This is a genomic window from Psychrobacter alimentarius (assembly GCF_001606025.1).
In the GTDB taxonomy this organism is placed as follows: domain Bacteria; phylum Pseudomonadota; class Gammaproteobacteria; order Pseudomonadales; family Moraxellaceae; genus Psychrobacter; species Psychrobacter alimentarius.
In genome coordinates this window covers 3,056,587-3,287,272 of the sequence record NZ_CP014945.1, presented here as the reverse complement: position 1 = coordinate 3,287,272, position 230,686 = coordinate 3,056,587, and the positions used below count along the sequence as shown (strand labels likewise).

Genomic DNA, 230,686 nt, shown 5'->3' with positions numbered 1-230,686 from the left:
ATCATTTATAGCTTTAATTATCGTGACTGGCATTGCGCTTTTGGGCGAGTATTTGGACAATCGAGAAACGATTGAATCGCTAGGTTTGGCAGGCTTAAGCCGCGAACAGCTGATCGCAAGTATTCGTGATTTGATCAATACGTGCCTGCTGTCATACGTGCTTTTTGCGCTGAATAAGTGGACGACTGTCTTTCGACCCACCAATAAACCCATGTCATTGACCAGACGCCATAAAAAAACGGACTATTAAGCAGTCCGTTTTTTACTGTTTAAATGGCAGGTATGGTTACTTGCTTTGAGCCTCATCATACAATGCGCGCACCACCTCACCAATCACTTTAATACCATCTGTTAGCGTCTGCTCATCCGCCGCGATACTCATACGAATACATTCGTGCGCGTGTTGGTAATCGCTGATATCCACACCAGGGAAAAAATACTCACTTGGTACAATCAAGGTGCCTTTTTCTTTTAGGCGCTCGTACAGATCAAGCGTACTAATCGGTAAGTCTTTAAACCATAACCAAAAGAATATCGCGCCTTCAGGTTTATGAATCATGAGCGGATAATCGCCCAATGCGTCTTTTAATAGCTTCACCGCGAGTTTTGCCTGCTTTTGATAAAATGGCTTAATCTCATTATCAGACAACTGCTTGATACGATCGTTTGCAACCAGTGGTGTGGCAATCGCCGCACCAAAGCGTGTCGGCGCTAGGTTCACCACGGCATTCATCGCGCTGACGGCTTCGATCACCTTCGCATCAGCCACGATAATACCCGTACGCATACCCGGTAAGCCAATCTTCGACAGGCTAAAGCAAAGGATCGTGTTGTTATCCCATGTCAAGTGCGCATCAGAGTAAATGATATTGGGGAAGGGCATGCCATAGGCGTTATCAATGATTAGCGGAATGTCATAACGTTTGGCAATCTCGGCCAGATGCGCCATTTCGTCATCGGTCAGCACGTTGCCTGTCGGGTTGGTCGGGCGTGAGCAGCAAATCGCGCCGATACGACCTTCTTTTAGCGCTGGTAGGTTCTCTAACGCCTCAAAATCCACACGATATTTAAAGAAGCCTTCTTCGCCCTCGTGCGTCACTTCATCGATATGTGGTAATACGGCTGCGAAATGCTGACCTTCCACATGCACATCACTATAGCCAATATACTCAGGGGTCAATGGCAATAAAATAGACTTATCGACAGATTGGTTCTGCTCGTCAGTAAACGCACCACCAAATAAATTGAACAGATAGAAAAACGCATTTTGTGAGCCATTGGTCAGCGCGATGTTTTCTGAGGTCAGATTCCAATCATAATGACGATTAAAGAAGCCAACCAACGCATCGATAAAACCTGCATCCCCTTGTGGATTGGAGTAGTTCGCCATGCTAATAATGGCACTACTATTGGCTTCGCCCGTATCATTATCAACGCCCAGTGCTTTATACGTCTCCAAAAACAACTCATTAACGGCCTCAATTTTGGCAGGATTACCGCCACCCAGCATGTTGACCGGCTGATCGCTTTTTAGCGCATCGCCAAGATCATCCATTAATTGCGAGATGCCAGTAGACTGGGTAAATTTCTGACCGAACTTTGAGAACTTCATAAGGTTACCGTGAATGTTTAAGAAATTATGTGAGGGATAAAGTGGGCTAGTATAGCAAATGAGGGCTATAAAATAAGTAAAGTGCGTGGTGGATATTGACTTATATGTCTATACAGCTTATGAAGTAAAAAAAAGCCCTCTAGATGAGTAGAAGGCGTTTTGGTTTGAGGTTTTAGAGGATAAAGTTTTATAGCGGAAAGCTGTTTCGCGCTCATAGTTGGTAGTTTATGGGTACAGTATCTAAGTACAGGTGGGTTCCGACATTCGAGCGATCATTTCTGTGCAAGGCGCTTTAAGCGCCACACTCTACAAAGCTATCGTTTCAATCAGGACTAAACCGCTCTTTAAAGCGACTATTTTTAACTAAGTGAAGCTTTGCTAAGAGTCATGAATTAAGCTGTTAGTTTCAGACAGTTTATATTATTATATTATTAATATAAGTTGATCAGCAATTGCACCAGTTAATAAACTGGTGTTTTTTGTTATCACATTAAGGTTAGGACACGCTTATGAGAACACATGATTTGAAACAGCCACTGAATCCTACTGAAATCAGAGAGACTCTAAGAGAATGGGTAGATATCAAGTTTTCGCTTACTGAAAATGATATTCTAATTAATGAGCTAGGTTTTTATAACAAAGATAAAAACTCGTCTGTAGATAACTCTTATAGAGCAGACCTAGTTCTAGCTAATGGTCGCTTGGTTGGATTTGAGATTAAATCGGAAAAAGATTCGCTTAAACGCTGGGAGTTACAGAAAGAGGCATATACAAATGTCTTTGATGAAGTTTGGCTGTGTACTCACGGTAAACATTTAGAACAAGCGCTAGCGAGCACGCCTAAACATATTGGCATTATGCTAGTGGACAATACTAAATCTATAGCTATAGCCAGAGACGCAATAAAAAATCATGGTTTAAACAATGTTTATGATTTAATAGGGTTACTGTGGCGGGAAGAGATAAATGAACTATCTAAAATGTATGGTATACCCACAAAAACACGCGCAACTAAAAAAGAAGCACGTGAGAATTTAGCAAAAGAAATAAGTTTAAAAGAAGCTAGACAATTCACTCTAGAAAAATTAAAGCTTAGGAAAGCTTAATAATCTTCATCTTCATCTTCATCTTCATCTTCAGAGTTCTGTCCAGTCATATCTAGTAGGCTTTTATGATATTTATCGATAATAGCACTGATATGTTCATTTATTTTTAACTTATTCCAAAATGCTTGATTTCCAGCTTTATTACGTGTGCCATCTTCGATACTTTTTATAATTTTGTTGGCTTCACAAAACGTATCGCCATGATAACCATTCTGACTTCTTATTTTCTTTGCAACTTCTCTGAATTTATCATATTCACCTCCTTTGCCTTCTCTGAGTGTGTACCACTCAAGAGAGTCCTCTAATAGATAAGTACCATAAGGAATAGGACGAACTGCAAAGTCAAAATCGAATTTCTCAGTTGAAGGATCAGTTGCTGAGAAGTCTCCGTAAATAGCTTTGGTTTCGTTGGCTAAGAGCTTGTTAATATAAGTGTATTGCCAAATGGGGTCTAAGCATGGAAAATTATCACTTGTCCCTGAAGTAGGTCTAGAGTTTGGATAAGAAGTGCTTGAAAATACCACTAACGGGAATTTGTATTGATTTATAAATTGTAATGTTTGATTGAGAGAAATGGTGGAAATATCGCTTAAACTACTAATTTTACCTGCGTCTACAATCAATATAACTTTTTGAATTAAATCGTCGCTAAAAGCTGAGAGTAGTGTTGTAAGTAAATTCAAACTTGCTTGAAAGTCCTTTCTTATATCGAGTCTAAATGCAACCTTATCGAAATTATTTACTAATTTCAAAGAGTGTTGCATTATATCTCTAAGATTAGTTGAGTCGGTTTCATTAACTAGAGGTATGACTTGATATTGATTTTTACTAGAGAAAAAACTGTATTGTTCAGAAAAATATTGTTTTGAGTTGTTTAATAATTGATTAAGTTCGCAGTCTAAATCCAGAGCATATTTTGATACTTCCAAGAAAAAAGGTCTATCCTTTCCCCATTTAACTAAGAAGCCATTAAGACAGTCTTCGTTCTTACCTGTTACGATCAAACGAGGTATTATTAAGTCTTTAACACTATCATTGAGCATACTAACTGCACCTAAATTATATACGCTCGTCCTTAGAGCTGGAACATAAACAAAATCTTTTAAAATCATAAAATTATCCTCTATTAAAATAATTAATATTAATGAACACTAGTCTATTAATAGGGGTTTTATTGCTTATAGTCAAGTAAATTTTAATTGTAAGTACAAACTATTTTTATGTGTCTATACTTAATGTGAGCTGGGAGATAGTACAGAATTAAAAAAACCCCTATTAAGGGGTTTTTCTATATGAAGCCAAAATCCAATACGTCTAAATCATCGCCCGTACCCTAGCCATAATCCCGCGTCCAATCACCAATCTCACATAAATCACGGCAATCGCAAGCAATAAACCAATCAATGCCGCACCGCCAATACCTAGGCTCATCCACGGTACACTAAATTGTAGATTAAACCATTGCGTGATGGCCGCCCATGCGCCCACGTTTGCGATAATGACTGCGAACACCGCCGCGCTGATACCCAGCACACTCAGCTCTAAGATGTTGAGCAGATACAAGTCGCGCTTTTGCATACCAAGCAATCGGAACGATGCGCTCTCCTTCATGCGATCTTGCGAGGTCGATAGCAACGAGCTAATCAACACCATCACGCCGGTCAGTAGAGCGAGTAGGGTAAACACATAGACCAAGCGGCTCATTTGTACTACCAGCTCTTGGATTTGTTGCGCGATAGCCGTTCCATTGATAGTCGTGACCGCTGGGAACTCGCGTACCAGCTTGCCTTGTATGTTTGGAATCTCATCGGCAGGGACATGCGCGGTGGCAAACTGAATCTGCGGTGCTGCTGCCAATACCGATGGTTCAAATAAGAAGTAGAAAAACGGACTGGGGCCTTGCTCAAAACGCGAGCGAATACTGGTAATCTGCCCGACGATCTCAATCCCTTGAATATTAAAACGCACCTGATCACCCATACCGACATTGAGCAGGTCAGCTGCGGTGTCCAAAACGGACATAGGTACGACGGCTTGATCAGGGTTTTGCTCGTTCTGCGTATCCACAGGTGCATACAGCTGCTCGTCTTCTATCGCGTCAACGATGTATTCGGTGTCCATGACTATATCGGCGTAGCTTAAATTAAAGACACGCGTGGGATCATCAAAGCCATCCGCAGGCTCAATCTCTTGTACGGGCACCTCATTGGCAGTGACCACGCGCGAACGAATCACCGGATAGTAGCTCACAGGCGCACCGATCAATCTATCGATCTCGTCATGTTGGTCGCTTTGAATATCAAGCAAAAACAAATTGGGCGCATCTTCGGGATACGCATTGATAAACTGCGCATTGATACTGTGATTGAGCGTGGTAATCAGGGTCAAAACCGCAACCGATAGTGATAAGGTCACAAAAAACAGCGCAGACTGATTGCCTTTACGCGCAAGGTTATGAATCGCAATACGATGCATCCAGCCAATATCTGAGCGTTTAGCAAGCTTGGCAAGTAGCCATAACCAACCGCGCGCCAATGCCCAAAATACCGCCACAAAAGCAATTAACCCTATTAGCAGCTGCGCGCCCAATAACCATGAACCGACTTCATAGGCAAAAAACGCATACAGCCCAGCCAGCATGACTCCGTACCACAGTAAGGGCACGCGTCGATACCACGGCAAGTTTTGTGAAGGCGAGCCAGTGCCTTGATTGAGCAAGGTAGCAGGTTTGGTCGTATTAAGGGTACTCAAGCCACGTTGAGCAATTAGTAAAGTCAGCACCAAGGCAATGACGGTGGTCTTAATCGCACTGATGGGATTAATGGCAAGGCCCACGTCTGGCGGCAAAATAGCCACGAGATACGGCTGACCCACTTTAAGCAGACCAAAACTAAGAGCGACCGCAGCGATACAAGCGATGATAGAGGTGACGACCAATAGCTGATAGTAGCTGCGTTTGACTGAGCTAAGCGCCTCACCCAACGCCAAACGAATCGCATTATTGGATTGCTGCTTAGTTACAAACGCTGTAATGACGCCATACATCGCAACTGCTGACAATAACAGCACGGCAATGACGAGTAGTTTTAAAAACATCAAGACATTATCAGAGATACGTGAGACAGAGGTATCCGCCGAATCAGCATCAGACAGCTCAATATCAGGATAATTGCTCAGTATTTGCGTAAAGGTATCACGCTGCTGGGCGATCAATTCAGGCGCGCCTGCCAGCTCAATACGATAATTGACGCGGCTACGCTGACCTAATAGATTGGTAGCGGCTAGCGCATCTTGCTGCATCAAAACACGACCACCAAAGCCAAAGGCGGTCAATGGACGATCAGGCTCTTTGGTCAGCACATCACTGATGGTAAATTGCGCATCACCAATGGTGACTGTATCACCGATACGAGCATTTAGGCTGCTGAGCACTTCAGGCGCGACCACGACGCTATCCGAGGTCAATTGCTGCCACAAATCATTCCCTGAAGCCAGCTCTACTTTGCCATAAAGCGGATAATTGGGCGACACCGCTTTGACGCGGGCAAGTAACGTCTGCTCATCGGTCACCACCATCGCACTAAATTGATAATCAAACACCTTTTGGCTATCAGCGATGGTGTCTACTTGCGTCAACACCTCACTTGGCCAGTCTTGCTGACTGTTCAATACCAAATCACCACCAACGAGCGCCCGCTGATTGTCATTGACATAGCTGTCAACCGACTGCTGGATGGAGTCGAGAGTCAAATAAGTGGCAAGCGATAGCGTGAGCGTCAATAAAAACAGCACCGGATAGACCCAGCGTTGCCACCAGCTACGACTTAAGGCTTTTGAGCCCAAATGACGCGCAAATATTCGGCTGATGAGAGACTCAGAGTTGTTAGTAGTCAGGGTGCTGTTCAAGGACGACTTATCAGTTGAGATTTTGGTCATTAAGATACAATCCGTCCATCATGCATGGTAATGACACGATCTGCCATTGCTGCCAGTGCTGGGTCATGTGTTACGACCACCAGTGCCGAGCCAACCTGTTGGCGTAAGTCCAATAGCAGCTGCATGACTTGATTGGCATTTTGCTCATCTAAGTTGCCTGTTGGTTCATCCGCAAACACAATCTTAGGATGCGACACCAACGCCCGTGCAACTGCCGTACGCTGCTGCTCACCGCCTGATAACTGATTGGGCAGACTGTCACGTCTGTGTCCTAAGTCAACCGCCTCAATCAGCTCGTTCACACGCGCTTGATTCGGACGTCTTGCAATATCGAGTGGAAAAGCAATGTTCTCCGCCACTGTCAAGGTTGGCAATAGATGGAACGATTGAAACACAAAGCCCATGTCGCGTTGACGAATGACAGCGAGCGCATCTTCATCCAGATCGCTTAACATGTGATCTGCCAGTTCTACTGAGCCACTATCGGGATAATCGAGCGTGGCGAGTAACCCTAGTAGCGTTGACTTGCCAGAGCCAGATTTACCCATGATGACCACGAACTCACCGGCATTGATATAGATGTCGACTTCTTTGATAATGGACAGTGTTTGTTCGCCCACTTGTACCGTCTTGGTGAGTTTTGAGGCATTGAGCAAGATGTTTGAACGAGAAGCGCTAGCTGCACTGGATAATGTCATTACAGGGCCTCTGTTGGCATAAGTTTGGGTGCTGGCTCAGGGTCATCGGCGACCGTAGTGGCAGCCACATCGTCAGATTTAAATGTCTCAAGCTTGGGCGCTAAGATAGGCAAAATATTGTCATCAACGATGATGGTATAACCTTCTTTGGTTGGATGAATGGCATCAGCTTGGTTCAGCGCAGGGTCACCGCCCACACCTTCTAAGAAAAAAGGAATAAGCGTGACATTCATATCTTTAGCGACGCGAGGATAAATGGCGGCAAACGATTTGACATAATCAGAGCCAAGGTTGTCATAAATCTGCATACCGCCCAAAATCACTTCACTGCCGTTGTCTTGCAGGCGCTTCACAGCAGTACGAATGTTGGCCTCAACCGTCGCCACGTCAATACCACGAATTGCATCGTTGGCACCAATGGTCAAAATTGTGACATCTGGCTTAGTCTGCAATACCCAATCCAAGCGATTGACCAAGCCCGTACTGGTTTCCCCGCTCAGACCTGAGTTAATCACTTTGGCATTTTTATAGCCTTGTTCATGCAGGCGCGCTTCTAACTGCGCAGGGTAGTTGTCGTCATTAGCAACGCCAAGCCCTTCGGTCAAAGAGTCGCCAAGCGCTAATATGGTTAATGGCGCTTGCTGCTGCTCGATTGATGAGGCTGTTTGTTGAGTTTGAGGCATTGCCTCAGACGTTTGCGTACTGGCAGTCTGATTGGTAGTATTTTGACTGTCATCCGTCATGTCAGTTTCGGGTTCTTGTTGACAACCACTCATGACCATAGCGAGGGTCAAAATAGCCACGGCGGGTAAGTAACGAGTAAAGCGAGAGGATACATTCATAGTAATGGTTCTGTTCTATAGTCAATAAAACCAGTGTAGCAAAATAAGACAGCCACCAATATTATCCTAAGGTTACTTTATCTCCTTTAAAGCATTACATTTTTTCGCCATCAACCATTACAGGACGACTGACCATCCAAGCGATGACAACGTTGACAACCATTAATATCAGCATAATAAAAAGCGGTACATCCCAATTGCCCGTGGCTTCATGTAGCCAGCCAGTTCCTAATGGACCAAAAAACGCAATCAAGTAACCGACCGATTGTGCCATACCCGACAGCTCGCTAGATTGATTGGTCGTATAAGTGCGCAAAGAAAACAAAATCATGCTCAAGGTAAAAATCGCTGAGCAACCAATGCCCATCAGACCTGACCACAACCAAGCCAGATCAGTCGATAAATAACTGACGCCCAGTACGCCTATCACGTTCAATACTGCCGCGAGCACGGCCAATGCTTGAATAGGGCGCCCGCGATTAATCAACCACGTCAAACTCAAAATCGATATCGGTGCCATAAACTGAAACACCGAATTCATTTGTCCTGCTTGAACCGCAGGCAAGCCCTTACTCAACCAAATGGATGGCAAAAAACTGGCAACGGTATAAAACAATAGCGACTGCAAACCCATAAACACGGCGATCTGCCACGCAAAAGGCGTGCGCCACATTGAAATATCTGAATGTCCAGCCGTTGGTATATCCGCTGCCTGATGACTGGATGAACCAAGACGTAAACGCAAAAATATCCAAATAACGATGGCAAAGATGCCGAGCAGCGACCAGCCTCCTAATGCCCATTGCCAGCCCACTTTCTCAGACAATGGCAATACCACGCCTGCTACTATGCCTGCGGTCACCGTCATGACAAGACTGAATAGACCTGTGATTAGGGGAATGTGTTTGGGTGTACGTTGCTTGATAACCGGCGCCGCTAATGTATTGGCAAACCCGATCGCGAGCGTTAGCATCAAGGTGCCAACCAAAAATCCAATCCAAGTGGGGAACACCGTTCGGATGATCATACCGACGGTTAACAGCCCAATCATCACAATGAGCGTATTCTCAAGCCCGAATCGTTTGCCAATAGAGGGCGAGATAAGGGCACCGATGGCAAAAGTGAGCATCGGCACAGCGCCCAGCCAGCCAATTTGTGTCTCAGAAATATCGAGTGCCGCTTGGACGACTGGCGCAATAGAGCCAAGCGCAACGATAGGCGCACGCATATTGGTGGCCAATAAAATCATGGCACACAATACTAGCCAAAAAGTAAAGCGCTTCGATGGCGTGAGTGATGGCTTAAATGCGGAGGTAGGAGATAAGTGAGAGTTGGGTGGCAAACCAGAGGTAGACATAGCAATACGCCTATTATGAGTATAAAAAAAAGACACGTCATTACACAGCGTCGAAAAATCGCCGCTTGCAAACAACACTAAAGAAAACACACCAAGACGGTGACCGACATCGCAAACTAGAACAAGAAGTTACTAGTACAACATAAGATAGATAAGCTTACTACTTTAGATGGTGAGACAAGGTAGCATCATGTACGAGTAGGGATTCTCGTCGATAATGGCTTTGAGAAGTCACCTATAAATATCCAATGGCACAAAGAAAAATAGCGCCAGCCCTTTTAAAGGACTAGACGCTATTATAAGAACAAATGTAAAGTAAAAGCTACCAGCGTACCAGAATAAATCAAAGGTTTATACGGATTTTCCTAGTTGAGCGGCTTTCAAGGCATGCTCTTGTTGTTCAGCAATAAGAGAGTCACACTTGTTGGGATCATTACCACAAAATGAGCAATTTTCATCCCCCATAAGTTTAGCAACGCCCCCGCAAGACCCTCTCAGAGGCTTCTTTTTAACCATATAACCAATGCCCATAAAGACAAAGAATAAAATAAACACCGAAAAGGTGATGGCAAGCATGGGAAGCAATTGACTAAGCATAGAGGAAACCTCAATTTTTAAAGATAGGGCAGTCGTTTTTTATGTTAACTACTTAATAGTATAGCAAATTTTGTGCGATTCGTTGTTGCTAATCGTGTACTCAACGTGAGTCACCAAAAGCTAGGGCTTTTTATCGGCACGTAAGGCCTGCATGGCAGGGGTTTGCACGACTTGCCAATCGTCAACACTGTCATGTGTCCCATCCATTTCGACGCCATCAGCCAATACCACAAACATCGCAGCCAAATTTTTATCTTTAGCAAGCGCTAGTGCTTTTTCATAAGGCATGGCCGTTAGAGCTGTTGCCCAAGCGTCTGCCAGTGCCACTGACTTTGCAGCAACCGTTACTGAAGGTGCGCCGCCAGCAATTGGCTCGCCAGTCGTAGGATCAATGGTATGGGTATAGCGTCTTCCATCAAAGATGACAGAGTTACGATAGTTGCCCGAAGTCGCCAAATGCATCTGATTGTCGGTATTGATTGGCTGGCGAATGGCGGATATCGTTTGGCGCTCGCTCACAGTACTGTCTTTGATAGGGGCGTCTATCGCGATTTGCCATGGTTGCTTTTGGTTATTGACACCAGAGGTCGCAATTTCACCACCAATTTCGACCATATAATTGCGAATCTGGTAGTTATCTTTGAGTACATCAGCAATCACATCGACACCATAACCTTTAGCGACGGCTGAGAAGTCAAGACCGATACCATCTTTGACTTTATGGATCGTTTTATCCTGTTGTATAACGCCTTCAAAATCGACTAAAGCTTTCGCTTGAGCAATCTCTAAAGCCGTTGGTGGACTTTGCAGGCGCTCAACTGTCATGGTGCTACCAAATCCCCAAGTGTCTACCAATGGCATGACCGTAGGATCAAATGCACCGCCCGATTGCTTATATACGATGCGGGATACATCGAGCACACGATCAAAATCTGTGTCAATAGTGATGGGGGTGTCTTTGGCTGCACGGTTAAATGTAGAGATGGTTGAGTCTGCTTGATAAGTAGACATGCTGTCGTTGATTTCCTGCAAACGCTTATCTATGTCTGCTTGTATGGCAGCTTCATCCGCATCATCAGGAAGCTCATAACTGATGTGATAGCTGGTACCCATCGTCTCACCGCTCAGATAGTTATATTCTGGCGATTGCTGGCAAGCACTGAGACTCAAGGCACTGGTAAGACCGATGACACTATACAAAGTAGCGCACGTCGTTTTGGTAGAAGATAAAGCATGCATGGATGAAGCGAAGAATGTAGTTTTCATAAGTTCGTTGCTATAGCGGAAAGTGAATGTGGCTTTGGATAATAAGCGATACCTATTTTACACCCCGTACCGCCCATAAAGCCAATATCAATAAAATTAAGCAAACAATATAGTACTAAAGACATCATTCATGGCATCGTCTGGTCGTTTATCATTTTACCTTTGATTCACGGATAAGCTTATACAGCCTAGGCGGTGATACTCGATTTACCTTGGTGGCAAGCTTTTCTTTCGCCCCTGCGATGATAATGTATTCTTCCCCTTTTGTGAGTGCTTTGACAGCTTGTTTGGCGAATGCCGCCGCTGTTAATCCTTTACTGGTCGCCTCATCCATCGTACCTTGCCGGCTTCCATCACCTGTGAGGGCGTTAATAGACACATTGGTTTGAATAAATCCAGGAAATATCGTTGCGACCTCTATTCCTTGATCATGCAATTCGGCACGTAAACTGTTGGCCCACATATGAATGGCAGCTTTGGCAGCACCGTACGCACCGCGATATTGAGTTCCTAATAGCCCTGCGACGCTAGAGATCATGACTATTTTGCCACCACCTTGTGCCATCATGTCTGGTAATACCAATCTGGTTAGACGTGTTTGCGCAAAGTAATCTATCTCCATAATTTGTCGTTCCACTTCTTCCGAAGTGTCCACGATAAGAGAGCGTTGACTCACGCCAGCGTTATTGATTAGCCAATCAATGCTACCCGTGTGAGCCTTAGCCAGGTTGTAAGCTTCTTTTGCTTGCTCAGCATCACTAAGATCAAAAGGCACGACCAGATGTTTTTTAGTATGTTTGCAGCGTTGTTTTACTGCTGCTAATTTATCATGATCGCGTCCACTCAATATCATGGTTGCACCGCGTTTAGCAAATGCAATGACTAAAGCTTCACCGATACCGCTAGAAGCACCTGTTATCCATATGGTCAGTTCTTTATATTTGGTTGTCATAAGTGTCCCTTCTTATTGGTTAAGTCATCAATCATATAGGATAGATAACGCAACCTACCATTTCAATTTGTAGTACTAACGGCTAAGCGTATTTCTTATAATCGATTTATTTTAAAAATTGTAAGATGCTACTGGTATAAAGTGTTTGTAGCCTCTGTCACGCTTGCGATCAGTAAGCAAAAACAATTTGTACCAGTATTACGTAGCTATTTATGTAACGATTTTATTTTGAACGGGTTATCCAAACAAAAAAAAGAGCCTCAATTGAGACTCTTTTCTATAGACATTACTAAACGAGCTTTTTCGCTTAATCAGACAATCTAACCACCGAAGTCATCAAGCATGATGTTTTCATCTTCAACACCCAAGCTGTGTAACATGTCGATTACCGCCGCATTCATCATTGGTGGCCCACACATGTAAAATTCACAGTCTTCAGGGTTTGGATGGTCTTTCAGGTAGTTTTCAAGTAAGACATTATGAATAAAGCCTGTTGGACCTTCCCAGTTATCTTCTGGTAATGGATCAGACAAGGCCACATGCCACTCAAAATTATCAAACTCTTCCGCCAATTGATCGTAATCTTCAACGTAGAACATCTCACGGATAGAGCGTGCACCGTACCAAAAGCTGATCTTACGATCGGTGTTTAAGCGTTTCAACTGATCAAAAATGTGAGAACGCATTGGTGCCATACCCGCACCACCACCGACAAAGATCATCTCAGCTTCCGTTTTCTTGGCAAAGAACTCACCATACGGACCTGAAACCGTGACTTTGTCGCCAGGTACCAAGCTAAACACCCAAGAAGACATTTTGCCTGGTGGAATGTTGTCAGGGCCACGTGGCGGTGGACTTGCGATACGAATGTTGAACTTGATTAAGCCTTTTTCTTCTGGGTAGTTGGCCATTGAATAAGCACGAATCACTGGCTCATCAACTTTTGACACATATTTGAAAATGCCAAATTTTTCCCAATCTTCTCGGTACTCTTCATCTACCACAAAGTCTTTATAGTGAACTTCGTGCGGTGGCGCTTCTAACTGCACATAACCACCAGCTCGGAAGTTAACTTCTTCGCCTTCTGGGATTTTAAGTACCAATTCTTTAATAAAGGTTGCCACGTTATCATTAGAGATAACTTCACATTCCCATTTTTGTACATCAAAAAACTCAGGGTCAATCTCGATTTTCATGTCTTGTTTGACAGCTACCTGACAAGCCAAGCGCATGTGATCACGGATTTCGCCTTGAGTAAAATAGCCTTCTTCGGTGGGCAAGATAGAACCGCCACCCTCAATAACACGGCAGCGACACTGTGCACAGGTACCACCACCACCACATGCTGAAGATAAAAAGATACCTTCGCTTGCAAGTGTTTGCAGTAGCTTACCACCTGCTGGTGTCACTACATCATTATCGGGATTATCATTGATATGAATGGTAACGTCACCTGAACTGACCAATCTTGAACGCGCTGCCAAAATAATGGCAACAAGGCCCATGATGATCAAGGTAAACATAGCCACGCCACCAATCGCCGTAGCATAATCCATGATATGTATCCTTAATCTATGGGGTAGGGGTGCGGGGGCATGGATGTTATGCTGTACCCGAACGCCTACCGAATAAATGAATTAAATAGGTCAAATAGCTAAATAAGGTCTTGAATATAGCGTATCAACTGATAAAAAAGTCATACTCTTATGAGTCAATAACGCTAGACCAAACGGTTTAAATGGACATACCACCGAACGACATAAAGCCGAGCGACATAAGACCAACCGTAATAAAGGTAATACCAAGACCACGTAGCGGTGCTGGGATGTCCGAGTACTTTAGCTTCTCGCGAATACCGGCCAACGCAGTGATAGCAAGTGCCCAACCAAAACCTGCACCCACACCATAAACCATGGATTCACCAAAGTTATAATCACGCTCAACCATAAACAGAACCCCACCTAAGATGGCGCAGTTTACAGTGATAAGAGGCAAAAACACCCCAAGCGCGTTATACAGACTTGGTACAAACTTATCCAAGAACATCTCAAGGATCTGTACCGTCGCAGCAATAAGACCAATATAACTGAGCAACCCTAAGAAGCTTAAGTCGATATCAGGGAAACCTGCCCATGCCAGCGCACCATTTTTTAGGATGAACTGAAAAAGTAAGTTATTTAGCGGAACGGTAATCGCCATAACGACAACCACAGCAACCCCAAGACCAATGGCTGTTGATACTTTCTTTGACACTGCCAAGAAAGTACACATGCCTAAAAAGTAGGCCAGCGCCATGTTCTCAATAAAGACTGAGGTTATAAATAAACTAACATAATGTCCCATTAGTGACCGCCTCCATGTGCCATGCCTTTAGACTGCGGCTTCATTACAAATTCAGCTTCTTCGACCTGTTCTGGTTTCCAGATACGAACAATGGCAATAAACAAACCAATAATAAAGAACGCTGATGGTGGCAATAATAATAGACCGTTTGGCAAATACCAACCGCCGTCAGTGACTGGTTGTAGAATGGTAATACCAAACCAAGTACCTGCGCCTAATATCTCACGGACAGTTGCAACAAACAGCAGTACCGCAGAGTAACCAAGACCGTTACCGATACCATCTAAAAAGCTAGGTACAGGTGGATTGCTCATTGCAAACGCTTCTGCACGGCCCATAACGATACAGTTGGTAATGATCAAACCAACGAAGACAGACAAGCCTTTACTCACATCATAAGCGACCGCTTTTAGTACCTGATCGACCAAAATAACCAACGATGCAATAATGGTCATCTGTACGATGATACGAATGCTCGAAGGGATTTGTTTACGAATGATCGAGATAAAGAAGCTCGAAAAAGCTGTTACTAATGTCAACGCCACACACATAACCATGGCATTGGCCATGCTCGTGGTGACCGCCAATGCCGAACAGATACCTAGGATCTGTAACGCAATCGGGTTGTTATCAAAAATAGGCGAGGTTAAAATAGTTTTCGTGTCAGCCATGTTATGCCTCCTTGCCGTTTGCTACTGGCTGCAATGCTGCCAGTTCGGTATTAGGTTGAGCTGGACTGGTCTTTGATTGCGTTGACTGATTCGCCTGCGTATCAGCATCTTCAACTGTTTGACCACTTTCTTTACGTAGCATATCTAGATACGGCTTGTAGCCTTGATCACCTAACCAAAACTGAATCATATTACTGACACCGCGGCTAGTAAGCGTCGCGCCACTGATACCATCTACCCAGTTTTCTTTCGGCGCACCTGCTTTGGTTACACCAGTAGCAACATCACCGTTTTCGTCATAGGACTGGATACCCGTCCACTTTGCACGCCATTCTGGCTCTTCGATACGTGCGCCAAGACCTGGGGTTTCTTTATGCTCATAAAAGCTGATACCTTTGATGGTATTCATATCGCTTTCAAGGGTTAAGAAACCGTAGATAGTACCCCATAGTCCATACCCTTGAATCGGCAGTACAACCACTTCAGGTTTGCCCGCGTCATCTTTTTTGACATAGACTTTGGCATATTTGGGCTTACGACCAATACCAGCAGGATCGTTGTCACCCAAGTCTTCACTCAATGCTTGGTTCTTGGTTGCTTGACTTGCGTCATAAGCGTTACGATCAGGGATGCCAGCGTCTGCTAAGGCACTATCATCAAGATAAGTACCTTTATTTAAATCAATAATTTCGACATCAAAGTCTTTGAAGCGCTCAGAAACATCTTCTGCGGTATCAGATTCAGCGTTATACATATCCGCTGCTACCAAGATGTTTTTGTTACGGTCTAAGCGAGCATTTTCGACTTGTGCTGGTTTGAGACCAACAGCAACTGCTGAGACCAGTACTGAACACACCAAGCATAGCGTCAATGCCACACTGATGGTTTTCGCATTGTTACTTTTGGGCTTGGACATAGCGAACCCTCCGAGCTGTTTGGCGTTTGATGTTTGCTTGGGTCACAAAATAATCAAACAATGGAGCAAATAAGTTGGCAAAAAGAATGGCTAGCATGATGCCTTCTGGAAAAGCAGGGTTAATCACTCGGATCAATACGGTCATAAAACCAATCAAGATACCATATGCCCAGCGACCTTTATTGGTGTGCGCAGCTGATACAGGATCGGTCGCCATAAAGACAGCACCGAATGCAAAACCACCGATAACCAAATGCCAATAAAATGGCAGGTTCATCATCATATTGTCTTCAGAGCCAATCATATTGAATACAAGAGACGTGGCAACAAGACCGACCACACACCCTGCCATAATGCGCCATGAAGCGATACGTGTCCATAGTAGAACAGCGGCACCCATCAAAATTGCAAGCGTTGATACTTCACCGATACTGCCTTGCATGTTGCCTAAGAATGCATCGCCCCATGTGATGGCATTGCCATACACATCAACAAAATCTTGAGGAACCACGCCAAGGGCAGCCAGACCAAGAGGTGTCGCCCCTGAGAAACCATCTACTGCCGTCCATACTGAGTCACCAGACATATAGGCTGGATAAGCAAAGTACAAGAAGGCACGACCTGATAGGGCAGGGTTAAGGAAGTTTTTACCTGTACCACCGAATACTTCTTTGGCCACTACCACACCGAAGATAATACCTAGGGCAACTTGCCACAATGGAATATCTGGTGGTAGACATAAGGCAAATAAGACAGAAGTCACAAAGAAACCTTCGTTGACTTCATGTCCTCGCACCACGGCAAAGATAATCTCACAAAGAATACCGACCGCAAAGGTGACGATATAAATCGGTAAGAACTGCATAGCACCATAAACGAAGCTCGCCCAGATACTCTCTGGGTTATAGCCTACCATGCTAGTGATGACAGTGCGCCAGCCTTCAGGCTGTAAGCCAAGCTGATCGATCGCAGTTAGCGCTTGATGACCGATGTTGTACATACCCCAAAACATCGCTGGGAACGTACAAAGCCATACGGTAATCATAATACGCTTCAGATCGATACCGTCACGTACGTGTGAAGATGCGTAAGTCGTTGAGCTTGGTTGACGCAAGAACGTATCAAACATCTCAAAAATGGCATAGTATTTTTCGTGTTTGCCACCTTTGGTGAAAGACGGCTCCATACGATCGAACATATTGTGTAAAAATTTCATCGTGGTTAGCCCTCCAGCTCAATGCGCGTTAAGTTATCACGCAAAATATCACCGAATTCATATTTGCCAGGAGATACAAAGGTGCATAATGCTAAATCTTCTTCGTCCAATTCGAGTACGCCTAAATCAACAGCACTAATGATGTCTTCGACAATCAATGCTCGTAGTAACTGTGTTGGCAAATAGTCTTGTGGCATCACTTCTTCATAAACCCCGATAGGCACCATGGCTCTTGGTGAGCCGTTGCTTGTCGTGGTGAAGTTGTACTTTTTGCCACCAAAGAACTGAGAGATATAGATAGGCAATTTAGAGAAACGGTTTGCACCCGCACTAAAGAAGTGGAACGCAGGGCGCTCGCGACCTTCAGGCAGCACACTGACTTGGTCATGGAAGCGACCAAGGTAAGCGATATTGTCAAACACTTTGCGACCAGACAAGACAGAACCTGAAATAATACGATTCTCGCCAGCTGCTAATTGACCTTTTGTAAGGGCAGTAATGTCAGCACCGCGCTCAGTAGCCACTAGATGTGGATTGGTGACTGCTGGACCCGCCAAGCTAATCATACGACGCGTATACAAACGCCCTGTAGTAAATAGCTTACCAATAGCGATCACATCTTGATAGCCAATCGTCCATACGCTAACACCGCGCATGATTGGATGCAAAAAGTGAATGTGTGTACCAGCCAATCCTGCTGGATGTTTACCAGCAAAGCCATGATACTCAGTGATATTATTGGCAGCCGTTTTTGCAACTGGCGTCAACGATGTATTGCCGTGATGACAAACAAAAGTCTTGGGGCTAAGGGTTGATAGTACAGCAAGACCGTCATTGAACGCTTGTAACTGTTCATTAATCAGCAACATCGGATCAAGAGCCAATGGATTAGTATCCATGGCCGTGACAAAGATAGCGTGTGGACGGGCACCGATTTCTGGAGCACGACTGTAAGGACGCGTGCGAAACGCCGTCCATTCGCCAGAGGCAAGTAGCTGGGTTTCAACGACTTCAGAATCTAGGTCAGCAAGTTGCTGGGAGTCATAGCGCTCAAATTCTACTTCTTCACCGTTTGGGTCAACCGCAATCACAAGACTTTCAAACACACGACGTTCACCGCGTTTGACCGCGATAACCTTACCAGCAGCAGGGGCAGTGTAGATCACGCCAACTCGTTTTTTGTCTTCAAAAACGGGCTGGCCTTTGGCTACAATGTCACCTTCTTTGACATTCATCGTGGGTTTCATACCCACATAGTCATAGCCAATAACCGCTACATGTGTAGGTTGGTGCTCAGATATCTCGCGGGAGGGTTCACCAGTGATGGGCAAATCCAAACCTTTTTTGATGGTAATCATAAGCGAAAACTTAGTCCATAGTCTAAAACGATACCAGACGTCCTGTTTGGTATATCGGTAGCATGAACATTTGCGTCATTAAATAAAGCCCACAAATCTCTACTCCTATAGTAGGATAGCGATAACGGGTTTTTTAAAACAATGCACGATCAAAACTACTAGTAAGAGTATTAACGCTGACCTCAGACTCCTTAACAACACGTTAATGTCTTATTCGAATTACCAAAGTGGCGACTGGCTACCAAGGTGTATGCTAAAACCATTCCATCAAAATTAATCGCTAAAGCAGTGAGCTAAAAGTGACTATTTTCAAAACAAACAGCCTTATCACACGTTTCATTGAAAATTAAAGCTTGTAACGCCAGTATGATTGACTTTCCTTATCAGTTTGAGGGCTTGCAAAACAACGCTCAATAGAAAAAATAGTCAAATAATAATCTATGAAAATAGATAGCAAACTGGTTAAAAGACAAACCAGCTGAGCAACCGATAAGTGAGTCTCACTTATTACAATCAGTTGTCATAGCGCTAGTAATGACTGTTAGTAATAGTTAACTAATGATAGAGACATCGTAGAAGGTATCTAATTAGATTTTGGTAGTGCAGAGTAGACGGTTTAACGTCCACCAGTTGAAATTTCTAATATAACCCTTCTTAGCAAGGTATTAGCCAACATCGTACAGATGCGGTAAATTCCTGCCTGATTCTTCCTGACTGCTATGCACCCTTAAGCCAAAAATGACTCAGTTAAAAGCATAGCGTATGGTTACTATCACATAGAAACAAATAAAAATTTACCTAGGATTATACGCTAAATTGACCTAAAATTGCCAGTCAGTAATTGAATTTACCTCATGTTTACAGTAAATAGATATATCAAAACTTGTGGTTATGAGTATTTATTTCCCACAATCAGTCATATCCTCTTTAAGCACGATTTGTTTTGTTATCTGTCTTGGCGACTATATGGTCTAAATGAGCGTCTTAGAGGATATCTGTCTATTACTGTTTGATTTTTAAGGGTTAATACCCAAAATTTATTTAATACTTTGCTTTATAAGATAAGGAATGCTGTATGTGTGCTGTGCCTGTCATTATCCCGGCGATTGATTTAAAAGATGGTAAATGTGTGCGCTTAAAACAAGGCCGTATGGAAGATGATACGGTATTTTCTGACGATCCAGTGGCCATGGCGGCGCGCTGGGTAGAGGAAGGAGCACGTAGGCTTCATTTGGTCGATTTAAACGGTGCGTTTGATGGTGTGCCAGTGCATAGACAAGTGGTTCATGATATCGCCAAGGCATATCCAAACTTGCCTATTCAGCTGGGCGGCGGTGTCAGAAACATGAACACGATTGAGCAGTATATTACGGCGGGACTGACTTACATCATCATTGGTACAAAAGCCGTTGAAGATCCTAGCTTTGTCACTGAGGCTTGTCGCGAGTTTGCAGGACACATTATCGTCGGTATTGATGCCAAAGACGGTATGGTTGCCACTCATGGCTGGGCAAATGTGACGGATACTAAAGCAACTGAGCTGGCTAAGCGTTTTGCAGATGTGGGTGTCTCCTCGATTGTTTATACTGACATTGCTCGTGATGGTATGATGCAAGGCGTGAATGTTGAGCAAACAGTGAATTTAGCCCGTGAAGGTGGATTACCGGTGATCGCCTCAGGCGGTGTGACAGATATGAAAGACATTGAGCTATTAAAGCCATACGGCGACTGCATCGAAGGTATCATTACTGGTCGCGCAATCTACGAAGGTACATTGAATTTGGCTGAAGCGCAGGTTTATTTAGATCGTTAACAATTAACGCAAATCTTTGTAACAAGAGAGATTTGCAATAAAAAACGCCGATAAAAACCCAGTAGAAGATACTTATGGCCGCTTATCTTGACCACTCGATAATACGTAGTTGTTTAAAAACGTGGGGTCAGGCATGGTTGCTACTGATCGTCATTTGCTGGTTGCCAGCGCATGCTGCTGGTGAAGACGTGGGCAGCATAACTACCGCATTAGGGGTAGAAACCACCGAGGAGGTGGCAACAGATGATTCTACTACATCAGCAAACGAGATAGCGGAATCGTCTGAACCCTTGCGTGCCCCGCCAGTAATCAATGGACAGAGCACCAACAATGCTCAAATCGAAACCACGCCCTCTCTACAAACAGACAGTGACATTCGTCAACGTATCAAAGGTATTTTTTCTGAAATCGAAGGGCTGCAAGCTGTCAATGTTAGCGTTGCCCAAGGGGTTGTCACCTTAACGGGTGAGACACCAAACGAGAAAAAGGCACAACAAGCCATTAATTTGACCAATCGCTTGACCGATGTGGTCACTGTTGATGATCGAATTGACCGTACTCTGGATGTACAAGACAACGTCACGACGGTTTATCAAACACTAAAAGCACAAGTCAAAAACTTGGTCAAAGCGCTGCCTTTATTATTAGTCGGTTTGGTGATATTCATACTGGTGACATGGCTCGGCAGTTGGCTGTCGAACCGCAAAAAAATGTGGCAGCGTTTAACGCCCAATCCGTTTGTCGCTGAGTTATTAGCCCAAACGGTAAAAGTTATTTTTATTATTTTTGGTCTTATTCTGGCATTGAGCTTAATCGGTGCAGAAACCATTTTGGGTACGTTGCTGGGTGGTGCGGGTGTCATTGGTATCGCTGTTGGTTTTGCCGTTAAAGATACCATCGAAAATTATATTGCGTCCTTGATGCTCAGTATTCGTCAACCTTTTCGCGCCCGTGATCATATCTTGATCAACCAGCAAGAAGGTATTGTGGTGCGGTTGACGTCACGTGCAACCATATTGATGACGTTAGATGGTAACCAGCTTCGAATTCCCAATGCTGAAGTTTTTAAAGGCACTATCTTAAATTACACCAAAAACCCTGAGCGCCGTTTTACCTTTGAGTTGGGCGTGGATGCCAATAATGATCCGTTGGCCGCTATCAAAGTCGGCATTGACGCCATCAATGATTTAATTTTTGTGTTGGATAACCCGAAGGCGATGGCGGTCATTACTAACGTTGGCGATTCTAACATTGTCCTTGAGTTTCAAATATGGGTGAATCAGTCAGAAACAGATTTTGCTAAAGCGCGTAGTATTGCCATTCGTGAGACCAAGCATGCCTTAGAAAACGCAGGATTTAGCTTACCAGAACCTATTTACCGCCTACGCTTCAACAAAAAACTCGAAAAAGCGCTTGAGCATATGCAAGGAAGCTTAGATACCAGTAGTGCTACTGCTCATAAACCGCGAGTTTCAGCCACGCCCATTATTACTCACGATGATCATGATGAAGTGCCAAGTATTGACGATAAAGATAAGCAAAAAGCCAAAGCTCGAGCCAAGCAAATTCTGCAAGGTCACGATGCCAAAGAGGTTTTGGATGCGCGTCCCAACGATAAATTAATGGAAAAGGTCGAGCAAGAAATTGCGGAAAGCTCAGATGAAACCGACTTATTAGACAGTGCCAGTCCACAAGAGTAAGCGACATAGGCAATCTAAAAATTGGGCATAAAAAGTGCAGTAAAACGTATATAGACTTTTTAATGACATACGAGACATTTTTTATGCAAATAAAACATCTGATTATATTTTCATTGGTTGGGATAATGGCATTATTGGCTTTTAATATCATCAATGATTATCAGCGTGAAAAAGACAGAGAGATGGCTTTAAGTAGCACTACTTCTGAGCAAAAAACGGCGCACACACTGGTATCTGATACAAGCAACTCAAATAATATTGCTAATAAACCGCTTGGTGAGCAGCCCAAAGCCATCTTGGATGATGCCACTACTAAAATTGATCAAGCTCAACAAACTGACCAAGCGCGACTGGCACAAATGGATGATGAAGCAAAGTAAAATAGTACACATAAAAAAAGCTAACGATGACGTTAGCCTTTTTTATGGTTTTGACGTTTTAGCTAATATTAGCTTTTCTTATTAGCGCTTCTACTACGGCTGTTGCCTTTTTTTGCTGGACTTCTTTTAGACTGGCCTTTTTTCGTTTGATTCATCTCACTAGATTGCAGCTTTTCTTTCAAATCAAAGTCAATTTGTAGCAGATCCATGTTCACGCCAGCCACTTTTACTTTGACCAAATCACCAAGCCCAAATAAGGTGCCTTTGTCTTTACCGATAAGCTGTTGCTGCTGCTCATCGTAAACAAAGAAATCATCACCGACGTTTGAGATATGGACCAAGCCATCAATGTACAAATCAGTCAATGTCACAAATAAGCCAAAATTGGTCACGGTAGTGACGACACCTTCAAACTCTTCGCCAACATGATCGGTCATATAATGACACTTTAGCCAAGACTCAACATAGCGTGACGCTTTTTCAGCACGGCGCTCTGTGTCTGATGTTTGTGTACCAGCACCATCCAAAGAAAAGTCCATGACTGGCTGTTTGCTATTGGTCACCTTTGCTTTGATAGCACGATGCAACATCAAATCAGGGTAACGGCGAATGGGTGAGGTAAAGTGGCTATATTCGTCATAAGCCAAACCAAAGTGACCGATATTGTCAGGTGCATAGTTTGCTTGCATCATAGAACGCAGCAGCATACTGTGGATGCTAATGGCATCTGGACGGTCTTTAGTCGCTTCAATAATACGCTGATAGTCTGCCTGTGTTGGACTCTCTTCGGGGAACGGCAAGCCAAAGTTTTTAGCATATTCATGGATACGCATCGACTTTTCGCTATCCGGCTTATCATGATTACGGTACAAGACTGGCAATTCGTGCTTTAAAGCAAAATTTGCCGCGCACGTATTGGCAAGTAACATACATTCTTCGATAAGTTTTTGAGAGTCACCACGAGTTCGTGGCAAGATAGCATCAATGCCACCTTTTTCATTAAACTTGATGTACGTCTCGACAGTCTCAAACTCCATTGCATGACGCTCTTCACGTTTTTTAAGCAATAGCTCGTATAACTGATAAAGGGTATCAATAGATTTTTTGACATCTTTATTGCCAGTCAGTGACGTGGGCACGCTTTTATCTTGTGGATTCTCAAGATAAGCATTTACTTGATTGTAAGTCAAGCGTGCTTGTGAGTGCATGACTGATGGATAAAACTCGTATCCTGTGACTTTGCCTGCGCGCGATATCTTGATATCAGCGACCATACAGAGGCGATCAAGATTTGGGTTCAATGAACACAGTCCGTTTGACAGCACTTCAGGCAACATTGGAATCACACGATGCGGGAAGTAGACGGATGTACCACGTTCAAACGCGTCTTGATCAAGAGGTGAGTTTGGCGTGACATAATAGCTCACATCTGCAATCGCTACGACTACTCGATAATTACCGCCAGAGCGTTTTTCAGCATATACGGCATCATCAAAGTCACGTGCATCTTCACCATCGATTGTAACGAGTGGCAAGTCACGTAAATCCTTACGACCTTTCAAATCTTTCTCTGTTGGCTCTTGATAATCACTAGCTTGCTTCAGCGCAGCTTCACTAAAATCTGATGGGATATCATAATTGAGCAGCGTGGTTTCGATAATCAGCTCACGATCATTGTCATCAGACAATACTTCAGTGATTTTACCTGTGGCAAATTCGTGCTGATTTGGCCAATCGATGATGTCAACTTTGACAGGCGCACCTTGCTTGATGTTCAATGCTTGGACATTATCATCAGTGACGGTGATTGGTTGGTGATTGTTTGGGCTACCAAGCTCAACACAATAGCCATCTTCATCACGTGCTAGCGTACCAATAAAATTGTTTTGACGACGTTCAACCACATCGACAATACGGCCTTCTGTACGACCACGGTTGTCTGTTGACGTACCGACGGCGTCTACTGTATCGCCATTAAATACCCAACGCATTTGCTTTTCATGTAAGAACAAATCTGGCATATCGCTTAATACGACAAAACCGAACCCTTTAGGGTGCGCCGATACTGTACCTGTGACGATATCTTGCTGAGTCACCGTACGATAGCGATAAGGACGACCGTCACGGTTTACTTGTCCATCACGAGCCATTGCTTTTAAGCGATTGCCTAAAGCATCAAACTGGTCTGGGTCATCAATATTGAAGGCTTTGGCCAACTGTTGATGCGTGACTTCACCATGTTCGTCAATCGTGCTCAATATCAGCTCACGACTAGGAATAGGATTGTCATATCTTTTTGCCTCACTTGAGGCGTTTGGATCATTCCAACTCATAAATTACCGTATCTATTTTTAAAATTATTAATAGGTACTATCTTAACACGAACGGCGCTGCAATATCTTGCGTCAATTGTCTTATATGTATTCGATAGCTGGAGTTATCACCTTTATTAGGTAATAACTGTATGGGGTAAAAACGTTATAAATACTCAAATATCGATATCGACGGTATTTGATTTACTGGTGATTTTTTTACTATCCAATTCTTTGGAGACTTCTAAAACAGTGGTCTGATTAGATTTATCGAGGTATTTTTGCGCTTTATCAACCTCAGTAGTCAGCGTATTGACCGTCTGCTTCATGTTTTCTAATGCTTCAATTTTATAATTACTAATCATATCCATCGTATCATAGACATTATTGAAGGCATTTTGGAGTTTATCAAGCTCAATACTACTACTGGTAGCCTGCTCATGAATCTCACCAGACTGACGTTTAAGCATCGCCGAAGTAGATTCAATCAAACTACTGGTAGTTTTATTAAGCGCAGTAATTTGGTCGAGTACCAGTTTTTGATTGGTCATGGCTTGCGCAACGACGACGGCGGTACGTAGGGCAGACACGGTTGTGGTTGTCGCGCGATCAACCCCTTTGATGAGTTCCAAGTTGTTACGGCGTATTGTGTCTAGCGCCAAATATCCTTGTACATTGACCGCCAGCTGAGTCAAAAAATCTGTATTTTTTTGACGCACATAAAACAACATCTCTTCTTTGATGATGCGCGCTTTTTCGGGGTCAGTGGCTTCTATCGCATAAACTTTTTGCTCTAGCTGCTCATCTATTTTTTTGCCAACATAGATATATTGGCGAATAGACTGCATCAGCTCCCACATATTGACTTTTTCTTGCTCAATCATGGCATTGTCTTTGAGCAGCTCATCTTTACCATTATAAAGACTGGTGACAACGGCATTGATATGTGACTGCGCAGATTCATATTGACGGAAGTAATCTTGTACTTTGTTCCCAAATGGAATGAGACCAAATAATTTGCGAGAGCTGGTGAGCTCTTTTTTACTTGGGTCTAAATCTTCTACAATGCCGCGTAGCTCAGTCAGTGATTTGGCAATGGGGGAGTTATCAAATAGGCTATCGTTTAGACTCTTTGCGGGTAACTCCAGCATTCGGTTAGAAACTTGTGCCGATTCGCGAATCTCTTTGGTGCCCAAATTATGAATAGATTGCACGTTTTGCTGAAACTCTGGGCTGTGCACAGAGTTGGTAATCACATGATCGACAAAAGCGTCGACCTTGGCATCAAGTTCTGGAATTTGGCTGTCATCCAACTTGACCATCTGATCAGCTTCACTTTTTTGTATCTCTTTAACAGGTTCTGGTGCTGTCAGCGAAATACTAGGAGTTGTCGCGTTTTCTGGTGGGGTCAATTCTTGCATGAAGGTTCCTATGGTATCTAAAATGGACAATATTTTGAGCCAATGATCATAGATAGATAGTATGAAACTTACCTGATCTTAATAATCAATGAACTTTTTTATGCACCTAATTGTTTTTATTTGAGTAATATTGAAAGAGTGCAGCAGATCTTTAGACTAACTGGTAATGAAAAGGTTGAGAAGATAGGTTTTGTAAAGTAGCGTCGACTTATTATATGCATATAAATATATAAGGGCGAAATATGAAAAAACCATCAATATCGCACGGTATATTGATGGTTCAAATGACAGGTGTTTATATCGAATAACAGCATCGACCAACAGTCACCACTAACGAACAATCGATTGAGCCGATTATTTCTTTTTAGTTGGCCCAAGCAGCATGCCCATTTGACGACCTTCCATCTTAGGGTACTGTTCGACGTTTGAGATATCAGCGGTATCTTCAATGATACGATCAAGTTGTTTGCGACCAATATCTTGGTGCGCCATTTCACGTCCGCGGAAACGGATACTAATTTTAACTTTGTCTTGATCTTCCAAGAAGCTAACGATCTTTCTCAATTTGACTTGATAATCAGCTTCTTCGGTACTAGGGCGTAGCTTCATCTCTTTAAGCTGAGTCTGCTTCTGATTTTTCTTAGCTTCTTTTGCCTTTTGCTTTTGATCATAGAGGAAATGCTTATAGTCCATGATTTTGCATACTGGCGGCTTAGCTTCAGGAACTAATTCAACCAAATCTAGGTTTTCATCACGTGCCGCTTTCATCGCGGTTTCGATATCAACCACGCCCATTTGCTCGCCGTCTTCTTTAACGAGACGGACTTCTTTGACATTGATATCTTCGTTGATGTTCAAACGGTTTGACTGTTTAATAGGTATTACTCCTCATCTGTTTTTGGGGTCTGTCGGCCTTTTTTACTGACAGCGTTCTGTACTAATGTTGTAAATTCAGAAATACTCATCACACCAAGGTTCTCACCTTCGCGTGTTCGGACGTTAACACTGCCCGATTCCACTTCTTTATCCCCTAATACTAGCATATAGGGAACACGTTCTAATGTTTTCTCTCGTATCTTAAATCCAATCTTTTCGTTACGCAAGTCGCTAATAGCACGAATACCAGCATTTTTTAGCTCACTAACTACATTTTCACAAGCGTCAGCTTGTTTGTCAGTGATATTCATTACCACAACTTGCTGCGGTGCTAACCACACGGGCATCCAACCAGCATAGTTTTCTATCAATATACCGATAAAGCGTTCAAATGAACCCAAAATGGCACGGTGTAGCATGATAGGGACTTCACGCTCATTCTGTTCGTTGACAAACTCTGCATCAAGGCGTTCAGGCATGTTGGGGTCAACCTGAATGGTGCCGCACTGCCAAACACGTCCTAAAGAATCCTTCAGACTAAATTCAATCTTCGGACCATAAAACGCGCCTTCGCCAGGCAGATATTCCCAATCAAGACCTGAGCTATCAAGCGCATCTGCTAGAGCCTTTTCTGCAAAGTCCCAAGATTCGTCGCTGCCGACACGTTTTTCAGGACGGGTAGAGAGCTTCATAATAATGTTATCAAAACCAAAGTCTTCATAAACCGCAAGGGTTAGTTTGATAAAGTCGGCCACTTCTTGTTGAATTTGCGCTTGCGTACAGAAAATATGCGCATCATCTTGAGTAAATCCGCGCACACGCATCAGACCATGCAATGAACCTGACGGTTCGTTACGATGACACGAGCCAAACTCCGCCATGCGCAGTGGCAAGTCACGGTAGGACTTTAGGCCTTGATTAAATACCTGTACATGACAAGGGCAGTTCATGGGTTTTACAGCATAATCACGGTTTTCACTGGCAGTGGTGAACATATTGGTCGCATAGTTGCCCCAGTGACCTGAGCGCTCCCACAAGCTGCGATCGACGATTTGAGGCGTTTTGATTTCTTCATAGCCATTATCATATTGTACTTTACGCATATATTGCTCAAGTACTTGATAAATCGTCCAACCATTAGCGTGCCAAAACACCATACCTGGCGCTTGCTCTTGCATATGAAACAGGTTGAGCGCTTTACCAATCTTACGATGATCACGTTTTTCTGCTTCTTCAATACGCTGAATGTAAGCTTTCAGATCTTTTTTGTCTGCCCATGCCGTACCATAGATACGTTGTAGCTGTTCATTTTTTGCATCGCCGCGCCAATAAGCACCAGACATCTTGGTCAATTTAAATACTTTTAAAAACCGTGTGTTTGGTACGTGCGGGCCACGGCACATATCAACATATTCTTGATGATGATAAAGACCAAAGGCTTCTTCGCCCGGCATATCATTAATTAGTTTGAGCTTATAGTCTTCACCGCGTGATTGAAAAATGTCAATCGCTTCATCACGTGGGGTCATTTTTTTGATCACGTCATAATCTTGCTTGATCAGCTCCATCATACGTTTTTCAATTTTTTCCATGTGCTCAGGTGTGAATGGCGTCTCACTAAAAATATCGTAATAAAAACCATCATCAATAACCGGGCCAATCACCATTTTTACATCAGGATACAGTTGTTTGACGGCATGACCCAACAAGTGAGCACAAGAATGGCGAATAATATCAACACCATCGGCGTCTTTTGGTGTTACGATTTCGACATTCGCATCAGCAATAATAGGATCATGCGCATCGACCAAATGCCCATTCACACGTCCTGCAACCGTTGCCTTGGCAAGTCCTGCCCCAATACTTTGCGCCACTTCCATGACTGTTGTATTGCCTTCGAAGTTTTTTACGCTACCATCGGGTAAAGTAATCGCTACCATAATCTATTCACCTGTTTTTGGATCCGTTGGCAGTGATGATTGCAACCATCAATCATATAACCGCAAGATCACATCAATTATATTCAATCATTGTGATATTTAATAAAACTACATGCATGCTCTTTCTTATCTTAGATAATCTGCATACAACCTTAAAAACCAATCATGGATAATACCTGACTGGACGATATAATAAGGAGCAGTATTTTACCTATATAGAAGAGATTTTATAGTAAAGAAGGAAAACAATGCAATGCAATCAACAATTATAGCAAAAACTGTCTACAAACACTAGATAGCAAGGGACTGACAGTCCTTAAAGAAATAGTAAATAGTAACGGCCAAGTCATTATCATTAAGACCGTGATCTGGTTTAGCAAAATAGTATTACACATTGTCTTTGTAGTTATATAAGGTCAATAAGCATAAAATCAACAATTAACTCGAATAAGCGCTTGCTAACAAGATAAAACCCCGTATAATGCCACCCAGTTGAAAGGGAAGGTGGGTTGAGTATCTGGTTGATTCAGGTCATTCAAACAAACTTAAAATAAACCCTTGACACTAAGAATAAAGCGTCTATAATACGCACCTCATTAAGGCAAAGCAGTTAATAACTGAGTGAGTAATCACTAAAATTAGCGAGCTAACTTATTGAAACGAATTAAAAAAGAAGCTTGACAGTCTATTAAAACATGATATGATAGTCAGCTCGCTAATTAGGATAAGCCACATTGGCTATGTAATAATTGGTTAAGAGATAACTGCTACTGGACGACAGTGACAGGCATTATTTAAAAGCATAACTAAAGAACAACTTGTGTGGATTTTTGCTGATTCAGGATGCTAAAAAATAAAGTTGACTATCTTTTCTTTTCGGGAAGATTATTAACTATAAAAATTATCATTTAAGACAGCAGAAAAACTCAAAGTTAATTCATTACGAACATAATTTTTAGCGATTTTGCCAGATTAGATGAGCCAAGTTTAGAAGCTTCTTTAAAGAGCTTCATAGCAAGATTAAACTGAAGAGTTTGATCATGGCTCAGATTGAACGCTGGCGGCAGGCTTAACACATGCAAGTCGAGCGGTAACATTTCTAGCTTGCTAGAAGATGACGAGCGGCGGACGGGTGAGTAATACTTAGGAATCTACCTAGTAGTGGGGGATAGCTCGGGGAAACTCGAATTAATACCGCATACGACCTACGGGAGAAAGGGGGCAACTTGTTGCTCTCGCTATTAGATGAGCCTAAGTCGGATTAGCTAGATGGTGGGGTAAAGGCCTACCATGGCGACGATCTGTAGCTGGTCTGAGAGGATGATCAGCCACACCGGGACTGAGACACGGCCCGGACTCCTACGGGAGGCAGCAGTGGGGAATATTGGACAATGGGGGAAACCCTGATCCAGCCATGCCGCGTGTGTGAAGAAGGCCTTTTGGTTGTAAAGCACTTTAAGCAGTGAAGAAGACTCTTCGGTTAATACCCGGAGACGATGACATTAGCTGCAGAATAAGCACCGGCTAACTCTGTGCCAGCAGCCGCGGTAATACAGAGGGTGCAAGCGTTAATCGGAATTACTGGGCGTAAAGCGAGCGTAGGTGGCTTGATAAGTCAGATGTGAAATCCCCGGGCTTAACCTGGGAACTGCATCTGATACTGTCAGGCTAGAGTAGGTGAGAGGAAGGTAGAATTCCAGGTGTAGCGGTGAAATGCGTAGAGATCTGGAGGAATACCGATGGCGAAGGCAGCCTTCTGGCATCATACTGACACTGAGGCTCGAAAGCGTGGGTAGCAAACAGGATTAGATACCCTGGTAGTCCACGCCGTAAACGATGTCTACTAGTCGTTGGGTCCCTTGAGGACTTAGTGACGCAGCTAACGCAATAAGTAGACCGCCTGGGGAGTACGGCCGCAAGGTTAAAACTCAAATGAATTGACGGGGGCCCGCACAAGCGGTGGAGCATGTGGTTTAATTCGATGCAACGCGAAGAACCTTACCTGGTCTTGACATATCTAGAATCCTGCAGAGATGCGGGAGTGCCTTCGGGAATTAGAATACAGGTGCTGCATGGCTGTCGTCAGCTCGTGTCGTGAGATGTTGGGTTAAGTCCCGCAACGAGCGCAACCCTTGTCCTTAGTTACCAGCGGGTTAAGCCGGGAACTCTAAGGATACTGCCAGTGACAAACTGGAGGAAGGCGGGGACGACGTCAAGTCATCATGGCCCTTACGACCAGGGCTACACACGTGCTACAATGGTAGGTACAGAGGGCAGCTACACAGCGATGTGATGCGAATCTCAAAAAGCCTATCGTAGTCCAGATTGGAGTCTGCAACTCGACTCCATGAAGTAGGAATCGCTAGTAATCGCGGATCAGAATGCCGCGGTGAATACGTTCCCGGGCCTTGTACACACCGCCCGTCACACCATGGGAGTTGATTGCACCAGAAGTGGTTAGCCTAACCGTAAGGAAGGCGATCACCACGGTGTGGTTGATGACTGGGGTGAAGTCGTAACAAGGTAGCCGTAGGGGAACCTGCGGCTGGATCACCTCCTTATAGACAGCATTCGGTCAGCAAGAATTCACAACAAGTTGTTCTTTAGTTTAAGCTTACGTTTTAGGACGTATTGGGTCTGTAGCTCAGCTGGTTAGAGCACCGTGTTGATAACGCGGGGGTCAGTGGTTCAAGTCCACTTAGACCCACCATTTATATGGGGCCATAGCTCAGTTGGTAGAGCGCCTGCCTTGCACGCAGGAGGTCAACGGTTCGACTCCGTTTGGCTCCACCACTACTTTAGTTAAGCTTAGGATGCGAATAAATAAAATAGGTATCAAATAGAAACAAGTGATTTTAATAAGATTACTTCTTTCTGTTTTATACGGAAATCTATGACTCGACGAGAGCATAGAGACTATTTAAAAGCATAGATATGAGTCTGGGTTAGGATGAGCGTGTTCACGCGCACATCTTAACCTTAGTAATCAGCTCTTTAACGACATCAGTTGTTATCCCAGGGGTTGATTGCTAAAAAGAAATAAGAGAACTGAATCAAGCGTAAACATAGGTGATATCGTTATCATTAATTAGAGTGTATGACACTACTTAGTCGAAAGACTACTTGGGGTTGTATGGTCAAGTAATGAAGCGCACATGGTGGATGCCTTGGCAGTCAGAGGCGATGAAAGACGTGACAGCCTGCGATAAGCTTCGGGGAGGCGGCAATATCCTGTGATCCGGAGATTTCTGAATGGGGAAACCCACCTAGCATAAGCTAGGTATCCTAATTTATTAGGAAGCGAACGAGGGGAAGTGAAACATCTCAGTACCCTTAGGAATAGACATCAATTGAGATTCCCCTAGTAGCGGCGAGCGAACGGGGAGAAGCCGATTAGTACTAATGTAGAAGAACAGCGTGGGAAAGCTGACCGTAGTAGGTGATAGTCCTGTATTCGAAACATTAGCATTAACATATTAAGTAGAGCGGGGCACGAGAAATCCTGTTTGAAGATGGGGGGACCATCCTCCAAGGCTAAATACTCCTGACTGACCGATAGTGAACCAGTACCGTGAGGGAAAGGCGAAAAGAACCCCTGTGAGGGGAGTGAAATAGAACCTGAAACCGTGTGCGTACAAGCAGTGGGAGCCCACTTGTTGGGTGACCGCGTACCTTTTGTATAATGGGTCAGCGACTTATATTCTGTAGCAAGGTTAACCGTTTAGGGGAGCCGTAGGGAAACCGAGTCTTAATAGGGCGTCTAGTTGCAGGGTATAGACCCGAAACCGAGTGATCTATCCATGAGCAGGTTGAAAGTGCCGTAACAGGCACCGGAGGACCGAACCCACTGTCGTTGAAAAGCCAGGGGATGACTTGTGGATAGGGGTGAAAGGCTAATCAAACTCGGTGATAGCTGGTTCTCCCCGAAAGCTATTTAGGTAGCGCCTCGGACGAACACCATTGGGGGTAGAGCACTGTTTCGGCTAGGGGGTCATACCGACTTACCAAACCGATGCAAACTCCGAATACCGATGAGTGATATCCGGGAGACACACAGTGGGTGCTAACGTCCATTGTGGAGAGGGAAACAACCCAGACCGCCAGCTAAGGCCCCAAATTCCTAGTTAAGTGGGAAACGAGGTGGGAAGGCATAGACAGCTAGGAGGTTGGCTTAGAAGCAGCCATCCTTTAAAGAAAGCGTAATAGCTCACTAGTCGAGTCGGCCCGCGCGGAAGATGTAACGGGGCTCAAACTAGGAGCCGAAGCTGCGGATTTGAATTTGTTTTCAAGTGGTAGGGGAGCGTTGTGTAAGCCTGTGAAGGTGTGTTGTAAAGCATGCTGGAGGTATCACAAGAGCGAATGCTGACGTGAGTAACGATAATGCGAGTGAAAAGCTCGCACGCCGGAAGATCAAGGGTTCCAGTCCAACGTTAATCGGGGCTGGGTGAGTCGACCCCTAAGGCGAGGCCGAAAGGCGTAGTCGATGGGAAATCGGTTAATATTCCGATACTTGTTTATGATGCGATGGAGGGACGGAGAAGGTTATGCCAGCCTGGCGATGGTTGTCCAGGTGGAAGGATGTAGGTTTATAGCTTAGGTAAATCCGGGCTATTTTATACCGAGATCTGATAGCAAGCTGTACTTGTACAGCGAAGTGGCAAATACCATGCTTCCAGGAAAAGCTTCTAAGCGATAGTCATAAACGAATCGTACCCTAAACCGACACAGGTGATCAGGTAGAGAATACCAAGGCGCTTGAGAGAACTCTGCTGAAGGAACTAGGCAAAATGGTACCGTAACTTCGGGAGAAGGTACGCTGCTGATGGTGAAGGACTTGCTCCGTAAGCTATTGGCAGTCGCAGATACCAGGCTGCTGCAACTGTTTATTAAAAACACAGCACTCTGCAAACACGAAAGTGGACGTATAGGGTGTGATGTCTGCCCGGTGCTGGAAGGTTAATTGATGGGGTTAGCGTAAGCGAAGCTCTTGATCGAAGCCCCAGTAAACGGCGGCCGTAACTATAACGGTCCTAAGGTAGCGAAATTCCTTGTCGGGTAAGTTCCGACCTGCACGAATGACATAATGATGGCAGCGCTGTCTCCAGCAGAGACTCAGTGAAATCGAAATCGCAGTGAAGATGCTGTGTACCCGCGGCTAGACGGAAAGACCCCGTGAACCTTTACTACAGCTTTACATTGAACTTTGACCTGACTTGTGCAGGATAGGTGGGAGGCTTTGAAGCCGAGACGCTAGTCTTGGTGGAGCCAATCTTGAAATACCACCCTGGTCATGTTGGGGTTCTAACTCAGGTATAACAATACCGAGGACAATGTATGGTGGGTAGTTTGACTGGGGCGGTCTCCTCCTAAAGAGTAACGGAGGAGTACGAAGGTGCGCTCAGACCGGTCGGAAATCGGTCGTAGAGTATAAAGGCAAAAGCGCGCTTAACTGCGAGACCCACAAGTCGAGCAGGTACGAAAGTAGGTCTTAGTGATCCGGTGGTTCTGTATGGAAGGGCCATCGCTCAACGGATAAAAGGTACTCTGGGGATAACAGGCTGATACCGCCCAAGAGTTCATATCGACGGCGGTGTTTGGCACCTCGATGTCGGCTCATCTCATCCTAGGGCTGAAGCAGGTCCTAAGGGTATGGCTGTTCGCCATTTAAAGAGGTACGCGAGCTGGGTTTAGAACGTCGTGAGACAGTTCGGTCCCTATCTACCGTGGGCGTTGGAAATTTGAGAGGATCTGCTCCTAGTACGAGAGGACCAGAGTGGACGAACCTCTGGTGTTCGGGTTGTCACGCCAGTGGCATTGCCCGGTAGCTACGTTCGGATGGGATAACCGCTGAAAGCATCTAAGCGGGAAGCCCACCTCAAGATTAGATTTCCCTAAAGAGCCGTTCAAGACTAGGACGTTGATAGGCAGGGTGTGGAAGCGCAGCGATGCGTGTAGCTAACCTGTACTAATTGCTCGTTTGGCTTGACCATACAACACCCAAGTGGTTTGTATCAAGTCTAATTAATCTATCTTGTAAAGCGAAAGCTTTAGAATAAGAAAGTATATTTCGATATCACCTTAACCTTGATTCAGTTAGGTTATGTGGTACTTATCAAAAGTCACACAAACAGACTCATATCTAACCCCCTTTGCTGACGACAATAGCACGATGGAACCACCTGATCCCTTCTCGAACTCAGAAGTGAAACATCGTAGCGCCAATGGTAGTGTGGTTCGCCCATGTGAGAGTAGGTCATCGTCAGCTCTCTATTCCTGACTAGCCCCTTGATACTAACGTATCAAGGGGCTTTTCTTTGCGCGTCTGTTTAGTTTGCCAATTGACTCAGCAAAATAATCATAAAAAAACTGTCAATTGACCTTGACCCAGACTCAAACAAGCGTATAATGCCACCCAGTTGAAAGGGAAGGTGGGTTGAGTATCTGGTTGATTCAGGTCATTCAAACAAACTTAAAATAAACCCTTGACACTAAGAATAAAGCGTCTATAATACGCACCTCATTAAGGCAAAGCAGTTAATAACTGAGTGAGTAATCACTAAAATTAGCGAGCTAACTTATTGAAACGAATTAAAAAAGAAGCTTGACAGTCTATTAAAACATGATATGATAGTCAGCTCGCTAATTAGGATAAGCCACATTGGCTATGTAATAATTGGTTAAGAGATAACTGCTACTGGACGACAGTGACAGGCATTATTTAAAAGCATAACTAAAGAACAACTTGTGTGGATTTTTGCTGATTCAGGATGCTAAAAAATAAAGTTGACTATCTTTTCTTTTCGGGAAGATTATTAACTATAAAAATTATCATTTAAGACAGCAGAAAAACTCAAAGTTAATTCATTACGAACATAATTTTTAGCGATTTTGCCAGATTAGATGAGCCAAGTTTAGAAGCTTCTTTAAAGAGCTTCATAGCAAGATTAAACTGAAGAGTTTGATCATGGCTCAGATTGAACGCTGGCGGCAGGCTTAACACATGCAAGTCGAGCGGTAACATTTCTAGCTTGCTAGAAGATGACGAGCGGCGGACGGGTGAGTAATACTTAGGAATCTACCTAGTAGTGGGGGATAGCTCGGGGAAACTCGAATTAATACCGCATACGACCTACGGGAGAAAGGGGGCAACTTGTTGCTCTCGCTATTAGATGAGCCTAAGTCGGATTAGCTAGATGGTGGGGTAAAGGCCTACCATGGCGACGATCTGTAGCTGGTCTGAGAGGATGATCAGCCACACCGGGACTGAGACACGGCCCGGACTCCTACGGGAGGCAGCAGTGGGGAATATTGGACAATGGGGGAAACCCTGATCCAGCCATGCCGCGTGTGTGAAGAAGGCCTTTTGGTTGTAAAGCACTTTAAGCAGTGAAGAAGACTCTTCGGTTAATACCCGGAGACGATGACATTAGCTGCAGAATAAGCACCGGCTAACTCTGTGCCAGCAGCCGCGGTAATACAGAGGGTGCAAGCGTTAATCGGAATTACTGGGCGTAAAGCGAGCGTAGGTGGCTTGATAAGTCAGATGTGAAATCCCCGGGCTTAACCTGGGAACTGCATCTGATACTGTCAGGCTAGAGTAGGTGAGAGGAAGGTAGAATTCCAGGTGTAGCGGTGAAATGCGTAGAGATCTGGAGGAATACCGATGGCGAAGGCAGCCTTCTGGCATCATACTGACACTGAGGCTCGAAAGCGTGGGTAGCAAACAGGATTAGATACCCTGGTAGTCCACGCCGTAAACGATGTCTACTAGTCGTTGGGTCCCTTGAGGACTTAGTGACGCAGCTAACGCAATAAGTAGACCGCCTGGGGAGTACGGCCGCAAGGTTAAAACTCAAATGAATTGACGGGGGCCCGCACAAGCGGTGGAGCATGTGGTTTAATTCGATGCAACGCGAAGAACCTTACCTGGTCTTGACATATCTAGAATCCTGCAGAGATGCGGGAGTGCCTTCGGGAATTAGAATACAGGTGCTGCATGGCTGTCGTCAGCTCGTGTCGTGAGATGTTGGGTTAAGTCCCGCAACGAGCGCAACCCTTGTCCTTAGTTACCAGCGGGTTAAGCCGGGAACTCTAAGGATACTGCCAGTGACAAACTGGAGGAAGGCGGGGACGACGTCAAGTCATCATGGCCCTTACGACCAGGGCTACACACGTGCTACAATGGTAGGTACAGAGGGCAGCTACACAGCGATGTGATGCGAATCTCAAAAAGCCTATCGTAGTCCAGATTGGAGTCTGCAACTCGACTCCATGAAGTAGGAATCGCTAGTAATCGCGGATCAGAATGCCGCGGTGAATACGTTCCCGGGCCTTGTACACACCGCCCGTCACACCATGGGAGTTGATTGCACCAGAAGTGGTTAGCCTAACCGTAAGGAAGGCGATCACCACGGTGTGGTTGATGACTGGGGTGAAGTCGTAACAAGGTAGCCGTAGGGGAACCTGCGGCTGGATCACCTCCTTATAGACAGCATTCGGTCAGCAAGAATTCACAACAAGTTGTTCTTTAGTTTAAGCTTACGTTTTAGGACGTATTGGGTCTGTAGCTCAGCTGGTTAGAGCACCGTGTTGATAACGCGGGGGTCAGTGGTTCAAGTCCACTTAGACCCACCATTTATATGGGGCCATAGCTCAGTTGGTAGAGCGCCTGCCTTGCACGCAGGAGGTCAACGGTTCGACTCCGTTTGGCTCCACCACTACTTTAGTTAAGCTTAGGATGCGAATAAATAAAATAGGTATCAAATAGAAACAAGTGATTTTAATAAGATTACTTCTTTCTGTTTTATACGGAAATCTATGACTCGACGAGAGCATAGAGACTATTTAAAAGCATAGATATGAGTCTGGGTTAGGATGAGCGTGTTCACGCGCACATCTTAACCTTAGTAATCAGCTCTTTAACGACATCAGTTGTTATCCCAGGGGTTGATTGCTAAAAAGAAATAAGAGAACTGAATCAAGCGTAAACATAGGTGATATCGTTATCATTAATTAGAGTGTATGACACTACTTAGTCGAAAGACTACTTGGGGTTGTATGGTCAAGTAATGAAGCGCACATGGTGGATGCCTTGGCAGTCAGAGGCGATGAAAGACGTGACAGCCTGCGATAAGCTTCGGGGAGGCGGCAATATCCTGTGATCCGGAGATTTCTGAATGGGGAAACCCACCTAGCATAAGCTAGGTATCCTAATTTATTAGGAAGCGAACGAGGGGAAGTGAAACATCTCAGTACCCTTAGGAATAGACATCAATTGAGATTCCCCTAGTAGCGGCGAGCGAACGGGGAGAAGCCGATTAGTACTAATGTAGAAGAACAGCGTGGGAAAGCTGACCGTAGTAGGTGATAGTCCTGTATTCGAAACATTAGCATTAACATATTAAGTAGAGCGGGGCACGAGAAATCCTGTTTGAAGATGGGGGGACCATCCTCCAAGGCTAAATACTCCTGACTGACCGATAGTGAACCAGTACCGTGAGGGAAAGGCGAAAAGAACCCCTGTGAGGGGAGTGAAATAGAACCTGAAACCGTGTGCGTACAAGCAGTGGGAGCCCACTTGTTGGGTGACCGCGTACCTTTTGTATAATGGGTCAGCGACTTATATTCTGTAGCAAGGTTAACCGTTTAGGGGAGCCGTAGGGAAACCGAGTCTTAATAGGGCGTCTAGTTGCAGGGTATAGACCCGAAACCGAGTGATCTATCCATGAGCAGGTTGAAAGTGCCGTAACAGGCACCGGAGGACCGAACCCACTGTCGTTGAAAAGCCAGGGGATGACTTGTGGATAGGGGTGAAAGGCTAATCAAACTCGGTGATAGCTGGTTCTCCCCGAAAGCTATTTAGGTAGCGCCTCGGACGAACACCATTGGGGGTAGAGCACTGTTTCGGCTAGGGGGTCATACCGACTTACCAAACCGATGCAAACTCCGAATACCGATGAGTGATATCCGGGAGACACACAGTGGGTGCTAACGTCCATTGTGGAGAGGGAAACAACCCAGACCGCCAGCTAAGGCCCCAAATTCCTAGTTAAGTGGGAAACGAGGTGGGAAGGCATAGACAGCTAGGAGGTTGGCTTAGAAGCAGCCATCCTTTAAAGAAAGCGTAATAGCTCACTAGTCGAGTCGGCCCGCGCGGAAGATGTAACGGGGCTCAAACTAGGAGCCGAAGCTGCGGATTTGAATTTGTTTTCAAGTGGTAGGGGAGCGTTGTGTAAGCCTGTGAAGGTGTGTTGTAAAGCATGCTGGAGGTATCACAAGAGCGAATGCTGACGTGAGTAACGATAATGCGAGTGAAAAGCTCGCACGCCGGAAGATCAAGGGTTCCAGTCCAACGTTAATCGGGGCTGGGTGAGTCGACCCCTAAGGCGAGGCCGAAAGGCGTAGTCGATGGGAAATCGGTTAATATTCCGATACTTGTTTATGATGCGATGGAGGGACGGAGAAGGTTATGCCAGCCTGGCGATGGTTGTCCAGGTGGAAGGATGTAGGTTTATAGCTTAGGTAAATCCGGGCTATTTTATACCGAGATCTGATAGCAAGCTGTACTTGTACAGCGAAGTGGCAAATACCATGCTTCCAGGAAAAGCTTCTAAGCGATAGTCATAAACGAATCGTACCCTAAACCGACACAGGTGATCAGGTAGAGAATACCAAGGCGCTTGAGAGAACTCTGCTGAAGGAACTAGGCAAAATGGTACCGTAACTTCGGGAGAAGGTACGCTGCTGATGGTGAAGGACTTGCTCCGTAAGCTATTGGCAGTCGCAGATACCAGGCTGCTGCAACTGTTTATTAAAAACACAGCACTCTGCAAACACGAAAGTGGACGTATAGGGTGTGATGTCTGCCCGGTGCTGGAAGGTTAATTGATGGGGTTAGCGTAAGCGAAGCTCTTGATCGAAGCCCCAGTAAACGGCGGCCGTAACTATAACGGTCCTAAGGTAGCGAAATTCCTTGTCGGGTAAGTTCCGACCTGCACGAATGACATAATGATGGCAGCGCTGTCTCCAGCAGAGACTCAGTGAAATCGAAATCGCAGTGAAGATGCTGTGTACCCGCGGCTAGACGGAAAGACCCCGTGAACCTTTACTACAGCTTTACATTGAACTTTGACCTGACTTGTGCAGGATAGGTGGGAGGCTTTGAAGCCGAGACGCTAGTCTTGGTGGAGCCAATCTTGAAATACCACCCTGGTCATGTTGGGGTTCTAACTCAGGTATAACAATACCGAGGACAATGTATGGTGGGTAGTTTGACTGGGGCGGTCTCCTCCTAAAGAGTAACGGAGGAGTACGAAGGTGCGCTCAGACCGGTCGGAAATCGGTCGTAGAGTATAAAGGCAAAAGCGCGCTTAACTGCGAGACCCACAAGTCGAGCAGGTACGAAAGTAGGTCTTAGTGATCCGGTGGTTCTGTATGGAAGGGCCATCGCTCAACGGATAAAAGGTACTCTGGGGATAACAGGCTGATACCGCCCAAGAGTTCATATCGACGGCGGTGTTTGGCACCTCGATGTCGGCTCATCTCATCCTAGGGCTGAAGCAGGTCCTAAGGGTATGGCTGTTCGCCATTTAAAGAGGTACGCGAGCTGGGTTTAGAACGTCGTGAGACAGTTCGGTCCCTATCTACCGTGGGCGTTGGAAATTTGAGAGGATCTGCTCCTAGTACGAGAGGACCAGAGTGGACGAACCTCTGGTGTTCGGGTTGTCACGCCAGTGGCATTGCCCGGTAGCTACGTTCGGATGGGATAACCGCTGAAAGCATCTAAGCGGGAAGCCCACCTCAAGATTAGATTTCCCTAAAGAGCCGTTCAAGACTAGGACGTTGATAGGCAGGGTGTGGAAGCGCAGCGATGCGTGTAGCTAACCTGTACTAATTGCTCGTTTGGCTTGACCATACAACACCCAAGTGGTTTGTATCAAGTCTAATTAATCTATCTTGTAAAGCGAAAGCTTTAGAATAAGAAAGTATATTTCGATATCACCTTAACCTTGATTCAGTTAGGTTATGTGGTACTTATCAAAAGTCACACAAACAGACTCATATCTAACCCCCTTTGCTGACGACAATAGCACGATGGAACCACCTGATCCCTTCTCGAACTCAGAAGTGAAACATCGTAGCGCCAATGGTAGTGTGGTTCGCCCATGTGAGAGTAGGTCATCGTCAGCTCTCTATTCCTGACTAGCCCCTTGATACTAACGTATCAAGGGGCTTTTCTTTGCGCGTCTGTTTAGTTTGCCAATTGACTCAGCAAAATAATCATAAAAAAACTGTCAATTGACCTTGACCCAGACTCAAACAAGCGTATAATGCCACCCAGTTGAAAGGGAAGGTGGGTTGAGTATCTGGTTGATTCAGGTCATTCAAACAAACTTAAAATAAACCCTTGACACTAAGAATAAAGCGTCTATAATACGCACCTCATTAAGGCAAAGCAGTTAATAACTGAGTGAGTAATCACTAAAATTAGCGAGCTAACTTATTGAAACGAATTAAAAAAGAAGCTTGACAGTCTATTAAAACATGATATGATAGTCAGCTCGCTAATTAGGATAAGCCACATTGGCTATGTAATAATTGGTTAAGAGATAACTGCTACTGGACGACAGTGACAGGCATTATTTAAAAGCATAACTAAAGAACAACTTGTGTGGATTTTTGCTGATTCAGGATGCTAAAAAATAAAGTTGACTATCTTTTCTTTTCGGGAAGATTATTAACTATAAAAATTATCATTTAAGACAGCAGAAAAACTCAAAGTTAATTCATTACGAACATAATTTTTAGCGATTTTGCCAGATTAGATGAGCCAAGTTTAGAAGCTTCTTTAAAGAGCTTCATAGCAAGATTAAACTGAAGAGTTTGATCATGGCTCAGATTGAACGCTGGCGGCAGGCTTAACACATGCAAGTCGAGCGGTAACATTTCTAGCTTGCTAGAAGATGACGAGCGGCGGACGGGTGAGTAATACTTAGGAATCTACCTAGTAGTGGGGGATAGCTCGGGGAAACTCGAATTAATACCGCATACGACCTACGGGAGAAAGGGGGCAACTTGTTGCTCTCGCTATTAGATGAGCCTAAGTCGGATTAGCTAGATGGTGGGGTAAAGGCCTACCATGGCGACGATCTGTAGCTGGTCTGAGAGGATGATCAGCCACACCGGGACTGAGACACGGCCCGGACTCCTACGGGAGGCAGCAGTGGGGAATATTGGACAATGGGGGAAACCCTGATCCAGCCATGCCGCGTGTGTGAAGAAGGCCTTTTGGTTGTAAAGCACTTTAAGCAGTGAAGAAGACTCTTCGGTTAATACCCGGAGACGATGACATTAGCTGCAGAATAAGCACCGGCTAACTCTGTGCCAGCAGCCGCGGTAATACAGAGGGTGCAAGCGTTAATCGGAATTACTGGGCGTAAAGCGAGCGTAGGTGGCTTGATAAGTCAGATGTGAAATCCCCGGGCTTAACCTGGGAACTGCATCTGATACTGTCAGGCTAGAGTAGGTGAGAGGAAGGTAGAATTCCAGGTGTAGCGGTGAAATGCGTAGAGATCTGGAGGAATACCGATGGCGAAGGCAGCCTTCTGGCATCATACTGACACTGAGGCTCGAAAGCGTGGGTAGCAAACAGGATTAGATACCCTGGTAGTCCACGCCGTAAACGATGTCTACTAGTCGTTGGGTCCCTTGAGGACTTAGTGACGCAGCTAACGCAATAAGTAGACCGCCTGGGGAGTACGGCCGCAAGGTTAAAACTCAAATGAATTGACGGGGGCCCGCACAAGCGGTGGAGCATGTGGTTTAATTCGATGCAACGCGAAGAACCTTACCTGGTCTTGACATATCTAGAATCCTGCAGAGATGCGGGAGTGCCTTCGGGAATTAGAATACAGGTGCTGCATGGCTGTCGTCAGCTCGTGTCGTGAGATGTTGGGTTAAGTCCCGCAACGAGCGCAACCCTTGTCCTTAGTTACCAGCGGGTTAAGCCGGGAACTCTAAGGATACTGCCAGTGACAAACTGGAGGAAGGCGGGGACGACGTCAAGTCATCATGGCCCTTACGACCAGGGCTACACACGTGCTACAATGGTAGGTACAGAGGGCAGCTACACAGCGATGTGATGCGAATCTCAAAAAGCCTATCGTAGTCCAGATTGGAGTCTGCAACTCGACTCCATGAAGTAGGAATCGCTAGTAATCGCGGATCAGAATGCCGCGGTGAATACGTTCCCGGGCCTTGTACACACCGCCCGTCACACCATGGGAGTTGATTGCACCAGAAGTGGTTAGCCTAACCGTAAGGAAGGCGATCACCACGGTGTGGTTGATGACTGGGGTGAAGTCGTAACAAGGTAGCCGTAGGGGAACCTGCGGCTGGATCACCTCCTTATAGACAGCATTCGGTCAGCAAGAATTCACAACAAGTTGTTCTTTAGTTTAAGCTTACGTTTTAGGACGTATTGGGTCTGTAGCTCAGCTGGTTAGAGCACCGTGTTGATAACGCGGGGGTCAGTGGTTCAAGTCCACTTAGACCCACCATTTATATGGGGCCATAGCTCAGTTGGTAGAGCGCCTGCCTTGCACGCAGGAGGTCAACGGTTCGACTCCGTTTGGCTCCACCACTACTTTAGTTAAGCTTAGGATGCGAATAAATAAAATAGGTATCAAATAGAAACAAGTGATTTTAATAAGATTACTTCTTTCTGTTTTATACGGAAATCTATGACTCGACGAGAGCATAGAGACTATTTAAAAACATAGATATGAGTCTGGGTTAGGATGAGCGTGTTCACGCGCACATCTTAACCTTAGTAATCAGCTCTTTAACGACATCAGTTGTTATCCCAGGGGTTGATTGCTAAAAAGAAATAAGAGAACTGAATCAAGCGTAAACATAGGTGATATCGTTATCATTAATTAGAGTGTATGACACTACTTAGTCGAAAGACTACTTGGGGTTGTATGGTCAAGTAATGAAGCGCACATGGTGGATGCCTTGGCAGTCAGAGGCGATGAAAGACGTGACAGCCTGCGATAAGCTTCGGGGAGGCGGCAATATCCTGTGATCCGGAGATTTCTGAATGGGGAAACCCACCTAGCATAAGCTAGGTATCCTAATTTATTAGGAAGCGAACGAGGGGAAGTGAAACATCTCAGTACCCTTAGGAATAGACATCAATTGAGATTCCCCTAGTAGCGGCGAGCGAACGGGGAGAAGCCGATTAGTACTAATGTAGAAGAACAGCGTGGGAAAGCTGACCGTAGTAGGTGATAGTCCTGTATTCGAAACATTAGCATTAACATATTAAGTAGAGCGGGGCACGAGAAATCCTGTTTGAAGATGGGGGGACCATCCTCCAAGGCTAAATACTCCTGACTGACCGATAGTGAACCAGTACCGTGAGGGAAAGGCGAAAAGAACCCCTGTGAGGGGAGTGAAATAGAACCTGAAACCGTGTGCGTACAAGCAGTGGGAGCCCACTTGTTGGGTGACCGCGTACCTTTTGTATAATGGGTCAGCGACTTATATTCTGTAGCAAGGTTAACCGTTTAGGGGAGCCGTAGGGAAACCGAGTCTTAATAGGGCGTCTAGTTGCAGGGTATAGACCCGAAACCGAGTGATCTATCCATGAGCAGGTTGAAAGTGCCGTAACAGGCACCGGAGGACCGAACCCACTGTCGTTGAAAAGCCAGGGGATGACTTGTGGATAGGGGTGAAAGGCTAATCAAACTCGGTGATAGCTGGTTCTCCCCGAAAGCTATTTAGGTAGCGCCTCGGACGAACACCATTGGGGGTAGAGCACTGTTTCGGCTAGGGGGTCATACCGACTTACCAAACCGATGCAAACTCCGAATACCGATGAGTGATATCCGGGAGACACACAGTGGGTGCTAACGTCCATTGTGGAGAGGGAAACAACCCAGACCGCCAGCTAAGGCCCCAAATTCCTAGTTAAGTGGGAAACGAGGTGGGAAGGCATAGACAGCTAGGAGGTTGGCTTAGAAGCAGCCATCCTTTAAAGAAAGCGTAATAGCTCACTAGTCGAGTCGGCCCGCGCGGAAGATGTAACGGGGCTCAAACTAGGAGCCGAAGCTGCGGATTTGAATTTGTTTTCAAGTGGTAGGGGAGCGTTGTGTAAGCCTGTGAAGGTGTGTTGTAAAGCATGCTGGAGGTATCACAAGAGCGAATGCTGACGTGAGTAACGATAATGCGAGTGAAAAGCTCGCACGCCGGAAGATCAAGGGTTCCAGTCCAACGTTAATCGGGGCTGGGTGAGTCGACCCCTAAGGCGAGGCCGAAAGGCGTAGTCGATGGGAAATCGGTTAATATTCCGATACTTGTTTATGATGCGATGGAGGGACGGAGAAGGTTATGCCAGCCTGGCGATGGTTGTCCAGGTGGAAGGATGTAGGTTTATAGCTTAGGTAAATCCGGGCTATTTTATACCGAGATCTGATAGCAAGCTGTACTTGTACAGCGAAGTGGCAAATACCATGCTTCCAGGAAAAGCTTCTAAGCGATAGTCATAAACGAATCGTACCCTAAACCGACACAGGTGATCAGGTAGAGAATACCAAGGCGCTTGAGAGAACTCTGCTGAAGGAACTAGGCAAAATGGTACCGTAACTTCGGGAGAAGGTACGCTGCTGATGGTGAAGGACTTGCTCCGTAAGCTATTGGCAGTCGCAGATACCAGGCTGCTGCAACTGTTTATTAAAAACACAGCACTCTGCAAACACGAAAGTGGACGTATAGGGTGTGATGTCTGCCCGGTGCTGGAAGGTTAATTGATGGGGTTAGCGTAAGCGAAGCTCTTGATCGAAGCCCCAGTAAACGGCGGCCGTAACTATAACGGTCCTAAGGTAGCGAAATTCCTTGTCGGGTAAGTTCCGACCTGCACGAATGACATAATGATGGCAGCGCTGTCTCCAGCAGAGACTCAGTGAAATCGAAATCGCAGTGAAGATGCTGTGTACCCGCGGCTAGACGGAAAGACCCCGTGAACCTTTACTACAGCTTTACATTGAACTTTGACCTGACTTGTGCAGGATAGGTGGGAGGCTTTGAAGCCGAGACGCTAGTCTTGGTGGAGCCAATCTTGAAATACCACCCTGGTCATGTTGGGGTTCTAACTCAGGTATAACAATACCGAGGACAATGTATGGTGGGTAGTTTGACTGGGGCGGTCTCCTCCTAAAGAGTAACGGAGGAGTACGAAGGTGCGCTCAGACCGGTCGGAAATCGGTCGTAGAGTATAAAGGCAAAAGCGCGCTTAACTGCGAGACCCACAAGTCGAGCAGGTACGAAAGTAGGTCTTAGTGATCCGGTGGTTCTGTATGGAAGGGCCATCGCTCAACGGATAAAAGGTACTCTGGGGATAACAGGCTGATACCGCCCAAGAGTTCATATCGACGGCGGTGTTTGGCACCTCGATGTCGGCTCATCTCATCCTAGGGCTGAAGCAGGTCCTAAGGGTATGGCTGTTCGCCATTTAAAGAGGTACGCGAGCTGGGTTTAGAACGTCGTGAGACAGTTCGGTCCCTATCTACCGTGGGCGTTGGAAATTTGAGAGGATCTGCTCCTAGTACGAGAGGACCAGAGTGGACGAACCTCTGGTGTTCGGGTTGTCACGCCAGTGGCATTGCCCGGTAGCTACGTTCGGATGGGATAACCGCTGAAAGCATCTAAGCGGGAAGCCCACCTCAAGATTAGATTTCCCTAAAGAGCCGTTCAAGACTAGGACGTTGATAGGCAGGGTGTGGAAGCGCAGCGATGCGTGTAGCTAACCTGTACTAATTGCTCGTTTGGCTTGACCATACAACACCCAAGTGGTTTGTATCAAGTCTAATTAATCTATCTTGCAAAGCGAAAGCTTTAGAATAAGAAAGTATATTTCGATATCACCTTAACCTTGATTCAGTTAGGTTATGTGGTACTTATCAAAAGTCACACAAACAGACTCATATCTAACCCCCTTTGCTGACGACAATAGCACGATGGAACCACCTGATCCCTTCTCGAACTCAGAAGTGAAACATCGTAGCGCCAATGGTAGTGTGGTTCGCCCATGTGAGAGTAGGTCATCGTCAGCTCTCTATTCCTGACTAGCCCCTTGATACTAACGTATCAAGGGGCTTTTCTTTGCGCGTCTGTTTCAAGCATTCAAACACTCTATGTATTAGGTTCTATTCAACGGGCATAGTGCTTACTATATATATTCCTATCTCTACAGCACTGTCTGCATTTATTTCTCTATCGAACTATATACCTATTCAAAGCTGTTATCTAAGCAATGTTAACCAATTGACATAGACTGTATTCCTATATGAATATTGTTGAGCTGTGTTATTAGTGATAAATTCATAGAGCTTAGAATAATCAATTCACTGAGACAACGCTTGATAAAAGGTTAATTCGCTTCTCAATGATGATGTCTTGATAAGATAGTTAAAAATTACAATGGATTGCTTTGGTTAACTTCACGTAAATAGGGAAATTATGAACAAATTAGGTTTCTTTTCTTTGGCTGGTGCTGCACTTGTGATGTGTAGCTCTGCCAATGCCGTTAAACTTTCTGCTTCTTCTGCTGCTCAGTATGCACAAGGTACCTATCCTGAGTACTTCGACCTCTTAAAGTTACCAAATGATGCGATCGTTCCAGCAGACGTTCGTAAAAACGTTGAGTTTCTCGACGCCGCTTTTCGTAAGCGCGGCTTTGTCACAAAGCAGCTGGAAAATGACGGTAAGCCCATGCTTTTTGCAGAGCAGCCAAATGCTGATCCTAAACGCAAGACAGTACTCTTTTATATGCACCTAGATGGTCAGCCAGTAGTACCGGAGCAATGGGATCAGAAAGATCCATGGCAACCAGTACTTAAACGCCGTACCACAGATGATAAATGGGAAGAGGTGGATTCTGCGAAACTGTTTAATGGTTCGGTCGATCCTGAATGGCGTGTTTTTGGGCGTTCCTCTGCCGATGATAAGGCACCAATCATGATGCTTTTGGCCACCATGGATGCCATAAAAGCTAGCGGTGTTGCTCAAGGTATAAATGTGAAAGTGATATTGGATAGCGAGGAAGAAAAAGGGTCGCCTTCAATTAATAAGGTAATGTCAGCCAATAAAGACCTATTGCGCTCAGACGTTATTGTTATTAATGATGGACCTATGCATGCAACCAATCAGCCGACACTGATTTTTGGCAATCGAGGCGCTGCTCAGGCGCGCCTGACGGTTTATGGTGCTAAAGTACCGCTACACAGTGGTCACTATGGCAATTACTCACCTAACCCTGCACAGCGCTTGGCGACGCTTCTTGCCTCCATGAAGGGTGATGATGGCCGTGTCACTATACCGGGTTACTATGATCGCGTGAAGCTCACCGCTGCCGATCGCAAAATTATGGCTGCTGTTCCAGATGATGAAGCTGCGATACAAAAGCGTCTTGGTATCGCAAAACCTGACAAGGTAGGTGACAACTATCAGGAGGCAATGCAGTATCCATCACTCAATGTCCGTGGAATGGCGTCGGCTGCCGTTGGTGATAAAGTCGCTACTATCGTGCCTGACAAGGCCGTTGCTGAGCTGGATCTACGCACAACGCCCGAGTCCGATGCCAACTATCTTACCAAGCTCGTTGAGACGCATATTCAAAAACAAGGCTATCACTTGGTGACAGGCGAACCTACCGATGATGACAGAGCGCGTTTTGATAAGTTGGCAAGCTTCACTTATCAAAGTAAAGGTGGGAATGCTGCGGCAACACCGATGGATGCACCTGTCGGCAAATGGGCATACCAATCGATGACTGAAGCTTTTGGCGCAACGCCTGCACCAGTCCGTATTCGTATGATGGGTGGCACTGTGCCAACGGCAGAAATTGTAGAAGCATTGAAAGTACCATTCGTTATCGTGCCTTTGGTCAATGCAGATAATAATCAGCACGCTGCTAACGAAAACATGCGGATGGGCAACTATATTAATGGCGTACGCACACTCTATAGTTTAGTTACTAGTCCTTTGTAAAAAGAGATGGCGTAGGCAATAACGTTTACTTCCGTTTGCTAAGAAGAATAGTAATCAAGCATAAACGGTAGCATGGTTCGCCTATGTGAAAGTTGGTCATCGTTAGCTCTCTATTCTGAAATATCCCCCGACTAGTTATCTACACGTGGGACTTTCTTTGCGCTAGGAAAAAAATTTTAAAAATTTGCTATTAATTATTTCATAAAAGTTATATATTTTAAACATAAGCTTAGTTATAAATAATAAGGCATAATAAAGGTTTTGATTTATAATAAATAAAGGATATTTAATGGATAATTTAGTCTTGAGAACATACGAACAGTCATTTAATGATGCTATAAAGTTTACTATTGATAAAGGCTTTAGCTGCAATCTAAACTCAAGTAAATCTAATAAACAAGCATTGTCAGAGTTAATAAGTGAAATTAGTGTTATTTTTGCAAATGAAACATCTATGTACGAAAAAGAAGGGTTTAATCCTATCGAAAGATTCAGTATTGATTGTGGAAACGTACATTACGCCATATTGAATTTTATCGAGAATAATTATCCATCTATAAACGCTAATATTACAGTGGGAGATGTATTCGTAGGTAAGAATCAACCATTCCCTTTTAATGAGAGTAAGTGTGCAGATTGGCTAATAAATGGAATTCCGAAGTCACTAGATTTTCATACATGGATAACTATAGACGATGATTATATTTTAGACTGTACTATCGGAACATATATTAATATTCGTACAAGCTTACATAAAGAAAAAAATTTGAAAGACAATATATATGGTGGTTTGATTTATGGGAATGAAGGTAATTTAGCTGGCACAAGTTTCAAAAGTTTAAACTCTAAAGTTCCGAAAGAAATATCTGATATAAAGTACATACCAATAGTTATTGGCCGAAAAGCATTTTTAGCTCTAGCTGCAAAGTATAAAAAGTAGTTTATTTGATCTTTTAAGAGTTATTTTAAGATACTTGATCTATAATTATAAAGCCTTTTGAAGAGAGTGAAATGGTTAGACTAAATACTATTTTAAAATATGTACTCATGATTTTATCTGCCTTTTTATTATTGATTCTACCTTTTATCATCTTTAATGAAGCTTATTTCAATTGGAGCTTCGATATTGATACCAATCTGGCATCTAAATTTGGTGATTTCTTTGGCGGATTTATAGGTACGCTTTTCTCAATTCTTAGCGTTCTTTTGCTAATATACACAATTACATCCCAATATATAGAAACATTTAAAAATAAGACGAAAGATCATTTCTTTAAAATGCTGGATTATCATACTGAAAATGTGAGAAGTATTAAGGTAAGAAGTATAGAGACTGCTAAACCAGATATAGTTGAAGAAGGTAGACGAGCATTTGTAGTATATAAAATACAATTTAAAAAACTTTTATTGGCTATTAATAACATCAGCGAAACCTTAGATCTTAATCTCAACTCTAGGGAAAAAATCGATGTGGCGTATATATGTTTCTTTTACGGTCAAAGTGAAACTTGGATTGAATTTATAGAAGGAAAGTTATCAGTTCATAGGAGTGGCTCTTTAATAGCTACTGAAATGCTGAAAAGAGTAAAAGAGAATGAGAGTTTGAAATTAGGAAGAACTAATCAAACCGAATTAAGCAGTTATTTCCGAAATATGTATAATGCTATTAAGTTGGTAGATAATGATAAATATCTTTCTCAAGAAGAAAAATTTGACCTAATAAAAATATATAGGGCACAACTTTCTAATCCAGAGTTATATATATTATTTTTTAACTTGGTTTCTAGGTTTGGTACTAAGTGGCATAAAAGTAATTACATTACAAAGTATGAGATTCTGACTAACTTGCCTCATGATTACTGTGATGGATATAATCCAAAAGATTTTTTTGACATTTCATACGAAGAAGATGAAATCGGTCTCTGGGTAGAAAATACCTGAAAATAGAATATATCATACATAGTTTTTATATCCTTCAAAACAACTCACCCACTTCAACCTCTTCCTCAAAATCAAATCCCAATTGTTCGCCTTTGCGTTGTCTCATCTGCTCGATACGCTGTTTACGGCTCACAATAAGCCGTAATACCTCTCGGCGCTCCTCCATGCTCATACTCAGCCACAATTGACGCTCAGGACGACTGCGCAAGCAACCAAAGCAATACCCTTTTTTATTGCTTTGACAGACACCGATACAAGGGTTGTCTATGTCGAACAGCTCAAACTGTGGATTCATGGCGGCTCCATCGCTATTACGGTCATTCCTTTGACTGGCGCAAACTATTGTCATAGTTCTATTATGTCGCAAATAGCGAATAATAGTGTGCCGTTTTATTGTTACTATGTTTACTGAGCGGGTGTTATGCTGGCCGTCACACTCACCGTAAAACAAACATTATAAAATAATCATAATAAGCGAGATAATATATGAACCTCATTTATATTCATGGATTGGACAGCGATGCCAATTCTACCAAAGGCAGGCTCTTAGAAGAATATTGCCAGCAGTATTATCCTGATATCACCGTATTACGCCCTGATTTGAATCAAGCGCCTGAGCACGTTTTTGAGCACATACTATCATTAATAAAAAATGCCACTAATAAAAACCAAAGTATTGAAGGCGCACCATTTGCGTCTAACAACACCGTATTAATAGGCAGCTCGTTAGGTGGATATTTTTCTACCTTGGTCAGCAATCATACGGGTTGCCCAGCACTATTATTAAATCCCAGTACGCAGCCTCACATCACGCTACAACGATTTGCCAATGAGGCTATGTCAGCCAGTAGTAACAAAGATACATCGTCCGACGATTATGTTCTACATTCGACGGCAGGCGGCTGGAATATTACCAATGCTGATTTGCAATGGTTTGCGGATCATGCGTTATCGACTGTGAATCATCCAGACAAAGTGGCGGTACTGATTAAAGAAGGTGATGAGTTGTTAACTCCTGAGTTGACTAAAGACTTTTATCAAGAGCAAGGTGCGGCAGTGACGGTGCAAGCGGGCGGCGATCATAGATTTAGTGACTTTGGTGAGCAATTACCCATGGTGCTTAAGCTAATACAGCAGTTGGTCTAACACCGCATCAAATAAATAGACGACATTATATGACGTGAGCGACTGACTATTACCGTTAAGGTCGTGATTTTTCGTTATAATGGTTCAATAGAATCAATCGCACATGAACAATTAAGGATGCATTTGTGAGTCAATATAATGCGCAATCGTTAGAAGTTTTAGAAGGACTTGAGCCAGTTCGTCGTCGTCCCGGTATGTATACCGATACCACACGCCCAAACCATCTAGCGCAAGAAGTCATTGATAACTCGGTCGATGAAGCATTGGCAGGTTATGCCAAAACCATCAAAGTCCAGCTGCACGCTGATGGTTCATTGTCTGTCGAAGACGATGGTCGCGGTATGCCGACCGATATTCACCCTGAGTTTAATCAATCTGGTATTGAGTTGATTTTGACCCGCTTGCATGCGGGTGGTAAGTTTTCGACTTCCAATTATGAAGTCTCAGGTGGTCTACATGGCGTAGGTATTTCGGTCGTCAATGCGCTATCGACACGCGTCGAAGTGACGGTATGGCGTGACAGCACGCAGTTTGATATGGCATTTGAGAATGGCGCGCCCGTGACACCTTTGACGGAAGCGGTCAGTTCAAACAAACGCAAACGCGGTACCAGAGTCCATTTTTGGGCCGATGGTAGCTTCTTTGATACGCCCAAATTTAATGTCAAACAGCTTAAGCATAATTTAAAGGCCAAAGCAGTTTTGGCGGCTGGGCTGACGATTGAGTTTGTGGATGATATCAACGATGAAAAAGTCGTTTGGCAGTTTACCGATGGCGTGGTTGAGTATCTAAACGAGCAGTTAGATGGACTTGAAACGTTACCGCAAGCGCCCTTTTATTATAATCATGAAGCCAAAAACGGCGCACGTGCAGGCATTACTTTTGCGTTATCTTGGTTGCCTGAGGGCGGTACACCGATACAAGAAAGCTATGTGAACTTGATTCCGACGGCGCAAGGTGGTACGCACGTCAATGGGCTGCGTACGGGTATCTTAGAAGCCTTGCGCGAGTTTTGTGATATCCACAACTTGCTGCCTCGTAGTGTGAAATTGACGGCAGAAGATGTGTGGGACGGGGTGAATTATATCTTGTCTTTAAAGTTTTCAGAGCCGCAATTTTCTGGTCAAACCAAAGAGCGCTTGTCTAGCCGTGAAGCGGCTGGCGCGGTACAGACATTGGCAAAAGACGCGTTTAGCTTGTGGCTGAACCAACATGCCGATATGGGGACACAGATTGCTGAGCTGGCGATTAATAAAGCGGGTCGCCGTCTCAAATCTGCCAAAAAAGTCGCCCGTAAAAAAATCACGCAAGGTCCTGCATTACCGGGTAAATTGGCAGATTGTCGCGGTGATCTACGCGATGGTGCTGAGCTGTTTTTGGTCGAAGGTGACTCTGCTGGCGGTAGTGCCAAACAAGCTCGTGATCGTCATTATCAGGCGATATTGCCCCTGCGTGGTAAGATTCTTAATACGTGGGAAGTCTCGTCAGATACGGTTTTGTCTAGCCAAGAGATTCACGATATTGCCATTGCAATCGGTGTTGACCCAGCCTCTGATGATTTGTCAGAGCTGCGCTACGATAAAGTTTGTATCTTAGCCGATGCTGACTCTGATGGCTTGCATATTGCCACGCTGATTTGCGCATTATTCGTCAAGCATTTCCCAGCATTGGTGGATGCAGGTCACTTATTTGTCGCCATGCCACCGTTGTACCGAGTAGATGTGGGCAAAGATGTGCATTATGCATTGGATGAGTCTGAGCTTGAGCAAATTTTGGCAAATGTACCGGGCAATAAAAAAGCACAAATCACGCGCTTTAAAGGGCTTGGTGAGATGAGTGCCGATCAGTTACGTGAGACAACTATGAACCGTGATACACGGCGTTTGGTTCAGTTGGATATGGACGATATGGTGTTAACCAATGGCATTATGGATATGCTATTGGCAAAGAAACGCGCGGCTGATCGCAAGACATGGCTTGAAAACAAAGGCAACTTAGCGGATATATCATAAGTACGATTAGAGGCCTGTTTATCATTCGCTTATGACTGATAGGTATTGAGTGATTTAACCTAGCGTTCCATAAGCCAATGAATAATAAAACCTATAAAATTCAAGGTAGTAGTTTAGGCTTGATGGTATGATACAGTTATCTTTTACTATATGGTGCCATCATGACATCAAAGGTTTTGAAACGTTCTAAAGTATTGCCTAAGCTCAGTAGAGCGCAGTTGGGCGATAAAATTCCCAGACGTGGTGGCAAAGTGACACCAGTGGTCGCGTCTGCCTTACAAAAACTGGCTGGCTGGCGCAATGTGGGTGAGATTCCAAATATTCCGCAGGCAGTGGTCTTGGCGCTTCCTCACACCTCGAATGTCGATGGTATCTATGCGATTCCAGGCTTGTTTGCCTTGGATCTGAACATAAGTATTATGGCGAAACATACCTTGTTTAAAATACCTGTATTTGCTCAGCTTTTACATTGGGTAGGGGTCATTCCTATCAATCGAGGCAATAAAGGGTCAGTACTGCAAGCCAGTATTGATAAGTTCAAAACAGGTAAACCCCTGTTTTTAGGATTGGCACCAGAAGGTACGCGCCAATATACGGAAAACTGGAAAACAGGATTTTATTATTTGGCAGTCGGTGCAGGCGTGCCTATTTTACCAGTGGCATTGGACTACAACACCAAAGAAGTTCGTTTTTTATCGCCTGTCTATCCTAGTGGCGATATCGACGCTGACTTACCAAAAATCTATGCTCAATACAAAGGGGTGATGCCCAAGCACCCTGAGCGTTTATCGCAGCCGCTACAAGATATGAATAACTCGCCTGATTAAAGGATATGGCTAAGACGTTTCATAGTAGTGATTATGTAGTTGTGAATTGCTTATTGTCCAATCGATAAAAAAAGCCCTTGATATCATAAGATCAAGGGCTTTTTTATTAGATCCGCTTTGTTTTGATCATCGAAACTTTAGCAACTTTTCTAAAAATTTGGCTGACCATTTGAAGCGCTGACTCCGCCATCAACAGGTAGATTGACACCTGTAATCATAGAGGCGTCTTCACTGGCTAAGAAAGTAATCGCTGCTGCGATGTCTTCGGGCGTTGCCAAACGACCAAGAGCCGAGCGTGCAAAGAACTTATCCTGTTTTGATTCGTTGTCTTGAATTGCTGTGGTCATATTCGTCTTAGTCACGCTTGGATTGACCGCATTCACACGAACGCCATCAGGGCCATGATCTAATGCTAGAGTACGCGTTAGGTTGGTAACGCCCGCTTTAGCCGCATTATATGCTGCCATATTCCAGTCACCGCCCATACCCGACAGCGAGGAGACATTAACGATATTGCCTTTGGTGGCTATGAGGTGGGGCATGACTGCTTGAGAGACATAAAAATTCCCGTTCAAATTGATATTGATGGCAGTATTCCAATCTTCAGTAGATAAATCTGTTATTTTGCCTTGTATGGCTTTGCCAGCATTATTGACCAAAATATCGATTTTTTCAAACGTATCTATCGCGGCTTGTACCATTTCTTGCACTTGGCTTTGTACGCTGATATCACAGGTAACGCACAAATAATTATCAGTATGAATCCAAGTATGATCTTCTGGAAACTCTTTTGCGGTTTCCTTTAATGTTTCAGCTGTACGCCCTACCAAAACGACGTTCGCGCCTTCTTGTGCGAAGCGGATAGCGGTTGCACGACCGATTCCTGAACCCGCTCCTGTTACGATCACGGTTTTTTCTTTAAAACGCTTCATCATTGTCAATCCTTGTTATTATATGGTGTTCGTTAAATAAGCTTAGTAAATGTACCTGAAAAAAGGGCTTGGGCGCAGTTTATAATCTGTAAGTCTGCATCCGATGTGTATTATCCTCACACTATCATAGCGATGCACTCTTATAAAGGTGACGTTGTTCCATAAAACTGAGGCAGTTTAACTTTTAAGCTTCTGGCAAGCGCGCTATAGTCATTAAGGCAAGCTGGTCACATAGAGCGCTTCATGAAGCAGCTATAAGCATAGTACGTAATATCGTCTCTTGCTTACGCCATTACCTACAAACTAACGTGTTTATTTGATAATAAAGGGTTGAAAACGTGTCTTATTCGACTACTGCTATATCTGATCAGTATGATATCGCCAAAGAGTTGACTTGCTATTTGCAGTCAACTGCCATTGAGATTTCTTTGGTCAATATGGATACCATTGAGTGTCAGTACGGCGCTCACTATACTGCTCGGCAATACTTGTACCAGTTATTATCAGGCAAGCTGTCGGTGCTTGAGGTAACCTTGTCCCTACCTTTGGACAGTAGTGTTGCAAAGATTGAGGCTGCCCGCTTAGCAACGCTAAAAGTCGCCACAGTTTGGCAAAAAAGACAGAATAAGCAGAGCGAAACGGCCACTCATGTTGTTTTGGTTATGGACATTCATCTGACTGATGACAACAGAGAAAATGAGAATGGGATTAGTGATGACCAAAAATATAAAAATCAACGCGTCAAACATTATTTTGGTGCGCGCTATTTTATGGAGCAGTTGGTTTTAGATACAAACGACAGCGTACAGCGACTACAAGTTTTTAGCTGGCATGATTGGCACTCAATATTGGAAGCACTACAAGCACCATGTGAGTTGTGGCGATTTTTGGATTACCATTTAGATCAGCTAGAGAACGCTATCAATGGTCAAGTATCAAGCTTTGAAACAGAAACAGCGCTCGTCACCCAGTTCTTAAACCGTCCTGCTCTATTTACCCCAGCAATCGTGCTAGACAATGCACTCATTAAATATAATATCCAAGATGAACCCAATCCAGCTTTGACCTCGATGACGCTTGCTTATAAAAATCAAAGCGTAACCGTACAGATGTATCATCAGCACTTACAACAAGCAGCACATCTATGGTCGCAGCTTAGTGCCCAGATGATAGAAGCGTCAAGAGAAAAACATATAGGCAATGATGATAAAGCGGTCTTAGCTAATGAGGTCACCCATTGGCAACAACAATTGTTGGATGAGTCGTTATTTTCGCGTCATGAATTGGTTCGTACCTTGTATAAACACCCAAAACAAGAACCAAGACTGCAGCAGACAGGGTATGTGGTGCATCAACATTCTTACGAAAGTTTGGGACGACATTATGTATTGATCTTTTATGGACAAGATGCAGAAGGACACAACGGTAAAAAAACGATTCAACCAAATCTTTCAAAGATTGCTCAAGATGTTGCAATTCGTTTGCCAATCGCTGAACTTCATCATGTCATTGTACTTGGTATCGATTTTATTAAGGAAGCTGAGGATACTTTTATAGATATTGATTTGTGGATTCAACCTGTCAATGCAATGACTCAGCGCGAGCGTCAATTAACCAAGCAGCTACAGCAATTTAAAAAGCAAACTCTTAAATAATAAAGTTGAATGTGACGACTTACTTTAAAGACATTTGAACTTCTCTCTACCCATAAAAAAAGACAGCCTAAGCTGTCTTTTTCGTATTTAGTAGTAAAAATAGCAAATGCTTATTTGTTATTAATATCGTCATCAAGACCGTTATTAGGCAATAAGTGATCATCACCAACGATATCATTATTAACGGTATTGTTGTTACCGATAGTCGTATTATCAAGGCTGCTATTACCAAAACCACTAGTACCAATATTGTCATTGGCGATATCATCAGTATTTACGTTTGTAGTATCAACGATATCTGTGTGCACATTGGTAGTCGACGTACTTGTCGTAGAGGCAGACGGCGTATTTTCACGAACTGACTCAGCAAATTTTTCTTGAGTTGACTTGTTTGTCTGAAGCGTCGATTTTGCTTTTGCTTCGTCTGTTTCTTTATCCATTTTGTCTTGCATTTTGCGTAAGAAACGAGCAGCTGCTTCTTGACCACCAAGACCAAATGACAGTGCGAAAGCCACGGCTACAGCGCCTAGTGTGAGACCAAATGCTAGGTTGACGATAGAGTCTGCAATACCCATTGCTTTTAGACCCATGGCAAGTACTAAGCCCATGATCAATACACGTACGATATTCGCTAAGAACTGTGAACCTTGCTCAGAACGCTCAACAACACCAGCGATGACATTGGCAAGCCAAAAACCGATGAAAAGAACAATCGCGCCTAAGATGATATTGGCACCAAAAGCGATAAACATGGTAATGATGCCAGAGATAGCAACAAAACCTAGTAAGTCAGCAGCAGCGATGGCAGCAAACAACATTGCAAAGAAAATGATGGCATAACCAACGAGGTCAGAGACTTTCTGGCTACCCATCGTTTGTTGTAGACCAACTTTTGCAGGTAATTGATTGATTTCAGTGTTTTCGAGCAGGCCTTTGATGATGTTGGCGACCATACGTACAACGTAGAAGGTCACTACTAAAATGGCTACTGCCATGAAAATGTTTGGTAAGGCTTCCATGATTTTGTTTAGCATGTTCGTCGCAGGACGGGCAATGACTTCAATTTTTAGTGCATTTAACGCAGCAATGATAGTTGGGATAATAACGACTAAGAAAGCCAATGAACCAGCGATGTTCGGTAAGCTGTTTTGCTCATTCAAACCTGCTTTTGTCGCAAGTGCTTGTACATCAAAGGTAGAAACAAGGTTGGTCACGATACCGCGTACAATCTTGGCAATGATATAACCAACAACGAAGACGACACCAGCGATTAAGATGTTAGGAATAAAGTTAAAGATTTTATCAACCATATTCGTCAATGGAGCAAATAGACCGTTAAGCTCTAATTGACCAAGTACCATGGTCAAAACAACCAATAAGATGAACCAATAAACCATGTCAGCAATGGTGCTGCTCATTGGTTTTACGCCAGCTTTTTCGCTTAAACGTTCATCCATTGAGGTTTTCGCCAAAGCTGCATTGATAGCTGTGCGAGCCACAGTCGCCACAACCCAACCAATAACACCAACTGCAATAGCTACAATAAGATTAGGAATAAACATTAATACTTGGTTGACCATGTTTGCAAATGGTGCCGAAATAGAGTTTAAATTTAACTGGCTAAGCGCCCCTGAAATAGCAATGATAAAGATAAACCAGAAAACAACCTTAGAGATAATGCCCTCAAGATCGTAGGTTTTACCCGTTGAGGAGTTCATACGTTGGTTCAAATTGACTTTAGACAATACACCGCGTACAAGTGCTGCAACGCCAAGTGCCACAAGCCAACCGATAATGAAAATCAAGATAGCGCCGATAATGGAACCGATAGGCCCACCAAGATAACCATTGAACGATGTATACATTGGATTCATCTTATCCTCCTTTAATCATCATATAAAAGCTGCCAAACAATATTGCATATTCCATTATTATTGAGCGAATCCATTACATAGATGGTTATGATAAATAGTATTTTTTGAGTTAATTATGCAATGACATTATAATTTTTGAGGATAAAGCTCTATCAGAGAATATTGGTCTACCTTGTGTTAACTGCTTCACTACCAAGACTTCAATAAATAAGATAAAAGCTTACACTCGGTTACTTATCACTTTAACTAATTCAGCTTATCTGATGTATTAGTGGATTTAAAGATAGAAAGCTTAACGTGTTGCTGTATTTGTGTGATAACTTGTTATCGTAAGAAGAAATATTAACATAGACTGTACATTAGCCCGATAATTTCGTGTCAAATATGGCTCCCAAAACGTAGATTTGATATGATGGCAAACAAATTAATAGATACCATTTTATAACTCGAGAAATCCTATGAAAAAAATCACTACTTTAAGCGTTAGTGCCCTTGCCAGTGCAATGTTGTTGATTACTGGTTGTAGCACGAACAATGGCAATCAAGAAACGGCAGCGAAAAGCGTTTCAATTACCGAGCAAAGCCCAGCCACTGAAAAAGTTGGTTATAGTTTGGGTTATATGATGGCGGAAGGTAATAAAGAAGCTGTGCAAGACTTAGATCTTGATACGTTTGAGAAGGGGTTCCGTGACGGCTACGAAGGCAAAGAATCTGCATTGACGCAAGAGCAAATGCAAGAAGTATTGACCGCGTACCAAAAAGAGCAAGAAGAGAAGTTTGTTAAAGACATGGAAACCAAAGCAGCAGAAAACAAAACCAAAGGCGCTGCATTCTTAGCAGAAAATGGTAAAAAGGAGGGCGTGAAAACCACGGCGTCTGGTTTACAGTACAAAGTTATCACGGCTGGTACGGGTAAATCACCAAAAGCGACGGACGTGGTTGAAGTCAACTACGAAGGCAAACTGATTGATGGTACAGTCTTCGATAGCTCTTACGAGCGCGGCGAGCCAATCGAGTTCCCATTAAATCAAGTCATCGCTGGCTGGACGGAAGGTTTGCAGTTGATGAAAGAGGGCGGCAAATACGAGTTCTATATCCCAGCAGATATCGCTTATGGCGAAGCTGGTAACGCTGGTATCGAGCCTAACAGCACGCTTATCTTCACTGTTGAGCTATTAAAAGTAAAATAAAACGCCAATCGGTATGTAGCAAACACAAAAAAGCCTTCATTGTTATGAAGGCTTTTTTATGACTATAATAGTCAGTTCAAAATAAAATCGATACGTTAATAGCAACGTGCTACTGGGTGAATTTTTCTTGCTTGCTGTTCGCGGCCGTGACAGAGGCTGCAAAAAATTTACCTCAGCAGCACTGTATCGGTTTTAGAGTAACTCGGCTATAAAATGTTTTATACGCTGACGTCAATTATAGGTTCTTTTGGAACACTTTTGAGTTTCGACCGTTATGATACTTCTCTAAACGTGCAGCTGGCAGCGCACTAGCATCCACTTCTTCAAAGCCTTGTTCAACGAACCAATGAGCAGTACGAGTGGTCAATACAAACAACTTATGCAGACCGTGACTGCGTGCTTGTTGCTCTAAGAATGCCAACAAATCGGCGCCGCGACTGCCACTTCGATAATCAGGATGGACAGCGACACAGGCGACTTCTGCTGATGAGGCATCCAGCGGATGCAAGGCAGCACATCCCAAAATCATACCGTCACGTTCGATGACGCTATACTGATCAATCTCTTGTTCCAAGCGCTCACGTGAGCGGCTGACCAAGATTCCTTGCTCTTCTAGTGGTGATAGCAGCTCGATAAGACCAACCACGTCATCAATATCAGCACGACGAATCTCTTCGTAAGGGTCGTGACTGATCAAAGTGCCAGAGCCGTCACGTGTGAATAACTCTTCTAGTAAGGCGCCGTCTTTAGCGTAAGAGATGATATGCGTACGATGAACCCCTTGACGACACGCCAAGCTGGCACAATTTAAGAAATAATTGATTTCGCAATTCAGGTCACGATCTCGTAAAAAGCGATCCACTTCGTTTGGTATCATCTCGCGCAGCAAGCGATCATCATCATTGATGCCAGTTTCTTCACCTAAGAATATCAACTTATCTGCACCAAGTGCCACAGCAGCACTGAGAGCAACGTCTTCTGCTAATAAATTAAAGACTTCACCAGTCGCTGAATAACCCATTGACCCCAAAATAACAATATGGTCGTGCAGTAAATTATTTTTAATGGCTTCAACATCGATAGAGCGAACTTCGCCTGTCATCTGATAATCCACACCATCACGGATACCATAAGGACGTGCAGTCACAAAATTACCTGAAATGGCATCAATGCGTGAGCCATACATGGGTGAATTGGCCAGTCCCATCGACAGCTGGGCCTCGATCTGCAAACGAATCGCCCCAACGGCTTGTAAGATAGCAGGCATCGCTACCCTTGGGGTAATACGAATATCTTGATGCAGTGGAGAGGCGATACCTGTACCATCTAAGTTATTCTCGATTTGCGGTCGTGCCCCATGTACTAAGACGAGCTTAATACCTAAGCTGTGCAGTAAGGCAAAATCATGGATAAGCGTACTAAAATTGGGATGATTGACCGCCTCTCCACCGAACATAATCACGAACGTTTTGCCGCGATGTGTGTTGATATAAGGGGCAGAGTTACGGAACCAATGGACGTAGTCAGGGTTAATTTGTGGCATAGCACTAGTAGTCATAGTAGAGGCAATAGTTGTTTGAATAAAGAAAAGGCATGGCAAAAAAATGCCAATCGCTAAAGATTTACCATAGCAAAAAACACCGTTATGAGCTATCTTTTATTTCAGTCGTATTCATCAATCTGCATCGCTGATAGACTATATACACAACCGCTACACGGGGTTAGTGTACGTACAAACGCTTTTTGCTATGCTAAACACTATTATTTTGCCGATACTGACCAAACCACAGATCGTCACGTCGATAACAAGGTCTCTACACGGTCCAAAATATATGAAAAGCGATTCAAGCTTCACCAGCCGCGTTTTACCGATATATTAACTAGGGATAATGAAAACCATGAAAAAAAGTAACCAATTTGCTAGTCCATTTAGTGCTTGGAGCGGCCATCGCTTGTTTCACGTTGTTGCTGGTACCCTTATCGGGGCGATGGTGGTGACGCAAGCCTCGGCAATGTTACCAACGCCAGAGCAAGCTGTTGATGGTTCGGTTGCTATGCAATCAGCGGCTAATACAAACAGTCGCTCAAGCGCGCAAGCTGTAAATAGTAAGATTACAGCCTCGTTAATTAGCACCGACGCGAATGGTCAAGAAGTCTTGGTTCCTGTTAATGCCAGCACACGTTTACAGTCAGGTAATGTCTTGGAGTATCAAGGGTACTTTACCAACACCAATGCGGATAGAGTCCGTAAAATGACAGTAACGATGAGTATCCCTGAGCAAGTAGAACTACTGCAAACCGTTTCTCCTGATTTTCCTTATGGCAGTGCAGATGGTAATACCTTTGCTCGTATGCCTTTGCGTGGAAAAGTAGACAATAAATTGCAAGAAATCCCGTTAAAGTATTATAAAGCAGTGCGCTGGGACCTCGAAGGCGTTGGTCTTAATGACACAGTCGTGGTGAAATATCGTGCGCGCGTTAAATAAATCTAGCATTTGAAGTGAGGGTGTATTGCATTGTTATTAACGCTGTACTTACTCAAATATAAAAAGCACCACAGTTTATAGCTGCGGTGCTTTTTTAACGCCTAGGCTTTTTAGCTGTTCTGTTGATGAATAGATCAGAGAGTCGCATATTTGCTTGCTGATTTTTGTTTGATGAGCTGTTTAATGGCGGGAATGTGTGGTGCAGTTGCTTGCATGCCGGCTGTGATCAGTGCACGACGTTGGCTGGTATCAATTGAGCTTATGTGAGAAACCTGAGGAGTGATGACAACATCCGCACGATCACGCTCATGACGCATAGATAAGAGGTGAGTATTACTCGGCTGTGCGGCGATACTATTCTCCATAAACCCCCAAACGCTGCTGAGAGAATTTAGAGTAGGCAGTTTGTTGGTACCAGAAGTCTGTTTTTGCGTTTCAACAGCTGTCACGTCAACCGCAATAATAATATCAGCACCCAGATCATGCGCACTATCCACTGGCACTAGGCTCACGACACCGCCATCGATGTATTTTTTGCCGACAGTTTCAGGAATGCGAGGGGCAATAAAAATATTGGGTACGCTACAGGACGCTTGTACAGCGAGACCTGCGTCCCCCGTGGTAAATACCGCTTTTTTTAAGGTGTGCTTTTCGGCAGCAACAGCAGCAAAACGGATTGGGAAATTTTCGATGGTTTGCCCGCCCACCTTGGTATTGATAAAGTTTTTGAGTTTGATACCTTCGACAAAACCTTGGTTTGATAAGACAAAATCAGTCAATTCGCTATCAGTCGTGGTTATTGCCAAGCGTTCAAGCTGGGCTGGTGTGTAGCCGCTGGCATATAAGCTACCGACCAAACTGCCGACGCTGGTACCGACGATGAGGGTCGGTGTAATGCCTTGCTCTTCTAATGCTTTGATGACGCCAACATGCGCAAAGCCTTTCGCACCGCCGCCGCCCAATACCAAAGCCACCCTTGGTGCCTCTGCGGCCTTTATTAAAGACGCAGAATTAGTCGTTGCAGGATCTAGTGTGCTGCAAGCACTCACAGGTAATACCAACATTGCCAGTATACTCAGACGTATTAGCGCTGCATGACGCTGGTAGTGACGATAGATGGGAGCAAACATAAAAAAGACCTTATATAATTGCCATTATGTAGAAAAGAAGGCATCAGTTATTGGTATGATATAAATGACTGATTTGTCTTTGAATATTTATGAAGCAGTATTACTAAATAGGTGACAATAAGCAATCATACCAACTTAAAAAATACGGCCAACAGCATCACATTCGCTTAGTCCATGAATTACGGTAAGATGTATCTTATATAGAAAAACCTATTACCTTTATCCATCATATTGTTAGGATCGTCGATGTCTGTTAGTCACTCGTCCATTCATTCATCAGACTATACTAGGTCTGATTTGCCTGTCTCAGCACTAGACTTGCCAGTGACTGCGCTGGCAGGCGTTGGAACAAAAGTCGCTGAACAGTTGGCACAATTGAATATCAAGCGCGTGTTTGATTTGCTACTGCATTTACCTCGGGATTACGAGGATCGAAGCCGCTCGCTGTCCATTGCTGAGGTTGAACATGGGCAATCCGCCTTGATTACGGGACGGGTCGTGCATGTCGATAATAAACGCAGCGGAATGACCGTTGTGATAGATGATGATACTGGCACGATCTCTTTGCGGTTTTTTAAAGTATATCCAGGTCTTGCACAAACGATGAGTTTGGGGTCGCGTCTACAGCTGTTTGGCGAAGTTAAAGTAAGCCGTTACGGTAAACAAATGAGCCATCCTGAGTATCAAGTCATGACGGATGGTATCGCTGTGACGAATACGGGTTTGCAGCCCATTTATCCAAGCGTCAAAGGCTTACATCAAAATAAGCTGCGTACATTGATTAAACTAGCTTTACAAACCGTTCGCAGTCAAGGTTTGCCGATGACGTTGTTAACGGCGGTAGATTTTTCAGTGGTCGCTGATTTGCCATTGGTGCCTTTTGAACCGACGAAGCCATTAGCAATAGAGTCTGAGTATTCAGAAGATATCTTTTCTACATTGGCACGTAGTGTGCCAGACCATAATGTCAATAATATCTATTCTGCGGCTGATGATAGCAACCAAAATATCAATCCTGAAGCGGTTAAAGTAGCCAATAGCAATGTCTATAATTTGACGATATTTGAAGCTTTAGTATTACTGCACACGCCGCCCACTTACACCGATGCTCGCCAACAATATAAGCTGTTGGCACAATTAAGTGCGCGCACGCATGCGGCTTGTCAGCGTTTGATCATTGAAGAGTTGGCGGCCCATCAGCTGAGCTTACTATACCGTCGTCAGCAGTTGCACCAACACAAAGCACCTAAGTGCGCGACCAAAAGCGCGCTTGCTGATGCGTTGTTTGGTGCATTGCCGTTTGATCTAACGGGTGCGCAAAAAAGAGTCATGAAAGACATCACTGCCGATATGGCACTCTCAATTCCCATGCTTAGATTGGTACAAGGTGATGTGGGTGCTGGTAAGACGTTGGTTGCCGCAGGGGCAGCAGGGTATGCACTTGATAGTGGCTGGCAAGTGGCGGTGATGGCACCGACAGAAATCTTGGCAGAGCAGCATCTGCTCAACTTTAAAAACTGGTTTGAGCCATTGGGCATTAATGTGGGCTGGCTTGCTGGTAAACAAACGGCGAAGCAGCGCCGTGAAGCATTAGAAGCGGTGAGCGACAACACAGTACAGGTGGTGGTTGGCACGCATGCGCTGTTTCAAGAACAAGTACAGTTTGCCAAATTGGGACTGGTCATTATTGATGAGCAACATAGATTTGGTGTCGAGCAGCGTATGGCACTGACCAATAAGGGCGTTGCCAACAGTACACCGCATCAGTTGATCATGACGGCAACACCCATTCCACGTACGCTGGCGATGAGTGTTTATGGTGATATGGATACCTCAATCATTGATGAGTTACCACCTGGACGAACCCCAATTACGACGGTCACCATTGATCGCAATCGCCGTGACGATGTGATTGAGCGTATTGCCATTAACTGCGAAGCAGGTAGGCAGGCGTATTGGGTTTGCTCGCTAGTAGAAGAGTCTAGTGTGCTGGACGCGCAAGCGGCTGAAGCGACCTATGAGGATTTAAATGAGCGCTTAGATATTCGAATTGGACTGGTGCATGGCAAGATGAAGTCCGCTGAAAAACAAGCCATCATGCAAGCGTTTAAAGCGGGCAGCCTAGATTTATTGATTGCCACCACGGTTATCGAAGTTGGGGTTGATGTGCCCAATGCGTCACTCATGGTCATCGAAAATGCCGAGCGTTTGGGATTGTCGCAATTGCACCAGTTGCGCGGTCGAGTGGGGCGTGGTTCGACCAAGAGCTATTGTGTGTTGCTATATCAAAAGCCCTTGTCTGAGACGGGAACGGAGCGCTTAAATGTCCTGCGTGACAGCACAGATGGCTTTGTCATTGCGCAAAAAGACTTAGAACTGCGTGGACCGGGTGAGCTTTTGGGTAAACGTCAAACAGGCAATGTCGGTTATTATTTGGCTGACCTGATTCGTGATGAGCAATTATTTGCCATTGCTCAGCGTCTGGCCAAGCATTTGATTGTAGACCCTACACGCAAAGCAGATGTCAGCCAACTTATTCATCGCTGGATGCCAGAGGCCAGTCGTTATACCAATGCCTGATATGAGTGATAGAATTACCAGAAGAGTGACTGCTATCGTGACCGTCCATATCGTGAACATAGAACAAAATGTATAACCATACAGTGATGGGTTAGTATGTACTATTCTTGATAGCTTTATAGATACGATAATTGATGAAAGTTAGTGAGTTAGTACGCCTATATTGACCCTTTTAGTTTTATTATTGCCTGTACTTATAGAGAGTGATCATGAGCGATCTTAAAGAACCCAATCCCAAGTCATCATCTGATTCTGAACTACCACCATACCGTCAATCTGATGCCAATACTCACAAGTCTTCTGCAAAGATGCCACTGTGGCTATTACCCGTACTGGTAGGGGTGCTTATTGTTGGCGTTTTGCTTGGCAAGTACTGGGGCGGTAATGATGAAGAAGGAATGGATGGGTCAACAACCTCTGCTACTGAGCAAAATGACGGTTCCAATACCGGCACTGCTAGTGAGGAGCCAGCTGTACTATCGGTAGAAACAGTGATGCCCAATCAAGACGATATTGGCGCGACCTTAAGTGCTGATGGAACGATCAATGCCAAAGACACGGCGAATGTCAGTGCCAAAGTAAATGGCGTTGCCATTGAGCAAATATTGGTTGAAGAAGGTGATCGCGTCAAAGTGGGTCAAGTGTTGGCCATATTTGATACAGAGGCCATGCAGCAGCAGGTCTTGCAGGCAGAAGCTGATGTGGCAGAAGCACAAGCAACGCTTGCCAATGCTAGCGCTGATGCCGTCCGCGTTCTGCCACTGGTAGATATAGATGCGATCAGCAAACAAGAAGCGGATCGTTATCGTACGGCTGAGGTAAAAGCACGCGCTGCATTGCAGGCGTCAAAAGCGCGTCTGAGCAATCAGCAATTGACACTAAAAAATGCCAATGTGGTTGCGCCTGTCAGTGGCGTTATCAGTGAAAAAATGGTTGAAGTTGGTATGGTTGCTGGTGGTGAGCCATTATTTACGATTATCAAAGGCGGCGTTTTAGAATGGCGCGCAGAGATTGATCCTAAGCTGGTCAGCGACATTACTATCGGTACACCAGTACGTGTCAGTTTGCCAGGTGGTGATTCAGTCATGGGACAGGTAACGCGTATTGCTCCAACCGCCGCTGACAATCGTCAAATCACCATTTATGCCAGTTTGGCCAACAATACCAAAGCACGTGCAGGTATGTTCCAAACAGGAGAATTCCTATTGGGCAGTACCAGTACGCAAACCATACCGAACAGCGCCATCGTGAGTAATGATGGCTACGATTATGTGATGCTGGTGACCAACATAACAACGCAAAACGGTAAGACCATGGGTCGTATCAAGCAGCAGCGAGTAACGTTGGGCGAACGACTTGGAGACAATGTGGCGATCACAGAGCCATTGCCTAATGATAGCCAGGTTGTGAAGCAAGGCGGTAGTTTCTTAAACGATGGCGACTTGGTTCGTCTGATTATCGCTACGAACCCAACCAACAATCAAGCGGACACCACCAATAACCCAACTGGCACAGCCACGCAGGCGCGCGCATGAGCTTAAACGTCTCCGCTTATTCGATTAAAAACCCTCTGGTTGCTATTTTGCTGTTTGTGCTGCTGACGTTGGGCGGCATCTATGGCTTTATGAAAATGAAAGTGCAGCAATTTCCAGATATTGACTTGCCAGCGGTCGTGGTCACCGTAACCTTACCAGGGGCTGCTCCTTCACAGCTGGAAAACGATATTGCAAAAAAGGTAGAAAATAAGCTTACCAGTATTGAAGGCGTCAAGCACATCAGAACGACGCTTCAAACGGGTGCGGCCACCATGGTGACTGAGTTTGTGTTAGAAAAAGACATTCAAGAAGCTGTCGATGATGTGCGCTCGGCAGTCGGTGAGGTGCGGGGCGACCTGCCAGCAGCGGCTAATGATCCTATCATTACGAAAGTCTCGACCGCTGGCTTCCCTGTGGTGACTTACTCTGTTTCTGCCGACAACATGAGTGTGGAGGACTTGTCTTGGTTTGTTGATGATACTGTCACTAAGCGTCTGTCCGATATTCCGGGTGTCAGTACGGTCGGCCGTATTGGCGGACTGCAACGCGAAATCACTGTTGCCGCTGATCCAATAACGCTTAGTGGTTTGAAGTTTTCGATTGCCCAACTATCGGATCAAATAGCAGGTATTCAGCAAGACAGCTCAGGCGGTGAAGCCGAAGTGGGCAAAACCACTCAGACCATTCGAGTGCTTGGCGCGGTTGAACGTGCCAGTGAGCTGAATGATTTGCAAGTGGCAGTGCCAACAGGTGGCACGCAAGCGCTGGGTCGTATGGCACAAATCACGGACGGCGCTGCTGATCCAAGCTCTATTGCCAAGCTGGACGATAAAACGGTGGTGGCATTTAATATCACCCGATCACGAGGTGCCAGTGAGGTTGATGTGATGGCGCTGGTCGATGCAGAATTGGCCAAGCTTACAGCAGATGAAAGCAACATCACTATTGAAAAAGTCTACGATCGAGCGACGCCCATTTCTGAAGACTATGATGCATCGTTACGTATGCTGATTGAAGGTGGTCTATTAGCAGTCGTGGTAGTTTTTTTATTCTTACGCAATATTCGAGCCACCATTGTGGCCGCCGTTGCTTTGCCTTTGTCTGTCATACCTACTTTTTTAGGCATGTATTTGTTTGGCTTTAGTCTCAATATCATATCGCTACTGGCATTGTCATTGGTGATTGGCGTATTGGTTGATGATGCGATCGTTGAGGTTGAGAATATCATCCGCCACCTTCGTATGGGTAAGACGCCTTATGAAGCAGCGATGGAGGCCGCTGATGAAATCGGCTTAGCGGTTGTCGCTACTACCTTTACTCTGATTGCAGTATTTTTACCAACGGCCTTTATGGGCGGGATTGTGGGGCAGTTCTTTCGCCAGTTTGGCTGGACGGCAGCCTTATCGATTTTTGCATCACTAATGGTGGCACGTTTGATCACCCCTATGATGGCCGCCTATATCTTGCGACCTGAAAAAAAGCATGTTGAAAAACAAAGCGCGTTGATGGGCTGGTATCTCAAAATAGTAGGATGGACACTGCATCATCGTTGGATCACGATAGGAGCAACCCTGATATTATTTGTGGCTTCTTTAACACTGGTAAAGTTATTGCCCACGTCTTTTATTCCTGATAATGATATTGATCAAACCCGTGTGGAGATTGAACTGACGCCTGATGTAGCACTAGCAGATACTGAGCGAGTTACTGCGCTGGCAAGCGAGCGTATTTTGGCGATGCCTGAAGTGACCCATATTTTTTCTTCTATCGGTGAAGCACAGGCCACGATGGATTCAAGCTCAAGTGGCAGCAGCAAATCAGAAAATATCGCAGGATTAGATATTGTATTGGCGCCAAGAGCAGAGCGAGCATCTAAACAAGAGATTGAACGAAAAATTAGTCGTGTGTTGTCAGCAGTACCTGGTGCTCGCTTTACCGTTGGTCTATCAAGTGGCGGTGAGAGTGGTTATAACTTCTCTATGACCAGTACCAATCCGCAGTTACTTGAACAGACTGTTCAGCAAGTTATGTCAGAGATTCGAGCATTACCCAGTGCAGGTTCAGTGACCAGTGACCGCAGTTTGCCGCGACAGGAGCTTACTGTAACGCCAGACAGACTGGCGATGGCAGATAAGGGCGTGACCACACAGGATATCGCAACGACATTACGGATCGCGACCGTTGGTGATTATGAACAGCGCTTGTCCAAACTCAATCTAGACACACGGCAGATTCCTATCGTTATTCGTCTGCCAGATGTTGCCAAGCAAAACGTCAGTCAATTAGAAGGGTTATACGTTCCCAGCGCTGCACCAGCAGGACAAGGTGTGCGTGTAGGCGAGGTCGCTGACCTTGATTTTGGTACAGGGCCTGCACAGATCAGCAGGCTTGATCGAGAGCGTGCGATTAGTATTACGGTTCAGCCGGCAAATGGCGAGCTTGGGGATTTGGTACAAGCGGTCAAAGCGGTCCCTGCTATGCAAACCCTGCCGTCATCGATTACGATTATTGATCAAGGTCAAGCCGAAAACATGGCGGAGCTATTTAATGGTTTTATCATCGCTATGTCGGTAGGGGTGGTTTGTATCTTGGGCGTCCTTATTTTGCTATTTGGCCGTATATTGCAACCATTTACTATTTTAATGGCGCTGCCTCTCTCGATTGGCGGTGCTTTCGTGGGCTTGGTTATTACCAATAGTAGTCTCTCAATGCCTTCAATGATTGGTTTTATTATGCTAATGGGTATCGCAACCAAAAACTCTATCTTACTGGTCGATTATGCCCTGATTGCACAGCGTCGTGGTTTGGCACGTTTTGAGGCGATCGTCGATGCTTGTCGTAAACGTGCGCGTCCTATCATTATGACGACCATCGCGATGGGTGCAGGTATGTTGCCATTGGTATTTGGTTGGGGAGATGCTGACCCTACGTTTAGACGCCCGATGGCTGCTGCTGTGTTGGGCGGGCTTGTGACGTCTACCTTATTGAGTTTGGTCGTGATTCCAGTAGTTTATACCTTGATGGATGATCTGTCGGCTTGGTTTGCCAAATGGCTTGTTCCAAGTGGAAAACCAATTGCTACTACCGAAAAATAAGCTAGCTAGAGAAGTGAGAGCGTCAGTAATACTGGTTCAATTGTAATGACAGGACGATACTTATCAATGAAGTCTGATCCTGTCATTGCTATATAATCAAATGGAGAGACTGACCATCACATAGGATGTGATTGACCCAAACTGTACTACCACAAAGGAATGTCATCATGTACCGATTTTTATCTTTAAGCACTATACGCTTTTATCATAAAGCGCTCACTGGTTTATTACTAAGCGCATGGGTGGTGGGAAGTAGTCATGCTGCTATTTACCATATAGATCCCACGCATACTAATGTACGCTTCGCGATCGACCACTTTAAAACCTCTACCAACACTGGCGGTTTTTATAACTTAACAGGTCAGTTGGAGTACGATCCAGTGGCCAATATAGGCAATGTCTCGCTTATCATTCCTTTGAACAGTTTGATGACAGGTGACAAAGCCTTTGATATAGCGCTTAAAAGTGCAGATTTTTTTGATATCGAAAAATTTCCACTGGCTCGTTTTGAATCCACCAAATGGCATTTTCAGAGGGATAAAAATCGTCCAGCAGTCACCAAAGTAGACGGTATGCTCACGCTACATGGTCAGACCAATCCAGTGACGTTAACGGCCACAAAGTTTAACTGCTATTTTAGTTATATATTGAAAAAATCGGTGTGTGGCGGTGACTTTACAACCACTATTGATCGGACAAAATGGGGAATCAGTAAATATACCTTGTTAGGTATCACTGAAAAGGTTGATTTGACCATTCAGATTGAAGCAGCAAAGCAGTAATAGTAAGGGTTTGAAAAGCGGGTAGTGACATATACAGATGAATGTTTCTACTAAGCCATCATTATTGTCATTAGACAACTTGCATATTTATCATTTATAAAAAAACGGTGATCATACATAGAGTATGACCACCGCCACAGAAAACGAATAAGCAGACTTGCGATAGATTAAACAGCAGTCTTCTTAAAGCGCTTACGATACATCTTACGAATAATTGGCATGAATATCATGACGACTACAAGACCCCATAGTGATACAGTGATTGGGCTACTCCATAGAATAGACATCTCACCTTGTGAAATAGAGAGAGCACGACGTAAATTAGACTCCATAAGCTCTCCTAGTACATAGCCTAGAATAAGAGCTGATAGAGGGAAATGCAGTTTACGTAAGAAATAACCAAATATGCCAAGTGCTACCATGAATACCATATCAAAAGTTGTGCTATTGATAGAATAGACACCAACAAAACTGATGGCAGCAATTGATGGAATCAAGATATAGTTTGGTACGTTCAGTAGTTTAGAGAAGAAACCTACCAAAGGAATGTTCATAACCAACAAGATAACGTTACAAATAAACAGAGAGGCGATAAGACCCCAAACAATATCTGGCTGCTCAGTGAATAGCTGTGGACCTGGCGTGATATTATACAAAGTCAACGCACCCATCATCACCGCTGTTGTACCAGAACCAGGAACACCTAATGTCAACATCGGTACAAATGAACCACATGCTGATGCATTGTTAGCCGCTTCTGGTGATGCAACGCCACGTAGGTCGCCTTCGCCAAATTTGCCACTGTCGCCAGCAATTTTACGTTCACTAGCGTAGGTCATTGCACTCGCAATCGTCGCGCCTGCACCAGGTAAAATACCAACGAAGAAACCCATTGCACCACTACGTAACATGGCACCAACGGTAAAGAGAAACTCTTTTAGGTTGAATAAGCTACGCTTACCTTGCGCAACTACTTTACCACCAGTAGTGGTTCTTTCGAGCAAAATCAAGATTTCGCTGACACTGAAAAAACCAATAACGATCGTTGTGAATTGGATACCATCAGATAGGTTGACTGAATCAAAAGTATAACGATAAATACCAGTCACCGCATCGACACCGACAGTCGCCAGACCCAAACCGATTAACGCTGATACGGCGGTCTTAATAGGTTGATCACCGACCAAACCGCTCAAACAGCAAATCGCGAATACCATCAGTACAAAGTATTCAGCAGGGCCAAAAGACACCGCCCATTTAGCTAATAGAGGTGCGAACAAGACCACACCAATAGTCGCAATCGTAGAACCAATAAACGAGGCAACCGCAGAGATGGACAAGGCAATACCTGCCTTGCCTTGCACTGCCAGCGGATTACCATCCAATGAAGTCATAACCGCTGCAGCAGACCCCGGTACGTTCAGTAGAATGGCAGAAATACGACCACCATACTCACAACCAAGATAAACCGCTGCCAGTAAGATAAGCGCACTCTCTGGTGGCAGACCAAGAGCAAATGCGAAAGGTAGTAGAATTGCCACACCATTAATCGGGCCAAGGCCAGGCAACATACCCACAACAGTACCAATAAAAGCGCCGATCAGCGCAATCAGTAAGTTTTTGGGCAACATCGCTACGCCGAAACCGTGCATCAAAAAATCAAAAGTTTCCATAATAGCTATCCCATTATTCCTGATAATATCCCAAGTGGCAGAATGACGTCCAAAGCCATGTCAAATAAGACATACAGGGCGATACTGATCACAACTGAAAAGATAAGGCTTTTAACAGGGTTGCCAGCAAATAATAAACCAACCGCAAAACACATCAGTGTGGTAGCAACAACAAAACCTAAAGGCTCAAATATCAAACTATAGATCAGCAATACGCTGACACACAGAACAAGGTTTCTAAGCACGACCTTGTTATAGCCTAAATCGATGATTTTGGTAAATCGCGCTGGACGAAAGGCAATAACTAAGGTCAAAAGTGCCATCAGTGAAAAAATTAAAATAGGATAGGGCCGAGGGCCGATGGGATCATAGGCAATAGGAGCAACGTAACCAATAGCTAAATAGACCAAAAATAAGCTAAATAGTCCCATTAATCCAGAAAATGCACGTTCCATTGTCATAGAAGTATTCCTTAAATTCTAAAATAAGAAGGTTGAGAGATGTCTCATCTGTCAACCTTCGATAAATACTATAAAATTCAGTATTCAATCATTAAGGGGATATAGTCTGAGTAGTGCTACTTAGCTGCAGCATCAACAAGACCGTACTCAGCAGACAACTCACGTAGCTCACCTGTACGCTTATAAACATAGGCTTCAAGCTCTTCACCCGTCATAGAGAAAGGTAGTAGCTCTTGCTGCTCGCGTAATTCTGCAAATTTTGGATCAGCAAGCATCTTATCGAAGCTCGCTTTCCACCAGTCATAAGCAGCAGGGCTGACATCTGGACCCATGTAATAACCACGGACGACTGGCCAAGTAACGTCATAGCCTTGCTCTACAGCCGTAGGAACATCAGCCATACTGCCGCCCAATCTTTCATCTGCAAACACAGCCAATACGCGTAATTTTCCAGCAGTGGCTTGTGGCATGATCTCAGCAATACCTGCACTCACAACAGTAACATGGTTGCCCATTACCGCTGTGATGGCCTCACCGCCACCTTCCATTGCTACATAAGTCATATCGCTTGGGTTAACACCAACGGCTTTTGCCAAAATTGCCGTTTGCATCCAATCCTGACCGCCAACACTACCACCAGCGGCAAAACTAACTGCTTTCGGATTTGACTTAAGCTCAGCGACCAATCCTGCTAGATCTTTGATAGGTGAGTCAGCATTGACAGCGATAGCGCCGTAGTCAGTACCAACACCTGCCAGCCACTTCACATCTTTTTCAGTAAATTTACCGAATTTTCCTTGCGATAAATTCAGGATGGAGCCAGTAGAGAAGGCAACGATAGCATCTTCATTGCTGCGATCATTGGCAACAATTTTGTTGTAAGCAACAGCACCAACGCCGCCTGGCATATAAGTGACTCGCATTGGATCTGTCAAGATGCCAGTGTCTCTAAGGCCTGCTTGAGCAAGTTTACAAGTCAAGTCAAAGCCGCCACCTGGTTTTGCTGGTGCAATACATTCTGGACGTGAAGGACCAGAAAACTCATCTGCGCTTGCAGTTTCGTTTGCATTGTTACAGGCGGTAAGAGTTAGTGCAGAAAGGCCAAGAGCCAGATAGGATAGTTTGTTCACACGACACTCCTTGTGTGTATTTTTTCAGTAAAAATCAATAAAATTTTGATTCAGGCAGGAAAGTTATTACATGAAATCTTAATGCAAGATTCATTTGGATTAACAAATTTTGTGACAAGATAACTTTCAATGTTATGCAAAAGTAACAGAATATTTTACGAATGACAAGAAACATATGTATGTATGTATGAATATTATTTATAGGGAGTCAATCGAAAAGTGAAACAACCCAAGTCATTGAACCATTCAATAATGGTCAAAATAGTTTACTTTTTTCTATAGAATATAAAGCACAAGTATTCGTCAGTCATTATAAATGTTTTTTAAATCAGTTATTTACGACTACTGTGCTGAAAAAACGCACAATGCAATAACGGTATTTTTTGATACTGATTGGTTTGCAGTGAGGGGTAGGATACCGCGATTGAGTATGGGACTATAGATGATATGACCTGTAAACTGACAGTTACTCTAATTCCGAAGATGCTAAGATAGCAACAGCCAACCAGTTTAGAATGTAAACAAGTTGGTGTTATTGGTGGTCAATATCTGTGCTGCCAATTCGTCGCAATTTATAATTTTTTTGAAAGTGGTCAGCGCTTTGGTAAAGTTGATTTGGCTCTCATTTTGAGTATGAGGCCAATCACTACCCCAAATCAGATGATTTCTCATATTGCGTTGCATTAATAATTTAAGAGCGTCTTTAGCGTTTTGGATACCTATCTCATTTCCCAACCGATAATATCCAGATACTTTGACCCAGTGCTTCTCAGGCTCAAGCATATCTAACAGCTGAAGGAATTCCTGATCTTGCACACCTTTGATAGGATTAAATCGACCAAAATGATCAATCACAATATTGAGTCTGTATGGCTTCAGTATTGGTAATAACTGGATCAAATAAACAGGCGGTGCCTGAATCTCTACTTGCCAATTTATGTCGGCCAACTGGGACAAAAAAGCTTTCCAATGCGGACTAGTGAGATCAGGACAAGTGATGCCAAACAGGTTGATACGTATGCCAACAATGCCTTGCTTATCTAGTGATCGCAATGTAGAAGCGTCTGTGGTGTTTGATAGTACAGCAATACCTCTAAGACGCTCAGGATACTTTGAAAGAGCGGTTAACATATAACTGTTATCCGTGCCCAAAAAGCTTGGCTGAACCAACACTGCTTTATGAAAGCCATGTCTATCGAGCTGTTCAATATAACTTTCTACGCTGGCCGTATAAGTGGGTCGATAGCGCGCAGTCGTTGGAAACGTATCATGGTGTAAAAATACATGTGCATGAGCATCCATGTAATCCATATAAATCTCTTTTTTAGTAGCAGTTAAAACACGATTTGGATAAATAAAATCGCTATTATGCCAACAACAATATCTAAAGGTACGGCTTTAAACAACAAAATATGTAAAAGCTTATTTTTATCGATGTGTACTTGTGCTGCTCCCAATATTAGACTGCCGCCTGATGAAAAAGGCGAGATTGATGAGCTTTGAGCCCCTATTACAATACAAATAAATAAGAAAAAAGGGTTTAAACCAGAGGCCACAGCCAAGGCTGGTACCATAGGAAATAGCGTAGGAGCAACGACCCCAAGCGTACTGGCAAATATCGACATAATTGCACTAATAATGAACAATAAAGTGGGTATCAACCAAATAGGTACGTTGGTACTGAGCCATTCTGTTAGCTCGTAAATCACCCCTACCTCCACACCTAAACTGATTAGCATACCAACGCCGCAAATCATAATGAGTGTATGCCAAGGTATTAAGGCAATCACTGTTTTTTCATCACCCAGCTTCAAAACCAAACTTACTAAAGCGAAAAAAATAGCGATAAAACCAATATCTATTCGAGCGTTCAAAAACTCAATCGTGTCTACATTTGGTATGAGTAGGTTTGAAATAGGCACAACAAGTACCGTGGCCATCATAATGAAAATTAGCATGATAGATTTTTTTTGTTTGCTATCGAAAGGTTTTGGTACGATGGTTTGAATTGCTATTTTGCTAGATTTAGCATTGATAGAGCTATAAATACCCAATAGAACCACAGGCATCAAGAAGGTTGCAGCAAATATTCCTAAACCGTAAGTAAAGGTGTTGTCATTTGCCACGCCAGCGCCACTCATAAGCTCTCGAAAAATGACACCGCTCTGTGAGGTAATGAAATTGGCACCTGCTAGCGCCCCATAGTTCACCGACAATGTAGCAATAATAATATTTAAATTGGTTCTTTGAGATAACAATAAAATCATTGGCGCCATAGTAGCGAGCACAGTGTAATAGCCAGCTCCTAAAGCTGCTACAATCGTGGCGGCAAAGAAAATAGCCAACGGCAAAAATGCTGGAAAATGTCGACATTTATATATCAAATGTTCACACAGTTTTTCCAAAGCACCATTGGCAAGAGAGAAGTTGTAGAAGAGAGTCACTGCCAAAATAACGAAGAAAATTTTGAGTGGCCATAGTTTAATAACTTCATAAGCACTTAGCTGCATACCAAAGCAACCGATCAGGTATGAAAATACGATAGCAAATAAGCCAATATTGATTTTCGTTTTGTAGCCCAGCGCAATAGATATCACAATGGCGGCTATAATGTAGAGAGTCATGACTACTCCTTGACCTTAACTGTATGAATTCTATAAAAATCCATAGCAATTTTTATGGATTAAAGAGCATCACGATAATATTGACAAATAGCGTTCTAGATTAGAAAATCGTACAAGCTTTAAAAGTGCTATTGATTGAGTGAAATAATAGCAAAAAAGCACACGTTAATTAGATAAGATTGCCTATAAAAACCCAATCGAGTATTAACATTAAAATGATACATATTAAATTTGTTTAGGGCTTAAGATAGTGTCATCAAATAGGTTCTACTTTTGGGATTTTAACAACGCTCAACGAGATTAAGCAGCCTTTAATACTCTCTTTATTGTGGTGGAAAAAATGTTAACAAACTTCAAACAATTTAAAATGCCACGGTATGAGCAAGTACGCTGGCATATTCAGACCTTGCTAACAGAAAGTAAATGGGATGAAAATACCGCGCTACCTACCGAACAGGAGTTTGCAGATAAATACCAAGTATCGGTAGGAACGGTTCGTAAAGCCGTCGAGAAGCTGGTAGAAGAAGGGGTCCTCATGAAGCAACAGGGCAGAGGTACTTTCTTAAAACGACCAAATTTTGAAGGTTCGTTATCAAGGTTTTTCAAGTTCCGTGATAAAGATGCCTGCTATGTCGTACCCATGGGTGTGGTCAAAAAGGCTGTAACAATAGAAGCTGTCGATGCCATCAATAAAAAATTAAACATCAGTAAAAACAAAGAACTCATTTATATAGAACGTGTACGTATCGTCGAAAATACGGTCATGTTGAGTGAAAGAATCTGGTTACCCAAAAGTATGTACCAGCCTTTTGTAGGCTTGGCGCCCGAAGATTTTGAAAATCTCTTATATCCTTTTTATTACAAAGCGTGCGGACAGTTTGTCTCGTCTGCTGTCGAAAAACTCTTTTTTATCACCGGTCATGTCGATTCTTATTTAGGCAATGAGGCACAAGAAAATTTGGTTAAGGTATGCCGCGTTGCTAAGAACCTAAAGGGTGATCCAATCGAATACAGAGAGTCGTACGGATTGGCAAAAGATTTCAGTTATGAAATAAATATCAACTAGTCATAGTCAACTATAATGCATTGGATATGACTTGATCACCAGTATGATCCTAAGTTTATAACTGGACAGCTTAGGGCAGGATTAAAATAACCAATGACACAAGATACCTATTAATATGAGTTATCTTGCTGCCTTTTGTTATAAATAAGCGATTACTGACTATTATTTCTTCTACATTCTATCTTTAATCAGATTTTTACTTCTCAAATACACTGTCGATACCACTCTGATTTTCACGCTACCGAGTTTAACTTTATTTCTAACATGAATTGTATTCATCTTTAGTTAAAGTTAAGTCGTTTTTATTCATGTATTGATTCAGGCATAATTCCCTTATACAAAAATTTGGTTTCATATTTGATTATAAGGTAGTGAATTGCCATGAGTAACAATTTTACTTGTTCAATTTCGAGCATCCGTTTTGATGAAGACTATCATCCTGCAAACAGCACACGTTTAACCACGAACTTTGCCAATTTGGCTCGCGGTGAGCACCGTCAAGAGAACCTACGCAGGACACTCAGAATGATAAACAATCGTTTTAACGCGTTGGCGCATTGGGATAATCCAACAGCGGACCGCTATTCTGTGGAAGTTGATATTGTTTCTGCAAACATGGACATCGAGGGCAATGGAGATACTTTTCCTGTCATCGAGACACTGAAGACGACGATTGTTGATCATAAAGACAACAAGCGTATCGACGGTATGATTGGTAACAGCTTCTCGTCTTATGTACGCGATTATGATTTTAGCATCGTACTGCCAGATCATTTTGACAAAAACCCAACCTCACCGCCACCTGAACATTTCGGTGACCTTCATGGCAAGCTATTTCAGTATTTATTGAATTCAGAGGCTTACCAAGCGAATTTTAGTAAAAAGCCTGTGATTTGCCTGAGTGTTTCCACCAGCAAAACCTATCACCGTACCAACAATCAGCATCCTGTATTGGGGGTGGAGTATAGACAGGACGAATATTCATTGACGGATGATTACTTCCATAAAATGGGTTTGACCGTTCGTTACTTTATGCCTACGGGCAGTGTAGCGCCGCTCGCGTTTTATTTTGCAGGCGACTTGCTGAGTGATTACACCGATCTTGAGCTGATTAGTACGATTAGTACGATGGAGACGTTTCAAAAAATCTATCGTCCTGAAATCTACAATGCCAACTCTACCGCAGGTCAGGTGTATCAACCCAGTCTTAAGTATCAGGATTATTCACTGACGCAGATTGTGTATGATCGTGAAGAGCGCAGCCAATTGGCGGTGAAGCAAGGACAAATTACTGAAGAGCAGTTTATCAAGCCATACCAGTCCATTCTTGAGCAATGGGCGGCAAACTACTCTGTCGAAAAAGAGACAGTCAAAAAGCACGCTGCTTAATACGCCAAAGTGGCCGAAATAAGACATTCCCAATATATAAAAAATAAATAGATAAGAGATACATTAAAAATGAAAATATTATTACCAACATCGACTGCTGGCAGCCTACCAAAACCCTCTTGGCTTGCCGAACCTGAGAAAATTTGGTCACCTTGGGCTTTAGAAGGTGAGCAATTGGTTGAAGCCAAACAAGATGCGTTACGTTTGTCATTGCAAGAGCAGTTGCATGCAGGCGTCGATATCGTCAGTGATGGTGAGCAGACCCGTCAGCATTTTGTCACCACCTTTATTGAACATCTCGATGGCGTCGATTTTGAAAATCGTGAGACCGTTCGCATTCGTAACCGTTACGATGCCAGTGTGCCATCAGTCGTTGGCGACGTAAGCCGCCAAAAACCTGTGTTTGTAGACGATGCCAAGTTTTTACGTCAGCAGACCGACAAGCCAATCAAATGGGCACTGCCAGGTCCAATGACGATGATTGACACCTTATATGATAGTCATTATAAAAGTCGTGAAAAACTGGCGTGGGAGTTTGCCAAAATTTTGAATCAAGAAGCCAAAGAATTAGAAGCGGCTGGCGTGGATATCATTCAGTTTGATGAACCCGCGTTCAATGTATTCTTTGATGATGTAAACGACTGGGGTGTTGCCACATTAGAGCGCGCCATCGAAGGTTTAAAGTGCGAAACCGCTGTGCATATTTGCTATGGTTACGGTATTAAAGCCAATAATGATTGGAAAAAAACGCTGGGTTCAGAGTGGCGTCAATACGAACAAGCATTTCCCAAGCTGCAACAATCGAAGATCGATATTGTGTCACTTGAGTGTCAAAACTCTCATGTGCCAATGGATTTGATTGAACTGATCCGTGGCAAAAAAGTAATGATTGGTGCCATCGATGTGGCAACCAACACTATTGAGACACCAGAAGAAGTGGCAAACACGCTACGAAAAGCCTTACAATTCGTGGATGCAGATAAGCTTTACCCGTCGACCAATTGCGGCATGGCACCGTTGTCTCGCGACGTGGCACGAGGCAAGTTAAAGGCGCTAAGCGCTGGTGCTGAACTGGTTCGTCAAGAGCTGGCGCGCTAAGCGTAAGATGCGCGATAAATTTAGGACATATATGATGATTGAAGCCAGTGATTTTAGAAATGCAATGGCGCGGCTTGCGACAGCGGTCAGTGTGATTACCACAGAAGGGGAGTCAGGCGCACACGGTTTTACTGCCTCCGCCGTTTGTAGTGTCAGCGATAACCCGCCAACCTTACTGGTCTGTATGAACCAAGCGGCGCGCTCACATGGTCATTTCGTTGATCATAAAACCTTATGCGTTAATGTGCTGAGTGCTCGGCATGAGTCACTATCCAATACTTTTGCCTCCAAATTATGCTCCAAAGAGCGATTTGAACAAGGCGCTTGGGGCACGTTAGTCACAGGCGCGCCTGTTTTAGCAGATGCGTTGGTCAGCTTTGATTGTGAGATTGAGCAGGTGCAGGCAATGGGCACGCACAGTATTTTTATGTGCCGTGTCGTCGCTATCAAACATGCTGAGCGAGAAGGCGAGGCAGACGAAAGTTTGGTCTATTTTAATCGCGCATATCATCAAGTGGGTCAAGTCGAAAGCGCTTAACCATATCTTTTCATCATCCAACCAAAAGTAACGATTCTGTGGAACTTATCATTTTTTTAATCATTGGGGCAGTAGCAGGCTTTGCAGCGGGTCTGTTCGGAGTAGGTGGTGGCACGATCATTGTGCCGCTATTATTCATTGTCTTCACCCAAATGGACTATAGTCCCGATACCGTCATGCATTTGGCGCTAGGCACCTCGCTGGCAACCATCATTGTCACCTCGATTAGCTCCTTAATGGCGCATAATAAAAAAGGCGGCGTCATGTGGCCTGTGTTTAAAAACCTCACACCGGGCATGGCGATTGGCTGTTTTTTTGGGGCAGGTATTGCAGGCGCACTCTCAGGCACTCATCTTCAGCTGATCGTGGGTACGTTTTTGCTGTGGGTAGCATTCAACATGTTCACTGGCGGCAAAAAGCGATTAGCTACTGATGTCAGCGCTGCCGATACTGTATTGCCGTCAACGCCCAAGCAACTAGTGGCTGGAGCGGGTATTGGTGTAGCGTCGGCTATTTTTGGTATTGGCGGCGGCAGTTTAACCGTGCCGTATCTCACGCGTTATGGTGTGGTGATGCAAAAAGCAGTAGGCACGTCCGCAGCTTGTGGCCTGCCCATTGCCATTGCTGGCGCACTTGGTTTTATGGTCTTTGGAATGAAAGATCACGTCGAGATTCCTAATGCGGTTGGCTTTGTACACATTTATGCGTTTTTGGGTATCAGCGTCATGAGCTTTTTCACCGCAAAAGTGGGTGCAAAGGTCGCCCACCAATTATCGCCAACATTATTAAAAAAATGCTTTTCGGTACTGCTTATGATGGTGAGCTGCTTTTTCTTATATAAAGGGTTGTTTTGAGTATTTTGATACGTGTATTTCAAACCCGAAGACTGCGAAAAGCATTGTACTGCTAAGAATTATTTATAGCTTGAATTGATTAATAGCACAAACTGGATGGTTCCCTTGAGCTATAGACTATTGAAACTGATTTCAGCGAGTTAAAGTATTGATACTGTAGGTCCAATATTTCGACTCTCTCGACATGATTTTCTAAGATAAATCCTAAAATTTACACCGCTCAATCTTTAGCACTCTCTACCCAAGAAAACGCTTCTAATATACGCATCCATTGATCGTCCAACCCCGCTTTTAGCAACAATAGCTCACCAGTGATGGGATGATTAAGTGCCAAGGTCTGAGCATGTAATAGCATGCGCGTACAGTCATAGTGGTTACGAAAAAATCGCGTCTGCCGTATATCGCCATAGCTGGTATCACCAATGATCGGATGAAAGACATGTTTCATGTGTCGCCGCAGCTGATGCTTGCGCCCAGTCTCAGGTGTCAAGCGCACGAGGCTATAGCGGCTCGTATCATGTTTTTTTGATACCGAAAATGGCAGCTCAACTTGTGCCAAGCTTTGCCAATGAGTGACGGCTTCTTGAGCAGGCTTGTCCCAATCGGCAAATTTATCAGCAATGGCATCGGGCTGGAAGCTTAATGCATAGTCAATGCTACCTTTCTCTGGCATAAAGCCGCGCACCACGGCTAAATAGTGCTTGGTAACGCTGTGTTCGGTAAACGCCTCGGTCAGGATACGCGCCACGGCTGAGCTTTTGGCAAACAACAGCACGCCTGAAGTTGGCTTGTCTAGACGATGTACCGGAAATACATGGCAACCGACGGCATCACGAGTGAGCTGCATCGCAAAGCGCGTCTCGCCTTTATCCAGCCAACTGCGATGCACCAATAAACCTGCCTCTTTATTGATCGCGACCAAAAATTCATCTTCATAGATGATGTCTATTTGGTAGGCGCTATCGTTTTCGATATCTATATTTTCCGTGCTCATGCTGTCGCTGCCATAATGATATAAATAATTGATATTTTGCCCATTCGCCATATACAAAAAATCCTTCGTCATCTTGGAACATCAGATGGCGAAGGATTCATCACAGTACGGTAGTATGACAGACAATTACTCAATAAGACAAGTTGTAATTTCTAAAAAATATAGGAAAATCAATACCTTATACTATTCGACCGTCACTGACTTTGCCAAGTTACGTGGCTGGTCAACGTCCGTGCCACGCATCACTGCCACATGATACGACAATAGTTGTACGGGTACGCTGTAGACAATAGGCGCTAGCGTTTCGCACACATCAGGCACATGCACCACGTGCAAACGGTCTTCTGCCACCATTTGACTGGCTTCGCTAGCGAATACAAACAATTCACCGTGACGAGCATGTACCTCTTGCATATTGGCTTTTAGCTTATCAAACATGCTGTCTTTAGGCGCAAGTACGACGATAGGCATATCTCTGTCAACCAACGCCAAAGGACCGTGTTTGAGCTCGCCTGCTGCATAACCCTCTGCATGGATATAAGAGATTTCCTTAAGCTTTAACGCGCCTTCTAAAGCGATCGGGAACTGTAATCCGCGACCTAAAAATAAGCAACTTCTCTTATCTTCAAAGTGCTCACTCATCGCTTGAATAGGTGCATCTAGGTGTAAGCTGGCATACAACTGACCTGGTAGCTGCTGTAACTCATCAATCAGTGTCGTTAGATGCTCTTGAGTCATACGCTGCTGAGTTGACCCCACTTTTAAGATTAATAGCATCAAAGCGACTAACTGGGTTGTAAATGCTTTGGTCGAAGCGACTCCAATTTCCGGGCCGGCAAGCGTTGGTAAGAAAATATCAGTCTCACGCACAAGCGACGAGGTAGGCACGTTGCATAATGCTAAGCTGACCAAACCTGCTGGCGTATGCTTTTGAATATCACGTAAGGCTGATAAGGTGTCCGCTGTTTCGCCTGATTGTGAAATACAAATAACCAGCGAATGGTCGACCACGACTGGATTACGATAACGGAACTCGCTGGCTACTTCAACCGAACAAGGCACACGAATCAGGCTTTCAAACCAGTATTTTGCGACCAAACCTGCGTGATAGCTAGTGCCGCAAGCAATAATTTGTACGTTGCGGATACCTGATAGCTGGGCTTCATGACGCTGCAAAAAATCATCGCGTAATTTGACTGTGTCGCCATTGTCTACCGCCATCTCGATAGTACGAGCAACTGCATCTGGCTGCTCATAGATTTCTTTGAGCATATAATGCTTAAATTCACCTTTATCGGCATTGTGCTGTGTCGCGTCAATTTCATGTATTTGACGTTTCACTTCCACGCCATCGGCAAAGATTTGAATGCTTTTACGAGTCAGCTTGGCAATATCGCCTTCTTCTAAATACATAAAGCGATTGGTGACAGGCAGCAACGCCAATTGATCTGAAGCAATAAAGTTCTCGCCAATACCCACGCCAATGACTAATGGTGAGCCAAGACGTACGGTAATCAGTTCTTCAGGACAGTCAATATGTACAATACCTAAGGCAAAGGCGCCATGTAACAACGGAATGACCTTACGAACCGCTTCTAGTAAGTCAGGCGTTTGCTTATAAATATCATGAATCAGATGCGCAACGACTTCGGTATCTGTCTGTGAGGTAAACTCGTAGCCTTTAGCCACTAATTCTTTTTTAAGCTCAGCGTAGTTCTCAACAATACCATTGTGAACCACAGCAATTTTACCTGAAACGTGAGGGTGTGCGTTACGCTGCGCTGGCTCACCATGAGTCGCCCAGCGTGTATGAGCGATACCAATATGACCGTCGAACAGTTCTGGATTGGTAGCTACCGCATCAACTAGAGCCTGAACTTTACCTACTTGACGTTCGCGATGCAGCTCGCCATCACGGATGACAGTCAAACCGGCAGAATCATAGCCTCTGTATTCCAGACGTTTGAGACCTTCTAGTAAAATATTAGCGATATTACGCTCAGCAACTGCCCCTACAATTCCGCACATGGCTATTCCTTACTTTTAATTTTCGATATATAGTGATGAGTCAGTCAATAAATCGTATGAATGATTATTGGGTATCAATAGAATAATAGTTCTATAAAAACGATGAAGCAGCACCACAAAGATTGCCGTACTGCTTAACTGCCAACTGGTATTAATGTCGTGATTAATGACCTAGCTATTTTTTAGCTGGTCTTTGATAATGCTCTTTTTGAGTTTGACGAGCGCGCCCAAATGCTAAGGCGTTAGCATCGACATCTTTGGTAATCACTGAGCCTGCAGCTACTGTTGCAGTTTCACCAATCGTCACTGGCGCAACCAGACTGGCGTTAGAACCGATAAACGCATTGTCGTTAATAAGAGTGGGTGATTTGTTGATACCGTCATAATTACAAGTAATCACACCTGCACCGATATTCACGCCTGTACCAACGGTAGCATCTCCAATATAGCTAAGATGATTGACCTTACTACCTTGACCAATTGTGGATTTTTTGATTTCAACAAAGTTACCGACTTTACTGTTATCGGACAATAATGTCTGAGGACGTAAGTGGGCAAACGGACCAATATCCACACCTGTACCTATGTTGGCACCATCAATGACACAATAAGGTTTGAGATGACATGCATTGCCAATTTGGGCGTTTTTAATGATACAGCCGGCTTCGATGTAGACATTATCGCCTAAGGTACAATCGCCTTCGAATACCACGCCGACATCTACAAACACGTCTTGACCTGCAGTCAATGTCCCTCGAATATCAACACGAGTAGGGTCAGCAAACTGGACACCCGCTTCTTGCAAATCAGCAACCAACTTACTTTGCCAAGTACGTTCCAAACTGGCAAGCTGTTGACGGTTATTCACGCCTTCAATCTCAAACGTATGCCCAGGCTCGATCGCAGCAATAGTAATCCCATCAGCGACGGCCATTTTGACAATATCTGTCAGATAATATTCTTGCTGGGCATTGTCGTTAGACAGTTCTGGTAAGTATTTATGCAATAAAGCATTATCGACACAATAGATGCCACTGTTGATTTCTTGAATGTTTTGCTCATCGGCGTCAGCGTCTTTTTGTTCGACGATAGCCGTGATATGACCTTCTTCACTGCGTTTGATACGGCCTAATCCAAACGGATTATCGACTGTCAACGTAAGCATAGACATACCGTCAGTATTGGCAGTTTTCAATGCGGATAAGGTTTGGCAGCTTACCAGTGGCACATCGCCATATAAGATCAGACTTTGGCCCTCTTTTGGTAAGTCAGATAAAGTAACTTTGACGGCGTGCCCCGTTCCCAACTGTTCGGTTTGAGCAACCCAAGTAATGGAAGAATGCTCATATTGAGTGGTGATTTCTGATTTTACTTGGTCACCACCAAAGCCATGGACAATGATCGTCTCATCCACTGTCAGCTTGTGACAAGTGTCTAATACATGACCAAGTAATGATTTGCCAGCCAAAGTTTGAAGGACTTTTGGCTTGGCCGACTGCATGCGCGTGCCTTTACCAGCCGCTAAAATAATTACAGAAAGGGGAGATGTCATAATAACTCTTATGAATGTAACAAAATATAATATTCGATTATAGCGTAAATGTTTGTTTGGAATGATGTGATGACGTTCAAGCTTTGTAACTTAGCGCTATAAAAAAATGTATGTAGCAATACTTAAAATCATCAAACTTATTCGTATCTCATAACCACTAAAGAAAAAAAACCATCATCACAATTATCCACACGATGAGCGCCATCACTCCTGCAATAATATCATCGAGCATTACACCCAGACCGCCAGCGACCTTTCTATCAGCCCAACCAATTGGTGGCGGTTTAATGATATCGAAAAAGCGAAAAAGTACGAAAGCCAAGAGCAAAGCAGCAAGGGAAGACGGCTGCGAAATATACTGCCAAAAATTATCAGCCGTCACGCTCATATAAGAAAAAGGTAATAAGGTAAGCCACATGCCTGCCCATTCATCCCAAACAATATGAGGGTCATCATGCCCTTTCATCAGCTCAGAAGTACGGCCACAGATCCAAATACCAATAAAGCAAGACAAAATAGTAATCAGCAAAAATGGTAAAAATCCAAGGCTTAATAGTGGTATGGCGACAATCAAACCCCCTATCGTTCCCCAAGTACCAGGTGCACGGCGGGGCAGACCACTACCCAAACCAAGCCCAAGCCAATAGACCATACGATCAAGCATGCTGGCATTTACTGGGAGAGGCGGGCAATCATTAGCTTTACGAATATCGGGCTTAGATAAATCATGGTCGATCATGGGTTAACCTGTAAAGTGTTGGTAACCAGTAAGCGTAGGCCATGTGGTAAATGGCGCAGGATGGGTTGGGGTGACTGATTGCCCTTGATAATAAAGCTCAGGGCGCATCGGTATTGTGGCGTCTGCAGTAGCGCCTACATTATCTGCTATTGCGATAACATCACCAATATAGGTAACAGGGACATTGCTGGCAGGAGGAGTAACATGAGCTGGCAACGTAAAAGCCAATTCATAATCGTCACCACCAGCCAATTGACACAGTAAACGCTCAGATAAGTCAACGACTGACAAAGACGTGCTACTGGGCAGCTGTTCTAGGTTTAAGCGGATATTAACAGCGCTTTGCTGACAGATATGTCCAAGATCTTGGTATAGACCATCAGAGATATCTATCATTGCTGTTGCGCCGATTTTTGCTAAAGCAGCTCCCAATGCAATGCGCGGCGTCGGCATGTGCAGACGATGTGCCAATGCCATGCCCTGAGTATTATCAGGATATTGCAATGCATAACTGGCGTCGCCTAATGTTCCTGACACATATACTCTATCACCAACCTGCGCCCCTGAACGGTAAACAGCTGGCGTATCTTTTGCCAATACGCCTTGAGCGCTGACACTGAGTACTAGGCTATCGCTGCGCGTGGTATCACCGCCGATTAGGGTAACTCCAAATAGCTGGCAGGCATGAAACAAGCCTTTGGCAAAGTCACTTAACCATTGTTCATTTGCAAGACGTTTAGGCAAGGCCAATGCGAGTAAAATACTGTGCGGCATTGCACCCATGGCAGCAATGTCTGAGACATTAACCGCCACTGCTTTATAACCAATGGCAAAGGCAAGCTTATCAATTTGATCCCAGTCAGCACTAAAGTGTCGACCTTGAACGAGGGTGTCAATGCAGCTGACCAAACGCGAACCTGCAGGCAAGGCCATGACAGCAGCATCATCACCAATACCTTTTTCAAGACCACTTGATAAGGGCTGTGCCGCTTGCATCTGTAAAAATATGCGCTCAATCAGCTCAAACTCATTCATGATCAGTCTTGGCTTTTGGCGTCAGCGTCTTTTTTATTCGCTTTAAATTCACTGATATTGGCACTGGCTTTGCTAGCGCTATTGCGTTTGACGCTGGCATTATTGGCGCTGATACGCGGTTTGTTAGATGCCGTAGGTTGGTTGTTGCTATTAGTTTCAGCAGCGTCTACATCTGTTGTTTCAGGAGTATCGACTGTTTGAACTTCAGCCTGTTTAGCAGCTGCTTTTTGCGACGTTCGCAGATTGGCTTTGGTATCGGCTTCTATTTCAATGACGCGCAGTTCCACGGCCATTCTATCAAGTACAGCATTGATCAATTTGTGTGCATCAGTGGCACCAAAATGATTGTTCAATTTCATTGCTTCATCAAGGATGACTTTATAAGGAATCTCAAAGCGATTCTGTAGCTCATAAGCACCAATAAGCAAAATAGCGTGCTCAACCGTATCTAATTTGTTGATGTCACGATCAAGATGTTGGCTAATGAGCGCATCCAGCGTCTCAATTTGCTCTGGGATATCGCGCATCATTTCATGATAGTAGCCGATATGTACCGTGTGCATGGCGTTGGTCGCACGTGTACGGGCAGCGATATCGTGTGGGGCATTGGCTTTCCAACCAAGCTTGCCATCTATGTCGAAGCGGCGATCAGTAACAAGCCATTCGTATAGACCTTGCATGGCAAAACGTCTTGCCTTACGGATAGCGGTGTGACTGGTCTTGTAAGAAGACTCACTCATATCAAAGGTTTGATCACCCGCACTGCTGCTGGCTATGCGAGTAGCTTCAGCTTGTGGATCGTTGTCTTGTGCGGTTTTTGCAGCGCTGATAGCGCGCTTGAGTTGGTCAGTCATAGGGGGTCTGTACCTAAATTTTGAGATAATACCTATTTAAAATATAAATCAACAACGTGCGTCATCATGGTCGGCAAGCGTTCCACTCATAGTACTTTTACTGATGTGAGTGAGGTCTTTATATTTTAAAAAAGGATAGAAATACGGTGAAAATTCAATAAACAACCAGTTGTTAGTGCTGGCTAATGTTATGTGAATGCGGCTATTATCAAAAAGCCGCATCCATAAAATTTACATCAGACAATATCAATCTTATTAAACATATAATCTTGTTCTCAATAAAGATGACTTTATTCAAACAAACTAAGCGACGTCGCTCTCATCGTCAATGTCTAACTGTGACAATACGGCAATCATTTCTAAAACAACCATAGCCGCTTCTGAGCCTTTGTTACCCGCTTTGGTACCAGAACGCTCAATGGCTTGCTCGATACTGTCAGTCGTCAAAACACCGTTTGCGACTGGGATATTGTAATCAATGGCGACACTGCTCAAGCCTTTTGCAGACTCGCTTGCAACAAAATCAAAGTGCGGCGTGCTACCACGGATAATCGCGCCTAAAGCAATAATGGCATCAAAACGATCTGATTCAGCAGCGCGCTGGGCAACCAACGGCAACTCAAATGCGCCCGGCACACGAATAACCGTAATATTGCTACCCAAAACGCCATGACGTAGTAACGCATCAATGGCACCATCTACTAATGACTCGACAACAAAACCATTAAAACGACCGACCACGATACCGATACGGGCATCGGCATTTTGATGCAAATTACCATCGATATGGGTCACGTCATTGCGTTGCTGTTGTAAATTTGACATAAAAAATCCTTTGCCTGATTGGCGTTCAATGGAAATATTAGAGGGAACAGAGCGTTAAATATAGTAATAGATTCAAATAGCTTGTTTGATTGTCTGGTCATTCATGAATGAGTCGTCGCAAAAACAGGCAGTTAAATGAACAAAAATAAGTGGTTAGTACTATGATAACATTTTTTATGATTTATTGGCATTTTACCAATGTCTTATAAGCGCATCTGTATGCCTTGCGATGCCATATACTGTTTGGCCTCTAAGACCGTATATTCACCGAAGTGGAAAATACTGGCGGCAAGCACGGCATCTACGCCACCCTCTAAGACGCCTTCGGCCAAATGTTGTAAGTTACCAACGCCGCCCGAGGCAATAACAGGGACATTGACTTGGCTGGTGATGTGTTGCATGAGCGCCAAATCATAGCCTTTTTTAGTGCCATCGCCATCCATTGAAGTGACCAACAATTCGCCCGCACCCAGCTCTGCCATTTTGAGCGCCCAAGCGACGGCATCAATGCCTGTGGGTTTGCGTCCGCCATGGGTAAAAATCTCCCAACGTGGCATGACAATACCATCAACAGTTATATCCTCGACACGCTTGGCATCAATCGCCACCACGATACATTGATTGCCAAATTTTTGCGCCGCTTCACCAACAAATTCAGGCGTAAACACAGCGGCTGAATTGATCGCGACCTTATCCGCACCGGCATTTAACAAATTGCGAATGTCAGCGATTTTACGCACGCCGCCACCGACGGTTAAGGGTACAAATACGGTTTCAGCCATGCGCTCGACAGTGTGATAGGTGGTGTCACGCTCATCATTGGTGGCAGTAATATCCAAAAAAGTAATCTCATCTGCGCCCTGCTCGTTATAGCGTTTGGCGACTTCAACTGGATCCCCTGCGTCTTTGATATCGACAAATTGGACACCTTTGACCACGCGGCCATTGTCCACATCAAGACAGGGAATGATACGTTTTGCTAGCATAAAACCGCCTATTAATTCGTGCAAGAATACAAAGATGAATCGTATAAAATGCTATGATACGCGTAACTATTTTACAAAACAAATGCAAAGGTTGCTTATGTGTCAACTGCTCGCTATGAACAGCAAAAATCCTGCTGATATTGGTTTCTCTTTTGCTGGTTTTCGGGCTCGTGGTGGACTGACCGATGATCATATCGACGGCTTTGGAATCGCTTACTTTGAGCCGACAGGATTGCGCCTTTACTACGACAATCGTGCGGCGATGGACTCTCCGCTTGCCGAATTGGTCAGTCAAACCCGAGTGAAGGCGGCCAATACTATTGTCCATATTCGTAAGTCAGATGATCAATTGTTATGTAATGCGCATCCCTTTACCCGCGAGATTTGGGGCGAGGCTTGGGTATTTTCTCACAACGGTAAAATGACCATTAGAGATGCCTCAGATAGCGACCCCATTAATCAAGCAACAGGCAAACAAGGTAAATCTAGTCATTATATTCCAGTAGGCGATACCGATTCAGAATTTGCCTTTTGCTATTTACTCAATCAGCTCAAAGACCGTTTTGAGCATAAGCCTGATTCACAAACGCTGTATGTGTTTTTAACAGAGCAGTGCCGTTTTTTGGCGAATTACGGATTATTTAATTGTCTGCTGTCCAATGGCGAGTGGATGCTTGCTTATGCCGATACCCTATTGTTTCATATCACTCGTCAAGCACCATTTGGTTCAGCGTCCCTCATCGACGTGGATGTAACCATGGATTTTGAAACGGTCAATGATGCCGATGATGTTATGACAATCCTTGCCACTACGCCGCTCACAGATGATGAGGAATGGCAACAGCTTGCCGTCAATGAGTGCATCATTTTTGCAGATGGTCATAAGGTTTACCAAGACTTGCCTAAATCGCCTGTTTATTTGTCGATTGAAAAGGGCTTAGAGATTGCAAAAAATGCCTAGCCTGTGCGTCAGCCAACTTCATAATATCTGGTAGCCATTTTATTTAGTATCTACTAAATTATAGAGCGCAGATGGATTTCAGAGGATCATGTCGATATTTAAAGTTTGCTTATTAATCGCCTAATTGTCACTATTACTATCTGCTGCCACATTTATTGTTGCCCGAACTAAATGTATTATTTCACCCTAATTTTTACCGTTTAATTATCATAAGTGAGATGTTATGTCTGTCTATACCCAGTTAACCGATGACCAGTTTGCCGCCTTTTGCCAAAGCTTTGGCGTGTCGTTTGCGCGTGCCATTCCGATTACGCAAGGTATCAAAAACTCTAACTGGTTTATTCAGACGACTGACGATGTAGATGGCGAGCACTCCTACGTATTTACTTTATTTGAAGAGCGTCCACCTGCTGATATCGAAAAGATGGCCGTTATTCTCAATCAGTTGAATGGTAAGTTACCTGTGGCCGCGCCATTGGCTGTTATCGAATTGGATGCTGCTAAAACGGATAACGATAAACGCTATGTCATCCATTATGAAGACAAGGCCATTACGCTTGTTCCTTGCTTGGCGGGCACGCACCCAGAGCATACCACTCAAGCAATGTGCCATGAGATTGGGGCCGCTCTAGCGTTGCTACATGAAACATTGCAAGCGCTACAACCGAGCGAGCAATATGGCGTACCTTTGTATCCATGGGCGGATGTCCGCGACCGTGAACGTCAGTTTATGCCAAGTGACGAAGCCAAATTGATGAGTGACATTTGGCGCGCTTATACAGACTTACCGCTTGCAACCTTGCCAAAAGGCTTGTGTCATCTGGATATGTTTGCGGATAACACGCTTTGGCATCTACAAAAAGGGGAGTCTCGTCTGACAGGACTGTTGGACTTTACTGAGGTTAGTTCCGAGCACTACGTCATGGATATTGCCATTACTATTAATGACTTTTGTACGACGTGGGGCGATGCCGAACAAGGCGAGTCGGTGAATTTTGATCGCAGTAAAATGGCGGCGTTTTTACAAGGATACGAGTCCAAGCGACTACTTGGTGATGATGAAAAGCGTGCCTTACCAGTGATGCTAGCCAAAGCGGCGGTTATCTTTTGGTTATTGCGCCTAAACGTCATTCATTACAATCGTACTGAAGGACGCACTGGCGATAATATTATGGTCAAAAATCCAGACTTGATGAAACGCCTTGCGGCTTATCATTGGTCACATGTGGAAAAAGCGCAAAATACGGTTTTTGTTCTTGAACATGCGCTCTATAAAGACGATGACAAAAATAATGATGTTGAAGATTATAAATTAATAGGTGTATTTGCGACTGAGCAACAAGCGCAAACCGCAATGTCTCAGTTAAAAATGCAGCCTGGTTTTAAAGACTATCCCAATGGTTTTCATATTGATGCTTACCCACTTGGTCAGATTAATTGGTCACAAGGGTTTAATTTTTATTAAAGAACTTGTTTTTTAAGCAATCGTTTTCAAAGAATTTAAAAGGATTTTATCATGACCGATCAAATTGATAACTGGCACAAATTAGCGCGTTACGATACCAATATGCAAGGCGAGCTGCATGCCAACTTACTGCGCAACAATGATATTACGGTGTCGCTACAGCCGCTTAGTGCAATGCCAGGAATGAATTCAGGCATCGTACTATGGGTTCAGGACACTGAGCTGGCAGAGGCTCAGCGTATTTTGAATAGTATTGATACAGAGGGGGAGACGACTCCTTATGAGCTATTTGATGAGTCGACAGAAACTGCTCTAAACGCGACTGTGAATCCTGCAAAAGACAATAACAACGGCGGTACTCTATAAATGTGTCAACTCTTAGGAATGAACTGTAATACGCCAACCGATATTGGATTTAGCTTCGCGGGTTTTCGCAAGCGCGGCGGTATGACGGACAGTCATGAAGACGGCTTTGGTATTGCGTTCTTTGAGCGTAGTGACTGCACTAATAATAATGATTCGACAAATGCGTCAACGGGATTGCGATTGTTTCACGACAATCGTCCCAGCCATGAATCCCCTGTAGCCGATCTGGTCAACAATTATCCTATTAAAGCAATGAACGTTATCGCGCATATTCGTAAAGCAACTCAAGGCCAAAACTGCTTAGCAAATACGCATCCTTTTGTCCGTGAAGTGTGGGGCGAGCAGTGGGTATTTGCGCATAATGGGCAAATGAATAGCGACTTTATTAAACGGTGCCAACGTCTGCAAGACAATGGCAACGCGACGCATTGCCAACCAGTAGGGTCAACTGACTCCGAAATGGCGTTTTGCTATTTGGTGAATCGTCTAAAAAGTACCTTTAAAACCCGTCCTGATGACCAAACGCTGTTTAATTTTTTGACCACGCAATGTCGCTATCTGTCTGCAAACGGTTTATTTAATTGCTTAATATCTAACGGCAGGTGGCAAATGGCGTATGCGGGGAGTTTATTGTTTTATCTCACACGTAAAGCGCCATTTGGCGAAGCCAAACTCGCTGATGATGATATGGCGATTAACTTTGGAGATGTGACTACAGACACGGACAAAGTGACTATCTTGGTGACTGTCCCACTGACTGAAAATGAAAAATGGCAGCAATTGGCCGTCAATGAGTGTCTCATTTTTCAAGATGGCGATGTGATTTATAAAGACAGCCCAAGCCAGCGCAAGTTTTTGACCATTGAGGAAGGTATTGCGATTGCACGAGCCGTTGGGGCGAGTGTTTAGGTAGGTTACTAACCCAAATACTCCCCACAACAGCGCTTAAACTTCTCACTAGATCCACAAATACACGGTTGCTTTTGCGTTACACTCATCGCAACCGTCGGGTCTAAAAAGTACCAATGCGCATCATTATTAGCTTTGTCTTTCATCTTTACAAAGGCAGACAGTTCATGATGCGCCTGCATGCCGTCTACATTATTAAAGTACGCCTTAAACTCAACCTGTGCGTGTCTTTTACCCAGCTTTGGTGTGTGCTGCACAATCTCCAATCCTGCCCAGTCGGTCTCTGTCGCCCAACTTTCAATCGCATTCATATCAAGCGAGTTTTGCTGCGTGGGTAGTGTGGTTTTGACGATATAATCTGGCTTGACCAATACAAACGCACTGTAGCGCGTGCGCATGAGACGCTCGGCATTCTCTGCCCTTACCGCGCTTAATTCGTCCATATCTGCATTAGAAAACGCATCATGATAAGGCTGACAGCATTCTTGATATGTGAGCGGCGAGCCTATTTCTAATAACGGATTGATTTGGCAAGGACAGGTTTGGGTAGTAGACAGTGTAGAAAGTGACATAGCGTACTCTAATGATTCGTATTTATATAGTCGATTTATTCTATAGCAGCCACGATGTAACTATGGTCAAAATATCTCAAAAACGCTACGGTACTACTGATATCAATTTTTGCAGCCTCTGTCTGCGCAGGCACAGCAAGCAAAAAAATTGATATTAGCAGTGCATGATATTTTGATCGTCAAGCATCATCATGGTCTCTCACGCAGCATATCTTCTACGATGTCAGGCAAAATGCCCACTTTTAATTGTGCCCACGGTGCTGGATCTCGCAGCTGTTGCCAAAAAGGTTCAAAGGGCGGCGTCAGATACAGCAGCATAGCCAGTACGGTATAGATTAATAAGTACCACCACTTATCTTTATGCTGATAAAACTTCATCGCCGTACCGGATGAGCGCTTCATTTTCATGTTGGATAAATTGACGCTATACACTTCATCTAATAATAAATGTACCAGCGCACCGCCAAATAAAAACAAACCATAAAACCAGCTGGCAGTCAGGGGAAGCTGCAACACATAATAGCTAAGACAGGTGAGTCCAAGTCCCAGTATCGCCATATAAGGCACAGAATGAATCACGCCTCGATGCACCGTCATATTGGTAAAAACAGCAAAAACGGTATAACGCATAAAACAATAGCCAGCCAGCCACAAAACAATCAGCGACAATAAACTCAGCTCACTGCGCCAATGCATAACTAGACCAAAAGCAAAAATAAAAGAAGTGATGTTAAAACCAAGTTTAATCGGTGTTGAGTTATCGGAATCCAAATCGGGCAAGAGCCCGCCGATGGTACCCAGCGCCACGCACATCAAAAATCCTGAATCGTCAACCAACCCTGCTTTATAAACCGTTAAACTCAGCGTACCACTCACCATAAATGCGGTGTTTAAATGGGTATTAAAATTTGCCATAGACACTCATCAATAAATAGCGCTCAAAAAGACCTTTCGAGCGGCTCATCTAGCTGTAAAAAAGCGCACCATGATACCATAGACCAGCCATACGTCTAATAGGGATCGCTCATATGACCGCGACTGATTTACCTTTCAAAATACCTTCTCATGCCTCCTTTAGTCATTTACCTATATTTGATAAGCAATTTGCTGAGATTGATTGGCAAGCGCCATGGCTCAGCCACTTAAACCAGCTAAAGTATATTGGCGATACGGTAAAAGGTTTAAGTGAGACAAATGGACAAGACAGTCCTACCGCGCGTGATGGTCAGCCAATCGACATTATCGCTGATATATTAAATACGGCCTTGATGCTACGCTGCGACGGCGTACAAGAGGGTTTGCCGACCACCAAACCAACTCAAAACGCACAAGCGCAAACGCTCACATTCGTCTCACAAAACGCGTTACCTGAAGGCGAGGCTTATGAGTATTTTATCGCGAAGACGGGCAATATACCTACGCGTGATAATTTGCATGACTTGTTTAATGGCAGTATTTGGCTCACGTTTCCGAAGACCAAAGCGCTACTAAATCACTTCCACATGCTAGAAATTGCCGCGCAGGGCATTGGGCATAGTCGAGGACGGGTACGCGATACTATTACTGTCTTTGATGAAAATGGCGCAGTGCTGGTCACGTCTGATAGACGCATTGGTAAAGGATTAAAAGCATTTGATTGGCAAGCAAGTTTGGTTGAGTCGCGTGCCCAATGGGACAATCCAAAACAAGTGAATCGCCATGCGCAAGCGGCTGTCTATGTTTTTGGTCATGCGCTACTAGAGCAGTTGGTACAACCCCGCAAACCCTTATGTGCGCATAGTCTCGTTATTTATGTGACACAAGATTTCTTTGCATTGCCATTGTCTGAACGCATGAATTATTTAGACCGTACACTGGCTCAGCAGATGGATGAGTTACTATCGCATGATGAGGTTACGCCGCGTCATTTATCTCCATTACCGATTTTGGGTGTGCCGTATTTTTGCTCTGAAAACAAGCACACTCACTTTTACGATGACCCTTATGTCTTTCGCAGTGGACGTCGCCAAAAAAGTAAAAGGTGAAAGCCTCTAAATACTTATCAAAAAAGTGTTCAACCATTGTACCGTTTACGATTGTGCCACGATTTGACAACGTCTAAGCGTTCACAAAGTATAGGATGTTTGTTATGGTAAATAGAGGTATCGTTAAGTACTAATAAGTACGTTTGTGCTATTACTGCAAACACCTATCTCTATTTTAAGTAATGCTCTGTCAATTACTAAAAGCCATTATTAGTAAGCAACAAAGTCTTTAGCTATATAGCCACCAATCATCCGCATAAACGCCTCACGGTTTATGTGCAGAATCCATAACAACGATAAGGAAGCTACCATGAGTGATATTTTTAATGTAAAAGATACGATCTCGGTCGATGGCAAGGAACATGCCTATTACAGTTTGCCAAAGCTGACCAAAAACTTTGAAAACATCAGCAAACTACCGTTTTGCATGAAAATCGTCTTAGAGAATTTATTGCGCAATGAAGATGGTGGTCAATCTGTCGGTGAAAACCATATTGAAGCGGTTGCAAATTGGGATGCAGGTGCCGAAGCGTCAAAAGAGATCGCCTTTATGCCCGCCCGCGTCGTGTTGCAGGATTTTACAGGTGTGCCATCGGTCGTCGATCTGGCAGCCATGCGTGATGCGGTGGTCGAGCTGGGCGGTAAAGCCGAGCAAATCAATCCGTTTATCCCAAGTGAATTGGTTGTTGACCATTCTGTACAAGTAGATGCTTATGGCCGCGAAGATGCGCTTGATTTAAACGAAAAAATCGAATTTAAGCGTAATAATGAGCGTTATGAGTTTTTGCATTGGGGTCGTAATGCCTTTGAAAACTTCGTTGTCGTACCGCCAGCGACAGGTATTGTGCATCAGGTAAACCTTGAGTATTTGGCACGTGTCGTAATGGCAGCAGACGTAGACGGTGAGCTGACAGCGTATCCTGATACGGTATTTGGTACGGATAGCCATACAACGATGATTAATGGTATCGGTGTGCTCGGTTGGGGCGTGGGCGGTATTGAAGCGGAAGCGGCGATGCTTGGTCAACCCTCCTCAATGCTCATTCCACAAGTAGTCGGTTTTGAATTGACAGGTAAGCTGACCGAAGGGGTCACAGCAACAGATTTGGTATTGCGTGTGGTTGAGATGCTGCGTGCCCATGGTGTGGTTGGTAAATTCGTTGAGTTTTATGGTGAAGGTCTACACAGTATGCCGCTTGCCGATCGTGCCACTATTGCTAATATGTCGCCAGAATACGGCGCCACCTGTGGTATTTTCCCGATTGACCAAATGGCCATCGATTATTTGCGCCTGTCTGGACGTGAGGAATCTCAAATTGAGCTGGTCGAAAAATATGCCAAAGCGCAAGGCTTGTGGCATGATGCGGATACGCCAGCAGCGACGTATTCAAGCAAGCTAGAGCTGGATTTATCGTCTGTCCAGCCAGCACTGGCAGGTCCTAACTTACCGCAGCAACGTATCAACCTGTCTGATATGCACGAAAAATTTGGCGAAACGTTAGCAAAAATGACCAAAGACCGAAAATCAGAAGTCGAAGGTAAAGTTCGTTTCGACCAAGAAGGCGGTGAGCAAGAGCAAGCCGAAACCTTAGCAGCGAAGCCAAAAATGGATAATAGCCAAGATGAAGGTTATCAGCCTGCAAATGGGGTGTTTTCTACTGTTAGTATCAACGACAAGGACCATAAACTACGTGATGGCTCAGTGGTGATTGCCGCGATTACCTCTTGTACCAACACCTCTAACCCAGCAGTTATGATCGGCGCTGGCTTGGTGGCAAAAAAAGCGGCGGCAAAAGGACTCAAAGCAAAACCTTGGGTCAAAACCTCATTAGCGCCTGGCTCTAAAGTGGTGACTGATTACTTAGAAAAGACTAAGTTGATGGATGAGCTAGAAAAAACAGGCTTTTACCTTGTAGGTTATGGTTGTACGACTTGTATCGGTAACTCAGGGCCGTTGCTTGAAAGTATCGAGCAGGGTATTGAGGAAAACGACTTGGTTGCTGCTGCCGTACTATCTGGAAATCGTAACTTCGAAGGCCGTATTCACTCACATGTCAAAGCCAGCTATCTGGCGTCACCACCGCTAGTGGTTGCTTATGCGCTGGCAGGTACGGTCGATATCGATATGACAACGCACCCAATCGGTCAAGATCAAGAGGGCAATGATGTCTATCTAAAAGACATCTGGCCAACGTCAGAAGAGATCAACGAGCTGATAGCCAATAATATTGATGCCGATATGTTCCGCAAAAACTATGGCGAAGTATTTGAAGGCAGTAAAGCGTGGAACGCCATCAGCTCAGCTGACAGCCAGCTGTACCCGTGGAGCGAAGAATCTACTTATATTAAAAACCCACCGTTCTTTGATGGCATGACTATGGAGCCAGAAGGTATTCCAGATATCGAAGGCGCGCGCATCTTAGGTCTGTTTGGTGATTCGATCACCACCGATCATATTTCGCCAGCTGGTAATATTGATCCTGACTCTCCAGCAGGTAAGTACTTGAAAGAACGTGGTGTGATGCAAGCTGATTTTAATAGCTATGGCTCACGTCGTGGTAATGATGCGGTCATGACACGTGGTACCTTTGCCAATATTCGTATCAAAAACACCATGATGAATGGTAAAGAGGGCGGTTATACCTATTACTTCAAAGGTGACAGCGCCACGTTGCAAGATGGTGAAGAGATGGCCATCTATGATGCAGCAATGAAGTACAAGGAAGATAAGCGTCCCCTCGTAGTATTGGGCGGGGCTGAGTACGGTTCTGGCTCTAGCCGTGATTGGGCGGCTAAAGGTACGATCTTGCTTGGCGTAAAAGCCGTATTGACCAGCTCGTTTGAGCGTATTCACCGCTCTAATCTCGTCGGTATGGGTGTATTACCATTGACCTTTAAAGAGGGCGAAAATGCTGAGACTTACAAGCTCGATGGCTCAGAGGTGCTCAGCATCACAGGCCTCGACAATGGTGAGAGCAAGACCGCAAGCGTCACCGCTACCCGTGCCGATGGTTCGACCGAAACGTTTGACGTCAACGTCATGCTACAGACGCCAAAAGAGCGCGAGTACGTACGTCATGGCGGCGTGTTGCATTACGTACTACGTCAATTGGCTGCTGAGAGTAAAGAGGCAGTGTAATAGTTCATCAAACTTCATATAGACAAAAGGCCTCGATCATCATGATTGAGGCCTTTTTTATAACGTACGCTTTTGTCTCTGATTACTTAAGTACTCAAGCCTTCTCAGTCAATAACTTAATTCCTAAGCCAAAAAAGACAAGTCCGCTTATTTTATTTAATATGGCTTCAATAGAAGGTTTTTCTCGTAATTTTTTGCTGAACCGAGCCGCCAATAATGCCAAACATGAGCACCATATAAAACCCGTGGTCGCAAAGGTCAGTCCCAATATTAAAAATGACAGCATGCCATAAGCGTAATTAGGATCAATAAACTGAGGAAAAAAAGCGATAAAAAATAAGGCAACCTTCGGATTAAAGACGTTGGTCAAGACCCCTTGTTTATAAATTTGCCAACCCTCTATCTTGCTCTGCCTAATGACATCTTTGTTTTGAGGCAGACTGCTTGCTATCGAGGAGGATTGTTTGCTAGTAAGCATTTTGAATCCTAAATAACATAAGTAACCTGCACCAAGATATTTGACAATCATAAAGACAGTGGGAGAGCTGGCCAATAAAACGGACAATCCTAACGACGCCAACAAAGTATGGATCAAACTGCCCGTGGTGATGCCCAAAACAGAATAAAGCCCCGCGCTTTGTCCTTGAGAGACACTACGAGTAATGATGTACATACTATCTGTGCCAGGAGTAAGATTGAGTAAAATAGCCGCGAGGATAAACCCTAGATAGTTTTCAATACCAAACATAGCCAACCACGTCCTTAATAGCGCCAATCGTCATCATTGTTCATGACCTGAGAATACGAGTCATAAAATCTCCAATTGTATCGATATTAACGAGTATTAAATGAGTTGGCAATAAGGTTTATAATCATGGATTACTAAAAGTAGAAATAAAATATATGCTAAAAATAATAACCATAAAAAAGCCCAATCACCAATGATGATCGGGCTTTTCTTTATTTTCAGTGAATACGCTATCAGTGTCGCTTTGATTTTTTACCAAATATCTTAGCGAACGTTGTCATTTAGCGTAATCATAGGCTTGGCTAAGCGATACTTTGAAGCGGCACTTCTTGCGCCCATAGTGGCAGCAATGAAGGTCAACAACGTACTGATTAACCAAAATAGACCACTATATAATGCTGCTTTACGGGCAACGTCTTCAGCTTGCTGTAGTCTTTGCTCAGCTGCTTGTCTTGCTTCTGCAATCGTCTGCTCAGTTTTCATTTTGTATTCGTTAAATGACTGTTGAACTTCCGTACGAACCTGAATCGCTTCTGCTTCACTCAAACCTTCTTGTTGCAAACGAGCGATAAATTCAGGGCCTTCTAAGGTCTGTTCAATAGATGCCATACGTTGTTTTGCATAGTCATCAATATTGCGCCATGTGTCTAGATCAGTGAAGTCCATTTCAGCAACTTCATTTTTAGTACCATTTACGAGATCTTCGACCACACGACTGGTCGCTGCAACCTGCTGTTGATCTAAATTTTGCGTGTTTTTTGCAACCATAGCTTGGATATCTTGTTCGCTGATATCACCTGATACGCGCTGGTAAATCTCTTGTGCTTTTTGTTGTACGCCTTCATTTTGTGACGCTTGACCAGCGGCTGCTGTACCAGCGGCAGCAGCGCCACCAGCTGTTTTAGCGACTGTACTCACGGTACCACCTACGACATTACCTGCTGATGCCAAAATACCAGTGGCACTACTGAGTGTGAAAAAAGTGGTCAATAAGACGATTAAAGCCGCTGTCAACATACCCGTTAGCGTAGCATCTTTTGGGTCAATGTCTGTACCATCACCAAATAGGGCTTCAGGCGCTGAAAACTTGATCGCAAAATAACCTGCCACAAACGCACTGACCAATGCTGTAATAGCTGCATAAATACCACCAGCAATACTAGTACCTTTTAAATCAAACGGTAAAAATGAGCTGAGTACCAAAGCGAGAGCAATCATCGCCATGACGACAATCATTCCCATGACCAGACCGGCGATGACACCGCGCCACGATGGACGACGTTGAGGGGTATAAGTAGATAACATAACCATTCCTTTTAAAAATCACTAATTATTCGTTATTTGTTTAGATTTTTTACTATATAGACAACAAAATTTTTTATAAATTCGTTTTTGCCAAATATTATCCATAGTGAATATAGGGCAATCATAAGGAAAAATTATTGAGATTAATAATGCTGTTGAGTAGGAAAACACAAGCATTTTGTAGTGGATTGTTAAACTAGGTGAAAAAATCGACGGTATGTAAGAACGTGTAAATCACCTAAATGAGGTGCTTATACGACTATTGACAACTATGGACAGTCGTCTAGGAAATTAAAGAGAGGTAAAATGGTAATGTACAAATTTAAGCCATAAAAAAAGCCCAGTCACAAAATATGTGACTGGGCTTTTTAGTGTTCGCTTACTAGTCTTATCTGATGCAGAGCAAAAGTGCTAATAAGTGACGCCGAATAGTGGCGTCCCCAGGGGGATTCGAACCCCCGTTACCGCCGTGAAAGGGCGGTGTCCTAGGCCTCTAGACGATGGGGACGCATAGAGTGTCATAACCAATGGTTATAACGGTACTTCACAATATCAGATAGCTTATCTATTAATAGAGCAAGCCTTGCCTAGGTGCTGATACTGTTCTACTAGCGAGTATTTATGATGACGTTTCAGTAATACTGAGCGTTGCTATAAATAAGTATGGTGGAGCTAAACGGAGTCGAACCGTTGACCCCTTGCATGCCATGCAAGTGCTCTACCAACTGAGCTATAGCCCCTCGCTAAGAGTGAGCACATTTTAGGGAAGTAAGGGGGGTCTGTCAACACTTATTTTAAAAAAAGTCATAAATATGCAAAAAAAAGTATTTTAGCCTATTTCAACTGCTCGATAAGCTGAAATTAGCGTGGATTTTGCTTGAGAGCGATCTCTTTAATGGCTTTATCGGTGTAAAACTCTTCTTCGCTGCCATCAGAAAAAATAACGGCACCGCATTCAGTTGGCATATATTGACCACCCTTTTCTCGGATTGTTCTTATACCTTTGAAGCCAATGATGTCATATTCGCCTAATTTATCTAGATTATGCTTGGTGTAGCCGCAGTAAGTGCTGTATATCCATTTTAAGTCTTCAAAATCCTGACCCTCTGTCAGAGTAAGTTTTGCATCATAAAGCTCCTTTACGATGGCATCATAGTATTTCTGTGCTTCTTTAAGCGTGTTAAATACATAATCTTTACTTTCTATCGTGACGGTTTTGGCTGCCATATTTGTTTCCAGTTAAAAGGTTTGATAAAAGATGTTTAATAATCTGAGGGTAATAGTTATTAACAACGAAAAAAGGGTCAGAGATGGCCTGACCCTTTTAAATACGACAAGTTCGCTAATTGATTATTTAGCAGATAAATTATTCAGTAGCTGCCAAAAAGTCTGGCAACTCTGCTGCTTGCTTCTCTAATTTTTTCAGTTTCTTTTTGCCAAGACCGCCCAGTACATCAACAGCGTGGCGCAAGCGTGTCAGGGTCATATCAGCACCAATTATCGCCATAGAGTTCATGACGGGCGTTGATGACGTGCTACCAGCAATCGCGATAAAGAATGGCGTCATAAAGTCACGCATCTTAATATCAAGATGGGCTGCAAGGCCTTTTAAAGTGGCATAAATATTTTCTTCTGACCACGTTGGTAAGGTTTCAAGCTGCCAAAGTGCCAATTGTAGCGTCTCGACGATTTGCTCAGGCGTAAGCGTTTTATGTGTGAAGCTCTCAGCAGTGATCTCAGGTAAGTTTTGGAAATAAAAGCCACCCCAGTTGACGGCATCAGATAATAGCTCAATACGTGGTTGAATCGCGGCGGCGATAGCGGTCAATTTATCGCTATTGCTTGCCCACTCAAGGATTTTATTTTTGAGCTCTTCAGGCGTGAGGGCGCGTAGCCATTCGCTATTGACCCAGTTGAGTTTTTCGATATCGAAGATAGGGCCGCCAAGTGATACACGCTGAATGTCGAAGCTTGCAATCATCTCATCTAAGGTGAATTTCTCAGCTTCATCGGGCATTGAGTAGCCCATACGACCAAGGTAATTGAGCAATGCCTCAGGCAATACGCCTGCATCACGATAGTAAGTGATGGAGGTTGGATTTTTACGCTTAGACAGTTTTGATTTGTCAGGGTTACGCAGTAGTGGCATGTGGCAAAGCGTTGGCATCTCCCACCCAAAATACTCATAAAGCAGTTGATGCTTGGGTGCAGAGTTGAGCCATTCTTCACCGCGCATCACATGAGTGATTTCCATCAAATGATCATCGACGACGTTGGCCAAATGATACGTTGGCATACCATCGGTTTTTAGCAGCACTTGCATATCCACTTGTGTCCAAGGAATCTCAACCGTGCCGCGTAACATATCCTGAACCTGGCAAGTGCCTTCGGTTGGTACACGCATACGAATGACGTGTGGTTTGCCCTCATTGACCAGTTGCGCCGTTTTCTCCGGGGCAAGGTGGGCACAGCGACCATCATAGCGCGGCGTCTCGCCATTGGCCATTTGCTCAGCGCGCATAGCGTCTAGCTCTTCACTGGTACAAAAACAGCGGAATGCATGATCCTTTTCTATTAGAATCTCAGCGTGCTTTTTATAAATATCACTGCGCTCGCTTTGGCGATAAGGGGCATGTGGGCCACCGATATCTGGGCCTTCGCTCCAATCCAGACCGACCCAATGTAGGGCGTCTAAAATCATTTGTTCAGACTGTTCAGTCGAGCGAGTTTGGTCAGTGTCTTCGATACGCAAAATAAACTCACCGCCATGCGCTTTGGCAAAGGCTAAGTTAAAAAGAGCGATGTAAGCTGTCCCTACATGCGGAAAACCAGTAGGTGATGGGGCAATACGAGTACGGACAGGACGCTTGCTGTTAGTAGTAGATGGTGTCGAGGTTTGCATCATAAAAATCTCAGAATATGGTTATTAAAGAAAAGTGACAAATAAAACGATGAATAAAGAAGATGACTAAAAAATACAGGTGAAAGAATAGAAGTCAACGTGAAAAAATAGCGTAAAATATGCCGTTAGTATAACAGACAGACGGGATATTTTTAACGAAAAGCCCGTCTAGCGCTTGACTACCTGCGTATCCTTGCGATAATAATGCTCAGTAAGTCATAACTTGTTTATTTTCATCTGATTTTTTACTATTACTGGCCAATATGGTCATCATCTACTGAGTTGTTTGTGTCCCTATCAAAGTCTAAATCAAATACCAACGCCAATCCTTCCTTAGTCACTGATCATTCTGAGTCAGAGGCCAGTCCGTCTGCTGTCGAAAAACATACGGATCACATGCTGACTCAAGCGTCGATTCAAGACCCAGCCACATCAGACGAGGTGGATTTTGTCCACGATGCTGTGCTACTGCCAGAAACCGTCGCAGCGGTATTGGGTGTCAAATCCTTACCGACGCAAAAAGATGAGTCAAAACCCCAAAAAAGCTTACAAGTAAGCGGCGTCTATGTGGATGCAACGTTTGGGCGAGGTGGTCACAGTCGCTTACTACTCAGCCAGCTTGCAGATGATGCGCGGTTGATTGTCTTTGACAAAGATCCGACTGCCATCAGCGTTGCCAACGCACTGGCAAGCGAAGATAAGCGCATACACGTGGTGCATGATAGTTTTGCGACATTGACAACCAGTTTGGCAGCTCTCGGTATCACACAAGTCGATGGATTGATGGCGGATTTGGGTATTTCCTCTCCGCAAATCGATGACGGTAGCCGAGGTTTTAGTTTTATGCGGGATGGCGCAGTTGATATGCGTATGGATACCAGTCGTGGTCAGTCAGTTGCAGAGTGGCTTGAGTACGTTGATGAAGAAACCTTAGCCAATGTATTGTATGAATTCGGCGAAGAGCGCCATAGCCGCCGCATTGCCCGTGCTATCAAACAAATGGAGAGCTATGACTCAACGCTTGCGCTGGCAGAGGTGATTAAAGTGGCGCATCCTAATTGGCAGCGCGGCAAACATCCAGCCACGCAAAGCTTTCAGGCCATGCGTATTTTTATCAATAATGAGCTTGGCGATGTTGACGACTTTTTAGCACAAAGCATACCGCTTTTAAAGGCAGGTGGGCAGCTGGCAGTAATCAGCTTTCACTCATTAGAAGATCGTCGTATCAAGCAGTTTTTGCAGCGTCATAGCAAAGGTCAGTATCCAGAAGATGAGAATTTGCCGATGCCGCCCAAACGGCCGCGTTATTTTAGTAAACCCAAACGCGTGGGCCCGAGTAAGGCTGAAACCAGTCGAAATCCGCGCGCTCGAAGTGCTTGGTTACGAATGGCAACCCGTACAGACAGTGATTATGTCATCGACAATGCGCCATAAAGCGTCAGTCAGTTCATTGACGTAATGGACAGTTGGTTTTTTATGAGTTGTATATGCCTAAATGTTTCAATGATTACGCTGCTGTTAAAAAGCTGTAAACATTATCTGCTAGGCTCAGCGTTTACTTTTGTATTTGGCTGTATATGAATTGATGGTGCGGATAGCTTATGAGGGTTGTTAACTCGTAACTGATTATCGCTTTTTATATTTTTAAGTTCACTTTTTTGAGATCGTCATGGCAATATCTGACAAAACTACAAACCGTCGTGCCACAATACCCCCTAATGCCGATATTGGCGAGCTATTTGTGCGCCGATTTAATATGGTCAGTATTTATGTCGCCATATTATTGCTGCTGGCGGCGGCTATTATTTGGAGTGGAATTAAAACTGCCGAAGGCATTCAGCAATACCACCAGGATTATAAAGCTTTGCAAGACATGAAAAAACAAGAGAGAAAGCTACAGATCGAACACCAGCGTCTATTGATTGAGCAGCAAACGTTTAGTGCAACACCGCAAATTGCCAGCCGTGCCGTTGCTGAGCTGGGTATGTTCTCTCCTATGCTCGAAGATAAATTGATTATCCAACCAGGCGTGGCAGGCGTAGTAGCACCAGCCGAGACGACAGAATCTACCGAGGTGGCGACCAATGATTCAGATATCGTTGGCGAAGGACGAGTAAGCAATGTACCACCTGTTGTGCCTGCGGAGACTGGGTCTGCCGAGACAAGTGATGTAACATCTGAGGTTGCTCCAAGCGATGCCGACCTAACGGAGGCAGGACAATGAGCGACAAAAAACCCAATACCAATAATAGTAAAGCTGCCTCAAAAAACACCAGTAAAAAAGCTGCCAGTGGTAAAGTTATTAAACCTTTGCGCCGTACCAATGCTGCTAAATCTGGTCAAGCAGGCGGTAAGTCCGATCCTAAAGCCACCAATAGCCGTAAAGAAAGATTATTTGGTCGTCTCAAAAAAGATGATGAACAGGGCGCCTATACCAGTGTCAAAAACCAAAAAAGTAAAAGAGGGTTTTTGGGTAAAGCGTCTGGCGCCTCTTCTCGTGGCGGCTTTGAGCAGGATAAAAACCGCTTTCGCATGATTTGGGTCATCTCCTTGGTGATTTTGGGTTTGCTCATCGCCCGTGCTTACTATTTACAAGTTGCCAATGCTCAGTTTTATCAAGACAAAGGCAATGAGCTGATCACTAGTGTGCGTACGCAAAAATCCTATCGCGGTATGATTACCGATCGTAATGATTTACCATTGGCCATTAGTGCGCCTCTTGCGACCGTGACATTTAGTCCGCACGATTACGCACGCGAATATTATGAGCTCAAACGCATTATCCTGACCAATCCTGATAGTCCAAAGTTGGTCGCGCGTATGCAAAAACGCTTAGACAATATGGATTTAACCAAATTGGCAGCGGCGGCTAATATTTCGGTCGATGAGCTAAAAAAAGTAACTGCCATTGATACCAGTGTCGATGTGACAGATGAAGAGGCGGTCAAAGCTGCCCTACCAAAGGGTGCTGGCTCTCATTATCTGCCCCTTTTGAACAAGGTAACGCCAGAGATTGCTCAAAGCGTCAGCTCGCTTGATTTCCCTGGTGTCTATGAGAAAAACTTCTTCCAGCGTTATTATCCACAGCCGCAACCAAACTCTCAGCTTTTGGGTTTTATGGGGCAAAACTCTACCGATCCTGAAGGTGGTTACGAAGGACGCGCAGGGATAGAACATCAATACGAAACAGATCTGTCAGGCTCAGACGGTAAAGTCTTGGTACTCAAAGATGCCAAACAAAACAGCCTAAAAGAGCTAAAGCAGATTGAACCTGAAATTGCTGGCAAAGATGTGGCATTGACCATTGATTCACGCTTGCAGTATTTGCTTTATAAAGAGTTAGAAAAGGCAGGACGTGTCCAAAAAGCGCGTTGGTCTACGGGTATGATCGTCGATGTACAAACGGGTGAGGTACTGGCTTTATCTACATGGCCATCATTTAACTCCAATAATTTGAATGAAATGACGGGTGAAAATCAGCGTAACCGTGCACTCCTCGATGTTTTTGAGCCAGGTTCGGTGATGAAGCCGTTTACCGTTGCGACAGCCTTAGATTCAGGTAAGTATACGACGACCTCTTTGATTGACACCAATCCAGGCTCTATTCGTGTTCGTGGTTACACCATTCGAGATCACAACAATTTGGGTCGTATTAACTTGGCAACCTTGTTACAGAAATCCAGTAACGTGGCGTCAACCAAGATTGCTTTGTCGCTACCACCCGAAGCCATCACCAATATGCAAAGACAGTTTGGTTTTGGCAAAAAAACACCGCTACAGTTCCCAGGTGAAGGTAGTGGGCTTATTGTCACACCAAAAGAGAAAGAGACGTCAAGACGGGCGACAGTCAGTTATGGATATGGCCTACAAGTGACGCTGGCACAAGTAGCACAGGCTTACTCAGCACTGGCTGCAGGCGGCGTTATGCATCCATTGACCCTCATCAAAGATGACAAGACCAAGCCGAGCAAACGTATTATGGCTCATGAGCAGGCGATGTCTATTGTGCAGATGATGGAGAGTGTCACCGAAACAGGTGGTACGGCCAAAGCCGCCGCTATTGATGGCTATCGGGTGGCGGGTAAAACAGGCACATCGCGCCGTATCAACCCAGAGGGTGGCTATTATTCGGATCAATATCGTAACGTCTTTGCCGGTATGGTGCCTGCATCAAATCCAAGATTGGTGGGTGTGATGTTGATTGAAGACCCACGTGGTCAAATGTACGCAGGTCTAACTGTAGCACCCGTTTTTCATAATGTGATGAAAGAAGCACTACGTTTATATAATGTGCCGTTGGACAAACCGTTAGAAACGAAAGCCAAGTAGGTATTGGTAGTCGGTTTTTAAATGTTTAGCCATTCATTCTTTGATTTGTTTTAACTGTTTAGGATTTGCCAATGACCGTGTCTACTTCATCGCTAAACCGCACTACTGTCACCTTGCAACAATTGGCCGAGTCCAGTAATAAACATAGTTTGCAGCAAACCCTAACAGCGATGATCGCCGCATCCGCGCAGCCTCCATTGGCACAGGCATTATCGACACAAACTCGCCGCAATCAACAAGACTCAATTGCGGCTATTCCCTTCCATCAGTTTTGTTTGGACAGCCGTCAGCTCAAAAAAAATGATGTGTTTGTCTTATTAAAAAGCCAAACACTACACAGTCAAAAAAGTCGTGATTATCTGATACAAGCGGCTAACAGTGCCGCATTTATCTTATCTGAAATCGATCCTATTGCTTTACTGACAACAGCCGATATGAATACTTCTTCATTAGCAGATAATTTGCAATCGGTTGCACAGCAGCAACTCATCGCGCTGCCTTGTCCTGTCTTATACGTGCCTAATATTAGAGATTTTTTGGGCGATTTGATTCAGGCGTATTTGCAGTATCAGCAACCAGTGATTTTGCCAGCAATTGTAGCCGTTACGGGCACCAATGGTAAAACCACCATCAGTCAACTGGTCGCGCAATTGGCGCAATTGATGGGCATGAGTAGTGCCGTCATGGGTACAGCGGGCAATGGTAAGCTTGGAGCGTTGGTGCAAGCCAGCCACACGACAGGGGATGCGTTAGCCGTTCAACAGTTCTTATATCAAATGGGGCAAGAAAATGCTGATCTACTGGCGTTGGAAGCGAGTTCGCACGGTCTTGATCAACAGCGCTTACAAGGCATGCCGGCGTCAGTGGCGATTTATACCAATTTGAGCCGTGATCATTTGGACTATCATGCGGATATGGCAGAATATGCTGCTGCTAAAGCTAAGCTGTTTGATAAAACGCATTTTCCAGAGTTGACCCATGCCATTATTAATCTTGATGATGAGCATGCACAGATTATGCTAGATATGGCGCATACCAGTGCTTTAACCGTCTGGACATACAGTCTAAACCCTACTAAAAACGCAACCTTTGTCGCCGCTACTATCAATCCGAGTTTACAAGGGGTTGAGATTGCTGTGCGCTATAACGTCAGTAATAATACTGGTGATGTTCATCTTGATAGTACAGATGCCAATCACGACCAAACCAACACCATCACTGTCATAAGTCCATTGTTAGGTCGCTTTAACGTGGCCAATTTGCTAGCAGCCATTGCTGCAACAGTGGCGATTGGTACTGACATTGACCATGATATCGAGCGTATCGCAGCCGTTGTACCGCAGTTACAAGGCGCTGTTGGGCGCATGCAGCGCGTACCATCCAATGAGGGTTGTTTTATTGTGGATTATGCGCACACGCCTGACGCTTTACAACAAGTACTCGCCAGTCTTAAAACCCATTGTGATGGTCAGCTATGGGCGGTATTCGGTTGTGGTGGCGACCGTGACGCTGGTAAGCGCCCATTGATGGCGCAAGCGGGCCTGGCAGGTGCGGATCAAATCATACTCACAGCGGACAATCCTCGTACTGAAGATCCGAATATAATTTTGCAAGACATGCAAGCTGGCATGAGTGCTGAGCAATATCAGCGTACGCATATCGAGCCTGCACGCCAAAAAGCGATTGAGTACGCTGTTCGACAAGCCGCCGCCGCCGATATTGTAGTCATCGCTGGTAAGGGACATGAGACCTATCAAGAAATCAATAACGTGCGTTATGATTTTGATGACAGTGTTGTCTTACAAAATGCACTTCAGCAAGCGGGACGAGTATAAATCATAGCGGTTGCAGTTGCGTTTTAATTTTTTCTAGAACACGCCCAGTACATGCAAGTCAGTACGTTCAAATCAGTACATTCAAATATAAGAAACAAGTAGTCATCATATAAGGTAACCACTATGACAGCCGACAACGATAACACCATCCAGTCACAAGGGCTGTATGTTTGGCAGGCAGACAATTTGCTTGCGGCCACACAGTCGCTTAATGGACATTGGCAACTACCAGAAGTCCAAGTAAATGCAGGTCACGCAGAGTCAGCAAACCACGGAGCAATCAGTAACCGCATTGCCACTGATACGCGTACCATAAAAACGGGTGATATCTTTTTGGCATTAAGTGGCGACAATTTTGATGGTCATCATTACATCAATATGGCAGCATCAAAAGGGGCTGTCGCCGCTATCGTCTCTCGTCCTATTTCTACCAGTATTCCACAGCTGGTTGTGAGTGACACACGATTGGCGCTTGGACAACTGGCCGCTTATCGCCGTCAGCAGCACAAAGATCTGACGGTAATTGCCATCACAGGCTCTAGTGGCAAGACGACTTGTAAAGAGATGCTTGGTAGCATTTTTGGTCGATTGGCACCCACATTGATTACCCGTGGCAACCTAAATAATGATTTAGGTGTGCCGATGATGCTCCTTGAGTTATCAGATCATCATCGTTACGCTATTTTAGAGCTGGGTGCCAATCATATTGGCGAGATTGCTTATACGACTGAGATTGTCCAGCCTGATGTCGCTTGTATCTTGAATATTGGCACGGCACATTTGGGTGAGTTTGGCAGTCGTGAAGGTATTTGCCAAACCAAAGCAGAAATCTATCACACCTTAACAGACACGCAGTTTGCTATCGTTCCTGATAAAGACGATTTTACCAACCAGTTACGCCGTATCGCTGAACAATATACTTCACATGTTATCGGGTTTGGTAATACCGATGTGAGTGCCAGTCATTTGGACGTAGAGCCTGAACGCAGTGAATTTAAGCTACATATCGGTAACCAATTGCATGACATCAATTTGCCACTCGCAGGCGAGCACAATGTCAATAATGCGCTTGCTGCTGCTGCCTGTGCTCATGCACTAAACATTGATGCAAAAGATATCGTCATTGGCCTTGAGAATTCGCGCCCTGCCAAAGGTCGTTTGAACAGCCAGCTGCTTGGTATGCATCGCTTGATCGATGATACTTATAATGCCAATCCTCATTCGGTACGTGCCGCTGCAAAAGTATTAGCCGCGCAGACGGGTATACAAGTCATGGTATTGGGTGATATCGGCGAATTGGGTGAGGCGGCAGTGAGCGAACATCAGAGTTTAGGTCGTACCATTGCGACCACGGGGATAGATGTATTGCTTTGTGTGGGTGAGTACGCGCCTTACACAGTGGCAGGGGCGCAAGAGATTGCCAATATCAATGCACATGCGTTCGCTGATAAAGACCATTTATTACAATATTTGCAGCCGTATTTGCAAGCGCAACAAGCCCAGACTTGTACCGTGTTATTCAAAGGCTCTCGTTCCATGCAGATGGAAACCCTTATCAATGCGCTAGTCGAGGAGTAGGCGGTGTTAGTTTGGTTGTTTGGCTGGCTTGGTCAGTATTATACGCCGTTTTCGGCAGTTTCTTCGTTGACGCTACGCGCGCTACTCGCGGTTATTACCGCACTTGCCTTTAGTATGATCTTTGGCGGACGTGTCATTAAGCATCTACGCTCGCTCAAATACGGACAGGCGATTCGTGACGATGGCCCGCAGTCGCATTTGGTCAAAACGGGTACGCCAACCATGGGTGGCGTGTTGATTCTCAGTGCCATCGGTATATCGACGTTGCTTTGGGCACGCTTGAACAATCCCTATGTGTGGATTTTGCTGGTAGTGATGGTCATTTTTGGGGCAGTAGGTTGGGCAGATGATTGGCTCAAAATCAAATACAAAGACCCCAAAGGCTTAATCGCCCGCAAAAAATATTTTTGGTTATCGATAGGGGCGTTATTTGTCGGCGTGTCTTTATACTATATTGCCACACTACAACCTGATATCAATACCACGCGCGAGATGCAGGATTTGTTATTACCGATCTTTAAAGATTGGATGATTCCATTTTCAGTCGTACCCTTTGGTATTGGTTTTATCATTTTTACGTATTTTGTGATCAATGGTGCGTCCAATGCAGTGAACTTAACTGACGGTTTGGATGGTTTGGCTATTTTACCAGTGGTACTGGTGGCAGCTGGTTTGGGTGCCATGGCATATGTGTCAGGTGACGTACGTTTTGCTGATTATTTACATGTGCCTTACATCGCTTACAACTCTGAGGTGATCATTGTTTGTGGCGCTATGATTGGAGCAGGATTGGGCTTTTTGTGGTTCAATGCCCATCCAGCACAAGTGTTTATGGGTGATGTCGGTGCATTGGCACTTGGTGCGATGCTAGGTACAATTGCGGTCATGACACGCCAAGAGATTGCCTTTGCGATTATGGGTGGTTTGTTTGTTGCCGAAGCCTTATCAGTGATGCTACAAGTGGGTTCGTATAAGCTACGCAAAAAACGTGTCTTTCGTATGGCGCCGCTACATCATCATTTTGAAGAAATTGGCTGGAAAGAAACCCAAGTGGTGGCACGATTTTGGATCATCGCCATCATATTGGTTATTCTTGGCCTAATGACGTTAAAACTGCGTTAAAAGTGCCTCACCAATACCGTCTAGATTGATAAAAAATCGACAGTGATATCGGTTATTTAAAAGCCGCCTCAATCAGCATTGAGGCGGCTTTTTTTATCCACGCTTTTATTACTTAGGTCGCGCAAATTTTGTTAAAATGCCAGCCATATTGCTACGATTTTGAGATGCTTGTGTCCTTATTTACCTGTCCCCTTTGTCACTCTCCTATGCAGCCTGCACCAGATACTTGGCGCTGTGACGGCAGCCTAAATCCCAAACAGACTGCCCATACTTTCGATGTGGCACGGCAAGGTTATGTCAATCTATTACCAGTACAACAAAAAAAGTCCAAAGCGCCAGGTGATAGCCAAGCCTCTATCGAGGCGCGTAAACGGTTTTTGAACGCTGGGCATTATCAAGTATTGCAGGCTTTGATTGGCCAACAGATGCAACAGCTATTGGCAAAAAGGGGATTGGAAGATGAACCGAGTAAAACCCCTGCCAATTGGTTAGATATTGGGTGCGGTGAAGGCTATTACACTCAAGCGATGGCAGAGCTAGAATCAGGTCTCATCGACAATTTGATCGCAGCTGATATCAGTAAGCCTGCATTGGTTGAGCTTGCCAAGGTAAGTAAGACAACAGGTAAGCTTTGGTATCAGCAGGATAAAGACACCTCTGCTGGGACAACCATTATTTATCCATTGGTGACAAGCGCGGCGAACCTACCGCTCAGTGCTCATAGTATGAAAGGTATCAGTAGTATTTTTAGTCCAATCTTACCAAGAGCATTTGCTGAGGTATTAACTGATGATGGCTATTTGATCATTGCAAAACCAGATGCAGGACATTTGGCATCGATGCGCGAAGCATTATTTGATGACGTGCGTGAGCATGACTCTGACAAGTTTTTACAAGAGCTGTCTTCTGAATTCACTCTCATACATACGCATCGTGTCAGTCATGAGCTAACTTTATCCGCCAATGACTTGAGTGATTTAATGACAATGACGCCATATGCTTATCGTGCTAAAAGCGAAAAAAGACAAGCGCTATTAGACGTTGTTGCAAGACAAGCATTTAGTACCGAAGCAAAATTTGTGGTTTACGTTTTGCAAAAAGCCCCTAACCTATCAGACGCTATTACGCATTTATTATAATGGTGCGGCCTATTTTTCATAATATATAAATTTTACTGTTTATGATATTTAGCCATAAACGGTAGCGCTACAATTTTGTCCAACGAAGTCTACATTTTGAAAAGTGGCACATAGTTTGGCTACTTTTTAACATATCTATAAAAGGTTCAACGCTGCAAACAATACATTCGTTACGTTTTATCAGCATAAATCACTTAGACATCAAGATTAACACTGTGTCATCATCCTAATCGAAATAAACATTTTATTAAGAGTGTCATTACTAATTCATGACATTATTTAACTGAATAATTGTCTTCAAAGGATATTTGGAGACCTATTAGGGTACTATTATGAAAAGAACATCGATTATGAAAAAAACATCAACGTTAAAAAAATCGCTAGCGGTGGCACTCAGTGTCGCAACCATTAGTATGGCTTCTGTTTCAGCCAGCCAAGCGGCTACTTCTATGAGCGAGATTGCCGCTGCTTCACAAAGTAAGATCAGTTTAGAGCAGGCACTTACCCTTGCTAATAAAGCAGTTAAAGGCGACATTATTAGTGTAGATTTTGATCAAGAAGATCGTGCAGAAAACAGTCATTATGACATTAAAATGATTGCCAATAATAATGAACAAGAAGTAAGAGTGAATGCAAATACAGGAAAGGTCACAAAAGATGAGACAGAGCGTCTAGATAAAGAAGATTTAGCAGAATATAATACCATGAAACAAGCAAAAGTCAGCTTGTCTCAAGCCATAAAGAACGCCAATAAAACGTTGAAAGGAACGGTACTTGAAGCTGAATTCGACATGGATTTTGGCAAGCCTGTTTATAAGATTGAGATTGGCAAAGGCAACCAAGTCCATAAAGTGGTTGTCGATAGTATGACTGGTAAGATTACGAGCAGTCAGGTCGATAATGACGATTAATACTTAACGGGGCTCATATTGCTTACGGATTGCCCCAAACTGCCTTTACGAGTGGTTTGGGGCTTTTTAGTGTCAGCTTAACGATTCTGTCTAAACAAATGATCGATACTATTTACGTCACATTTAACTTAAGTCACATTCAACGAAACAGCATCTAATCAAAACTTATCTAACCAAATGATAGTTAAAGTAGGTTTATGTGTCCGCCTGAATTGCTGTTTTAAGCTGACGAATGACTGAGCTGAGTAGCATCTCATCAATATCAGTCATAGCGTTCAACCCATAATCATAAGTCTTTAGGATCATTGCTTGTTGGTCTTGTGATAAATGGACAGTGACATCTTTACTGACGACCAGATGCCTATAGTCTTCTATGGTCTTTTTGTCATTACTCATTGTTAGCTCCTATTTCTCATTTGAAACTTTACTTTATCCTGATATTTTATGATTTTTTTAGCAACATATTAGCTGAAACTTTATTAAACTCTGATGACATGAGTCAGTATTTTTTATGAGTGGCGATGCATCTCTATCGAGGGTGTTTAAAAAATTTAAGCAGTTATATTGGCCGTCACAATGACGATGCTCTACAACCATCTTAACTGATAAATATTTAAGAGCACGATATTTTTTACATTTACAGTAAGAGAATATTAAAAAACTGATATGTATGACGGCACTGAGTCAGTTAATTCTGTAGGCCCTTTAACCAGCGCAAATCTCTTAATAAGCAAAACCTTTTAACAAGCACCATCACGAGATCAGCTCAAGCTGCTAGCAACAATCGAAACCTTTCTTCATCTTTCATAAATCTAATTAACGCTCAAATCAATTATCATTTTCGTTGTGGATAGAGCCGCGCTTTATCGCGATACGTTATTTTATTTAAGAGTAAATAACGCATCTTCAACCACCATTCATACCAATTTAGATGGAAATAACAATGAAAAAGATAATGATAAGTTCACTTTTAGCGATCACTACGTGTTTGACAATAACTAGCCAAGCCAATGCTGCACCGCACTTTACTGACCATCATACCGCGCAGGTAAAGCACCAAAAAGCGGGTGCAGGAGTCAATAACAAGTACAAACATGTCAAACATAAACCAGCTGTCTCACACCATAATCCAAAAAAGATAAAAGCAGCGCACAGCGTAAAAAGCAAATATCAGGGTAAACATATCGAAGGGCATCGTACCTAATCGTTAAATATAAACCATAAAAAATGGCCCCTATTTAAGGCGCCATTTTTTATTTTATTTTTACTTTAAGGTTTTATGGGGGTAAACAGTATTGATGACAGCTATAGTAAGAATTATCTGCTTGTAAAAGTTACTGTGTTCGTCCCATTATTAGAAGGTTGGCTGATCGTAACTTTACTGGCTAAAATATCGCCTTGAGCATTTATTTTGTAGCATTCTGACGACGTACCTTCAGGATCCATATCAAGCATTAAATTGCTCGACGTATCTATACAGAACCACGCCCTATTGTTGCTATCCCGTGTTAGAGACCAGCTTTGGTTGTATGTGCCTATTTTTTTGCGCATGCTGCGATCAGCATAAACGTTTTCAGTAATTAATGGACTAGAAGCACCAACCGTTGCCATTTTTGGAATGGCTGTCGTTTGGTTTGATAAGGAGTATTTACCCGTACTGTCAGTAAAACCGTGGAAGACTAATGGGTCTATAGTAAAGTAATTAATAGCGACAGACTGATTCGTAACTTGGTTATTTACCTTGTTAATGGTATTAATTTCTGTGCCTTGCACAGTCTTATTGTTGTATGTCATCTGACCTTTGGGAGTGACTTTGATGTCTGCTGTAGCAGTTTGGTTGCCTACGGTGGCGACCAAACTTTCACTGCGTGCTTTGGTATAAATATTAAGCAGCGTAGCTTCTACGGGGTATTGAGTCACTACGTTATTTTGAGTATTGCCCGTTGTTCCGCCATTCATACCTGTTGCACAAGCACTCAAGCTCAAGGCTGCTAGTGTACATAATCCAAGTGTTTTCATGATTTGATTCCTCAGTGCGTTTAAATAAATATTATCAATATCCACTATAATCGAATTCATGAACGATGACATCTGCCAAGCACTTTAGACCTTGCTATCATTACATCACTATAACAACCAGTAATTTTTCAGTACTTTAAGGCAGCGTAAACATCTATCAACTCTGTCAATCAGGCCATCACTATATCTTTATGACATAACTATTGGATTAGGTAGACGCGTTGAAGGTAGAAAATTAATCAAGCCAAAGAGAAGCCGTAAGCTTTATTTCGAAAGAATTAAAGAAGTATGAGATAGAGGATAAAACAAGAGAGAATAGCAGAAAATATAAGGTTGGCGGTGAAGGAGGAAGTCAAACTTATATTACAAGTAGTTGATTTAATTATATTTATGACAGTGAAATATCGTATTAGACCAATAAATAGACCAACAGCGTTGTAGTATTAAATGTAAGGCAAATAACGGGATTTATATTTCAGTCAAGTGTAACTAAATGTTTCTAAGGTATTATTTAATTTCAAACATATACTATCACTAAAAAAGCATTTTGGTTATTAGAATTATTTTATAGCTTACCGCTTAATACTATTCCTAACAGCTCAAGTAATCTCTTGGCTATCATATCGAGAAATTTGACTAATCCTAAAACTATCTATACTCCGTATAGCTCTGTTGGCTTGACAATTTACTTATAATTTAACACCTTTACAGATATGACATCCATGTCCTGCGTAACTTTATTCCAACGCTCTGTAATTTCACAAGCTGTCATCTCAGCAAAACTATAATTACTATCTTGACCGCAGTCCCCGCCAGCACCAATACATTGAAGATCAAAAAAATCTTTATCGTTTATACGACTCTAAGATAGTTTTCTTCGTCAGAGTTTACGCTATGTGCATCGTAGATAAGAGTGGAGTCGTTATTATGCATTCCTTGATAAATATTAAAAGCAGGGACGTTACCCCATATTGACGCGCCATATTCACATGCTAGTTTCCCTGCATGTAAAATATAGTCATCCACTACTACCAGTGATATTAGAACGAGTAATTATCTTTGTATTTACAGAATAATCGTACGACGTCGTTTGTCGTATGGTAATGCACGCAATCTTGTATTTATAAAATAACCGTGCATAATTCTACTGTTAATATTTTTTTTGAGAAAGTAGTTTTAGGCATGGTGGGTTTGTTCATCAAAAGTTCTTTAAAAAGTGTTAGCTAAACATATAAAATAAAAGGAGTTTAACCAAGTGCCAATAAATGTGGATGTTACACCAGATATGCGTCAAAGAGCTTTAGATTTTGCTCAAGCTATAATATTAGGTAATAATCAATTTGATAGGCTATTGCCAGCTGATATTAGAACAGAAAATAATTTAGAGACTTCAATGGCTATACGTATCCAAAGAACCTATGTAGGCAAATTAGGAGAACTAGTATTTGCTCAGGTTCTTTTAGATAGAGGAGGGAATGTAGATTTTGAGCCAATGTTTGAGATATTTGAAGGGCAGAATAACGTAGATGGGTTTGATTTTGAAACAAACAACAATCAAACCGTTGATATTAAAACAGGTTTTAGAGCAAACCATAGACTGTTAATGGTTAATGAACAACAGCTAAGGCAGCCTAAAGATTACTATGTGGGTATCAAGCTTAATGCTATAGATCCTGATCTCAGTGAGAATATTATTAATTTGGAAACTATTGATACTGCTACAGTATATGGTTATATCACACACAACGATCTTGTAAATGCTAATCCTAGAAAAAACTTTGGTGAGGGCTATGCTAGTTGGTTAAGATATACTGATTTAAGGGATATTAACGAGTTGTTAAATCAGTTCTAAGTTTTCTCTGATTATGTAAGGGTTATTTATTATATTTTTAATAAATAACCTTTGTCCGCTATAAAAAATCTATATAAGTAATTTTTCTGTAGCGCTACATTTTAAAGTTGTTGTATCGTTTCCCTGACTATACTCAATAGCTCATGAACCTCTTTATTGTTAGGCTTTACTCTAACCGACATCAAGTGTTTTACATCAGCTAAAACACCTAAGACTAGCTCATAATGTTTATCGTTTTTTTTCCAATCTGACTTAGCCACACCAATAGCGAGATAGTTGAGTTCCGTATTAAAAAACTCATTACTTCTTCTAAATGGCATTATGAAAGCATTATATATATCACCTTCATCCTTATAATTATTGAATATATATTCACCATATGTTATTTGCTTATTAATTGACGAGGAGCTAGGTAAGTGAGACGCTGCGCTAGTTTCACCATATCTATAATACTTAGCATCTAAAACAACGATATCTTGTTCTTTCAAGATGGTGTCAGGTAGTAACGCTCTGTTTTCTTTATTGTTGGAATAAAACAAAGTCCATGTGGATTTTGGAAAATAGAGACTCTTTTCTTTAATACCGAAAATGTTATCTATAAGTTTTTCCCAGATATACTCAAACTTGTATGTGCCAAAATAAAAATCTTGCTCAGATTTCTCAGTTGTATCTACGAAAGAGACAATATCCAGCATGTCTTTAATAAGTCTTTTGTCTCTATCTTTATGAGTAATCGCCAGTTTTTCTCTTAGAACTGAGAGGAATATATTTTTATTAAACTTAATAGCGGGTTTTGGCGGTAGATTGTATCCGTATAACCAGCCCAGCTTTAGGAAACTATCATAAACGCAGTATTTACTAATTTCAGTGATTAAGTTTTTATCAGTATCATTGCGTTTACGCACTTGCATAGTAAGATAAGCAATCCCTTTTTTTTGAACTATAGGACGCTCATGCCGTATTGTACGATTCCAACTTACTCTACCACTATTGCCTCTTGTGTAAGTTTCATCTTGCTCTGTATAGTAGCGCCCTCTGTCAAGAAAGTCATACATGATATTCATATAAGCTTGTATAGGGAATGAATAATATTGGACAAATGAGTTGCTCTTTTGGTGAGCTAAAGTTGATTTGTTATCACCATATTCAGTTAGAAGAGATATTAGGCTAAGTATGTCACTTCTTATAGCCTCATTATCTATACCAATGCGATAGCCAAGCGGAAATACAATGCTGATATCAAACTTTGATTCATGTGTATTCCAATCAAACTTAATACCTACAAACTCATCACCATCTATATTTGTAGCGTTTCTACAAAGATCTGATAGAGCAATCCCTTTATAATCGTTTATATGATTTAACATGAGAAACTGTGCCTTAAGCCTTTACTAACAGTTCTTTGGCATCTAAATTCAAGACATCAAACCTTTCATCGCCAACGGATTCATTAAAATGTCTCATAATACTATCTAGACTCATATAGTTTTCATTAAATAAGTCGTATCTGTTCAGCTTGAACGCATCATCCCAAAGGTATTTCAACACTTTCTCAGCAAACATGCTTTTATTATCGTTTAGCTTGATATCTTGCAATAGTAGCTCTTCATTAATAAAGTATGAGCCTAGTCTTTTATCTTCGGATGAAGTGACTGACCGACTATTTGATAAAATCTGATCGTTGATCACAGTATTAAAATGACCCCATGAAACTGTAGTATCGAGAATATGTGTATCTTTAAATACACATTTATTAATATCGTTCTCTATCATTCGCATTTGCCACCGTCTTTGAAATGCCGTATCAAGTGTAAAAACATTTTGATCCGCAGTATTCATAGTCGCTAATAACGTTAAGTTGGATGGTATTCTTATTGGTTGGTCATCACTACCGTATACTTCTTTAGATATGTAGTTATTAGAAATAGCGTATTCACTAACTCCCGCTTGGTTTCTGTCTAATAGTTGAAAAATCTCGCCAAATATTGCAGGTGCATTACCTCTATTTATCTCTTCTATAATTAGGTAGTAATGATTGGAAGGGTCTAGATGAGCTTTTCTTAAAATTCTAGTGAAAGCACCAGCAGTAAACTTATAGGCAATGACACCGTTTTCATCAATGGAAGGTAATATCTGACCAATGAAATCAGTGTTCATATAGTCTGGATGAAAAACAATTCGTTCAAATTTTTCGTAGTCATCACAATAATACTTAGATATAAAATGACTCTTTCCAGCACCTGGTACGCCGTAAAGTAAGATGTTGTCGCCTTTCCTATTATCAACGTAATCGTTATTCAAGGGCTTATAGCTATCTTGCCTAGTAACGACTTTTGTAGCATCCGTTGACAATAACTCTCTTTTGAAATTAGGTAGCTCAAAAAGGCCAACTTTACTACAGAGAAAATCAATATATTCAACTGTATTGAATATTTGAGGATTTTGCTCAAATGCGAAAACTTTCAAAGCTACTTCGTTAATTTTTTCAGGAATCAACGTTATATATTGAGAGTCGATCGAAAGAGTAGGAAGTTGTTTTAACGCTTGGATCAACCTGTTGTCAAACTTATCGCCAAATTTATTAAATTCAGTAATAATCGACTCATCTTCTCTTAGTAACTTTATTAATACGAGTGTATCTAGGTACTGTTCAAATTTTTCAGTGGTAACTACTAAGTATCTGTACTCATTTAAAGAGATACGATATTCACCTTGGCTTAGTCCTAGTTCGATTAGAACTTTGTACAACAACATGGCAGGGTAAAGACGAAATTCAGAACGAATATCTTCGGATTGCTCATCTATCTTTGAACTGACAAACATCTTCTCAATTTGTCTTTGAATGATATCTGAATATAAGTTGGTTTCTTCAAAACTACCCGAACATCTATCGTTGATTTCTTCAAAAACTTCTGTTATTTCTGCATTCTCATAACTATTTCTATAGCTGTTATTTGCCGCGATAAATTCAAGTTTTATCAAACCAAAAAATGCTGCAACCCTTAATGCTCGGTAATTTGTAGAAAATTTGGCATTAGGTTTAATTGATTTTAATGTCCCAGTTTCGTCGGCAATAAACTGCTCTAAGCTGCTTTCAGGTTTTTCTTCTTTATATCTTTTTAATAAAAAAACTAAATAACATATTGTACTAAACTCAGTAGGCTGTTTTACCAAGTACCAGCACTCAAGTTTGTTCAGCGCATCAAGCTCTGCTAACTTTCTTTGTAGCAATTCATTCATAACTAATACTCTAACCTAAAGCAATTTGAGCGAAATTAGCCCAATAAAAAGACATTTTTGGTGGTACAGCATTTCCAATCTGCTTACAGATAGAAGTTTTATTACCAACAAAAATAAAACTATCAGGAAAGCTCTGTATTCTAGCCGCTTCTCTTGGAGTTAAAGTTCTATCCTCAGTAGGATGAATAAACCGGCCGCCTGCAGGGGTGTCAAAACGGGTAGTTATCGTAGGTGCTACCTCATCCCAGCATAGCCTACCATAAGCGCCGCTATGCACGGAGTTTATTTTTTCGCTAAGACTAGTAAAGTTCTCACCATTACCTACTTGACGCATTCTCTCTATCGCTTTTTTTGAATGGTTTGTCTTTATATGATTAGTTATGGTTAGTTTAGCAGATGCTAAATACTTCTCATAGTCTGTATTAGGACTTGGGTTATCTACTATTCCGTTAAGGCTTACAGTAGGCATATTAGAGATAGCATCCTTAATACTTACATTGTTGAAAAACCCTTCGTGATTTTCAACGATTTTCTGTTTGGTGGCTTTTAGCATTGATTCAAAATCTATATCTTTATCCTTTATACCTATAATAAATAATCTTTCTCTCTTTTGCGGTATTCCTAGATCAATTCCTTTCAAAACTTTAAAGTAGATGTAATATTGCTCACCATCCATGATTTCCTTATCTGATAAGGCAGTAAGGATTTCTTGGAAAATCTCACTCTTTTGCATAGTCATCATACCTTTGACATTTTCCATAATAAACATCTTGGGTTTTACTGTTTTGACAATATTCAGGAAGTGCTTAAAAAGATAGTTCCGAGGATCTTCGACAAAACCTTTTCTTATTCGTGCTCCTGCTGTAGAAAAGCCTTGGCAAGGGCATCCACCTATTACAATATCAGCCTCACCTTCAGAGAAGTACTTATCGTTATCAATATTCCCGATGTCATCCACGATCATCTCTGTCTGTGGATGATTCTTTGAATAAGTCTTTGCAATCTCTGAATCAAATTCAACTGCCCTAGTAATCTCAAATCCATTCTGGATAAAGCCTAAGGATAAGCCGCCACAACCTGCAAACAGATCTATTACTTTCATTCTAATTTCCTTCGCCAACTCTGTATTTATAAGCAAATGATTTAACATATTCGCTTTCTTCTTCAGAAAGGTTATAAAGCGAATTAATAAAATCATCTATGTTATGGATTTCATCTAAGCACAATTTATGTTTGTACTCATGGCTAGTCTGCTTGGTGCCAACGAATTTTTTAGTTTCCTCAAGTTTTTCCTCTAGAGACTTAGCAAGTTTTAAGCACTGAGCGTAATCCTCTTCATTCAATCTAGTAGGTATCTTGAAATCTGCTAGTTCTTTATTAGTTATATGCCAGCAATCTGAGATACACACCCAATGCCACCAAAATAGAGATGAGTTAAGTATGCAAAATGCTAGGCTAGCATCATTATGAGTTCCACATCCGTATTCTTTATATTCACTACCGTCATGCTTAGCTAAAAAAGCTTTTATCCAAAAGGTAGCTCTCATATTCAGATAGATAGGAATATCACCGTTCGAAAGAAGATATTTAAGGCTTTTTGAACCTGCGGCATCTTTAGTGATTGAGACTGACTCGTATATGCGGAGGTCTAATTCATTTCCTAGTTTTGGAATAAAACTAGGATAGTTGTATTCGTTTTTAACAACTGATGCTTTATCAAATAGTGCTGATCTTTCTTTCTTATACCAATAATTGTATTGACTGGTATGGATAGATTCTGTCGAGGATTTTTTCGCTATGACAATGCAAAGCTTTTGATGAACACCAGTGAAAAGACAGTCAGGTCGGTCAGCGTAGCTCAATATGTATTGGTTTGGCATTATATTGATTAGTATATCTCGTATTTTTTTCATTCTAGGCGTTGAGATATACGAGATTGGAATCACAAAGCCAAATGCCCCATCTTTATGCAATGATTTTGCAGCATTGAGTAAGACATTCGCATAAATGTTGCCGAATTTTTCTTGCAAGTCTTCTCGGTATTTAGAGTCTTCGACAAAGGGTGGGTTACCAATTACTAAGTCATATTCGGTGTGTTGTTCTTCGCATACAAAATCGTAATTAGTATAGTTCTCACTAATAGCACTGAAAATACCTTTAATTGCACTAATACCAAACTTATCTAGAACCAATAGGAAGATTCGCAACTTTACAATTAGTGTTGATTCAGGATTGATATCGTTACCAAAAATTGTTTTAGCAATTCTTTGTATTTTAGCCTTGGTTAAAGATAGCGATTTAGCTTCAGCTAAATCATATTTTAGTATTAATGTGTTTATTAGAAACTCACCTGTACCGCAGGTAGGATCATAACAAGTCTTTTTAAAGCAAAAATCTTCAACCTTGATTGCATCTAGTGAAGAATCACTTAAGTTGTCAGGCGTTAACACTCCATACAACTCTTTAACGGTGTTATTTATAATAAAATTTACTAAATCTAAAGGCGTGTAATAAACACCTTTCTTTTTTCTTATACTCTCTTTTTCATTTATTACAGACAACCGACGCTGTACAGAGCCATAGTCGCTCTTAGTGAGTTCTGAACTATCACCTTGCAAATAACTTGGTTCAATCAACGTAGCCAACTCTGAAAATATGGCTCTCTTCTCATGCTCTTTATAGCTTTCGTTTATGTAATTTAATATTAGAGCGTACAACTCAGTCTTCATCTATATTTTCCTATTAAATCAGCAAGATACTTAATTACTTTAAGTTACAAACTGAAGCTTATATGAAGCAATTAAAATAATCAATACTTATTACATAAGTAGTAAGCTTAGATTTTGTAACGTTAGTTTCAGCTACAAATGTCGTTTCGATAAATTTACTGATCCTACAAAGTAATAACCTTATGTTTTTCACTTATGACACTGCATAGTGTGTTTAGAAGTTACTAAAAACGTACTTGGCCACTATGCTGACAATAAATATATCAGTAACAAAAGCCACAAAAGAATAAGACATGGCAGGAGAAAACATCTATGAGGAATTCAAAGATGAATAGCTAGAACAGCAGACAAAAAAATACACACTGCGAAGATCTTTTGGGTATTTGGCGAGCCAATTCTTAAAGAACGTACTGAACAATCACTGAACGTTTCTGATAGAACGCAATCCAATAGTCAGACTATACAGAACTGTATAGTACTTGAACAATAACTGGAACTGGAAAAACTAAAGGTTGCCCATCTGCGACGACAAGCCAGTGACTAAAGGTAGCTGATAGATAACTACCAATACCAACAGCAGATTAGTCAGCTAAATTAAACATTGGAGAAAGCTAACACTAGCATCCATGATTTTGCGTAAGTAAGACTGCTAAAGTTCAAACAATTTGAATCTGAAAAGGAGCCACTTTTTGACCAAAAACAGAACACTGAAATACTCGATATCGCTGATAAGAAGAAAAGATAATGGTTCTTTGAACCCTAATTTTCAAGATAAGGTGTATAAAAGGCTTGCTTGTTTTCATGTAATAGATAAGTCTCAATTACTTTTAGTAAATTGCTTGTAATTCTCACCTTGCTTGAGATGGCTAGATAACTCACTCAATTATTTAGATGCCAATACACAAACTGGAAATTTACTAAAAAAAAATAAGCCGCGTAGTGCGGCTTATTTTTTGCCTTTTAATGAATACGAGCAGCTATTTTATCTTCAATCCATTGCGCAACTTCGCTTTCAATCCATGCTACGCGCCCCTTAGATAGTTTGACCTGAACAGGAAAGGTAGAGTCGTAACGGTTTGATTTTTTATCTAGCATATCGTAAATAGTTGTACTGCTAAGTCCTGTGTAATGTATGACTTGCTTTAGCGGTAGCATGCGAGGTATTTGTGGCATACTTGATATTGAAGTATTTTTCTGAGTACTTGTATTCAAATTTTCCATGACTAGCTCCTTATGAGTTATTGAGAGCATTTCCTCTCATACAGTTACGGAGTCCCATATTTTTTTACGGTGTCCTATATTGACCGTGCGTACTCCTTATCAATCACATAAAAAAAGGAGCTGAATAATCAACTCCCTTTTATGCCGTATATCCTTACCACTGCTTCAACTTACAGCTGTCACACTCTCCCTTAGACTCCTTTCAATATTGCCGACATTGTAGGGCGCAATACCATTTTGCGACCCTCCTTGATCATTACTATTAGTCTCATCCGTCTCTAATGGATAAAACTCTTCTGCCACATCCAATAGATTATCGCTATCAACCTCAAAGCAAGAATTAACATAGCCTTGCTTTGCAGCTATTTCTAGCGCTGCTTGGTCAAAACCGTGTTCACTTAACTCTGCGTCAATGGCACCAGCATCTTGTACCGCTTGCTTTAAAGTCACGTCATCACGTAGCGTCAAATCCACAAAGTAGATTGGTGTTCGATAGCTTTGCATGGTACTTTTGCCACGTAGCGTTAATTGGAGTGGCAGGCAAGACAGCTTATTACCGGACACCGCTGCAAAGTAGCTTAGCCGTGCTGCAAGCGTTCTAATACTATTAAAGCCTGTGGTGCGAAAGATAAACGTACCCAGCTCATCGTCTTCACTCAGATTGACATAGAGACGACCATAAGGCTTACAAGCACCGCCTTGGGCTAGTGGACAGCGATCGGGTGATGGGCATGGCATATGCTCAACACCGTTGCTCGTTCGACGCTGGCAATGCTCGCCATCGCCTACGCAAAGAGGGCGTCCAGTTTGTCTATCAAATAGCGTGTATTCTGCTCGTAAATTCAGCTCAGGGTCATTGAAGAGCAGTCGCACTGGTATTTGTCTAAGCTTACCGTCATTATTTGCCCGCAGCTTCTCATCAAGTGGATGATTAATCCAGCCATCCTTATTTTGGACTTGGCTAGTGATAGTGAATTGGTCATCTTTAGCAGGGAGACGCTTACCGTCTTTTTGAACGACTTTACCGATGCTAATGCGACCGAGTACTGGCGGGGTTATCGTGAGACCTTTAATCATGGTTATATTCCTTATGTGTTTTTGTTTTGATAAGCCATAAAAAAGCCCACCTGAGATAGGTGGGCTTTATGTGCTTGCTTGATTCGCTTTGATTCGCTTTGATTAATTGATGGTTAAGTGACTGATGGCTTAGTCGTTAAGAATGACAAAGCGTCTACTGCCGTGCTTTGTTTTACTAAACTGCTTAAGCAATTCAGGATAGGCTTTTATGACAGCTTTGCTATCAAGACCAACACTGTCTTTTGAGCGCTTCCAAGAAATAGCGCCTTTATTAAAGATGGCAACCTCATTGTCTTTGATAAACGTTTGTAGCTGATGTTTCACTTGATCATAACTCTGCTCAAAGTCTTCTATAGATGCGCGGTAGCTTAGCAATTTCTCAAACAGTTTGTTAGCACCGTCATCTCCTCGTAGATCAACTTTGCTTGAGGGTTTAGGCTTTGGATACAGCAGTTTTAATGCTTGTGCAGCAGATTCTGAATGATCAGGCGTTGGTGGCGTATCCATTTCTACGTATTGCCAGAACAGACGCTCATGACGAGTAATGGATTCAATCAAGTGCTCATCGCGCTTAACCTTATAAATTTTCGCTTCATGTCCACACAGCAGAACACAGATATGAGCCGCCTGTTTGCCTGTGACCGCTAGCTGATGTTGTACTTGGCAGGTGACGTAGAGAGGTACGCCATCTCTCCATAATTTCGCACCGTGTTCACCAGCAGTTTTGCACTCTAGAATCTGTACTTCATCATTGCCTGTTATTGCATAGTCTAAATTCGCCAGCATAAAGTGGTTGTCAGGATCAGGATGCTGCAAGACAGCATTCACGCGGCGTACTTTATTGGCTGTATGCTCTTGGTAGTATTTAGCCACCATCGGCTCTAAGGTATTGCCCCAGTAGAGCGGCGAATACCCATCGATACCATTATTATCACTGGCATCCATGTTTGAGCTCATGCGTCCCGTCTTAATCATCCATAGCTCAAGCATGGACAAGTATGGGTGGATACCGCAGGCAGCGGCGGCGTCAGAGCTGCCAATGCCTTGTCTGCGTATTTTGAGCCAATCTTCATGGCTTAGGCCTTTGGTGTTGACCAAACGCTTAGGCGTGGTTACTGTCTTTGCTCGAACAGATTTATCAACCGTTTTATTTTGCTTTAGCGTGACTTCTGCTGGTTTGCCCTTGGTTTTAGACTTAGCGGTTCGAGACGCTTTACCTGTCATGACTGAACGTTTGGGTTTTAGCTGAGTCGTATTTGTATTGTTTAATGCGATCATATTCATAGTGAACTCCTTATTAAGTTTATTCTTGGTGATCTGTAAATGTGCCTTGCTTAATTGACGACATAAAAAAACCACGCGTAAAGGCGTGGTTGATTCATTAGATCAGACTATCTAAGCAATCAAGCGTAGTGCTTCGTCGAGGCTTTTGTCTTTAAGCTTCGCACCAGCCCCAAACCATGCTGAGTCAAGGCGATGATCTTGCGACATGGCACGGCGTTCATGATCGACAAATTCCGTCATCGCATTTAACAACCCATAAGCCGTGTCCTTAGCGGACGCCATATCTGCACCGCGACCTTGACCGTTAAACATACTCATCACCTGATTCATCGCTTTTGCATTAGGAACCGCATCTTTTTCCTTCTTCGCCGTATTAAACAGAATGAGGCCATCGTCTTTGACATCATTAAACACACGGTTTAAATAGTTGGCTGCTTCTGCTTGCGTGACGCGTCTATTGGTCAACTGTTTCATCTCATAGTTAAACGTATCCCACTGGCTGACGGAGACGCCTAATTGCTGTTTGACCTTTTCGGTATCAAAGGTGGTGCTATGCGGTACTTTCACCACACCGCCGCTACCATTAGCCAAGCTGATCGCTAAAGTGTTATTACATACCACGCGAATATTGGTGAACTGTGCTGTGGTGGCAAGCGTGCCATCACACGCGGTCGCTAGTAGCAGATAGCCATGACTGATATCACCGCCGCGTAACGTCGCTGATTGTCCTGTACGTGCAAGTGCCCAGAACTTACGTCCTTCTTTAAGCACCCCTGCGGTTTCCAGCTCAAAGTCTGCTTGTTCAGTCAGATCGCGATAAAACTCTAAAATCTCACTTGGCTGGACTTCTTGGTAGCGCTGACTGACAACAGATAACGGCTCAAGCGTGTCTGAGCGATACAGTACCTTGTTATTGTCATAAGGCATGATCAGGTTTTGCCCTTTATCATTGGTGGCCATGTAGCTGACATCTGAGGACTCGATACGCCAATCCATCCTAGCCTCTTTCGCCCAGACCTCAATCGGCTGTTTGGGGGATAGCTCGTTGCCAAGACCGTGCCATGGGGTGTCGCCGACGTATGCCATTGATTCGATTAAATGTGCCATGTTGATTTTCCTTTTAAGTGTTATTTAGTGAGTTGATGGTTTAGTTAGATTGAATCAAATGAATGGATGGTTGAGAACATGTGAATACAGTCCTCACAGCGATACTGCTGATTAATCAGCATTGGTAGAGCATTGTTCGATTGAGACATTTTGAATAACGTTGCGATTGCAGTACCTGCAATAACGCCAACTGCTGGATGAACGTTAAATGATCTGCATAGACTGATGCTAATACTGATCAATACAGTAGGTGATAACAGCATCTCATTCATAGTGTGGTTAGTTCCATTAGTCATCTCATCAACGCTAGATGACTTACAATGTGGACATACTGGTTTCATAAGGATTCCTTTTATTAATGGCATAAAAAAGGTCTGCACGAGGCAGACCTTTAATGGGTAAAGTAGGATAAGCACTAGGACGCTAATGCTCGATCTCATGGAGGTAGTATGTATCTGAAATTATTTTGATATCGTATATGTTGAGTACTACTTAGCTATTAGGTAGAGTCCCGCGACCAAAGCTACGCATGTTAAGTGGCCAAGATTTGAGGCGTTGCTCATACTTGTTGGGGCGAGCTAGATACAGCGCTGCATTAATAGCGTTATTCACCTCTAAAGGCTTGTCTCTATCAATCATCCCTATACCGAGCTTACCTCGACGCCTATAGCGTGCTTTACGCTTAGAGGTATTACCATTGTAATACCAGCCTAAACCCTCTGTAATCTCAACCCATCTCTTACCAACAGTATCGCCTAAAAACCAGTCTTTCTGACGCTTATCACCGTTATAAATCAAAACTAAGTGACAGTGTAGACCACCAGTCTCAATACCCTGCTCTATAGCCCAAGCATAACCCCTTAGATCCTCAAAACAGCCTTTACTAGCATTTGCTAACTTTCCATTTTTCCTTTTCTTTTCCTTTTCTCTGTCTCTTTGGATTTTTACCATAAGCTGATTCATGAAACCCTGAAAGATCTCAGTGTCAACAAGGTGTGCAAACTCTACTTTCAGTTTAAGATCTACTCTTACGATAAGCACACGTGCATATTTCTCTAAGTAATAACTCATATATTCCATAAGTGATTGGCTATTGCGTTGTTCTTGAAAAGCAAAATCTGCTTTATCAGTGGCATACTCGTACTGATAAAAATTTAGCGCATTCAAAAAACTCTCTGCCATCGCCTCATCCCAAAAAACCTCATGAGGATAGCAATTACCGCAAACAAGGTAGCAGCTGCCTATAAACCATTCTATCGAGTTCGTGTATTTTAGTTCGTTATTGTAGAGCAGTGTCATTGGCTGATAATAAAGATTTAGTCGATAACTAATTTGTTGAATGCTAATTCGATTTTTAGGGTTAAGGATATCGCTCACAAGTTTGTCGACTTTAGCGACTACTACCTCATGGCTTAAGTTTGGGATGATCATGTTATCTACCTAAAGTTATACGTTCATAATCTTAGGCAAATAAGTAAATTATTATTTTCAATAGTGAGAGTGATTAGCGAATCTGCTTATGGCTTATATTTTATTAATAATATTAATAACCGGATTTTAAGATCAAAAAATACCACGCTGTAGCATAGCTTTAGTTTTTGAAAAAGCCTATCTATGCGTCATTTCTCTAGATGGGGAGTTACGATTTTTAGTTGATAAATATTTAAATTATCATCATGATTTTTGAGAAAATAAAATTATATTGAGATCAAGAAAAAATCTTAAGTGAATTTTTCACTTAACATTCAAGTCTATTGTGTCTTAAGAGTGAAGGAAAGCATGAAAGAAATATTGCCGATTTTACATACAATAGGTAAAATATTCAGATTGTTTTCAGTTTTATCACGCGTGATAGCATATTTTTATACGAACAAGGTCATGACTATGAAAGATAATGAAAGACAACTCAATAATATTAGTGAACACAAAGCTGCTTTTATTACAAAAATAGAAGGATTAAGTCAAAGAAAGTTAAACAGTCTTGTATTTTTTCATAATCGCTATCCTGTTTATAATCATAATTATGAATATAAAAAAATAGATAAAGAAGATTTTATCAAATATATTTTAAGAAATAAAAATTATCCTGAGATAGAAAAATCTTTAAAGACTATGGAAGAAATTTTCTTTATTGAGGAAAAATATTTCAAATGGTTATATGGAGATTTAAGAGCTCAATTTTTTATATTGATATATTTAAGATCTTTATTCAATTTAGAGATACTCAATAAAAACAAAATTGGCAATAAAGATGTTACTGGATATCTATATCCACCTGAATACGGAGACATATTAGTTGATGAACACGGGTATGTAATTAAATGCATTTATGAGTTGTTTGATAGTTATAGCATAGATCATATATTTCAAGATAAAAATAAAAAGATAAAAATCATGGATCATGCTAGATTGTTGTGGTCGGATATATATGACCAATGTACCTACACAAATTGGATTGAAACTGCTGATGATTACCAAATAAAATGGTTAAAAAAGTATCTTGAAGACAAAGGATGTTACATTAATGGTATTAGAGGCATAAGTTCAACTGAACATTTTCATAGTGTGTTATTAGCAGCTCTTGATTTTATAGATATAGAATCTTTTGGTCTAGAAAATCGAAAATATAAGGAGACAGATTCTAAGAGGAAGTTTATAGATAGAATGAAAAAATCTTGGAATCAGAAGGTACATCGTGACTCAGGAATGGTAAAAAAACAATATCACCTACCATTAACTAAAAATACCAAAGATAGGTTGAACAAGATATCTATTATCGAAGGACTATCAGATTCTGCTATTCTTGAGCGGTTGATTAACAAAGAATATGAACTCAAGTATTTGAATAATAACGGTAATGATAGATATGATGTTAAGATTTGATGAGATTTTTTGATAGAAATGTGTAAATGCTTGTGATTAAATAATCGAAAAATAAGTAATGGCTATTAAATCTATTATTAAAAAAATAGGTGAATAGAGGGGTAGTCATGACGGTATCTGAGACTGTTGTTTCTGCAACGAGCACTACAAAGGTTGTAAAGTTTGTGCTGACTACATAATAGTTTCGAGCATAGCAAAAAGTTCTAGTCTTCAGAAATGATGAATCGTTTTAAGTCTTCTATAGTCAAACCTTGATCTAGTAAAGCGTTTATCATTATATTTTTCCTGTGTTTCGTTAATCCATTCTCAGATTTGGCTAAAGAACTCTCAATCTGTTGCCGTGCTGTCTGAAAGTCTACAACTTCACCTTTGTCTCTGAGTAGATCTAAAAAATCTGCCCAAACCTGCATGATTTTGCGTCGTTCCTCTAAGTGTTGCGCGTGGTTATAAACTGCGCGGATGCTACTTTTCTTATCATGTGCCATCTGCTTTTCGATGGCATCGCCCATATAGCCAAGCTCGTTTAGGTTAGTTGAGGCGATATGCCGGAATCCGTGACCAGTTTGCTTGCCAGCGTAGCCAAGGATGTCTAAAGCATTATTAATGAATTCTTCGCTATAAGGCTGGTGCATACCAGTATGATAGAACACGTATTCATATTGACCTGTAATGGGTCTCATCTCTTCTAACACTGCTAGCATCTGATCTGATAAAGGAACAACATGCTTACGCGCTATCTTAAGATTATCGATATCAACACGCCATAGACGGTTAGGGAAGTCGATATGCTCCCATTTCATCATACGTAGCTCGATAGTACGACAGAATGAATAGGCTAGAAATTTCATTCCCAATCGAGTTTGGTCATGACCATGGTAGCTTTCAATGTCTTGTAAGAGCTTAGGTAGCTGACTAAGCTCAACGTGTTTCATGTGCTTAGTTTTCGCTTTCGGATATAGCTCTTTTAACCCTTCTGTATGATTTACCTCAATTAGACGTTCTCTCTTAGCTCTTTTGAGAATATTGCCAACGAGATCAATAGTACGTCTGGTTACTTCTCGTGGCGGTGTTCCTTTTTCAGCCCTACTTTCAATTTTGTCTGCCATCGATTTGCAATCTTCGAATGTTACATCTTTTAAAGCGATGCCTTCAAAGCTCGGCAGCACGTCTTTATGCATACGGTTATAGTCTTGCTGATAAGTGCGAGGCTTTACGTTGCGCTCACGCTCCTCTAGCCATTCAAGCGCATAATCATTGAACATTTTAGCTTGCTCGTTCGCAAGTCTGTCTTGACGCTTTTTATTTTTTGGATTGATTCCATTAGCTACTAAAGTTTTAATATCAGCGTTAGCACCTCTAGCTTCTGCTAAGCTCATCTGTGGGTATGTACCTAAAGTAGTTTTTTGCTGCTTACCATCAAAGCGATAAGCACTTATCCATGACTTTGTACCAGTGCTACGCACGAGCAATTGTAGACCTTGATGATCGCTATATTTATCTGGACGAGAAGGGGTGCATTTATCAGTGGGTTTGAGCTTACGGATCTTACTATCACTTAACATGTTGGTCTATTTCCTATACCTACGAGCTATATGTTTAAAGCTTTAAGACGATTATGTTGGTCTAAGGCATATAAATCTAGATCGAATGTTGGTCTAATTACGGTGTATATGAATCATAGACCAACGAATAGACCAACACAAGCCACGGAATAGGTGGGTTATGTTCGGATAGCTTGGGAAAACAGTAGACATAAAAAAAACGCTAGACGCGTTATTTATAAAGGTTTACAGAGAGATATAGGAGTATTTAGGACAAGATGGGAAAACTAGGTTTTTATAAGATTGGCGGTGAAGGAGGGATTCGAACCCTCGATACGCGATTAACGTATACACACTTTCCAGGCGTGCGGTTTCAGCCACTCACCCACTTCACCGTTTTGAGACGGGTTAGTATAGCCGATAGCATTTAAAATGTCACGACTTACGCCTTATCTTTCTTTATTTGCAGACGCCTGCTACGATAGCGTACACGTAATGATACGCATAGATAGATGGTTGATAGTTGCATGATAAGTCTTGGCAGGCTCAAACACAGTTTTAAAAACAACGTCATGATGACAGTGATGGCTATGGCAATCCCTTTAGCGACAGCATATGCTCATGATTTTAGTCAATGTAGTCAGTCTTTTTATGGCGGTATTTATCCTGAGTTTACTAATACCAAATTAAATAATAAGACGCAGGCATTGTGCATGGATGGTTTTGCAGTGATGTACTCTGGTGTATCACGTACACCACTATGGTCAGCAGAGTATTTGGATCGTACCCGTTTACAACAAGCCAAGCAGATAGATCGCGAAGACAGCTTTCATGAAGAGAGTAGATTACCAAAATCTATGCGCGCCTCATTATCTGACTATTCAGGCTCTGGCTATGATCGCGGTCATTTATCGCCAAATGGGGATATGGCAACGCGTAGCCAGCAATATGATAGCTTTAGTCTGGCCAACATTGCTCCGCAGTCGCCACGCAACAATCGCTATATCTGGCGCAATATTGAATCGGCAACTCGTTACTTGACTCAGCAGTATGGTGAGGTTTATGCGGTAACAGGGGTAGCATTTACAGACAAAAAAACCAAGCAACTGGCGGATCGAGTGCTTGTACCCAGCCACTTTTATAAAGCTGTTTATATTCCAGCAATTAACCAAGCAGGCGTTTATTACGCGCCTAACGACGAGTCAGAGCGTATACAAGTTATCAGTGTTGATGAGTTGATGGACAAGACGGGTATCGATGCATTACCTGTGCTTGATACCGAAACCAAGGCACAGGCTTTTGATTTGCCATTGAAGGCAGGAGAGAGTTCAGACGTGCCTGAGGCGTCACAAAAAGAGCCTGAATGGATGCTATTCGTTTGGGCAATTATTGATTGGATATTAACGCAGCTACAAGCGTAAAGAGAGAGCAAACCAAGAAGGTATTGATTTCATGGTACTTTATTTTAAATAATGATTTATGAAGCCGTTGATCAGATACTGATTGGTCAAAGGCTGTTTGGTAAACAAATATAAGCAAAAGACTGTCAATAAAAAGGATGATCAGATGATTGAACCATTTGCCAACAACCACCAAAGCATGCAAATAGGTGAGCTTGTCATTGAGAATCAAGAATACAAAATCATTATGTATGGCGATGTCGAATTGACGCTAGACGCTGCTGGGTATGAGCAAGCGCAGCAGTTGCAGGAGCTAGCGAATAAAATTGTCCAAGCGTTCGAAAGTTATAGTCTCTATAGTAAGCAAGAGGGTAAGTCAAAAGAAAAAGATGACCAATTGGACAAAAATATCGACAACCCCTTTCTGTAACTCTTTGATATGGTTTTGTTTTATGGAAATAATAATGCGTAAAAAAATTACTAGGCAAACGCTAAAAATTGCTTATAATGAATTCAAGACATCGCTTATGTCTTTGAAAAAACTAGCAGGCAAACACGATAAATATCTTTCACATTATATAAAATCGCGGTGCCTATAGTAGGAAATTCTAGCAAAGGATAAGCATAGAAATCAGAAACATCATGTTTCGAGCAATCATTGTATGAAGGGAGTCAATCTATGAAACTATTTACAAAAACCACGTTAGCTGTTGCCGGTATCAGTATTGCTAGCATGGCATTTGCCGCTGATCCATTAGCCAATACCACTTGGCAGACGTTTGATGAAGGTCAGCCAAAAGGTACTGTAAAAATTACTGAATCTAATGGCGTGTTGACTGGTAAACTTATCGCTGCTAATACGGAAAAGGGTAAACAATATATTGGTACGACAGTCATCAAAGGCCTGAAATCTGATGGCAATGGCAAATATAGTGGCGGTACAATTACTGACCCAGCAAAAGGTAAAGACTATCGTATGACAGCTACCTTAAGTGGCAATACCTTGAACATTAAAGGGTATATCGGTCCATTTTCACGCAGTCAACAATGGAAAAAGAAATAAGCTGATCGTATATTTTTTATAAAGTTAAAACTAATAAAAACCCGCAGAACCTTTTGGCTCTGCGGGTTTTTTGTTGGATGAGTATTTAGTAAAGCATTCTCATGTTATCTGACAAACTCTGGATACGCTTCCATACCACACTCAGCGATATCCGCACCTTCATACTCATCTTCTTCAGAGATACGTAGACCAATCACTAATTTGATAATAGACCACACGATTAAACTGGCAACGAACACCCATACAAAGATCGTGGCAGCACCAGCGAGTTGTCCGACAAACGTGACGCCTGAATTGGTAATCGGTACAATAAGTATGCCAAACAGACCTACCACACCATGAACTGAAATAGCACCAACTGGATCATCTATTTTTATTTTATCCAATGCTAAAATAGACAGTACCACGATGACACCAGCGATCAAACCAAATAGAGTGGCTTGCAGGGCAGAAGGTGTAGAGGGTTCTGCGGTAATTGCGACCAAACCTGCAAGTGCACCATTTAAGAGCATGGTCAAATCTGCTTTGCCAAAAATTAAGCGAGCGATTAGTAGTGCGCCAATAGCGCCGCCTGCTGCTGCTGCGTTGGTATTCAAAAATACCACAGCGACTGAGTTGGCACTGGCAATATCACCAAGTTTTAATACAGAGCCGCCATTGAAGCCGAACCAGCCCATCCATAAGATCAGTGTACCAAGGGCCGCGAGTGGTAAATTTGCTCCAGGAATAGCACGTATCTCACCATTAGAGCCATATTTACCTTTACGTGCACCTAGTAGCAAAACACCTGCCAAGGCTGCTGCTGCCCCTGCCATATGTACAATACCAGAACCGGCAAAGTCAGAAAAACCCATGTCGCCAAGATTGTATAAGCCAAAGACATCATTACCGCCCCATGTCCAGCTTCCTTCCAACGGGTAAATAAACCCAGTCATAATGACCGCAAACAATAAAAAGGACCATAGCTTCATACGCTCAGCCACTGCACCTGATACGATGGACATACAGGTCGCAACAAACACCACTTGGAAAAAGAAGTCAGACGCAGCGGAGTAAACAGAATCACCACCAAAGCCATTTTCTGCTGAAGCAGCTAAAGCATCTTGTACCAATGTCTCACCGCCTGCGATACCGCTTAAGAAAAACTCGCCACCATACATAATCGCGTAACCGCATACCATGTACATGATACTAGCAGTAGCAAAAAGGGCGACGTTTTTGGTTAAGATTTCAACCGTGTTTTTTGAACGAACCAGACCGGCTTCTAGCATAGTGAAGCCCGCTGCCATCCACATGACTAGCGCCCCACATATTAAAAAGTAAAAGGTATCAAGTGCGTACTGGAGCTCGAAGATTTGGTTTTGCATGTTAATTCCCCCTTGAATTGATGCAATAAGCTATCGGTATGACTGTTATGGTCTATCTATAAATTGGTCTGATGCGTTAGATAGCATCAGGACCTGTCTCGCCTGTACGTATACGGATGACTTGCTCAAGCGCTGTGACAAAGATTTTGCCATCACCGATTTTACCTGTACTAGCAATGCGAGTAATGGCTTCGATTGCAGGTTCAACCATCTCATCGATAACAGCCACTTCAACCTTTACTTTAGGTAAAAAATCCACCACGTACTCTGCGCCACGATAAAGTTCTGTGTGACCTTTTTGGCGACCGAAACCTTTGACCTCAGTAACAGTGACACCTTTTACTCCGATGTCAGAAAGCGCTTCACGTACATCATCGAGCTTAAACGGTTTTAAGATCGCAGTGATTAGCTTCATAAAAAATTCCTTATTTGTGTGATGCCGCAGGTTGATAGAGACATTAGGATATATCGTATCGCTGCCTTGCTTACTATTAGTCATTCAAGAACTGTGCCAATTTACTCAAGGGGGAGGTAAATCGGATATATTTTCTAAAAATGATGACAGTTGTGGCAAAAGATACTGACTCTGCTACAACGGTAAAAGCCATTGTAGCCAGCATAACTAATGTCTATCGACCTTTGGCGTGAACCAACGAAAACTTTATTATAACCAACTTTTTAAGTGCTTGGGGAGGCTATCCCCTTATTTCATGTGATGTTTTGCTAACTTGATTTAATAAGGCATTATTAGAATTTGATAAAGAGAGAATGAAGAGATGAGCGCAATAAAGACAAGTAGCAGAGCCTGATGTTACTCATACTCTGCGCTTAGATAGAGGAGACTTGGGTCTAAAACTACGCGTAATCTTTCGGTAAAAGAAGGTAAGGTGTTTTAGTACTGTGTAGCAGTTTTTTGGTATCGCTGCCTTTTAGTAGGCCACGCAGACGAGATTGGCCAAAAGCACCTGTCATCAAAAGCCCGATATTGTTTTGAGTTTGATAGTAATTCAAAGCCGCAGTCACATCACGGCAGTCTAATAGGGCTTTTTTAGATTTGATACCCGCCTGCCTGAGGCGCGCATAGGCTTCACGTAGCGCATCACAATTCTCAGAGTTCTCTTTGCCTACCATGACAATGTGAACCGTCAAAGCACGAACAAGGGACGTTTTGCACAGCCAATTGAGGAGTTTGTGAGACGTTGGACTATTATCGAAGGCGAATAAGGCCGTAGTAGGGGGCAAAAATGGTGCATGAGTCACCAAAATGGGGCAATGACTGACTCTAATCAGTTGGCCCAATGTTGATTTGCAGGTCACATGGTGACCGATCACAATCAATTGTGCTTCATCATCGACATAATCGATACTCTCACTCAAGTTTTCGTGGCGATGTAAGGTATAAGTCTTGAGCTTGTGGCGCTGCTGTTCGCAGTAAGTGGTGGCTTGATGTAGCAGCAGTTTGCCTTGCGATTTTAGTTCACAATTACCCAAATGCTCTGTGGTTGTAAACTGCTCAAGCAAAGTGTTTTCATCATCGATATTCAGGCAGCCTGAATAATTGACAGCGGCTTTTTGTTGCAAGCTTGGTACAGAATGTAGCAATCCCACAGGTGCTTGCATACGAGTAGAGGCCCACATACTTGCTTCTAATACGGCCTGTACATGATCTGGGCAGTCCAAGCAGGCGATCACACTATCGGGTTTTAAATTACTCATAAGACCACTCTATCATTGCAGTAATAAGATGCAGCTGCTTGCTTCAACTAAGGGCAGTCAGATTGATACCCAGTTTTTTATGCCAATACAGCTGTTTATTCAACCGTTTATTGATGATCGACATCTGACGGTCTGTTCGATCAATAAATGTAGCGTTGATTAATCGAGCAAACCAATCTCGCGAAGATCATGGACAGAAAAGCGATCAATCAAGGTTCGGCTTGCATGATTGAGTCCTACCACTTTGACATCTGTGCCTTCACGTTGCAAGCGCATAACCAGCTTATCTAGCGTATCGACGGCACTGACATCCCAAAAATGTGCTTGGCTGACGTCGATCTGAACGTTGTCCAATGCTTCTTTGGTATCAAAACTGCCTAAAAATTGTGTCGTAGACGCAAAGAAAACTTGCCCTTGCACATAATAATAGCGCGTGTTGCTGCTTTCATCATACTCACTAAATATGGTTAAAAACTGACCAATCTTATTGGCAAAGGCCAAGGCAGAAAACAATACACCCACACCCACGCCATAAGCCAGATTGTGTGTAAACACGGTAGTCAAAACGGTCGCTAACATCACAATATTGAATGACATAGGATGCGTTTTAAACTCGCGAATAGATTGCCAGTTAAATGTACCGATAGAGACCATAATCATTACTGCAACGAGGGCTGCCATTGGGATTTGGCTGACCCACTCACTTAAAAATACCACCATAATGAGCAAAACCGCCCCTGCGATCAAGGTAGACAACCGTGTCCGCCCACCTGATTTGACATTGATCATAGATTGACCAATCATCGCACAGCCTGCCATACCACCAAAAAAACCAGAAACGACGTTTGCCATACCTTGGCCGCGACATTCACGGTTTTTATCACTTGGTGTGTCTGTCAATTCATCGACAATCGTGGCTGTCATCATAGACTCTAATAAACCAACGATGGCAAGCGCGATAGAATAAGGTGCAATGATAAATAGCGTGTTTAGGTTCAATGGAATATCAGGCAACAAAAACATCGGTAGTGAGTCAGGCAGATCGCCCATACTGCCAACATTACGAATATCAAGATTCATATACATCGCAACAGCGGTTAACCCAACAATACAGATAAGGGGTGAGGGAATGACACGCCCAACCTTAGGAATGAGCGGGAACAAGTAGATAATCGCTAAACCCACTGCGGTCATGATATAAACCGTCATACCGACGCCTTCAGTCATCGGGTTTAGCTCTGGTAGCTGAGCAGCGAATATCAATATTGCCAGCGCATTAACAAAGCCAATGACCACTGAGCGCGAAACAAAGCGCATCAAATTACCAAGCTTTAAAATGCCCATCACAATCTGAAAGACACCGCATAATAAAGTCGCTGCCAGTAAATACTGCAAGCCGTGCTCGGCAACCAAATCGACCATCACCAGCGCCATGGCCCCTGTTGCTGCCGAAATCATAGCAGGACGACCTCCGACAAAACTGATGACCACAGCGATACAAAACGAAGCGTATAAGCCAACTTTGGGATCAACCCCTGCGATTATAGAAAAAGCAATGGCTTCAGGAATTAAGGCCAGTGCAACGACCAAACCTGATAAAACATCACCGCGTACATTGGAAAACCACTCATCACGTAAGTTATCAATAAAAGATGTCATAAGTAAACTGTATAAGGTTGGAGGCAAAAAGAGTAATCATTATTCACTGATAAAATGATTGCGTCGCTATAATCATAGCGGGTCATTTTTACAACAACGTGAGTTGTGTCGCGTTGTAGTATTGAATTATTAAGGACCAGTACAAAATATGTTTACTCACATTATGCATGCGCTCAACATTCATCAACACGAGGATAAATGCTGTGAGATTGCCTAAAAATCATGTTTAAAATAGGATGCGTAAAGTCAGGTATTAAAAATAGCGTATATAATAACGAATAGCGTCAGCAGTGAGTTGCTGCGTTAGAGAGTGATAAATAACCTGTCAGATGACAGCGATAGTCTGATATACCGTTATCACAACATGGACTGTTGCTAAAGAGATGACAATAGCGCGCCAACAGTGACAACATGATAAACTAAAACGGGTGGATTAATACCCAGTCATATATAAATCAGAATGACTATTATAACATTAGCTTCTGTATATAAAAACAGGCGCATCATAGCATAAAGTCATAAAAAAGCAGTACCGAAATCTAAACGATACCGTTATGATGCTTCTCATCTCAATGGTATCGTTTTGCTTATTGCCACCCTAGGTTTGTTTGATGCCATTTCGCGCATTTAATAGAAGGAATAGATATGACCACCAGTACTGCAGCAGACGTTTTACTTCATAAAGGCAGTGGTCTACAAGTCGTGGTCGGTTTGGGACAATCGGGGCTATCGGTCGCGCACTATTTGGCCAATCAAGGCTATCAGGTAGCTGTCACAGACGCGCAAGCTGCACCCAAGTTAGCCAATCAGTTACCTCCTGAGATTAGCATTCGCCAGTTTGGTAGCATCGACGCAGAGCTATTACAACAAGCGGCGCGTATTATTATTAGTCCTGGTATCTCTCTTGATACCGATGCTGTGGCGGCTGCACGGCAAGCCAACATTCCCGTTGTCAGTGATATTCAGCTATTCTGTGAAGCTTGCACTGTACCAATAGTAGCGATAACAGGCTCTAACGCCAAAAGTACAGTGACGACATTGGTTGGACAAATGGCAGCGGATGCTGGGGTGAATGTTGGTGTCGGTGGCAACATAGGCGTACCAGCATTGACCCTACTTGCCAATGACGATATGGAACTGGCCGTGCTTGAATTGTCCAGCTTTCAGCTAGAAACGGTGACCAATTTGGGAGCGCAGGTGGCCACGGTCCTTAATATGTCGCCTGATCATTTGGATCGCCATGGCGATATGCTTGGCTATCATCAAGCAAAACATCGCATCTTTCAAGGTGCCAAATCTGTGGTCATTAACCGAGAAGACGCACTCACTCGCCCGCTGGTTGCCGATAACCTACCTAGAGTGAGCACCAGTATTCAGGCTCCTGATAAAGGGCAGTATGGTCTTATCATTGATTCTGAAGGTCAAACTTATCTTGCGCGCGGTACAGAAAGGCTACTGTCGGCAGACAAACTGTTGATTAAAGGTCGTCATAATTTGCTCAATGCCCAAGCTGCATTGGCGTTAGGTGAGCTTGCCGGTTTGCCACTTGATAGCATGCTACAGACTTTGCAACAGTTTTCAGGACTTGATCATCGCTGTCAGTACGTCGCCAAAGTTACCAATATCGATTATTTCAATGATTCGAAAGGTACTAATATTGGCTCGACCATAGCCGCTATTCAAGGACTCGGCGAAGTCTATGCGCCAAAAGATGGTAAGCTATTATTGATTTTAGGCGGGCAGGGTAAAGGTCAACAATTTGGTGAGTTGACGTCTTTTATTAATCAATATGTCAGTCATGTACTGATGATTGGAGAAGATGCCAAAATGATCGAGCAGCATCTTCGATCAGCTAAGCTAAGCGAGGATGTAGCACTCTATCAGTGTCAGACGATGGAGAATGCTTTTGCCACTGTACCGCAAGTGACTAAAAGTAGCTTATCACAAGTGCAGGCTGTGTTATTGTCACCAGCTTGTGCCAGCTTTGATCAATATAGCGGTTATGCTGCCCGTGGTGAACACTTCATTCAACTCGTCAATCAATTGAGTATGGCCAATCAGGTGGTCTGATTAAGTAGACGCTTGTATTTTCTGTATAAATGATTGTTTTGGCTATAGATTACTGATACTGTCAACCATGATTAGCCTATTGGGTAGTAGCCTCTATGGTTCGCTCAACGATATGTTCCATATTAAGGCTGTATTGAACGGGGAATAGATGTTGAGTACGACATTATTCCTCTATCAGGATTGGGCCGTACTGTCGGCATCTGATTCGATTTACTTTTTATTTTTCAAACGGTGGCGTTTAATAGACGCCGTGTTTTTTCGTTCGTTAGTGTATATAAAATTATGGCGCTCTCTTCCTTGTTTCGTTCCTCATCTCAGCCAAAACCAGCCTCAGGTACAGATGGTGTGCTATCTATACCGTCAGCCCGTGCCATCTTAATCTCAAGCGTCGGCTGTATGATGGTACTGAGTTTATTGATGGTGGCTTCTGCATCCATTCCTTTTGCGCTCAGTCGCGGTATGACAGAGCTTTACTTTTTTGATAATCAGCTTCTATATATGGCCATCGGTCTGATAATTGCGGCTATCCCTTATTATGGCGTGTCCTTACGAACCTTATATAAGACTGAAACTCAGTTTATGTTATTGGGCATCACGGGCTTATTATTAGTAGCCACCTTGTTTAGTGCACCAATTAATGGTTCTAAACGCTGGCTGAATTTGGGCGTTTTCAATTTTCAGGTGGCAGAGCTGGCCAAATTGGTCATGATAGTCTTTGTGTCAGACTTTGTGGTGCGCCGCTCATTTGAAGTACGTAATGGCTTGGATGGCTTTTTGCGGATTATGTTGGTGGTTGCGCTGATAACTATCTTGTTGTTGTCACAACCAGATTTTGGTTCCTTCGTTGTGATTTTAGGTACCATCTTTGCGATTTTTTATATCGCTGGTGCCCCTTATAAGCATTTTTTAGCATTGGGCGCAGCCGCCATTGGTGGTGCCGTTCTGATGGTGACAACGGCACAGTATCGATTGGTGCGTGTGCTGTCGTTTGTCGATCCTTTTGACGATGTGCAAGATACCGATTATCAGTTAGCACGCAGTTTGATTGCTTTTGGTCGCGGAGAGTTTGCCGGGGTGGGTTATGGTGAGAGCATACAAAAACTCTCGCATCTACCAGAGGCGCATACCGATTTCTTGTTGGCCATTACGGGTGAAGAACTGGGGTTTGTTGGTGTCGCTATGGTATTGATACTCGAGGCACTAATTATTGGTAGTGCGATGCGTATTAGTTATAACGCGCTAAAACGTCGACAGATGCGTATGAGCTATACCGCGTTTGGGATTGGTGTGGTGTTTATCGCGCAGACAATCATTAACGCTGGTATGAATATGGGTGCGCTCCCAACCAAGGGCTTGACCATGCCATTCTTCAGTTACGGTGGTTCTTCTATGCTGATTAGCTTGGTGATGGTTGCATTACTATTGAAAATCTACAAAGAGAGTCCTGAGATTGAAAAGAGTCAGTGCCGTTATTACTAAATGAAAATTGAAAGCGCTACGCCAATAGCGAGGTAAGACTGGTATGAATTTTACTCGCTTGCTGCGTGTTTGGCACGTCAGAGGCTTCGAAAAATTCATCCCAGTCTTATAGTAGCATTCATAGTAATAATGGTCTTAATAAGTGAATTTTGAGTTTGTTAAAGCATCGCTAATGGCGGCGCTTTTTTGTGCTTATTACTCAATAGCGTTGAGCTGTTGTTTGCCTTGTAAAGGCGTATTATCCCACTGAGCAATCGCCTGTTTGAGCATATTGGTGGGTGTGTCTTTGTCAACAGCAGGCTGCTGTAATAGCTGGAGCGCTTTAGCAATTAAACCACTAGGGTCACGTGTGTCGATGGGCTGAGCAAGATTTTGTTTAGAGAGTTTTTGCCCATCTGGGTTGCAGATCAGTGGTAAATGATACCAATGGTCGACGGCTGGCAGCTGAGCGGCCTGCATGATACTGACTTGTGCTGTTGTCATTGGCAAGATATCCAAGCCTCGCATGATATGAGTGATTTGCTGCAAACCATCGTCGATACTCGCTGCCAATATATAATTAATCATACCATCTTGGCGACGAGCCACCATGTCCCCCAGTGTCTGCTGAGGATTGTCCCATTGTATGCCTTGAATGCCGTCGTTAAAGCCAATCCAATAATTTGGTAACTGTATACGTAGCTTATGCTGCTGCCTATCTAGCTCTTTAGAGACACAGCAGCGTGGATAATGCGTTCTATTTGGCTGTAATTGATTAGCCTCATCGAGAAGATTTGTTTGTTTCTCCTTTGCCCAATACTGCTCCAAATTCTTACGTGAGCACTCACAACCGTAAGTTAAAGGACGCAGAGCAGAGGATAAGTAATCATTATAAATATCGATGCGTTCGGACTGATAAATAACATCGCCATCCCAATGCAGCCCAAGCGCTTCTAGGTCTATTAGGATTTGTTCAGTAAACTGCTGATCGCAGCGCTCGGTATCCGTATCTTCAATGCGTAATAGCCATCGACCACCCAATGATTTTATGTGGCAAAAGCTGGCAAGGGCGGTCGTTAATGAGCCCAGATGTAACTCACCAGTTGGTGAAGGAGCGAAACGGCCAATAGGCGGGGGTGTGATTGACGTTGGCATAAGGATTTGAGTGACTTGTAAAATAAAAGATGAGTGATAAAAGAGATATATGACTAGAATAATAAAGAAGGCTGCAAAAAGATATGCATAAACTAGGTCTATTTTAGTTAGATTTAGTTCATGGTGGTCATCATACGTATCAGCTGTCTTTACTCTAGCGCAGAAAAGACAATTACTTATGATTGCTAGTCAAAATTGCATAGTATGAAACGCAACGAGCGACCAATAGCATGGTCGCTCGTGTTTTTACTTAACGCATCGTATTATGTGAGAAAGTCTTTTAAGCGCCCTGATTTTGACGTTCTTTGATCTCAGACAGTGTCTTACAATCAATACATTGGGTGGCTGTCGGACGAGCTTCAAGACGGCGTAGACCAATCTCTACCCCGCAAGTCTCACAAAATCCATAGTCGTCATTTTCAATTTCTGCCATAGATTTGTCGATTTTGCGGATAAGCTTACGTTCACGGTCACGCGTACGTAAAGCCAATGCAAATTCTTCTTCTTGAGTGGCACGGTCATTGATATCTGGCATGGCACTTGATTCGTCTTGGATATAGGTCTTAGTACGATCCGCTTCACCAATCAATTGGTTCTTCCAGTCTAATAAAATAGCCTTGAAGTGCTCTAGCTGCGCATCAGACATATACTCTTCGCCTTCGGCAGGCACATAAGGAGTAAATTTCACTTCACTCGGGTTTGTGGTCAGGGTGCTCATATAGGTATCCTACTTTTCTCAAATTAATTCAATAAAACGACGTATCAAAAGACAAGACGCTATCAATTTACCAACGCTAAGATTTGTCCCTTTACTAAACGTTTTACCACTTGGTGACACAAGTAACACAGCTGATCTAATAGTACGGTATCTTGATGTGCTGACATTGACACATGGCTAGTCAGGTATATTGTTGTATATTTTTTTATTTAAATAGCATCGTCTATACAATGCTACAAATTGTTGACTGTGAAAACTTAGCTTGTGGTCGGTCAAGCCATCCTAGCTATTATAATTCTGCCCAATATCCAATATCTGGTAGTCCTCGTTTTATTTTATAAGTTGTATCATTGTTTCTAAAAATAATGAAGTGATTTTTCATATTACCAACCTCTTTACCTCGTGAAGCCTTCCACATTCAACCAAAATATATGGGCTAAAACCATAGCGCACAAGGCCTAGAATCATTAGGTTGTCAATAAATCTGGGCATCAAGTATCCAGTCTTTCAACCCAGCTTGCAACCTTTCCATTGTTGGCTAATTGCAACCAGCGATAACCAGGCTGAGTGCTTTTATCATAAGCAAAATCGTTTTCAAAAGGCTTAAACTGGTAACAAGTAGAGGGCGTGCTGTAGACCGTCACTCCTTGACGATGACGAATCTGATCTTGGTGAGTATGACCGCTGATAATGACTTTTAAATGTTCATATGCTGCCATATGTTGCCAAAAGTCTTCGGCGTTTTCTGTCATATGACCATCAATCCAAGCAGAATCTACTGGTATTACATGGTGATGTAGAGCAATTAAAGCAGGTTTATCGCAGCTCTCTAGTCTTTTGCACAACCAAACAATATCCGCAGGCGTCACTTCACCTGCCACTTTACCTGTGATAGACGAATCCAATAACAACAACTGCCAATAATCTGTATCAATAACATGTCGACTCAGTAAACGGGCATCGGTTGGCTGAGGAATCAATTGACGCTGTAAAAACGGTAAATCGCAACCTGCTTCATCGGTGACATCATGGTTGCCAGCAATACAAGCAAACGGGATGCCAGTTGCGTGTAGTGTCTCAAAAATATGATCATAAATCGTGGTCTTAACTTGATTGACCAAGTCGCCAGTCACAAGAATCAAATCACAACGAATTTCTGTACTTAATGCTTGGTGTAGAACGGTCTCAAAGCAATCTTGACAAACAGCTGCTTTATCATCGCCATCCGTTATAGACGTCAGAGGCGTTGATAAGTGCAAATCTGTGATCTGTAGTATGTTTACCTGTTTATCTACTGTGCTGATTTTATGAGCCGGATAGGTTGGCATTGGATGAGCCCCTTATCGAGTCAAAACAATGAATGTTGTTAAAATAAATAAGTAAGCGCCTTCTATCGTTTACTGCCGTTATGCGTCGCATCAATGAGCATCTTCAACGAAAGTCTAACGTGGTTGTCAATAATGCTAAGAAAAATTTATAACATAAAGCCCATGAAAGCTCTAGCATTATTGATAAAATAAAGTTGAATTAGAAAGTAGGGCAAAACAATAATGCTTGGCCCTATATAGCGATTAATGACGAGCAGACCAAAACTTCTTAGCGATCAGTTTTGAGACGATTAGCGCCACAAAGAATAAAATGGCTAGGATTAATACGATAGAGAGTCCAGTCTGTATATCGAGCCAAATGCTACCCCAAACGCCTAATGTGACACCAAGCTGAGCAATAAGCAATGCTATGATTACCATATGTTTCGGTGATTTTGACCATAGGCGCGCTGTGAGTGCTGGCAAGACCAACAAGCCACTGATTAATAAACTACCCACCGCTTGTAAGGCAATCGCGCAGAATCCTGCCAGCACACCCATAAAAAATAGTCGCTGACGGGTTGGATTGATGCCCTGAATACGGGCTAACGCTTCATGGGTGGCAAGTTTGATTTGCGCCGGCCATATATAAATAAGCAAGCCCAATCCAACGGCTACGCTGCCAGCAATCAACGGCAAATCGGCCCAATCTAGCTCAAGCAGATTACCAAATAAGAATCCCAGCACATTGGCCTGATGGTCGGTCAACTGAGTCAAGGTTAATAGACCCAAACATAGTAAAGATACCGCCACAACTGCCAATACGGCATCAGATGGCAGGCGCTCATCATCAATCAGTACTAAGCCAAATACCACCACAAGACTGACCAAGCCAATACCAATACCCATTGGTAACTGCCACCATACTGCCAAGGCAACGCCGAGTAAGGTGCCATGTGCCAATGCATCCGCAAAAAATGCCATACGTCGCCACAATACCAAACAGCCTAAGGGTGCTGATAATAGCGCTAAAATACTGCCAGCGATCCAAGCAGGGGCAATGATGGCTAACCAAGCAGTCATAATATATATCCGTAAAATTTTTATAAAACATAACGCCGAATGCAAATATTATGCATTCAGCTTAGGTGGGTTTGATGGTAATAATTAGAGCTCAAGCTCACTTGGCGCGCTATGTGTACAAGCGTGAGGTTGATGTACATAGGGCTGCTCGTAGTAATGACCAAAAAGCTTTTGAAATTCTGTGCTAATCGCAAGCTCGCTTGGTTGCCCCTCACAACAAATATGCTTATTCAGACAAATCACTCGGCGACTGCCTCTCATGACCCAATGTAAGTCATGGGATACTACCAGCATGGCACAACGCAAGAAATCTGGTAATTGATCGATGAACTGATAAAGCCAAACCTCAGTGTCAGGATCCAATCCTTGCATAGGTTCATCCAAAACCAATAAATTGGGCTTGTCTAGTAATGCTCGAGCCAGCAATACGCGCTGTGTCTCCCCACCAGATAAATGTAGCATTTGTCGCGATAATAAATGCGTCAATGACAAATTATCAAAGATGAACTGGCGCTGCTCAGGCGTTAACCTTGTTTTGTTTGCTTGCCCCAATAAATCGCTTACTCGTAACGGTAGTATGGGCGGTACAGTAAAGCGCTGCGGCACATAGCCAAGCTGCAAGGGTTGATGTGCTTTAATGCCACCTTTGGTTGGATCAATCAACCCTAAAATCAGCTTCACCAATGTTGACTTACCAGCGCCATTAGGACCGACAAGACTCACTGTTTCATTGACAGCAATATCGATATCAATATCTGAGAGTAACCGCTGTTGCCCGATGTAGTAACTCACGTTTTGCAAACTCAATAGCTGCGTTTTATCATCGATAGCGTGAGTATCAGTGGGGGAGACTGATTGTTTATTCGAAGAGAAGGCAGAAGTTTTCATAAGGTCACAGCGACTTAATTAAAAAAGAATAGAAATAAGAAGTATCAGTAATAATACGACTTATCTTGACTGGCATGTCTGACATAAACCACTCAGCTCAATCACACTACGTGCGACAACAAAACCAATGTCTTGTTCAGCAAAACCCATCATCTCTTGTACGGGTAAGCTACTACATTCTTGTACACGTTGGCACTGCTCACAAATCAAAAATGCTGCCGTATGTTGCGCTCTTGGATGACAACAAGGTACATAAGCATTGATAGAAGTCAATTGATGAATCAAGCCTTCACCTAATAAAAACTCCAAACTGCGATAAACGGTCGGCGGTGCAACGTTCTTCGGGGCTTGTTGTTTTGATGATCCTTTTGGCGTCTCATCTGAGATATCAGATTCCAACGATCGCATTTGCTGCAACTGGGTGATTAAATCGTAGGCACCAATAGGTTTGTTGGCCTCTAATACCAACTGATATATTTGTTGACGCAAAGCAGTAAAGCGTGCGCCAGTTGAGGTACATTGCTCTTTGGCTGCCGCCAAACGTTCAGTTACATCCTGCGGCGTAAAGTCTTGTACATCATGCAAATGTTCGCACATAGATAAACTGTTGGACATACTGCATGCTCCTAAAAATAAAATGGCTCATTTTATTATAGTGTTTTTTGTTTTATCATAGTATTTTTTATTGTTATAGTATAACATAATAAAGTGAAAAACAGAGGAGTTGTCTTAAATTATCTCGACATACCTCTATTTTCAATCATCCAAGTTATACCAAGATATTGATTCATCCTTCTATTATTCAACTATCTAAGAATTTACTATGATCTCAGTTTCCAAACTTCCCCTATGTTCAAACGTCTTATCAAAGAGATTGTTGATGACTGGTGCTGTGCTACTTGGCTCTTTGGCTCTACAGGCACAAGCTGCAACGGTCAGCGTCAGCAACCATCCAATGTCTCTGCTCAGTCAAGCGGTCACTGAAGGCACACCCGCTGCCAATCAAATCCTACAAGCTGGTGATGTCGGGCATCATGGTAGTATTAGTCCGAGTGATAAAAAAGCCATCAAAGACAGCAAGTATGTGGTTTGGTTTGGTGACGCTTTAGAGAATAGTCTTACAGGAAGTTTAAAGACCGCACCCAATGCCATTGCACTATTCGATTTTAAGGCCTTTAATCGTCATCCGCTTCGTGATATCACAGGTGCACCGATTGCAGGTACTCTTGACCCGCATATCTGGCTTGATCCAGAAAACGCTAAAGCCATCACCCGCGCATTGGCAGTTATTCATAGCAACGCCAATCCAGAATATAAAGAAACTTACCAAGCCAATACCGAAAAATTTGCTCAGCGTATGGATGCAGCCGTCGCTCAAATCCAAAAGACCAGACAAAAAGCTCGTCCTTATTGGGCATATCATGATGCGTATCAATACATCGAAAAAGCAGCACAAGTAAAGCTGGCTGGCAGTTTAAGCCCAGATCATCACTTGTCTCCAAAAGCCAGTCAATTGCGTTGGTTGAACGAACATCGTCCTACTAAACAGATGTGTTTGGTCAATCAGAGCACAGCAGCAAAAGGCCTACTTGCTAAGCTACAGCCAGTCAGCACTACCGTACAAATTGAAGACATGAGTGACAGCCAAGAATTTGTAGAAGGTTGGACAAATATGGCGCAGCAAATCAATCACTGTATCGATGGTAAATAAGATTAAATGCAACCATTGACCAAATAAGTGTTAGTATACGCACAAATCAAGTCAATCAAATGTAGATAAGACTTGGTTTTGGTCATGGTTTGATGTTAAATAATTGACAAATTTAATATTATGCTTGCTTAAAGGAGTTAGGCTCCTTATAATAAGTAGCGTTTTATTTTGGTTAAAAAGTAATGATATAGCGTAAGCTGTTTAAGGATAAAAATATCGTACGCATAGGTATACGACATTATCCTGCTGCTATAATGCTATAGGAATACTCATGACCAAGCCTGCTAAACGCACACAAAAAGATAAAATCGGCATCTATATCAAACGCCAAGCATGGATATTATTTATTCTTATCCTGATTGTTTGGGCACTAGATACGGTTTGGCTTAACAGTAGTCAGTTGACCATAGCGAAAAGTACCGCGATTGGTGCGCTACTTAGTTTTGTCACTCAAGCAGTATTCGCTTTTTTTATTTTTTGGTATACCGGTTATCGCGCGCGCCAACATATTGTTAGCCAGCTTTACCGAGGTCAGATGGCCAAATGGTTATTGACCGTGTTTGGTTTCGCACTAATTTTTATTACCGTACAACCCCTATCAGCGCCTGCGCTGTTTATCGGTTTTATGGTAATGCAAATTAGTCACAGTTGGATGTTGTGGCATATACGCTAGTGTTAATAAATAATCGCTATGCAGATAATTGATTAATAGCACTCAGCAAGTCACCCTGCCGTCCAGCTTCTCTATGACTAGTTTTATCAAGTCAAAGCATAAAAGCTGTTTGCAAACAGTACCGATGATTTTTGAACCGCTGTATGAGCGTTTGAAACAAACGCAACATGCAATGAATGAGTAATGGAATAGACAGAAGGTTCTGTTCAAGATAATTAAATATTTACAATTTAATTATCCTTACAAAGCTATATTAGTAAACGTTACTAGTGGCTAACTTATTCATACAACGGACAAAAAAATCATAATTGACTTTACACGAATACAACGCTGCATTAATATAAGCGGCTCAATATTCTGCTTATAAGCGCTGCACTAAGCGCCAGCTGTGAAAACACGGTATTAAGCAAGCACACATATAATAATTTTGCGTATACATGCAAGGGCTATTACTGAATTATCATAAGCCCTTTTTTGATAACCAAAATTTATTTCAAGTTATTACATTTTGCATTAGTAATAGAACTATGGGTTGGATGTTATTGGTTATATGAGCGCTTTAATATAATTTATTTATTTGCTAATTAGTATGATAAATAAATATATCAAACCTCATCAAATGACAACCATATTTTTGGTAGTTGATTAAATCGTTGATTAATAAGAAGCTTACATTATGGCATCCGAACAAACATCATCAGAATATATCTCTCACCACTTAACGAATTGGACGTACGGCTATCTGCCGGGCGAGGGCTGGAAAGTTGCCTATACTGCTGAAGAAGCAGGGCTAATGGGCTTTAAAGCTATCCACCTTGATTCTATGCTATGGTCAATTGGTCTGGGCGTTTTATTTTGTACCATTTTTTGGATGGTTGCAAAAAAAGTCACTTCAGGCGTGCCAGGCAAAACTCAAGCAGCGGTTGAGATGATCGTCGAGTTTGTTGATAGCAATGTTCGTGATTCGTATAGTGGTACTTCAAAATTGATTGCGCCATTGGCGTTAACCATTTTTGTTTGGATCTTCTTGATGAACTTGATGGACTTAATACCTGTTGACTTTATTCCAGGTATTGCGGGTCAAATTGGCGCTGCTATGGGCCACGATCCACATCATGTTTTCTTTAAGATCGTTCCAACGACTGATCCCAACATCACGCTTGGCATGTCATTCTCTGTCTTTGCACTGATTATCTTTTATAGCATTAAAGAAAAAGGTTTGGGCGGCTTTATTGGTGAATTAACACTACATCCATTTAGTGCCAAAAACCCAATCGTACAAGCAATTTTGATCCCTATCAACTTCATCTTAGAAGCAGTTACTTTGATCGCTAAGCCAGTGTCACTTGGCCTACGTCTATTCGGTAACATGTATGCTGGTGAGTTGATTTTCATACTGATTGCTCTAATGCCGTTTTGGATTCAATGGGCGTTATCGGTACCGTGGGCTATCTTCCACATCTTAGTTATTACACTTCAAGCGTTCGTATTTATGATGCTGACGATAGTTTACATGTCGCTTGCATCATCAACTGAACATTAATTAGACATTCAATAGGTAAATGAGGATACATCAATGGATCCAGTATTAGGTGGTTACACAGTTATCGCAGTAGCGCTACTTATCGGTCTTGGCGCACTTGGCACAGGTATTGGTTTTGCTATTCTAGGTGGCAAATTCTTAGAAGGTGTTGCGCGTCAGCCAGAGCTTGGCTCACAATTGCAAACTCGTATGTTCATCGTAGCAGGTCTTCTTGATGCTATTCCGATGATCGGTGTTGGTATTGCTATGCTATTGTTGTTCGCTAACCCTCTAGCAGGTTAATCCGAAAGCTCAGTTGTAAATGTTTGGTACTCAAGTGCTTTCTATTAAATATAGTCAAAATTTGACTGCCAAACATGATCAATGAAACTGATTTTTCATTAACAAAGAGGTGATCACGTGAATATCAATTTTACCCTCGTCGGTCAAGCCATTGCTTTTGCAATATTTGTGATTTTTTGCATGAAATTCGTGTGGCCACCACTGATCGGTGCCATTAATGAACGTCAGCGTAAAATCACTGAAGGCCTGAATGCCGCAGAAAAAGCAAAAGCAGATTTGGCAACCGCGGAGCAAGAGGTCCAGAACGAACTTGATCTTGCAAAGACCAAAGCTGCTGCTTTAATCGAGCAAGCGAACAAGAGTGCAAATCAGCTTGTTGAAGATGCCAAAGCGCAAGCCCAAGCAGAAAGCGAGCGTATTCGTCAACAAGCTCAAGCGTCTATCGACCAAGAAATCAATCAAGCGCGTGAGTCATTGCGTGCCCAAGTCGCTGAACTAGCAGTACTTGGTGCAGAAAAGATTTTGCAAGACAAAGTCGATGTGCAAAAACATGCCAGCATGTTAGACCAACTGGCGGCGAAGCTGTAATTGTGAGGATATAATGGCTGACTTATCAACATTAGCACGACCGTACGCTAAAGCCGCGTTTGACTATGCCAACGAAAACGGGGTAGTAAATGAGTGGGAAGATTTCTTATTTATTGCCAGTACCGTTGTCAATGACAAGTCTTTTAGCACTTGGCTAGACAATCCAGCTGTTTCTGCTGAGCATAAGTCAGCTGCTTTGATCGATCTTTATGATACACAAATAGCTAGTCCTAATGACTCTGCTTTTAAGCAATTGTTAGGTGAGACTCGAGGGGTTCGCCCTGACAGTAATGCCAGCTATCCAAATGTATCAGTAGCACTTAGTAACTTCGTTAAACAGTTATCAGAACAAGAGCGTCTGGCGCTGCTTCCTGAAGTTTATGAGCATTATCGCCGCCACAAGGCAATAAGCTTAAAGCAGCTTGACGCATATGTGACCTCTGCCTATCCATTGACCGACGCCCAGCGTGAAACGCTTCAAACGCGTCTTGCCGCATCGCTAAATGCTAGTGTGGTGATTCACGAGTCGGTCGATCCGAGTCTATTGGCAGGCGCCACCATCAAGGTCGGTGACAAAGTCATTGATGATTCGATGCGCGGCAAGTTACAACAGTTAAAAACACAGCTAACTGCCTAATACTATTTATTAACGTAGTCATATAACAACTACGTAATTATCAGAGTATTTAAGTCAGTGGGCGGGTTATCATAAATTAAAGGAAACAAGGCAATGCAACAATTGAATCCAGCGGAAATCAGTAACCTGATTAAGCAGCGTATTCAAGACCTTGATGCGGGTGCAACTGCAAAGAATGAAGGCACGATTGTCAAAGTATCTGACGGTATCGTGCAGATTCATGGTCTTGAAGATGCCATGTACGGCGAAATGATTGAGTTTGAAGGCGAAATCTACGGAATGGCGCTTAACTTAGAGCGTGATTCTGTCGGCGCGGTAGTACTTGGTGATTACCTAAAGCTGCAAGAAGGTCAAAAAGCCTATTGTACTGGTCGTATCCTTGAAGTACCAGTAGGTCCTGAGCTGCTAGGTCGTGTTGTTGACGCCTTGGGTAATCCTATTGATGGCAAAGGTCCTATCGATGCCAAAATGACTGACAAAGTCGAAAAGATCGCCCCAGGCGTTATCGATCGTCAATCAGTAGATCAGCCAGTAATGACTGGTTATAAAGCCGTTGATACCATGATTCCAATTGGTCGTGGTCAGCGTGAACTTATCATTGGTGACCGTCAAACGGGTAAAACCGCGATGGCCATCGATGCGATCATCGCTCAGAAGTCATCTGGTATCAAGTGTGTATATGTGGCAATCGGTCAAAAACGTTCGACCATTGCTAACGTTGTACGTAAGCTTGAGCAAACAGGCGCATTAGAATATACCACTGTTGTGGTAGCTTCAGCATCAGAGCCAGCAGCACTACAGTACATTGCACCGTATTCAGGTTGTACGATGGGTGAGTACTTCCGTGATCGCGGTGAAGATGCATTGATTGTATTTGATGACTTATCAAAGCAAGCCGTTGCTTATCGCCAAATTTCACTACTATTACGTCGTCCACCAGGTCGTGAAGCTTATCCTGGTGATGTATTCTATTTACACTCACGCTTACTTGAGCGTGCATCACGTGTAAATGCTGATTACGTAGAAAAATTTACTAATGGTGAAGTGAAAGGTAAAACAGGTTCTTTAACTGCGCTACCTATCATTGAAACTCAAGCGGGTGACGTATCTGCATTCGTACCAACCAACGTGATTTCAATCACTGATGGTCAGATTTTCTTAGAGTCAAGCTTATTTAACTCAGGTATCCGTCCAGCAGTAAACGCTGGTATTTCGGTATCACGTGTTGGTGGTGCTGCTCAGACTAAGATCATCAAAAAGCTATCTGGCGGTATTCGTACGGCTCTAGCTCAGTATCGTGAATTGGCTGCATTCGCTCAGTTTGCTTCTGATCTTGACGATGCGACTCGCGAACAGCTTGATCATGGCGAGCGCGTGACTGAACTTATGAAGCAAAAACAGTATCAGCCGATGTCAATTTCTGAACAAGCTGCTGTTATTTATGCTTCAAACGAAGGGTTCTTAGCTGACGTTCCTGTTGAAAAAATTGGTTCTTTCGAAGAAGCTTACTTACGTTACATGCATGATGAACAAAGTGAATTGATGCGTGAGATTGATGATACTGCGAACTATAACGATGATATCGCAGGTCGTTTAAAGTCAGCTTTAGAGACCTTTAAACAAAATCACAGTTATTAATTTAACGGGTTAAACCGAATTGGTTATAACTGTCGTTTATAAAGTGGCGCGTTGTCTGACCAGATATTTGCGCCACTGTTTTAACCATTGACGGTATTAGATCGCGTAATGCACAAGATATAAAATATTATTCTATAAGATTGATGTTATATATTAAATGATTGTTGCATGCGCCAATGCTTTTTAACCCTCTTATATTGGAATCATTATGGCAAGCTTAAAAGAGATACGTGCCAAAGTCACCAGTATTAAAAGCACCCAAAAAATTACTCGTGCTATGCAAATGGTAGCAGCAAGTAAAATGCGTCGTGCTCAAGAGCGCATGGAAGTGGGTCGCCCGTATGCTGATAGTATGCGCCGGGTTATTTCACATTTGGTGCATGCCTCATCAGACTATAAGCATCCGTACATGGTATCGCGTCCAGTCAATAAGGTTGGCTATATTGTCATTACCTCTGACCGCGGTCTGGCGGGTGGTTTGAATATTAACCTATTCAAAGCTTTATCTAAAAGTATCCAGCAGTATCAAGACCAGTCAGTACAAGCTGAGTTTGCAGTCATTGGCGCTAAAGGTGTGAGCTTTTTCAAAAACTTTGGTGGAAAAGTGACGTCAGCAGTGACTGATTATGGCGATAAACCCACGTTTGAACAACTAAATGCACCAGTTCAGGCGATGCTTGAAGACTATAGTAACGGTAAGTTAGACCGTATTTACGTGGTATACAATCAGTTTATCAATGCTATGACACAAAAGCCGACCGTCAATCAGTTAGTGCCTTTACCAGAAGGTTCACTAGATGGTGAAGACAGTGGCATACAGACAGAGCTTAGCTGGGACTACATCTACGAGCCTGACATCAAGACGTTGATTGATGAATTGCTTGGCCGTTATATTGAGTCGATTGTTTATCAAGCGGTAATGGAAAACATTGCCTCTGAGCAGTCCTCGCGTATGGTAGCGATGAAAGCAGCAACAGATAATGCTGGTGACCTTATTAACGATTTACAGTTGGTTTATAACAAGCTGCGTCAAGCGGCGATTACCCGAGAGATTTCGGAAATCGTTGGCGGTGCTGCTGCTGTTTCATAATTGACTACACCTATATATAGAAGTTCAAGGAGAACGCAATGAGTAGCGGTCGTATTGTACAGATTATTGGCGCGGTTCTTGACGTTGAGTTCAACCGTAACGAAGTTCCTCAAATTTTTGATGCCTTGCAAGTTGATGGCACTGAAACCACATTAGAAGTACAGCAACAGCTGGGTGATGGCATCGTACGTACTATTGCGATGGGCTCAACTGAAGGTTTGAAGCGTAACCTACCAGTTACTAATACTGGTGCACCTATTTCTGTGCCTGTTGGTACTGGTACGCTAGGTCGTATCATGGATGTTCTTGGTCGTCCTATCGATGAAGAAGGTCCTGTAGTAGCTGATGAAAAGTGGAGCATCCACCGTAATGCGCCAAGTTATGCAGAGCAGTCAAACAGTACTGAATTGCTAGAAACTGGTATTAAAGTTATCGATCTGCTTTGCCCGTTTGCTAAAGGTGGTAAAGTTGGTTTGTTTGGTGGTGCTGGTGTTGGTAAAACCGTCAACATGATGGAATTGATCAACAACATCGCTCTTAAACACGAAGGTTTGTCAGTGTTTGCTGGCGTTGGTGAGCGTACTCGTGAAGGTAACGATTTCTATCACGAAATGCAAGAAGCTGGCGTTGTAAATACCGAAGACTTTAGCAAATCTAAAGTAGCAATGGTATATGGCCAGATGAATGAGCCACCAGGTAACCGTTTACGTGTTGCTCTGTCTGGTTTGACCATGGCTGAATACTTCCGTGATACGAAAGATCCTGCTACTGGCAAAGGCCGTGACGTACTATTGTTCGTTGATAACATCTACCGTTATACCCTAGCAGGTACGGAAGTATCAGCACTGCTTGGCCGTATGCCATCAGCGGTTGGTTACCAGCCAACACTTGCTGAAGAGATGGGTTTATTGCAAGAGCGTATTACTTCAACTCAGTCAGGTTCAATCACGTCAGTTCAGGCGGTATACGTACCTGCAGATGATTTGACCGATCCATCACCAGCAACCACGTTTGCTCACTTGGATGCCACTGTTGTACTGAGCCGTGATATTGCTTCACAAGGTATCTATCCTGCGGTTGATCCACTTGATTCAACATCTCGTCAGTTAGACCCACAAGTCATTGGTGAAGAGCATTATAATGTTGCTCGTGGCGTACAGGTAGTTTTACAGCGCTATAAAGAGCTAAAAGACATCATTGCTATTTTGGGTATGGATGAGTTATCAGAAGAAGATAAATTGGTTGTTTATCGTGCTCGTAAGATTCAGCGCTTCTTGTCACAACCATTCCACGTAGCTGAAGTCTTCACTGGCGCACCTGGTAAATATGTTGCACTACGCGATACCATTGCTAGCTTTAAAGCAATCATTGCAGGTGAGTACGATGACTTACCAGAGCAAGCATTCTACATGGCTGGTGGCATTGATGAAGTAGTCGCTAAAGCAGAGAAAATGAAATCTACTGCAGCGTAAGTTGTGTTAGCATTTGCTAAAGAGCAGATAGGTTTTCACAGCCTATTTGCTGGTAGGTATAACGCATCGCAGTTTTGATTGTAAGGAGTTAAGTATGGCAACGTTACAATGTCGCGTCGTAAGTGCTCGCGAAGAGCTGTATTCAGGCGAAATTAGCATGTTAATAGCTACTGGCACCGAAGGCGAGATTGGTGTATTGCCAGGTCACACACCGCTTATTACTTTGCTGAAACCGGGTGCAATGCGAGTGCAAACACCAGACGGTGAAGAAGAAGTAATTTATGTATCAGGTGGTGTGCTAGAAGTACAACCAAAGATGGTAACAGTATTGGCTGATACGGCTACGCGCGCCCACAATCTTGACGAAAGTAAGATCGTTGCAGCACGCCAAAAAGCTGAACAGATGCTAGTCAACCAGTCTGATACGGTACAAACCAATGCAGCGTTAGCTTCGTTGGCAGAGTCAGTGGCACAGCTACAGACCATCCGTAAATATAAAAATCGTGCTTAAGATTATTGTTTACAAGGTTGAATCTGATTTTAGACGATAATAAAAGAACAGTCCATTATGGGCTGTTTTTTTATACCTACTATTCACTCTCTTAGCTGTCTTAGAGCGTATCAAACTGAGATATTAATAGGATAGCATTTGTAGTATAGGCGTGATTGAGAGTATTTTTCGCAATATGCATATGAATAATAAGTGCAAAAAACAATATTAAGAAATTATTAAAAATGTTGCTAGCGACAATGATAATATGTCGTTATATTAGATATGATAGATAATAAGTATTGAGTAGGAATCGAACGCGATGTTACTGTAAAAGCTACTAAGCTTGATTACTTCTAAATATTTAAAGAGTAAAAGGTTGATATACCTACTTTGCTCACTGTCATTCACTTAGAGTGCGTAATATTCGGACGTAGACTAAAGTTTTAATGAGTGTAGTTTATAGGTTTTGTTAACGACTATAAGCTATAGTATAGGAAGCTGTAGGTTTAATAGTATACTGTGCTACCAAGTTTGTAACAGCTATACGAACATCAATTGCACCAGTTTATGGTGCTATTAATTTTACCGCTCTTACTTTTACTGCTTTTAAATTAGATGTATTAGAGGATATAACAATGACAACGACTGAAGAAGACAACACCCCCCGAATCTTGATTGTTGAGGATGATGAGCGTCTGGCCATGTTGACGCAAGATTACTTGGTCAAAAACGGTTTAGAAGTAGCAATTGAAACTGATGGTAACCGCGCCATTCGCCGTATCGTCAATGAACAACCAGATTTGGTCGTACTTGATGTCATGCTTCCTGGTAGTGATGGTCTTACTGTGTGCCGTGAAGTTCGCCCTCATTATCAAAATCCTATTTTGATGTTGACTGCGCGTACTGAAGATATGGATCAAGTATTGGGTCTTGAAATGGGTGCTGATGATTATGTCGCAAAACCTGCTCAACCACGCGTATTGCTTGCTCGTATTCGCGCTCTACTACGTCGCTCAGAAAACGCACCATCAGAAGATGTACCACAGCGCTTAGAGTTTGGTGAACTGGTTATCGATAATGGTGGACGTTCTGTCAACCTAGGCGATGAGTTGGTTGATTTCACCAGTGCTGAATATGATCTATTGTGGTTGCTTGCTTCGAACGCTGGCCGCATTTTATCACGTGAAGATATTTTCGAGCGTTTACGCGGTATTGAATACGATGGTCAAGATCGTTCAATTGACGTACGTATTTCTCGTATTCGTCCAAAAATTGGTGATGATCCAGAAAACCCGAAACGCATCAAAACGGTACGCAGTAAAGGTTACTTGTTTGTGAAAGAGGGTAACTAAGTCTATTTTGCTTATCTAGTATCTTACTGGCTATTACAGTAAAGAAAAAACCAGCCTACACGCTGGTTTTTTTTTGACTAAACTTTAATTTTTAAACTTAAATGCAGCGTTATGTGGTTTAATTAAGCGATTATTGATGAGTGCTGACTAAATAGACAAGATTAGAATGCAGTTTTATGAAGTGGGCACATATCAGGTAGAATATAGCAGCCAAAATGGTCTTTACTCAACAGTGCTCCGTATCATTTATAATGTAGCGTTCATTTATAAATAATATGAGCAGTTTTTATTCATTAAGTTGGTCACGGCACGTATGTCATTAGTTTCTTCTTTAAAACATAGTATTTTTGTTCGTATTTATGCTGGACTACTCATAGTCTGTCTGTGTGTAGCATTGTTTGCTCAGCTATTGATGGATACAATCAATAAAGAACGCGTGCAGTCCTACCGTGAAAGTATGGCAAATGGGGCATTTCATCTGGTGAGTGAGGGAATCGCACATCAGGACAGTGAGCAGCAGCGCGAATACTGGTTATCAGATGCCAGCAGCTTATTTGGCTCAAAATTCAGTATTATTCCTATCGATGAAGTAGATTTTAACGGCAGTGAACTGAGACGTTTTGAAAGTGGTGGTACAGTCGTTCGTTATGTCAGTCAGCCAGTCTACGCTGATGTCTATTATCGTCTGCCAGATAAACAGAATGTTTTGACGGCAAGAATATCGCAAGTGACTGAACAGCAAGTACGAGCAATCGCTGTTTTCTTATTAGATGATTTGTCCTATCACATGACATTGGCAGATAAACGAGCACGTTTGGATCAATTAGAAGAAAAATTTACCTTTCCATTGGAATTAAGAGCAGCAAACACATTAGATCTGGATACAGATCAGATGGCGCGCTTGCGACGTGATGAAGTGGTTATTTCATTACAGGACACCAATAGTAGTAAAAGCAATTCGGCCATTAAGATTGTGGTACCTTCTGAAATCAACGACATGGCAATTTTGATTGGGCCTGTACCATTATTTAATTGGTTTCCTCTCAACCTGATCATCAGTATGATTCTTATCAGTATGTTCTTAATAAGTTTGGGTGTCTATGCACTGATCTTCCCACTCGAGCGCAAACTGCAATTGATCCAAGTTGGTGTTAATGAAGTCAGTAAAGGCAATCTGGATATTCAAGTCCAGGTCATTGGACAAGATGAAATTGCTCGTCTATCGGCAACCTTTAACGCGATGACTTCGCACATCAAACGTTTGATTGAGTCACAGCGCGAGTTGACGCGAGCGGTCTCGCATGAGCTACGTACACCTGTTGCCCGTATTCGTTTCGCTGTAGATATGTTGGCGGATACTGACGACGAAGATTCTCGATTTATGCAGCGTGACTATATCGATGAAGATATTGAAGCACTAAATGGTTTAATTGATGAAATTTTGACTTATGCTAAGCTAGAAGAAGGCTCACCAAAGCTAGATTTGGAGCCGGTCAATCTTAGAGAGCTATTGGAGCAAGTCGAACGTGAGACCAATGCCTTAGGTAAGCCGATCAAAATCGTGACTAAATTACCAAGTGCTAAAGTAACGGCAATTGCAGATCGCCGTTACTTACACCGTGTGATTCAAAACCTTGCTGGTAACGCATTACGATATGCAGAAACGACAATTATCATTAGTGCTGGGGTCAAAAAGGGTAATGCTTTTGTGACAGTCGAAGATGATGGGCATGGAATTCCTGAAGCAGACCGTGAAAAGGTGTTCATACCTTTCTCACGTTTGGATGACAGTCGCACACGTGCCTCTGGCGGCTATGGCTTGGGTCTATCGATTGTGTCGCGAATCGCTTTTTGGTTTAATGGTGGCATGAAAGTCGATGAGAGTGAAGAGCTCGGCGGCGCCCGATTTATCATGACATGGCCGATCAAACCTCTGACACAAATCCTTGCTGCGGATGAATTGACGCAAGAGAAAAGCGAACGTGATTTCGACGCCAAATAAATTCGTCATATGAGATGACAGGTTTGTTTTGGTCAAAAGTAAACATATAGGTTAATCAGATTATGGAATCCTTTGATTAACCTATAAACAGACTGTTCATCACTGATAGTGATTTTGAAAACAGCTTGAAAATATAGGAGGGCAAAGGATGCCATATTTATTCGGCGGTTTGGTACTTTTAAATGCGATAACCTTGGGCTATTATCTATTCTTGCAGCAGCCATCCACGACTCAAACCTTAAAAGCGGCGCAAGAAGACATTACTCAACCCTTAGCGTTTACCAACAGTGCCAAATATATTCCGCCTATGATTGGGACTAAAGACTAGACGCTGTATAAAATATGGTCTTAACACAGCACCTGACACAGGTTCTCTTCTCTTATTTATCATTTACTTTCAGTTTTTTGATTCAGCTCATTGTTATCAGTGCTGATGTTTTTTTCTGCATCCGCAGGCACGGTTGTATCGCCCGCTACTTTAGAAAGTAGAGGGATGCGCACACAGACTTGCAAGCCGCCATCAGGGTGGTTGATAGCCTCTACTGTACCGTGATGCAATCTTGCAATACGATCTACAATGGCAAGACCAAGACCACTGCCTTGTGTGGTACGGGCGGTCTCTCCACGCTCAAACGGCTGCATGATTCGCTCTAGCTGGTCTTCTGCAACACCATCACCGCAGTCGCGCACACATATCAATAGCTGCTCTTGTGCTTCTTTATTGACAACATTTTCACTAACAACATTATCATCGTCTTCTGCAACAGTCTCAATAAAGGTTGGCACGACAGTCGCGGATAGATAAATTGGTGGCTCGCCATACCGTTTTGCGTTATTGACCAAATTGATGATCAGGCGTTTGATAGACAAGGGACGTATGGGCACCACTTTGTGACACTCTGACTGATAAACAAAAGCCATCGGTGCAAATTGCACCATAATTTCATTAAAGATAGTGTCTAGATTGGTTAAGCTGACAGGTTCATCGGAGCCATCTTTCATAAATGAGATGAACTGCTCCAAAATGGCATCCATGTCTTCAATATCATAAATCAACCCTTCACGAAAAAAATCATCTGGTAGCATCTCGGCGGTCAAACGCATACGAGTTAAAGGCGTACGCAGATCATGCGAAATACCTGCAAGCATAATCGTTCGTTCTTTTTGTGCTTGGTTCAGCGTGGTGAATAGACGGTTAAATGCCATATTCACTTGACGTATCTCAGTAGGGCCTTTTTGTGTTGGCAGCGTGGTTGCGTGGCCAAGTCGAATGTAATTGGTCGCTGCCCGTTGTAAGTATCGTAGTGGGCGGTTTAATTGTCGTGCCAGTAAGATGATGGTTAATAGCGATAAAATAGGCAAACCAATGAGAAATAGCACCAATAATCCTGGGCTATACTGCGAGTAATAGACCACCGGTTCGCGAATCCAAAAGCTATCATCTCGGCTGTCTTGTACCCATAGTTGCGGTGTTGGCTTGAACTTAAAATATACCTCAACAGGTCGCCCTAGCTGCGCGCTGATTTCACGCTGTAATACGTCAGTAAATACGCCTACAAAGGCTTTATCAGACACTTTTGGAAAATCATTGGGATTGTTTACCACCACCACATGTGAATGTTCGTATACCCAGCGTCGTACTTCAGGCTGATCCTTCCAGTCTTCGTTGACGCTAATCATGAGCCGTAATTCGCTGGTGAGGTAGCGGGCATGGTTTTTGAGTTCGGGTAAATACAGACTGCGCCAAAAAAACAAGATCGACAAGCTCACACTGATTAGAACAATGAAAGACACCATCAAGGTTGTCAGCCAAGTGTTGGAATAAGAGCGCGCGAGCCAACTTCTACGGCGGGGTGGTGGGTTTGGTTTGGTCATGTGAATCCAAAGTGTGAAGATGGGTTTTATTAAATCCAATACGAAGTCCATGCCCAACTTATATCGCAAGGGCGTGACTCTTTTCACTATTATATCAGTGCAACTCTATTAGGGTATGGCAGTGACATGTTGTGATAGAGTATCACAATCTATAAGTAACACTGATGGCTCTAAAAGGTGGTGACGCTACCAACTTTAATACTTAAATAAGCTATGGTATCTGACTGTTTTGGTCTACGTAAGGGGCAGATGAGCATAGAAATTGCGGGCTAAATATCAAGGATCGCTAGCAATTGTATTGTACATCGATACGCATTTAAGCTATTGTTAATAAATAATTAAATAAGCACAGTTTATGTTTTCAATAAATCAAGACTGTGATATAATTATGCCCTTTTTGGTATACCTGCGAAAGAGAGAATTCACATGGTTGTTATTCGTTTAGCACGGGGCGGTGCCAAGAAACGCCCATTTTATCAAGTAGTTGTTGCTGATCAACGCCGCGCGCGTGACGGTCGCTATATTGAAAACATCGGCTTTTTTAACCCACTCGCTAAAGAGTCTGAAGAAGCGGTACGTTTGAATATGGAAGCGTACAATGCGTGGATCGCAAAAGGTGCACAGCCTTCAGATCGCGTTGCTTCATTAGCAAAAGCTTACAACAAGTCTGCAGCTCAAACTGAAGCAACTGCTTAAGTTTTTGTGACTGTTATCAAGATGCCAATGGCATGACTTGATAGACTCTAGAACACATAGCGTAACTGGTCTAACCAGGGTACGCCATTAACTGTTTATCGCTTTTGACTCAATTGTTTTTATAATTGCTGTTTAAATCATCGTTAGGTTAGCTGTTATGTCATCTGTTCCAAACGCTAGTGCCCTTATGAAAATTGGTCAGCTTAAAAAGCCTTACGGTATCAAAGGCTGGCTTTGGGTATTTAGTGATACTGATGATCGAACGGCGATATTCGACATGCAGCCGTGGTGGATGAAAACCGCCACAGGCATGAAACCTTTGACTGTTAAAGCTTGGCGTGAGCAAGGGACAGGAATTGTGGCTCAATTTGAGCAAGTTCCTGACCGTAATGTTGCTGAGACTATGAACGGGGTGACCGTTTGGGTCGAGCAAAACGTTTTGCCAGAAACAGCCGAGGACGAATATTATTGGTCGGATTTGGTCAGCTTGCGCGTTGTCAACGAGCAAGATGAGTATTTAGGCAATATTACTGAGATGTTTGAAACCGGTGCCCATGACATCATGCGGGTGACGGCAAATTCAGACAGTTTGGATAAAGAAGAGCGCCTGATTCCTTGGCACAAGCAAACGGTAATAGAGGTCGATATGACTGAAAAAACAGTACTTGTGGCATGGCCAAGTGACTATTAGTATAACTTTTGGCTTTATAGCTAAGCGTTTTCAATAGGAACTCCGATTTTTTAGCCGTTATTCAAGTAGAAATCAGATGTATTGTGCTGTCATTAGTATTTTCCCCGAGATGTTTGCTACGATTCGTGAGTTTGGTATTACGGGTCGGGCGGTTACTCAGGGACAAGTTACGATTGATTGTATTAATCCACGTGATTATACCGAGGATAACTATCGTCGCATTGACGAACGCCCGTATGGTGGTGGTCCTGGAATGGTGATGATGGCTGAGCCATTATCAAAAGCTATTGAGGATGCGCGCTTGCGTGCTGGTCAGTACGGTTGCCGTGTCGACAGTGAGTATTGTCCGGTGATTTATATGTCGCCACAAGGACAAACGCTTAATGAAAGCAGCGTGGTCAGTATGGCTAAGTATGACGGCATGATTCTACTATGCGGTCGTTACGAAGGTATTGATGAGCGTTTGCTGTCGCAGTATGTTGATATGGAAATATCGATTGGCGATTATGTGCTGACAGGTGGTGAACTGCCAGCAATGGTACTGATGGATAGTGTGATACGTCGTTTGCCTGATACCATGGGTGATGATAAGTCAGCTGAGCAAGACTCCTTTGTTGATGGATTGCTTGACTGCCCACATTATACTAAGCCCCACGAGTTTGCAGGTATGGCAGTGCCGGAAGTGTTACTTTCAGGTCACCATGCCAATATCGCTAAGTGGCGCTTTAGTCAGCAAGTCAGTCGCACGCAATCGCGTCGTCCAGACTTATGGCAAGCGTTTACACCAACGGTAGAGCAAGCAAAATGGTTAAAAGCATTGGCAAAAGCAAATAAAAAGTAGCTTTCATGACGCTGAATTTTTTTAAAAAGTGCATGGAACGTTATTTCGATAAACAGTTAAGTAGTAAAATTTTGAGCAATAATAAAACGGGTCATAACATAATGGCCGTTGGTTATAACCCATTTACGTTGTGTCTCATTATAAAGAGATACGATTAATTATTACAAACAGGTGATATGCGTTAAGCCTCTATTATCTAATGTGAGGAGATAACTCTCATGAGCAACAAGCATCCATTGGTTCAGGTCATCGAAAACGCTCAATTGCTTGAGCGCCCAAACTTTGCACCCGGCGATACCGTTGTGGTTCAAGTAAAAGTACGTGAAGGTGAGCGTGAGCGTCTACAGGCTTTTGAAGGCATTGTAATCGCTAAGCGTAACCGCGGTGTAAACTCAGCGTTCACTGTACGTAAAATCTCAAGCGGCGTTGGTGTTGAGCGTGCATTCCAATTGCATTCACCAATCATTGACAGTATTGAAGTGAAACGCCGTGGTGCTGTTCGCCGTGCGAAACTGTACTACTTACGTGAGCGTTCTGGTAAATCAGCACGTATCCGCGAAAAGCTTCCTGCTCGTTCAGCTCAGAAAAAAACTGACGCTGGCGTACCTAATGCAGTTGACACTGCGCCTGGTATTTAAGCAGCAGCTTATTGCTCTTAGTTGATTGTAAATTTTTGGTTGACTAAAAGTAAGGTAAAAGTAGATACAAGCCCTTATTCATAGGTTTATTTATAAATAAGCGGGCCATACCAAAAAAGACAAAACCCCAATCTATGCGAATGCTAGATTGGGGTTTTTGTATGTGCAAAGACAATTTTAAATTAAGCGCTCAGCATTGATCTGTATTTTTTAACCCTTCAAGCTAGTCATCTAGATTTTCTATGCGACTACTTTGATCTTTAGACTTACTGTACTTACGTAATCGAATATATATTGTCTTAGTAATCGTGGCGATCACTTTTTGCTGATCATCGACGATATCGGCTTGGTATTCACGAAACACAGCATCGCCATCTTTTGCCAGCTCTTGGATAGTCATAATCTCAGAGCTGGGTATCTTCATTCGCGTGGTTACTTTGCTATTACCTGGCGCAATAAATTCAATGTGCGAGCTTTTATCCCAGACCACGTAACTGTTGCCCAGTTGGTGCATGAGTATCAGCATATAAAATGGATCAACCATTGAGTACAAGCTGCCACCAAACTGTGTGCCAACGATGTTTTTATTCAGGCTATTCAATCCCATACTCACCACGCAAAGCCCTTGATCAAGGTCGATATGATCAATTTTGATACCCGCGCCAACATAGGGTGCATACGTATTGATACGCAGCTTGAGCAAATGAGGCGTTAGCAACGGCATGATGTTCTTTTTGGCTTTGCGTTTTAATGTCTCAAAGTTGATGGGTAGTAAACTCATAAATTAATCCTACTATCTTGCTTCTGAATCTTTTGTATTTGCCAGTCGAGAGACGTTTATTAAGTCTTCAAGATCAATGGATAATAAAAGCTCTCATCATAATTAAAAATTATATATGTCGCTAGTCTTAAAGTGGCTAAAGGCAGCAGTACCATAATAATGATAGCAAGCTGAAAAAACGCTTCACTTGATTACTTTCATAGTAACGTATCAGTATCTTATATTCTAATGTTACTTTCAAAATACAAAGACAGCTTTTAGAAAGACAGTCATAAATTTTGAGTGATGGCTCGCCATAATGAACATAATATCTCTAAATGGTTATAAGTTCGTATTTCAAGGTTCGTTGACATACAATAGTCTGCAATTCTTGGCTAGGCTTAGAGATTGGATAAACATTCACATCTCTAGGCTTAATCAACCGCAACCTCAGCCGATATTAGGAAATGTGATGAGTGATACACAGCTTCCCACTTCAGGAGCCAATCCGCAGCACCCAACCCCCTCTGATAATGATTTACACGCAAGCTATGTAGATTTGCATGAGCCCAGTTCAGATTTTGAAAATCGTGATGCTTACTTAAATCATGAACTACAGATCATGCAGCCAAAACGCTGGCGGCCTAATTTGCCGTTCCGCGATTATCGTTTTGAGTATGAAGATACCATTCCAGCGATGGCCGCAACCATTGGAAAAGTGGTGATGGTCGGTGCTATTGCGGCAACTTTTGCAGGGCCGTTAGGTTTAAGCGATGCATTTGTTTTAGAAAATGTACGCTATGAGCTTTTGATAGTTTCATTTTTTGTGATTTTATTTTCAGGGTTTTTACTACCGACTGCCAACCTTGCTGGTACTCATGGTCCGCTTATCCCACTTATTCCTATTGTCGTTGCTACGGGTGGTCACCCCATGGCATTTGGTTTGCTCATTGGCGCTTTTGGTTTGCTGCTGGCAATCAGTAAAGGAGGCAGTTTGCTGGCAAACTTGACCAGCAAAGGCGTGTGTGGCGGTTTGCTACTTTATCTGGGTTTTATCGGAACCACCTCTCAAGTCAAAAATCTATTTGCTTGGGCCGAAGGTATTGGCATGGCACATATTGCTTTTGTGGTGATTCTTCTGACGATTATCCTCTATGCGGTGCTAGAGAATTTTCAAAAGCGCTGGCTTGCGGTTCCTCTCAGCTGTTTATTAGGCGGCGGCGTTGCGTTTGCTATGGGGGCACCATTTGCATTTGAAACGGCGCCTGGATTACCAAACATGAACCCAATGTACTGGTGGGGTGAAAATACGGGTTGGATGTTGGGGTTACCCACAGTTGAAAGCTTTATTGTGGTCTTGCCATTTGCGGTACTAGCGGTAGCCATGTGGTCACCAGACTTCTTAGGTCATCAAGTATTCCAAAAAATCAGCTATCCAAAACGTACTGAACGTGTGCTTATGGATATCGATGATACGATGACCAGTGCTTCTATTCGTCAAGTTGCAGGCTCAATACTTGGTGGCGCAAACTTTGCGTCATCGTGGGGAACTTATATTGTGCCCGCAGCGATTGCCAAGCGTCCCATTCCCGCAGGAGCAGTTTTAACAGGGCTGTTTTGTCTTATCGCTGGTATTTGGGGCTATCCTATGGATCTGGCCATCTGGGAACCGGTTATGTGTGTGGCGTTGATCGTTGGGGTCTTTATTCCGCTTCTTGAGGCGGGGATGGAGATGACACGTGAAGGTAAAACAACGCAGTCTGCTGCCATTGTGGTATTTGCGTCAGCCTTAGTAAATCCAGCTTTTGGTTGGTCAATTACTTTGGTATTAGATAACTTAGGTCTTATTGGTTCAAAAGAGCGCAGTGCCAACCTGTCGAAAATGAGTCGCTGGATTATTCCTGTCGTTACTTTTGTGATCTTAACTGGGGTTATGGCAATCGTCGGCATGTTGCCTGGTATTCCAGCGTTATTACCGAATTTTCGTCACTAGAGACTTCGTGTCTTATCCAGAAAGCCAGCCTTGTGCTGGTTTTTTGTGGCGATTGCAAAATCGTACGTTGGCTTGCAAAACTCTTTACGTTGCCCCATAAATGTTGGTATTACTCACATTTTTGAGAGCAAAAAATTCTATGGTCAATGTCTCAGCATCGAGTCCCGTCGACGATAAAAAAGCCCGCCTTAAGCATTTGATTCAACGTCTACCGAACCTACCTGGGGTATATAAAATGCTGGGTAAAAATGGGGATATTTTGTACGTTGGTAAAGCAAAATCTCTAAAAAGCCGTGTGAACAGCTATTTTGCCAAGACGATTGATCATCCAAAAACACGGGCGCTGGTGGCTCGTATTCATAACATCGAAACCATCATTACTCGTAGCGAAACGGAAGCGCTGCTACTTGAGCAAAACCTGATTAAAGAGCATCGTCCTCCTTACAATGTGCTATTGCGTGATGATAAATCTTATCTTTATGTGTTTATCTCAGCGGATAAGCCGTATCCAAGATTGGCTTATGGTCGCGGCAAAGGTAATCATCAAAAAGGTCGATTTTTTGGCCCATTCCCCTCAGCCCATGCTGCCAAAGAAACGCTGGTATTGATGCAAAAAATGTTTCAAATGCGTCAATGCACCAATACTTTTTTTAAGCAGCGTAAGCGTCCTTGTCTTGAGTATCAGATTAAGCGTTGCCGTGCGCCTTGTGTGGGTTTGGTGTCACCCGAGGAATATAGCGAAGATGTCAATAACACCATTCGCTTTTTGAAGGGCGATTCTGGTGATATCCATAGCACGTTGATTGAAAAAATGGAGGGCGCTGCTGAAGCATTGGATTTTGAAAAGGCGGTGTTTTATCGCGATCAGCTGTCAATGCTGCGAGAAGTACAAGCGCGGCAGGCGGTTTATACGGTAGAAGGCGAGGCTGATGTGATTGCCATTGCCAGTCAAGCAGGTATGACTTGCGTCAATGTATTGACCGTACGCGGCGGGCGTGTGTTGGGTGGTAAAAATTACTTCCCTGATGTCGATAGTAGCGAGCCACTAGCGGACAACTTATCGGCGTTCATCACCTCGTTTTATTTTCAGGTGACCGATGACTTGCCAGCAGAGATTATTTTAAGTCATGAGCTACCTGACCAAAATGCGGTTGGTGAAGCGCTGGCGACACATTTTGGCAGTAAGGTGGTCATCAAGACTAGCGTGCGTGAGCATCGGTCAGAATGGTTGGATTTAGCAAAATTAAATACCAACAACGCCCTAAAAACCAAACTGGGCGATTATTTAGAGCTGCATGCGCGTTTTGGTGCGCTAAAAGATGTATTAACCAATGTTACAGAGCGCACCATTGATCGGATTGAGTGTTTTGATATTTCGCATACGATGGGTGAGGCTACGATTGGTAGCTGCGTGGTCTTTGATCAAGGGGGTTCGCGTCGTCGCGATTATCGCCAGTACGCCATTCATGACATTCAAGGCGGTGATGACTATGCCGCGATGAAACAAGTCTTGACGCGTCGCTATAAAAAACAACCATTGCCTGATTTGTTGCTCATTGATGGGGGTAAAGGCCAGCTTGGTATCGCAAAAGAAGTGCTGACAGAGCTGGGTATCTTGGGAGATACGCTGCTCATCAGTGTGGCAAAAGGCGAGGGGCGTAAAGCAGGTCTTGAAGTCTTGCACTTTATCGATCATGAGCCGTTAGATCTGCCGATGGACAGTAAGGCATTGCATTTATTGATGCATATTCGTGATGAGGCGCATCGTTTTGCCATTACTGCGCACCGTAAGAAGCGTGACAAGCGCCGCTCGTCGTCAGTGCTGGAGGTTATACCAGGGTTGGGTGAAAAGCGCCGTCGTGACTTACTCAATCACTTTGGTGGTATGCAGCAACTACTTGGTGCATCCCAGCAAGAGCTGGCAGGCGTACAAGGGATTGGGCCTGTACTTGCAAAAACCGTCTATAAAGTATTGCATGAGTAACTTTTTTCATTATATAAAAAAAGACAACACCCATTAGGCTGTTGTCTTTTTAGTATTAGAAAATTTTGATTATTAAAAATCAAAACTCAATTGTTGATTTGGATAACTGCGACAATGCTCGCAAACGTGTTCCCAACGATTAAATCTATATCTCCAGTACCAACGTACGTGCACAGCTCTAGGATAACCGCATTGAATGGTCATTACGACCTCCATAGTTATGATGAAAATTTCACAACTATGAAGCACAGACGTTTATTAGCATTTGCTATTATCAGCATTTACTATAAAATATATGAACCCTACCAAGGTAAATAAACTTTATTAGTGTGCTAGCAATGGAGTCTCGCTCCATAGTTGTCTTATCTAAAAGTTTTTTAAGCTCAGCAATTAATCTTGCTGAGCTTTTTTAATTTTCCATATTTGATTTCTCCTCTTAAGTTATATCTTATTAAAGTTAAATAGAAGACTGACTAACGTTAGGCTTCTACTTTATAAGTCACAAACTTAAAGCTTAAAGCACTTTTGTCATCGTGCATTTGCTCAGACTCTTTTACTGCTTTGAAGCGCTCTGGTAGTTCAGGATAAAAAGCATCGCCATCAGCAATATCAGTATTGACGTGTGTCAGCTCAATACGATCGGTATACATCAACGCATCATTGAATACACGCTCACCACCAATGACCCAAATCGTATCAAGGTGAGCACCATGAGCAAGGCTGGCCGCTTGCGTTAAGGCATCGTCTAAATTATGCACCACATGGGCGTTGTCTTTGCCGACCAGACCTTTTTGCTCAGCATAATCCATTTGAGTGCTGATGATAAAGCTCACACGTTTTGGCAACGGCTTGCTGCCCATCGACTCAAATGTCTTGCGACCCATAATGACAATACCTTGTATGCCACTATCATTTTGTCTGGTCGTCATCTGTTTAAAATGCTGCAAATCTGCTGAGATATGCCACGGCAACTCGTTGTTCTTACCGATACAGCGATTGCTACTAATCGCAGCGATTTGGGCAACTTCAGTGTGGGCATAACTCATAATTTATCCTTATTTTTCTTTTTAAAATATAGTAAAAATCACTATTTATACAGCGACTTTTGCTTTGATGGCAGGGTGTGACTCATAACCATTAACGCTAATATCTTCATAGTTGAAAGCAAAAATATCATCAACATCGGGATTGAGTGTTAAGGTTGGCAGCTCATAAAGTGAGCGGGTCAATTGCAACTCAACCTGTTCGCGGTGGTTTTGATAAATATGGCAATCACCGCCTGTCCAGATAAACTCACCAACGTCCAATCCGCAAACCTGTGCGACCATGTGGGTCAAGAGCGCGTAGCTTGCAATATTGAATGGCACACCTAGGAATAAATCTGCTGAGCGCTGATATAGCTGGCATGACAGTTTATTGTCAGCGACAAAGAACTGAAATAGAGTATGGCAGGGCGGCAAGGCGACTTGTTCGGCCTCTCCTGGGTTCCAGCCCGATACGATTAAGCGTCTTGAATTGGGATTGCTCTTTATTTGCTCAACAACTTGTGTGATTTGATCGACGCCATCGTTGTGGTAGCTGCCGTCATCAAGCTGGCTTGCACCATAATTACGCCATTGGTGACCATACACAGGACCCAAATCGCCTTCAGGACGATTAAAGCGAGCGGTTTGTTCTGCTGTCGCCCATTCATTCCAAATACGGACGCCATTTTTTTGCAGATAATCGACATGAGTGCTACCACTCAAAAACCACAATAGCTCATAAACAATGGATTTAAAATGGACTTTTTTTGTGGTTAATAAGGGAAACCCTGACGCTAAATCAAAGCGCAATTGCGCACCAAAGTGACTGAGTGTACCAGTACCAGTACGGTCACCTTTTTCTGTTCCTTCGGTTAGTACCTGATGCAGCAAATTCAGATACGCCTGCTCATTTTTATTATTTAAAGGTTTACTATCAAGGTTACTACTGTTCATAAAACGGCTCTTCTATGCTATCAAAGCATATTATTAATTTGATACTCGCTAAAAATAACGCTTAATAAGCGGCTTGCTTACCCCAGTCATAAATACCGCGCTTGTAAGCATAAATCAGTAAGGCAAAGCCAATAATGATCATTGGCGCACTTAACATCTGACCTTTGGTGAGCCATCCAAGCAACACAAACCCTTGGTCAGCATCTGGCTGGCGGAAGAACTCAATGATAAAGCGACTGATACCATAACCTAATAAAAATACAGCAGTGACGGCCATACGTGGACGCGGTTTTGATGAGTACCACCACAGAAAAAGGAACAATAATAAACCTTCAGCAAACGCTTCATATAGCTGCGATGGATGGCGCGGCAATAGGTATTGTCCGTTTACTTCGACCATCAATTCTTGTAGCTGAGGATTGGCTTGTAGTTGCTGCACATCAAACGGAGCGGCTTGCGGGAAATAGGTCAGCCAGTTATATCCACCATCCGAGACACGGCCCCATAGTTCACCATTGATATAATTACCGATACGGCCAAATAACAAACCTGTTGGTACGCAAGGCACGATAAAATCCAGCACTTGAAACGGTGTTTTTTTGTATTTGCGGGCAAAGTACAACATGCCAAGCAAGACACCAATCATACCGCCATGGAAAGACATGCCGCCTTCCCAAACTTTGAACAGATAGGCAGGGTTTTGTAGCAATTCACCAAATTGATAAAATAAGACGTAACCAACGCGGCCACCTAAAATAACGCCAAGGGCACCATAAAAGACCAAGTCGGAGACCATATCAGTCGTCCAATTGTCGCGTTTGGTGCTGCGATACCAAGCCAAACCGTAAGCTGCGGCAAATGCCAGCAGATACATGAGGCCATACCAATGGACTTCGACTGGTCCAAGTGCCAAGGCTACCGGATCGTACTGAGGATGAATCATCATAAGGGCATCATAATATTGGTAATAAAGTGCTGACTATAATAGCAAATTTCATGCGTCGGGCATACATTATTGCTATACCGACAATCAGCGAGGGTGAGTTAACGCATTTGTCTTGTGCCGCATCTTTTGGTTGTTAGGTACGAAAAACAATAAATAAAATGCAGCAGGTATCGGTGATAAGAGCCGTGGTCGGAAAATTTTTTGGGCGAATAGAGGTGGTATTGATAATGGATAAGAGTAAACTATAGTTTTTAGATCAGTCATGTAATAGAGTATGATTTTATAAAGGTATTTATGACCAACCATCATAAAAAGTGGCAGTCATACATTTAATATTTTGTTGTGCATTTATCTCATATGAGACGTGCGCTGACATTATGAGAGATTTCACTTCTAATATTTCACTTCTAGGGAAAGATATATGAAAGCACGCCCAATCCTCTGGTCTTTATCGACTTATGATGTATGCGCATTATCGCCGCTTAGTTTAATGAGTAGATGCTTTGTTTTGCCGCTTGTATTTGGTGGCAGTGCCATATTGGGATTGTCTAGCGCACAGGCGGCAATAAGTAGTATCGAGCAAGTGACCGTTTACCAAGGCTTGGCAAGCGTCACACGGGCATTACCGATCACAGGGAGTGGTGAGCAAACCGTTGTATTTTCGTGCTTATCGCCTTATATTGATAAAGAGAGTCTAAGCGTACAGTCAATGGGTAACGTCAATATTGGTGAAGTCAGTATTCAAGAGTTGGCGGGGGAGCAAGCAACTCAATGTCAATATCGAGGTAATGCTAAGGCTCAGCAAAATACCCTAGCCAGTATCAATGCTGAATTAGAAGCGGCGCGCTTGGCAAAAGCATACTTGCAAAATTTGACCATAGTCACGCAAGTCAATATGGATGGAACTATTGCCAATAACGCACGCGATATAGAGACTCAAGCCGCCAGTCTTAACCAAAAGATTTTGGAGATCGAGCAGCGTCGGGTAAGTGCACAAGACACATTGAATCAGCTGATGACAGGTAATTCAACGTCAATTTCTAATAATGTGACACAAGTGAGTGTACGTACCGCCAGCCGCGCGCCAAGCACTCTTAAATTGCATTATCAGGTACAAGGCGCAGGTTGGAAGCCGACATATCAAGCGCGTCTAAACACCAATAGTGATCAGCTAAATATCACCGCCTCTGCAATCATTGCCCAACAAACGGGCGAGAATTGGACCAACGTCCCTGTGATCCTCAGTACGGCCAACCCCAACCAAAGTACGACAGGACAGCTGCCTTATGTACCGCGCTTATCACTCTATGAAGAAAACCAAAATGTTGAGCATGTACCACCTATGGCGGATAATACGCCTGTCGTGGTCTCTGGAAGAGAAGAGTATGGCAATGCTATTGCTGGATCATCGCTACCAAGCTTTGCCATTAGTAGCCAAAATAAAAACGGTCTCATTGAGTATCGGTTGCCACAACTAGTGACTATTCCCAGTGGTGGTAGACGAGTACGTACGGTCATTGGAGAGCAATCTGGCAGTAGTAAGCTGTGGGTTCGAAGTACGCCCAGTATTGAGACAGCTGCCTATTGGTATGCGTCTGCACCATTCTTAACTTCAGATTGGGTAGATGGGTCATTGCAGCTGTACCGTGACGATAACTACGTTGGACAATCGCGTTACAATTATCAGATGCTAAAAGAGCAGGGGATTGGCTTTGGTCGTGACCCAAACATCATGGTAAAGGAGATAATAAATGAAGACAAGCAGGGTGAGAAAGGCGTGCTGAGTCGGCAGCAAATTTTAACAACAACTAAAGCTTATCAATTTGCCAACCAGCATAACCGATCTGTGCGTTTGCAAGTATTAGGCAGTGAGCCTATCAGTCGCGATGACAGTCTAAAAGTTTCGGTCACTCATACACCGCCTGTCACTAAGCGAAATTGGAATGACAATCAAGGTATGGTAGCGTGGGAATTTGATTTACCAAGTAAGCAGTCACAAGTGATACGCTCGACGTCTCAAATCAGTTATCCTGCCAATAAGATATTGAATGGAAATTAATAAAAAATGATTTTTTAGTTAATTCGCTTTAAAAGATAGCTTTTATTTTTGCTAAAAATCACTCCCATAACAGACTGTTGTAAAAGGAATACTATGTGTATTGTCGCCATTGCTTGGCAATTATTTGATGAGCTGCCTTTGGTATTACTCTCTAATCGTGATGAGTTTTTAGAGCGTCCAACACAAGAGTTGCATCAGTGGTCTGATCAGCCCATCTATGCCGGACGTGACAACCAAAGCGGCGGTACGTGGTTAGGGATTCACCAAGAAGCGCATGATGGTGTATATCAACAAAATGGACGCTGGGCGGCGATCTTAAATTTTCGTGATGGTGTGCAAGCTGGTCGTGATGAGCGCTCACGTGGTGAGCTTGTGACTGAGTTTTTAACCAGTGCTTTAAGTCCGATGGATTTTGCGCGAAATATCAGATTGCAAGATTATGCCGGCTTTAATCTGATTATTGGTGATGCAACGCAAGCGGTTATTGTTAATAATCGTGGCCATGCTCCCACACCGTTGTACGCAGGATTGCATGTGATATCCAACGGTCAACCAGAAGACAGTTGGTTCAAAACTGAACGATTACGCGGCAGGCTGCGGCAAGAAGTACTGCCTCTCATTGCTGAAAATAACTCACCTGAATACTGGCAACAGGCTGCTTTTGACGTATTGTCCGATACTGTGCAAGCACCCAAAGAGCATTTGCCGCATACAGGTGTGGCTGTTGAAATTGAGCACGTCTTATCGTCTGTTTATATTAAGCCGGTTGCTTTTGGCAATGGAGCAAAAGATGTACCAACCTATGGCACACGCACGCAAAGTATTGTGACTTTGACCAAAAATAGTGAAACAAGTACAACTGTCATTGCAGAGATAACCAGTCGAGAATGTGCTTACGCCTCGTAAATTGCGCTCATAAAAAATGTCCACGATAAACACTAAGATTTCTAGCGATTATCGTGTACATCTCTTAATACGTTTTTATCAAGTGGCTTATTCCACCAATAAGTGGTTGTCTTGCTCAGGAATAATCAGCTCTTGTTTTAGGGGGAGTTCGCGCACCAACTCTTGCAAAGCGCGACGATATACCCCACGTTTAAAGTGAATTACTTGTCCGAGTGGATACCAGTAACTGACCCATTGCCAATGATCAAACTCTGGTTTCCCTTCATCAAAGCGGATATGTTGTGTATTTGGCTCATCTAAGCGTAGCAAAAACCATTTCTGTTTTTGCCCAATACATAAAGGGTGCTGTCCATGCCGTACATAACGTTTTGGCAGCCGATAACGCAACCAATCTTGCGTCACTGCCAATAAGTCTACATGACGCGGATGTAAGCCGACCTCTTCCCAGAGCTCTCGATACATCGCATCCATCGGCGTCTCCCCGCGGTCGATACCACCTTGCGGAAACTGCCAAGCGTTGTGACCAATGCGTTTTGCCCACAGTACTTGCCCTTGTGTATTTGCCAAGATGATGCCGACATTGGCGCGAAAGCCGTCTGCATCTATCATGACTAAACCTTTTTAATTTGTTTAAAACATAGCCCATTCAGACAAGACATCGTGACAGCAATCATAATTATTATAGGGTGATTATTATCGACATCCAGTTAGAATAGGATTCATTACCATCATTAAACCAAGAAACAAGCAAAATGTGTAACAGTATTTTGCTATAAAATGTTTCACGAGTTTTACTGTTTAAAATCAGGTAGTTATAATTGGACTTTTGTAAACTTTTCTAGAAAATTTTACGTTAAGGACAGGTTGCTGTTAGAACAAAAAATGGTGATGACCTTTAATAAATAGCATTTATAAGAAATAAGCAATAAAAGGAGAAATATTCAACTTGCATTGCGCTGATTTTGACGACAATCTAAGACAAGGGTGCTATAAAACCTCATATTGGCTTGTGCTACACTAGGACAGGTTTTTGCTCGAATCATTATAGCTAGGATAATATTAATAGCTAAATGGCTGAATGATGATCAGAAAATAAGTCAATTGATTGATATTGCCTGTGAGCATCTTTTCAATTGACTCATATTTATTGCATGTGATTATGAAAATCAAAATTAAGGCACGTTCTAGCAAGCTAGATCGTTTTTAAAAATAAAAAACAGATAATTTACCAATTACTATAAGGATTACTCGAAATGTCAGAGTTAAAAGCAAGTGTTGCATGGCAAGAAAACAAAGCATTCATGGGCGTGTCACCATCAGGGCACAATGTACAAATGGATGGCGGTAAAGAAAAGGGTGCCAGCCCAATGGAGCTGATTCTGTTAGGACTTGGTGGCTGTGCCAGTTATGATGTGGTATCGATTTTACAAAAATCTCGTCAAGAAGTGCAAGATGTGCGTTGCGAGCTGACGGCGCAGCGTGCTGAGACCATACCAGCGGTGTATACGGATATCCATCTACATTTCATCGTGACTGGTAAAGACATCAAGGATAAGCAAGTTGAAAAGGCTGTGAATCTATCAGCAGAAAAGTACTGCTCAGCCAGTCGTATGTTGGCGCAAGGTGGCGTAAACATCACTCATGATTTTGAAATTGTTGCAGGGTAGGGGCAAAGACGCTAATGAATGCACTCTTTGGAATGGTCTCTGATACAGCCGCATCCGCCATTTGGGCGATGGTAGTGGCAAGCTTACTGCCAGTAACGATGGCAATGTTGTCAAAGGTATTTGGCGGCTTTCATCTGGCTGATAACGCGCATCCGCGTGATTTTTTGCAACAGACAACAGGTACGGCCGCCCGTGCAAATGCGGCACAGCAAAACAGTTATGAGACGTTGCCAGTATTTTTGGCTGCCGTATTGGTGGCGATGCTGTTCTTTGTACCGCAATTGATTATTAACACATTGGCGTGGCTGTATGTGTTGATTCGGATTGGTTATTGCGTAGCTTATATCACCAATTTGGCAACGTTTCGTTCCATACTTTGGGTGCTGTCTATTGCTTGTTGTTTGATGCTATTTTATTTAGCAATTCGCATCAGCACTTAATTTAACAGCTGTTCTCACCGTCATTTATCAAAAAAAGACAGTTGGTCATTATCGTACACTGGCTTGCAGTGCGTTAATAATGACTGTCTTATTTTTTTCTCGCTTGATCTCTTCCCACAGGGTTTGCGCTTCACTAAATCCTTTGGTGAGCATGCCTAGCCATTGCTTATAACGACCGACCAAGACCACATCGCTTTTCGCTGCACCTTCCAAAAATTTAATCTGATGCGCAATCAAATCTTGCCATAATAGCGTAGCCGTGTTGTCTAGGTTTTCAGCGTTATTATCAACCTGTGCAACCAAATCAGGACGAGTGACCGCGCCGCGACCTAACATAAGATGCTTAGTTGCTGCTTGCTCCATACAGTTTTGTGCTTGCTCTACATTCCAAATCTCGCCATTTGCAATGACGGGAATGCTCAGCGTATTAAAATTCTGAATCTTGTCCCAATAAGCAGGTGGTTTGTAGCCTTGGGTTTTGGTGCGTGCATGAATAGTCAGCCAATCAGCACCGCTTGACGCAATCGCACCGCGAATATCATCCATACGACTTGTATCGGTATAGCCCAAACGAATCTTAGCCGAGACAGGAAGGTGATCAGGCACTGCACCGCGCACCGCGCTGATAATGTCATACATAACTTCAGGCTCATCGAGCAAGACGGAGCCGCCACGATGGCTGTTGACGGTTTTGGCAGGGCAACCAAAGTTAATATCGATAGCGGGCGCACCAAGCTCGGCAGCATAAGCGGCGTTTTCTGCCATCAGCTGTGCCTCGCTACCGAGTAGCTGCACATGAATAGGCGTACCAGAGGACGTTTTGGCATCATGATGTAGCTCAGGTACGTATTTATAAAAGACATGCGCCGGCAAGACATGCTGAGTGATGCGAATAAATTCGCTCACTGACCAATCATAGGGACGACCCAAGTCTGATGCAATTTGCGTTAGGATTTGGCGCATTAAAGGATCAGTTAAGCCTTCCATCGGGGCGAGGAGACGAACGGGATTGGCAAACAGTTGGCTGATCGTGTTTTTACGTACTTGACATGGCTGATCGGTATTCATGCTTGTGTTTCACTGCTAAAGAGTCGTGATAAATAGAAATTGAAAGTCTGGATAGGTAACTACAAAGAGTAATTAAGTATTGCCAAAAATTACTTTTTTGCCTGTCTGTAATCCTGATATTAAGTCTTTAATATGATGAATATCCAAGTTACTTTGGGCACGTGTACAGGCGACATAAAGCAAGCGTAATTCTTCTGGGCTTATCTTAACGGCATTAGTTGTAACATCATAATAGAAGTCATCGTCTAACTGTACTTTGCCCCATTCCAGCCCTTTGGCTTTATGCGCCGTTGAGATGACATAGTCGGCATTTTCGATACTGGTGAGACTATTGACCGCTTGGCTTAATACATTGGTGCCATGATCGTCGACCAGTTTTACCAGTGTTTTTAGATCACTGCCTTCATTGGTTTCAGAGTATTCTTGTACATCACCCCAATTATAAAAATACGCTAGCTCAGGGACGCCGTATGCCGATTTACCGTTTTTTAAGTTTTCTGCCGCCTGACAGAATTTGAGCATACGATCGGTATCCGCTTGCAGCGCCACCCGATGCCCGAGTTTTAGTCCTGTCAATAATTGTGCCATAGCAGCAGCATTGGTACGGCATAGGATGGCATCTTTTTTGCTATGCACCATGCCTTTGTCAGTTGAGGATTGTTTATTGGGATTGCCTTTTAACGGCACTTCTTCTTGTAAGGCCTTTAGTAAGGTATTGGCCACTTCTGCAATGGGTTCACCAAAACGAAACGACTGCGTCAATAAGGTCTGCGGCAGTGGCAATTTTTTCATGGCATTGACCGCACCGCGCCATTCATAAATCTGCTGGTGCGCGTCACCCACATAGATTACCTGCCTTGACTGCTGGGTCAAGATACCCATCATCAATGGATCGGCATCTTGCGCCTCATCAAATAAAATAAAATCAGCAGGAATGCTGGGTTTGGATAGTGCCCAGAGTTTGAGATAAATATCATGACCAATACCCGCAGGATGACGGGCATCAATCGACTGTAGCCAGCGCTGTTCAACAGCAGGGTATAGCATCTCGCGCAGCTGCTCTGAGTCTGATTCGTCCAGCCAGCTGGGAAACAATAAATGCCTTGGCGCAGGGTAGCTGGCATGTGTGCTACAAAAGTTGCTGACGGCATCGCTAACAAAACGAGACAACCGTGCTGGCGTCAGTGTAATGTACTTATTGACGCCGTCCATTTGTCGACGGACTTGTACAGGCTGCAATCCCAAATCATCGCCCAAACGCTTGGGTGAAAAGCGTGGCAAAGATAATTTTGCCGTAATATCGCGAGCAACATGACGATAAGCGAGCGAATGAAACGTGCGACATTCTACATGGGGCGGAAACTTCTGCCGTGCGTCATTAGCAATCGCTTTGTTGAAGGCGAGATATAAACCGCGTCCACGCAAGCGCTCACCAATCAATTTGAGCGTCGTTGTTTTACCAGCACCTGCATAAGCGACCACTTTGAATGACTTATGATCCATGGCCATATTCAGCGCGCTCAGCTGCTCATCAGTGGGGTCGCTCATATAAGCTGGCATAGATGCGGACATAATAAAGCTACCTAAAGTACAGAGAGTGATTAAAAACAACGACAGTAAAAAAAGCCACTGCATAGACAATGGCTGATAAATTGTGATGATGCGCAATCATGATAATAAGCATTACGCTTATTGATGGGATAAGAAGAGTCAAACAGTCAAAACTGTATTTTATATATTGACTAGACTCACATCGAGCCAAATGAGGATGTCATTATTTTACTCTTTATTAGTCGTGGATAAAACAGGCGTACGTTCTTCTTTGATTAAAATTTTGGCCAACAATAAACCAAGCTCAAATAATAACCACATGGGAATCGCAAGCATCAGCATAGATACCCCATCAGGCGGCGTCACGACAGCAGCCACTGCAAAACAGCCCACGATAATATAACGACGTTTGTCTTCTAGTCTCTGAATGGAGACAATGCCAGTCAATATCAAGAGCAAAGTGACGACTGGAATCTCAAACGTTAACCCAAATACCATAAACAGCTTTAGGGCAAAGCTCAGATAGCTGTCTATATCTGTCATCGGTAGGACGTTTTGCGGAGCAAACATAATGAAGAATTTCAGCACGCCTTTTAGTACAATAAAATAAGAAAAAGCCACGCCAGCATAGAATAAAAATATAGAGGAGAGTAGTACTGGAATCGCAATTTTCTTCTCTTTTTTATACAAACCGGGTGCTACAAATGACCAAATTTGATACAAAATATAAGGCATTGCAAAAAACGCTGCGACAAATACCGTCAGACGTATCGGTGCCATAAAGTTGGAGGTAATATCTGTCGCAATCATGGTGGAATTGGCAGGGAGTTGAGCCACTAGAGGGTCTGATAAAAAGTTATATAACTCACGCGAAAACCCTGCTAGTGCCAAAAATATCACCAATACTGCCACACATATTTTGATCAAGTGTCGACGCAGCTCAATCAAATGCTCAGTGATCGGCATATCACCCAATGTACTTAACACATCGGTGGCCGACTCCTCATAGGTATTATCTGTCTTGACATTGATATCTAGATCTTCGCTTTCCGTCCCAGCAATCTCTGCATCCATGATTTTTTCTTGGCGGCTTTTTTTACGTTTAAACAATCCCATCAATCAGCCTCCTGTTTTTTGATGAAGGCTGGCTGTTCTAATGAATGAGCGTTTAGTAAGGTGTCCGCTTTGTGGTTCGGTAGATAGGGCGGCATAGGTAGACGACGAGCCTTATCATAGGCACCCAGACGGAACCACATGTTTTCCCACGGTCTGGTAACAATGGGTTGAGGAGGTTGAGTTGTCTGTACAGTAGCGGTGGTCGAAATATCGTCAGTGCTTTGTTCAGTATTTTGTACGGCTATATCATCGCGATCTGTCTTATTGCTTTGACTATCGTCAGTGCTATCCGTTTTAGTCTGGGAGGTTTTTAGGTGCTGATTGTGAGAGTGTGCAAACTCTTTCATATTGCCGCGCATCTCTGCCATTTCACGTCGCATATCCGCCTCAGTTTGACGAATTTTTGCAAGCTCTTTTTGCATTTGTTGCCGTGTTTCAGCCAAGTCTAGCTCTGCTTCTATTTCAGACTGTAAGGTAGAGACGGTTCGACGAATTTTGGCGTACCATTGACCAGCCGTCCGTGCTGCCTGAGGCAGTTTTTCTGGACCCAAGACAATCAGGGCGATAACACCAAAGAGGAGTAATTCAGAAAACCCAATATCAAACATAATGGTTGAATATCACTATTTTAATTGAGACAGGCTAAATGCGATAAACATTATACATTGTGCTTATCGTCAACAGGAGTAGAGTGGGTACTACTAGTATCAACCTTGTTGCTTGTTGTACGCTCGCCCTTATATGCGTTGCCTTCATGATCGAGCACTACCTGCTTTTTAGCGTGTTCTGTGTTCTCGTCTTTAACGGCTTCTTTAAAACCTTTGACAGCGCCGCCCAAATCTTTACCAGCATTTCTGAGCTTTGAGGTGCCAAATACGACTACCACCACAACCAATAAAATCAGCCAGTGTGTAATAGAAAAACTGCCCATAATGGTATCCTTTTGACTTGGTTTTCAGTCTTTATCATAAGTGCTTTAAATAGATAGGAGATTGATCTCTTAAATAAAAAGCACCCAAATATAGTATGAAGTAAAAAGACTGTATTATAACCTGCGCTTATGACAAATAGGTGAAACCAAATACAATCCTCGCAGGTAGAAGATTATTTTGTCATGTTGCCTATTATCTATCGTGCTGCTTTCTCATCAATACCTGAGAGACCAAAGCGTCGACCCAGCTCATTTAATACTGCATCTGATTCTATATCGAACCACGCCAGCCCAACCAAGGTATGAAACCAGACATCTGCCACTTCATAAATAAGCTCATGACGGGCATCATCGTATTGCGCTTTGTCTCTATTTTTATCACAGTTGGCAAAATCTTTGGCAGCGATAATACTTTCTACGCTTTCTTCACCCACTTTTTCCAAAATTTTATTTAATCCTTTGGCATATAAACTTGCCACATAAGAACTATCGGCATCGGCTTGTTTTCGTTCTGCCAATACGTGATCCAGTTGTTGCAGGATAGAGCGCTCATCGACTGAAGTATGATTAGATTCAGTATCGGCATGAGTGCTCAAGTTGGTGTTTTGAACAGTCTCACCGTCTGATGTATTTAAATGATAAATGTCAGAGGGGTCTTTTAGAACTTTGTCCACGGTTTGCCATTCTGGGGTCTGACCAGATAGATCCAAACGTCGATAGAAACAAGACTCTCGTCCTGTATGACAGGCAATACCGCCCGCTTGAGTGACACTCAGCACAATAACGTCGGCATCACAATCTAAGCGGATATCATGGACAGTCTGGGTATGCCCTGAGGACTCTCCTTTGTGCCATAACTTGGCACGTGAGCGCGAAAAATAAACAGCAGTTTGGATCTGTGCGGTCAGTTGTAGCGCTTCTGCATTCATCCAGGCCATCATCAAAATACGCCCAGATTTGTGATCTTGGGCAATTGCAGGAATCAAGCCATCAGCATTAAATTTTATGGCAGCTAGCCAAGCAGGTAAAGTCATCATTCATCCGTTTATTAAAGGTGTCGTTATTTGGTCGTTCTATTTATATTTTGAGAGAAAAAGCCATGTATAAAAAATATGGTTCATTTGATAAGTACTATTTGTTGGAATAAATAGCACTAATGCTTGCATAAACGTGGGTAAAGCGCTTTTTTAATCGTGCTATCAAGTGCCGTCACTTTATTGAGCCTAAAGTCGTAATTGACAAAATGCTTCCTTGCATGTGCCACCAACTCACCTGTGTGCATCCGAGTGACCTTTATTTCTACATGACCGCCATTGTCATAGGAAGGTTTAATGCCTACTTCAAACAAAAGCTCTTCACGCACTTTGACACGACTGCGAATATTTAGTTGTAACTCATCAATAATCAAACCTTGATAGTCTGCATTGACTTCTTTGATGCCTTGAGCGTACAAAAATCTCAGCCAAGACTCAGTCAAAAGGGCTGTCAATGCTTCGAGTGTTAGATACTGATTTGCATCGGTTTCAGCGTAGCGTACGCGCATCACGGTTTCAAAAGCTAAGAATTCATCATCAACGTCTAATTTTTTTTCTGACATGTTGTTTCTCCTAGCGATTACAGGCGATGTGTTCTGCTTATCATGATATCAAAGGAGCAAGGTTGTATGGTTGAGCAGTAGGGTAGATGATTCAGAATCATTGGGACTTATATTTTTGGTACTTAGATTATACCAAATGTTAGTGTCTACTAAAGCACAGCTTAAGCTGACATTCAATCTATTTGGCGGTAATTCGTAACTTTAATGGGGTTTTGAGAGGGTATGTGAGGAGTCGGCTCATAAGAATGGGTTATTCTCATTGTTTGCTAAAGACGCGTTAAAACTTTGCTTGGCAAAACAACGCACTATCTGCTAAAATAGCGCCTCCCACCTCGAGGCAAATAGAGGTTTAGTTGTTATTTAAGTGACAATTATTCAGTACGACTATTTGACGACCAGGTTCTAACACAGAAAAAGAGGCAAATCATCATGAAAGTTAAGATGAAAACCAGAAGCGGTGCCGCTAAACGTTTCAAAAAAACAGCGAACGGCTTCAAGCGTAAGCAAGCATTCAAAAGCCATATTTTGACCAAGAAATCACCTAAGCGTATTCGCCAGTTGCGTGGTCTTAAGTTGGTGCACAAGTCTGACGAAGCAGCAGTTCGTCGTATGTGCCCATACATCTAATAGCCTATCGTCATTTATCTTTAATTAAACATATTTGACTTTGCAATCTGACAATGATGTTTGTTATCTAACAGCATCATCATTCGCTTAACAGTGATTAAAATATCTTGGAGTAAATTATGGCCCGTGTAAAACGTGGTGTACAGGCAAATCGCCGTCACAAAAAAATCTTAAAGCGCGCAAAAGGCTACTACGGTGCCCGTTCACGTGTTTACCGCGTAGCGGTACAGGCAGTGACCAAAGCTGGTCAATATGCTTATCGTGACCGTCGCAACAAAAAACGTACTTTCCGTCGTCTTTGGATTGCACGTATCAATGCTGGTGCACGCTTAAATGGCTTAAGCTATAGCCGCTTCATCAATGGCATGAAAAAAGCCAACATCGCAATCGATCGTCGCGTACTTGCTGACATCGCTATGCATGATGCTGCAACTTTCACCGCATTGGTCGAAAAAGCAAAAGCGGAATTGGCCTAAATATTAGCCATCCTTTAGATATTCAGGTTATTAAGTGAGTATTTAAATGGATAGCACTGATATTGATTAATAGTACGATATTAATAGAAGCTACCGCTGGTCGGTGGCTTTTTTTATATTATATGATTTTGCTTGTGGTGCGTATAAAACTGAAGTTTAGTACAGGCCACGCTGGCCCCTGTCTAAATATTCAAGCCATTCATAATCTTCAATTTTTATCAAAATGATTGAGTAAATGGTTTGCAATATTTGGTCAAATCCCTACAATTAATAGTCCGTTCAAATCAGGAATGATGCGTCTTATGACTACCCCTGCTGCCACTACCGACTTGTCGGCGCTACCGACTTTATCCTCAGAACTGAATGATCTTAATGAAGCGCAATTGATCGCGTTTACCGATGCGGCTGAAGCTCTGATTTTGCAAGTAACTGACACACGTGTATTGCAAGATTTGCGTGTGCAATTGACTGGTAAAAAGAGCTTGCTCACCAGCTGGTCAAAACAGATGGGCAAGCTAGAAGCAGATGACAAAAAAACCTATGGTGGCTGGTTGCATCAGGTACGTAGCCGCATTCAGCAGGTATTGACCGATCAGCAACAACAGCTCGAAGTCGCTGCGCTAAATGCCAAATTAAAGGCTGAGAGCATTGACATCACTTTACCTGCTCGTGGTGGCAAAAAAGGCCATTTGCATCCAGTCACGATGATTACCCAGCGTATGCAACAGTATTTTGTACAAGCGGGCTTCAATGTGGCGACAGGCCCTGAAGTTGAAAGTGATTACTACAATTTTGAAGCCTTGAATATTCCGTCACACCATCCTGCACGTGCCATGCACGACACCTTCTATTTTGATGCCCATTATTTGCTGCGTACACATACCAGTCCGGTACAGATTCGTACGATGGAAAAGAATGAGCCACCGATTCGTATTATTTGTCCTGGTCGCGTTTATCGCAACGATTCTGACCAAACCCATTCGCCGATGTTTCATCAGTTAGAAGGACTAATGGTTACAGAATCAAGCACATTTGCAGAATTAAAGGGCTTGATCAGCGAGTTTTTAGAAGCGTTCTTTGCCAAAGAGTTGACCGTTCGCTTCCGTCCTTCATTTTTTCCGTTCACTGAGCCTTCTGCCGAAGTGGATATTCTAGATGATAATGGCAAATGGCTTGAAGTGATGGGCTGCGGTATGGTGCATCCACAAGTACTGACCAACTGCGGTATTGATAGCGACAAATACACAGGCTTCGCTTTTGGGATGGGTATTGAGCGCTTTGCCATGCTGTACTATGGTATTGATGATTTGCGTTTGTTTTTCCAAAATGACGTACGCTTCTTAAAGCAGTTTGGCTAGAGGGCTTTTTGTTTATATAAAAGTGCTCCTTGTTCATATAACAAGTGAATGTGCCAACCTTTACTTCAAAATCTTTATTATAAAATTCTGATCCGAGAGACTTATGAAAATTAGCGAACAGTGGCTACGTCAATGGGTGAACCCTGATAATACCAGTGAACAGTTGGCCGAACAGTTGACCATGGCTGGACTAGAAATTGATGATCGTTATGCGGTTGCTCGTGCCTTTACAGGCGTGATCGTTGGTGAAGTCATGAGCGTCGAGCAGCATCCTGACGCGGATAAGCTGCGTGTCTCACAGGTAAATATCGGTGACGCTGAGCCATTGCAGATTGTCTGCGGCGCGCCGAATGTGACGGTTGGTATGAAGGTGCCCGTTGCGACGGTTGGGGCTGTACTACCGAGCGATGATAAACAAGGCTTCAAAATCAAAAAAAGTAAGCTGCGCGGTGTAGCCTCTAACGGTATGCTATGCGGTGCTTCTGAGATTGATTTGGTTGATAGCATTGATGGTTTGCTTGAGCTACCAGAGGATGCCCCGATTGGTACAGATATCCGTAGCTATTTAGGCTTAGACAATCAGATACTAGATATCTCAATCACGCCAAACCGTGGTGATTGCTTCAGTGTACGCGGTATTGCCCGTGAAATATCAGTGCTCAATGATTTGCCTATGCAAATGCCAGAAATCGCTGATAACGTAGTAGACACCGATAGTGGTAAAACGCCCGCCGTGACGGTAACGGCGGTAGAAGCTTGCCCACGTTACTTATTGCAGTCGATTAGCAATATAGATCGTAGCATTGACACGCCAAAATGGATGCAAGATGCATTGGTACAGTCCGGACTACGATCGCACAACTTCTTGGTAGATGTGACCAATTATGTGCTCATGGAGCTTGGTCAGCCACTGCATGCTTTTGATGCAGATACTATCGTTGGTGGCATTGTGGTGCGTTTGGCGCAACCCAAAGAAAGCCTGACTCTATTGAATGAACAAACCATTACCTTAACAGGTGATGAACTAGTCATTGCTGACGATCAAGGTATCCTTGCGCTTGCTGGTATCATGGGTGGTCAGCGTAGTAGTGTGACGGATAGCACAAGCAATATTGTACTAGAAAGTGCTTTCTTTAATCCTTTAGCAATTGCTGCGCGCGCCCGTCGTTTTGGTTTGCACACTGATGCATCGCAACGTTTTGAGCGTGGGGTAGACTTTGAGTTGCCAGCGCTTGCACTAGCACGTGCTCGTGACTTGATTACTGGTGTCACGGCTGGTCAAGCAGGGTCAATCGTAAATGTAGAAAACCAAGAGCATCTGCCAGCGCGTGTGCCTATTACTTTACCGATTACTAAGGTTCGTGATGTCATCGGTATCGACATTGAGCCTACGGTCATGGTACGCATTTTGACTCAGCTAGGGTTTGTAGTAGAGCAACAAGCGGACGTACTGATTTGCACGCCGCCCTCGTACCGTTTTGATATGAGTATCAAGGAAGATTTGATCGAAGAAATTGCTCGTATCTATGGTTATGATAATATCCCGAGCGTGTTGCCACATTTGCAAGTCAGCATGGACTACGATGATACCGCAGACCTGACGCACGAAATGAAGCTGGCGCTGGTCGATAATGGCTATATGGAAGCGATCAGCTTTAGCTTTAGTGATGCCAAATTAGAAGCGCTGCTCGATGATAAAGCATTGGGAGAAGTGCTGGCATTGGCCAATCCAATCTCTAGTGATTTGGCAGTGATGCGTCGTACTTTATTGTCAAGCTTATTGCCGTGTGTACAATACAATCTAAACCGTCAGCAGCCACGTGTGCGGTTTTTTGAGACAGGGCTAAGTTTTGTTGGTCACAGTATCAGCGAGTTGGTACAAACACCAAGCATCGCTTTGGTAGCAGTAGGTGATATTTGGGATGAACAAGCCTATCAAAACCGTGCACTAGATTTCTACGACTTAAAACATGACATTGAGCAATTACTTCCTGCACAGATCGATAATGCCCGAATCCGCTATGAGCGTAGTGCACTAAGCTTCTTGCATCCAGGCCAGAGCGCTAAGCTATATATCGATGACGTGTACGTCGGCTGGCTTGGACAATTGCACCCTAATACGGCCAAACAGCTAGATTTACCAGCTACTTGGGTCGCTCAATTGTCACTTGCGCCATTACTGACGCTTGCACGTGAACAGCATGCCATCAGTACGCCAAGTAAGTTCCCACAAGTACGTCGCGACATTGCAATTTTAGTAGACAGTGAGATTAGTTTGCAAACCCTAGAATCAACGATACGCGCTGCCGCAGGTAGCATGTTGACGGATCTTTGGTTGTTTGATGTTTATCAAGGCGATAAAGTGCCAGCAGGTCAGCGCTCGCTAGCCTTTGCCTTGATATGGCAAGACCGTCTGCAAACTTTATCTGATGAGGCCGTAAAAACAGCCACTGATAATGTGGTAAAAGCGTTGGCTGAGCAGCATGCTGTACAGCTGCGTGACAGTTAAAATGTCACATTGAAATACCAGATGCTCTATAGTCTTATTTTTTGACTATGGAGCATTATTATTCATAGCAATCATTATGAATACAAGATATCGTTCTAAAAAATCCAGTTTGAATATAAGTTAAGTCGTTATTAATAAAAGATTTTTATGCCATCTTTGTTAAAAAGACGTCAAAAAAGCTTTATAATAACTGACACTAACCTTCGTAACGCTAAACCATGATATTCGACATCACGACATAGCATAGGAGTCGTACTGTGAGCACCTTAACCAAATCTGACATGATTGAGCATTTGATGAGTCACCTTAACCTAACACGCCAAGAAGGCCGTTGTTTGGTCGAGAACTTCTTTGATGAGTTGTCAGAGAGTTTGATTGATGGCAAAGAGGTCAAGCTTTCAGGCTTTGGCAACTTTGAGCTTAAAGATAAAAATAGTCGTCCAGGACGCAATCCTAAGACAGGTGAGCCGGTGGCCGTATCTGCACGCCGTGTGGTAACATTTAAAACGGGACAAAAATTTCGTCAGCAAGTTGATGAGAAGTTATTTGATGCCTAGGCATGATGGGTGTTCTTGGCTATCTGACTGCTTTGGCATTTTAATATAGCTTTGCTATCCTAGTTTACTATCTACCATCGTTTCTTATACTATCGAAGTATGTTGACGAGAGCATACGTGTGATGCAAGACGCTAACGATGACTTGTTTTTACCATATTTTATTTAATAAATCGCACACATAAAAAGAGAGAGCATACGCTCTCTCTTTTAATTACACTGTTTTTATCTTATAAAAGATAAAATTACTGAGCTGGTTGCTCAACAACAACTTCGTCAGAAGCTTCAACAGCAGCAGTATCAGTAGCAGGAGTTTCGCTAGCCATATCTACGCTAGTAGTAGTACCGTCTACAGGAACTTCAGCGTCCATTTCGTCAGTAGCAGTTGCAGCTTGTGCTTCAGCGATATCAGCTTCAGCGCCGGCAACAGCAGCGTCAGCATCAGCAGTAACTTCGCCTTCAGCAGCAGCGTCGTCTAGTTCAGCAGAAGCGTCTTGCACTTCTTCTTGCGCGTCAGATAAATCTTCAGCAGCGTTTTCTTTGTTGCTGTCACAGGCAGTTAGGCCCATAGTTGCAGTCATGATACCAGCTAGAGCAAGTAATTTAAGTTTCATAAGGTATTCTCCGGAAAAATGAAATGAGCAGTAGCAGCAACAAAGGTTGAAATCCAAGATACCCCGGAAATCAACTCATCTTAGTCACAGCTACTCAGCTTTCACGCATTCTATATGTTTTTTATTTAAATAGAAATAGCTTGTACAATTAAGTAACAATAAAATGTGAAATAATTTTTTATATTGTTTACATAGTATAATTTTTAATACAGCAATCCTTATTAATCGACGTATAATCAATGACATCGCTCTAGTCTCAAGTGCCTGCTACGTCTAGATTTCTGCTATGTTTTTTAGCCTTTTATTGTGATGTGATGAGTAAAATCGGAAGTAAACGAGGCATTTGCGGCGTTTCTAATTGCATAAGAAGAAACAAAATATCTAAAGAATTTTCAAACGATTGGATTTTGCTGTATTAGATGCACACAGCAGAATAGAGCATTGAGCGTAAAAGCACATAATATGAATAACTATTGACACGAATAGCAATGTCTATCGTAAGTTTGAGGAATAGCATTATGAAATGGCAAGGTAGACGAGGCAGCACGAACGTACGCTCAAGTAAGGGCGGTGGTAAGGTGATAGGCGGTGGTATCGGCGGTATTATCATTGCTGGTATTTTGTGGTTGGTATTTGGTGTAAATCCAATGACCGCTTTGCAAACAGGTCAGGTAATTGCAGGAGGCAGTGGTGGAGAGGCGTCGACTGAACCTGCAACAGAGACTGATAGGGACACACAATTTGTAAAAGTGGTATTGGCAGATACAGAAGAGGTATGGCATCAGGTCTTTAATGAAGCAGGTAGCACCTATCAAGAGCCGTCACTGATTCTGTTCAATGGACAAGTCAGTTCAGCATGCGGTAGTGCCAGTGCAGCAACTGGTCCATTCTATTGCCCAGGTGATCAGACTGTATATTTGGACACATCATTTTTTGTAGAGATGCGTCAGAACTTAGGTATTACTGGTGATCAACAAGGCTCAGGTAGTGAAGACAATCAAGGTAAGGCTGGTGACTTTGCTCAAGCATATGTCATTGCGCATGAAGTTGGCCATCATGTTCAGACCTTATTAGGGATCACGCAACAAGTCAATGAAGCTGGCCGTCAAGTCACGCGGGCACAAGCCAATAAGTTGTCAGTGTTACAAGAATTGCAGGCAGATTGCTTTGCTGGCGTTTGGGCACAGCGCAATCAAGAACGTGTGCAGTTCTTAGAAGCAGGTGATATTGATGAAGCCATTAACGCGGCGGGTCAAATTGGTGATGATCGCCTAGCAAAAGCAAGTGGTGGGGAAGTAGTACCGGATAATTTTACTCATGGCACAAGCCAGCAACGTATTCAGTGGTTCACGCGTGGATTAGAGAGTGGCAACATTCAATCTTGCGATACGTTTAGTGGTGCATTGTCATAGGTATTTATTAAATACCTCTAATTATAAAAATTGTCCATTAAAAAAGCCTGCAACATATATTGCAGGCTTTTTTGTATTTTAAGATATCTTTGATTGGCTTAACCACTTCGAATCAGACCATAAAGCAGTAAAGCATCAAGTTCCTAAAATAGGCTTCAGCGATTATCTGCTGTTGTTAAGGATGTAAGCACCTGCGCCACCAACTGCAGCACCACCAAGTGCACCACGTGCGATGTCTTTGCTGTTTCCGCCACTTCTAATCAATGCACCAGCGGCTGCACCAGCAGCAGCACCTTTTGCAGTATTGCTTACACCACTGTTGTAGCCGTAGCCACCGCTTGCACAGCCACCCATGATAAGAGCTGAGCTAGTAAGAGCAGTCATTGCGATAGTTTTAGCAAATTTCATAGTATCACCTATTAAGTTATCAATTTGGTTTGTCAAAATCAGGAGACGATATTTTCATTACCCTAGCTGCTTATACCAACATAATGGAGTAAAGCTTGTGGGTAATTATCCTAAAATAATCTATTGTGCTACCGCAAGACATAATAAGGTCTGCATTAGTAAGGATTATTAAGCATAGCAAATATCTCAAAAATACTACTATCGATATCTGATAGCAGAGTATATCTATACTGGCTCTTATGCTAACCCATATTACTATTTCTAGGCGTAGTAAAAGCGCTAAGCTTTGCAAGATGTCTGTAAAATATGTTGCCCCACTGTATCCATAGTAGTCGTTTTGCATAGAGTCATTGTAATCAAATGGATAGTACGATAACTGTTTTGATAAAGACATGCGGTATATTTCTAAATGAGAAAAGTCGCAAACAAAAAGACCGCACAGAGGCGGTCTTAATAAATAACGCTATTTTTACTTAGTCAGCAAGTAAATTCTTGGCTGGTCTTAGTTCTGTGATTTACGCTTCATTTGCTCAAAGAATTCGTCATTGGTTTTTGCCTCTTTGAGACGATCCAATAAGAACTCAGTGGCTTGTACGCCATCCATCGGCTGTAGTAATTTACGTAAAATCCAAACTTTACGCAATTTGTCTTCATCCAATAGGCGCTCTTCGCGGCGCGTACCAGATTTTTTGATATTGATGGCTGGGAAAACGCGTTTTTCGGCCAAATCACGCTCAAGCGTAATCTCTTGGTTACCCGTTCCTTTGAACTCTTCAAAAATAACGCTGTCCATTTTACTACCGGTGTCAATTAAGGCACTGGCGATAATGGTCAAACTACCACCTTCTTCAACGTTACGCGCCGCACCGAAGAAGCGTTTTGGACGCTCTAGCGCATTGGCATCCAAACCACCAGTCAATACTTTGCCTGATGAAGGAATGACGGTGTTATAAGCGCGGGCAAGACGAGTAATAGAGTCAAGCAAAATGACGACGTCTTGCTTATGTTCAACCAAACGTTTGGCTTTTTCGATGACCATTTCGGCAACTTGTACGTGACGCTGTGGCGGCTCATCGAAGGTAGAGGCAACCACTTCACCGCGTACGGTACGTACCATCTCGGTCACTTCTTCTGGACGCTCGTCGATGAGTAGTACAATCAGATAACACTCAGGGTTGTTACGAGTAATTGATTGAGCGATGGTCTGTAGCAACATCGTCTTACCCGCTTTTGGCGGTGCCACGATAATAGAGCGTTGACCTTTACCAATTGGAGCAATCAGGTCGATGATACGACCCGTCAAATCTTCAGTGGTACCATTACCAAGCTCGAGCTTCAATTGCTCAGTTGGAAATAGAGGGGTTAAGTTCTCAAAGATAAGCTTATGACGTGAACGATCTGGCGTATCAAAGTTGATTTCACCAACCTTCAATAGCGCAAAGTAACGCTCAGAATCTTTTGGGGGGCGAATCGTACCAGCAATACTGTCACCCGTCTTGAGACTAAAACGGCGAATTTGACTAGGGCTGACGTAGATATCGTCAGGGCCTGCCAAATAAGAGCCTTCTGAGGAACGCAAAAAGCCAAAACCGTCAGGAAGAACCTCAAGCACGCCGTCACCATAAATGGCTTCACCATTACGGGCATGGGTTTTTAAGATAGCAAAGATAATGTCTTGTTTACGGCTACGCGCCATGTTGTCAAGACCCATTTCTTTGGCGATTGCCAATAGCTCAGCGATTGATTTTTTCTTTAATTCAGTTAGATTCATAGATAGGTCATTAGCAATTGATCAGATGAGAGATGCCATTAGCAGCACAAGTCACGACATTGATTAAAACAGCGATAGTATAGCGATAGAGGGTGTGTGCACAGAGCGAGAATTTATGTAGTTTTGATTTTACACGTCAGCTTATGTACGGATTGCAATCGTTTGATGCAAGGTAATAAGAAATAAAGGCAAAGAAGGCCACATAAGAGTCTGCGTCAAAAACTCAGTATCAGTAATTGTGTTCAGTCATTTCGTTCAGCAATGGTGTTTATAATGACGATTGTGTTTTTGTTGATAAACACGAGGAGAATAGCAATAAGACACTTAAGAAAACCGTTAGTTTTCTGTTGTCAGCAGACTATACGGTCTTCACAATGAGGTTGTCAATAAATTTTGCCAAAAAAGTCATATAATTGAGTTTTTTGCATAAAAAATAAGCAAAAAAGCCATCATCTAAGACAGATGATAGCTTTCTGAAACATAGCATTACGTTGTAAAACGTGAACCTCAAACGGGTTGATGCCAACGAATATTAACTTATAGATGCTTGTCTAATACTTTAGCCAACTCAGCTTTTGGCTGTAAACCCATCACTGAATCTACTTTCTCACCGTCTTTGAACACAAACAGTGTTGGGATATTACGGATACCAAAACGGCTTGCTGCTTGTGGGTTGCTGTCCACATCAACTTTGACGATTTTAACTTTACCTTGGTATTCAGTCGCCAGTTCTTCTAAAATAGGCGCAATGGCTTTACATGGACCACACCAAGCCGCCCAAAAATCTACCAGTACTGGTACATCTGATTGTAATACGTCTTGGTCGAAATCTGTATCAGTGGTGTTAACAATAAGGTCTGACATAATATTATCTCTCTTGTTTTATTATTTCTGTTAGCGTGTATCTCTCTATATAGTGGTGTCACGATAGAGAATAAGAAGCCAAAGAATGGTTTAGAATTGGTGAAAATGTGCGATTATATTAACATGTTTGGCAGCGATTGGCAGAGGTATGCCAGTTAAATTGCTCAACAATTACTATTAGCACAATAAATCAAAACATAACAATACAGGTTATGGTTTGTCTGTCACCTATGTTTTCTAGCATTCTCTTAAACTTACATTTATATCTGTTTTTTTCTCCTTAATTCAAGTGCTTACCCGTTTTGTGTTCGCCCATAATAACTGGTTCATAACTCAGTACGTTCAAGTCCAACCACATAAGTAGCTCATTTTATGCCTTTTACCGATGAAGAAGTCCTTACTCTAAACGCTCAAGAAAAAGCTTATCCGCTTGATTTTTTTCAGACCTTTGCGCAAGACATTACCGTCTACGAAGATGATGATATTTGGGTGGTCGATAAACCCGCAGGACTGCTAAGTGTCGATGGCAAAACGCTCAAGGTGAGCCTGCTTGCTCGGCTTGAACGTGCCAATCCAGCGGTTAAGCTGATTCATCGACTTGATATGGATACCTCAGGTCTGATTATTTTTGCCAAAAATGCTGCTGCGCAAACCCATATCAGTAAGCAGTTTATTGAGCGATTGCCACAAAAAAAATATCAAGCACGTGTGTTTGGTCAGTGGGAGAGTGTGGGTGCCACTGGTGAGATATCCGTGCCTGTGCGTTATGAGCCGATGACAAAACCACGCCATATCGTCGATCATGACTGGTCAAAGCACGCGTTGACTTTATACGAAGTGGTGGCTCATGAAGTATGCAATGGTCAGTCAGTCACGCGCGTCATGTTGAAGCCGGTAACAGGTCGCAGTCACCAGTTGCGCGTACATATGGTACATGTTGGCCATGTGATGATTGGTGATCCTATTTATGCTGAAGGCGCTGCTTTAGAAATTGCGCCAAGGCTCAATCTCCACGCCCAGCAATTACGCCTCAAACATCCCACGCTTGGCGCATGGATGGATTGGGAAAGCCCATGTCCTTTTTAAGATAGGCTAGCATTGGCTTTGTGAATCAACTATAAAAATACGGCAAGTGAAAGCATACATATAAACACAAGGATGAGATTATGCTTAATATGACAACGGCAAGACAGGCGCTCAAAAACCGTTTTACCTCTAAAAAACCGTCAAGCGTGCCAGTAGATTATGAGGTGCTGATCATTGGAGCAGGTCTTGCTGGTGTTGGTATGGCATGCCGTTTACAGCAGCGACAGCACAAGCATCTATTTGGTCGTAAAGGTGCCAATAAAGTAACGCGCAACCGGTCATCTAAGAAAAAGACAGCTCAGCGATTTGTGATATTAGAAAAACGGGCAGATTTGGGCGGAACATGGGACTTATTTACCTATCCTGGGGTTCGCTCTGATTCTGATGCACTGACCTTTGGTTATGGCTTTCGCCCGTGGCTAGATCACAGAATGTTGGCAAAAGGCGCGGATATCAAGCGCTATATTGCCGATACCGCGCGCGAGTTTGGGGTGACGGAGCACATTCGCTACCAGCACGAGGTGCAGCAGCTGTCTTGGTCAAGTACGACCCAGCGCTGGACGGCGATGGTAAAAAACCAGAGTAGTGGTGAAGTGTTTGCGCTAACCGCCCATTTTGTCGTGGGTGCTACTGGCTATTACGATTATGAGCAAGGCTATAGACCTCATTTTGAGAAAGAGGAGGCGTTTCGAGGTCAGATAGTGCATCCGCAGCATTGGCAAAATGTTCATTACGATGACAAAAAAGTGGTGATCATTGGCAGTGGTGCCACGGCGATGACGCTGTTGCCAGCGCTAGTTGATCAAGAAAGCGCGCAATGCGCACGGCATGTGACGTTATTGCAGCGTACGCCGACCTATGTGGCCCGTGTACCGGGCGATGATTATGCGCTTGATTGGCTGTCTGGTAGTCTGTCACCTTTATCAAAAGAGCAGGCTTATACTGTGCTGCGTGCCCGTAATGTATTGATGCAACAAGGCATTTACCGAGCGGCTATCTTTGCACCAAAAGCCATGAAAGCGATATTAAAACATGGGGTCAAAAAAGAGTTAAAAGGCAGTAACGTGGACGTGGCGCATTTTTTACCCAGTTACAATCCTTGGGATGAGCGCTTATGTGCCGTGCCAGACAGTGACTTATTCAATGCGTTACATCACAAGCGTGCCGATATCGTCACCGATCAGATAGATTGCTTTACGCCAACAGGAATCAAGCTTAAGTCAGGTCAGCATCTAGAGGCAGATATCATCGTCACGGCAACGGGTCTAAAGATACAAATGCTTGGCGGTGCCAGCGTGTATATCGACGGTCAGGCAGTCGATATCGGCAGTCGTATGACCTACAAGGCGACCATGATTGAAGGGATACCAAATATGGTCGCTCTGTTCGGCTATACCAATGCCTCGTGGACACTAAAAATTGATCTGGCGTGTCAGTATGTCATGCGCCTGCTGGATTACATGCACAAGCATCGTTATCAAGTGGCATTACCACAAGCAAAAACCGACCATAGCGAGGCACACATTCAAGAAGATACCGTGATGGGAGCGTTATCAGCAGGGTATGTGAGACGAGCCATAAATGAGCTGCCCAAACAAGGCGATCGCTATCCTTGGTACGTGACCAACAATTATCTTAGTGACCGCGTGATGCTCAAATATCGTCAGATAAAAGACGATTGGTTGCATTTTAGTCGTTAAAACAAATACAGGGCGTTATCAGGCAGAATGTGTATAAACTTTTCTTGCTTGCTGTGCCTGCGGCGATAGAGGCTTGGTAATATTTATCCCAGTTCTGCTAATTCGTTTTATACTCACCTAATGGTGTAAAGACTTGGCCGCAACCAAGTCTTTAATGCTGAGGTTATCAGTTATTTTGACGGCTTATCAATAAAATCAGTCACTTGTTTGCTGAGCATTTGCCACAAGGTTTCCTGCGCGCTTTTGCTGCCCCAAGCGTTGTGCGGGCTAAATATCACACGTGGATGATTGGCAAGGGTGAGTAACGGGTCGTCATTTGCGATTGGCTCCTGTTCAAACACGTCACTGGCGTAACCGATGATTTGCTCATGGTTGATGGCATCGGTCAGTGCTTGACTATCGACAACCCCACCTCGCGCCACATTGACGATAAGCGGTTGCTTTGTCATTTTTGCCAACGTGTCTTTGTTAATAAGATGCTGAGTCTGTTCATTTAGTGGACAATGCAGGGTAATGACGTCCGAGCGGGCGAGTACCTCATCAAATGCTGTGTAATCATCGTTACGAGGCGCTTGTCCTTGATGCTCGGCCCATAAAACGGTCATGCCAAAGGCGCGAGCAATATCGGTGACGCGTTTGCCAATCGTACCAACCCCAATGACACCAAGCGTTTTGTCTTCTAGATCAATGAGCGGAATATCAAGCAGACAAAAATTGCCATTGGCAAGCCATGTGCCATCAGCGACTTTTTGATGATAGTGAATACCTGCGCGCATAGCCGTTAGCATCAGCATAAAGGTATGCTCAGGGACGCTTTTGACGGCGTAACCAGCGACATTGTAAAGTGCAACATCATGCTTGTCGCAAGCCTCTTTATCGACGTTGTTCATGCCTGTGGCCGTCAGCTGGATCAGCTTGAGCTTTGGCAAGCTTTCGATGACGTCAGCGCCAATTTGGACTTTATTGGTGATGATGATGTCAGCATCTTTACAACGATCAATAATGGTGTCTGTGTCTTTTGGCGTGTCGTTATATGTGATGTAGTCACTCACGCCTGCTGGTGCGGGTAAGTCAATACCATCAGAAAAAGTGCCTTTGTCTAAAAAAACCGCTTGCATGCGTCATCCTTAGTTATTGTTTTGAATTTATATTGAAAGCATTGAGCGTCTTAATGTAGCACGTGACAACGCTTAGTCAAATATCAGCTTAGTACTTAGTTAAATCTCAGCTTAGTCAAAAACGAATCTGCTAAATATCTTATAATATCAATGGCTATCGCACGCCCTCTCTTGAAAATTCAACTTAACGCACTCATCTAGCCGCTAACGTTATATAATGGTTCGGTTTAATGGCTGGTTTGTTTTATGTGAGCGTATCGCGCATCCGAATTTTGATGTAGTGATGCGTGAGTCACTTTAGCCGTATGATAGCCACCATCGCTATTTATTTTCTTATCATCTGAGTACAAAAGACATCGCCCTATGACTATTTCTATTGCTTCATTGCACAGCACCGAATTCGCCGTTGGTCAACGTTATTTATCTGATACGGAGTCCGAGCTGGGCTTGGGTGTGGTCATCGATGTAGACGACCGATGTGTCCATATTCTATTCCCTCAAAGTGAAGAGACACGCGTCTATGCCAAAAACTCTGCGCCTTTATCACGCGTGGTGTTCAAAATTGGTGACAGCATTTATGACCAAGACGGCAAATGCTATACAGTCAATGCGGTTGACGAAGTCATGGGCGTACTCAAGTACGGTGTCGATGAGCACGAAAGAGGCATTATGGAGACCCGTCTTGCGGCCAATATTACGCTAGCAAAGCCGCTTGAACGTCTGCTCGCTGGTCGTATTGAGCGCGGTGATTGGTACGAGCTGCGTCAAGATATCTTGCGTATGCAGTCGGCGCTTGCCGGTCACCCACTCAAAGGCTTGATGGGCGCACGTGTCGATATTATCGAACATCAGCTCTATATCGCGCATGAAGTGGGCAAACGTATCGCGCCACGTGTATTGCTAGCCGATGAAGTTGGCCTTGGTAAAACCATTGAAGCGGGTTTGATTATTCATCAGCAGCTACTGACAGGCAAGGCTGAGCGTGTACTTATCCTTGTACCAGACAGTTTGCAATATCAGTGGATGATTGAGCTGCGTCGCCGTTTTAATCTGAACTTTGCGTTGTTTGATTTGGTGCGTACTGCTGCGATCAAAGAGCACGATCCTGAGCAAAACGTCTTTGCCACTGAGCAGTGTATCATCGCTGGTATGGATCTGCTGCTTGACCATCCTGATTTGTATGACCAAGCGATGGAGGCTGGGTTTGACCTGTTGGTCGTCGATGAGGCGCATCACTTGCATTGGGATGAAGCGCAAGGCGGCAACGACAAATACGATTTGATTGCAGACTTTGCAGAAGAGACGCCAGGCGTCATGCTATTGACCGCGACCCCTGAGCAGCTTGGCGCGCAAAGTCACTTTGCCCGTTTGCGCCTATTAGATCCTGATCGTTTTGATGATTTAGATGAGTTCATCGATGGTCAAGAAGCATTTGCTGAAACAGCGGCAGTTGCTAGCGTGTTGATAGAAGACAAGCCAGTAAGTGAGGGTCAAATTGCCGCGTTGAGTAGTTTGTTAGACATCAATATTGACGAGCTTGCAGCAATCAACGACGATGAAAAATTGCGAACCTATGCGCTTAACGAGTTACTCGATCGTCATGGTACGGGCCGTATCTTGTTCCGCAATACACGTGAGAGTGTAAAAGGCTTTTATGGTCGTAGCAGTCAGCCATACCCACTGCCATTACCTGAGGCTTGGAAAGACAGTTATCAAACTAATGGCAAATTGCGTGAGCAGCTATGGGGCGAAGAAAACCAGCCGGATGGTGGCTGGTTAGAGGACGACCCACGTGTGCCTTGGTTAATTGACATCTTAAAAGGCGATCTCAAACACAATAAAGTGTTACTGATTGCGCGTAGTGGCGCGACAGTTGAGAGTTTAGAGGCAGTATTGCGCTTACATGCAGGTATTAAGACGGCTATCTTTACTGAGCAAATGACTCTGCTTGAGCGTGACCAAGCGGCGGCATTTTTTGCCGATAGCGAAGGCGCACAGATACTATTATGTTCAGAGATTGGTTCAGAAGGCCGTAACTTCCAGTTTGCCAGTCAATTAATACTATGGGATTTGCCTGCCAATCCGGATACCTTAGAGCAGCGCATTGGACGTCTAGACCGTATTGGGCAAACACAGCAAATCATGCTGCATGTCCCATACGTACAAGGCACGGCGCAAGAGCGTCTGTACCAATGGTATAACGATGCGCTCAACATGTTTAATCAGATTTCACCAACCGCTCAAAGCGTGCAAGAGCAATATATTCAAGAGCTAAAACCAATGCTTGAGGGTGCGGATACCGATGACAATCGCACCACCTTACAAAATGTGATTGCAGAGGCACTACAGACACGTTTGGGGCTAGAAGCTCAGCTACAAGCCGGCCGTGATCGTCTGCTTGAGTACAATTCGTGCCGTCCGCGCGTTGCAGGGCGTATCGCTGATGCCATGCGTGATTTTGATAGTCACAATTTATTGCCGCAATTTATCGAGCGCTTCTTTGCCTCAGCCAATATCGATCACAATATTCAACGTGATGGCTCATGGGTCATTGCCCCGATTGATAGCACTGAGATCAGTGATTATATCGATGGCTTGCCACTCGGTGATGAAGACGGCATGACGCTGACCTTTGAGCGTGAGCAAGCGTTACAGCGCGAAGATATTGACTTCATCACGCATGAGCATCCATTGATGCGTGCCATCTATGAGCTGGCGAGCACCAGCACCTTTGGTAATACCACGGTTGCCATGCTAAAAAGTGCTGCAGTACCACAAGGCATGGTATTGCTTGAAGTGAATTTTCGTGTGGAAGCGATTGCGCCAAAAGTCCTGAATCTGCCAGCGACATTGACCACACAGAACATTCGCGTCTTTATCAGTGAGCAGGGCAGCGATTTGTCAGCCCGTATCAGCGCCGACATGATTATGCCGCATATTGAGCGTTTGGATAAAAATCGTGCGCGCCAAGTGATTAAAGTGCGCGGGGATGTGATTGAGCAGCGTTATTATGAAGCCGAAGACATTGCTCGTGAGCAACTAACAGAGATTGGTGCGCAGGCAAGCGCGCGCTTTAGCCAGCAATGGTCACGTGAAATCAAACGCCTCAAGCATCTGCAAACCATCAATCCTAACGTACGCCCTGAAGAGATTGAGCGTCTAGAGCAACTAAAAGCGCAAGGAGAGCAAGCGCTCGGTAATTTATCCTTAGTGCCAGATTCTATTCGTGTATTGGTCGCCGTAAAACCTTAAACTTAAAACAAAAAAACGAGATGCCACCGAGTATCTCGTTTTTTATCATCTATATTGCTTGTGTAGACAGGGCGTTTTGTATCATCGCCGTTAAATAAATCGAGCGATACTTGTAAGTAAGCGCTTAGTCTCTAGTCAAAGCAACCAATATTGGGTAATATGTTTACCTTGCCAAATTGTAACACATACCTAGGTAATGAATGCTTAGTGATAGCACTGCTATGACTGTATTTTCTGTTCTAAAATCTCACTTGCGTGTTTTAACAAGTGATTTCATATTATTGTAAATTCAAACGCAACGGATCTGTCGCAATATCATAACCTTATTGATATCGATAGCTGCTGTGCGTTTTTTATAAAAATAAGGAAACATATCGTCATGTCCGATTATTCGCAACTGATTGATGAGCTGCTCGCTACGGTAGCGCTTATTGAAGTGACCCCTGATGTTTTTGAGGGTAAAAGCCATGACTATGTTGGCAGTCGTATTTTTGGCGGGCAGGTACTCGCCCAAGCGATGATGGCCGCAGCGCATACGCTGGATCAAGATAAACCATGTCATTCATTGCATGGATATTTTTTGCGTGGTGGTGATATCAATCAGCCTGTCATCTATCAAGTGCGCCGATTGCGAGATGGTCGCAGTCTGTCAGCGCGTGAAGTGACGGCGATTCAATACAAAGAAGTGCGTGGCAAACCACCAGTGGAGCAAGTCATATTTTCGATGATTGCCTCGTTTTCACCGATGGAAGAGGGCCTTGAATATCAAGAAGATATGCCCGTTTATCCGCCACCTGAAGATTTGCTGGCAGAGCAGGATTTAAAAGAAGAATACGTGGGTAAAGTGCCAGATGCGCTCAAAGCACGCTTTATGCGTCGTCGTCATGTGGAGATTAAACCAGTCAAACCGCGTGATCCGATTCATCCTGAACCCATGAAACCCAAACAAGCCAACTGGTTGCGTATTCGTGAGCTGGGCAATCAACCGGTTGCTATTCAACAGGCGCTTCTTGCGTTTTCATCGGATTTTTATCTGGTCGGTACAGGATTAATGTCCCATGGTGTGAGCTTTATGACCAGTGGTTTGCAAGCGGCCAGTATTGATCATTCGATGCACTTCCATCGTAATTTTGATTTGAACGGATGGATGCTGTACGACATGTGGAGTGATACAACTTCTAATGCCAAAGGTCTCAATCACGGACAATTTTGGCAAAATGGCAAGCTGGTTGCCACCGTACAACAAGAAGGTTTGATGCGTTTGCGTGTGCCTAAATCTTAGAGTCTAGTCTTAAAATCTAGACGAATATTGTAGAACCTTGAATGATAAAAAGTTCTAAGCCCTACCTTTAAAGATATTTTTAAAAATAGCGCTTAGAGTTTTGCATTAACATCAACGTTTAACTATCGATTCTAAATTTAACGCTCAATAATTTTTTCCATGGCGCGAGGCAGACCCAAACTGTCTCGCGCTTTTTGTTGGGTTAACCATTTAAAGGCAGTCTCAGCCGCTGCTAGTTTACTATTTAGCTCGGTTATTTGTGCCGTATCAACCGTCAGTTTCCGCGACGTCAGATACCAATGAAAGTGCGTGAGTGAATGCTTAATAGGGTCATCATCCAGCAATGTGCGACTGGTTGATGCTGCGGCTAAATCGTTTTCTGTCAGCCATTCATTGATAATTTGCTCAGCCGTGGTAAATTCTGCTTCGTATACTTTTTCATTACTACGTACATCACCTGATGGCTTATCCTCGTTATTTTCTGATTTTTTAGTAGCAGTCTTACCATTCATTTTACCGTCAACTTTTTCCACAAACTGTAATGGCAAGCTCCACAGTCCACCCCAAATGCCATTGTCAGGGCGTTGTAGCCACAATATTTCACCATCTGTACTTTCAATAAGCAACGCATCACTAAACTTACTGGGTTTGGGCTGTTTTTTGGCTTTGACGGGATAATCAGTCTCGCGTCCCTCGGCATGTGCCAAGCAGTCGTCTTTTAAGGGACACAATAGGCATGCAGGTTTGCTGCGCGTACATAAGGTCGCGCCCATATCCATCATCGCTTGCGCGAACAGTCCCGAGCACTCGTTAGGCGTTAAACGTTCTGCTAACGCCCATAGCTCTTTTGTCGTGGCGGACTTGGTAATGTCACTGTCTATGGCTGCCCAGCGTGTTAAAACCCGTTTGACATTACCATCGCAGATGACGCCATAGCGGTGTAATCCCATCGCCATAATTGCGCCCGCGGTCGATGGGCCAACGCCAGAAATCGCCTCCCAGCCTTCCAAAGTCTGCGGAAAATTACCAGCCTCATCGATCACTGCAACCAACTGCTTAGCGCCTTTGTGCAAATTACGCGCACGTGCATAGTAACCAAGTCCTGCCCAATGCTCGGCGACCAAATCCCAGTCGGCTGCGGCTAAATCTTGCACCGTCGGAAACGTGTCCATAAACCGCGCAAAGTAGGGCAGTACGGTGGTGACTTGCGTTTGCTGAAGCATGACTTCTGATAGCCACACGATATAAGGATTGGGCGTATCAGTCTGGTGCTGTTGCCAAGGCAAGTCATGGCGACCATTTTCGGCAAACCAATCGAGAAGGCGCGGGGCGAAGGAGTTTAGAGAAGAGGTGGTGTGGTTAAAAGCTGTGTCAGAAGATTCAGAATTGGCGGTTAGCTGGGTCATAGGCTTTATTATCTAGTGTTTTAAAGGTAAACAATTATACCTGATATGCGTATTTGCTACGACCCAACTTTAACGTGATTGTATTAAATAATATAATAAAAATAACTACTTAACGATAGATGGAAGCTGAAAATTATTTATAGCATAAGTGTTGGCGCAAAATTTGATTAAAGCAAAATACGAAAAAGCCCATGAGGGCTTTTTTATAGAAGATAATTTTTTAAGAAGCAAGTTTTAAACCAAACCTACTTCCGATTCTGACGTGTACGCTTTTTACGTAAACGCTTCTCTTCTTCTTTAGCTTTACGCTTCTCTTCAGCAGCGAGACGTTGTTCTGCAACGACGATTTCTTCTGCCTCAATCATCGCTGGGGTTTCAAGCGTGATACGCCCGATCTTCGCACTACGCAGTTCATTGATGAGAATCTCAGACATGCGGTAGGTGTCGACCTGATTGCCTGAACGCACACAGCCACGATTACGACCCGCTATTTCAAAAAACTCCCAATCGGTCTTGGGTAGCTCGTCAATTTTATAGCGAGTCTTTAGCAGCTCAGGATAGGCGTGCATCAAATACTCAGCGGTGTAGCTTGCCACATCAGCGAAATCAAACGCGGTATCGCGAATACCGCCCGTCGCGGCTAAGCGATAGCCAGAATTTTCATTTTCAACCTTTGGCCATAGCATACCAGGCGTGTCGTAGAGCATGATGTCATCGTCAAGTTTAATCAGCTGCTGAGATTTGGTCACCGCTGGCTCATCACCCGTCTTTGCCACAGCGCGCCCCGCCAAGGTATTAATCAAAGTAGATTTGCCCACGTTTGGAATACCCATAATCATAGCTTTGATTTGACGGCCTGTGCCTACTTTATTGGGAACAAGATGTTTGCAGATGGCGATGATGCGTTTGACATCATTGGCCTTGTCGGTATCGCACGCAATCGCTTTAACACTGGTTTGCTGCTCAAGATGATCCATCCACGCTTGGGTCAATTCAGGATCAGCAAGGTCGGCTTTGTTTAGGATTTTGATGACGGGTTTTTCGCCGCGCAACGCTGCGACCATTGGGTTTTCACTACTATAAGGAATGCGCGCATCAATCACTTCGATGACCACATCCATCTGCGGCATGATTTCTTTGATTTCGTTGCGGGCTTTGTTCATGTGCCCAGGGAACCACTGAATACTTGCTCTCTTATCCATCTGACTTCATAACCTTTTATAAAAAATGCTAAAAGTAAAACAATGAACGTTTACTTTCTAATGATGCCAGTTTACTACAGAACCCGCATGCTCACGGCACAATTTCACACGGGCACGACGCAAAGTTACTTTTGAGACTGATCTATAGTGAATCCTAAATAAAAAAGATACAACAAGGCCAACCCACTGCCAACGATATATTTTCGTAGCCTCTGTCTGCGAAGGCACAGCAAGCAAGAAAATATAATGTTGGCAGCACTATAGTTATATTGGGTTGACTACACTTGCTCTTTATCAACTGGCGGCAAGGGTGCCAAATAACCAATTAACAATATCAAGCTGCCTGCACTAATAAACGATATCACTCGCCAAATTGCCTCGGTCTGTGACAAATCGACCAAGACCAGTTTGAGCACGACAATGCCGAGCAGACCAATTCCCATAAACCAAAGTGCGCGCTGCCAGTAGCGACTGGCGATAATGGTGGCAACCAATGCGAGGAGTGTCCATAAAATAGTCAGCCCTGTCTGCACTTGCTCGCTGTTCCATGCGCCGCCTTGAGCGCCGTCCCACAGTGGTGTACCAATAAAGGCATGTAGCGTTCTGATTAACATACTAGATATCAGCCAAAAACTGATCAATCCCAAGATAATGAGGAAATTGTCCGTGGTTAATATTTGCTGGCGTTTGGCAATCGTATTTGAGGCAGTTGAAGGGTCAGCGTGGCGATTTTGGTACAGGTAATACAGACTAAAACCAGTCAAGAGTACCAGCCAAGAGGTGACATCATATAAGTTCAACAGTGGGAAGTAAGGTAAATCCCAAATCATACCGTCATACGACCAGTTGGTAATAATGACCCACAGTAGGGCAATCGGAGTAAAAACAGCTGCGCAGTTAAACAAGGCTTGTTGCCAATCAAACCAGTACAACCATCCGTGAGCCTGCACGTCATTTACTTGCGCATCTTGCTTGTGATTATTGCCAAAACGATTATTACCAGAATAGTTATTAATAGAGCGATAGCCGAACCACAATCCTGCCAATATAAAGATATATGGAATCAAGATAGCCATGACGCCATCAGAGTCGGGTAGTCCATAATGAGCGCCAGCTGCGATTAATAAAATCCCTGTGCCAAGCCAACTTGCTTGAGAGTAGCGTGATATATCACCAGCAGCATGCCATGTCTTTAACCAAAGCTGACCGACAATCAACCAACCCGCTACTAGGATTGCAAACACCAGCCATTCTGTCATTATCCAATTCAAATCAAACTCAAACTTCTGTGGTAGCTGTAGCACTAACATCGCATAAAATAGCCATGATAACGGGCGGCTCAGGTGTCTGATCTCTGACCATGATTGATACCGATCAATCAGCCAATAAGCAGACAGACTTATGAGCGCCGCGAGCGCAATGAGCGTCGTTGTGGACTGCCAAATATCAAACCAATGATCCCAATCAATCATCAGTACGTGTAGCATCCATACCACTGCCGTAAAAGTCAAAAATGAGATCACTCTAGGGCTGTGCCACACAAATTTAAATACTTGGCTTTGACTGTCGATTGAGTGCAACCATTGGTGAGCGGCACGTGTGCTGATGCCTAACGAGTCAGCATAAGTGGATATAGAGGCTGATGCAGATTCTGACATGTTGCCAGATGTGACGGTAAATACCGTCGGTGAGTTGTTGGCACGTAAGATAAAGACAGTCGCCAGATAACTGAGAGCCGAAATACTCAAGGCCAATACGGGATAATCTTTACCCGTGAATACGGCTGTCGTCACAAGCATGCCAATGCTAATCAGCTGCAATAATAGCCCAAACAATACGGACCACGCACGTAATGAGCGCCTGCCAAACCAAACCAGTGCCAGTCCTTGTATCGACCAACCAAAGGCAATCCATTCTGCATCAAGCACTAAGGGCACAACCAATGCTAAAAACCCAAACCCAAGTGCCAACATGCCTTCTGTAATTAAGGCATAACGCTGACTGCGCTTGATAAATATCCAGCCCAAACCAAAATAAACAGCCGCAAAGATTGCACTGGTCATCGATAAAGCATTGGGAATATCATCTAGCAACGCGGCGAATAAACCAAAAGCAAGCAAGGGTACTGAAAATAATAAGCCTGTATCGATAGGAAACAGATACGTCGTCTGTTCCTTATCCGAATTTTTTAGAGTGTCTGTTGACCCATCGGTTGGGTGAGTGCTATTGAATGCAAATTCATTGGAGGTGTTATAGCTGATAATTTGCTGCGCGTAGCGAATGACGACGAAGAGGTATAGAAGCCAGTGTAACGCGACTAGCAACACTAGAGGCCAGCGCTGTGATTGAATGACAGCTGTTAAATTTTCACTTATGCCCCAATAGTAGGCCAGCCCAAAGGTCACGCCCGCCCCAAACAGATTCAATATTTTCCAAGGTCGATAATGAGCAATCACCGCGATGGTGACATTTAATAAAAGGTAATAGCTGAATAATACCACCAAGCTGCCTGTGTCTTCACTGGTCAAAATAGGAGCAAAAAAACCGCCAGACAATGCCAGTAACGCGAGCGGAAAAGCGTTTTGCCGAACTGCCAACGCAATCGTGACAGCTGATAATACGCCGAGTCCAATAAAGCTTGGTATACTCGGAAGAATCTGATAAACGCTATAAGCAAAGAAGGTACTCAGATAAGCAATCGCGAGGCCCGTACCTTGTAGCGTAATGCCATAAGAAAACCGTTTTGCCGTCAGCTTATAGCCAAGTCCTGCCAATCCAAGCCCTGCAATACCAATCGTCATGAGCTTGGTTGCAATAGAAATCTCAATATATTCGCTCAATAACCGTAGCAATAACACCACACCCACCAGCAAGACCAAGACACCAACCCGTACGACTAAATTTCCACCAAAAAACCAATTTTTAATAGAATGAATCAACGATGTGACCATTGGCAATGAACGCTCATCAGGTTCTATGGGGACAGTCGGTATTGTATTGCTTGTAGCTATTGAAGGTTGATTGTCTACAGAGTTAATATCAGAGGCATTTGACGATAGGCTTGATAGAGGAATAGTGGGTCGAGCAGGCGGCCATGGGTGTGATGTAGCAGACGTTTCGGTAAATAGATTTTGTGCGTCGAGCGGCTTCTGTGAATCGAGAATGGTATCTTCAGTAATGCGACCTTTTATAGCAGCGTTGGATGCATCGTCGTAGTTGTCAGTTGTGACAGTAGAGGACGATGATGCATTACTGTTTTTTTGCTGCTCAAGTTCTATTTTTAATGTGGTCACATCACGGCGTAGTCGCTCAATTTTTCGACTGATATTGGTGTATAACGCGACAACCACAATCAATAAAGCCGTAAAAGCCAGCCAACCCAGTTGTGTTATCAAGAGATATAACATCTTCGCCACTCAATCTGTCTCATAATAAAAGGATAATGACGCTATTTACTGAGAAGTACAAGCCTGGCTATGTCACTTGAATCCTCGAATGACGGACAGCAATAAAAAATTGATACTAATAAAAAAAGGTCAGCTTAATGATTAAGCTGACCTCTTATGGATTTTTTATTGGCTCTAATATTACAAAGCAGTTGTTTTATATGCTTAAGCGAAAATTATGCCAAGTTGGTTTTCATGAACTCAAGCATGTTTTCCCAGCTTTGCTTGGCAGCAGCTTCATTGTAGCCAAGATCTATCTCATTTTTGGCAGCCTTTTCGTCTGCATGCGGGTTGGTGAAGCCATGTTTGGCATTGTCATAGACATCAATTGTATAATCAACATCAGCAGCATCTAGTTCGGATTTTAGACCTTCAACCGCGTCCATAGATACCATTGAATCATCACGACCATGAGCGACTAACACTTTTGCTTTGAAGTTTTTGTCGGCTGGCTGCTTGGCTGATAGATTACCATGGAAAGTGGCGACGGCTTTTAATGGCATGGCTTCGCGTGCCATATCGAGTACGACTTTACCGCCGAAGCAGTAACCAATTGCACCTAAATTATCACCATCAACGGCTAATTGGTCGCTGAAATCATTGAGGATCAAACGACAGCGTGCCATTAGCATATCTTGATCTTCAGTTACTTGCTCCATCCACATATTGGCTTGCGCCGCATCCGTAGTGATTTTACCTTCACCATAGACGTCCATGGCGACTGCTGCATAGCCCGCTTTAGCCAAACGCTCGGCCACTGATTTTGTATGATCGCTGATGCCCCACCATTCTGGTGCGACCAAGATACCTGCGGTTGGATTGGTATCTGAAGCATTTTCTGGCAATGCCACATAGCTGATAAGTTCAACATTGTTTTCGGTGGTGCTGATTAATTCAAACGTCTTAATTGACATATTATTGTCCTTTTTTATGTTATGAGTTTTGGTTATCTATATTATTTATCGTGTCTCGTTTTTTACTTTTACTACCTTAACGCCCATGGCAAGCAAAAACAGCTATAATACTGTAACGCTCTTTATCAAAATGCTACTGCACATTTATGACTATCAATTTGTTAAACAAAGACAATACCAATTCGACTACTGAATCGAATTTTGTATCAAACTCTCACTCAGATATGCAGATAGAACCGTCTGTGACTTTGTTTCCTGAAACCAAAGCCGCTGAGACCTTGCGTCCAGAGTTTTGGTCGCGATTTACATTGAATGAATTGAATCACAGCGAGTGGGAGGCCTTGTGCGATGGCTGTGGCAGTTGCTGCTTGATTAAGTACATTGATGAAGACGAAAACGGCGATGTGGATGAAGCGTTGGTTGAATATACCGATGTGACATGCCAGCTGATGGATTGTGCGACTGGCTATTGTCAGCATTACGCCACGCGCCAAGAGCACGTACCAGATTGTATTCAGTTGACCATGGAAAATTTGCCAAGCATGATGTGGCTGCCATCACACTGTGCCTATAAGCGCTTGTATAAAGGGCAGACGTTACCAAGTTGGCATTTGTTATTGACTGGGGATGCAGTGCTCACACAGCAGCAAATGCGTGCTGCCAACGTTGGTGTGGCTGGGCGCTGCGTGAGCGAAACGGGCATGAGTGATGAAGAGATGGAGATGCGAGTGGTCAATTGGGTAAAACCTTAGCCTGCATGACTTTTCTGTTATTATTATTCCATTATTTTTCACTACACCTAATGGTTACCCCTATTAATTTTAGTCACTATACCTAATCATGATATCCAAGCCCCATACCAAACCTAGCGATATTATTGAGAAATTTGAGCGGTAGATTGTGCATTTGCCTCAGCAGATGCTTGCGAATCGGCAAGTGGGGGAATAGGAATGCCTTGACGAATCTGCTGAGAAAACGCACGGCCATTATCATCAGATGTGGCACCAGATTGATTATCAAACCCGATTGTTTTTGGATTGATGTGGGTGCGTTCATACCATGTGTCCATCGACCAAGGCTGATTGTCATTTTCGGGCGCTGCATCTAACATGCCGACATCATATAGGTAATTGGGTAGCCAGCCTGATACCCAAATTCGATAATCCCATGGCAGGCGATCGCCACTAACAATACGCGCCATATAAAAAATGATATTGGTACAGTTACTGAGCAGCGTATTGTACCAGTCGGGCGCAGCATTTAGGTCATCAGCAGCAGTCAAATAAGCTTCAAATAACGATCTCACCTCATGCTGTTGCAAATGACTGACAGGAAACAAATACACTTGCTCACCGCGGGCGTTACTACGAGTATAAATAATGTCGCGCTCTTCGGCGGCAATGAGGCTTAACTCATAACGCCTAAAAAATCCTGCCAGCGCCGAAAAAGATTCGCCTTTTTCTTTACGAATCTCAAATGAGAAGGCAAGTGGTCGATCATTTTCAAAGCGAAAACTGACTAAGGTATGGGCAATGAGTGGTCCCATCCAATAAGAGTTGGTCACATCAACACCAGACAGCTTGGACAAATCGACCGTGCGCGTTTCCCAATGCTCCGTTGCTTCGGTATCTGTACGCCAATCAAAATTACGGACGTTGGTGAGCGTAATCAAATCAGGGTTGGCGGCATCACGCTTATAATCTACCCGCTGACTGACTTCAGCCATCCAGCCACGATCTTGTTTGGGTTCGATAGACAAAAACCAGCCAACCCCTGCAAGCCAAGTCGCAGCATAAATCCCTGTCAGCCATTTAACACGAGTGCTTTTGTAAGAGTGGTTGTCTGCATTGTGGTACGAGGTAGCATTTTTTTTGGTAAATAGGGTTTTATCAAAAATCTGAGGCCAGTAACGCGCTGCAAGCAATGTGGCTAACAGTCCAACCACCACAACCGTTGTCAGCCAAGTGATCGCGCTGGCTATCCCAAATTGGTACCAAACAGCCAGCAATAACCAGATCGCAGACAATATCAGGGCGAGGGCAATAAAAAATTGAACGATGTAGTGTCGCCATATAGATAACCCGCGTCGATGCCCAAATACCTTATTTTCTCTACTAAGGCTTTGGTTTTCTTTGCCGTGATTTTGGTTTTCTCTGACGCGACTATGTGAACCATGATTTGACTGGCGGTCATTAGAGTGAGAACTAAACAGGCGGGAGAAAAACGAACGTAGCGACATAAGGATTGCTTTGATAGACACAGGTTTTGACCATAGCAAAGTTTATAACACACTGACAATACAATTTGAGTGAATTTGTCGTTGAATGTCAGTCACCCATGCGATAAAGTGAAGCTGATTTATACTGGTCTATTTATTGTTTAATGATAAAAGATTGGTTTTATTCATGACGTTTGTCCCCATCTACACGTTATCTATTATTTACTTATTATATTTATTGTCATTAACTAAAGAGGTTAAATCACAACACCATGTCTGACGACACTCCCAGCCCGAGTAGTTGGTCGATGCGCGGCTTAAAACGCTGGCTATCGACCGCCCCTGAAACCCGTGATGAACTGGTTCGTTTGGTACAAGACTCGCGCCAGTTTTTAGAACCTGATACCGTTGATATGTTAGAAGGCGTGCTAGATCTGCCAGCGACCCAAGTGCGTGAAATCATGACGCCGCGTCCGCAAGTGATAGGTTTACACGAAAGTACCAGCATCTCTGAAGTGATGGATATCATCCTTGATACCACACACTCACGCTACCCAGTATTTGACAGTCAAGACGACGATGCCGTCATTGGAATCTTGCTGGCAAAAGACTTAATTCCTATTCTGGTTCATATGGTTCGCAACCAAGAAGAAAAAATTGACAGCAAACGTCTAAGAGATTTGGTGCGCCAGCCGTTGTATATCAGTGAGACCGCGCGCTCTGATACTTTGTTACGCTCATTGCAACGGACACAAGTACACATGGCCATTGTGGTGGATGAGTTTGGTAATTTTGGTGGCGTGGTCACGATGGAAGACCTACTCGAAGAGATTGTCGGCGATATCGTCGATGAGCATGACGACTTTGATGAAGACAGTGACATCAATAACATCATTGCTGATCCCGAAAAATCTAACACGTGGCGTGTGCAAGCCTCTACAGTGATTGAAGACTGTAACGATGAGCTTGGTAGCCAATTTGATGATACCGATGTCGATACCATGGGCGGTTTGGTCATGCAAGCATTGGGTCATGTGGGAGATTTGGAAGGGGAGAGCGTGGTAATAGACGATTGGAAAATCACCATTACCGATGTGGAAGGACGTTTTATCCAAAACCTAGAGCTGACCAAAATGAATCCAGATCATCAGATATTGATAGGCAGTCATTAATGAGTTACTAGATGAGCGATTAAAAGACGATAGGCGACACTTAAAAAACACGATTGCGATCGTGTTTTTTTCTTTTTAGAATTGGGATTTTGCTACGCAATTTTACCCATTCAGTAGGCTAGGCTGGTATCATGGGCGGGTTTAATTTTAGATACAGTATCAAACTGGATACGGTCTACTTTGGCTTGAGTATTACTTGGATACTAAAGCTTTAAATTTTTGAGAAATATGGTTTTGGATAACTGCTATGCGTCTGTCTACTGTTGATTTGCAAAAACGTCTGAACCCTGATAAGCCAAAAGGCTTACCAATGCTTGTGACGGTACTGATTGCGTGGCTGGCAGGCGCAATATTTACCTTGGCGCTTGCGCCTTATGATATTTGGCCGCTTGCACTGGTGTCGCCTGCTATTTTGTACGCCTTATTAATCCCTGTAATGAATGGCAAACGTGCCTTTTTGATCGGTCAGGCTTATGGCACAGGACTGTGGTGCGTGGGTGCTTTTTGGCTCTATACCTCTATTCACGTCTACGGCAATACGCCTGTATGGCTTGCACTCATTATGATTGCACTCATGGGTCTGGGCATGGGGTTGTTTCATGGATTTATGGCGCTAACATTCAATAAGGTAGTCGGTAAGCAGCCGCTGTCTTTTGCAGCGCTTTGGGTTTTGCAAGAATGGATGAAAACGTGGTTGTTTACCGGTTTCCCGTGGTTGTTTGTGGGTTATGCCTTTACCGAGCAGTATTGGCTGTCCTCATTGGCGCCTGTTGCGGGCGTTTTTGCCATCTCTTTTGTCGCGGTCTTATTAGCCGCAAGTGTGGTTGAGCTATTGCGTCGCCGTAGTGGTTATATGATTCCATCGTTGGGGCTACTGGCCATTAGCACCGCCTTATGGTTAATCAATCCGCAGTGGACAAAGCCAAAAGGCACGCCAGATTTATCTGTGTCGTTGATCCAAGGCAATATTCCTCAAGATCTCAAATGGCTCACTGAGTATCAGATAGAAACGCTCAAAATCTATGCAACCCTAACGAGTACCGAATGGGACCGCGATCTTGTGTTGTGGCCTGAGTCTTCTATTCCCATGTTTCAGACGGAAGCGGTTGGCTTTATCAATGAAATGGTCAAGATGGCCAAGGAGACGGATACTACGTGGGTCACGGGTATTCCTTACAAAGATGAAGCAGCATTTGATGCCAGTACCGATAAATACCCGCCATTTTACAACAGTGTCATTGCCTTAGGCGCAGACGCAGAAGGACTCTACAAAAAACAACGTCTGGTACCGTTTGGCGAGTACATTCCCTTTGAAGGATTGTTAGATATTTTGCCGAATCTGGCAGGTAGCCAAGACATCATGAGTTACAGTCGTGGTAGCGATAAACAGGCACCGCTACGCGTTCGTGGACACAATCTGGGATCAGCCATTTGTTATGAGGTTGCCTATCCAGATACCACCCGCAAAAATGCCATTGGTACGGACTTTTTATTGACCATCTCAAACGATGCTTGGTTTGGTACGTCAGCCGGTCCGTTGCAACATCTACAAATGGTACAGATGCGCGCGCTTGAAAATGGGCGCTGGTTTATGCGGGCAACCAATACGGGTGTGACGGCAATCATTGATCATAAAGGTCATATTGTCGAGCGCGCGCCGCAGTTTGAACGCACGGTATTACGCGGTGAGGTGCAAGCGCGTGTTGGCAATACACCCTTTATGCGTTTTGGTCAGTATCCTATCTTATTTATCATCGCGTTATTATTGGTATTAAGCTATTTTGGCAAAGGATCAAGCGCACAGGTTCGTTCTAGCAAGCAGGTATAGTGGGCCGCTATCATTTATCATAAAGGCCATTGAAAGAAGTTGTTGATAATAAATCCTTTAAATACTTAAGGGTTTTAACAAATCAGTATAAATTGCGATATAATAGGTCAATATTTCAAATATTTTGTGCAAGGTGGATAAGGTATGTCAGAAGGTATCGTCAACAACAATCCGAAGAAAGAGCTGCTGTATACTTTGTGCGGCATTGCCTTATTTTTAGGTATTGTCTTATTGATTGGCATTTCTGGATTTTTGCGTCCAGCAGGCGAACATATTAAGGCTGAGACTACCGCAGCATCAGCCGCTGCTGCTAAGGCTGAAGCAATTGCTGCTGAAGACGATGCAGCGCCAGCAGAAACTACAGCTGCACCTGTGGCAACAGCAGATGCCTCAGCAACGGATACAGCAGCAGATGCGACCGTCACTCCAGTAACAGAAGGTGATAGTGCCGTGGTTGCGGCAGAGTCTGGTACAGCGACAGCCTCTGGTACTGTCAATCAAGCAGCGGTTGGCGATGCAGATTTAACGGCTGAGCAAGCAGATGGTGACTTAGATGCAGGCGATACGACTGATACACCAACGGCTGCACAGTAATATTTTCCAAAAAAGAACTTGTCGTAAAAGTTGCTTTATTGCACATTTACCTCACTAGAAGCGTATTCAAACGTCAAGGCTTTAAAGGGAAGCGCGAGATATTTGCCCTATTTAAAGCTTGAGTGCAATACGCTAAACACACCGTACGGTTGTCGTTAGTATTCATAAAAAAACCCGATCTCATTTTGTGAGCTCGGGTTTTTCTTTGTATGTATTTGTGTAATTCCTAGCCAACTTTTTCTTTACTTGAGTATAACCAAATGAAACAATGACGCGCTTACATGACTGTCTGACGGTAAAGTCAGAGGTCTACTGATGATGAAATCAGAGGCTTGGTCATGATTACAGTGGTCTTTAAAGGAATAAAGTTATGAGCATAGAATCAAAATCAGAGGCGAGGACTGCTGAACTGGAAGCATTAGATAATGGTTTTATGGGACACCCCAAGCCATTGCGTTCTCTATTTTTTACCGAAATGTGGGAACGATTTTCTTACTATAGTATCCGTCCCTTACTCGTATTATTTATGGTAGCGACGGTTGGCAGCGGCGGTTTCGGCTTTGATGAAGTAACGGCTTCTGCTATTTACGGTATTTTTGCAGGATCGTTATATTTGGCAGCAGTGCCAGGTGGTTGGCTGGCAGATAATTGGCTTGGTCAAGAGCGCGCACTGTGGTGGGGTAGTATCATTATTGCCCTCGGGCATTTATGTATTGCCCTGTCTGCCGTATTCGGTATGACGCTGTTTTTTGTCGGTTTGATATGTATCGTATTAGGTTCAGGACTATTCAAAACCTGTATCTCAGTCATGGTTGGTGCCTTATATCCCAAAGGTGATGTCCGCCGTGATGGGGGTTTTACGTTATTTTATATGGGTATCAATATTGGCGCGTTGCTGGCCGCCCTTATCGTAGGTGTCTTTAAAGAAAAAGGTATGTGGCATGCAGGTTTTGGTGTTGGTGGTCTTGGCATGCTTGTATCGCTATTGGTCTATCGTTTTGCAGCACAAAAGAACTTAACACGTTATGCACGCGCCAAAGGCATTACAGCTGAATGGGAAAACGCCAACGGTATTTACAAAAACATAGGTCGCTGGGTGGCAGGGTTTGTAGCATTATTAGTGGCAGTGGTGCTTTTGGTATCGACGGGTATGATCTCGTTCAATCCTCAAATGGTTGCAGAGTATATGACCTATATTATTGCAGCGGTCGTTATATTGTACTTTGCCATCATGTTTATCTCACCAAGATTGGATAAGACGGACAAACTGCGTTTACTGATTTGTTTTATCCTAATCATTGGTTCAACGCTATTTTGGTCAAGTTTTGAGCAGCAGCCAACGTCATTTAACTTGTTCGCTGATCGTTATACCGATTTGAATGTTTTAGGTTTTGAGATTCCAAGTATTTGGTTCCAGTCTTTGAACCCATTGTTTATCTTAATTTTGGCACCTATCGTCAGCATTGTTTGGGTTAAGCTTGCTAATAAAGGTCTTGAACCAAGTAGTATGGCTAAGTTTGCACTCGGCATGTTACTTGCGGCCGCTGGTTTTGCCTTGATGATCTTTGCTTCAAAAAGCATTTTGACCAATGATGGCGGTTTGGCATCACCATTATGGTTGGTAGGCAGTTTGTTGTTATTGACACTTGGTGAGTTGGCATTGAGTCCGGTTGGTCTGTCTTCAATGACAAAACTTGCGCCAAAGGGCATGCAAGGTCAGATGATGGGGCTTTTCTTTGCCTCTATCGCTATGGGTAACTTGGTTGCAGCTTTCTTCGGTGGTCATGTATCTGCTGATAAAATCGAAGGTTTACCGACCTTATTTACAACGATGACGGTCTTTTTGGTGGTGACAGCAGTTATCCTATTGGTACTGGCCAAACCTATCAATAATATGCTGAAAAAGAGTGAGCAAGCAGATCAAGTCAGCTAACTATTAGATAGCACCTTTTATCAACTGCTGATTGTACGTATTGCCTAAAGCAGTGATAACTGATGAGACGTGTTACCATGATTGGTAGCACGTTTTATTGTTTTAATTAGCGCAGTATTTTTTATGGGCTATTGAAAGCTTATGTTCTGCCCAAACATCTAATAATATCCAACGGCAATCATCGTGTGCTGACTGTTTTTATATATTTGACTTTGAATATTGAAACCTGTTTACAATCTCTATTTTTGCCAGACTGACTATTCGCATTTCAAGCAGCACGTTGTCCGATTCGAATAAGACGGCTATCCATAGTCGCCTCACCGCTCTATCTAATATTAATAAGGAAGCAATTTATGAATAAACAAATCATCCATGATCGTATTGAAACTCTACGTCAGACCTTAACAGCACAAGACCTCACGGCCATTATCGTGCCATCAGCAGATCCGCATTTGTCTGAATACTTGCCAGAGTATTGGCAGGCAAGACTCTGGTTGTCAGGGTTTACAGGTTCAGTGGGTACATTGGTTGTGACGGCAGATTTTGCAGGTCTTTGGACGGACAGTCGCTACTGGGTACACGCAGCTGACCAATTGCAAGACACAGGTATTAGCTTAGAAAAACTCGCTCCTGGTCAACCAAACCACATTGATTGGTTGGCTGAGCATTTGGTCGAGGGCGATAGTGTCGCCGTCGATGGCAATGTCTTGTCTATCGCTGAGCAAGATCGTCTGTTAAATGCGTTTGATGCTCATGAGATTACTCTAATTACTGAGCGTGATGTACTGGCAGAAATATGGGAAGATCGTCCAGCGCTACCAGATGCTGCACTCTATTCGCACGATGCGTCGTTTGTCGCGCAATCTGCTACTTCCAAACTGGCTGCGGTACGTGCTGGTATGGCAGAAGCGGGCGCCACACATCATTTACTATCAAGCTTAGACGACATCGCTTGGCTCACCAATCTACGTGGCGCTGATGTCGATTATAACCCTGTATTCTTGGCGCATATGCTAATCAGTGAAGACAGTGCCACTTTGTTTGTGGAGAACAGCAAGGTCAGTACAGAGATTGCCAACCATTTGGACGCAAGCGGTATCACATTGGCGGATTATGAGTCTGTGCAAGAGGCGCTAGGTACATTGACGCCAGAAGATTTGTTACTATTGGACCCAAATAAAGTAGCCGTCGGCACCTTATCAAAAATGGCAGATGATGTGGGTTTTATCGAACAAATGGCGCCAAGTACTTTGCTAAAGTCGGTGAAATCTGATGCGGATATTGACCATGTGCGTGAAGCCATGCGTCAAGATGGTGCAGCATTGTGCGAATTCTTTTCGACGTTTGAGCAACGTCTTGAGGCAGGCGAGCGTCTAAGCGAGTTGGATGTTGATAGTATGCTGATTGAGGTACGTAGTCAGCAGCCACACTATGTATCGCCAAGTTTTCCGACCATTGCAGGGTTTAATGAAAATGGCGCATTGCCGCATTACCGTGCAACACCAGAAAAATTCAGCTACCTCGATGTGAATGAAGGGGAAGGCGGATTGTTACTGATTGATTCAGGCGCACAATATCAAAATGGTACGACTGATATCACTCGTGTGGTCGGTATCGGAGCGGTCAATGCTGAGCACAAACGTGACTTTACTACAGTATTAAAAGCACACATTGCCTTAGCACGCGCTCATTTCCCAGACGGTATTGCTTCTCCATTAATCGATGCCATTTGCCGCGCACCATTGTGGCAAGCGCAGATGGATTATGGTCATGGTACCGGCCATGGGGTTGGGTATTTCTTAAACGTACATGAAGGTCCACAGGTCATTGCTTATAGCGCCAGTACACCAAAAGAGCGCGCTATGAAAGTCGGTATGATCTCAAGCAATGAGCCAGGTCTCTATCGTGAAGGCAAATGGGGTATTCGTATTGAAAACTTGGTAATCAACACGCCAGTCGGCAATCCTACTGAGACAGAATTTGGTGATTTCTTACACTTTGAAACCATCACTTACTGCCCAATTGATACGCGTTTGATTGAACCGTCACTATTGGACCAAGTAGAGACTGATTGGCTCAATCAGTATCATCGCCAAGTGTTTGCAGAGTTAAAAGATCGCGTGGACGGCGCCGCACTTGAGTGGTTGACTGAGCGAACACAAGCCATCTAATCAGAAATATTGCTTGTCTGAAAATAAGGACAAAACGCGCAGAGAGCGACTAAGATAAGGTGTTTTACGGCCTTGTATCGTGAATAAAATACAAAAAAGCCCCGTCAATCATAGGCGGGGCTTTTTTTATGCGTTTTTTGGTACGGAGCCGTTGGACTATTTTTAGTCGAAGCTTTTAGTAGAAACGTACTGTCAATCAAGCGCTCGCTGTTAATGAATGTTTTTCTTAATGTCCTCTTCTTTCTTGACTGGCGTACCTTGATCACCTAAATGCTGAGTGATTTCGGCCCGTAGCCAAGATTTTAGGTTTTCAGACATTAGCATCATCTGATCGCTGAGATAGTCATCAATCTGCATTTCTAGTTCACGAATCAATGATTGATGATTGGTATTAGCGTTTGTATCTTTTAATGCCAAGCTAATGGCAGCGCTGGCCTTAGTATTGATCGCCTTAATAGCAATGTCAGTTTTGATGCTTGCCTCATTCGTGGGATTGGCAGGTTCAGCAATGGTTTGAGGTTTTGTATCTGTGTCAGCTGAGGCTTTGCCAGTATTGCCAGTAGCGTTATTTTCAGTACTTTCGATATTCTTACCATCAATACTTGTCTTATCTGCAGCGTTTGCTGCGGTAGAGGCATTCGGATTGTTGTTATCCGTCACTGGCTTTGATAATGCATTTTTTTCTAATTCTTTTTGCGCGGTTGCTTCTGTTTCAAGACGTCTGTCTTTTTCTTGCTGCTTAGCAGCTGCTATTGCTTGGCTTTTTTCATCTTCTAAGCGTTGTTGTTCGGCTGCTGCACGCTCCTTTTCTTGTTTATCGATGATGGCTTTTGCAATGGCTTGCTCAGCTTCATGGTTTTCATACAGCTCATCGACATGAGCGTCCAAATCATGCGTGCGAAAAACAAAGCTTTCAAAAGGGGTTTCTGTCTGCAATAAGTTGGTGATATCTTCTAGCTCTTGAGTGATGGCAGCGCGTATCGGTTCAGGAGCACACGTCCAGCGCTGATAAAAATGTTGGGAAAATGAGTAGCTTGACATGGTATCGTCCATAAATGTTCCAAAAATTACCCCTTATCATACGCAAGTACGATAAGGGGCTGCAAGTGGACAAACGTAGCCAATCTGACAACAACGTTACAACGTAAGGATGACTCACGTTGTCAGCGTTTACATCTTACTGATTGATAGGCCAGCGTGCAAAGATTAGTGAGCCATTGGTGCCACCAAAGCCGAAGCTATTGGACACAGCGTACTGTAGGTTTTCCACTTTGCGTGATTGATTGGCCACATAATCGAGATTACAGTTATCTTCGACATTATCCAAGTTGATGGTCGGCGGCACATGCTGATGCTGTAAGGCTAATATCGTAAAGATAGCTTCGATACCGCCAGCTGCTCCCAGTAAGTGCCCAGTCATGGACTTGGTTGAACTCACTAAAATGCTGTCTTTCACTGGTGCAAATACCGTTTCGATAGCAATCGATTCAGCGACATCACCTGCAGGCGTGCTCGTGCCATGCGCGTTGACATACCCAACTGCAGCAGGATCGATACCTGCATCCTTCAGCGCATTTTTCATCGCTCTTGCCGCGCCGCTACCATCTTCTGGTGGCGATGTGATATGACTGGCATCATCACTCATACCGAATCCGACCAGTTCTGCTAGAATCGTTGCACCGCGAGCTTTGGCGTGAGCAAGGCTTTCTAAGACCACCATACCTGCGCCATCACCAAGTACAAACCCGTCACGGTCTTTATCAAAGGGACGCGAGGCTTTGGTTGGCTCCTCATTGCGGGTTGATAGGGCGTGCATGGCACCAAAACCTGCCATACCAAGTGGACTGGAGCCTTTTTCGCTACCGCCAGCCAGCATGACATCAGCATCACCATAGGCAATCAAACGAGCGGCAAGGCCCATTGCGTGCGTGGCAGTGGTACAGGCCGTCGATGTGGCAAGATTAGGACCTTGCAATTTGTGCTTAATCGCGACCAATCCTGCCGCCATATTGACAATAGAGCCTGGGATAATAAAAGGTGAGACTTTAGTTGCACCTTTTTCATGTAGCATATCGCGACTGTTTTCAATGGTTTGGATGCCGCCAATACCTGAGCCTAAGATAATGCCAAAACGCTCTTGATCAACGTCTTTTACAGGACTGTCAGCCGCACTGACTTCATCAATGAAGCCAGCATTTTTCAATGCCATTGCTGAGGCAGCAATACCATAATGAATAAACTCATCATAACGGCGTGCGTCCTTGGCACTCATATAATTTTTGGCATCAAAGTCTTTTACGACGCCTGCAATTTTCGCACGGTACTCTGTCGCATCAAAATGAGTAATGGGCACAATACCGCTATCGCCTTTGAGTAGGCTTGTCCATGAACTATCCACGTCTAGACCAAGCGGTGTGATAGCACCCATACCTGTGATCACAACTCGCATATCATCAGAGCGTTCGTAATGGGGTGGCTTATGGCGCGTTTTCTGTTCTGGAGCAGCATCAGTATTATTTGCAGCTTGCACGGAAGGTGAATTGCTGTGTTGGCTCATGCGATATATCCTATACTTATGGTCCTAAGAGGATGATGTTTTCCTAATATTTTAATGTGATAACGTTATGTTATTTATAACGCTATCACTATATTTTGGCAACCATTATAAAACACATTAGTTTACGCATGTAAACTTAAATGAACTGGTCAGGCAAAACAAACTTGACCCAGTACCACGCCCTTGTTTGCACCCGTTACTTCGGGCAAATTACCCGATTCTCCCATCAATGTCTGCCTTGACAACCACGCAAAAGCAACGGCTTCTACCCATGTCGGATCAAGTCCTAAACTTGCGGTTGTTGCCACGGTACAATGAGGCAAATTCACCTGCAAACGCTCGATCAAATAATCATTAAGCGCACCGCCACCGCACACGTAGATGGCACCGCAGTCTTGTTTTTCTTTAAGTAAGACTTGCTTGATTTGTATACTAGCGCTGATCGCCGTCAGTTCGGTCAAGGTGGCTTGCACATCTGCTGATGAATAGCGCGTATAAACAGACGCTTGATCGAATTTTTGCAGCTCATCTTGTAGCCATTCTAGATTAAAGTCTTCACGACCAGTGCTTTTGGGATAAGGCTTAGTAAAAAAAGGATGCTCTAAAAGCTGATTCAATAGTGGCTCAACGATTTGTCCTGACTGCGCCCACGCACCGCCTGCATCATAATCTTTGTCGGTATGCAATGTCGTCCATGCATCTAATAACAGATTGGCAGGACCTGTGTCATAACCGATCACGTGACTTGAGTGATGATTTGCCGCCTCATGAGAGACGGCTGGCAAGACGGTTATATTGGCGATACCGCCCAAGTTTAATAGTACACGCGTATTGTCCGTGGCGGTAAATAGCGCTTGATGAAAAGCAGGCACCAAAGGCGCGCCTTGTCCACCAACTGCCATATCGCGGCGGCGAAAATCACTGACGACACTAATACCTGTACGCTCAGCAATGATATTGGCATCGACCAGCTGCAAGCTAAAACCCATGTGCGGACGATGGCGGACAGTTTGACCATGACAGCCAATTGCCAAAACCGCTTCAGCCTCTACTTGGGCTTGTTGCAATAAGCTATTGACCACGTTACTGGCAAATTCACCATACTCACGACTTGCCCAGCCAAACCAATCCAACTCACTGCTTGGTTCATCTGTTGCTGGTGTTAATTGACTCACACCATTTGGCTGGCAGAGCGCTAATAATACCTCACGCAGTCGTGGCGGAAAATCTTGACTATACGTGGCCAACAATCGCATGGGCTGCTGCGTATCGCTTTCTTGACTAGCTGAGTCGCTAAATTGACAAAGAACCGCATCCATACCATCCAAGCTTGTGCCCGACATCATGCCGATATATAAGCCATCATCGAAGTTTTCAAACACCGTTTGCTCAAGTGCTTCGGTCAAGGTGGCATAATTTAAGTCATCATTATTGTATACGTGGTCGTCTAAACCACTATTTATACTTAAATCTATATCGCTACTATGAGGGTTATCAGTTATTGATACGGGCTTGGTCATGGCAATTTACCTTAAAAAACGCTAGTATATCTGCCAAATTCTAACATTTTTTGACGGCTACGAGATTCTAAATAGCCCAAGTACTTTCACCATTTTATAAAGACCATTAAGAGATCCTCATGACCACTCAGACTTACACCCTAGAAGAACAGCTTGCCCTTATCCAGCGCGGCACACAAGAAATCCTATCTGAAGAGGATTTGGTTGCCAAGCTCAAGCTCAATCGCCCGTTGCGTATCAAAGCAGGCTTCGATCCCACAGCCCCTGATTTGCATTTGGGACACACGGTTTTGATCAATAAGCTCAAGCATTTTCAAGACTTGGGTCATGAGATTTATTTCTTAATTGGTGATTATACGGCCAAGATTGGTGATCCGTCTGGCAAGAACAGCACGCGCCCGCCGTTGACTGACGAGCAAATCAAAGCCAACGCCACCACCTACGCTGAGCAAGTCTTTAAAATCTTGGACAAAGAAAAAACCCGCGTGGTCTTTAACTCAGAATGGTTTAACGACATGACAGCGGCAGATATGATTCAGCTCGCCAGTCAGCAAACGGTCTCACGTATGCTTGAGCGCGATGATTTCTCCAAGCGCTATGCGTCTCAAACGCCGATTTCTATTCATGAGTTTCTCTATCCCTTAGTACAAGGGTATGACTCTATCGCGCTAAAAGCCGATGTCGAGCTTGGCGGTACCGATCAAACCTTTAACTTATTGATGGGCCGCACCTTGCAAGGTCGCTACGGTCAAGAGTCGCAAGTTTGTATCACTGTGCCAATCCTAGAAGGCTTGGATGGCGTCAACAAAATGTCTAAGTCACTCGGCAACTATGTTGCCATCTACGATGCGCCAGGCACCATGTACCAAAAAATTCTGTCAATGCCAGATACTTTGATTCGTCGCTACTTTGAGTTCTTGAGCTTCAAACCAATGGAAGA

At 43.3% G+C, this 230,686-nt stretch carries 176 protein-coding genes, 9 tRNA genes, 9 rRNA genes and 1 pseudogene (2 of these 195 running past the window's edge); 100 read left to right on the top strand and 95 right to left on the bottom strand.

Features of this window, described 5'->3' with window-relative positions; translation table 11 throughout:
* Nucleotides 1–250, top strand: the 3' portion of a protein-coding gene (locus A3K91_RS13610) for a hypothetical protein (RefSeq protein ID WP_062846032.1). Its footprint begins 140 nt before the window's first position; 250 of the gene's 390 nt are visible here — the last part of the coding sequence; its start codon lies beyond the left edge, outside the window; its stop codon occupies nt 248–250.
* A gap of 36 nt (nt 251–286) precedes the next feature.
* Here A3K91_RS13610 and A3K91_RS13605 read toward each other — a convergent pair whose 3' ends face one another.
* On the bottom strand, nt 287–1,612 hold the full coding sequence (locus A3K91_RS13605; protein ID WP_062845737.1) for a valine--pyruvate transaminase: 1,326 nt from the start codon (nt 1,610–1,612) through the stop codon (nt 287–289).
* A gap of 509 nt (nt 1,613–2,121) precedes the next feature.
* On the opposite strand from A3K91_RS13605, the gene A3K91_RS13600 reads away from it, so the two are divergent.
* Nucleotides 2,122–2,718: a sce7726 family protein gene (locus A3K91_RS13600; protein WP_062845736.1), complete on the top strand. Its 597-nt coding sequence runs from the start codon at nt 2,122–2,124 to the stop codon at nt 2,716–2,718.
* On the opposite strand, the gene A3K91_RS13595 is transcribed toward A3K91_RS13600, so the two are convergent.
* The 14 genes from A3K91_RS13595 to A3K91_RS13530 form a co-directional block, all read right to left on the bottom strand.
* On the bottom strand, nt 2,715–3,830 hold the full coding sequence (locus tag A3K91_RS13595) for a beta family protein (protein ID WP_062845735.1): 1,116 nt from the start codon (nt 3,828–3,830) through the stop codon (nt 2,715–2,717). The two genes, A3K91_RS13600 and A3K91_RS13595, sit on opposite strands and share 4 nt — an antisense overlap.
* Before the next feature lie 202 nt (nt 3,831–4,032).
* On the bottom strand, nt 4,033–6,654 hold the full coding sequence (locus A3K91_RS13590; protein ID WP_084387364.1) for an ABC transporter permease: 2,622 nt from the start codon (nt 6,652–6,654) through the stop codon (nt 4,033–4,035).
* Nucleotides 6,654–7,352 carry an ABC transporter ATP-binding protein gene (locus A3K91_RS13585; RefSeq protein ID WP_062845734.1) on the bottom strand — a complete coding sequence of 233 codons (699 nt, stop codon included), beginning with the start codon at nt 7,350–7,352 and terminating at the stop codon, nt 6,654–6,656. The genes A3K91_RS13590 and A3K91_RS13585 overlap by 1 nt, the downstream gene beginning before the upstream one ends.
* Entirely contained in the window at nt 7,352–8,194 is an 843-nt protein-coding gene (locus tag A3K91_RS13580; RefSeq protein WP_062845733.1) for an arylesterase, read from the bottom strand. Before A3K91_RS13580 ends, A3K91_RS13585 begins: the two co-directional genes overlap by 1 nt.
* 94 nt (nt 8,195–8,288) lie before the next feature.
* Nucleotides 8,289–9,551 (bottom strand): MFS transporter, encoded by a 1,263-nt coding sequence (locus A3K91_RS13575; protein ID WP_062845732.1) that lies wholly within the window; start codon nt 9,549–9,551, stop codon nt 8,289–8,291.
* A 351-nt stretch (nt 9,552–9,902) separates the two neighbouring features.
* Nucleotides 9,903–10,148: a (Na+)-NQR maturation NqrM gene (gene nqrM / locus A3K91_RS13570; protein ID WP_062845731.1), complete on the bottom strand. Its 246-nt coding sequence runs from the start codon at nt 10,146–10,148 to the stop codon at nt 9,903–9,905.
* A 120-nt stretch (nt 10,149–10,268) separates the two neighbouring features.
* Nucleotides 10,269–11,387 (bottom strand): FAD:protein FMN transferase, encoded by a 1,119-nt coding sequence (locus A3K91_RS13565; RefSeq protein ID WP_062846030.1) that lies wholly within the window; start codon nt 11,385–11,387, stop codon nt 10,269–10,271.
* Nucleotides 11,388–11,565: 178 nt separating this feature from the next.
* Nucleotides 11,566–12,366: an SDR family NAD(P)-dependent oxidoreductase gene (locus tag A3K91_RS13560; protein ID WP_062845730.1), complete on the bottom strand. Its 801-nt coding sequence runs from the start codon at nt 12,364–12,366 to the stop codon at nt 11,566–11,568.
* A 320-nt stretch (nt 12,367–12,686) separates the two neighbouring features.
* Nucleotides 12,687–13,922, bottom strand: coding sequence for an NADH:ubiquinone reductase (Na(+)-transporting) subunit F (gene nqrF, locus A3K91_RS13555; RefSeq protein WP_062845729.1), 1,236 nt, complete (start codon nt 13,920–13,922; stop codon nt 12,687–12,689).
* A gap of 178 nt (nt 13,923–14,100) precedes the next feature.
* Nucleotides 14,101–14,709, bottom strand: a complete 609-nt coding sequence (gene nqrE, locus A3K91_RS13550) for an NADH:ubiquinone reductase (Na(+)-transporting) subunit E (RefSeq protein ID WP_025652986.1) — start codon at nt 14,707–14,709, stop codon at nt 14,101–14,103.
* On the bottom strand, nt 14,709–15,380 hold the full coding sequence (locus A3K91_RS13545; protein WP_062845728.1) for an NADH:ubiquinone reductase (Na(+)-transporting) subunit D: 672 nt from the start codon (nt 15,378–15,380) through the stop codon (nt 14,709–14,711). The genes nqrE and A3K91_RS13545 overlap by 1 nt, the downstream gene beginning before the upstream one ends.
* Nucleotide 15,381: 1 nt before the next feature.
* Complete coding sequence (locus A3K91_RS13540) at nt 15,382–16,296, bottom strand: Na(+)-translocating NADH-quinone reductase subunit C (RefSeq protein WP_062845727.1); 915 nt, start codon at nt 16,294–16,296, stop codon at nt 15,382–15,384.
* Complete coding sequence (locus tag A3K91_RS13535) at nt 16,277–17,512, bottom strand: NADH:ubiquinone reductase (Na(+)-transporting) subunit B (protein ID WP_062845726.1); 1,236 nt, start codon at nt 17,510–17,512, stop codon at nt 16,277–16,279. The genes A3K91_RS13540 and A3K91_RS13535 overlap by 20 nt, the downstream gene beginning before the upstream one ends.
* Nucleotides 17,513–17,517: 5 nt before the next feature.
* Nucleotides 17,518–18,870, bottom strand: a complete 1,353-nt coding sequence (locus A3K91_RS13530; protein WP_062845725.1) for a Na(+)-translocating NADH-quinone reductase subunit A — start codon at nt 18,868–18,870, stop codon at nt 17,518–17,520.
* A 1,075-nt stretch (nt 18,871–19,945) separates the two neighbouring features.
* Between A3K91_RS13530 and hisA the strand changes: the two genes are divergently transcribed.
* The 3 genes from hisA (at nt 19,946) to A3K91_RS13515 (ending at nt 22,763) form a co-directional block, all read left to right on the top strand.
* The gene (gene hisA / locus A3K91_RS13525; protein WP_062845724.1) at nt 19,946–20,683 is read left to right on the top strand and encodes a 1-(5-phosphoribosyl)-5-[(5-phosphoribosylamino)methylideneamino]imidazole-4-carboxamide isomerase; all 738 of its coding nucleotides are present in this window, start codon (nt 19,946–19,948) and stop codon (nt 20,681–20,683) included.
* Between the two features lie 74 nt (nt 20,684–20,757).
* Nucleotides 20,758–22,383, top strand: coding sequence for a mechanosensitive ion channel domain-containing protein (locus A3K91_RS13520; RefSeq protein ID WP_062845723.1), 1,626 nt, complete (start codon nt 20,758–20,760; stop codon nt 22,381–22,383).
* 83 nt (nt 22,384–22,466) lie between these two features.
* Nucleotides 22,467–22,763, top strand: coding sequence for a hypothetical protein (locus A3K91_RS13515; RefSeq protein WP_062845722.1), 297 nt, complete (start codon nt 22,467–22,469; stop codon nt 22,761–22,763).
* A gap of 68 nt (nt 22,764–22,831) precedes the next feature.
* Here A3K91_RS13515 and rnr read toward each other — a convergent pair whose 3' ends face one another.
* From rnr to thrS, 4 genes are all read right to left on the bottom strand, one after another.
* Nucleotides 22,832–25,096: a ribonuclease R gene (gene rnr, locus A3K91_RS13510; protein WP_062845721.1), complete on the bottom strand. Its 2,265-nt coding sequence runs from the start codon at nt 25,094–25,096 to the stop codon at nt 22,832–22,834.
* A gap of 155 nt (nt 25,097–25,251) precedes the next feature.
* A complete protein-coding gene (locus A3K91_RS13505; RefSeq protein ID WP_062845720.1) occupies nt 25,252–26,496 on the bottom strand; it encodes a toxic anion resistance protein in 1,245 nt (414 codons plus the stop codon).
* 354 nt (nt 26,497–26,850) lie between these two features.
* Entirely contained in the window at nt 26,851–27,354 is a 504-nt protein-coding gene (gene infC / locus A3K91_RS13500; RefSeq protein WP_062845719.1) for a translation initiation factor IF-3, read from the bottom strand.
* Nucleotides 27,355–27,377: 23 nt separating this feature from the next.
* Nucleotides 27,378–29,312 carry a threonine--tRNA ligase gene (thrS, locus tag A3K91_RS13495; protein WP_062845718.1) on the bottom strand — a complete coding sequence of 645 codons (1,935 nt, stop codon included), beginning with the start codon at nt 29,310–29,312 and terminating at the stop codon, nt 27,378–27,380.
* A gap of 1,022 nt (nt 29,313–30,334) precedes the next feature.
* Here thrS and A3K91_RS13490 point away from each other — a divergent pair.
* The 18 genes from A3K91_RS13490 (at nt 30,335) to A3K91_RS13405 (ending at nt 51,302) form a co-directional block, all read left to right on the top strand.
* A 16S ribosomal RNA gene (locus A3K91_RS13490) occupies nt 30,335–31,873 on the top strand.
* A gap of 72 nt (nt 31,874–31,945) precedes the next feature.
* Nucleotides 31,946–32,022: transfer RNA gene (locus A3K91_RS13485), tRNA-Ile, on the top strand.
* A 7-nt stretch (nt 32,023–32,029) separates the two neighbouring features.
* Nucleotides 32,030–32,105 (top strand) — tRNA-Ala (locus A3K91_RS13480).
* A 342-nt stretch (nt 32,106–32,447) separates the two neighbouring features.
* Nucleotides 32,448–35,302: ribosomal RNA gene (locus A3K91_RS13475) — 23S ribosomal RNA — on the top strand.
* Between the two features lie 161 nt (nt 35,303–35,463).
* Nucleotides 35,464–35,577 (top strand): 5S ribosomal RNA (rrf, locus tag A3K91_RS13470).
* 681 nt (nt 35,578–36,258) lie between these two features.
* Nucleotides 36,259–37,797, top strand: a 16S ribosomal RNA gene (locus A3K91_RS13465).
* Nucleotides 37,798–37,869: 72 nt separating this feature from the next.
* A tRNA-Ile gene (locus A3K91_RS13460) sits at nt 37,870–37,946 on the top strand.
* Between the two features lie 7 nt (nt 37,947–37,953).
* Nucleotides 37,954–38,029 (top strand) — tRNA-Ala (locus A3K91_RS13455).
* 342 nt (nt 38,030–38,371) lie between these two features.
* Nucleotides 38,372–41,226, top strand: a 23S ribosomal RNA gene (locus A3K91_RS13450).
* Between the two features lie 161 nt (nt 41,227–41,387).
* Nucleotides 41,388–41,501, top strand: a 5S ribosomal RNA gene (rrf, locus tag A3K91_RS13445).
* Nucleotides 41,502–42,182: 681 nt separating this feature from the next.
* Nucleotides 42,183–43,721 (top strand): 16S ribosomal RNA (locus A3K91_RS13440).
* A 72-nt stretch (nt 43,722–43,793) separates the two neighbouring features.
* Nucleotides 43,794–43,870 (top strand) — tRNA-Ile (locus A3K91_RS13435).
* Between the two features lie 7 nt (nt 43,871–43,877).
* Nucleotides 43,878–43,953: transfer RNA gene (locus A3K91_RS13430), tRNA-Ala, on the top strand.
* Between the two features lie 342 nt (nt 43,954–44,295).
* A 23S ribosomal RNA gene (locus A3K91_RS13425) occupies nt 44,296–47,150 on the top strand.
* Between the two features lie 161 nt (nt 47,151–47,311).
* A 5S ribosomal RNA gene (gene rrf / locus A3K91_RS13420) occupies nt 47,312–47,425 on the top strand.
* Together the 16S, 23S and 5S rRNA genes with 6 tRNA genes alongside form the textbook arrangement of a ribosomal RNA operon.
* A 406-nt stretch (nt 47,426–47,831) precedes the next feature.
* On the top strand, nt 47,832–49,361 hold the full coding sequence (locus tag A3K91_RS13415; RefSeq protein WP_062845717.1) for a M20/M25/M40 family metallo-hydrolase: 1,530 nt from the start codon (nt 47,832–47,834) through the stop codon (nt 49,359–49,361).
* Between the two features lie 289 nt (nt 49,362–49,650).
* The gene (locus A3K91_RS13410; protein WP_062845716.1) at nt 49,651–50,301 is read left to right on the top strand and encodes a hypothetical protein; all 651 of its coding nucleotides are present in this window, start codon (nt 49,651–49,653) and stop codon (nt 50,299–50,301) included.
* A 107-nt stretch (nt 50,302–50,408) separates the two neighbouring features.
* Nucleotides 50,409–51,302, top strand: a complete 894-nt coding sequence (locus A3K91_RS13405; RefSeq protein ID WP_099046744.1) for a putative phage abortive infection protein — start codon at nt 50,409–50,411, stop codon at nt 51,300–51,302.
* Between the two features lie 34 nt (nt 51,303–51,336).
* Here A3K91_RS13405 and A3K91_RS13400 read toward each other — a convergent pair whose 3' ends face one another.
* Nucleotides 51,337–51,597: a DUF1289 domain-containing protein gene (locus tag A3K91_RS13400; RefSeq protein ID WP_062845714.1), complete on the bottom strand. Its 261-nt coding sequence runs from the start codon at nt 51,595–51,597 to the stop codon at nt 51,337–51,339.
* 191 nt (nt 51,598–51,788) lie between these two features.
* Here A3K91_RS13400 and A3K91_RS13395 point away from each other — a divergent pair, with 191 nt between their 5' ends.
* The 3 genes from A3K91_RS13395 (at nt 51,789) to A3K91_RS13385 (ending at nt 55,287) form a co-directional block, all read left to right on the top strand.
* Nucleotides 51,789–52,448, top strand: coding sequence for a YqiA/YcfP family alpha/beta fold hydrolase (locus A3K91_RS13395; protein WP_062845713.1), 660 nt, complete (start codon nt 51,789–51,791; stop codon nt 52,446–52,448).
* Nucleotides 52,449–52,573: 125 nt separating this feature from the next.
* Nucleotides 52,574–54,460 carry a DNA topoisomerase IV subunit B gene (parE, locus tag A3K91_RS13390; protein WP_062845712.1) on the top strand — a complete coding sequence of 629 codons (1,887 nt, stop codon included), beginning with the start codon at nt 52,574–52,576 and terminating at the stop codon, nt 54,458–54,460.
* 161 nt (nt 54,461–54,621) lie between these two features.
* Nucleotides 54,622–55,287 carry a lysophospholipid acyltransferase family protein gene (locus A3K91_RS13385; protein WP_062845711.1) on the top strand — a complete coding sequence of 222 codons (666 nt, stop codon included), beginning with the start codon at nt 54,622–54,624 and terminating at the stop codon, nt 55,285–55,287.
* Nucleotides 55,288–55,436: 149 nt separating this feature from the next.
* Here A3K91_RS13385 and budC read toward each other — a convergent pair whose 3' ends face one another.
* Nucleotides 55,437–56,222, bottom strand: a complete 786-nt coding sequence (gene budC / locus A3K91_RS13380; RefSeq protein ID WP_228139874.1) for a meso-2,3-butanediol dehydrogenase — start codon at nt 56,220–56,222, stop codon at nt 55,437–55,439.
* Between the two features lie 335 nt (nt 56,223–56,557).
* On the opposite strand from budC, the gene A3K91_RS13375 reads away from it, so the two are divergent.
* Nucleotides 56,558–57,874, top strand: coding sequence for a hypothetical protein (locus A3K91_RS13375; RefSeq protein ID WP_062845710.1), 1,317 nt, complete (start codon nt 56,558–56,560; stop codon nt 57,872–57,874).
* A 110-nt stretch (nt 57,875–57,984) separates the two neighbouring features.
* Here the strand turns inward: A3K91_RS13375 and A3K91_RS13370 are convergent, their stop codons facing one another.
* Entirely contained in the window at nt 57,985–59,748 is a 1,764-nt protein-coding gene (locus A3K91_RS13370) for a mechanosensitive ion channel (protein ID WP_062845709.1), read from the bottom strand.
* Between the two features lie 458 nt (nt 59,749–60,206).
* On the opposite strand from A3K91_RS13370, the gene A3K91_RS13365 reads away from it, so the two are divergent.
* The gene (locus A3K91_RS13365; RefSeq protein WP_062845708.1) at nt 60,207–60,938 is read left to right on the top strand and encodes an FKBP-type peptidyl-prolyl cis-trans isomerase; all 732 of its coding nucleotides are present in this window, start codon (nt 60,207–60,209) and stop codon (nt 60,936–60,938) included.
* Nucleotides 60,939–61,173: 235 nt separating this feature from the next.
* Here the strand turns inward: A3K91_RS13365 and argA are convergent, their stop codons facing one another.
* Complete coding sequence (gene argA, locus A3K91_RS13360; RefSeq protein WP_062845707.1) at nt 61,174–62,496, bottom strand: amino-acid N-acetyltransferase; 1,323 nt, start codon at nt 62,494–62,496, stop codon at nt 61,174–61,176.
* 340 nt (nt 62,497–62,836) lie between these two features.
* Between argA and A3K91_RS13355 the strand changes: the two genes are divergently transcribed.
* Nucleotides 62,837–63,424, top strand: a complete 588-nt coding sequence (locus tag A3K91_RS13355) for a hypothetical protein (RefSeq protein ID WP_062846028.1) — start codon at nt 62,837–62,839, stop codon at nt 63,422–63,424.
* 134 nt (nt 63,425–63,558) lie between these two features.
* Here A3K91_RS13355 and A3K91_RS13350 read toward each other — a convergent pair whose 3' ends face one another.
* Entirely contained in the window at nt 63,559–64,554 is a 996-nt protein-coding gene (locus A3K91_RS13350) for a patatin-like phospholipase family protein (RefSeq protein WP_062845706.1), read from the bottom strand.
* A gap of 246 nt (nt 64,555–64,800) precedes the next feature.
* Here A3K91_RS13350 and recG point away from each other — a divergent pair, with 246 nt between their 5' ends.
* The 4 genes from recG to A3K91_RS13330 all read left to right on the top strand — a co-directional run bounded on the left by recG (nt 64,801) and on the right by A3K91_RS13330 (nt 72,546).
* On the top strand, nt 64,801–67,134 hold the full coding sequence (gene recG / locus A3K91_RS13345; protein WP_062845705.1) for an ATP-dependent DNA helicase RecG: 2,334 nt from the start codon (nt 64,801–64,803) through the stop codon (nt 67,132–67,134).
* Nucleotides 67,135–67,343: 209 nt separating this feature from the next.
* A complete protein-coding gene (locus A3K91_RS13340) occupies nt 67,344–68,669 on the top strand; it encodes an efflux RND transporter periplasmic adaptor subunit (protein ID WP_062845704.1) in 1,326 nt (441 codons plus the stop codon).
* Nucleotides 68,666–71,764 (top strand): efflux RND transporter permease subunit, encoded by a 3,099-nt coding sequence (locus A3K91_RS13335; RefSeq protein WP_062845703.1) that lies wholly within the window; start codon nt 68,666–68,668, stop codon nt 71,762–71,764. Before A3K91_RS13340 ends, A3K91_RS13335 begins: the two co-directional genes overlap by 4 nt.
* Nucleotides 71,765–71,931: 167 nt before the next feature.
* A complete protein-coding gene (locus A3K91_RS13330; protein WP_062845702.1) occupies nt 71,932–72,546 on the top strand; it encodes a YceI family protein in 615 nt (204 codons plus the stop codon).
* Between the two features lie 167 nt (nt 72,547–72,713).
* On the opposite strand, the gene A3K91_RS13325 is transcribed toward A3K91_RS13330, so the two are convergent.
* The 5 genes from A3K91_RS13325 to A3K91_RS13305 form a co-directional block, all read right to left on the bottom strand.
* Nucleotides 72,714–74,219: a tripartite tricarboxylate transporter permease gene (locus A3K91_RS13325; RefSeq protein ID WP_062845701.1), complete on the bottom strand. Its 1,506-nt coding sequence runs from the start codon at nt 74,217–74,219 to the stop codon at nt 72,714–72,716.
* A 5-nt stretch (nt 74,220–74,224) separates the two neighbouring features.
* Nucleotides 74,225–74,680 (bottom strand): tripartite tricarboxylate transporter TctB family protein, encoded by a 456-nt coding sequence (locus A3K91_RS13320; protein ID WP_062845700.1) that lies wholly within the window; start codon nt 74,678–74,680, stop codon nt 74,225–74,227.
* Nucleotides 74,681–74,796: 116 nt separating this feature from the next.
* Complete coding sequence (locus tag A3K91_RS13315) at nt 74,797–75,810, bottom strand: Bug family tripartite tricarboxylate transporter substrate binding protein (RefSeq protein ID WP_062845699.1); 1,014 nt, start codon at nt 75,808–75,810, stop codon at nt 74,797–74,799.
* Nucleotides 75,811–76,320: 510 nt separating this feature from the next.
* Complete coding sequence (locus A3K91_RS13310; RefSeq protein ID WP_062845698.1) at nt 76,321–77,121, bottom strand: amidohydrolase family protein; 801 nt, start codon at nt 77,119–77,121, stop codon at nt 76,321–76,323.
* Nucleotides 77,122–77,144: 23 nt separating this feature from the next.
* A complete protein-coding gene (locus A3K91_RS13305) occupies nt 77,145–78,434 on the bottom strand; it encodes an SLC13 family permease (protein ID WP_062845697.1) in 1,290 nt (429 codons plus the stop codon).
* Between the two features lie 340 nt (nt 78,435–78,774).
* On the opposite strand from A3K91_RS13305, the gene A3K91_RS13300 reads away from it, so the two are divergent.
* The 5 genes from A3K91_RS13300 (at nt 78,775) to A3K91_RS13280 (ending at nt 83,379) form a co-directional block, all read left to right on the top strand.
* Complete coding sequence (locus A3K91_RS13300) at nt 78,775–79,500, top strand: GntR family transcriptional regulator (protein ID WP_062845696.1); 726 nt, start codon at nt 78,775–78,777, stop codon at nt 79,498–79,500.
* A gap of 381 nt (nt 79,501–79,881) precedes the next feature.
* Nucleotides 79,882–80,889 carry a DUF1852 domain-containing protein gene (locus A3K91_RS13295; RefSeq protein WP_062845695.1) on the top strand — a complete coding sequence of 336 codons (1,008 nt, stop codon included), beginning with the start codon at nt 79,882–79,884 and terminating at the stop codon, nt 80,887–80,889.
* Between the two features lie 69 nt (nt 80,890–80,958).
* Nucleotides 80,959–81,987 carry a methionine synthase gene (locus A3K91_RS13290; RefSeq protein ID WP_062845694.1) on the top strand — a complete coding sequence of 343 codons (1,029 nt, stop codon included), beginning with the start codon at nt 80,959–80,961 and terminating at the stop codon, nt 81,985–81,987.
* 34 nt (nt 81,988–82,021) lie between these two features.
* Nucleotides 82,022–82,525: a flavin reductase gene (locus tag A3K91_RS13285; protein ID WP_062846027.1), complete on the top strand. Its 504-nt coding sequence runs from the start codon at nt 82,022–82,024 to the stop codon at nt 82,523–82,525.
* Between the two features lie 38 nt (nt 82,526–82,563).
* Complete coding sequence (locus A3K91_RS13280; RefSeq protein ID WP_062845693.1) at nt 82,564–83,379, top strand: sulfite exporter TauE/SafE family protein; 816 nt, start codon at nt 82,564–82,566, stop codon at nt 83,377–83,379.
* 220 nt (nt 83,380–83,599) lie between these two features.
* Here A3K91_RS13280 and truC read toward each other — a convergent pair whose 3' ends face one another.
* From truC to hisF, 8 genes and pseudogenes are all read right to left on the bottom strand, one after another.
* Entirely contained in the window at nt 83,600–84,373 is a 774-nt protein-coding gene (gene truC, locus A3K91_RS13275) for a tRNA pseudouridine(65) synthase TruC (RefSeq protein WP_062846026.1), read from the bottom strand.
* A 183-nt stretch (nt 84,374–84,556) separates the two neighbouring features.
* Nucleotides 84,557–86,401, bottom strand: coding sequence for a glutamine--fructose-6-phosphate transaminase (isomerizing) (glmS, locus tag A3K91_RS13270; RefSeq protein ID WP_062845692.1), 1,845 nt, complete (start codon nt 86,399–86,401; stop codon nt 84,557–84,559).
* 175 nt (nt 86,402–86,576) lie between these two features.
* On the bottom strand, nt 86,577–87,953 hold the full coding sequence (glmU, locus tag A3K91_RS13265) for a bifunctional UDP-N-acetylglucosamine diphosphorylase/glucosamine-1-phosphate N-acetyltransferase GlmU (RefSeq protein ID WP_062845691.1): 1,377 nt from the start codon (nt 87,951–87,953) through the stop codon (nt 86,577–86,579).
* Between the two features lie 157 nt (nt 87,954–88,110).
* Entirely contained in the window at nt 88,111–88,692 is a 582-nt protein-coding gene (locus tag A3K91_RS13260; protein ID WP_062845690.1) for a phosphatidylglycerophosphatase A family protein, read from the bottom strand.
* A gap of 3 nt (nt 88,693–88,695) precedes the next feature.
* Complete coding sequence (gene thiL, locus A3K91_RS13255; RefSeq protein WP_062845689.1) at nt 88,696–89,727, bottom strand: thiamine-phosphate kinase; 1,032 nt, start codon at nt 89,725–89,727, stop codon at nt 88,696–88,698.
* 26 nt (nt 89,728–89,753) lie between these two features.
* Nucleotides 89,754–90,581, bottom strand: a pseudogene (gene nusB / locus A3K91_RS14010) (transcription antitermination factor NusB); the annotation flags it as partial.
* A gap of 303 nt (nt 90,582–90,884) precedes the next feature.
* Nucleotides 90,885–91,406, bottom strand: coding sequence for a 6,7-dimethyl-8-ribityllumazine synthase (ribH, locus tag A3K91_RS13245; RefSeq protein ID WP_062845688.1), 522 nt, complete (start codon nt 91,404–91,406; stop codon nt 90,885–90,887).
* A gap of 203 nt (nt 91,407–91,609) precedes the next feature.
* Nucleotides 91,610–92,392, bottom strand: a complete 783-nt coding sequence (gene hisF, locus A3K91_RS13240) for an imidazole glycerol phosphate synthase subunit HisF (RefSeq protein WP_062845687.1) — start codon at nt 92,390–92,392, stop codon at nt 91,610–91,612.
* A gap of 97 nt (nt 92,393–92,489) precedes the next feature.
* On the opposite strand from hisF, the gene A3K91_RS13235 reads away from it, so the two are divergent.
* From A3K91_RS13235 to A3K91_RS13220, 4 genes are all read left to right on the top strand, one after another.
* Nucleotides 92,490–93,353, top strand: coding sequence for a class II glutamine amidotransferase (locus A3K91_RS13235; protein ID WP_062846025.1), 864 nt, complete (start codon nt 92,490–92,492; stop codon nt 93,351–93,353).
* A gap of 223 nt (nt 93,354–93,576) precedes the next feature.
* Nucleotides 93,577–94,818 (top strand): homoserine kinase, encoded by a 1,242-nt coding sequence (locus A3K91_RS13230; protein WP_062845686.1) that lies wholly within the window; start codon nt 93,577–93,579, stop codon nt 94,816–94,818.
* 51 nt (nt 94,819–94,869) lie between these two features.
* Nucleotides 94,870–95,184 (top strand): hypothetical protein, encoded by a 315-nt coding sequence (locus tag A3K91_RS13225; protein ID WP_084387361.1) that lies wholly within the window; start codon nt 94,870–94,872, stop codon nt 95,182–95,184.
* Nucleotides 95,185–96,093 carry a class II glutamine amidotransferase gene (locus A3K91_RS13220; protein WP_062845685.1) on the top strand — a complete coding sequence of 303 codons (909 nt, stop codon included), beginning with the start codon at nt 95,185–95,187 and terminating at the stop codon, nt 96,091–96,093.
* 8 nt (nt 96,094–96,101) lie between these two features.
* Here the strand turns inward: A3K91_RS13220 and A3K91_RS13215 are convergent, their stop codons facing one another.
* Together A3K91_RS13215 and A3K91_RS13210 are read right to left on the bottom strand one after the other, a co-directional pair.
* Nucleotides 96,102–96,665 carry a YchJ family protein gene (locus A3K91_RS13215; RefSeq protein ID WP_062845684.1) on the bottom strand — a complete coding sequence of 188 codons (564 nt, stop codon included), beginning with the start codon at nt 96,663–96,665 and terminating at the stop codon, nt 96,102–96,104.
* Between the two features lie 189 nt (nt 96,666–96,854).
* Nucleotides 96,855–97,580, bottom strand: coding sequence for a metal-dependent hydrolase (locus tag A3K91_RS13210; RefSeq protein WP_062845683.1), 726 nt, complete (start codon nt 97,578–97,580; stop codon nt 96,855–96,857).
* Nucleotides 97,581–97,693: 113 nt separating this feature from the next.
* Here A3K91_RS13210 and A3K91_RS13205 point away from each other — a divergent pair, with 113 nt between their 5' ends.
* On the top strand, nt 97,694–98,689 hold the full coding sequence (locus A3K91_RS13205; protein ID WP_062845682.1) for a DUF3025 domain-containing protein: 996 nt from the start codon (nt 97,694–97,696) through the stop codon (nt 98,687–98,689).
* Between the two features lie 310 nt (nt 98,690–98,999).
* Entirely contained in the window at nt 99,000–101,828 is a 2,829-nt protein-coding gene (gene acnA, locus A3K91_RS13200) for an aconitate hydratase AcnA (RefSeq protein ID WP_062845681.1), read from the top strand.
* A gap of 94 nt (nt 101,829–101,922) precedes the next feature.
* Here the strand turns inward: acnA and A3K91_RS13195 are convergent, their stop codons facing one another.
* The 6 genes from A3K91_RS13195 to gltX form a co-directional block, all read right to left on the bottom strand.
* On the bottom strand, nt 101,923–102,576 hold the full coding sequence (locus A3K91_RS13195; RefSeq protein ID WP_062845680.1) for a LysE family translocator: 654 nt from the start codon (nt 102,574–102,576) through the stop codon (nt 101,923–101,925).
* 264 nt (nt 102,577–102,840) lie between these two features.
* On the bottom strand, nt 102,841–103,881 hold the full coding sequence (locus A3K91_RS13190; protein ID WP_062845679.1) for a hypothetical protein: 1,041 nt from the start codon (nt 103,879–103,881) through the stop codon (nt 102,841–102,843).
* A 432-nt stretch (nt 103,882–104,313) separates the two neighbouring features.
* Nucleotides 104,314–104,389, bottom strand: a tRNA-Glu gene (locus tag A3K91_RS13185).
* 156 nt (nt 104,390–104,545) lie between these two features.
* Nucleotides 104,546–104,621, bottom strand: a tRNA-Ala gene (locus A3K91_RS13180).
* Between the two features lie 121 nt (nt 104,622–104,742).
* Nucleotides 104,743–105,108 (bottom strand): hypothetical protein, encoded by a 366-nt coding sequence (locus A3K91_RS13175; protein ID WP_062845678.1) that lies wholly within the window; start codon nt 105,106–105,108, stop codon nt 104,743–104,745.
* Between the two features lie 139 nt (nt 105,109–105,247).
* On the bottom strand, nt 105,248–106,786 hold the full coding sequence (gltX, locus tag A3K91_RS13170) for a glutamate--tRNA ligase (RefSeq protein WP_062845677.1): 1,539 nt from the start codon (nt 106,784–106,786) through the stop codon (nt 105,248–105,250).
* A 393-nt stretch (nt 106,787–107,179) separates the two neighbouring features.
* Here gltX and rsmH point away from each other — a divergent pair, with 393 nt between their 5' ends.
* The 8 genes from rsmH (at nt 107,180) to A3K91_RS13130 (ending at nt 117,697) form a co-directional block, all read left to right on the top strand.
* Nucleotides 107,180–108,217 carry a 16S rRNA (cytosine(1402)-N(4))-methyltransferase RsmH gene (gene rsmH / locus A3K91_RS13165; RefSeq protein WP_062845676.1) on the top strand — a complete coding sequence of 346 codons (1,038 nt, stop codon included), beginning with the start codon at nt 107,180–107,182 and terminating at the stop codon, nt 108,215–108,217.
* A gap of 235 nt (nt 108,218–108,452) precedes the next feature.
* On the top strand, nt 108,453–109,007 hold the full coding sequence (ftsL, locus tag A3K91_RS13160; RefSeq protein ID WP_084387360.1) for a cell division protein FtsL: 555 nt from the start codon (nt 108,453–108,455) through the stop codon (nt 109,005–109,007).
* Entirely contained in the window at nt 109,004–111,112 is a 2,109-nt protein-coding gene (locus A3K91_RS13155; RefSeq protein ID WP_062845675.1) for a peptidoglycan D,D-transpeptidase FtsI family protein, read from the top strand. The genes ftsL and A3K91_RS13155 overlap by 4 nt, the downstream gene beginning before the upstream one ends.
* Nucleotides 111,113–111,183: 71 nt before the next feature.
* Nucleotides 111,184–112,947: a UDP-N-acetylmuramoyl-L-alanyl-D-glutamate--2,6-diaminopimelate ligase gene (locus A3K91_RS13150; RefSeq protein ID WP_062845674.1), complete on the top strand. Its 1,764-nt coding sequence runs from the start codon at nt 111,184–111,186 to the stop codon at nt 112,945–112,947.
* A 123-nt stretch (nt 112,948–113,070) separates the two neighbouring features.
* Nucleotides 113,071–114,525: a UDP-N-acetylmuramoyl-tripeptide--D-alanyl-D-alanine ligase gene (locus A3K91_RS13145; RefSeq protein WP_062845673.1), complete on the top strand. Its 1,455-nt coding sequence runs from the start codon at nt 113,071–113,073 to the stop codon at nt 114,523–114,525.
* A gap of 3 nt (nt 114,526–114,528) precedes the next feature.
* On the top strand, nt 114,529–115,647 hold the full coding sequence (gene mraY, locus A3K91_RS13140; protein WP_062845672.1) for a phospho-N-acetylmuramoyl-pentapeptide-transferase: 1,119 nt from the start codon (nt 114,529–114,531) through the stop codon (nt 115,645–115,647).
* Nucleotides 115,648–115,811: 164 nt separating this feature from the next.
* Nucleotides 115,812–116,786 (top strand): putative RNA methyltransferase, encoded by a 975-nt coding sequence (locus tag A3K91_RS13135; protein WP_062845671.1) that lies wholly within the window; start codon nt 115,812–115,814, stop codon nt 116,784–116,786.
* 350 nt (nt 116,787–117,136) lie between these two features.
* Nucleotides 117,137–117,697 carry a PepSY domain-containing protein gene (locus tag A3K91_RS13130; RefSeq protein ID WP_062845670.1) on the top strand — a complete coding sequence of 187 codons (561 nt, stop codon included), beginning with the start codon at nt 117,137–117,139 and terminating at the stop codon, nt 117,695–117,697.
* 195 nt (nt 117,698–117,892) lie between these two features.
* Here the strand turns inward: A3K91_RS13130 and A3K91_RS13125 are convergent, their stop codons facing one another.
* Nucleotides 117,893–118,093, bottom strand: a complete 201-nt coding sequence (locus A3K91_RS13125; protein WP_062845669.1) for a hypothetical protein — start codon at nt 118,091–118,093, stop codon at nt 117,893–117,895.
* Nucleotides 118,094–118,652: 559 nt separating this feature from the next.
* Here A3K91_RS13125 and A3K91_RS13120 point away from each other — a divergent pair.
* A complete protein-coding gene (locus A3K91_RS13120) occupies nt 118,653–118,901 on the top strand; it encodes a hypothetical protein (RefSeq protein WP_136139148.1) in 249 nt (82 codons plus the stop codon).
* A 113-nt stretch (nt 118,902–119,014) separates the two neighbouring features.
* Here A3K91_RS13120 and A3K91_RS13115 read toward each other — a convergent pair whose 3' ends face one another.
* Nucleotides 119,015–119,716 carry a hypothetical protein gene (locus tag A3K91_RS13115; RefSeq protein WP_062845667.1) on the bottom strand — a complete coding sequence of 234 codons (702 nt, stop codon included), beginning with the start codon at nt 119,714–119,716 and terminating at the stop codon, nt 119,015–119,017.
* 1,255 nt (nt 119,717–120,971) lie between these two features.
* On the opposite strand from A3K91_RS13115, the gene A3K91_RS13110 reads away from it, so the two are divergent.
* Nucleotides 120,972–121,568, top strand: coding sequence for a hypothetical protein (locus tag A3K91_RS13110; RefSeq protein WP_062845666.1), 597 nt, complete (start codon nt 120,972–120,974; stop codon nt 121,566–121,568).
* A 101-nt stretch (nt 121,569–121,669) separates the two neighbouring features.
* Here the strand turns inward: A3K91_RS13110 and A3K91_RS13105 are convergent, their stop codons facing one another.
* The 10 genes from A3K91_RS13105 to A3K91_RS13060 form a co-directional block, all read right to left on the bottom strand.
* Nucleotides 121,670–122,935, bottom strand: coding sequence for an LlaJI family restriction endonuclease (locus A3K91_RS13105; protein WP_062845665.1), 1,266 nt, complete (start codon nt 122,933–122,935; stop codon nt 121,670–121,672).
* 13 nt (nt 122,936–122,948) lie between these two features.
* Nucleotides 122,949–124,808 carry an McrB family protein gene (locus A3K91_RS13100; protein ID WP_062845664.1) on the bottom strand — a complete coding sequence of 620 codons (1,860 nt, stop codon included), beginning with the start codon at nt 124,806–124,808 and terminating at the stop codon, nt 122,949–122,951.
* Between the two features lie 10 nt (nt 124,809–124,818).
* Entirely contained in the window at nt 124,819–125,910 is a 1,092-nt protein-coding gene (locus tag A3K91_RS13095; protein ID WP_062845663.1) for a DNA cytosine methyltransferase, read from the bottom strand.
* Between the two features lies 1 nt (nt 125,911).
* Nucleotides 125,912–127,537 (bottom strand): Eco57I restriction-modification methylase domain-containing protein, encoded by a 1,626-nt coding sequence (locus tag A3K91_RS13090; protein ID WP_062845662.1) that lies wholly within the window; start codon nt 127,535–127,537, stop codon nt 125,912–125,914.
* Between the two features lie 960 nt (nt 127,538–128,497).
* The gene (locus A3K91_RS13085) at nt 128,498–128,758 is read right to left on the bottom strand and encodes a helix-turn-helix transcriptional regulator (protein WP_228139873.1); all 261 of its coding nucleotides are present in this window, start codon (nt 128,756–128,758) and stop codon (nt 128,498–128,500) included.
* A 165-nt stretch (nt 128,759–128,923) separates the two neighbouring features.
* On the bottom strand, nt 128,924–129,835 hold the full coding sequence (locus A3K91_RS13080; RefSeq protein ID WP_062845661.1) for a recombination directionality factor: 912 nt from the start codon (nt 129,833–129,835) through the stop codon (nt 128,924–128,926).
* A 129-nt stretch (nt 129,836–129,964) separates the two neighbouring features.
* Nucleotides 129,965–131,059 carry a YqaJ viral recombinase family nuclease gene (locus A3K91_RS13075; RefSeq protein WP_167541813.1) on the bottom strand — a complete coding sequence of 365 codons (1,095 nt, stop codon included), beginning with the start codon at nt 131,057–131,059 and terminating at the stop codon, nt 129,965–129,967.
* Nucleotides 131,060–131,230: 171 nt separating this feature from the next.
* Nucleotides 131,231–132,226 carry a DUF932 domain-containing protein gene (locus A3K91_RS13070; protein WP_062845659.1) on the bottom strand — a complete coding sequence of 332 codons (996 nt, stop codon included), beginning with the start codon at nt 132,224–132,226 and terminating at the stop codon, nt 131,231–131,233.
* A 44-nt stretch (nt 132,227–132,270) separates the two neighbouring features.
* Nucleotides 132,271–132,567, bottom strand: coding sequence for a hypothetical protein (locus A3K91_RS13065; RefSeq protein ID WP_228139872.1), 297 nt, complete (start codon nt 132,565–132,567; stop codon nt 132,271–132,273).
* A gap of 151 nt (nt 132,568–132,718) precedes the next feature.
* Complete coding sequence (locus tag A3K91_RS13060) at nt 132,719–133,657, bottom strand: YagK/YfjJ domain-containing protein (protein WP_062845657.1); 939 nt, start codon at nt 133,655–133,657, stop codon at nt 132,719–132,721.
* Nucleotides 133,658–134,110: 453 nt separating this feature from the next.
* Between A3K91_RS13060 and A3K91_RS13055 the strand changes: the two genes are divergently transcribed.
* Nucleotides 134,111–135,109: a hypothetical protein gene (locus A3K91_RS13055; RefSeq protein ID WP_136139149.1), complete on the top strand. Its 999-nt coding sequence runs from the start codon at nt 134,111–134,113 to the stop codon at nt 135,107–135,109.
* 203 nt (nt 135,110–135,312) lie between these two features.
* Here A3K91_RS13055 and A3K91_RS13050 read toward each other — a convergent pair whose 3' ends face one another.
* Both A3K91_RS13050 and A3K91_RS13045 read right to left on the bottom strand, forming a co-directional pair.
* Nucleotides 135,313–136,671: a tyrosine-type recombinase/integrase gene (locus A3K91_RS13050; RefSeq protein ID WP_062845655.1), complete on the bottom strand. Its 1,359-nt coding sequence runs from the start codon at nt 136,669–136,671 to the stop codon at nt 135,313–135,315.
* A 283-nt stretch (nt 136,672–136,954) separates the two neighbouring features.
* Nucleotides 136,955–137,045, bottom strand: a tRNA-Ser gene (locus A3K91_RS13045).
* Between the two features lie 195 nt (nt 137,046–137,240).
* On the opposite strand from A3K91_RS13045, the gene A3K91_RS13040 reads away from it, so the two are divergent.
* The 3 genes from A3K91_RS13040 (at nt 137,241) to A3K91_RS13030 (ending at nt 139,113) form a co-directional block, all read left to right on the top strand.
* Nucleotides 137,241–138,071 carry a DNA/RNA non-specific endonuclease gene (locus A3K91_RS13040; protein ID WP_228139871.1) on the top strand — a complete coding sequence of 277 codons (831 nt, stop codon included), beginning with the start codon at nt 137,241–137,243 and terminating at the stop codon, nt 138,069–138,071.
* A gap of 145 nt (nt 138,072–138,216) precedes the next feature.
* Nucleotides 138,217–138,480 (top strand): hypothetical protein, encoded by a 264-nt coding sequence (locus A3K91_RS13035; protein ID WP_062845653.1) that lies wholly within the window; start codon nt 138,217–138,219, stop codon nt 138,478–138,480.
* 249 nt (nt 138,481–138,729) lie between these two features.
* Nucleotides 138,730–139,113, top strand: coding sequence for a DUF2147 domain-containing protein (locus tag A3K91_RS13030; protein ID WP_062845652.1), 384 nt, complete (start codon nt 138,730–138,732; stop codon nt 139,111–139,113).
* A 104-nt stretch (nt 139,114–139,217) separates the two neighbouring features.
* Here the strand turns inward: A3K91_RS13030 and A3K91_RS13025 are convergent, their stop codons facing one another.
* The 4 genes from A3K91_RS13025 to A3K91_RS13010 form a co-directional block, all read right to left on the bottom strand.
* Nucleotides 139,218–140,480 (bottom strand): ammonium transporter, encoded by a 1,263-nt coding sequence (locus A3K91_RS13025; RefSeq protein ID WP_062845651.1) that lies wholly within the window; start codon nt 140,478–140,480, stop codon nt 139,218–139,220.
* A 76-nt stretch (nt 140,481–140,556) separates the two neighbouring features.
* Nucleotides 140,557–140,895: a P-II family nitrogen regulator gene (locus tag A3K91_RS13020; RefSeq protein WP_010197981.1), complete on the bottom strand. Its 339-nt coding sequence runs from the start codon at nt 140,893–140,895 to the stop codon at nt 140,557–140,559.
* Between the two features lie 440 nt (nt 140,896–141,335).
* Nucleotides 141,336–142,196 (bottom strand): universal stress protein, encoded by an 861-nt coding sequence (locus A3K91_RS13015; RefSeq protein ID WP_062845650.1) that lies wholly within the window; start codon nt 142,194–142,196, stop codon nt 141,336–141,338.
* A 159-nt stretch (nt 142,197–142,355) separates the two neighbouring features.
* Nucleotides 142,356–143,855 carry a SulP family inorganic anion transporter gene (locus A3K91_RS13010; protein ID WP_062845649.1) on the bottom strand — a complete coding sequence of 500 codons (1,500 nt, stop codon included), beginning with the start codon at nt 143,853–143,855 and terminating at the stop codon, nt 142,356–142,358.
* A gap of 645 nt (nt 143,856–144,500) precedes the next feature.
* Here A3K91_RS13010 and murD point away from each other — a divergent pair.
* Together murD and ftsW are read left to right on the top strand one after the other, a co-directional pair.
* Nucleotides 144,501–145,925: a UDP-N-acetylmuramoyl-L-alanine--D-glutamate ligase gene (gene murD / locus A3K91_RS13005; RefSeq protein ID WP_062845648.1), complete on the top strand. Its 1,425-nt coding sequence runs from the start codon at nt 144,501–144,503 to the stop codon at nt 145,923–145,925.
* 282 nt (nt 145,926–146,207) lie between these two features.
* On the top strand, nt 146,208–147,404 hold the full coding sequence (gene ftsW, locus A3K91_RS13000; RefSeq protein ID WP_167541803.1) for a putative lipid II flippase FtsW: 1,197 nt from the start codon (nt 146,208–146,210) through the stop codon (nt 147,402–147,404).
* Nucleotides 147,405–147,599: 195 nt separating this feature from the next.
* Here ftsW and gluQRS read toward each other — a convergent pair whose 3' ends face one another.
* From gluQRS to A3K91_RS12970, 6 genes are all read right to left on the bottom strand, one after another.
* On the bottom strand, nt 147,600–148,538 hold the full coding sequence (gene gluQRS / locus A3K91_RS12995; RefSeq protein ID WP_062845647.1) for a tRNA glutamyl-Q(34) synthetase GluQRS: 939 nt from the start codon (nt 148,536–148,538) through the stop codon (nt 147,600–147,602).
* Nucleotides 148,539–148,818: 280 nt separating this feature from the next.
* A complete protein-coding gene (gene dksA, locus A3K91_RS12990; protein ID WP_062845646.1) occupies nt 148,819–149,256 on the bottom strand; it encodes an RNA polymerase-binding protein DksA in 438 nt (145 codons plus the stop codon).
* A 491-nt stretch (nt 149,257–149,747) separates the two neighbouring features.
* Nucleotides 149,748–150,584 carry a metallophosphoesterase gene (locus A3K91_RS12985; protein WP_062845645.1) on the bottom strand — a complete coding sequence of 279 codons (837 nt, stop codon included), beginning with the start codon at nt 150,582–150,584 and terminating at the stop codon, nt 149,748–149,750.
* Between the two features lie 243 nt (nt 150,585–150,827).
* On the bottom strand, nt 150,828–151,646 hold the full coding sequence (locus A3K91_RS12980) for a metal ABC transporter permease (protein ID WP_062845644.1): 819 nt from the start codon (nt 151,644–151,646) through the stop codon (nt 150,828–150,830).
* Nucleotides 151,647–151,730: 84 nt separating this feature from the next.
* Nucleotides 151,731–152,534 carry a metal ABC transporter ATP-binding protein gene (locus A3K91_RS12975; protein ID WP_084387358.1) on the bottom strand — a complete coding sequence of 268 codons (804 nt, stop codon included), beginning with the start codon at nt 152,532–152,534 and terminating at the stop codon, nt 151,731–151,733.
* A gap of 60 nt (nt 152,535–152,594) precedes the next feature.
* Nucleotides 152,595–153,149: a Fur family transcriptional regulator gene (locus A3K91_RS12970; RefSeq protein ID WP_062845643.1), complete on the bottom strand. Its 555-nt coding sequence runs from the start codon at nt 153,147–153,149 to the stop codon at nt 152,595–152,597.
* Between the two features lie 265 nt (nt 153,150–153,414).
* On the opposite strand from A3K91_RS12970, the gene A3K91_RS12965 reads away from it, so the two are divergent.
* The 13 genes from A3K91_RS12965 to A3K91_RS12905 all read left to right on the top strand — a co-directional run bounded on the left by A3K91_RS12965 (nt 153,415) and on the right by A3K91_RS12905 (nt 166,343).
* On the top strand, nt 153,415–154,245 hold the full coding sequence (locus A3K91_RS12965) for a metal ABC transporter solute-binding protein, Zn/Mn family (RefSeq protein WP_228139870.1): 831 nt from the start codon (nt 153,415–153,417) through the stop codon (nt 154,243–154,245).
* Between the two features lie 271 nt (nt 154,246–154,516).
* Entirely contained in the window at nt 154,517–154,918 is a 402-nt protein-coding gene (locus tag A3K91_RS12960) for an ATP synthase subunit I (protein WP_062845641.1), read from the top strand.
* A gap of 676 nt (nt 154,919–155,594) precedes the next feature.
* A complete protein-coding gene (atpB, locus tag A3K91_RS12955) occupies nt 155,595–156,461 on the top strand; it encodes a F0F1 ATP synthase subunit A (protein ID WP_062845640.1) in 867 nt (288 codons plus the stop codon).
* Between the two features lie 33 nt (nt 156,462–156,494).
* On the top strand, nt 156,495–156,743 hold the full coding sequence (atpE, locus tag A3K91_RS12950) for a F0F1 ATP synthase subunit C (protein ID WP_010197960.1): 249 nt from the start codon (nt 156,495–156,497) through the stop codon (nt 156,741–156,743).
* A 117-nt stretch (nt 156,744–156,860) separates the two neighbouring features.
* Entirely contained in the window at nt 156,861–157,331 is a 471-nt protein-coding gene (locus tag A3K91_RS12945) for a F0F1 ATP synthase subunit B (RefSeq protein ID WP_062845639.1), read from the top strand.
* A gap of 13 nt (nt 157,332–157,344) precedes the next feature.
* Entirely contained in the window at nt 157,345–157,968 is a 624-nt protein-coding gene (locus A3K91_RS12940; protein ID WP_062845638.1) for a F0F1 ATP synthase subunit delta, read from the top strand.
* Between the two features lie 93 nt (nt 157,969–158,061).
* Complete coding sequence (gene atpA, locus A3K91_RS12935; RefSeq protein WP_062845637.1) at nt 158,062–159,606, top strand: F0F1 ATP synthase subunit alpha; 1,545 nt, start codon at nt 158,062–158,064, stop codon at nt 159,604–159,606.
* A 208-nt stretch (nt 159,607–159,814) separates the two neighbouring features.
* Nucleotides 159,815–160,696: a F0F1 ATP synthase subunit gamma gene (gene atpG, locus A3K91_RS12930; RefSeq protein WP_062845636.1), complete on the top strand. Its 882-nt coding sequence runs from the start codon at nt 159,815–159,817 to the stop codon at nt 160,694–160,696.
* Nucleotides 160,697–160,734: 38 nt separating this feature from the next.
* Nucleotides 160,735–162,168 carry a F0F1 ATP synthase subunit beta gene (gene atpD, locus A3K91_RS12925; protein ID WP_062845635.1) on the top strand — a complete coding sequence of 478 codons (1,434 nt, stop codon included), beginning with the start codon at nt 160,735–160,737 and terminating at the stop codon, nt 162,166–162,168.
* A gap of 94 nt (nt 162,169–162,262) precedes the next feature.
* Nucleotides 162,263–162,679: a F0F1 ATP synthase subunit epsilon gene (locus tag A3K91_RS12920; protein WP_062845634.1), complete on the top strand. Its 417-nt coding sequence runs from the start codon at nt 162,263–162,265 to the stop codon at nt 162,677–162,679.
* A gap of 617 nt (nt 162,680–163,296) precedes the next feature.
* Nucleotides 163,297–164,013, top strand: a complete 717-nt coding sequence (locus A3K91_RS12915) for a response regulator (RefSeq protein WP_010197939.1) — start codon at nt 163,297–163,299, stop codon at nt 164,011–164,013.
* Between the two features lie 313 nt (nt 164,014–164,326).
* Nucleotides 164,327–166,015, top strand: coding sequence for an ATP-binding protein (locus tag A3K91_RS12910; protein ID WP_062845633.1), 1,689 nt, complete (start codon nt 164,327–164,329; stop codon nt 166,013–166,015).
* Between the two features lie 148 nt (nt 166,016–166,163).
* Nucleotides 166,164–166,343 carry a hypothetical protein gene (locus A3K91_RS12905; protein WP_062845632.1) on the top strand — a complete coding sequence of 60 codons (180 nt, stop codon included), beginning with the start codon at nt 166,164–166,166 and terminating at the stop codon, nt 166,341–166,343.
* 59 nt (nt 166,344–166,402) lie between these two features.
* On the opposite strand, the gene A3K91_RS12900 is transcribed toward A3K91_RS12905, so the two are convergent.
* Complete coding sequence (locus A3K91_RS12900) at nt 166,403–167,890, bottom strand: ATP-binding protein (protein ID WP_062845631.1); 1,488 nt, start codon at nt 167,888–167,890, stop codon at nt 166,403–166,405.
* Between the two features lie 426 nt (nt 167,891–168,316).
* Here A3K91_RS12900 and rpsP point away from each other — a divergent pair, with 426 nt between their 5' ends.
* The 4 genes from rpsP to rplS all read left to right on the top strand — a co-directional run bounded on the left by rpsP (nt 168,317) and on the right by rplS (nt 170,756).
* Nucleotides 168,317–168,586, top strand: a complete 270-nt coding sequence (rpsP, locus tag A3K91_RS12895) for a 30S ribosomal protein S16 (RefSeq protein ID WP_021812802.1) — start codon at nt 168,317–168,319, stop codon at nt 168,584–168,586.
* Nucleotides 168,587–168,743: 157 nt separating this feature from the next.
* The gene (gene rimM / locus A3K91_RS12890) at nt 168,744–169,277 is read left to right on the top strand and encodes a ribosome maturation factor RimM (protein ID WP_062845630.1); all 534 of its coding nucleotides are present in this window, start codon (nt 168,744–168,746) and stop codon (nt 169,275–169,277) included.
* 76 nt (nt 169,278–169,353) lie between these two features.
* A complete protein-coding gene (gene trmD, locus A3K91_RS12885) occupies nt 169,354–170,118 on the top strand; it encodes a tRNA (guanosine(37)-N1)-methyltransferase TrmD (protein WP_062845629.1) in 765 nt (254 codons plus the stop codon).
* A gap of 218 nt (nt 170,119–170,336) precedes the next feature.
* Complete coding sequence (rplS, locus tag A3K91_RS12880; RefSeq protein ID WP_062845628.1) at nt 170,337–170,756, top strand: 50S ribosomal protein L19; 420 nt, start codon at nt 170,337–170,339, stop codon at nt 170,754–170,756.
* Nucleotides 170,757–170,979: 223 nt separating this feature from the next.
* Here the strand turns inward: rplS and A3K91_RS12875 are convergent, their stop codons facing one another.
* Nucleotides 170,980–171,537 (bottom strand): DUF4442 domain-containing protein, encoded by a 558-nt coding sequence (locus A3K91_RS12875; RefSeq protein WP_084387357.1) that lies wholly within the window; start codon nt 171,535–171,537, stop codon nt 170,980–170,982.
* A gap of 451 nt (nt 171,538–171,988) precedes the next feature.
* Here A3K91_RS12875 and A3K91_RS12870 point away from each other — a divergent pair, with 451 nt between their 5' ends.
* Both A3K91_RS12870 and uvrC read left to right on the top strand, forming a co-directional pair.
* Nucleotides 171,989–173,509, top strand: a complete 1,521-nt coding sequence (locus tag A3K91_RS12870) for a DUF3360 family protein (protein ID WP_062845627.1) — start codon at nt 171,989–171,991, stop codon at nt 173,507–173,509.
* 139 nt (nt 173,510–173,648) lie between these two features.
* Nucleotides 173,649–175,493, top strand: a complete 1,845-nt coding sequence (gene uvrC / locus A3K91_RS12865) for an excinuclease ABC subunit UvrC (RefSeq protein ID WP_062845626.1) — start codon at nt 173,649–173,651, stop codon at nt 175,491–175,493.
* Between the two features lie 479 nt (nt 175,494–175,972).
* On the opposite strand, the gene A3K91_RS12860 is transcribed toward uvrC, so the two are convergent.
* From A3K91_RS12860 to lgt, 3 genes are all read right to left on the bottom strand, one after another.
* Nucleotides 175,973–176,539, bottom strand: coding sequence for a dihydrofolate reductase (locus A3K91_RS12860; protein WP_062845625.1), 567 nt, complete (start codon nt 176,537–176,539; stop codon nt 175,973–175,975).
* A gap of 45 nt (nt 176,540–176,584) precedes the next feature.
* Nucleotides 176,585–177,472 (bottom strand): thymidylate synthase, encoded by an 888-nt coding sequence (locus A3K91_RS12855; RefSeq protein WP_062845624.1) that lies wholly within the window; start codon nt 177,470–177,472, stop codon nt 176,585–176,587.
* 61 nt (nt 177,473–177,533) lie between these two features.
* Entirely contained in the window at nt 177,534–178,418 is an 885-nt protein-coding gene (gene lgt, locus A3K91_RS12850) for a prolipoprotein diacylglyceryl transferase (protein WP_062845623.1), read from the bottom strand.
* 421 nt (nt 178,419–178,839) lie between these two features.
* Between lgt and A3K91_RS12845 the strand changes: the two genes are divergently transcribed.
* Together A3K91_RS12845 and A3K91_RS12840 are read left to right on the top strand one after the other, a co-directional pair.
* Nucleotides 178,840–180,477 carry a DUF4139 domain-containing protein gene (locus tag A3K91_RS12845; protein WP_062845622.1) on the top strand — a complete coding sequence of 546 codons (1,638 nt, stop codon included), beginning with the start codon at nt 178,840–178,842 and terminating at the stop codon, nt 180,475–180,477.
* Nucleotides 180,478–180,570: 93 nt separating this feature from the next.
* Entirely contained in the window at nt 180,571–181,383 is an 813-nt protein-coding gene (locus tag A3K91_RS12840; protein ID WP_062845621.1) for an NRDE family protein, read from the top strand.
* Nucleotides 181,384–181,470: 87 nt separating this feature from the next.
* Here A3K91_RS12840 and A3K91_RS12835 read toward each other — a convergent pair whose 3' ends face one another.
* A complete protein-coding gene (locus tag A3K91_RS12835) occupies nt 181,471–181,992 on the bottom strand; it encodes an RNA pyrophosphohydrolase (RefSeq protein ID WP_062845620.1) in 522 nt (173 codons plus the stop codon).
* A 644-nt stretch (nt 181,993–182,636) separates the two neighbouring features.
* Between A3K91_RS12835 and A3K91_RS12830 the strand changes: the two genes are divergently transcribed.
* Together A3K91_RS12830 and A3K91_RS12825 are read left to right on the top strand one after the other, a co-directional pair.
* Nucleotides 182,637–183,050, top strand: coding sequence for an OsmC family protein (locus A3K91_RS12830; RefSeq protein ID WP_062845619.1), 414 nt, complete (start codon nt 182,637–182,639; stop codon nt 183,048–183,050).
* Nucleotides 183,051–183,064: 14 nt separating this feature from the next.
* Nucleotides 183,065–183,490: an MAPEG family protein gene (locus A3K91_RS12825; RefSeq protein WP_062845618.1), complete on the top strand. Its 426-nt coding sequence runs from the start codon at nt 183,065–183,067 to the stop codon at nt 183,488–183,490.
* Between the two features lie 48 nt (nt 183,491–183,538).
* Here the strand turns inward: A3K91_RS12825 and A3K91_RS12820 are convergent, their stop codons facing one another.
* The 7 genes from A3K91_RS12820 to A3K91_RS12790 all read right to left on the bottom strand — a co-directional run bounded on the left by A3K91_RS12820 (nt 183,539) and on the right by A3K91_RS12790 (nt 189,753).
* Entirely contained in the window at nt 183,539–184,558 is a 1,020-nt protein-coding gene (locus tag A3K91_RS12820) for a tRNA dihydrouridine synthase (protein WP_062845617.1), read from the bottom strand.
* A gap of 72 nt (nt 184,559–184,630) precedes the next feature.
* The gene (locus A3K91_RS12815) at nt 184,631–186,130 is read right to left on the bottom strand and encodes a UvrD-helicase domain-containing protein (RefSeq protein ID WP_062845616.1); all 1,500 of its coding nucleotides are present in this window, start codon (nt 186,128–186,130) and stop codon (nt 184,631–184,633) included.
* Nucleotides 186,131–186,337: 207 nt separating this feature from the next.
* Nucleotides 186,338–187,075: a twin-arginine translocase subunit TatC gene (gene tatC, locus A3K91_RS12810; protein ID WP_416231981.1), complete on the bottom strand. Its 738-nt coding sequence runs from the start codon at nt 187,073–187,075 to the stop codon at nt 186,338–186,340.
* Between the two features lie 149 nt (nt 187,076–187,224).
* Nucleotides 187,225–187,833 (bottom strand): Sec-independent protein translocase protein TatB, encoded by a 609-nt coding sequence (tatB, locus tag A3K91_RS12805; RefSeq protein WP_062845614.1) that lies wholly within the window; start codon nt 187,831–187,833, stop codon nt 187,225–187,227.
* Between the two features lie 50 nt (nt 187,834–187,883).
* On the bottom strand, nt 187,884–188,156 hold the full coding sequence (gene tatA, locus A3K91_RS12800; RefSeq protein WP_062845613.1) for a Sec-independent protein translocase subunit TatA: 273 nt from the start codon (nt 188,154–188,156) through the stop codon (nt 187,884–187,886).
* Nucleotides 188,157–188,353: 197 nt separating this feature from the next.
* On the bottom strand, nt 188,354–189,190 hold the full coding sequence (gene hisIE / locus A3K91_RS12795) for a bifunctional phosphoribosyl-AMP cyclohydrolase/phosphoribosyl-ATP diphosphatase HisIE (protein WP_062845612.1): 837 nt from the start codon (nt 189,188–189,190) through the stop codon (nt 188,354–188,356).
* Between the two features lie 119 nt (nt 189,191–189,309).
* Entirely contained in the window at nt 189,310–189,753 is a 444-nt protein-coding gene (locus tag A3K91_RS12790; protein ID WP_062845611.1) for a thioesterase family protein, read from the bottom strand.
* A 429-nt stretch (nt 189,754–190,182) separates the two neighbouring features.
* On the opposite strand from A3K91_RS12790, the gene rpmI reads away from it, so the two are divergent.
* The 5 genes from rpmI to A3K91_RS12765 all read left to right on the top strand — a co-directional run bounded on the left by rpmI (nt 190,183) and on the right by A3K91_RS12765 (nt 195,280).
* Nucleotides 190,183–190,380, top strand: coding sequence for a 50S ribosomal protein L35 (gene rpmI, locus A3K91_RS12785; protein WP_062845610.1), 198 nt, complete (start codon nt 190,183–190,185; stop codon nt 190,378–190,380).
* Between the two features lie 119 nt (nt 190,381–190,499).
* Nucleotides 190,500–190,856, top strand: coding sequence for a 50S ribosomal protein L20 (gene rplT / locus A3K91_RS12780; RefSeq protein ID WP_011281252.1), 357 nt, complete (start codon nt 190,500–190,502; stop codon nt 190,854–190,856).
* A gap of 302 nt (nt 190,857–191,158) precedes the next feature.
* Nucleotides 191,159–192,214, top strand: coding sequence for a phenylalanine--tRNA ligase subunit alpha (gene pheS, locus A3K91_RS12775; protein WP_062846020.1), 1,056 nt, complete (start codon nt 191,159–191,161; stop codon nt 192,212–192,214).
* 103 nt (nt 192,215–192,317) lie between these two features.
* The gene (gene pheT, locus A3K91_RS12770; RefSeq protein WP_062845609.1) at nt 192,318–194,723 is read left to right on the top strand and encodes a phenylalanine--tRNA ligase subunit beta; all 2,406 of its coding nucleotides are present in this window, start codon (nt 192,318–192,320) and stop codon (nt 194,721–194,723) included.
* 257 nt (nt 194,724–194,980) lie between these two features.
* The gene (locus A3K91_RS12765) at nt 194,981–195,280 is read left to right on the top strand and encodes an integration host factor subunit alpha (RefSeq protein ID WP_062845608.1); all 300 of its coding nucleotides are present in this window, start codon (nt 194,981–194,983) and stop codon (nt 195,278–195,280) included.
* Nucleotides 195,281–195,523: 243 nt separating this feature from the next.
* On the opposite strand, the gene A3K91_RS12760 is transcribed toward A3K91_RS12765, so the two are convergent.
* Nucleotides 195,524–195,892 (bottom strand): hypothetical protein, encoded by a 369-nt coding sequence (locus A3K91_RS12760; protein WP_062845607.1) that lies wholly within the window; start codon nt 195,890–195,892, stop codon nt 195,524–195,526.
* Nucleotides 195,893–196,410: 518 nt separating this feature from the next.
* Here A3K91_RS12760 and ypfJ point away from each other — a divergent pair.
* Entirely contained in the window at nt 196,411–197,304 is an 894-nt protein-coding gene (gene ypfJ / locus A3K91_RS12755; protein ID WP_062845606.1) for a KPN_02809 family neutral zinc metallopeptidase, read from the top strand.
* Between the two features lie 162 nt (nt 197,305–197,466).
* Here the strand turns inward: ypfJ and A3K91_RS12750 are convergent, their stop codons facing one another.
* From A3K91_RS12750 to trxA, 3 genes are all read right to left on the bottom strand, one after another.
* Nucleotides 197,467–197,712, bottom strand: a complete 246-nt coding sequence (locus A3K91_RS12750) for a hypothetical protein (protein ID WP_062845605.1) — start codon at nt 197,710–197,712, stop codon at nt 197,467–197,469.
* A 502-nt stretch (nt 197,713–198,214) separates the two neighbouring features.
* The gene (rho, locus tag A3K91_RS12745; protein ID WP_025651526.1) at nt 198,215–199,483 is read right to left on the bottom strand and encodes a transcription termination factor Rho; all 1,269 of its coding nucleotides are present in this window, start codon (nt 199,481–199,483) and stop codon (nt 198,215–198,217) included.
* Nucleotides 199,484–200,020: 537 nt separating this feature from the next.
* Entirely contained in the window at nt 200,021–200,347 is a 327-nt protein-coding gene (gene trxA, locus A3K91_RS12740; protein WP_062845604.1) for a thioredoxin, read from the bottom strand.
* A 372-nt stretch (nt 200,348–200,719) separates the two neighbouring features.
* On the opposite strand from trxA, the gene A3K91_RS12735 reads away from it, so the two are divergent.
* Together A3K91_RS12735 and A3K91_RS12730 are read left to right on the top strand one after the other, a co-directional pair.
* Nucleotides 200,720–201,433, top strand: coding sequence for an RluA family pseudouridine synthase (locus A3K91_RS12735; protein WP_062845603.1), 714 nt, complete (start codon nt 200,720–200,722; stop codon nt 201,431–201,433).
* 80 nt (nt 201,434–201,513) lie between these two features.
* Nucleotides 201,514–203,133, top strand: coding sequence for a flavin-containing monooxygenase (locus A3K91_RS12730; protein WP_062845602.1), 1,620 nt, complete (start codon nt 201,514–201,516; stop codon nt 203,131–203,133).
* Between the two features lie 170 nt (nt 203,134–203,303).
* On the opposite strand, the gene A3K91_RS12725 is transcribed toward A3K91_RS12730, so the two are convergent.
* Nucleotides 203,304–204,251 (bottom strand): D-2-hydroxyacid dehydrogenase, encoded by a 948-nt coding sequence (locus A3K91_RS12725; protein WP_062845601.1) that lies wholly within the window; start codon nt 204,249–204,251, stop codon nt 203,304–203,306.
* 363 nt (nt 204,252–204,614) lie between these two features.
* Between A3K91_RS12725 and rapA the strand changes: the two genes are divergently transcribed.
* The gene (gene rapA, locus A3K91_RS12720; RefSeq protein WP_062845600.1) at nt 204,615–207,503 is read left to right on the top strand and encodes an RNA polymerase-associated protein RapA; all 2,889 of its coding nucleotides are present in this window, start codon (nt 204,615–204,617) and stop codon (nt 207,501–207,503) included.
* A 379-nt stretch (nt 207,504–207,882) separates the two neighbouring features.
* Nucleotides 207,883–208,785 carry an acyl-CoA thioesterase gene (locus A3K91_RS12715; RefSeq protein WP_062845599.1) on the top strand — a complete coding sequence of 301 codons (903 nt, stop codon included), beginning with the start codon at nt 207,883–207,885 and terminating at the stop codon, nt 208,783–208,785.
* Between the two features lie 137 nt (nt 208,786–208,922).
* On the opposite strand, the gene mutY is transcribed toward A3K91_RS12715, so the two are convergent.
* From mutY to A3K91_RS12695, 4 genes are all read right to left on the bottom strand, one after another.
* Nucleotides 208,923–210,191, bottom strand: coding sequence for an A/G-specific adenine glycosylase (mutY, locus tag A3K91_RS12710; RefSeq protein WP_062845598.1), 1,269 nt, complete (start codon nt 210,189–210,191; stop codon nt 208,923–208,925).
* A 245-nt stretch (nt 210,192–210,436) separates the two neighbouring features.
* The gene (gene ylqF, locus A3K91_RS12705) at nt 210,437–211,393 is read right to left on the bottom strand and encodes a ribosome biogenesis GTPase YlqF (RefSeq protein WP_062845597.1); all 957 of its coding nucleotides are present in this window, start codon (nt 211,391–211,393) and stop codon (nt 210,437–210,439) included.
* Nucleotides 211,394–211,671: 278 nt separating this feature from the next.
* Nucleotides 211,672–214,788, bottom strand: coding sequence for a DUF2339 domain-containing protein (locus tag A3K91_RS12700; RefSeq protein ID WP_228139869.1), 3,117 nt, complete (start codon nt 214,786–214,788; stop codon nt 211,672–211,674).
* Between the two features lie 227 nt (nt 214,789–215,015).
* Entirely contained in the window at nt 215,016–215,753 is a 738-nt protein-coding gene (locus A3K91_RS12695) for a dienelactone hydrolase family protein (protein ID WP_062845595.1), read from the bottom strand.
* Nucleotides 215,754–215,977: 224 nt separating this feature from the next.
* Between A3K91_RS12695 and A3K91_RS12690 the strand changes: the two genes are divergently transcribed.
* A complete protein-coding gene (locus A3K91_RS12690; RefSeq protein WP_062846019.1) occupies nt 215,978–216,505 on the top strand; it encodes a YcgN family cysteine cluster protein in 528 nt (175 codons plus the stop codon).
* Between the two features lie 122 nt (nt 216,506–216,627).
* Here A3K91_RS12690 and A3K91_RS12685 read toward each other — a convergent pair whose 3' ends face one another.
* Nucleotides 216,628–217,992 (bottom strand): Lnb N-terminal periplasmic domain-containing protein, encoded by a 1,365-nt coding sequence (locus A3K91_RS12685; RefSeq protein WP_062845594.1) that lies wholly within the window; start codon nt 217,990–217,992, stop codon nt 216,628–216,630.
* 251 nt (nt 217,993–218,243) lie between these two features.
* On the opposite strand from A3K91_RS12685, the gene A3K91_RS12680 reads away from it, so the two are divergent.
* The 5 genes from A3K91_RS12680 to A3K91_RS12660 all read left to right on the top strand — a co-directional run bounded on the left by A3K91_RS12680 (nt 218,244) and on the right by A3K91_RS12660 (nt 225,669).
* Nucleotides 218,244–219,143, top strand: a complete 900-nt coding sequence (locus A3K91_RS12680; RefSeq protein WP_062845593.1) for a transporter associated domain-containing protein — start codon at nt 218,244–218,246, stop codon at nt 219,141–219,143.
* A 247-nt stretch (nt 219,144–219,390) separates the two neighbouring features.
* Nucleotides 219,391–220,971 (top strand): apolipoprotein N-acyltransferase, encoded by a 1,581-nt coding sequence (lnt, locus tag A3K91_RS12675; protein WP_062845592.1) that lies wholly within the window; start codon nt 219,391–219,393, stop codon nt 220,969–220,971.
* A gap of 144 nt (nt 220,972–221,115) precedes the next feature.
* Entirely contained in the window at nt 221,116–221,565 is a 450-nt protein-coding gene (locus tag A3K91_RS12670; RefSeq protein WP_062845591.1) for a hypothetical protein, read from the top strand.
* A 370-nt stretch (nt 221,566–221,935) separates the two neighbouring features.
* Nucleotides 221,936–223,498, top strand: a complete 1,563-nt coding sequence (locus A3K91_RS12665) for a peptide MFS transporter (protein ID WP_062845590.1) — start codon at nt 221,936–221,938, stop codon at nt 223,496–223,498.
* A 353-nt stretch (nt 223,499–223,851) separates the two neighbouring features.
* Nucleotides 223,852–225,669: an aminopeptidase P family protein gene (locus A3K91_RS12660; protein ID WP_062845589.1), complete on the top strand. Its 1,818-nt coding sequence runs from the start codon at nt 223,852–223,854 to the stop codon at nt 225,667–225,669.
* Between the two features lie 210 nt (nt 225,670–225,879).
* On the opposite strand, the gene A3K91_RS12655 is transcribed toward A3K91_RS12660, so the two are convergent.
* From A3K91_RS12655 to A3K91_RS12645, 3 genes are all read right to left on the bottom strand, one after another.
* Nucleotides 225,880–226,722, bottom strand: a complete 843-nt coding sequence (locus tag A3K91_RS12655; protein WP_062845588.1) for a hypothetical protein — start codon at nt 226,720–226,722, stop codon at nt 225,880–225,882.
* A 124-nt stretch (nt 226,723–226,846) separates the two neighbouring features.
* The gene (gene fabF / locus A3K91_RS12650; protein WP_062846018.1) at nt 226,847–228,118 is read right to left on the bottom strand and encodes a beta-ketoacyl-ACP synthase II; all 1,272 of its coding nucleotides are present in this window, start codon (nt 228,116–228,118) and stop codon (nt 226,847–226,849) included.
* Nucleotides 228,119–228,375: 257 nt separating this feature from the next.
* On the bottom strand, nt 228,376–229,746 hold the full coding sequence (locus tag A3K91_RS12645; protein WP_062845587.1) for an anhydro-N-acetylmuramic acid kinase: 1,371 nt from the start codon (nt 229,744–229,746) through the stop codon (nt 228,376–228,378).
* 119 nt (nt 229,747–229,865) lie between these two features.
* Between A3K91_RS12645 and tyrS the strand changes: the two genes are divergently transcribed.
* A protein-coding gene (gene tyrS, locus A3K91_RS12640; RefSeq protein ID WP_062845586.1) for a tyrosine--tRNA ligase crosses the window boundary here: on the top strand, nt 229,866–230,686 show its 5' portion. 394 nt of this gene lie beyond the right edge of the window; only the first 821 of its 1,215 coding nucleotides appear in the window; the start codon lies at nt 229,866–229,868; its stop codon lies beyond the right edge, outside the window.

Coding starts and splice junctions, on each gene's coding strand:
- A3K91_RS13605 (WP_062845737.1), bottom strand. CDS start 1,612: ATGAAGTTCTCAAAGTTCGGTCAGAAATTTACCCAGTCTACTGGCATC.
- A3K91_RS13600 (WP_062845736.1), top strand. CDS start 2,122: ATGAGAACACATGATTTGAAACAGCCACTGAATCCTACTGAAATCAGA.
- A3K91_RS13595 (WP_062845735.1), bottom strand. CDS start 3,830: ATGATTTTAAAAGATTTTGTTTATGTTCCAGCTCTAAGGACGAGCGTA.
- A3K91_RS13590 (WP_084387364.1), bottom strand. CDS start 6,654: ATGACCAAAATCTCAACTGATAAGTCGTCCTTGAACAGCACCCTGACT.
- A3K91_RS13585 (WP_062845734.1), bottom strand. CDS start 7,352: ATGACATTATCCAGTGCAGCTAGCGCTTCTCGTTCAAACATCTTGCTC.
- A3K91_RS13580 (WP_062845733.1), bottom strand. CDS start 8,194: ATGAATGTATCCTCTCGCTTTACTCGTTACTTACCCGCCGTGGCTATT.
- A3K91_RS13575 (WP_062845732.1), bottom strand. CDS start 9,551: ATGTCTACCTCTGGTTTGCCACCCAACTCTCACTTATCTCCTACCTCC.
- nqrM (WP_062845731.1), bottom strand. CDS start 10,148: ATGCTTAGTCAATTGCTTCCCATGCTTGCCATCACCTTTTCGGTGTTT.
- A3K91_RS13565 (WP_062846030.1), bottom strand. CDS start 11,387: ATGCATGCTTTATCTTCTACCAAAACGACGTGCGCTACTTTGTATAGT.
- A3K91_RS13560 (WP_062845730.1), bottom strand. CDS start 12,366: ATGACAACCAAATATAAAGAACTGACCATATGGATAACAGGTGCTTCT.
- nqrF (WP_062845729.1), bottom strand. CDS start 13,922: ATGGATTATGCTACGGCGATTGGTGGCGTGGCTATGTTTACCTTGATC.
- nqrE (WP_025652986.1), bottom strand. CDS start 14,709: ATGGGACATTATGTTAGTTTATTTATAACCTCAGTCTTTATTGAGAAC.
- A3K91_RS13545 (WP_062845728.1), bottom strand. CDS start 15,380: ATGGCTGACACGAAAACTATTTTAACCTCGCCTATTTTTGATAACAAC.
- A3K91_RS13540 (WP_062845727.1), bottom strand. CDS start 16,296: ATGTCCAAGCCCAAAAGTAACAATGCGAAAACCATCAGTGTGGCATTG.
- A3K91_RS13535 (WP_062845726.1), bottom strand. CDS start 17,512: ATGAAATTTTTACACAATATGTTCGATCGTATGGAGCCGTCTTTCACC.
- A3K91_RS13530 (WP_062845725.1), bottom strand. CDS start 18,870: ATGATTACCATCAAAAAAGGTTTGGATTTGCCCATCACTGGTGAACCC.
- hisA (WP_062845724.1), top strand. CDS start 19,946: ATGTGTGCTGTGCCTGTCATTATCCCGGCGATTGATTTAAAAGATGGT.
- A3K91_RS13520 (WP_062845723.1), top strand. CDS start 20,758: ATGGCCGCTTATCTTGACCACTCGATAATACGTAGTTGTTTAAAAACG.
- A3K91_RS13515 (WP_062845722.1), top strand. CDS start 22,467: ATGCAAATAAAACATCTGATTATATTTTCATTGGTTGGGATAATGGCA.
- rnr (WP_062845721.1), bottom strand. CDS start 25,096: ATGAGTTGGAATGATCCAAACGCCTCAAGTGAGGCAAAAAGATATGAC.
- A3K91_RS13505 (WP_062845720.1), bottom strand. CDS start 26,496: ATGCAAGAATTGACCCCACCAGAAAACGCGACAACTCCTAGTATTTCG.
- thrS (WP_062845718.1), bottom strand. CDS start 29,312: ATGGTAGCGATTACTTTACCCGATGGTAGCGTAAAAAACTTCGAAGGC.
- A3K91_RS13415 (WP_062845717.1), top strand. CDS start 47,832: ATGAACAAATTAGGTTTCTTTTCTTTGGCTGGTGCTGCACTTGTGATG.
- A3K91_RS13410 (WP_062845716.1), top strand. CDS start 49,651: ATGGATAATTTAGTCTTGAGAACATACGAACAGTCATTTAATGATGCT.
- A3K91_RS13405 (WP_099046744.1), top strand. CDS start 50,409: ATGATTTTATCTGCCTTTTTATTATTGATTCTACCTTTTATCATCTTT.
- A3K91_RS13400 (WP_062845714.1), bottom strand. CDS start 51,597: ATGAATCCACAGTTTGAGCTGTTCGACATAGACAACCCTTGTATCGGT.
- A3K91_RS13395 (WP_062845713.1), top strand. CDS start 51,789: ATGAACCTCATTTATATTCATGGATTGGACAGCGATGCCAATTCTACC.
- A3K91_RS13385 (WP_062845711.1), top strand. CDS start 54,622: ATGACATCAAAGGTTTTGAAACGTTCTAAAGTATTGCCTAAGCTCAGT.
- budC (WP_228139874.1), bottom strand. CDS start 56,222: ATGATGAAGCGTTTTAAAGAAAAAACCGTGATCGTAACAGGAGCGGGT.
- A3K91_RS13370 (WP_062845709.1), bottom strand. CDS start 59,748: ATGAATCCAATGTATACATCGTTCAATGGTTATCTTGGTGGGCCTATC.
- A3K91_RS13365 (WP_062845708.1), top strand. CDS start 60,207: ATGAAAAAAATCACTACTTTAAGCGTTAGTGCCCTTGCCAGTGCAATG.
- argA (WP_062845707.1), bottom strand. CDS start 62,496: ATGACTACTAGTGCTATGCCACAAATTAACCCTGACTACGTCCATTGG.
- A3K91_RS13355 (WP_062846028.1), top strand. CDS start 62,837: ATGAAAAAAAGTAACCAATTTGCTAGTCCATTTAGTGCTTGGAGCGGC.
- A3K91_RS13350 (WP_062845706.1), bottom strand. CDS start 64,554: ATGTTTGCTCCCATCTATCGTCACTACCAGCGTCATGCAGCGCTAATA.
- recG (WP_062845705.1), top strand. CDS start 64,801: ATGTCTGTTAGTCACTCGTCCATTCATTCATCAGACTATACTAGGTCT.
- A3K91_RS13340 (WP_062845704.1), top strand. CDS start 67,344: ATGAGCGATCTTAAAGAACCCAATCCCAAGTCATCATCTGATTCTGAA.
- A3K91_RS13335 (WP_062845703.1), top strand. CDS start 68,666: ATGAGCTTAAACGTCTCCGCTTATTCGATTAAAAACCCTCTGGTTGCT.
- A3K91_RS13330 (WP_062845702.1), top strand. CDS start 71,932: ATGTACCGATTTTTATCTTTAAGCACTATACGCTTTTATCATAAAGCG.
- A3K91_RS13325 (WP_062845701.1), bottom strand. CDS start 74,219: ATGGAAACTTTTGATTTTTTGATGCACGGTTTCGGCGTAGCGATGTTG.
- A3K91_RS13320 (WP_062845700.1), bottom strand. CDS start 74,680: ATGACAATGGAACGTGCATTTTCTGGATTAATGGGACTATTTAGCTTA.
- A3K91_RS13310 (WP_062845698.1), bottom strand. CDS start 77,121: ATGGATTACATGGATGCTCATGCACATGTATTTTTACACCATGATACG.
- A3K91_RS13305 (WP_062845697.1), bottom strand. CDS start 78,434: ATGACTCTCTACATTATAGCCGCCATTGTGATATCTATTGCGCTGGGC.
- A3K91_RS13300 (WP_062845696.1), top strand. CDS start 78,775: ATGTTAACAAACTTCAAACAATTTAAAATGCCACGGTATGAGCAAGTA.
- A3K91_RS13295 (WP_062845695.1), top strand. CDS start 79,882: ATGAGTAACAATTTTACTTGTTCAATTTCGAGCATCCGTTTTGATGAA.
- A3K91_RS13290 (WP_062845694.1), top strand. CDS start 80,959: ATGAAAATATTATTACCAACATCGACTGCTGGCAGCCTACCAAAACCC.
- A3K91_RS13285 (WP_062846027.1), top strand. CDS start 82,022: ATGATTGAAGCCAGTGATTTTAGAAATGCAATGGCGCGGCTTGCGACA.
- truC (WP_062846026.1), bottom strand. CDS start 84,373: ATGAGCACGGAAAATATAGATATCGAAAACGATAGCGCCTACCAAATA.
- glmS (WP_062845692.1), bottom strand. CDS start 86,401: ATGTGCGGAATTGTAGGGGCAGTTGCTGAGCGTAATATCGCTAATATT.
- glmU (WP_062845691.1), bottom strand. CDS start 87,953: ATGACATCTCCCCTTTCTGTAATTATTTTAGCGGCTGGTAAAGGCACG.
- A3K91_RS13260 (WP_062845690.1), bottom strand. CDS start 88,692: ATGATCGACCATGATTTATCTAAGCCCGATATTCGTAAAGCTAATGAT.
- thiL (WP_062845689.1), bottom strand. CDS start 89,727: ATGAATGAGTTTGAGCTGATTGAGCGCATATTTTTACAGATGCAAGCG.
- ribH (WP_062845688.1), bottom strand. CDS start 91,406: ATGTCAAATTTACAACAGCAACGCAATGACGTGACCCATATCGATGGT.
- hisF (WP_062845687.1), bottom strand. CDS start 92,392: ATGCTAGCAAAACGTATCATTCCCTGTCTTGATGTGGACAATGGCCGC.
- A3K91_RS13235 (WP_062846025.1), top strand. CDS start 92,490: ATGTGTCAACTGCTCGCTATGAACAGCAAAAATCCTGCTGATATTGGT.
- A3K91_RS13230 (WP_062845686.1), top strand. CDS start 93,577: ATGTCTGTCTATACCCAGTTAACCGATGACCAGTTTGCCGCCTTTTGC.
- A3K91_RS13225 (WP_084387361.1), top strand. CDS start 94,870: ATGACCGATCAAATTGATAACTGGCACAAATTAGCGCGTTACGATACC.
- A3K91_RS13220 (WP_062845685.1), top strand. CDS start 95,185: ATGTGTCAACTCTTAGGAATGAACTGTAATACGCCAACCGATATTGGA.
- A3K91_RS13215 (WP_062845684.1), bottom strand. CDS start 96,665: ATGTCACTTTCTACACTGTCTACTACCCAAACCTGTCCTTGCCAAATC.
- A3K91_RS13210 (WP_062845683.1), bottom strand. CDS start 97,580: ATGGCAAATTTTAATACCCATTTAAACACCGCATTTATGGTGAGTGGT.
- A3K91_RS13205 (WP_062845682.1), top strand. CDS start 97,694: ATGACCGCGACTGATTTACCTTTCAAAATACCTTCTCATGCCTCCTTT.
- acnA (WP_062845681.1), top strand. CDS start 99,000: ATGAGTGATATTTTTAATGTAAAAGATACGATCTCGGTCGATGGCAAG.
- A3K91_RS13195 (WP_062845680.1), bottom strand. CDS start 102,576: ATGTTTGGTATTGAAAACTATCTAGGGTTTATCCTCGCGGCTATTTTA.
- A3K91_RS13190 (WP_062845679.1), bottom strand. CDS start 103,881: ATGTTATCTACTTATACCCCTCAACGTCGTCCATCGTGGCGCGGTGTC.
- A3K91_RS13175 (WP_062845678.1), bottom strand. CDS start 105,108: ATGGCAGCCAAAACCGTCACGATAGAAAGTAAAGATTATGTATTTAAC.
- gltX (WP_062845677.1), bottom strand. CDS start 106,786: ATGATGCAAACCTCGACACCATCTACTACTAACAGCAAGCGTCCTGTC.
- rsmH (WP_062845676.1), top strand. CDS start 107,180: ATGCTGACTCAAGCGTCGATTCAAGACCCAGCCACATCAGACGAGGTG.
- ftsL (WP_084387360.1), top strand. CDS start 108,453: ATGGCAATATCTGACAAAACTACAAACCGTCGTGCCACAATACCCCCT.
- A3K91_RS13155 (WP_062845675.1), top strand. CDS start 109,004: ATGAGCGACAAAAAACCCAATACCAATAATAGTAAAGCTGCCTCAAAA.
- A3K91_RS13150 (WP_062845674.1), top strand. CDS start 111,184: ATGACCGTGTCTACTTCATCGCTAAACCGCACTACTGTCACCTTGCAA.
- A3K91_RS13145 (WP_062845673.1), top strand. CDS start 113,071: ATGACAGCCGACAACGATAACACCATCCAGTCACAAGGGCTGTATGTT.
- A3K91_RS13135 (WP_062845671.1), top strand. CDS start 115,812: ATGCTTGTGTCCTTATTTACCTGTCCCCTTTGTCACTCTCCTATGCAG.
- A3K91_RS13130 (WP_062845670.1), top strand. CDS start 117,137: ATGAAAAAAACATCAACGTTAAAAAAATCGCTAGCGGTGGCACTCAGT.
- A3K91_RS13125 (WP_062845669.1), bottom strand. CDS start 118,093: ATGAGTAATGACAAAAAGACCATAGAAGACTATAGGCATCTGGTCGTC.
- A3K91_RS13120 (WP_136139148.1), top strand. CDS start 118,653: ATGATAAGTTCACTTTTAGCGATCACTACGTGTTTGACAATAACTAGC.
- A3K91_RS13115 (WP_062845667.1), bottom strand. CDS start 119,716: ATGAAAACACTTGGATTATGTACACTAGCAGCCTTGAGCTTGAGTGCT.
- A3K91_RS13105 (WP_062845665.1), bottom strand. CDS start 122,935: ATGTTAAATCATATAAACGATTATAAAGGGATTGCTCTATCAGATCTT.
- A3K91_RS13100 (WP_062845664.1), bottom strand. CDS start 124,808: ATGAATGAATTGCTACAAAGAAAGTTAGCAGAGCTTGATGCGCTGAAC.
- A3K91_RS13095 (WP_062845663.1), bottom strand. CDS start 125,910: ATGAAAGTAATAGATCTGTTTGCAGGTTGTGGCGGCTTATCCTTAGGC.
- A3K91_RS13090 (WP_062845662.1), bottom strand. CDS start 127,537: ATGAAGACTGAGTTGTACGCTCTAATATTAAATTACATAAACGAAAGC.
- A3K91_RS13085 (WP_228139873.1), bottom strand. CDS start 128,758: ATGGAAAATTTGAATACAAGTACTCAGAAAAATACTTCAATATCAAGT.
- A3K91_RS13080 (WP_062845661.1), bottom strand. CDS start 129,835: ATGATTAAAGGTCTCACGATAACCCCGCCAGTACTCGGTCGCATTAGC.
- A3K91_RS13075 (WP_167541813.1), bottom strand. CDS start 131,059: ATGACAGGTAAAGCGTCTCGAACCGCTAAGTCTAAAACCAAGGGCAAA.
- A3K91_RS13070 (WP_062845659.1), bottom strand. CDS start 132,226: ATGGCACATTTAATCGAATCAATGGCATACGTCGGCGACACCCCATGG.
- A3K91_RS13065 (WP_228139872.1), bottom strand. CDS start 132,567: ATGAAACCAGTATGTCCACATTGTAAGTCATCTAGCGTTGATGAGATG.
- A3K91_RS13060 (WP_062845657.1), bottom strand. CDS start 133,657: ATGATCATCCCAAACTTAAGCCATGAGGTAGTAGTCGCTAAAGTCGAC.
- A3K91_RS13055 (WP_136139149.1), top strand. CDS start 134,111: ATGAAAGATAATGAAAGACAACTCAATAATATTAGTGAACACAAAGCT.
- A3K91_RS13050 (WP_062845655.1), bottom strand. CDS start 136,671: ATGTTAAGTGATAGTAAGATCCGTAAGCTCAAACCCACTGATAAATGC.
- A3K91_RS13040 (WP_228139871.1), top strand. CDS start 137,241: ATGGCAATCCCTTTAGCGACAGCATATGCTCATGATTTTAGTCAATGT.
- A3K91_RS13035 (WP_062845653.1), top strand. CDS start 138,217: ATGATTGAACCATTTGCCAACAACCACCAAAGCATGCAAATAGGTGAG.
- A3K91_RS13030 (WP_062845652.1), top strand. CDS start 138,730: ATGAAACTATTTACAAAAACCACGTTAGCTGTTGCCGGTATCAGTATT.
- A3K91_RS13025 (WP_062845651.1), bottom strand. CDS start 140,480: ATGCAAAACCAAATCTTCGAGCTCCAGTACGCACTTGATACCTTTTAC.
- A3K91_RS13020 (WP_010197981.1), bottom strand. CDS start 140,895: ATGAAGCTAATCACTGCGATCTTAAAACCGTTTAAGCTCGATGATGTA.
- A3K91_RS13015 (WP_062845650.1), bottom strand. CDS start 142,196: ATGAGTAATTTAAAACCCGATAGTGTGATCGCCTGCTTGGACTGCCCA.
- A3K91_RS13010 (WP_062845649.1), bottom strand. CDS start 143,855: ATGACATCTTTTATTGATAACTTACGTGATGAGTGGTTTTCCAATGTA.
- murD (WP_062845648.1), top strand. CDS start 144,501: ATGACCACCAGTACTGCAGCAGACGTTTTACTTCATAAAGGCAGTGGT.
- ftsW (WP_167541803.1), top strand. CDS start 146,208: ATGGCGCTCTCTTCCTTGTTTCGTTCCTCATCTCAGCCAAAACCAGCC.
- gluQRS (WP_062845647.1), bottom strand. CDS start 148,538: ATGCCAACGTCAATCACACCCCCGCCTATTGGCCGTTTCGCTCCTTCA.
- dksA (WP_062845646.1), bottom strand. CDS start 149,256: ATGAGCACCCTGACCACAAACCCGAGTGAAGTGAAATTTACTCCTTAT.
- A3K91_RS12985 (WP_062845645.1), bottom strand. CDS start 150,584: ATGCCAACCTATCCGGCTCATAAAATCAGCACAGTAGATAAACAGGTA.
- A3K91_RS12980 (WP_062845644.1), bottom strand. CDS start 151,646: ATGACTGCTTGGTTAGCCATCATTGCCCCTGCTTGGATCGCTGGCAGT.
- A3K91_RS12975 (WP_084387358.1), bottom strand. CDS start 152,534: ATGAAAACTTCTGCCTTCTCTTCGAATAAACAATCAGTCTCCCCCACT.
- A3K91_RS12970 (WP_062845643.1), bottom strand. CDS start 153,149: ATGTCCAACAGTTTATCTATGTGCGAACATTTGCATGATGTACAAGAC.
- A3K91_RS12965 (WP_228139870.1), top strand. CDS start 153,415: ATGACTGGTGCTGTGCTACTTGGCTCTTTGGCTCTACAGGCACAAGCT.
- A3K91_RS12960 (WP_062845641.1), top strand. CDS start 154,517: ATGACCAAGCCTGCTAAACGCACACAAAAAGATAAAATCGGCATCTAT.
- atpB (WP_062845640.1), top strand. CDS start 155,595: ATGGCATCCGAACAAACATCATCAGAATATATCTCTCACCACTTAACG.
- atpE (WP_010197960.1), top strand. CDS start 156,495: ATGGATCCAGTATTAGGTGGTTACACAGTTATCGCAGTAGCGCTACTT.
- A3K91_RS12940 (WP_062845638.1), top strand. CDS start 157,345: ATGGCTGACTTATCAACATTAGCACGACCGTACGCTAAAGCCGCGTTT.
- atpA (WP_062845637.1), top strand. CDS start 158,062: ATGCAACAATTGAATCCAGCGGAAATCAGTAACCTGATTAAGCAGCGT.
- atpG (WP_062845636.1), top strand. CDS start 159,815: ATGGCAAGCTTAAAAGAGATACGTGCCAAAGTCACCAGTATTAAAAGC.
- atpD (WP_062845635.1), top strand. CDS start 160,735: ATGAGTAGCGGTCGTATTGTACAGATTATTGGCGCGGTTCTTGACGTT.
- A3K91_RS12920 (WP_062845634.1), top strand. CDS start 162,263: ATGGCAACGTTACAATGTCGCGTCGTAAGTGCTCGCGAAGAGCTGTAT.
- A3K91_RS12915 (WP_010197939.1), top strand. CDS start 163,297: ATGACAACGACTGAAGAAGACAACACCCCCCGAATCTTGATTGTTGAG.
- A3K91_RS12910 (WP_062845633.1), top strand. CDS start 164,327: ATGTCATTAGTTTCTTCTTTAAAACATAGTATTTTTGTTCGTATTTAT.
- A3K91_RS12905 (WP_062845632.1), top strand. CDS start 166,164: ATGCCATATTTATTCGGCGGTTTGGTACTTTTAAATGCGATAACCTTG.
- A3K91_RS12900 (WP_062845631.1), bottom strand. CDS start 167,890: ATGACCAAACCAAACCCACCACCCCGCCGTAGAAGTTGGCTCGCGCGC.
- rpsP (WP_021812802.1), top strand. CDS start 168,317: ATGGTTGTTATTCGTTTAGCACGGGGCGGTGCCAAGAAACGCCCATTT.
- rimM (WP_062845630.1), top strand. CDS start 168,744: ATGTCATCTGTTCCAAACGCTAGTGCCCTTATGAAAATTGGTCAGCTT.
- trmD (WP_062845629.1), top strand. CDS start 169,354: ATGTATTGTGCTGTCATTAGTATTTTCCCCGAGATGTTTGCTACGATT.
- rplS (WP_062845628.1), top strand. CDS start 170,337: ATGAGCAACAAGCATCCATTGGTTCAGGTCATCGAAAACGCTCAATTG.
- A3K91_RS12875 (WP_084387357.1), bottom strand. CDS start 171,537: ATGAGTTTACTACCCATCAACTTTGAGACATTAAAACGCAAAGCCAAA.
- A3K91_RS12870 (WP_062845627.1), top strand. CDS start 171,989: ATGAGTGATACACAGCTTCCCACTTCAGGAGCCAATCCGCAGCACCCA.
- uvrC (WP_062845626.1), top strand. CDS start 173,649: ATGGTCAATGTCTCAGCATCGAGTCCCGTCGACGATAAAAAAGCCCGC.
- A3K91_RS12860 (WP_062845625.1), bottom strand. CDS start 176,539: ATGAGTTATGCCCACACTGAAGTTGCCCAAATCGCTGCGATTAGTAGC.
- A3K91_RS12855 (WP_062845624.1), bottom strand. CDS start 177,472: ATGAACAGTAGTAACCTTGATAGTAAACCTTTAAATAATAAAAATGAG.
- lgt (WP_062845623.1), bottom strand. CDS start 178,418: ATGATGATTCATCCTCAGTACGATCCGGTAGCCTTGGCACTTGGACCA.
- A3K91_RS12845 (WP_062845622.1), top strand. CDS start 178,840: ATGAAAGCACGCCCAATCCTCTGGTCTTTATCGACTTATGATGTATGC.
- A3K91_RS12840 (WP_062845621.1), top strand. CDS start 180,571: ATGTGTATTGTCGCCATTGCTTGGCAATTATTTGATGAGCTGCCTTTG.
- A3K91_RS12835 (WP_062845620.1), bottom strand. CDS start 181,992: ATGATAGATGCAGACGGCTTTCGCGCCAATGTCGGCATCATCTTGGCA.
- A3K91_RS12830 (WP_062845619.1), top strand. CDS start 182,637: ATGTCAGAGTTAAAAGCAAGTGTTGCATGGCAAGAAAACAAAGCATTC.
- A3K91_RS12825 (WP_062845618.1), top strand. CDS start 183,065: ATGAATGCACTCTTTGGAATGGTCTCTGATACAGCCGCATCCGCCATT.
- A3K91_RS12820 (WP_062845617.1), bottom strand. CDS start 184,558: ATGAATACCGATCAGCCATGTCAAGTACGTAAAAACACGATCAGCCAA.
- A3K91_RS12815 (WP_062845616.1), bottom strand. CDS start 186,130: ATGTCCGCATCTATGCCAGCTTATATGAGCGACCCCACTGATGAGCAG.
- tatC (WP_416231981.1), bottom strand. CDS start 187,075: ATGCCGATCACTGAGCATTTGATTGAGCTGCGTCGACACTTGATCAAA.
- tatB (WP_062845614.1), bottom strand. CDS start 187,833: ATGTTTGATATTGGGTTTTCTGAATTACTCCTCTTTGGTGTTATCGCC.
- tatA (WP_062845613.1), bottom strand. CDS start 188,156: ATGGGCAGTTTTTCTATTACACACTGGCTGATTTTATTGGTTGTGGTG.
- hisIE (WP_062845612.1), bottom strand. CDS start 189,190: ATGACTTTACCTGCTTGGCTAGCTGCCATAAAATTTAATGCTGATGGC.
- A3K91_RS12790 (WP_062845611.1), bottom strand. CDS start 189,753: ATGTCAGAAAAAAAATTAGACGTTGATGATGAATTCTTAGCTTTTGAA.
- rpmI (WP_062845610.1), top strand. CDS start 190,183: ATGAAAGTTAAGATGAAAACCAGAAGCGGTGCCGCTAAACGTTTCAAA.
- rplT (WP_011281252.1), top strand. CDS start 190,500: ATGGCCCGTGTAAAACGTGGTGTACAGGCAAATCGCCGTCACAAAAAA.
- pheS (WP_062846020.1), top strand. CDS start 191,159: ATGACTACCCCTGCTGCCACTACCGACTTGTCGGCGCTACCGACTTTA.
- pheT (WP_062845609.1), top strand. CDS start 192,318: ATGAAAATTAGCGAACAGTGGCTACGTCAATGGGTGAACCCTGATAAT.
- A3K91_RS12760 (WP_062845607.1), bottom strand. CDS start 195,892: ATGAAACTTAAATTACTTGCTCTAGCTGGTATCATGACTGCAACTATG.
- ypfJ (WP_062845606.1), top strand. CDS start 196,411: ATGAAATGGCAAGGTAGACGAGGCAGCACGAACGTACGCTCAAGTAAG.
- A3K91_RS12750 (WP_062845605.1), bottom strand. CDS start 197,712: ATGAAATTTGCTAAAACTATCGCAATGACTGCTCTTACTAGCTCAGCT.
- rho (WP_025651526.1), bottom strand. CDS start 199,483: ATGAATCTAACTGAATTAAAGAAAAAATCAATCGCTGAGCTATTGGCA.
- trxA (WP_062845604.1), bottom strand. CDS start 200,347: ATGTCAGACCTTATTGTTAACACCACTGATACAGATTTCGACCAAGAC.
- A3K91_RS12735 (WP_062845603.1), top strand. CDS start 200,720: ATGCCTTTTACCGATGAAGAAGTCCTTACTCTAAACGCTCAAGAAAAA.
- A3K91_RS12730 (WP_062845602.1), top strand. CDS start 201,514: ATGCTTAATATGACAACGGCAAGACAGGCGCTCAAAAACCGTTTTACC.
- A3K91_RS12725 (WP_062845601.1), bottom strand. CDS start 204,251: ATGCAAGCGGTTTTTTTAGACAAAGGCACTTTTTCTGATGGTATTGAC.
- rapA (WP_062845600.1), top strand. CDS start 204,615: ATGACTATTTCTATTGCTTCATTGCACAGCACCGAATTCGCCGTTGGT.
- A3K91_RS12715 (WP_062845599.1), top strand. CDS start 207,883: ATGTCCGATTATTCGCAACTGATTGATGAGCTGCTCGCTACGGTAGCG.
- mutY (WP_062845598.1), bottom strand. CDS start 210,191: ATGACCCAGCTAACCGCCAATTCTGAATCTTCTGACACAGCTTTTAAC.
- ylqF (WP_062845597.1), bottom strand. CDS start 211,393: ATGGATAAGAGAGCAAGTATTCAGTGGTTCCCTGGGCACATGAACAAA.
- A3K91_RS12695 (WP_062845595.1), bottom strand. CDS start 215,753: ATGTCAATTAAGACGTTTGAATTAATCAGCACCACCGAAAACAATGTT.
- A3K91_RS12690 (WP_062846019.1), top strand. CDS start 215,978: ATGCAGATAGAACCGTCTGTGACTTTGTTTCCTGAAACCAAAGCCGCT.
- A3K91_RS12685 (WP_062845594.1), bottom strand. CDS start 217,992: ATGTCGCTACGTTCGTTTTTCTCCCGCCTGTTTAGTTCTCACTCTAAT.
- A3K91_RS12680 (WP_062845593.1), top strand. CDS start 218,244: ATGTCTGACGACACTCCCAGCCCGAGTAGTTGGTCGATGCGCGGCTTA.
- lnt (WP_062845592.1), top strand. CDS start 219,391: ATGCGTCTGTCTACTGTTGATTTGCAAAAACGTCTGAACCCTGATAAG.
- A3K91_RS12670 (WP_062845591.1), top strand. CDS start 221,116: ATGTCAGAAGGTATCGTCAACAACAATCCGAAGAAAGAGCTGCTGTAT.
- A3K91_RS12665 (WP_062845590.1), top strand. CDS start 221,936: ATGAGCATAGAATCAAAATCAGAGGCGAGGACTGCTGAACTGGAAGCA.
- A3K91_RS12660 (WP_062845589.1), top strand. CDS start 223,852: ATGAATAAACAAATCATCCATGATCGTATTGAAACTCTACGTCAGACC.
- A3K91_RS12655 (WP_062845588.1), bottom strand. CDS start 226,722: ATGGACGATACCATGTCAAGCTACTCATTTTCCCAACATTTTTATCAG.
- fabF (WP_062846018.1), bottom strand. CDS start 228,118: ATGCGAGTTGTGATCACAGGTATGGGTGCTATCACACCGCTTGGTCTA.
- A3K91_RS12645 (WP_062845587.1), bottom strand. CDS start 229,746: ATGACCAAGCCCGTATCAATAACTGATAACCCTCATAGTAGCGATATA.